Below are 227245 nucleotides of genomic sequence, written 5' to 3'. Positions count from 1 at the left end.
CGGTGACCGGCGTGCAGCTGAAGGTCGCCAGCCAGCCTGGCGAACCGACGAGCCTGAAGATCGGTGATCTGACCTTCGAAGGTGTCGAGGAAACCGAAGGTGGCGGCTACTACGCCGAAACCGTGTCGTTCCCTGACGTCAATGTCAGCCAGGACGAGGGAAGCATTTCGGTCAAGGACATCCTGCTTTCCGGCCTGACGATCCCCGCCAATGCCAACGGTGGAACGATCAACGACATTCTTCTCTACGAAAGCGCCAGCACCGGCCCGATCGCTCTCAACGCCAAGGGCAAGGAAGTCTTCTCGCTCGAAAGCACCGAAGCGAACCTGGCACGCCAGGAAAATGACGCCGGCTTCGACTTCGACGCGACCGCCTCGGGCATCAAGGCCGACCTGTCGACCGTCGAGGACGCCAAGACCAAGGAGGCGATCGAAAAGCTCGGCCTCACCACGATCGACGGCGCCTTGACGATGAAAGGCAGCTGGGAGGTCGAAAGCGGCAATGTCGCACTCGAAGAATATGCCCTCGACTTCAAGAACGTCGGCCGGCTGAACTTTGCCCTGGACATTTCCGGCTACACGCTTGCCTTCGTGAAATCCATGCAGGAAGCGATGAAGGCCGCCGAGGCCAATCCGAACAAGGAAGAGGCGAACCAAGCCATGGGCCTTGCCATGATGGGCCTGATGCAGCAGCTGACCTTCAACAGCGCCGAAGTCCGCTTCGACGATGCCTCGATCACCAAGAAGGCGCTGGACTATGCCGGTTCGCAGCAGGGCGTTTCGGGTGAGCAGATGGCTCAGTCGCTGAAGGGCCTGGTGCCGATCATGATGGCGCAGCTCAATGTGCCAGAACTGCAGAACCAGGTGTCGGCCGCCGTCAACGCCTATCTCGATGGACCGAAGAGCCTGACGATCAGCGCGGCACCGGAAAAGCCGGTTCCGTTCCCGATGATCATGGGCGCTGCCATGGGCGCACCGAACACCATTCCGTCGGTGCTCGGCGTCAAGGTGACCGCGAACGACTGATCGCTCCGCTTGCTCCGCCCGGAGCAACCGACCTTACCACGAGCTTTGCGCGCCCACCGGGCGCGCAAACTTTAGCGGCTCAGCCTGCCTGATTTGCCGTAGCCCACAGGACCTCTGGTCCAGCTTCATTCAGCAGATCTGTATTTTGCACCCGCCGGCCCTCCACAGGACAAGGGCTGTTTCTACTTGCGGCCATGCAAACGGTCGGCACCGTACGTCTTGAAGGCGCGCGCTTCGGTTGCAGTGGCCGTTACTCTCTCCGAACGTCGTTCATGGCGCCAAGAAAATTTCACCGCCGGGCGATAGCGTTTTTCATCAAAATCGTGCATGCCACACTCAGGCGGCCGAGAATTCGACGTTCCGTGAACTTGAGAGCATTTCAGCCTCGACGAGGAATTCTCGGACTCTGTGTAAGAAATACAAATATACGCCTGAATATCATCTTCATATTACGGCAGATCGGACGTAAATGCTCGCCTGGCTCCAGCAATCTGTAAATTTCAGGGAAGAATTGCTGGAGGGGAAATTCGCCCCCGTCCGTGCCGATTACTATTCGGGTCCGCCAGGTAAGCCGCTACGGCTCCTGCTTCAGGCGCGGACGGATTTCCTGTCGATCTGGCGCGCCAGCGACTATACCGAAAACGTCTCGCAGACCCGGATCCTCGGCCGGCAGATCATCGTCGTCAACTCGCCCGATCTGATCCGACAAGTGGTCGTCAAGCGACACGAGAACTTCGAGCGCAAGAGCCCGCAGATGCGCCGGGCGCTCGAGTTTCTGCTCGGCGACGGGTTGTTCATCTCGGATGGAGACACCTGGAAGCAACGCCGGCCGCTGGTGGCCGATATCGTCCACGCCAAGAGAGTGCCGTCCTTCGGTCCTGTCATGGAGAAGACAACCAGCGAACTGGTCGAGCGCTGGAACCAGATGCCCGACGGTGCCGAGGTCAACGCCCTGCACGAAATGGCGGGCCTGACCGCCGAGATCATCGCACGCAGCGTCTTCGGCAACCAACTCGGAGACGACAGTGCGGCCGCCGTGACCGAGGGCTTCACCAGCTACCAGTCGCTGGTCGATTCCATCAACATCGGCTATTTCCTCGGCTTCGACGACGGGCTTCCTGTCTTGCGCACCCCGAGCCTGCGTCGCTCGGTCAAGCGCATCCATGGGACCATCGACAAGGTGGTGGAGGATCACCTTGCCGGCCGCGGCGACCATAATTCGATGGTCGAACTGCTCATCCGGCGGCAGCAGCGAAATCCGGAGCTGAAGCTCGACCTCGTCGCCTTGCGCAACGAAGCCGCGACCATCTTCATGGCCGGTCACGAGACGACGGCAGCCACACTTACCTGGACCTGGTATCTGCTTTCGAAAGCAGGCTGGATCGAGAAGGCCGTGCACGACGAGATCGCCAGGGTCTGCGGCGACCGGACGCCGACGATCGACGACGTGCCGCGGCTCGAATGGTGCCGGGCCGTCATTGAAGAAACGCTTCGCCTTTACCCGCCGGTTCCGATCCTGGCGCGACAGACGCGCGAGGCGGACATGATCGGCGACGTTGCCGCCGAGCCGGGCTCGCTCGTCCTGATCGTGCCATGGCTCTTGCACCGCACGGAAAGTCTGTTCGAAGACCCACACCACTTCCATCCGGAGCGGTTCACCGAAGGCCGTCGCCCGACGCCCTACAGCTTCATTCCCTTCGCCAGCGGCCCCCGCGTCTGCCCGGGCCTGCATTTCGGCCTGACGGAAGCGATCCTCTGCCTGGCGATCATCGCTCAGCGCTACCGGGTTCGCCTGCGCGAACGCCACGCGGTCGAGCCGATCTGCCGGCTGACCCTCAGACCGAAGGGCGGGCTTCCGGTCACTTTACACAGGCGAGAAGGCACGTCGCATGGCGCCGGATAATCCTGGCGTCAGGGGACCGATTGCCAAGCGCAAGGCCTGGACTTTCGCTGAGGAGCAACCGCCGCGTCTTGGGGACGCATTGGCAGGCGGTGACCGGTCCCGGGCCTTCCGGCGCTATTGGATTACCGACAATCTGTGGAACCTTGCCAATCTCACTGCCCATTTCGGCATGAAGCTTCTGCCGATGGATGCATGCTCACGCCTGGGGGCCGCACTCGGCCTTTTCGTGGTGCCGCGCTTTCACAAGATCGCCACGCAGCGCGCCCGGGATACGATCAAACATCTGCGTCCGGACCTGAGCCCCGAGGAACAGGAAGCCTTGTTCCTCGAAAACTGCCAGGCCCAGGGACGGCTGATGACAGAATTTTCCGTCATCAACAGGTTGCAGCGGCATGGCGAGAGGTTGCGGACCGATGGCCTTGCTCCGATCCGCGACGTGGCGAAAGACGGCCCCGTCGTCCTCGTCGGGCTTCATCTCGGAAATTGGGAAGTTGGGACGATCGCGTTCCGCAGTCTCGGTCTCCAGCCTCATGCCTTCTACGTACCACCTAAGAGCCGTGCCAAAGCATGGATCGCCGAGCGCGTCCGCAGCAAGGCCGGATTGCGGTTTCTGCCGCCGGGCATGGAAGGAATCCGACCGGCGATCAAGATCCTGAAGAGCGGCGGCGTCGTCAGTATGTTCTGCGACGAAGGCTTTGGCGGCATGATCCGCGGACCGTTCTTCGATCGCAAACCTCATCAGGAAGGCAATCTCGCGCTTGCCATCCGCCTGGCGCGCATGACGGGTGCCACGATCTGCCCCTGGTACGGCTTGCGCACCGACGGTTTCCGTTTCGAATGCCAGGCGCTGGAGCCCCTCCGGCTTCCGGCTTCCGATGAGCCGAATGCACGCCTCGTGAAAGATATGCTGCTGTTGAACGATGCGATCGAGCCCGTCGTTCGCGCGCATCTCGACCAATGGTATTTCCTGGACAACGCGCTTCGGCCGGAATGACGCCTCATGGTTTTCCGCCCACTTGGCTTCCATGATATGATCAGCGCTTGATGCCTTCAGACCCCGGCCTATTTACATTGGGCGGGGATCCGAGGTCCCCGCATTCCTGACCGATAAAACGGAAGGAGGAGCCCATGGGACTGAAGCATGCGGATATCACCGCTATCCTTGGCCCGGTCGACGAGACACTGATGGCCGAGTTGCTGGCGACGGGGGCCACGGCCGGCGAACTCGCCGAGGCCATTGCTTGGGTCAACAACGACGAGGCGCTGATCGGCGAAGGCCGCCACTTGCCGGCTGGCCGGGTTGCGGCGTTGATCGATATCCTGACGCCGGACAATGACGAGGAACGGGACTTCGCGACCTAGCCGATCAGGCGGCGAGGCTGCGCTAGTGATTTTTGATTGCATGCAAGGTTGCCCCCGCGCGGCGGGCGGCGGGAGCATCAGGCCACGTGTTTTGTGTTGAGGGAGGTCAACGATGGCAGCCAAGGAAGTCAAGTTCAGTAGCGATGCCCGCGACCGTATGCTGCGTGGCGTCGATATCCTCGCCGATGCCGTGAAAGTGACGCTCGGCCCGAAGGGGCGGAACGTGGTGATCGACAAGGCCTTCGGTGCGCCGCGCGTCACCAAGGATGGCGTCTCGGTTGCCAAGGAGATCGAGCTCGAAGACAAGTTCGAGAACATGGGGGCGCAGATGCTGCGCATGGTGGCGTCACGCACCAGCGATGTTGCCGGCGACGGAACGACGACGGCCACGGTGCTTGCTCAAGCGATAGTCCGGGAAGGCGTCAAGGCAATCGCCTCGGGTATGAACCCGATGGACCTCAAGCGCGGCATCGACCTCGCCGTCGAGGCGATCGTGGCACAACTGAAGATCCATGCCCGCAAGATTTCCAACAACGAGGAAATCGCCCAAGTCGGCACGATCTCCGCCAACGGCGACAAGGAAATCGGCAACTATCTGGCACAGGCGATGGAGCGCGTCGGCAACGAGGGTGTGATCACCGTCGAGGAGGCCAAGACCGCCGAGATCGAACTTGAGATCGTCGAGGGCATGCAGTTCGACCGCGGCTATCTCTCCCCCTATTTCATTACCGACCAGGAGAAGATGCGCGTCGAATTTGAGGACCCGTACATTCTCATCCACGAGAAGAAACTCTCCAACCTCCAGGCCATGATCCCGATTCTCGAATCGGTCATCCAGGCGAGCCGTCCCTTGCTGATCATCGCCGAGGATGTGGAGGGCGAAGCGCTTGCCACGCTCGTCGTCAACAAGCTGCGCGGCGGTCTCAAGATCGCAGCCGTCAAGGCCCCCGGGTTTGGAGATCGGCGCAAGGCCATCCTCGAGGACATCGCCATCCTGACGGGCGGCACGGTCATTTCCGAGGATCTCGGCATCAAGCTTGAAAACGTGACGCTCGACACGCTCGGGCACGCCAAGCGGGTGATGGTCGAGAAGGAAAACACCACGATCGTCGATGGCGCCGGAACGAAGGCGGATATCGGCGGACGTGTCAGCCAGATCAAGGCACAGATCGAGGAAACGACCTCCGACTATGATCGGGAAAAGCTGCAGGAACGGCTCGCCAAACTCGCCGGCGGCGTTGCGGTGATCCGGGTTGGCGGCTCGACCGAAGTCGAAGTGAAGGAAAAGAAGGACCGGGTCGACGATGCCCTGCATGCGACGCGAGCCGCGGTAGAGGAAGGCATTCTGCCCGGCGGCGGCGTCGCGCTGCTGAGGGTCGTCCACGCGCTCGACGGGCTCAAGGCCGCCAATGACGATCAGCGCGTCGGCATCGAGATCGTTCGGCGGGCGCTCGAGGCGCCGGCGCGCCAGATCGCCGAGAATGCTGGCGCTGAAGGTTCGGTGATCGTTGGAAAGCTGCGGGAGAACAGTGACTTTGCCCACGGCTGGAACGCCCAGACCGGAGAGTACGGCGATCTGTTCCGCATGGGTGTCATCGACCCCGCAAAGGTCGTGCGCGCGGCGCTGCAGGATGCGGCTTCCGTCGCCGGCCTGCTGGTGACGACCGAGGCCATGATCGCCGAAAAACCGAAAAAGAACGGACCGACGCCGCCGTCTGGTGCTGGAATGGACTTCTGACGGCCGCCAGACGCTCATTCTCGCATGGCGAACGCGACCGTCGAGGGTTCAGCCGCGCCGTTCTACGGCAAGCACTGAACCCAGATCACAGGCAGACCATGAAAAAAGCCCGGCGAGACGATCGCCGGGCTTTCGTTTTTGACAGGTCTCTTCGACCTCAATCCTTCTTCTGCGGGATCGGGCGAAGCGCCAGTTCACGCAGCTGGGCCGGCGTCGCCTCGGACGGCGCACCCATCAGCAAGTCGACGGCCTGCTGGTTCATCGGGAAAATCGAGATCTCGCGCAGGTTCTTGGCGCCGACGAGCAGCATGACGATGCGGTCGATACCGAAGGCCATGCCGCCATGCGGCGGTGCGCCATACTGGAAGGCGCGATAGAGGCCGCCGAACTGCTCTTCGACTTCCTGCTGCGACTTGCCGGTCAGCTCGAAGGCCTTGACCATGACTTCCGGGAGCTGGTTACGGATCGAGCCGGAGGCGATCTCGAAGCCGTTGCAGACCATGTCGTACTGGTAGGCCTTGAGCGACAGCGGATCTTCGGTGTTCAGCGCCTCGAGGCCACCCTGCGGCATCGAGAAGGGGTTGTGGGCGAAATCGATCTTCTTTTCGTCTTCCAGCCATTCGTAGAACGGGAAGTCGACGATCCAGCAGAATTCAAAGCGGTCACGGTCGACGAGGTTCAGCTCCTCGCCGGCGCGTGTGCGGGCTTCGCCAGCAAACTTGTAGAACTTCGAAGGGTCGCCGGCGACGAAGAAGCAGGCGTCGCCGTCATCGAGGCCAAGCTGGGTGCGGATCGCATCGGTGCGTTCCTCGCCGATGTTCTTGGCAAGCGGACCGGCGCCTTCGAGCTTTTCGCCTTCCTTGCGCCAGAAGATGTAGCCGAGGCCCGGCTGGCCCTGGCTCTGGGCCCAGGCGTTCATGCGGTCGCAGAAGGCGCGCGAGCCACCGGTCTTGGCCGGGATCGCCCAGACTTCAACCTTCGGGTTCGAGGCGATCATGTTCGCGAAAACCTTGAAGCCGGAGCCGGCGAAGTGCTCGGTAACCGCCTGCATCTCGATCGGGTTGCGCAGATCCGGCTTGTCGGAGCCGTATTTGCGGATCGCCGTGTCATAGGGGATGCGCGGGAACTTTTCCGTCACCGGCTTGCCATCGGCAAACTCGACGAAGATCTCGCGGATGACCGGCTCCATCGTCGACCACACGTCTTCCTGCTCGACGAAGCTCATTTCCAGGTCGAGTTGGTAGAACTCGCCCGGCAGGCGGTCGGCGCGCGGGTCTTCGTCGCGGAAGCACGGCGCGATCTGGAAGTAACGGTCGAAGCCGGCAACCATCAAGAGCTGCTTGTACTGCTGCGGCGCCTGCGGCAGGGCATAGAAGTTGCCGGGGTGGATACGCGACGGAACCAGGAAGTCGCGTGCGCCTTCCGGTGACGATGCGGTCAGGATCGGGGTCGTGTATTCGGTAAAGCCGACTTCGCCCATGTGGCGGCGCATCGACGAGATGATCTGGGTGCGCTTGACGATGTTCTTGTGCAGCGTGTCGCGGCGCAGGTCGAGGAAGCGGTACTTGAGACGCACGTCTTCCGGATAGTCGGGCTCGCCGAAGACCGGCAGCGGCAGTTCCTTGGCGGCCGAGAGTACCTCGATCTCCTGCGCGTAGAGCTCGATTTCGCCGGTCGGCATGCCTTTGTTGACGGTGTCGTCGGTGCGAGCCTTGACGCGGCCGTCGATGCGGATGACCCACTCGCCGCGAACGGTTTCAGCCGACTTGAAGGCCGGGCTGTCCGGATCGGCGACGACCTGGGTGATGCCGTAGTGGTCGCGCAGGTCGATGAAGAGCACGCCGCCATGGTCACGGACACGGTGGACCCAGCCCGAAAGGCGAACGGTGGAGCCGACGTCCGACTTGCGGAGGGCGGCACAGGTGTGGCTGCGGTAACGATGCATCGTTTTATCCCGGAATTGCGAAAGAGCCGCGCAGGCTCGTGGGACACGGCGCGCGGCACATGGTCAAAATCGGGCGGAAAAGCGCATGATGCGCCGGCTTTGTCAAGCCGCGCGACCCGCCGCCGCCCCAGATGGAGATGCGTTCTAAACCAAGGAAACGGCCAGTCCAAGGCCGCTTGAGACAGAAGCAGGCCGAAATGCCGCGAAAAGAACGGCAATCGTCACAATTCGGGGCTGTCCGGCCACGGAATGCGGGGCTACACATTGGAAGGCCCCACAATGATCCCCCGAGTCGCGGCCGCTTTCCCGGATGTCGCCTGCCCCATGTCTCAGATTCGCCCGCTCATCCCCCTCCTCGTCACCGCAGGCATCCTCATCGGCGGCAATGGCCTGCAGGGCACCTTCATCTCGCTTCGTGCGCTGGAGGAAGGTTTCTCGACATCCCTGATCGGCGTCGTCGGGGCCGGCTACAATATCGGTTTCGCGCTCGGCTGCGTCTATGTCACCCGCATGCTGCGCGCCATCGGCCACATCCGCACCTTCTCGGCAATGGCGGCAATTGCCTCCGCCGCGGCCATTTCGATGGTGCTCGTCATCAATCCGCTGATGTGGTTTCTGATGCGGCTGCTTGCCGGAATCTGCTTCGCCTGCCTGTTTGCGACCGTCGAAAGCTGGCTGAACGCCAGCGTCACCAATGCCAACCGGGCGCGTACGCTTTCCGTCTATCGCCTCGTCGACCTCGGATCGGTGACGGCGGCGCAATATGTCATCCCCGGCATCGGCCTCGAGGGCTTCGAACTCTTCGCCATCATCTCCATGGCACTGACACTGTCGTTAGTGCCGATCTCCTTTGCCGACCGATCGAGCCCGGTAGCGCCCGAAGCGATCCGGTTCGACGTCAAGGCGCTCTGGAACATTTCGCCGCTCGCGACTGTCGGGTGCATCGTCGTCGGCCTCACCAACGCCGCCTTCCGCTCGCTCGGGCCCATCTATGCCCAGGGCATCGGCCTTTCAGTGACGGCGATCGCCACCTTCATGAGCGCCGGCATCATCGGCGGCGTCGTGCTGCAATATCCGCTCGGCCATTATTCCGACCGGATCGACCGCCGGCTGATCATCCTGATCGCCACCTTCGGCTCGCTGCTCGCCGGCCTGTTCCTGGCCTTCGGCGCCGGCAACGACGAATGGCTGAACTTTGCCGGCATCTTCCTCTTCGGCGCCTTTGCCATGCCGCTCTATTCGCTCTGTTCGGCCCATGCCAACGACCACGCCGCCGAGGGGCAGCATGCGCTGGTATCTGCCGGCATGCTGTTCTTCTGGTCGCTTGGCGCGATCATCGGCCCGCTGTTTGCGTCCTTCCTGCTCGAGATCTTCGGGCCGCAGGCCCTCTTCATCTACACGGCGGCGATCCTGTTCCTGTTCATGCTCTACACCTTGCAGCGCATGACGGCGCGCGGGCCGGTGCCCGCCGGCGAGCGCGCAATGCCGTTCCGCAACCTTTTGCGCACCTCGTCCTTCTTCAACAAGCTCGCCGCTGGCAACAACCACAAGCGCAAGGATGGCTGAGCCTGCGGCAAGATGCGCGCAGTTCGGATAATTGCTGAACTCCACAATCAGGTTTAGAACCGGCAGCAACCTGAACAGCAGCCGAGATTGCCGAAATGCCCGTCATCAGCCGCCGCACTTTTCTTCAAGGCTCCGCTGCTCTGGGAGGTGCCTTTGCGCTCGGCGCCGGCATGGCGGCCCGCGCTGGGGCCGCGCCGGATCCGCAGACCCTGACGGCACGCCTCACCGAAGCGCAGATCGCCAGGGATGGCGTGACGCCGAAGGTGATGACCTACGGTTTGGGCGAGGCTGAAAACAGCGGCGTGCCGCCGGTCCTGCGCATGCGCAAGGGTGAGCCCTACGCCGCGCGTCTCATCAACCGGCTCGACGAGCCGACGACAGTGCACTGGCACGGCCTTCGCATCGCCAACGCCATGGATGGCGTTCCCGAGCTGACGCAGCCCTATGTCTATCCCGGCGACCGTTTCGACTATCTCTTCACGCCGCCGGACGCCGGCACCTTCTGGTACCATCCGCACTGCAACACGCTGACCCAGATGGGCAGTGGGCTCACCGGCGTGATCGTCGTCGAGAACCCCGAGGATCCGGTCTTCGATGCCGAGATCGTGCTCAACCTCCGCGACTGGCGGCTTGGCACGGGCGGCGCCTTCATCGATCCGTTCAAGCCGCGCGATGCCGCGCGCGGCGGGACCTATGGCACGGTGCGCACCGCCAACTGGCAGCAGGAACCGACTTACGACGCACGGGCCGGCGGGCTCATTCGCGTGCGCATCGCCGCGACCGACGTTACCCGCATCTACACGATCGGCCTCGATGGCGCTGAGGCGATGGTGATCGCGCTCGACGGCAACCCGGTCGACAAACCCTTTTCCCTCGATCGCTACGACTTCGGCCCAGGCCAGCGTGTCGACCTGGCGTTGCGCATGCCCGATGGCGAGGGCCAGACCGTTTCCCTCGGCAATTTCCGCGGATCGCATCCCTGGACCATCGCACGCTTCCGGGCGATCGGCGCGTCGCTGAAACGCGACCTTAGGGATGTCGCCCCCCTGCCCGCCAACCCGATCGCCGAGGCGGATCTCTCCGTCGCGACCCGTGTGCCGATCGAGCTGACGGCGACGGCCGAGCACAAGGCGGCGCCTTCGATCTGCGGCTCTCTCGGCTATACGTTCTGGGCGATCAACAAGGTGCCGTGGCCAGGCGACACGCCGGACCCGATCGCGCCGATCGAGGAGATGAAACTCGGCAAGAGCTATGTGCTGCAGATTGCCAACCGGACGCCGCATGCGCATCCGGTCCATCTGCATGGCTTGAGCTTCCGTATTCTCAACTCCAACAAACGGACCTTCCTGCCGCCACCGACCGATACGATCCTGCTTTTGCCCGACGAACAGGCGGAAGTGGCGCTAGTAGCGGACAATCCGGGCGACTGGGTCATCCATTGCCACATCATCGAGCATCAGAAGACCGGCATGACGGGTTATTTCAAGATCGTCTGAGAATTTCGATTGTGACAGATGCCGCGAAGAGCTACACGAAAATCTAAGCCGCATTTTTGCCACAGTGATTTAAATCTGATGATTGAAACAACCACAGACCTTGAGGCCGCCTGCGAGCAGCTGGCCCGTTCAAATTATATTACGATTGACACCGAATTTCTGCGTGAGACGACCTTCTGGCCGGAGCTCTGCCTGATCCAGATGGCGAGTCCGGATCTCGCCGTCATTGTCGACCCGATGGCCAAAGGCATCGACCTTTCGCCCTTCTTCGCGCTGATGGCCAATCCTGAAGTCATCAAGGTATTCCATGCCGCGCGTCAGGACATCGAGATCATCTTCCATCTCGGCAACCTCATTCCGCACCCGATCTTCGACACACAGGTCGCGGCCATGGTTTGCGGCTTCGGCGATAGCGTCTCCTATGACCAGCTCGTCAACCGCGTGACCGGCACCCAGATCGACAAGTCCTCGCGCTTTACCGACTGGAGCCGCCGGCCGCTGACCGACAAGCAGCTCGACTATGCGCTCGCCGACGTCACGCATCTGCGCGACATCTACAAGTATCTGGCTGCAGAGCTGGAACGCGAGGGGCGTTCGTTGTGGCTGACCGAGGAGATGGCGATCCTCGAGGCACGCGACACCTATGACCTGCATCCGGACGACGCCTGGCAGCGTCTCAAGATGCGCGTCAAGAAACCGATCGAACTCGCCGTCCTCAAGACCGTCGCTGCCTGGCGCGAACGCGAGGCGCGCGCCCGCAACGTGCCGCGCGGCCGCATCCTGAAAGACGACGCCATCTACGAGATTGCCCAGCAGCAGCCGAAGGACGCGGAGGCCCTGGCGCGGCTTAGGACCGTTCCCAAGGGCTGGGAACGCTCCAGCGCCGGAACTGCGGTCATCGAGGCGGTCAACGAGGCGCTAGCGATCCCGAAGACCGATCTGCCGAAGCTACCGCGCCAAAACCATACGCCGGAAGGCGCCGCTGCCGCAGGCGAAATGCTCAAGGTTCTTTTGAAGCTCATCGCCGAAAAGCAGGGCGTGGCCGCGAAGATCATCGCCAACAGCGACGATCTCGACAGGATCGCCGCCGAAGGCGAGAAGGCCGATGTCGGCGCACTCAAGGGCTGGCGGCGCGAACTCTTCGGTGAAACCGCGCTGAAGCTCATCAACGGCGAAGTGGCTCTTCGTTTCGTCGACAAGAAGATCGAGACGGTGGAGCTCGGCAGCTAGATCGCGTTTGCGACAGGTGGCAAACGGTATCGGGCGGAGTCAAGTTTCCGCCCGAATCCGGCTCTAGCTGAAAGCCGGGCGGAACAGAATCACCATCGTCTCGAACGAAGGTGACTACTGCATGTTTCCTTAATCGTACCCGATTAAAGGGCAAAAACATGCAGAAATTCAAAGTGCTACAGCGACCCTTGCGCGTCTGATAAGACGCGCGCCGCCGTAGGCGTGGCAGAGCGGCAACGTTGCGTGCCGACTGACACGTATGCCGCTTCTTCCGTACCGGGGCTTCCTATGCGTTGGCGCTTCTCCACTTTCGAAGGACTTCTGCTGCTGCTCGTCATCGCGGGCGCAGGGGCAGTTTACGCATGGGTTTTCTATGGAAAGGGCGCCCTGATCGGCGCCACCTACGCGCTCTTTATGTGCCTGCCGATCATTGCCTTCGAGAGGCGCATCATCTTCCGGCGCCTCAATCGGCGGATCCACGCCTTCTCGACGCCTGTCTTCTTTGTCGCCTCGCTTGCGATCTACTTCGTGCTTCTCGATGTCGGCTACGCGGCGGCCGGCCTGATCATGCAGACAAGCGGCGTTATGGACGACAACTGGATGGAGGCGATGACGCCATCCAAGACGGTCCTGCTCTTCGCATTGGGTATCTCGGGTTCGCTCGTCTTCATCCTCCGGGTTCGCGAGCTTTTGGGCCGCGATGTCTTTCTGAGCCTGCTGACGGGGCGTTACCGCAATCCGGTTCAGGAAGAGCGCGTCTTCCTGTTCGTCGACCTCGCCGGCTCGACCAGCTACGCCGAGAAACACGGCGACCTCAGGATGCAGGAATATCTCGGCCGGCTGTTCGCGACGATTGCCGACCCTGTGCTGCGCTATCGGGGGTCGATAGACGACTATGTGGGCGACGCTGCCGTCATCACCTGGCCCTTCGACCGCGCCACCAACAATGCGGCCTGCATTCATTGCGTCTTCGACATTCTGGAAATAATCGATGCGGAGGCGCACCGCTGGCAGAAGGAATTCGGCGAGGTCCCGCGCCTGCGCGCAGCCCTTCATGGCGGCACCATCGTCGCTGCCGAAATCGGCCTCGACAGGCACAAGATCACCTATTTCGGCGATACGGTGAACACCACCGCCCGGCTGGAAGGCTTTTGCAAGACACTCGGCCACCAGGTGCTGATCTCCACCGACCTCGCCCGCAAGATGCGTCTGCCGCACTATGTCCGGGTCGAGGATCTCGGCGAGCACGCGATCAAGGGCCGCGGTCAAAAGCTCGGCGTTCTGGCACTGCGTGTCGGAGGCTCGACGTCCGCCCTTGCGCCCAGTGCGGCGGAATAGTCACCGTCGGGCCGTAGCCGCTTCAGCCGTGCAGTTTTGCGCCCTTGGTAATCTTGTCGACCAGCTTCTTGTCCGCATGGATGGCGATGCCGGCGACCGCGGCATCGTCCGGTCTGGTTTCCGCGAAAACCGCGCGATTGGCATTGTCGTGGCCGGTGGCGAACATGGCGTCGACATAAATCGACGTCCGCACATCCCTTTCGATCGCACGCCGTTGAATGTTGCCAAGCGTCTTCCCATCTGCGGCGAGCACGATGATCGGCTGAACGCTCAAGGCGTTGTAGACGTTGCCGGCGCCGTCGCGATAATCTTCGCCGATGATATCGGGCTTCTGTCCGGCAATACCGGTGGCGAGGAAGGCGGTGACGTTCAGCTTTTGCCAGGTTGCCAGGTCTTCGCGCAATACGATCGCAAATTTGGTATCGAACATGACGGTCATCTCCATTTCAGCCCGACAGGGCGTGCCGGAAGACGCATTATCGGAGGGTGCTGCCGTCGATCTTGAACGATTGTGCGGGACGCGAGGTGACGGTATCCGGGTCGCTCCCGCCGTCGATGGCATCGAGCGCATAGAAGCGCGCCTGCATGGGAAATTTTTCGAACTGCACCGCCACGACACCTATGCGATCGGCGTGACGCTCGGCGGCGTCCAGACGTTCCAGTACCGCGGTGAAAGCCGTTTCAGCAGGCCCGGAAGCATCATCATCCTCCACCCGGACGAGGTCCACGATGGCGGCGCGGGAACGGAGATCGGGCTGCGCTATCGGATGATGTATCTGCAGCCGGAACGCTTGCTCGCCGCGCTCGGCGAAACGGGGCGCGCCCTGCCCTTCGTCGCAGCACCGGTGGTGGGTGACGAGGCCCTGCGGCAGGCGGTCGGAGAAGCCGTGATGGACCTCGACAATGGCATCGACGAACTGGCGCTTGACGACATCCTCGTTCGGATCGCGGAGGGCCTCTACCGGCATGCCGGCGCCAAGGACATCAAGCCGGGAAAGGCCGACAAGCACGCAGTTCTGGAGGCAACCGAATACCTTCGCGCCAATCTCGAGCGGCCCGTGGGTTCCCAGGAACTCGAGGCCGTCAGCGGGCTCGATCGCTTCACGCTGGCGAGGCAGTTCCGCAAAGTTCTCGGCACAAGCCCGCATCGCTACCTCCTGATGCGCCGGCTGGAGCGCGCCCGGCAGATGATTGCCAGGGGAGAAAGTCTTGCAGGTGCTGCGCTCGAAACCGGCTTTGCCGATCAGGCGCATTTCACCCGCCATTTCAAGCGCGCCTATGGCATAACACCAGGACGCTGGGCGAGCCTCGCCGTCGCCGGCTGAGCCTGTCACCAAAGCTTCATCGGTCTGTCAGACAAGCATCACCCCTTCGTCATCTAAGCCGCCTATCGGGTTGCGGTCTACAGCGCCGCGCGTCTTATCAGACGCGTAAAGGTCGCTGTAGCACTTCGAATTGCTGCATGTCTTTGTCCTTAAATCGAGGGCGATTTAAGGAGGCATGCAGGAGGCTCCAACCCATGGTGACTTTTATGACGAAAACGCTTCTCGCCACCGCGGCGCTCTCACTTTTGATGACGATGGCCGCCTCGGCCGAGGAAAAGTCCTTCACCGCAACGCTGAAGGGTCACGCGATCCTGCCGGCGAACACGATCATCGCCGCTCCCTCGGATGCACCCGATTACCTGAAGACCTCCGGCAAGTTCACCTCCGCGGACCGCAAGCGCGCAGAAGCGCTCGGCACCGTGCCGGGCAAGGACGGCGTTCGCCCGACCGGGCTTTCGCTGCCCTTCAACGGCCAGCCGATGCAAGGCTTTTCCGGCATCAAGGCGATGGAGGACGGTACGTTCTGGAGCCTCTCCGACAATGGCTTCGGCAACAAGCTGAACTCCACCGACGCCATGCTGATGCTGCATCACGTCAAGATGGACTGGGATGGGGGCAAGGTCGAAGCGCTGAAGACCCTCTTCCTCACCGACCCGGACAAGAAGGCACCCTTCCCGATCGTCATGGAAGGTTCTGACAAGCGCTATCTCACCGGGGCGGATTTCGACGTCGAATCGATCCAGCCGGTCGCCGACGGCTTCTGGGTTGGCGAAGAATTCGGACCCTACATCCTCAAGTTCGATCTCGACGGCAAGCTGACGGACGTGGTTGCGACGACGGTCGATGGCAAGCCGGTCCTGTCGCCCGACAATCCGACGCTGACGCTGCAGGCCGACCCGTCGAAGAAGACGCCCGCTTTCAACCTGAAGCGCTCCGGCGGCTATGAAGGCATGGCCCTTTCCAAGGATGGCAGCAAGCTCTATGGCCTGCTCGAAGGCCCCCTCTGGACGGACGGCGAAACGGTCGAGCAGGCCGATGGTCGCCCGGCGCTGCGCATCATCGAACTCGATGTCGCGAGCAAGGCCTGGACCGGTCGCAGCTGGCTCTATCCGCTGGCTGAAGGCGGCGAGGCGATCGGCGACTTCAACATGCTCGACGACAAGACCGCGCTGGTGATCGAACGCGACAACGGCGCCGGCACGGTCGACAAGGCGTGTGCCGACCCGAAGGACCCGAAGCCGGACTGCTTCGCCACCGGCTCCAAGGTCAAGCGCATCTACAAGATCGCCTTCGATGACAGCAATGTCGGCAAGGCCGTCCGCAAGATCGGCTACATCGACCTGCTCAAGATCGCCGACCCGGATAACAAGAAGCGCCAGGGCGGCGGCGAAGGCTTCTACGACATGCCCTTCGTCACCATCGAGAACGTCGACCGCGTCGATGAGACCCACATCATCGTCGGCAACGACAACAACCTGCCGTTCTCGGCCGGTCGCGCGCTCGACAAGGCCGATGACAATGAATTCGTGCTGCTCGAAGTCGGCGATTTCCTGAAGGCCGAATAATCAAAAAGGGCGCGCCAGCCCAGGTTGGCGCGCCCTTTCCGCAAGAAACAAGATTTTCCCCAGCCTCAGCTTTCGAAGTGGAAAGCGAGCCTCTTGCCGGTGAGCTTGCCGAGTTGCTGCAGGCGCCCATCCAGCCGCTCGCCGGCAAACTCCGAATAGGCGGCCGGAACGACGATCTCGAGATCCACGTCCGGCTGGGACGATTTGCGGAACGTCAGGTTCTGCGTAATCCCCGGCATCGACGCCGAGAACAGGTAGGCGACACGCAGCAGGCCGCCGAGCAGCTTCGCCAGTTCCAGCAAGCGCGGCGTGGTGATACCGGCAAGCGCGTTCGTGGCGCCGTCATCGTTCAGCCCTTCGAAGCGGTAGTAGTTGGCAAGCGCGATATAGGCGCGGCCCGCATGGGTGATACCGGAGAAGGTCGAGTGGGCGATGATGTTCAGCGCCTGCAGGCCGCGATAGTCGGGATGCGCGCGCCAGCTGATATCGGCGAGCAGGCACGCGGCCTGACGATAACGGCTTTCCTCTTCCGTCTCTTCTATCCCGAAGAACGGCACCATGCGGCCCGTCCAGTCGGCCAGTTCACGCGCATGCTCGGGTGAGCGGGCGCGCAGGATGGCGATTTCATTCGCCGCCGTCAGCAGCGGATCCTGGGCGCGTTCCTCGTCCTTCAGCAACGAGAACAGATAGCCTTCGCGCACACCGAGTGCCGAGAAGGAAATCCGCTCCGGCTTCATGATCGAGAGCGCTTCCTGCATGGCGATCGCCCCGAAGGGCAGAAGGCTGCGGCGGCTCTTCGAGATCGTCGCATAGGCCGACGGCTTGATGCTCTTCGGCTCGATCACTTCAGGCAGCAGCGCCATCGCCTCGTCGTAGGAAATCTCGTAGCCCTGCATCATGTGCAGCGGATAGTCCCGGGTCTCCATGTGCAGCTTGGCGATCGAGCGCCATGTGCCGCCGACGGCGTAGAAGGTGCGGCCCGTACCGGTCCTCAGCACGGCCGAGTTCTTCATGAACTTGCGCACCCAGGTGCGCGCTTTCGTGAGCGAGCCATTGCTGTGTTCGAACAGCCGGATGCCGCCGAGCGGCAGGGTGATACCCTTGCCGATCTTCGTGCCCGAGACGTCGACGAGCTCAAGGGAACCGCCGCCAAGGTCGCCGACGACGCCATCAGGATCGTGATAGCCGCTGACGATACCCATCGCGGAATAATAGGCCTCCTCCTCGCCGGTGAGGATACGGACCTTATGGCCGAGGATCGCCTCCGCCTTCTCGATGAAGGCCGGACCGTTGCTCGCTTCGCGTGCTGCCGCCGTGGCGAGCACATACATCGATATGGCACGCGCCTGCTTCGAGAGCGCGTGGAAGCGATGCAGCGCCCTGAGCGCGCGCTCGACGCTTTCTTCGTCCATGCGTCCGGTCGCATCGATGCCCTTGCCGAGACCGCACATCACCTTTTCGTTGAACAGCATGGCCGGCGAACGGCTCAGGCCTTCATAGACGACAAGGCGGATGGAGTTCGAACCGATATCGATAACGGAAACCGGGCGGATGCCGGGCAGACGCCCCTGCGCTTCTGATTCGACCATGCAATTCCAGTTTATTTGTGCCAGCCGCTCTTCCAGCCAGCTATGAGCTTCGGTGCGCTGGACTTCAGGGCTTCACCCCGGCCGGAGAGGCTGGGATTGGTCATGAAATAATGCTGTGCGTTGAAAGGCTCGGCGTCCTTGCCGACTTCCATCCGGCGAGAGGTGCCATCAGGAAGAATTTCGTAGCTCTGCTGGTTGTCGATGAGATTGCCCAGCATGATCTGCGACAGAACCTGTTCGTGCACAGTCCGGTTGATGAGAGGCACGAGCGTCTCGACCCGCCGGTCCAGATTGCGCGGCATCATATCCGCCGAGCCGATATAGACAAGGGCATTTTCCGATGGAAGCCCATGGCCGTTGCCGAAGCAGAATATGCGGGAATGTTCGAGGAAACGGCCGACGATGGACTTGACACGGATGTTGTCGGAGAGCCCGGGGACTTGCGGCCGAAGGCAGCAGATGCCGCGCACCACGAGGTCGATCTCGACGCCGGCGCGGCTCGCCTTGTAGAGCGCGTCGATGATTTCCGGGTCGACGAGAGAATTCATCTTCATCCAGATCGCCGCCGGGCGCCCGGCCTTGGCATGTTCGATCTCTTCGTCGACGTGCTTGAGGATGCGCGGGCGCAGCGTGTGCGGCGAAACCGCGAGCTTCATGCCGGCTTCCGGCTCGCCATAGCCGGTGATGAAGTTGAAGATGTTCGCCATGTCGTGGGCGATCACCGGGTTGCAGGTGAAGAACGACAGGTCGGTATAGATCTTCGCCGTCACCGGGTGATAGTTGCCGGTGCCGAGGTGGCAGTAGGTCCTGAGCCTGCCTTCCTCACGCCGCACCACCATCGACATCTTGGCGTGAGTCTTGAGTTCGATGAAACCGAAAACGACCTGCACGCCGGCGCGCTCGAGGTCGCGCGCCCAGCGGATATTGGCCTCCTCGTCGAAACGGGCCTTGAGCTCGACCAGCGCCGTCACCGACTTGCCGGCTTCAGCCGCATCGATCAGCGCGCGCACGATCGGACTGTCGTTCGAGGTGCGGTAGAGCGTCTGCTTGATGGCGACCACTTCAGGATCGCGTGCCGCCTGCAACAGGAACTGCACGACGACGTCGAAGGATTCGTAGGGGTGGTGGACCACCATGTCCTTCTCGCGGATCGCCGCCAGGCAATCGCCGGCATGCTCGCGGACGCGCTCGGGAAAGCGCGGATTGTAGGGGTCGAAGCGCAGATCGTCGCGCGGCGCCTTGGTGATTTCAGAGAGCGTGTTGAGCGCCAGCAGGCCGGGGAGAACGGCGATGCGGTTTTCCGGAACGCCGAGTTCCTGCACGACGAACTGGCGCAGCGACGCCGGCATTTCCGAATCGGTCTCGATGCGGATCACCGAACCACGGCGACGGCGCTTCAACGCGGTTTCGAAGAAGCGCACCAGGTCTTCGGCTTCTTCCTCCACTTCGATATCGCTGTCGCGGATGATGCGGAAGGTACCGGAACCCTTGACCTCGTAACCGGGGAACAGCCGATCGATGAACTGGCTGACCATATCTTCGAGCGTAATATAGCGGATGACGTTCTTGACGTCGGGCAGCCGGATAAAGCGGTCGAGCGCGACCGGCAGGCGCAAGAGCGCGGTCATCGGCTCGCGGCCAGTCTTGCTGACGAGCTGCAGGCCCATCGAGAAGCCTAAGTTCGGAATGAACGGGAACGGGTGCGCCGGATCGATCGAGAGCGGCGTCAGCACCGGGAAGATCGACTGGTCGAACTCGTTGGCAAGCCAGCTCCTGTCCTGCGCCGACAGCGACGCCGGGCGCACGATCAGGATGTCTTCCTTGGCGAGATACTGCTGCAGGACCGCAAGCGAGGCCTGCTGCTCCATCTGCAGATTGTCGATTTCCTTGAGGATGTCTTCGAGCTGTTCGACCGGCGTCTTACCATCGGGCGAGCGCATGGAAAGGCCCTGGCGCACCTGCCCTTCCAGGCCCGCAACGCGCACCATGAAGAACTCGTCGAGGTTGGCAGCGGAGATCGACAGGAAGCGAATCCGCTCCAGCAGCGGATGTGCCGTATTCAGCGTTTCTTCGAGCACGCGACGATTGAACTGCAGCCAGGAGAATTCGCGGTTGATGAAGCGCCGCGGGCTGGTCAGCAGATCGATGTCCTCCACTGCCGCCTGGTTTTCGTTCACCGCCGATACCGCGTTATCCATGCTCATTCGATCCCATTGCTCCGGTTGCACCGGCTATCTCAGTTTGACGACGGTTCTGTGACAGTCAATCGGACCGCCGCCGATTCCCCAGTTCTTCGAGAACTTCGGAAGCAAGTGCCCGGCTGAGCTTCGTTCCGCGGGAAAGTGCCAGATGGTCGATGCGCTCGACGATCGTCTGCGCCGCCTCCAGCGACCGCTCCATGCGCTGAACGATATAGCCCACGAGCCGCTCGTCGACGAAGAGCTGGCGGTCGGCGAAAAGCTTGATCAGCACCTGCGTCAGCAACTCGTCATCCGGCTCGCCGATCTCGACGATGGTCGCCGCCTTCAGGCGCGAGCGCAGATCCGGCAGCGTCACCGGCCAGGACATCGGCCATAGCCGCGTCGTCATCAGGAGACCGGTGCCATGCTGGCGCACGTTGTTGATGACGTGGAAAAGCGTCGTGTCGTCAAAGCCACTGCGGTCGGCGTCCTCGAAGAGGACAGGCTTCTCCGCCGCAATCAGCGCGGCATCCGAGCCGGCGAGCGGATGGATCGTTTCGGCCCCTGCCCGCTCTTTCCAGATGCTGGCGAGATGCGATTTGCCGGAGCCGACGGGCCCGGCGATGATGACGACCGGCGACGGCCAGTCCGGCCAGTGGTCGACGACGGCGATCGCAGCGCTCAGCCTGTCGGAGACGAGCAGGTCCTCACGGCCCGTCGCCGGGTCGTGGCCGAAGGCCAGGGGTATTTGTTCGAATGGGCGTTTTGTCATGCTGTACTCGGGACAATCGTCGGAAATCAGGCGGCCTTGTCGCTCTTCGCCTTCTTTTCCACGGCCTTGCCGTGCCCGTGATAGAGGTCGCTATCAAGGTACCGCTGGATGCCGAAGCGGACAAGCACGCCGATGGCGGCTGCTGCCGGCACCGCCACCAGCAGACCGACGAAGCCGAAGAGCGCGCCGAAGGCAAGGAGCGCAAACATCAGCCAGACCGGATGCAGGCCGACGCTTTTACCCACCAGCTTCGGCTGGAGGATGTTGCCCTCCATGAACTGACCGCTGAAGAAAACTGCAAGCACGAGGCCGATCCAAAGATAGTCCGGCCAGAACTGCACCAGGGCAACGCCAACAGCGAGCACCAGGCCGACCATGGATCCGACATAGGGAATGAAGCTGATCATGCCGGCGAAGAGGCCGATCAGCAGGCCGAAATTGAGACCGACCAGCGACAGGCCGATACCGTAATAGAGGCCAAGGATGACGCAGAGCGAGCCCTGCCCGCGCACGAAGCCGGCGATCGTCGTGTTCATGTCGCGGGCGATCTGGCGCACATCCGAGACGTAGTCGCGCGGAACCCAGCTGTCGACCTTCTCCACCATCCGGTCCCAGTCGAGCAGAATATAGAAGGCGACGACAGGGGTAACGACCAGCAGCGAGATGACATCGAGCAGCGCCACGCCGGAGTTCCAGATCTGCTGGAAGAGCGTGCCGACGAAAGCGGCTCCCTGTTCCAGCAGCTTGCCGGAGCTCTGCTTGAGCGACGGCATCTGGCTCGCCAGCCAATCGGGGATCAGTCGCGTCTGCGCTTCGTTGACGAGCAACTGCAGCTTGGCGGCGTAGCCCGGGATGTTCGCGATGAAATCCGAAGCCTGGCTGACGACCACGGGAATGATGACCATGAGCGCCAGCACGAAGACCACGACGAAGCCGATCAGGATGACGACCGTCGCCATCAACCGGCTGAGGCCAAGCCGCTCGAGACGGTCGGCGACCGGATCGAGGAAATAGGCAAGCGCCATGCCGGCAAGGAACGGCAGCAGGATAGAGCTGAAAACCATGAGGAAGGCAATGAAGGCGGCAAGCACCAGCAGCCAGAAAATGACCTGGCGCTGCAATCCGGAACCGCTGACCTTGATATCCATGACACTCCCTTTAGATCGCGATGATTTTAGGTCGGATCGACCTGAAATCATAACAGTGGTCGCTTGTCACAAGCGGGAGCGGGGTGCGGGCGGAAAACCGCGCACACTTTTCCACATCCCGCGCTGGCGCGCCGCATGCGCCGATCGCGTATCACAACCCTGCAAGGAGATAGGGGGCGGCGCGGGCGCCGGTCAAGTCCAACCGGGCAAGGCCGCACGGTTTGGAGCCATGCTGCTTCGCTTCTACCGTGGGATATGGGCAAAATGTTGAAAAAACGCCGCCAATCCGTGCTCTCGGCTTGCACTCCCTTGCCTGCCGTGCCAATCGCATCCGCAAAATATCTGTCGCACGACGAGCCTTGGAGAACGAGCATGAGCCAGTCGGGAAAGAACGGCCTCACCTATAGCGATGCGGGCGTGGATATCGACGCCGGCAACCTGATGGTCGAGAAGATCAAGCCGCATGTGCGCTCGACGAGGCGTCCGGGTGCCGACGGTGAGATCGGCGGCTTCGGCGGTCTGTTCGACCTGAAGGCGGCAGGCTTCACCGACCCGGTTCTGGTTGCCGCCAATGACGGCGTCGGCACCAAGCTGAAGATCGCCATCGACGCCAACAAGCACGACACCGTCGGCATCGACCTTGTCGCCATGTGCGTCAACGACCTCGTGGTCCAGGGCGCCGAGCCGCTGTTCTTCCTCGACTATTTCGCGACCGGCAAGCTCGATCCGGATCAGGGTGCGGCGATCGTCGCCGGCATTGCCAGCGGCTGCCGCGAAGCGGGCTGCGCGCTGATCGGCGGCGAGACCGCCGAGATGCCGGGCATGTATTCGGGTGGCGATTATGATCTCGCAGGCTTTGCCGTCGGCGCTGCCGAACGCGGCCAACTCCTTCCCGCCGGCGACATCGGCGAAGGCGACGTCATCCTCGGCCTCGCATCGTCGGGCGTTCACTCCAACGGCTACTCGCTGGTGCGCAAGATCGTCGCGCTCTCGGGCCTTGCCTGGGACGCACCCGCGCCGTTCGGCGAAGGCACGCTTGCCGATCTCCTGATGACGCCGACGCGCATCTATGTGAAGCCGCTCTTGAAGGCGATCCGCGAGACCGGCGCGATCAAGGCGCTCGCCCATATCACCGGCGGCGGCTTCCCCGAGAACATTCCGCGCGTGCTGCCGAAGCACCTCGCCGCCGAGATCGACCTCGATGCGATCAAGGCGCCGAAGGTGTTCTCCTGGCTTGCACAGACCGGCGGCGTTGCTGCCAACGAGATGCTGCGCACCTTCAACTGCGGCGTCGGCATGATCGTCGTCGTCCCGGCGGACAAGGCTGCGGAGATCGCCTCTGTGCTGACCGACGAAGGTGAAACCGTCTTCACGCTCGGCCGGATGGTCGCGCGCGACGAAGGTGCTGCCGGCACGATCTACAAGGGCACCCTCGCCCTATGACGACTGAGGTCTCGACGGGCAAGAAGCGGGTCGTCGTCTTCATTTCGGGTGGCGGCTCCAACATGCTGGCGCTGGCGAAAGCCGCGGCCGAGCCAGGTTTTCCCGCCGAGATCGTTGCGGTCATCGCCGACAAGGCGGATGCCGGCGGCCTCGTCAAGGCGGCAGCACTCGGTATTGCCACACGCAGTTTCCTGCGCAAGGATTTCGACAGCAAGGACGCCCACGAGGCGGCAATCCTTGCCGAGCTCGATCGCCTATCGCCGGATATCATCTGCCTGGCCGGCTATATGCGGCTGCTTTCGGCAACCTTCATCCAGCGCCATCAAGGGCGGATCCTCAACATCCACCCCTCGCTGCTGCCGCTCTTCCCCGGCTTGCACACCCATCAGCGGGCGATCGACGCCGGCATGAAGGTCGCCGGCTGCACGGTGCACTTCGTGACCGAAGGCATGGACGAAGGCCCGATCCTCGCGCAGGCAGTGGTGCCGGTTCTCCCCGGCGATACATCCGAAAGCCTTGCAGCGCGGGTGCTGACCGTCGAGCACCGCACCTATCCGATGGCGCTCCGGCTGATGGCCGAGGGCAAGGTGCGCATGGAAGATGGTCGCGCGGTGAGCCATAGCGCTGCCGAAGCAACCGCCACGCTGATCTCGCCTGCCGCCTGATTAGAGCACCCCGCTTTCAGTGAAATTACTGGAAGCGGAAGATGCGCTGGATCAATTCATCACTTCGCCGACGCCAGCCTGCGATCGAGCGCATCGAGCACACGCCGCGTCAATGCCGGATAGTCCTCGTCGAAGTGATGGCCACCGTCGATGCCGATGACGTCGACGCCCGTTCCCTTCAATTCAGGGCAGGCATCATCCTCTTCGTCGGTGCCGTAGATGCATTGCACCAGCGCCGGATCGATGCGCTTGATGTCGTCGAGCGGATCGCCGCCCTTGCCATCGCCTTCCGCACCCAGCCAGCCGAGCACCGACACCTTGTAGTCGACCAAGTGCGACAGCGCCATCAGCGTCACCTGGCGGACATGCGCCTTTTCGCCTGATGGCAGCAGGTTGAAGGTTCGCGGCAGAACGTCGGCACCGAAGGAATAGCCGATCAGCAGTACGTTGCGCACGTTCCAGTGCTTGCGGTAGTAGCTCATCACTTTGGCAAGGTCGTCCGCCGTCGCCTGGGGATCGCGTTCCGACCAGAAATAATGCAGGGAATCGAAGCCGACGACCGGCACCCCCTGCTGCTGGAGGACGTCGCCGACTTCCTTGTCGATGTCACGCCAGCCGCCGTCACCCGAATAGATCACCGCCATCGTATCGCGCGTCGGCTTGGCGTCGAGAATGGTCAGCGGCAGGCCGAACGGGTTGCCGGCGTCGCTTTCGCTGTCGATGATATCCGAGAGATGGTCGGACAATGCCGTGAAGGCATCATCGTCACTGTCTTCCTGATCGACATCCGGATGCTTTGCGATAAGCGCGGCCACATGCGAGCGCCCATCCGCGGAGGCTGCCGGCGAGAAGACGACGGAGACCGGGTCCGGCAAGGCACCATCGGTCAAGCCATAGACCATGCGGTCGCCTTTCTTCACCTTATCGGCCGGAGTGCAGAGCTGTTTCCTGAGCGCGATGCCCTCCTCCGGATCGACCGCCAGCGTCTGGCCGATCGTGGCTGGCGGCGTCTGGGCGGCAATCGCGAGCGCCATGGCGCCACCGGCGCCGACACCGGCAACGATCGGCAGTTGGTAGGCATCGCTGCCGATGGCGCGCTGTACCTGCTGGCTGAGCGATTCGATATCGGAGACCATGTAGATGCAGTCGCCGTCATCCTTGGCGAGCGACGCGAGATAAGCCTTGAGATCGACACCGATGACGATGGTCTTGTCACCGGTGAGCGTATCAGCGACCGCCTGCTCCTTGTCCGTCCAGCCTGAAGCATCCGAAAGCAGCACGACCAGTGCGGTCGCCTTTTCCTTGGGCAACATGATGCGCGGCGACGGGATCATCCCGGTATCGTAGCTCTTCGGCGCGTCTTCCGCGGCAGCAGGAAGAATGGAAACCGAAAGCAGCAACGCCGCCGAGGTGAGGCATTTCCAGGCGTTCGCGACACGGATCATTTCTTCACCACTCCCTTGAGACCGCCGCCGATCAGGAATGTCGCATCCATCAAGGCGAGGATCGGATTGATGCCGCCACTGGCGACAAGATAGCGCGGTTGCCACTGCGGATGAAACTTCGACTTGAAGGCGCGCAGGCCCTTGAAGTTGTAGAAGCGCTCGCCGTGTTCGAAGAAGGTACGGCCGGCCCGATCCCATACCGGCGCGATCTGGCGCGTCGACATGCCGGACAGGGGTGCCATGCCGAGATTGAAGGCGCGGAACCCCTCCCCCTTCAGATATTCCATTACCTGGGCGAAGAGGAAATCCATGGCTCCCTTCGGCGCGTCCGGCGAGAAGCGCATCAGATCGACGGTGCCCTCCTCCTTCGTCCCGGTCACGAGGATATTGGCGAAAGCGACAATGCGTCCGTTACATGTGAGGATCGCAACCGGCTGCTCCGTCAGATAGTCCGGATCGAAGGCGCCGAGCGAGAAGCCCTTTTCCTTGGCGTTGTGATGGGCGAGCCAGGCATCGGAAACAGCCGTCAGGTCGGCCATGATTTCAGGAACGTCCGCCGGCGGCACGACCTGGAACTCCAGCCCGTCGCGCTGGGCGCGGCTGACCTGCTGGCGCAAGTTTGCCCACTTGCCGCCCTTCATCTCGAAACGGGCGAGATCGACGCGCGCCAGTTCACCGAGCCGGAAGGCGCGCAGCCCCGCATCGGCATAGTAGGCAAGCCCTTCGGCCGACACCTGGTAGAAAACCGCACGACAGCCGGCGGCTCGCGCCTTCTCGATGAAATGCCAGATCAGTTCCGGCCAGGCGTCGATTGGTCCGACCGGATCGAAGAGCGCAATCCAGGAACGGGCCCGCTGCCCGTACATGATGAAGGCCCGCCGGTCGGCCGAGAACAGGATGCTCTTGTCGCCCATGCGCACCAGATTGGCGTCGGACATGTTTTGCGCCTCGACGATCGCCAAGGCGCGCTCCATCGCATCGTCGGACGCGGGCTCCGCCGCCCCGGTTGCCGGGCGCATCAGGCTCCAGATCGCAAGCATGCTGGCACCGATGGTGACGCCAAGGAGCGCCCGCAGCCCACGCGGCGCCTCGGCCGAAAATTCGAACTGCCACCAGAGCTCGTGGCTGTATTCGACATCGCGGTAGACGAAGAGCAGGACGACCAGTCCGCCGAGGCAGATGACCCCAAGCGCCGTCAGCCACGGTATGGTGAGCGCCTGGCCAAAGAGGGATGCCGGACGGACGAACAGGCGACGGCTGACGAGCAGCCCCAGGAGAAAGAAGGCGAGCATGCCCGCTTCCACCACCGCGATCGCCTTGATCAGCGACAGCAGGAGTGCGGCGATCGCAATCACGATCGACGCCCACCAGGCACCATCCAGGCGCAGCGCCAGGCCGCGGGAGACGACGACGAGCGCAAGGCCGAGCAGGCTTGCGAGGAAATGGGCGCCCTCGACGATCGGCAGGGGCAGCAGGCTTTCAAGAAAGGCCAGATTTTCGTCGGGTGTCGGCGTCACGCTCGAAAGCACCAGCATGATCGCGAGCACGACGCCGAGCGTCGCCAGCAGCAGCGGCGTCATGCGGCCGCCAACGCGCCGCACACTTGAGGCGACCGGATGGCCGGAGAGCTGGCGGAGCTCGATGCCGATAACGACGGCGATCGCAATCACCAGCGGCAGCACGTGATAGATCACGCGATAGAGAACCAGCGCGCCGAGAATGGTGTCGACATCGGTGTTGTGGCCGAGCGTCGCGATGATGATCGTCTCGAAGACGCCGAGGCCGGCTGGAACGTGACTGAGAACACCGACGCCGACGGCGAGCGAGTAGACGGCGAGGAAAGCCGGCCAGCCGATGGTGCCGGCCGGCAGGAGCACATAGAGGACGGTTGCCGAAGCGGCGAGATCGAGCGCGGTCACCAGGAACTGGCGCGAGACCGTGCGCGAATCCGGCAGCCGCAATGTCAGGCGTCCGAGGCTGACCTCGCGGCCGTCGCGCGCAAGGAAGAACACGGTGAACAACCCGCCGAGGATGACGACGGCGATCAGGCGCAGCAAAAGCGGATCGAGCCCGGTCATCGGCGCCACATATTCGCCGACCGCCAGCAGGCTGAGGCAGGTCACCGTCAGAAGGCCGAGCCCAAAGGCAAGCGTCACGAAGGCAATGATCCGGGCAATATTTTCCGGCTCGATGCCGAGGCGGGAATAGGACCGGTAGCGGATCGCGCCACCGCTCAAGGCGCCAAAACCGGCGGTGTTGCCGACCGCATAGGCGCAAGCGGCCGTCAGCGCCACATCGGCATAGGGCAGCTTGCGCCGGACATAATCGAGCGCGCCGACGTCATAGAAGGTCAGCGCCAGGAAGCTCAGCGCCGTGAAGAACACCGCCGCCGCAAGCGACGCCCAGGGCGTATCTGCCAAGGCTTGGACGACTTCATCGTACTGAACTTCGGATGTCAGGTGAAAGATCGCAAAGCCGAAGAGAGCGATCACAAATAGCGTACCAGCGGCCGAAAGAGAGCGACGGTTGCGGCGCAGGAAGGAAATCCAGCCCCCCTCCGCCTGCTGCTCGTCGTCGGTTGCGCTTTCCGAAAGGGAGGATGTCATGGGGCGCCCATGTCAATGATGAGAACATCAGCGCTTTAGCTTACCCGATACCGATCAAAAAGTGAAATATCCGTAATAAATTATCTTCTTATAAAACAATGATTTAGCCGCTGAGTTCGTTGCGGTTGAGCTTTGCCCATTGCAGCAGCATGATCGTCTTGGCGTCGCAAATCTCGCCGGTGGCGATCATAGCGAAGGCCCGATCAAGCGGTATTTCGAGAACTTCGATGTCCTCTCCCTCATGCGCAAGCCCGCCGCCATCCCCACGCTTTTCCGTGACGTCGATGTGGCCGACGAAAAAGCTCGTGCGCTCGGTGAGCGCGCCCGGGCTCATATAGGCATCGAAAAGGTGGGTGGCGCCTTCGACATGGTAGCCGGTCTCTTCCAACGCCTCGCGGGCGATCGCAACTTCCGGGGTGTCGTCGTCCAACAACCCGGCCACCGCTTCGATCATGTAGGCCTCGTCCCCCTGCAAGAGCACGGGAACGCGCAGCTGCCGCACAAGCACCACGCTTTGCCGCTTGGCGTCGACGAGCAGGATGGTCGCGGCACTGCCATGATCATGAACCTCGCGCTTCAAGGTCGCGGTCATGCCGTTCGACATGTCCTGTTCGAGCGTCACTTCCTCAAGATGGATGAACCCGTCCCAAAGCGTGCGGCGACCGATGATCCTGACGCGCGGATCGTGATGTGTGCTCATGCGAAATCCTTCGTTGGCGGCAGCCATCCGGCCGTTCCTGCCTTCAGTGAACATGTTCCGACGCCGCACGGTCTTCCCGCTCCATCTGCAACGTCGTGTGATGGAGGTCGAACGCCTCGCGTAACCGCTCTTCGATCGCCCGGCGCACCGTTTCACCATCGGCGCCCTCGGCAAGCACCGCATGGGCGGTCAACGACGGTTGGTTTTGGGTGATTGCCCAGAGGTGAAGATCATGCACCGAGATGACACCAGGCACGGCGGCGATCGTCGCATGGACATCGGCGAGCCGCATGCCCGAGGGCACGCCCTCGAGCAGGATATTGACGCACTCCTTCAGCAGCACCCAGGTGCGCCGGAAGACCATGAAGCCGATACCGACGGCGAGCAGGGAGTCCACCCATTGCCAGCCGGTGAACCAGATGACCGCGGCACCGACGATGACGGCGAGCGAGCCGAGCATGTCCGACCAGACCTCGAGATAGGCACCCTTGACGTTGAGGCTCTCGTCCTTGTGGCTCGTCAGGAGCCGCATCAAGGCGAGATTGACGAGAAGGCCGATGACGGCGATCACCAGCATGCCGCCCGACTGGATCTCCTGCGGCTCCGACAGCCGCTTCCAGGCTTCGTAGAGAATGTAGAAGGCAACGGCGAGCAAGAGCAGCGCGTTGAAGGCGGCCGCCAGGATTTCGAACCGCGCATAACCGTAGGTGCGCAGCAGGTCGGATGGGCGGCGGCCGACATGGATGGCGACGAGCGCGATCGCAAGGGCCGCCGTATCCGTTAACATATGCATGGCGTCGGAGATCAACGCCAGGCTGCCGGTCAGTACTCCGCCGACGACCTCCGCCAGCATGAAGCCGCCGGTCAGGCCAAGCGACGCCCAGAGCCTCGAAACCGGCGTGCTACCGACATCTGCATGGTGGTGGTCGCCGCTCATGGAGGATTTCCGTCTGCCGTTGAACAACCTGATTTAGCGCGCCATCCTGACCCAGACCCGGTTGTCGTGAAAGGCGGCACCGCCATAGGGCGCCACCGCATCGGCACCGGTCAGCACGTTGATCCCTTCCCCGTCGAGATGGGCGCCGTTCGGCCAGAGCCCTTCCGCGATCACAACGCCGCGGCGCGTTCCCCCACCGATCTTCGCATGCAGGCGGATCTCACCACGCTGGTTTCCGAGCTGAACGATATCGCCATCGGCGATGCCGAGTGCCTCGGCGTCTTCGGCATGGAGCATCACTTCCGGACGCACTTCCTTCTGAATCGAGGACGGCGTCTCGGCAAAGGTCGAATTGAGGAAGGAGCGGGCCGGCGAGGTCGCGAGGCGGAAGGGATGTTCGGCGTCCGCAACCTCGATCAGGTCGACATGGTCCGGGAACTCCGGCAGCGCCGCATGCGGCCCCTGAATGCCCATGGACTTCGGCGGCCGGTTCGCCGCCGGCGTTCCCGTCCAGTCCGGCTTGAAGCGGAACTTGCCGTCCGGATGACCGAAGCCTTTGAGGTAGTGCGCGTCTTCGAATGCCGGCTGGCAGTCCAGCCACTTCTCTTGTCTCATCTCCTCGTAGCCGATGCCGTAGTTGGCAAGCAGCCGGTCGATATGCTGGCGCTCCGTCAGGCCGAAGCCGGCATGGTCGGCAACGCCCAAGCGCTTGGCCAGTTCCTCGATGACGAAGAGGTTGGTGCGCACGGTCGACGGCGGCTCCACCACCTTCGGACCGATCAGGATGTGCTGGTGACCGCCGCCACGATAGAGATCGTCATGTTCGAGGAACATGGTCGCCGGCAGCACGATATCGGCAACGGCGGCCGTATCGGTCATGAACTGCTCGTGCACGGCGACGAAGAGATCATCGCGCAGGAAGCCACGCTTCACCAGCCGCTGTTCCGGCGCGACGTTCACCGGATTGGTGTTCTGGATCAGCATCGCGGTCACCGGACCACGGTGGCGCAGTGCCTCGGCATCACCGGTCAGCACGCGGCCGATCTGCGACTGGTCGAGCATGCGGACATCCGGATCGTGGAAGGCCGAGCCCACCAGCTCGCGCTTGTCGAGCTTGAAGATGTCGTTGTTGGAGTGGAAGGCACCGCCGCCTTCATGCTTCCAGGAGCCAAGAACGGTGGCGACGGAGGCCGCCGCATGGATGGCGACCGAGCCGTTGCGCTGGCGGGTAAAGCCGTAGCCGAGGCGGAAATAGGTTCTGGGCGTCGTTCCGACAAGCTTGGCGAAGGCTTCGATTTCATCGACCGAAAGACCAGTGATGGCGGAAGCCCAGTCCGGCCCGCGCGACTTGAGATGCGCTTCGAGGCCGGCTGGGTCGTCGGCGAATTCCGTCATATAGGCCCGGTCGGCATGGCCGTCGCGAAAGGCGATGTGCATGACGGCGCAGGCCAGCGCCGCATCGGTGCCGGGCTTCAGCACCAGGCCCATATCCGCCTGTTTGACCGTCGGGTTGTCGTAGATGTCGATGACGACGATCTTTGCGCCGCGATCCTTGCGGGCCTTCACCGCGTGCGTCATTACGTTGACCTGGGTCGCGACAGCGTTCGTCCCCCAGATCACCACGCAATCGGCCTTGGCCATCTCGCGCGGATCAGGTCCGCGCAAGGCGCCGGTCGCCATGGCGAAGCCGGTCCAGGCCATGTTGGTGCAGATCGAGCCGAAGAAGCCGGAGTAACGCTTGGCGTGGCGCAGGCGCTCGATGGAATCGCGCTGCACCTGGCCCATCGTGCCTGCGTAGAAATATGGCCAGACGGCCTCTGCGCCATGCTTTTGCTCGGCGCGGATGAACTGGTCGGCGATCTCGTCGAGCGCCGCTTCCCAGCTGACGTCCTGCCAGTTCCCCTCGCCCTTGGCACCCTTGCGGCGCTGCGGCACCATGAGACGGGCCGGATGATAGATGCGCTCGGAATAGCGCGCCACCTTGGCGCAGATCACACCGGCGGTATAGGTGTTGGCGGAAGCGCCACGCACGCGGCCGATCCGCCCTTCGGCAGTCAGATCCACTTCCAGCGCGCAAGCGGAGGGACAGTCGTGCGGACAGACCGAATGGCCGATCGATTTTTCTGCTTTGATGGGGGTCGCAACGTTCATGGCTTTTCTATATGGCATCGACAAACGGGCTCAAAGAGCCAATCGTTCACCCATCGCAACAATTGATCCAGCCATCGGCGGCGCTCATGAACTATCGGCACATCTACCATGCGGGCAATTTTGCCGACGTCCTGAAGCACGCGGTGCTGGCGCGGCTGGTCACCTATCTCCAGCAGAAGGAGAAGGCGTTTCGCGTGCTCGATACCCATGCCGGCATCGGGCTTTACAACCTCTCCGGCGAAGAGGCGCAGAAGACCGGGGAATGGCGCGACGGCATCGGCCGGCTTCTCGAGGACGATCTGCCCGTCGAAATCGCTGCGATCCTCGCCCCGTATCTCGAAACCATCCGTACGCTCAATCCCGGCAGCGAGCTGAAGCTTTATCCCGGCTCGCCGAAGCTTACGCGCATGCTCTTCCGTCCGCAGGACCGGCTGTCTGCCATGGAGTTGCACCCGGACGACTATGAAACCCTGCATCGGCTTTTCGACGGCGACTTCCAGAGCCGGATCACCGAACTGGACGGCTGGCTGGCGCTCGGCGCCCATCTGCCGCCGAAAGAGAAGCGCGGGCTGATCCTCGTCGATCCGCCCTTTGAAAAGGAAGGCGAATACGAACGCCTCGCCGATGGCCTGGCGCGCGCCTACCGGCGCTTTGCCGGCGGCATCTATTGCCTCTGGTATCCTTTGAAGCAGGGCGCGCCGATCAAGGCTTTCCACGAAGCACTGAAGGCGCTCGAGATTCCGAAGATGCTCTGCGCCGAACTGTCGGTCCGCAGCGACCGCGAAACCACGGGCCTTTCGGGCTCCGGTCTCATCATCGTCAATCCGCCCTTCACGCTGAAGGGCGAACTCGACCTGCTGCTGCCGTTCCTGAAAGCACGGTTGGCGCAGGATCGCTTCGCCTCCGCCCGCTGCTTCTGGCTGCGCGGTGAAGAACAGGCAACCCGAGGGGCTTGACGGACGGGCGCGACACACCGCAATCTCCTGTGACGATATAGGGAGACGCCCATGACTCGCACGCTCGCAGCAACGCTTCTCATCTCGCTTTCCCTCGCCGCCGCCGCAGCGCCGGGCGCATCCGCCGCCGACTATATCGGCAGCGGCCAGGTCCAATCCTATAACGCAGGTGTTTGCAGCGAGTCCTCGGTGCTCGGTTTCATCACTTCGCGCTTCGAATACCGGGATGCGAACTACCTGCACGCCAATCTGTCGATCGCCGATATCCGCAACATGGGACAGAACCGGCAAGAGTTCCGCGATGAGACTCATCTGGTCGAGCGTGAATATTGCTACGCTACGGCGGTCATGACCGACGGCCAGCAGCGCTCGCTCTACTACCTCATCGAACGCCCCTGGGGCTTTGCCGGCGTCGGCAGGAGCATCGAGTTCTGCGTCGGCGGGCTTGATCCCTGGTATGTCTATGGCGCGCATTGCGCCTCGCTCCGCTAATCATGAAAGCAATCCGGAATGCGCGCCGGCTTCTGCCGGCGCTTCTCGTTGCGGCTAGCCTGGCCGGCTGCAGCGATCAGAGCACCGAGAAGGCGCCGCCGGCTGCCGAGACGAAACCTGCAAAAGCGATCGCCGCGGTGCCGATCGGCAGCGGATTCGATTTCTATGTGCTTTCGCTCTCCTGGTCGCCGACCTGGTGCGGCGACAACGATCCCAACGGAAAATCCAGACAATGCGAGATCGGCAGCAACCGCGGCCTGATTGTGCACGGCCTATGGCCTCAGAACGAAAAAGGTTTCCCGGATTTCTGCCCGCCGCGGCAATCGGACCGCGTGCCCTCCTCGCTCGGCAAGCAGTATCTCGATCTCATTCCGTCGATGGGCCTGATCGGCCATCAGTGGCGCAAGCACGGCACCTGTTCCGGGCTCAGTCAGGAGGACTACTTCGCCGTTACGCGCGCGGCCTGGAACAGGCTCGCTCTACCAACAGAACTCTTCCCGCCCCGGCAACAAACGAACATGTCCGTCAACGCGATCGAAAGCGCGCTCGCCGCCAAAAACCCTGGCATGACAAAAGACGCGGTCGCGGTCACGTGCGAAGGCAACATGCTCGAAGAAATCCGGATCTGCTTCGACAAGTCGCTGAATTTCCGATCCTGCCCGGCGGTCGATCGCCAGGCATGCAGGAAAGACAGCGTTTCACTGCCTCCGGCTCCATAGATATTTGTTCCTAGGCAATTCCGGACGCAATTCCGCTTCGCACTCTTGTCGGACTTGCTCTGGACCAGAAGAAAGACGCTCGATGAAGATACTGTACTCTCCTGCCTCGCCCTATTCGAACAAGGTTCGGATGGCGGCGCATTACGCCGGGTTCTCGGCCGACAGCGTGCTGACCGACACCGGAGCCAATCCACCCGAACTGATCGGCAACAATCCGCTCGGCAAGATACCGACACTCATCCTTAACGATGGGCGTTCGGTCTATGACAGCCGCGCGATCATGCACTTCATCGATCGGGAAACGAAGGGCAAGCTTTACCCGAAGAACGCGGGCAAGCGGACCGATGTCGAGATCCTCGAAGCTTTGTGCGACGGTGTCTGCGACAGCCTGCTGGCGATCGTCTACGAGAAACGTTCACACCCGCCGGAGAAGGTGCATCAGCCCTGGATCGACCGGCAATGGGAAAAGGTCGAACGCAGCCTCGACCATCTGAACGCCAACCTGCCGAAGACCGGAGCCAAGCTCCATGGCGGCCATTTCGCCCTTGCGGCGATGCTGCGCTACATCGAGTTGCGCTTTGCCGGCGAATGGCAGAAGGGTCGCGCCAAACTCAAGAACTGGCCGGCGAAGTTCGAAAAGCACTTTCCCGACTATTCCAAGTTCAAAGCGTAGGAAACGCGCACAAAAAAGGCCGGGTCGCCCCGGCCTTCTTGTTTGATCCGGCGAGAGCCGATCAGAACTTCACGCCCATACCGACGCGAACGCTGTGTTCGTCGTAACCGGAGGAGACGTTGGTGCCGCCCATCCGGAAGTCCTTCGAGCCGTAGTCCGTGTAACGGTACTCGACGCGTGCGGTGATGTTGTCGGTGACAAAGGTTTCCGCGCCGGCACCTGCGGTCCAGCCGACCATGGTGTTCTTGTCGGAAGCGCCACCAACGGTGCCCTTGGCCTGGCCGACGGCGAGACCGGCGGTGCCGTAAAGCAGAACCGGGTTCAGATCGACGCCGACGCGTGCGCGCAGCGAGCCGTTGACGCCCTGCTTCATGCGCAGGTTGCCCTTGCTCGAATCCTGACCGGAGTAGCCGACATCCGCTTCGCCGCCGTATACGATCTGGCCGCTCTGCATGTTGTAGCCGCCGTAGAGACCGCCGCCGAAGCCGGCTGCCGTGTTGCTGCCGGTCGCGTCAAACTGACCATGGTGCCAATCGGCGGTACCACCGACATAGGCGCCCGACCAGTTCTTCTGCGCCGGCTCGGTGTATTCGGCCTGCGGAGCAGCCGGAACTTCGTCGATCGCATCAGCAGCCTGGGCGGCCTGGAAGGCGATGAGGGTCATAGCCGAAGCCATGAGGGTGGTAGTGAGCGTACGCATAAATATTCTCCTTTTCGTACCGATGCCCCTTGGGCTTGGGGTCCCACAGTGAAACATCGGACAACTTTCAATTAACCCGCCCGGTTGAGCTGAAATTGGTCAGCAAATGCGGATTCACAAGAGCCAAAATGTGAAATTTTGGTGGCACAAACACGCCCGAAATTTGATGTTGCCTTGGCGCAACAGGGGATTTATTAACCATAATTCAAGATTAACGAAAGATATACTATACACATACAAAATAATACAATTTACGCCAATTCCATTAATTTTTCGGCAAGGAACTGTCAGGGAGTGTTTCAGGCTCACGTTTCTTGCCTATATCTTGGTCGGCTGACGCGAAGATTCGAAAAAGCGGGATGAAACGTTGAAGAAAGCACGGAAGGCCGCCCTCGTGACCGGGGGCGCCAAGCGGATCGGCAAGGCTATAGTTGAGGACCTCGCGGCCCATGGCTTTTCGGTCGCCATTCATGCCGACGCCTCATTCGACGAAGCGGAAGCTCTGGTCGAAGCACTCTCGAAAGGTGGAGCGAAGGCCGTCGCGCTTCGCGCCGACCTCACCGATACGGCCGAGACTTCGACGCTCATCGCACGCGCCGCAGAGGCGCTTGGCCCGCTGAACCTGCTCGTCAACAATGCCTCGGTCTTCAAGAAGGACAGCCTCGACGCTTTCGACGAATCAATCTGGGATCAGCACTTCGCCCTGCATGTGAAGGCCCCTTCCCTGTTGGCGCGCGATTTCGCTGAACTGCTTCCGGCGGACGCCAATGGACTCATTGTCAACGTGATCGACCAGCGCGTCTGGGCTCCCAATCCGCGCTTTTATTCCTATATGTTGTCGAAGTCGGCGCTTTGGACCGCTACCCGGACGATGGCGCAGGCGCTCGCCCCGCGCATCCGCGTCAACGGTATCGGCCCCGGGCCGACTTTGCCAAACGAGCGGCAGGACCCGCAGGATTTTGAGGCGCAGGTCGAAGCCCTGATTCTCAGACGCGGGCCGACGCTCGACGAATTCGGACGGACGATCCGCTTCCTGTTCGACACGCCGTCGATTACCGGACAGATGATCGCGCTCGACGGGGGCCAGCACCTCGCCTGGGAAACGCCCGACATCAGGGAGATAGTGGAATGAACGGACGCGTGCCGACAGACGGCGGCATCCTCTATGACGGCAGCGAAGCGGAAGACGACGACGATCTGATCGAGGTCGCAGAAAGCACGAGTGCCACGCCACCCGTCGAGTGGAACGAGAATTGCGCCGAGATGGAAGGCTTGAAGGGCGCGGAGCTGATCCAGGCCTTCGTCAAGCTCCTGCCAAACGGCCCTGGCGTCTACCGCATGTTCAACGAGACCGGCGACGTTCTCTATGTCGGCAAGGCGCGCAGCCTGAAGAAGCGCGTCAGCAACTATGCCCAGGGACGCGGCCATTCCAACCGCATCGCGCGCATGGTGCGCGAGACCGCCAACATGGAGTTCGTGACGACGCGCACCGAGATCGAGGCGCTGCTGCTCGAAGCGAACCTGATCAAGCGCCTCCGGCCGCGCTTCAACGTGCTTTTGCGCGACGACAAGTCGTTTCCCTATATTCTGGTGACGGGCGACAGCCGGGCGCCGGCGCTTTACAAGCACCGCGGCGCACGCAGCCGCAAGGGGGACTTCTTCGGCCCCTTCGCGTCGGCTGGTGCCGTCGGGCGAACGATCAATTCGCTGCAGCGCGCCTTCCTGCTCAGGACCTGTACCGACAGCGTCTTTGAGACCCGGACGCGCCCCTGCCTGCTCTACCAGATCAAGCGCTGTTCGGCCCCCTGCACCGGCGAAATCAGCGACCCCGACTATGCGGAACTGGTGCGTGAGGCCAAGGATTTCCTGTCGGGCAAGAGCCAGGCGGTGAAGGCGACGATCGCCGCCGCCATGGGCGAGGCCTCGGAGAACCTCGACTTCGAACGAGCGGCCCTTTACCGCGACCGCCTGGCGGCGCTCAGCCACGTCCAGAGCCACCAGGGCATCAACCCCGCCGGCGTCGAGGAAGCGGACGTCTTCGCGATCCACCACGAGGGCGGAATTTCCTGTATCCAGGTCTTCTTCTTCCGCACCGGACAGAACTGGGGAAACCGCGCCTATTTCCCGAAGGCGGACCCGTCGCTGCCGACAGCGGAGGTGCTTTCGCAGTTCCTGGCGCAGTTCTACGACGACAAGCCCTGTCCCCGGCAGATCCTTCTCTGCGAGGCGGTGGAGGAGCAGGAATTGCTCGGCCAGGCGCTGAGCGAAAAGTCCGGATACAAGGTCGCGATCCAGGTGCCGCAGCGCGGTGAGAAGAAAGATCTCGTCGATCATGCGCTCGCCAACGCGCGCGAAGCCCATGGCCGCAAGCTGGCGGAAACCGCCTCGCAATCGCGCCTGCTCGAAGGCTTCTCGGAAACCTTCAAACTGGAGCGCGCACCGCGCCGCATCGAGATCTACGACAACTCCCACATCATGGGCACCAATGCCGTCGGCGGCATGGTCGTTGCGGGGCCGGAGGGCTTCGTCAAAGGCCAGTACCGCAAGTTCAACATCAAATCGACCGACATCACCCCCGGCGATGACTTCGGCATGATGCGCGAAGTGATGACGCGGCGGTTCTCGCGACTGCTGAAGGAAGAAGGCAAACCGGACCGGAGCGCCGAGGCAACCGATGATGGTGCCTTCCCCGCCTGGCCGGATGTGGTCCTCATCGACGGCGGCCAGGGGCAGATGACCGCCGTGCGGGCCATCCTGAAGGAGCTCGATGTCGAAGACTGCGTCACCGCGATCGGCGTCGCCAAGGGTGTCGACCGCGACGCCGGACGCGAACGCTTCTTCGCGCTTGGCCGCGACAGCTTCACGCTGCCGCCGCGCGATCCGGTGCTCTACTTCATTCAGCGACTGCGCGATGAAGCGCACCGTTTTGCGATCGGCTCGCATCGCGCCCGCCGCAAGAAGGAGATGGTCAAGAACCCGCTCGACGAAATCGCCGGCATCGGGCCGACGCGTAAGCGCGCGCTGTTGACGCATTTCGGCACCGCGAAGGCCGTCTCGCGCGCGGGCATCAACGACCTGATGGCCGTCGCCGGGATTTCCGAGACGGTGGCCCGGCTGGTCTACGAACATTTCCACGACGATGGTGCCAAATGACAACCGGGTGTCACAATTCACCGGGCGTTCACATGGAATCAGGCAAATATGACAATTGCCGCGTGATGACCTGTTGACCTCCGGTCAGCAAAGTCATTCTGTACCTGACGAACCAGAGAACACGAATCCATGCCCACGCCCGTCGCCTACAGCATCCCGAACCTGCTCACCTATTTCCGAATCCTGATCGTGCCGCTGATCGTCCTTTGCTTCTTCATCGAAGGGCGGCTGCACAGTTCGGATTTCGCGCGCTGGACGGCGGTCACGCTCTTCGCGATTGCGTCGATCACCGACTTCTTCGATGGCTATCTCGCCCGCATCTGGAAGCAGACGTCGAACATCGGCAAGATGCTCGATCCGATCGCCGACAAGCTGCTGGTCGCCTCGATCCTGCTGCTCGTCGCTGCCGATGGTACCATCGCCGGCTGGTCGATCTGGGCGGCGATCATCATTCTCTGCCGCGAAATCCTGGTGTCGGGCCTGCGCGAATATCTGGCGGCACTCAAGGTCAGCGTACCCGTCACCCGCATCGCCAAGTGGAAGACGACGATCCAGATGGTCGCCATCGCCTTCCTGCTCGCCGGTCCTGCTGGCGACAAGATTTTGCCCTATACGACGGAAGCGGGTATCGTGCTCCTGTGGATCGCCGCCGCCATCACGCTCTACACGGGCTACGACTATTTCCGCGCCGGCCTCAAGCACGTGGTCAACGAATGAGCACCGTCAATCTCGTCTATTTCTCCTGGGTGCGCGAGCGCATCGGCAAGGGCGAAGAGACCCTGGACGTTCCCTCAAGCGTCGTTACCATCGCCGACCTGCTTCAGCATCTGAAGACGCTCGGCGAGGAATACGAGACGGCGCTCGAACATGAAAATGTGATCCGCGCGGCCATCAACCAGGAACATGTCGACCACAAGGAGCCGATCGCCGGCGCCCGCGAGATCGCCCTGTTCCCGCCGATGACGGGCGGCTGAGCCCATGAACGCGCCGGTGAACGTGCGCGTCCAGCGCGAGGATTTCGACCTCAATACGGAGGTCGCGAAGCTCTCTGCCGGACGGGCCGATGTCGGCGCGGTCGTCACTTTTTCCGGGCTTTGCAGAGATGAAGCGGGCACGCTCGCTGCCCTCGAGCTCGAACATTATCCAGGCATGGCCGAAGCGGAGATCGAACGCATCTGCCACGAGGCGGTCGAGCGCTTCTCGCTGCAGGCCGCCACCGCCATTCACCGCTACGGCAAGATCATGCCCGGGGACAACATCGTCCTCGTTGTCGCCGCGTCGCGGCACCGGCAGGCCGCCTTCGACGGCGCCAACTTCATCATGGATTTCCTGAAGACCTCAGCGCCTTTCTGGAAGAAGGAGCACCTTGACGACGGCACCACCGGCGGCTGGGTCAGCGCCAAGGATGCCGACGACACGGCGCGGGACCGCTGGTCGACGAAATAGTGCGCATCCCTCGGGATCAGGGAATAACCTTCTCCTTGCGCGTCACCGCAAGCACGATGACCAGAAACCCGAAGATTGCAAAGTCGCGCCAGAGGATCGGACCGTAAGCGCTCCACAGTGTTTCCAGCAGGCCGATCCCGGCGGCGCCAAGGGCTGCAAAAAGCGGCGAGGCCTGGCCGCCGATCGCGGCGATGAACAGCACCTTGACGCCGAAGGTGAGGCCCGTGCCAAAATCCATATTGCCGTAGTAGGACGCAGCGAGAATGCCGCAGACGGCGGCGATCAAAGATGCCGCGCCATAGGCGGCGATGTAAACGGTCGCGGCATCGACACCGCAGAGCGCTGCAGCCTCCCTGTCCTCCGAGACGGCGCGCCAGAACCGCCCGGCCCGTGAATGTGTGAGATACCAGTGCCCGACGGCCACGAGCGCGGCCATGAGCACGGTGTTGCCGAGCTGGATCACCGTCAAGGTCACAGGAAAGCGAGGATCGTCCCAGAAGACGATATTCCCGTTCAGGAACGGCGGCAGCCACAGGCTGCGTGTCTCAGAGGCGAGCCGCGCCGTTTCCATCAGCACCAGCAGGCAGCCGAGCGAAGCGACGACGACGGTGTTGGCGGAGGAAAAGGCGAGCGGCCGCATGACATAACGCCCGGCGACGAGCCCGGCGCCAACGCTGAAGCTCAGGGCCGCAGCCGCGCCGAGGCCAAGGGCGGCCGGCAACACCAGCCACAGCCGGTTCCAGCCGAAATCAGCAAACAGCACGAACATCTGGCCCGAGAAGGCAAAGAGCGCGCCATAGGTAAGATCCGCCCGACGCGTCACGGCGAAGGCGATGGCATAGCCGAAGGCGAGCGCCGCATAGAGCGCAGCGATTGGGACGGCATTGGCGAGCTGCTGCAGAAAATAGAGCATGGCGCATCCGGAGCGTGACAAGATCAATATAACTGGTAAAATCAATTTTACCAGTTAGGATTTTCGCATGACCTTCACCTGGACAGCCCATCGATTTGCCGGCGGCGCGCTGGCGCTAGACGTGGCCAATTCCATCATCCTGCGCGCCGATCCGGAGCGCCGGATCGACCGTTTCGCCGATGTCGCGGCAATCGATTCCTTTGCGGAAGCGGCCAACCGTTTCGGGGCGGAGAGTGCCCGCTTCGGTGCACTGGCGCCCGTCGCAGCGGAGAATCGCGGCCGGCTGCTGCAGCTGCGCGAAGCGACTGACCGGCACTTTCGCGCGGCGATATCGGCCAAGGGACGGCCGGAGTTCTTGGCCGATTTGCTCGAGGCGATTGCGGCGGTTCTGCGCGGTTCCCTGCCCCACGTCGGCGCACTTTCGCTCGACGCGGCGACGGCGCAATCTGCCCTCAGCCTTGCCGCCAGCACCGAGCCCGACCGGCTGAAGATCTGTCCGAATTGCGGATGGCTGTTTCTCGACCGCAGCCGCAACCGCAGCCGGACCTGGTGCGATATGGCGGTCTGCGGCAATCGCACCAAGGCCAAACGCCACTACCATCGCAACAGGGAGGAAACCGGCTTATGACGAGGATGATCGTTACGCTTGCGGCGGCCGCCATCACGCTGCTCGCCGCCGGGTGCCAGCGTGAGACCGGTCCGGATCCGCTGAAGCTGACGGGAAAGATGTTCGTCTTCAACTATCGTCTCGCCTATGCGGTCTACACGATCACACTGCAGAAAACAGAGCCCGTGCCCGAGGGCAGCGTCGTCATTGCCACCTTCGAGAATCCGGTGGGCGGCGCGCCGTTCACGCTGACGCGCAAGCTTTTTCCAAAGCTCGACAGGGTGGTGCTGGAAAGTCCTGATTTGACCTGTGTGAAAAAGGAAAGGCCTTATGCGGTGACGATCGAGGTCAAAGGACCTGCCGGCGAAACGCTGCAGAAACTGGAGACCACAGTCGTCTCCGATATCGACCAGGACATCCTGCCGGCGAAGCCGCTGGTCGAAGGCCCCGCTTACGACAAGAACCCCGAGGTCTTCAGGGACGGCAAGGCGCCCGAACATTTCGAGACGGCGACTTGCCCGATATGAAAAAACCGGAGCGTTTCCGCTCCGGTTCAAATCCGAGTCAATTCAAGCCTTTGCGGCTCGAACCGAAGATTTTGAATCAGCCGACGATCTCGGTGCCCGAGAACCAGTAGGCGATTTCTTCAGCAGCGGTTTCCGGAGCATCCGAACCGTGAACCGAGTTTTCGCCGATCGACAGGGCGTGAACCTTGCGGATGGTGCCTTCGTCAGCGTTTGCCGGGTTGGTGGCGCCCATGACTTCGCGGTTCTTGGCGATTGCATTTTCGCCTTCGAGAACCTGAACGATGGTCGGGCCGGAGGACATGAACTCGACCAGTTCGCCGAAGAACGGACGTTCCTTGTGAACGGCGTAGAAGCCTTCGGCTTCGCGGCGGCTCATCCAGACGCGCTTGGAAGCGACGACGCGCAGGCCGGCATCTTCGAGCATCTTGGTGATGGCGCCGGTCAGGTTGCGCTTGGTCGCGTCCGGCTTGATCATCGAGAAGGTACGTTCAATAGCCATTGGCTCAAATCCCTTGTTTCTTGAGAAGTGGCGGTTCATTAGCCGCCAATCCCGCGCAAAACAAGGGGGTTCACCGATGATTCGGCTCGGGCCAAGCGGGTTTCACGCAGCCGTCACACTACGTCCAAGCCCACCGTGCAGATCGAGGCACCGCTCGAACCAATCGGTGACGGGATCGCCTGGCTGAAGCAGGCGCTGCGGCGAGACGATGCGCGCCCACTGAAACGCGCCGAAGACGATGTAGTCGGCGAAAAGCGGCGACGCGCCGCCCAGGAAATCCTGAAACTTCAGCATATGGCGCAAAGGCTCAAGTTTCTCGGCGAGGGTTTCGAGCGCGGCGCCACCGCTTTCGGCTACCGCTTCAAGCGACTTGCCAAAGCGCTTCTCGCGGCTCTGGCGGAAGTAGGCCTGATCGATCGGATCGAGGCGATCGTGAATATCCCTGATGATGATGCGGGTGATGGCGGGATGCAGCGTCGTCTGCGACCAGCCCTCGACGAAGCGGGAGATCGCCATCGCCCCCTCACCGCCGAAGAGCGGCGGGCGATCCGGATAGGTTTGTTCGAGATAAAGCGCGATCTCGAAGCTGTCCTTCACCAGACGTTCGCCGTCCCGCAGCAGCGGCACCAGGCTCGTCGCCCCATCCTCGACCGCGGGGATCTCGGTGAAGCCGATCGGCACGACGTCGAAATCGAGCCCCTTGTGCGCGAGCGACATCTTCGTCTTCCACACATGCGGCGAGAAAGGACGCGTCCTGTCGGCCCCGCAAAGCGAATAGAGTTTTCTCGACATATAAACTCCCGGTCGGTTGGCGTCCCGTTGAACGACAAATCGGCCACGTCATCAAATCAGTAAATTTCATGAGTGATATCAGCCACAGAAATGCGGTTTCGAGTTAGCTTCGCCGCCCCTTCAAAGGAGATACCCGATGCTCGATCACTTTCGCATGTTCGCCGACTATAACCGCTGGGCGAACCGCCTGATCTATGCCGCTGCGGCAGAACTGACCGATGCCGAATTGCGGGAAAGCCGCGGCGCCTTCTTCGGCTCGCTGCTTTCGACCCTCAACCATATCCTCGTTGCCGACCGGGTCTGGATGAAGCGCTTTACGCACGAGGGCGATGCCCCCACCGCGCTCAATACGATCCTGCACGACGAATTACCGGCGCTTGCCGCTGCCCGCACTGTCGAAGACGAACGCATCATTGCCTGGATCGACGGCCTGAGTGATGCACGCCTTAGCGCCGTCCTCACCTATACGCCGCTCACCAACCCCACGGTCATCATGCAGAAGCTGGCGCCGACGCTCGGGCATTTTTTCAACCATCAGACCCATCATCGCGGCCAGGCGCATGCGACGCTGACCGCACTCGGCCGCCCGTCCATAACGCTGGATCTCGCGTATTTCCTGAGAACCCAAGGGTCAAAGTGGGCGTAGCGCAGACCGGAGCGCGCCCAACCCAAGCGACCGCAAGGGTCGGAGCTCACGCTTCCGCCACTCCGCAAGCTTCTTGAGCACCTGACGCTGGCCGAGCCAGGCGACCAGGCCGAGCGCGACACCGCCAACGATCGACAGGACCGAAAACGCCACGGTTGGCAATGCCGGCTGCAGCGGCAGCATCAGCAACTCCGGCACGAAGCGGTGCAGGATGTAGATGTGGAAACCCGCCGCCGACAAAGGCAGGATGAGCTGTGCCGCCCAGCGCGGCACATTGATGCGCGGGAGATAAAGCAGCGCTGCCAGGACGGCGATTTGCAGGAGGTATTTGATCTTCGTCCCGATCCAGACCCCCTCGTATAGGCCGAAGAACAGGAACGCCCCTGTGCCGGCCGTCATCAGCAGCAGCCGTTGTTTGGCCGTTTCTGCGACAGCGGCACACCAGCCGATGACCGCGAGATAGAATATCCACGGCAGGGTAAAAATCTGGCGATTGCCGATCGGCCACAGGAGCGGCAGCGTCAGCCGGGCGGCGAGCGCCGCCAGGAGCAGGCTCATACCGGCGGCGAAAGGCCTTGCCGATACGAACCGCCGGAACTGTGGGATGGCGAAGAGCCCGACGAAGACGAGCATCATCTGGCAATAGGCTTCGATGAACCAGTAGAGATACGGCACCATGCCGTGCGTCTCCGGCAGGGCCACACCGAAATTGCCGACGAGGAAGACCGAGGCCCAGGGCACCTCGCCCCAGGCGACCGCATAGGCGGCGACGATCAGATAGTATGGCACGAGCACCTGGGCGAGTGGGCGCAGGATGGCCAGGCCGTCTCCCGCCAGAAGCGGGCCCATCTGGAAGCGGGCGAGGCTGAAGCCCGCGAGAACGACCATGGCTGCCGATCCGCCGGGGATGGGCCAAAGCAATTCGTGGTGCAGCACGACCAGCAGAATGGCCAGTGCGCGGATCACGAGATCCGTCCCGATCCGCCGCGTGGCGGTCTCGCGACGCTCCTCCGCCGATAACTCGGCGATAGACAAGGTCTCCCAGGCGTCGGGAACCTGTCCCAGCGCCTTTTCCAGACCGATCGAGAGCTGAACGAAGCGCAGGGAATCACCGCCCAGCGACACAAAACTGTCGGAGCGTTTTACCCTTTTCGGATAGAAGACCTGCGCAAAAAGCTCTTCGATGCCACCGTTGTCGTCGTCAACGTTCGCCGCAGCCTGGCGGGCCGCCATGTTCAGCGCGTTGTAGTCGACCTTGCCGCTGGCAAGCCGCGGCATTTCGGCAAGCGGGGTGGCCTTGAGATGCGAAAGCGTCAGCCCGCTTGCCTGTGCGAGGAACCGTCTGATCTCTTCCGCATCGCGGCTGCCGGCATAAAAGGCGTGAAGGCCGGCATCGTCACCGACGACTGAAGCAGTAATGCCGCGCCTTTCGAGCGCCGCTTCCAGCACATCGTGAGCGATCCTGAGGCCGGCGATCTTGGAAATCCGCTTCATGCGGCCGACGATTTGGAAAAGGCCGTCTGCATGGCGCATCGCGAGGTCACCGGTGCGCAGTTCGGTGAGTTCGGCGCCGCGGCAAAGATCGTCGCGCGATGTGGCATAGCCCATCATGACGTTCGGGCCGTGATAGACGAGTTCGCCGGCCACACCGTCGTTTTCAATCGGCGCTCCGCTCTCGTTCTCGATCAAAAGGCGCCCACCGGGAATCGCGACGCCGATCCTGTCTTCGTTGCCGGCAAGCAGGACGGGCGGCACATAGGCGATACGCGCGGTGGCCTCGGTCTGGCCGTACATGGCGAAGAAGGCCGCGCCTTGGGCCTTTAGGTGGTCGTTGTACAGACGGATGACGTCCGGGCTCAACCGACCGCCCGCCACGGTCATGAAGCGCAAGCGCGGGAACCGCCGATCGCGGAAGCCCACCTTCTCCAACAATTCGTAGGAATAGGGCACGCCCGCAAGGTTGGTACTGTCGCTTGCAGCGAGACCTTCGAGAAAATCGGTATCGAGGATCGATCCACCGGGAATATAGAGGCTGGCGCCGACTGCCAGGTGAGAATTCAGCACCGACAGGCCGTAGGAATAATGGAGCGGCAGAATGAGGCAACCGCGGTCATCCGCCGTCAGGCCGAGATAGTCGGCGATGGACGCGGCGTTTACGGAGATGTTTTCCCGGGACAAGCGGACGGCCTTGCCACAACCGGTGCTGCCCGATGTCGAGAGCATCACCGCCAGCTCGGAATGCGGCGCACTGCCATTTTGCCGCAGCGGCTGTTCCGTGCGCCAGCGGCCGTCAATCCGGCGAAAGGCATGATCGGGATCGAAGGCATCGACCCAGGATCCGGCAGCCGCGTTCTTCGGGGCTTGCATCGCCACGGCATGTCCAGCTGTCAGCGCTGCCAGATAAGCGACGATGGCATGTTCGGAAAGCTCGGCCTCGATCGCCACCAGCCCACGCGGGCCGCGGAAGGACGGCGCCTGGCGCGTGACCCGCTCGCCGAGTTCCCGATAAGTGACAACCCGCTGCCCGGAAAAGACCAGCGCCGGCCGGTCGCCCCATTTCGCCAGATCCGCAATGAACGAGAGGGACATCCTTGACCGTCGCTGTTTGCCTCGGGCCCCCATGCCCGATTTAGCAGCGCCGAATATAATTGGTGACTAAAGGCGTCAAGTATAAAGATTGTCCGGACTGACGGCTGTCAGTTGGCATGCGATTCTCGGTTGCGTCCGACCGCGAGCAGAGGGAATTCAGCAACCATACCGGGCGCGAATGGGCGGCCGGCCGAAATCTTCAGACTCCCTTAAATGCGGGCTTCCATAGTGCCGTTGGATCCGGACACCACTATCCGGCACACATTGGGGACCACGACAGAATGACCAGGCAAGTTCCAGCGGACGCCAGCCGATCGCAGGCGAGGCAGGCGGCGATCATTCTGAAAGTGGCGCATGCAATGTCCGCGCACGGGGTCGCTGCCCTGCCCCGCAACTACGAGCTTTTCTACGAGGCGCTGTCCGGTCGCCTACCCCAGCTTTCCCGGGAGCTTGCCGAGCTCGGGCACAATCCGCAACAGGACTCACTGGACGCTTTGGGCCTCAAGCACCACCTCGTCTCCCACGTAGCCCTCGCCGCGGACCGGGCGAGAGCGACAGCCCAGGAAGCCCTCGCCGACATGGCCAGCACGCTCAAGCTTGCGCTGGCGCAGAAGCAAACATTCAAGACCGAACTCGATCATTTCGCCGGTCGGTTGGCAGCTGACCCTGTCGTCGGCCTGTCGGAGTTCGCGGACGACGCCGCGCGGCTGCGCGAAGCGGCAGGCCGTTTGATGAACGAAGAGAATGCTCTGCAGCACGCCTTGGAAACCAGTGCGCAGCGCATGGCCGAACTCGAGGGAGATCTCGCCGAAAGCCGCCGGTCGCTCACCCGCGACCCCGCTACCGGCTTGCCGAACCGTCTGGCGCTGACCGCGAAGCTCGACTCCATTCTCGAAACGGAGCGAACCGACCAGCCGGTTGCCATGCTTCTCGTCTCTGTCGAAGGGCTTCGCGAGATGGCCGAGCACCACGGCGGCACGGTTGCGAGCAAGGCGCTTACCAAGCTTGTCGGCGCTGTTTCGCAAGTCGATCAAGAAGAACGACTTCGTCGCCCGCGTGGGTCAGCAGGACTTTGCCTTCGTCTGCCGGGACGTCAGCGTCGAAAACGCCGAAGCCATTGTTCGGCGCCTGTGCCAATCCGTGGAGGAACTGAAGGTCACCCTTCCCGGGCGCGCGCACACCGCCGAGACGCTCTCGCTTGCGGCCGGCATCACCATAGCGCAGCCGGCATCGACGAGCGCCGATCTCCTGACCCAGGCCGAGCTGGCACTGGCCGGCGTGCGCGATGGCGCCGGCATCCTCTCTTATTCGGCGGCACTCGGCCGCGACCGCGGCAGGACCTACGGTCAGAACGCCGCCTGAGTGTCGCGCGTCAGGCGGCGACCGGCTGGCGGTTTTCGTCGATCTCCGTCGCCTTCTCCCGGAGACAGCCAAGCAGGCGAAAGAGTTCGGTGCGCTCGCAATCATCGAGCGCCGAGAACAATTCGTCGATCGTGCGATGACGTGGCTGTAGCGCCGCTTCCAGTGCCAACCGGCCGCGATCGGTGATCGAAATGATCTTCGCGCGGCGATCCTCCGGGTCCGCTTCGCGGACGACCATGCCGTCCCGCTCCAACCCGTCGATCGCTTCGGTGACGGTTCTCGCCGCAAAGCCGAGCGCTGAAGCGATATCCGCGCAGCGACAGGGCCCCAGCGTGCTGAGATAGAACAGGAATTTGCTGCGCGCGAGCGAAACGCCTTCCTCCGACATCGATGTGTTCACCAGGCGATGAACGCACTGATAGAGATCGAAGAGCCGCTCGGCGACTTCGATTTTTTCTGTCATGGCAATGTACCTCATTTGGCAACGCCAAAACGAAACAACCCGGCCCCGCGTGGCGGGACCGGGTTGTTCGGTCAACCGTTTGGCGTGACTTACTGCTTGTTTTCGTCGGCCTGGCCGAGAGCCTTGGCGCCGCTGTCGGCGATCGCGCCGGTTGCCGTCGCATCGACGGATCTGTCTTCGACGCCCGCATAATAGTCGCCGCGGCTGGTCGTGCTCGCGGAGGCACCGGTGCCGGCGGACGCTTCGGCGCGGCCGGTGAAGAGCGGCGTGGAGCTCACACCCTCATAGTAGCTGCCGCCGGCCACAGCGGCCGACGCGCCGCCAAGCATGGCGGCCGCAACGAGGATCGCGGCAATGGACTTCTTCATAGATCGGTTCCTTGGTGGAGATAGACGGTGGGGCTATGCCCCTCCTGGGCGCTTGGGAGGTCGCCTCATAGGATCATGGCAATGATCAATCAAATCCCTTGAAAGAGGGTGCGGGGAGAAACCCGCACCCCTTCTTCGTCGCGGTTAGCGCGAAATACCCTGATAGTATTCACCTTCGCCGCCGATCACGCTCTTCGGCGCAACGCCGTAGTTGACGACCGAGCCGGTCCGGGTGCTGTCAACATAGCCAGCTTCCGAATTGCCGATGGTGAATGAGGTCTTGCCCGTCACCGCAGGCGTGCGCTCGGTGTAGAGCGGCGTCGGGCTGACGCCTTCGTAGTAGCTGCCGCCGGCGAAGGCAGCGGAGGCGCCACCGAGGATAGCGGTTGCAACGAGAGCGGCGGAAAGAGCGGTCTGGATTGCAGTTTTCATGGTCTTCACTCCTGGGAGGCTCGTTCACATGAACGAGGTTTCAGCTAAATTGTCCGTGGCCGGATCGGTCGTCTCTCTAAACGCGGGGCCCTTGCCGATGGCGTTCAGTCGATCGAGGCGGTCAGGAAGAGCGTTCCCCGCCCTTCCGTTATTGAGATGGTCCCTCACGATGAGGATGTGTAGTATCGATTGTCGGAACGCCTTGTTCAAAAATCGATAACAATGACCCCTTGAAATCGCGAACGGTCACAAGAGGGTAGCCAAGGCGGATGCGGTCGAGGCCGCGCCTCTTGCCTTCCCGGCCAAGTCCGGGCAAAAGGCCGCAATGATCCAGATTTCCGGCCTTTCCGCCCGCATCGCGGGCCGTCTCCTCATCGAAAACGCATCCGTGACGCTTCCGGCGGGCACGAAGGCCGGGCTCGTGGGCCGCAACGGTGCCGGCAAGTCGACGCTGTTTCGCATCATCACCGGTGAATTTGCCTCCGAGGCCGGCAGCGTCTCCTTGCCGAAGAACGCCCGCATCGGTCAGGTGGCCCAGGAAGCGCCCGGCACCGAGGAACCGCTGATCGAGATCGTGCTGAAGGCCGACAAGGAACGCTCGGCCCTGATCGCAGAAGCCGAGACCGCAACCGATCCGCACCGCATCGCCGAGATCCAGACCCGGCTTGCCGATATCGGCGCCCACTCGGCCGAAGCGCGGGCCGCGAGCATTCTCGCCGGCCTCGGCTTCGATCACGAAGCGCAATTGCGCCCGGCCTCCTCCTTCTCCGGCGGCTGGCGCATGCGCGTCGCGCTCGCCGGCGTGCTCTTCTCCGAGCCGGACCTGTTGCTGCTCGACGAGCCGACCAACTATCTCGACCTCGAAGGCACGCTCTGGCTTGAGGACTACATTCGCCGCTATCCGCACACGGTCATCATCATCAGCCACGACCGCGATCTGCTGAACACTGCGGTCAACGCCATCGTGCATCTCGACCAGAAGAAGCTTACCTTCTATCGCGGACCCTATGACCAGTTCGAGCGGCAGAAGGCCGAGGCCGACGAGCTGCAGATGAAGGCGAAAGCCAAGAACGATGCGGCGCGCAAGCACCTGCAGAGCTTCATCGACCGCTTCAAGGCCAAGGCCACCAAGGCCCGCCAGGCGCAAAGCCGCGTGAAGGCACTTGAGCGCATGGGCACGATTGCGGCGGTGATCGAGGATCACGTCCAGGGCTTCTCCTTCCCGGACCCGGAGAAGGAAGCCGCCTCGCCGATCATTGCCGTCACCGGCGGTACCGTTGGCTACGAGCCCAGCAAGCCGATCCTCAAGCGGCTGAACCTCAGGATCGATACCGACGACCGCATCGCGCTGCTCGGTTCGAACGGCAACGGCAAGTCGACCTTCGCCAAATTCATCTCCGGCCGACTGGCGCCGGAGGCGGGCGAACTGAAGATCGCGCCGAACCTCAAGGTCGGTTTCTTCGCCCAGCACCAGCTCGACGACCTCATCCCCACGCAGAGCGCCGTCGAGCATGTGCGCCGGCGCATGCCGGACGCCCCCGAAGCCAAGGTGCGTTCGCGCGTGGCGCAGATGGGGCTGGCGACGGAAAAAATGGAAACGCCTGCCAAGGATCTCTCGGGTGGCGAGAAAGCACGGCTGCTGATGGGCCTTGCCGCCTTCGACGCACCGAACCTCCTGATCCTCGACGAGCCGACCAACCACCTCGACATCGACAGCCGCAACGCGCTGATCACCGCCCTCAACGACTATTCCGGCGCTGTCATCCTGATCTCGCACGATCGCCATCTGATCGAGGCAACTGCCGACCGGCTGTGGCTGGTGCGCGACGGAACGGTGACGAGCTACGACGGCGACCTTGAGGATTATCGCAGCCTGATCGTCGGCGGACCCAAGCCCAAGGACGACAAGGCCAAGCCGAACGGAGCCGATGACAGCCTCTCGAAGGCGGACCAGCGCAAGGTGAACGCCGACAAGCGCGCCTCGCTGGCGCCGCTTCGCAAGAAGATCAATGAAATCGAATCCTTGACCGGAAAACTGGAGAAACTGATTCAGGCACTTGATGTGGAACTGGCCAATCCGGTGCTCTACGAAAAGTCGCCTGCGAAAGCCGCCCAGAAAGCCAAGGAACGCTCCGACGCGGCAGTGAAACTCGCTCACGCCGAAGAGCAATGGCTTGAGCTTTCCGCCGAGTATGAAGAGGCAATGGCCGGCTGACAGAAGCCTGCCCGACCGGTCAGCCCAGTTCGAACGTGGTGATGCCGTAGATCCGTGCCAACGGCAGCCCGGGGTCGGGCCCGCGATACATGCGCGCCGTCTCGAACACCGGCCGCAGATTGTAGCGATCGCAAAGCGCCTTGGCCGAGGCGTTCGGTTCGGGGATGTCGAGGTAAATTTCGCTGCCATTGACACCGGCGGCGAGCTTGCGAAAGACCAGATCGGCGCCGGTCTCGGTGTCGGAGAAGAGCGGTCCAATCTTGAACCCGTTTCGGCAAGCCCGGATCGTTCCATAGGCCGCGACTGCGCCGTCGCGCAGCAGCAGGACACTGCGCCGTCCATCGCTCGACTTCAGCCATTCACGAAGGAACGCCTCGCGACGCGCCGGGACGAAGCGGCGGTCATACTCGGTGAGGAGCGACATATGGACCGGGGCGACCTCCAGGAGGTCGGCGCCCGGCGGCTCGATTACGTCGATGACACCGCCGTAGCGGATGTTCGCATGGGCATAGGTGAAGCCGGACCGCCGATAATTCTCCTGCTGTGCGACCACGCCGTCGAGGCCGACGATGCGGTTCCCGGCGACGACCATCGCCTGTTGCCACAGTTGCCGACCGATCCCCTTGCCGCGGTGTTCCGGTCGCGTGATGTAGAAGCCGAGAAAGGCGTAGCTTTCGTTGTATCGCACCAGCGAGATGGCGCCGACCGGCCCGTCCTCTCCATCGGCTATCCAGTAGCCGTCCGGATCGGCCGCCCAGAAGGGGCCGACATCACCGAGCCCGGGATTCCACCCCTCCTCGGCCGCCCACTCGATCATGACGTCGAGTTCGGCGCGGCTGGCACGACGGATTTGCTGCTGCATGGTTCACTCCTCTTGGGCGGTCAGATCGCCCTATCGTCAGCCCGGTTGACGGGACGAAACGGCACGTCCGGTGGTAGAGCTAGCGCGGTGGCGTTCAGAGGGAATGATAATCTGTCGATTTCCCCGACATTGATGCATATGGTGGCGACGGACCGGCGGCGCTTGTCCGCCCTGCGCAATCTGCTACAAGAGCCGACAATAAGTCATACAAATCGAGCGGAACACCATGGCCCCCATCAAAATTGCCGTTGTCGGCGTCGGCAAAATCGTTCGCGACCAGCACCTGCCGGCGATCGCCAAGAACAGCGACTATCACCTGATCGCCGCCGCAAGCCGGCATGGCACGGTCGACGGGATAGACAACTTCAAATCGATCGAGGCGATGCTCGAAGCCGTGCCTGCGATCGAGGCCGTATCGCTCTGCATGCCGCCGCAGTATCGCTACGAGGCCGCCCGCGCAGCACTCGACGCCGGCAAGCATGTGTTCCTGGAAAAGCCTCCGGGCGCCACCCTCAGCGAGGTCGCAGACCTCGAGGCGCTGGCGGCATCGAAGAGGCTGTCGCTGTTTGCGAGCTGGCACTCCCGCTACGCGCCGGCCGTGGAAGCGGCAAAATCCTTCCTGGCGGCAACGACGATCAATGATGTCCAGGTCATCTGGAAGGAAGACGTGCGCCACTGGCACCCGAACCAGGAATGGATCTGGGCGGCGGGTGGCCTCGGCGTCTTCGATCCCGGCATCAACGCGCTTTCCATCGTCACCCACATTCTGCCGCGCCCGCTGTTCGTGACCTCGGCCGTGCTCGAATTCCCCGAGAATCGCGACGCGCCGATTGCTGCCACCATCACCTTCACGGATGGGAAGAAACTGCCGGTTTCCGCCGAATTCGACTGGCGCCAGACCGGCAAGCAAAGCTGGGATATCGTCGCCCGGACGGCGGCGGGCGAGATGGTGCTGTCCGAAGGCGGCGCCAAGCTCGCCGTCGACGGCAAGCTCGTGCATCAGGAGCCGGAACAGGAATACCCAATGCTCTATCGGCGTTTCGCCGAGATCGTCAAAGCCGGACGGTCGGACGTCGATCTCGCGCCGCTGCGTCACGTCGCCGACGCCTTCATGCTCGGCAAGCGCAAGTTCGTCGAAGCGTTCCACGACTGATTTTCCAGACAGGCAGAAACGCAAAGCCCGCGGTATCGGCCGCGGGCTTTGTTCGTCGCAATGCGCTGTAAACTCAGGCCTTCTTTTCCCACCGGCCGTCGCGGTTCTGCTGCCAGTAGGTGAGGTTATGCCCCTCCCCCTTCAGCCGCTTCCAATGGGCGCGCGCGCCTTCAAGCTGATTCTGATCGTAGCCGTCGAACATGAACACGATGCGCTCATAGGTCGAAACATCGGGCGGGCTGGCGCCATCGATGACGAAACGCACCGTCGCCGCATTCGCATTGCCTTCGTCGGCCACCAGCAACACCGGCTGGTCGGCAGCGAAATCGCCGACATCCGTGCCATGCGGCAGGAAGCTCTCGTCGCGATAGACCCAGAGATGCGTGTCCAGCGCGTCGCGCCGCTCGGCGTCGATCGTCTGCACGGCCACCCGCCAGCCGCGCTCGACACTCTTGTCGAGCAACGGCGGCAGCGCGTCTTCGAGCTTCGATTCCGTCAGGTGATAGAACAGGATTTCGGTCATGCCGATTGCTTCCCGCCTTTCGTCACGTCCAGCACGGCGGGTCAGGACTCGTAGCTCGCCCGCACCAGCTCGTCGAGCAGCCGTACGCCGAAGCCAGAGCCCCAGGACTGGTTAACCTCATCCGTCGGCGCGCCCATGGCGGTGCCGGCGATATCGAGATGCGCCCAGGGCGTGTCCTTGACGAAACGCTTCAGGAATTGCGCCGCCGTCACCGCACCGCCGTGACGGCCGCCGGTGTTCTTCATGTCGGCGAACTTGCTGTCGATCATCTTGTCGTATTCCTTGCCGAGCGGCATGCGCCACAGGCGTTCCTGCGTCGCCATGCCGGCGGCAAGGAGCTGCCCGGCCAGACGGTCGTCGTTGGAGAACAGGCCGGCGTGATGGGTCGCAAGCGCAACCATGATGGCGCCGGTCAGCGTCGCAAGGTCGATGATTGCCTGCGGCTTGAAGCGGTCGTTGCAATACCAGAGCGCATCGCAGAGCACGAGACGGCCTTCGGCGTCCGTGTTGATCACTTCGATCGTCTGGCCGGACATCGAGGTTACGATGTCGCCGGGGCGCTGGGCGCTGCCGTCGGGCATGTTTTCCACAAGGCCGATGATGCCGATGGCGTTGACCTTCGCTTCACGCGCGGCCAGCACATGCATGAGGCCGGTGACGGCGGCCGCACCGCCCATGTCGCCCTTCATTTCCTCCATGCCGGCGGCCGGCTTGATCGAGATGCCGCCGCTGTCGAAGACGACGCCCTTGCCGACAAACGCGAGCGGCCGTTCCTTGGCCTTGCCGCCCTTCCACTGCATGATCACGAGGCGCGGCGGTCGGGTAGACCCCTGGGCGACGCCGAGCAGCGCGCCCATGCCGAGCTTTTTCATTTCCTTTTCCGTGAGGATCTCGACCTCGACGCCGAGCTTCTCCAGTTCCTTCGCCTTGGCGGCAAACTCGACCGGCCCCAGTACGTTCGCCGGCTCGTTCACCAGGTCGCGCGCCAGGAACACGCCTTCAGCCACCGCCTCTGCTGTGCCGAAAGCCTTCTTCGCGGCAATGACGGTACCGGTGACGATCGTGACCTTGGTCGGCTTGCCGGAGGACTTGGCGTCGTCATCGGCCTTCTTGGTCTTGTAGCCGTCGAAGCTATAGGCGTTCATCTCCATGCCGAGTGCGAAATCTGCAGCCGCCCTGCCGGTCACGTCGACCCCAGGAGCGTCGACGAATACGGTCACCTTGTCGACTGAGCCGAGTTTCGCCGCAACGGCGCCGCCGGCCTTCAGCCAATCGTGATCCGAAAGCGCATCCGCCTCTCCAAGCCCAAACACAATGATTCGGTCAGCCGGCGAGCCATGCGGCGCAACGATATCGAGGCTGGAGAACACCTTTCCGGTGAACTTCTTCACCTTGGCTGCCTTTGTCACGACGTCTTCCGGATCGGCGACATCCGCGCCGGCCGCGGCTCCGCCGCCCGACGTCTTGAGGAGCACGGCAACGCCGCCGCTCGGCCGGTGGGACTTGGCAAAGGTGAACTCGAACTTCATCGGCATTGAAAAACTCCGGGATATTTCCTGTTTCGGTGCGCAGCCGGAGAATCGAAAGTAGCTTCCGAGAGCCGGGCGCCAGGGCAAGGTGATCTGGCCGCGACGCATCTGGATGACACGGCGAGGCTTATGGCGATCCGCCCTGTTACCGGGCGGTTACAGTGGAAAATATTCGCAACATTCGCCACCGTCAAAGCTGTGGCCGGCACCCTTCTCGCTTTTCAACCGCTTGGCAAGATGCCCCTGGATGTTTACATGCGGTTAACCGAGGTTCTTCGCCTTAAATTATCCCTGTTGCTTCACAGTTTGAGCGACACGAAATAGCGGGTAAGAACCGGGCTTCGGTTTGGACCCGGGCAATGCCCGGTCCGACGCCGCCGCCGGACAGAAACATGAGCAGGATTTTGGACCGGACACGGGCATGAAGCTGATCGAACGCTACATCTTCCGGCGTGCCTTGGTCATGTTCCTCGCGACACTCCTGCCATTGCTCGGCATTGTGTGGACAACGCAGGCGCTTGCCAACGTCAACCTGGTCACCGACAGCGGCCAGTCGGTTCTGGCCTTCGCCAAACTGGCAACCCTCATCCTGCCTTCGGTCATCCCGATCATCCTGCCCTTCGCACTGGTCATCGGCGTCACCCAGACCCTGACCACGATGAACACCGATTCGGAACTGACCGTGCTCAACGCCGCTGGCAGTTCGCGCATGGCCATCATCCGGCCGGTCATCTATCTGGCGGCGGCCCTGAGCGTCCTGTCCTTCGCGGTCGACAACTTCGTCGAGCCCTATTCGCGCGTTTCGGTACGCAAGATGCTGGCGACGGCCAACGCCGACCTTCTGTCGTCGGTCGTTCAGGAGAATTCGTTCCGCAAGGTTGCCGACGGGCTCTACGTTCAGGTCGGAGCGCGGCGCAGCGGCGGCGTGTTGCAGGGCATCTTCGTTGCCGATTCGCGCAATCCCGCCTTCGAGCTCGTCTATTACGCCCGCGAAGGCGCGGTGGATGAAAAGAGCTCCGCGCTGGTGATGAAGGACGGCGAGGTGCAACGCAAACTGCCCGACGGCAGCGTCTCGATCATCAAGTTCGATTCCTATGCCTTCGACCTCGCCGACATGACCAAGACCACGCGCGAGGCGACGATCCGGGCGAAGGACCGCGACCTGGCCGGGCTTCTCAATCCCGATCCGGACGATCAGGTCTACAAGAACAATCCGCTTGCCTTCACAGCCGAGATCAACCGCCGCCTGACGGAGTGGACCTTTCCGCTGCTCTTCGGCCTGATCGCACTGGTATTCAGCAGCGATGCGCGCTCTCATCGGGAAGCACGCGTCCATCCAATGGTGAGCGCGCTCGGAACGGCGCTGCTCATCCGCTGGATGACCTTCTATGCCGGCAACAGCGCCGAGGATTCCATCTGGTTCGTGCCGCTGATGTATATCGTGCCGCTCGCAGCCGGCGGGCTCTGCATTCACCAGCTGGTGAGCAACAAACGTCTGGATATCCCGATGACCGGGCAGGAAAAGCTGCAGGATCTCCTGGTTCGCCTGCGCCTGGTGCGGCGTGACGCCGAGGGAGGGCAGCCGTCATGATGGGCACGCTCGGACGCTATTTCTTCATCCGCTATGTGATCACCACTTTCTGGTTCCTCGTCGGTATCTTCTCGCTGATCTTCATCATCGACTTCAGCGAGCAGGCGAGCCGCCTGGCGAACCTGCCGCACTATTCGATCACCGGCGCTCTGCTGATGACCGCCCTCCGCATCCCGCTGATCCTGCAGCAGACGATTCCGTTTGTGGCACTGTTTTCGGCAATGGCCGCGCTGATCTCCCTCAACCGGCGCTACGAACTGGTCGTGACCCGCGCCGCCGGTATTTCCGTCTGGCAGTTCCTGCGCCCCTTCGTCCTTGGCGCCTTCCTCTTCGGCGTGCTCGCTGTCGTTGCGCTCAACCCACTGGCGGCCTGGGGAACGAAGCGTGGGGAGGCATTGCTGGCGGAATGGGGCGCCTCGCGATCCTCGGATTCCGGATCGATTCCGTGGCTGCGACAGATCTACAACGGTACCGATACAATCATCGGCGCGCGCTCGGTCCAGGACAATGGCACGACGCTCCTCAACGTCACCGTTATCCACTTCGATCCACAGGGAACGATCATTCTGAGACAGGATGCGACGTCCGCGAAACTCGAAGATGGTTACTGGCTTCTTAACGAAGTAACTGAAACGCGCAACGGGCAGCTGCCGCGGCGTTTGAAAACAGCACAACTCAGCACCAATCTGAAAGCCGAGTTTGTTCAGGAACGTCTTGCAAAGGCTGATTCCATTCAGTTTTTTGACCTTCCGGCAAAGATCGAGGTGGCTCGCTCCTTCGGTTTTTCAACCAATGGCATGGAAACCCAATTTCACTCGATGCTCTCGCTGCCGCTCCTTCTCGTCGCCATGACGCTGATAGCCGCCTGCGTGTCGCTCAAGTTTAGCCGGTTCAACCAATCTAGCTCCGTAATTCTCGGTGGCATCCTTTCAGGCTTCGTGCTTTATGTCGTCACCGTGCTTGTCAAAGCATTCGGGAGCAGCGGCATTGTGCCTCCTTTCGTTGCAGCCTGGTTGCCAGTTGTTGTAGCGATGGCGCTGGGCTCGACGATTCTTTTAAATCAGGAGGATGGCTAGTGGCGGTAGTGAACCGCAAACGCATGACGCTGATCAACGCTACCCTGCTTGCAGGCGTGGCGCTGCAGACACTTGCCATGGGAATGAGTGCGCCTGCGATGGCGCAGCAGACTTCGGACCGCCTCGATTCGCTGCGGCCGAACATGCCAGAAGACGTCAAGCTGCTTCTGTCCGCCAATGAGCTCGTCTACAACAAGGACGCCGAGAAGGTGATCGTGCGCGGCAACGTGCAGATCGACTACGGCGGCTATAAGATGGTGGCCCGTCAGGTCGAATACGACCAGAAGAATGGCCGCATCTATGCATCCGGGGAAGTCCAGTTCGTCGAGCCGGGCGGCAATGTCGTCTACGCCGACAAGATGGACGTCACCGACGATTTCGGCGACGGTTTCCTTGAGCAGATGCGAATCGAAACCACCGATCTGACCCGTCTTGCCGCAACGAGCGGCGAGCGCCGGAACGGTGAAGAGTTCATCCTGAATGAGGCCGTCTACACGGCCTGCACGCCCTGCTCGACCAAGCCGGAGCATCGCTCGCTGTGGCATATCAAGGCGCAACGCGTCGTTCAGAACGGTCGCACGCGGACGATTCGCCTCGAGAATGCCCGCTTCGAACTCTTCGGCAAGCCGATCGCCTATATTCCGGTCATGGAGCTGCCCGACCATACGGTCAAGCGTAAGAGCGGCTTCCTGTTCCCGACGTTCCGCTCGGCCCAGAAGCTCGGCGTCGGCGTCGGCGTCCCCTACTATTGGGCGATCTCGCCCTATATGGATGCAACGGCAACCGTGACGGGCCTGACCCGGCAAGGCTTCCTGCTGGAGGGCGAGTTCCGTCAGCGGTTCCACAACGGCTTCCATACGCTGAACGTTGCCGGCATCAGCCAGCTCGACAAGAGCAAGTTCACGCCGGGCACGGTCGACGCGATGAAGACCAATCGCGGCATGATCGCGTCGAGGGCTGAATTCGAGATCAACCCGCGCTGGACGTTCGGCTGGAACGTCCTCGTCCAGTCGGATGCCAACTTCGCCAAGACCTACGAACTGTCGAACTTCGATAACACGACCTATGTCAACCAGGCCTATCTGACTGGCCTCGGCAAGCGAAACTTCTTCGATCTGCGCGCCTTCTACTTCGACATTCAGGACGCGGACCCGAATAGCATCAATGAAAACCAGCAACCCGTTACGCAGGTCCTTGACTACTCCTACAAGGCGCCAAAGCCCGTGCTGGGCGGCGAGCTTTCGGCAACCGTCAACTTCACGAACGTCAAACGAAACCGGCTGGACCTCGAAACCGTCCCCGGTGTCGTCAATCGTTTCCGAGGCCTTGAGGGCACGACCCACCGCCTGACCGGCGAGCTTGAATGGAAGCGCATGTTCATCGCTCCCGGCGGTCTCGTCGTCACGCCGCTCCTTGCGGCGCGCGGCGATGCCCTCGGCCTCAACATGGACGCGCCGGGACCGCTCTACACCGGCGACTACGACACCAGCGACGCGGCGACGCGGCACATGTTGACCGCCGGTCTCGAAGCCCGTTACCCGATCCTGTTCGTCGGCGAAAACAGCAGCCATGTGCTTGAGCCGATCGCTCAGCTCTACGCACGCCCTGACGAACAGGACGCCGGTGGCCTGCCGAACGAAGACGCCCAGAGCTTTGTGTTCGATGCGACCAACCTTTTCGACCGCGACAAGTTCTCTGGCTTCGACCGGGTCGAAGGTGGTACGCGCGCCAACGTCGGCTTCCGCTATACCGGTACCTTCGACAGTGGCTACGGCCTGCGCAGCATCGTCGGCCAATCCTTCCATCTCGGAGGCCTGAACTCCTTCGCAACCGACGACCTGGTGAAGGCCGGCGCGAATTCCGGTCTGGAAACCAAGCGCTCGGACTATGTCGCGATGTTCGGCATCGACGCACCGTCCGGCCTGATGGCGAGCCTCTCGGGCCGCCTCGACGAAAAGGATCTGGCACTGCGCCGTGCCGATGCGACCGTCGGGTATCTCGGCACGACGTGGCAGGCGGCGATGACCTATACACGCATCGAAGCGCAGCCGCTTTACGGCTCGCAGGTGAACCAGGACGAAATCCAGACGGCGGCCGCCTACAAGTTCCATGACTACTGGTCGGTCTTTGGTGCCATCACTTACGACATCAACCAGGACGTCATCACGCGCAACGGCTTCGGCATCACCTACGACGATCAGGACACCCTGTTCTCGCTTGTCTACAAGCAGGAACGCGATACCGGCAGCACGCTGGCGAACGATTGGTCGATCGGCGCCAGAATCAGCTTCCGTACGCTCGGTGACGTGAATGTCGGCGACACCAAGTTCGAAGAGCTGGATTACTATTAAGATCATTGAAACGAGGGGGCGGAACGCGAAGTTCGCCCCCTCGCGCAATTTTGGGCTGCTCAAACGGTCTTGTCATCGTTTGGCCGCATGTATTATGCATTTCCTCCGACAAGATAAGGCAACGGCGCAAAGCCGGTAGGCGGACAAGGCCCGACGGCGGTGATCGTCCGGCAAACAGGAAAAGGTAATGGGCGGGAAAATGTCGATCTTGAGGACGCTTTCGGTATTGGCTGTGGCCGGAGCCCTGAGCATCGCGGCATGTGCCGGTGCGCAGGCTGCAAGCCAGGTCAAGGTAACGGTCAACAACACCGTGATCACCTCGGGCGATATTGCCAAGCGGGTTGCATTCCTGCGTCTTCAGCGCCAGAAGGGCGGCCCCGAGGAAGCGAAGAAGCAACTGGTGGACGAGGTCCTGAAGCGCGCCGAAATCGTTCGCATCGGACAATCCGTCAGCACGCAGGACGTCGATGCCGCCTATGCCCGTTTTGCTGCGGGCAACAAGCTTTCGGCGGAACAGCTCGGCAAGATCCTCGACCAGGCCGGTGTCGGCGCCGATCACTTCAAGCAATTCATCGCCGTACAGATGAGCTGGCCCCGCGCGGTCAACTTCCGCTATGGCAATTCGAGCCGCCTCCAGGGCGCCGATCTCGTCAAACGGATGATGGAAGGCGGCGGCAACAAGCCGGTGACCACCGAATACTTCCTGCAGCAGGTGATCTTCGTCATTCCCGAGAAGAAGCGCGGCGCCATCACGGCAAAGCGGCAGGCCGAGGCGAACGCCTCCCGTTCACAGTTCCCGGGCTGCGAGACGTCGAAGACCTTTGCCGCCAACTATCGCGACGTTTCGATCCGCAGTCTCGGCCGGATGCTTGCCCAGCAGCTGCCGGACGAGTGGAAGCCGTTGGTCGAGAAGGCCGGGGAGAACGGCACGACCGGAACCCGCGTGACCGAAAAGGGCGTCGAGTACCTGGCAATCTGCAAGAAGCGTGAAGTCAACGACGACACGGCCGCAGAAATCGTCTTCCGTGCCGAGGACATCGGCAAGAAGAAGGCCGGCGGGGAAGATCCGAACAGCGAAAAATACCTCGAGGAACTGCGCAAGAAAGCGCAGATCGTCAACAAGTAAGCACAACGGCAACATGCGCGAACCAACCGGCGGACCACTCGCCCTGACCATGGGCGACCCGGCCGGTATCGGGCCGGACATCAGCCTTTCGGCCTGGCTTGGCCGCCGCGAACACGCGACGGCACCCTTCCTGTTCATCGGGGATCCTTCGGTGCTTGCCGCGCGTGCGGCGACGCTTGGCTATTTGGTTCCCCTTCGGGAGACGGATTGTGCCGGCGCCATGTCCGCGTTCGATGCGGCGCTGCCGGTGCTGCCGCTTGCCTGCCCTCACCCGGTCACTGCAGGCGATCCCGACACTGCCAATGCCAGCGCCGTCATCGGCGCGATCGACACGGCAGTACGGCTCGTGACCGCCGGCGAAGCCTCCGCGGTCGTGACCAACCCGATCGCCAAGGCAGTCCTTTACGATGCCGGCTTCCGCTTTCCGGGCCATACCGAGTACCTGGCGGATCTCGCCGAGAAAGCAACGGGGCAACCTGTTCTGCCTGTCATGATGCTTGCCGGGCCGAAGCTGCGCGCCGTCCCCGTCACGATCCACATCCCGCTGAAGGATGTGCCGCACCAGCTGACGCCGGATCTCATCTATCGCACCTGCGTGATAACGGCGGCGGATCTGCGCAACCGCTTCGGGCTTGAGCGCCCGCGCCTCGCGATCGCCGGACTGAATCCACACGCCGGCGAAAACGGCGCGCTCGGCCTTGAGGATGACGCGATCATCCGCCCCGTCATCGACCGGCTGCGCGCTGAAGGCATCGATGCCGTGGGGCCGCTGCCCGCGGATACCATGTTCCACGATCGGGCGCGCGCGACCTACGACGTTGCGATCTGCATGTACCACGATCAGGCGCTGATCCCGGCAAAGGCGCTCGGCTTCGACGACAGCGTCAACGTCACGCTCGGCCTTCCCTTCATCCGCACATCGCCCGACCACGGTACTGCCTTCAGTCTGGCCGGCAAGGGCGTTGCCCGCGACGACAGCTTGAGAGCTGCGCTCGACCTTGCCGCAACGCTCGCGGCCAATATGCCAGGAGATACCCGCTGATGGCCGCGCTCGACGGTCTCCCCCCCTTGCGCGACGTGATCCAGCGCCACGGCCTCGACGCCAAGAAGGCGCTCGGCCAGAATTTCCTGCTCGACCTCAACCTGACACAGAAGATCGCGCGGACTGCCGGTTCGCTCGAAGGCGTGACGGTCATCGAGGTCGGCCCTGGTCCCGGTGGCCTGACGCGCGCCATCCTGGCTCTCGGCGCCAAGAAGGTCATCGCGATCGAACGCGACTCCCGCTGCCTGCCGGCGCTTGCCGAAATCGGCGCGCATTATCCCGGCCGGTTGCAGGTGATCGAAGGCGACGCCCTGAAGACGCGGTTCGAGACGCTTGCCGACGGCGGGCCGGTCAAGATCATCGCCAACCTGCCTTACAATGTCGGCACGCAATTGCTGGTCAACTGGCTGCTGCCCGAACGCTGGCCGCCTTTCTGGCAATCGCTGACGCTGATGTTCCAGCGTGAAGTGGGCCTCAGGATCGTCGCCGAGGCGGATGACGATCACTACGGGCGCCTCGGTGTGCTCTGCGGCTGGCGTACAGAGGCACGGATGGCCTTCGACGTGCCGCCGCAAGCTTTCACGCCGCCACCCAAGGTGACGTCATCGGTGGTCCATCTGGAGCCCGTGGAAAATCCGATCCCCTGCTCCGTTTCATCTCTGGAGAAGGTAACGCACGCTGCCTTCGGCCAACGCCGCAAAATGTTGCGGCAAAGCCTGAAGCCGCTTGGCGGCGAGGCCCTGTTGGCAAAGGTCGATATCGACCCGCAGCGACGGGCCGAGACGCTTTCGGTGGAAGAGTTCTGCCGGTTGGCAAACTGCCTCTAAGCGAGAGACCAATCGCGACCGGTCAGCCGCCAGTCGGGCGAGATATGGCGCGATTCGAAAATGGCTCCCGAAGGAGCCATACTTTTGCAGTTGTCAGAACGGGTTCTCCGTCAGGAGCCCGTTGACGAAGTCAAACAGACCCGGGCGCCGGTCGCGGCGCAGACGCTCCGCCTCGACAATCGCCCGCACCGCAGAAAACGCGCGGTCGAGGTCGTCGTTGAGGACGATGTAGTCGTATTCCCGCCAGTGCTCGATCTCGGCGCGCGAATTGGCAAGCCGCGTGGCAATCACCTCTTCGCTGTCCTCCGCCCGGCGATGCAGGCGTGACTGCAGCTCGGCCATCGACGGCGGCAGAATGAAGATCGACACGACGTCGCCGGCCATCTTTTCCTGAAGCTGCTGAGCGCCCTGCCAATCGATGTCGAAGAGCATGTCGCGGCCGGCGGCCATCGCCGCTTCGACGGCGTCGCGCGGCGTTCCGTAGAAGTTGCCGTGCACCTCGGCCCATTCGAGCAGCGAGTCGGTTGCCCTGAGCGCCTCGAATTCACGGATCGTCTTGAAATGATAATGCCGTCCGTCGATTTCGCTCGGGCGGCGCTGGCGCGTCGTCACGCTGACGGAAATGCTCATCTCCGGATCAGCTTCCAGGAGGTTGCGCGCGATCGTCGATTTTCCAGCACCGGACGGCGAGGAAATGACGAGCATCAGCCCACGACGGGCAATCTTGATGGGCGAAGGGGTCGCCGGGGTCATGCTTTACTCCAGATTCTGGACCTGTTCGCGGAACTGGTCGATGACGACCTTGAGTTCGATGCCGGCGGCCGATACGGCGGCCGCATTCGACTTGGAACAGATCGTATTCGATTCTCGGTTAAATTCCTGTGCCAGGAAGTCGAGCTTGCGGCCAACGGGACCGCCCTTCGACAACAGATCGCGCGCCGCAACGATGTGCGAGCCGAGCCGGTCGATTTCTTCCCGAAGATCCGCCTTGGTGGCAAGCAGCGCCACTTCGGCGTAGAGGCGTTCCCGGTCGAGCGAAGAGCCATTGTCCATGACCAGGGCCACCTGCTGCGCGAGCCGATCGGCGATCGCCGCGGCGCTGCGCGATGGATCAGCCTCTACCGTCGCCGTGAGTGTCTCTATGCCTTCAACCTGCGCCAGCAGGATCTGACAGAGCGCGGCTCCCTCGTCTTCGCGCATGACGCGGAGATCGGAAAGCGCCAGCCTCAGTCCTTCGAGGATGTCCATATCAAGCGCAGCGCGTTCCTCTTCACTTTCTTCCGGTTCGCGAAAATCGACAATGCCGCGGATGGAAAGCAACGTGTCGAACTTCAGCGGCGCCGGGTCGACGAGATCACCGAGTTGTTCGCGCAGGTTCAAGACCGCCGTCAGCGCACCCTGATTGACCACTGCCTCGACGGTCGCTTCCGCGCCGCTGACGGAAAGTCCGATCTGGAGATTGCCGCGCGAAAAATAATCGGCCGCGAGCCTGCGCACTTCGGGCTCGAAGCGCTCGAGCCCCTGCGGCAGGCGTAACCTGAGATCAAGACCCTTGCCGTTGACGGAGCGCAGTTCCCAGGCCCAACGGCGGCGGCCACTGCTGCCTTCCCTCCGGGCAAAGCCGGTCATCGATTGGAGCGGCATCGTCACCTCCGTTGTGTTTCAGCAGAAGCAATAAGTCGACGGCGCGGCATCCCGCAAGGGATATCCGCGCCGTGATCTATCCGTCCACAATGCAGGCGTTTATTGCGGCTGCGCTGCTGTCGCTGCCGGTTCGGCCGTTCCAGCGTCGGCGGCCGCCTTTGCGGCTTCCGCAGCCTTCTCGGCTTCCACCTTGCGCCAACGCCTTACATTCGCGTTGTGTTCGTCCAGGGTCTCGGCAAAGACATGGCCGCCCGTACCGTCGGCCACGAAGTAGAGCTCCGGCGTGCGCGAAGGATTGGCGACCGCCTCCAGCGCTGCACGGCCCGGATTGGCGATCGGCGTCGGCGGCAGCCCCTTGATGATATAGGTGTTGTAGGGCGTCTGCTTGTCGATGTCGGACTTCAGGATCGGTCGGTCCGCCGGCTTTCCGTCACCGCCGAAAATGCCATAGATGATCGTCGGGTCGGACTGCAGCCGCATGCCCTTGTCGAGCCGGTTGATGAAGACGGAGGCGACCCGTGGCCGTTCGTCGGCGCGGCCGGTTTCCTTCTCCACGATCGAAGCCAGCGTGACGAGTTCCTCGACCGTCGAGACCGGCAGGTTCGGATCACGCTTCTCCCAGATCTGATCGACCAGAACCTTCTGGGCGGCAACCATCTGCTGAACGATCTCGCCGCGCTTGGTACCGCGTGTGAACTTGTAGGTATCGGGCATCAGCGAACCTTCCGGCGGAAGCTCGGTCGGCAGATTGCCAACCAGGACCGGATCGTCGGAAAGCTTGTGGAACATCTGCTTGACGGTCAGACCTTCGGGCAGAGAAACCGAATAGAGGATCGACTTGCCCGACTTCAGAAGCTGCATCACGTCCTGCATCGATGAGCCGGCCTTGATCTCGTATTCGCCGGCCTTCAGCGTCTCGTTGTCGAGATAGGCCTCCGAGACGAAACGGAAGACGCGCGCATCGGTGATGATGTTGCTGCGCTCGAGACCGCTGGCGATCTCGCTCATGCCGGCGCCGCCCCTGACGATGAAGTTCTGGTTTGCCTGCAGCGGACCCGGCTTCTCGTACTGATGCATGGCATAGTAGACCGTGCCGGCCGCAGCAAGCGCCGCGAAGACGATGATGGTCATCACGAAATTCAGGAAAATCACCACCTGGCTGCGAGCCTTGCGCGACCGCTTCGGGGGCTGTGGCACTTTTTCCGGGCGCAGTGCCTCGTTTGCCGATTTCGGAATGATCGGCCCGTTGCTCGCGTTTTCATTGCGGCCGAATTGCGCCGCGCCGTTATCGTTTGAGTCGCTCACGATTATCCCGAACCCGAAATTCGCAGCCTCATTCTCTTTCCTGCCCTGGTGCGAATTTCGGACTGGACCATGGCAGGCTTAAGTCATTTTCATAAACGGCGCCGACCTTGCGGGCGGCATTCCGCAGTCTTCAACACAATAGAGCTGCGGCGCGGTGCATTGGCACCCAAGAACCACAGAAATGTGTCGGTTCACCGTCCATTCAAGAGAACGCGACGGGGACCTGACACTTTACAGAACCGCACGTCTTATAGGACGCGTTAAGGTCGCTGTAACACTCTAAATGGCTGCCTGCTTCATCCTTAAACCGGACAGGAGACATGCAGTCGTTCGGAACGCGCCGCCTTCGGTTATCCCTGGGCGAACGACATGTTCCCGGCAATAGCTAAATGGCAAACTGACAGATATGCCTTGCGCGAACATAGCGGTCGGCAACGCCGCCGCGATGGCGGCGCATCCTCCCAAAACATGCTTGTAGCGAGCAATGCGGCAAAAGCAGGATCATCGGACCGACTTGTTGGATCGATCCGATGATTGGCAGGGGCCTGATCAGGCGCCCGTGTAGCGGCGCAGGACCAGAGAGGCGTTCGTGCCGCCGAAGCCGAAGGAGTTCGACAGCGCCACGTTGATCTCGCGCTTGCGTGCGACGTGCGGCACGAGGTCGATCTTGGTTTCCACGGACGGATTGTCGAGGTTGAGCGTCGGCGGCGCAATGTTGTCGCGAATCGCGAGCACCGAAAAGATCGCTTCGACAGCACCGGCAGCGCCAAGCAGGTGACCGATCGCCGACTTGGTCGAGGACATGGAGATCTTCGACGCATGCTCGCCGACCAGGCGCTCGACCGCGCCGAGCTCGATCGTGTCCGCCATGGTCGAGGTGCCGTGGGCGTTGATGTAGTCGATATCGGCCGCCGTCAGGCCGGCACGCTTCAGCGCCATCTGCATGCAGCGATAGGCGCCGTCGCCATCTTCCGACGGCGCGGTGATGTGGAAGGCATCGCCGGAAAGGCCGTAACCGACCACTTCCGCATAGATCTTCGCGCCGCGCGCCTTGGCGTGCTCGAGCTCTTCGAGGATGACGACGCCGGCGCCCTCGCCCATGACGAAGCCGTCACGATCGACATCGTAGGGGCGCGATGCCTTCTGCGGGTCGTCATTGTGCTGGGTGGACAGCGCCTTACAGGCGGCAAAGCCCGCGAGCGAGATCCGGCAGATCGGCGATTCAGCACCGCCGGCGACCATGACGTCGGCATCGCCGAGCGCGATCAGACGGCTCGCGTCACCGATCGCGTGCGCGCCGGTCGAGCAGGCGGTCACGACCGAGTGGTTCGGGCCGCGCAGCTTGTGGCGGATCGACACCTGGCCCGAGGCGAGGTTGATCAGACGGCCGGGAATGAAGAACGGCGAAATGCGGCGGGGGCCCTTGTCGCGCAGCGTATAGCCGCCTTCGACGATGCCTTCGAGACCGCCAATGCCCGATCCGATCAGCACGCCGGTCGCGATCTGGTCCTCGTCGGTCTCCGGCTTCCAGCCGGCGTCGGCAAGCGCCATGTCGGCGGCCGCCATCGCGTAGACGATGAACGGATCGACCTTGCGCTGCTCCTTCGGCTCCATCCAGTCGTCGGCGTTGAAGGTTGCGTCGGTGCCGTCACCGAAGGGAATGCGGCAGGCGATCTTGGCAGGAAGGTCCTCGACCTCGAATTCGGTTACCTTGCGTGCAGCATTCTGCCCGGCAAGAAGGCGCGCCCACGTCGCCTCAGTTCCGCAACCCAAGGGAGATACCATGCCGGTACCGGTGATAACGACACGTCTCATAGTCCGCAACCCACCCTGACTTTTCAATTTCAGAGCCGGATCGGACCACGTGTGACGAACTCGATCCGGGCATCCATTTTAAGGTTCTCATTCACGATCAGAGGGAAAAGCGGAGAACGCTTGCTGATCGGCACCCGCGCTTGCGGGACAGCCCACTTCCCTGGGCTGAAACGGGCCGCTTTCGGCGGCCCGTCTGCGGCCGTAGCCGCTCAGATATTAGGCCTGAGCCTTTTCGATGAACTTGACGGCGTCGCCGACAGTCAGGATCGAGTCAGCAGCGTCGTCCGGGATTTCAACGCCGAATTCTTCTTCGAAAGCCATGACCAGTTCGACGGTGTCGAGCGAGTCCGCGCCGAGGTCATCGATGAAGCTTGCGCCTTCGCTGACCTTTTCGGCGTCGACGCCAAGATGATCAATAACAATTTTCTTTACGCGTTCTGCGATATCGCTCATGTCGGAGTTCCTCGACCTTCGTTTCTGTAGGCGCCTATTCCGGCACCGGTACTCTTATGTAAGCCTGATAGACCAAGACGGCCTACCCGGCAATCCATCCAACCGGAACTGCGGCAAACCCAGGGCAGCCAAGGCTGCCGGACACCTGGCGGGACCGGTCGACTGCTAACAGTCATGGCCCGATTAACACGGTTTAAGTCTGCCGCAAAGTCCGAAAATGCCTGACATTCGCTTGCTCAACATTGAATTTCAGGCATTTGGCAGGCGGTGTCCCGGGACGTTGAATATCACCCGTCGCACAATCTCGACGGGCGGCACATCCCGGAAACCGGATCAGATCATGGCCATGCCGCCATTGACGTGAATCGTCTGGCCGGTGACGTAGCCAGCCTCGTTCGACGCGAGATAGACGACGGCCGACGCAATCTCCGCGCCGGTGCCCATGCGCTTCATCGGGATCGCGCCCATGATCGCGTCCTTCTGCTTGTCGTTGAGCTTGCCGGTCATCGCACTTTCGATGAAGCCCGGAGCAACGCAATTGACGGTGACGTTGCGCGTCGCGATCTCCTGAGCCAGCGACTTGGAGAAGCCAATCATGCCGGCCTTGGAGGCACAGTAGTTGGCCTGACCGGGATTGCCGGTGACACCGACGATCGAGGTGATGTTGACGATGCGGCCGAAACGGCGGCGCATCATCGGGTGGGTCAGCTCGCGCGTCAGGCGGAAGACGGCGGTCAGGTTCACCTCGAGAACGGCATCCCAGTCCTCGTCGCTCATGCGCACGAAGAGGCCATCCTTGGTGATGCCGGCGTTGTTGACGAGAATATCGACGCCGCCAAGCTCGGCCTCAGCCTTTTCGCCGAGCGCCTTGACTTCGGCGCGGTCGGAAAGGTTCGCCGGGAAGAGCTGCACGCGATCACCGAGTTCATTGGCGAGCGCTTCCAGCTTTTCGACGCGCGTGCCGTGCAGGCCGACGATCGCGCCCTGCGCGTGCAGCATGCGGGCGATTTCTTCGCCGATACCACCGGATGCACCGGTGACGAGAGCCTTGCGGCCGGAAAGATCGAACATCTGATTGATTCCTTGTAACTGGTGCGCTTGTTCGACGGCTTACGCGAGCAGTGCTGCAAGAGCCGTGTCGATATCGGCAGGCGTATTGACGGCGATACCGTTGACAGTCTTGTCGATCCGGCGGGCAAGCCCGGTCAGGACCTTGCCGGAACCGAGTTCATAAAGCGTCGTGACATTGTTGGCGGCAAACCATTCGACCGTCTCGCGCCAGCGGACCTGGCCGGTGACCTGCTCGACGAGCAATCGGGCGATTTCGTCGGCATCGCTGACCGGTGCGGCGAGCACGTTGGCGACCACGGGTACGACGGGATTGTGCTTCTCGACCTTGGCGAGAGCCTCGCGCATGGCGTCGGCGGCCGGCGCCATCAGGCTCGAATGGAAGGGTGCGGAGACCGGCAGCATCAATGCGCGCTTCGCTCCCTTTTCGGATGCCAATGCGGCAGCCTTCTCGACGGCAGACTTCTCTCCGGAAATGACCAGCTGGCCGCCGCCATTGTCGTTGGCGATCTGGCAGGAGCCGAGTGCCGAAGCCTCGCGGCAGACGGCTTCGACATCGGCATGCTCCAACCCGATGATCGCGGCCATCGCACCCTTGCCGACCGGTACGGCCGCCTGCATCGCGTTGCCGCGAATGCGCAAGAGACGCGCCGTGTCGGCGATCGAGAAGGTGCCGGCAGCACAGAGCGCCGAATATTCGCCCAGCGAATGGCCGGCGACAAAGGAGACCTTCGACTTGATGTCGAGTCCCCTGGCTTCGAGCACCCGGATGACGGCCATCGATACGGCCATCAGCGCCGGCTGCGCGTTCGCGGTCAGCGTCAGCGTCTCCTCGGGGCCGTTCCACATGATCTCGGACAGCTTCTCTCCGAGCGCCTCGTCAACCTCGGCGAAGACGGCAGCGGCTTCCGGAAAAGCGTCCGCCAGATCCTTGCCCATGCCGACAGCCTGGCTGCCCTGGCCTGGAAACGTGAATGCAATGCTCATGGGATAGTCCCTTCCCTAGATCACTATGATTTTGGGTCGAATCGACACAAAATCATAGTGATCGGTTCTTATGAGTTAGAGCGGGACGCGGGCGGATAACCGCACACGCTTTTTCTTGCCCCGCTCTGGTTTCCTCTCCATTCACATTCCTGAACGGCGAGTCAAGCGCGCAAGGCCCGCCGAACCGAGCCGCAGCCGCCTTTTGCCCTTGATCTTCACCAATCAAGGCGTAAGTTTGCCGCCCGAAGTCGACCTGCCTTCAACACTCCCAAGGGCGAAGGCTATCACTCCATTTCCGGCGCGCGCCCCCCTTGTCCCACGGGGCCGATGCACGTCTTTCACAAGGATCTCCATTCAATGCGTTACAACACGCTTGGCCGCACCGACATCAGGGTCTCGGAAATCTGCCTGGGCACCATGACTTGGGGCTCGCAGAATTCCGTCGCCGAAGCGCATGAACAACTGGACCACGCCTTCGACAAGGGCGTGAATTTCATCGATACGGCAGAACTCTACCCGACGACGCCGCTCTCGTCCGAGACCTACGGCGATACCGAGCGCTTCATCGGCGAGTGGCTGGCAAAGCGCGGCCGCCGCGACGACGTCGTGCTCGCGACCAAGGTCGCCGGCCCCGGCCGGCCCTATATTCGCAATGGCGGTCCTACCACGCCGGAAGGCATCGAACAGGCAATCGACGCCAGCCTTCGACGTTTGAAGACCGACTACGTCGATCTCTACCAGATCCATTGGCCGAACCGCGGTCACTACCATTTCCGCAATGCCTGGTCCTACGACCCGGCCAAGCAGGACAAGGCGCATGTCGCCGGCGATCTCAGGGCGATCCTCGACAAGCTCGGCGATCTCGTGAAGGCCGGCAAGGTCCGCGCCATCGGTCTCTCCAACGAAACGGCCTGGGGAACGATGAAGTTCATCGACATGGCCGAACGATACGGCCTGCCGCGGGTCGCCTCGGTGCAGAACGAATACAATCTGCTTTACCGCGCCTATGATCTCGACCTTTCCGAGCTATCGCATCACGAGGACGTGGGCCTGCTTGCCTATTCGCCGCTCGCAGCCGGACTGCTCAGCGGCAAGTATTTGGACGGCGCCAAGCCGACGGGCTCCCGCCTCTCGATCAACGGCGACCTCGGCGGCCGCTTCACCCCGCACCAGGAGCCGGCGGTTGCCGGTTATGTGCAGCTTGCACGCGAGCACGGCCTCGATCCCGCTCAGATGGCAATCGCCTTCTGCCTGACGCGGCCGTTCATGGCGTCCGTCATCATCGGCGCGACATCGATGGAACAGCTGAAGACCAATCTTGGCGCCGTCGACCTCACCCTGTCGCAGGACGTCGTGAATGGCATTCGGCGGCTGCACCGTCTCTACCCCATGCCGATCTAAAGGCGAGAATCGATCGCCGATGGCCGTGCCTCAGACAAAAGCGGAGTTGCTCAAGGCGATCGACGTCCAGTTCGCCAAGCTGATGCGCGAACTGGAACAGGTCTCCGACGACCAATTTCGCGAGCCTTCGCTCGAAGGGCACGCCAAGGGCACCACGATGAGCGTCGGCGATCTCGTCGCCTACCTCATCGGCTGGGGCGAACTCGTCACCAAGTGGATCGACCGCGATCAGCGCGGCGAACCGGTCGACTTCCCCGAGACCGGATATAAATGGAACGAGCTCGGCAGGCTCGCACAGAAGTTCTATGCCGATTTCCGGGCTCTTTCGCCGACGGAGCTCATCGCCCGCCTGAGACGCAGCAAGGAAACGCTGGAAGCGCTGATCAAGGCGCGGGACGACCAGGCGCTCTACGGGAAGCCGTGGTACGGCAAATGGACGCTTGGTCGCATGATTCAGTTCAACACATCCTCTCCCTACGCCAATGCCTCAGGGCGTTTGCGCAAGTGGAAGAAGGTCAAAGCGCTGGCCTAGATATCTAAAAGATGCGCCAAGCCTTGCCTTCCGTGGAAAAATGCGTATAAGCGCGCTGTTCGAAATGCCCGGTCTTCTGGCTGGTGGCTGAACGGAGGGCCGGCTTCCTCGAGGGGAGCCGTTAGGATTGCAAGTCTTTCCGGCCTCCCGTGTCTCCGCTCTCGACCGTCTCGATACAACACTTTCTTGCCGGCTCCCTGTCAGCCACTAAGAACAGTCGTTGAGGCTTAGCCGCCGAGGTCCGGGCTGATTAACGCAAGAAAGGCAAGCCACAATGGCTCTTTATGAACACGTATTCCTGGCCCGCCAGGACATCACGCCGCAGCAGGTCGACGGTCTCGTCGAGCAGTACAAGGGCGTGCTCGAAGCAAACGGCGGCAAGGTCGGTCGCGTCGAGAACTGGGGCCTGAAGTCCCTCACCTACCGCATCAAGAAGAACCGCAAGGCTCACTACGTTCTCATGGACATCGACGCTCCGGCAGCGGCTGTTCACGAAATCGAGCGTCAGATGCGCATCAACGAAGACGTCCTGCGCTACATGACGATCGCCGTTGAGAAGCACGAGGAAGGCCCGTCTGCCATGATGCAGAAGCGCGACCGCGACGATCGTCCGCGCCGCGATGGCGACCGTCCGGAGCGCAGCTTCGGCGACCGTGGTCCGCGTCCGGACCGTGGCGACCGCGAAGACCGCCCGCGTCGTCCGCGCGAAGACCGCGCGTAATCAAGAAGCTTTAGGAGATAAAGACAATGGCTGAAGTTTCTTCCGCTCCGGTTCGTCGCCCGTTCCACCGTCGCCGCAAGACCTGCCCCTTCTCGGGCGCAAACGCTCCGCGGATCGACTACAAGGACATCCGTCTGCTGCAGCGCTACATTTCCGAGCGCGGCAAGATCGTTCCTTCCCGCATCACGGCCGTTTCCCAGAAGAAGCAGCGCGAACTCGCCCAGGCGATCAAGCGTGCACGCTTCCTCGGCCTGCTGCCCTACGTCGTTTCCTAAGAACGGCTGACTCTCCGTTGGTCATCTGACTCGACGGAAATTGCCTCCAGGGAGAGGCGCTCCCCTTAGGTGAGCGCCTCTTTCTCTCCCTTCCGCGGTGGGCGCGGATCGGAACGGGTGCGACAGCACCAAAATCCCATGCTGGGGCCGGGCTTTGCCATCCCCTAACTGCACGAAGCAGGACAGCGAACGTGACGAACGTGAACAGGACATCGCTGCTGACCGGCGTTCTCGCCGGCTTTACCGCCGCCCTCTTGTCGATGGGCGCGAACACGCAGTCGTCTCTTGCGATCGTCCTCTATGCCGCCTCCGCACTCCCGATCCTGATTGCCGGCCTTGGCTGGGGCAATGCAGCGGCGATCACCGCGATCGTCAGCGCAGGCGCCACCGCTGCCGCGCTCATCTCGCCCTATTTCGCGCTGCTGATCCTCGTCGTCACGCTGATCCCGGCCGGTTGGCTCAGCCACCTCGCCAATCTTGCCCGTCCGGCCTCGGAACTCGGCGGTCCGGATGAAGCGCTCGCCTGGTATCCGCTCTCCGATATTCTCAGCCACCTCGCCGGCCTCGTGACCGTCGGCATGATCATCGTCGGCCTCATCGTCGGCTATGGCGCCGACATCTCCGACCGCATGGTCGATATCGTCATCCAGGCGGTGAAGGCGCAGGACCCGGGCTATAATCCGGACGTCACTGCCGTTGCCCAGATCAAGTCGCTCTTCACACTCGCTTTGCCGCTCGTCCAGGGTGCGATCTGGGTGCTGATGCTCTTTACCGCCTATTATGTCGCGACCCGCATCGTGCAGATGTCGGGCCGGTCGCTGCGCCCGCGCGAGGATATCCCCTCGACGCTGCGCATGCACCGCAACGCGATCTTCATCTTCCTCGGCGGCCTGGTCCTCACCTTCCTCGGCGGCGCGCCCGCAACGATCGGTGCGTTGATCTGCGGAACCTTCGGCGCAGGCTTTCTGCTCGCCGGCTTCGCCTCCTTCCATTTCCGCACGCGCGGCAAGTCCTGGCGGCTTCCCGTGCTGTGGATCGCATACCTGTCGGTGCTCGTGTTCACGATCCCGGCATTCTTCTTCCTCCTGTCCGGCCTGATCGATACGCGACGCACCATCGCGGTCACGCCGGTTGGAAAAAACTGACCAACGAATTGGAACACTGAAAGGAAAACCAACATGCAAGTCATTCTTCTCGAACGTATCGCCAAGCTCGGCCAGATGGGCGAAACCGTAAAGGTCCGCGACGGCTTTGCTCGCAACTACCTGCTGCCGCTCGGCAAGGCGCTGCGCGCCAACGCCGCCAACAAGGCCCGTTTCGAAGCTGAGCGTTCGACGCTCGAAGCCCGCAACCTCGAGCGCAAGTCGGAAGCCCAGTCGGTTGCCGAAAAGCTCGACGGCAAGACCTTCGTCATCGTCCGCTCCGCTGGCGAAACCGGCCAGCTCTACGGTTCGGTTGCTGCTCGCGACATCATCGAAGTGCTCGCTGCCGAAGGCTTCAACGTCGGCCGCAACCAGGTCGACCTCAACCACCCGATCAAGTCGATCGGCCTGCACAAGGTCACGCTGCACCTGCACTCGGAAGTCGAGATCTCGGTTGAAGTCAACGTTGCCCGTTCGGCTGAAGAAGCCGAGCGCCAGTCCAAGGGCGAAAGCCTGACCTCGGCCGACGCCATCTACGGCGTTGACGAAGACGCCCTGAAGCCGGAAGACTTCTTCAACCCGGAAGCCGAATTCGAAGGCGAAGAAGAATAAGCCTTAGCGGCCATCCCATATACGAAAGCCCGGATCATCGATCCGGGCTTTTTTATTGGCCCCAGGGGGTAGAACTAAAATCGCAAGACGCGAGGCGGCAGATTACCCATGCGCAGCGACGGGCACGGCGTCGCTGGTCACCTGATCCGCCGCAGTCCGCGCCGGCGCGTCCTTGTCGACGCGCACGACGACCGAGAGACCGGGCGAGAGCATCTCAGCCAGCGGCTGACCGGGATCGACCACGATCCGCACGCCGACGCGCTGAGCCACCTTGGTGAAGTTGCCGGTGGCGTTGTCCGCGCGGATCACGCTGAATTCCGAACCGGCTGCCGGCGAGAAGCGCTCGATGTGTCCCGTAAGTTCGCTCTTCTGCAGGGCGTCGACCGCAATGGCGACGGGCTGGCCAGCCTTCATGCCGTCGAGTTGCGTCTCCTTGAAATTGGCGACGACCCACACTTCGTTCGGCACCAGCGCGAGCAGTTGCGATCCCGCCGTCACATATTGACCGATCCGAGCGCCGATCTCGCCCAGCCTGCCGTCACGCGGCGCAACGATGCGGGTGTTTTCGAGATCGATACGCGCCAGTTCGACGGCCGCCTCGGCACCGGTCACGGCAGCTTCCAATCCGGCGCGCGCGCCAAGCGTGGTCGCCAATGCCTGCTTCGACACTTCCAGCCCGGCCTCGGCCTGGCTCACAGCCGCGTCCGCCTGTTCGAAGCCGGCACGCGCCTGATCGGCATCGCTGCGCGTCGACACGCCCTTTTCGGCAAGCGGGCGAATGCGATCCCAGGTGGCGCGGGCCCGATTGAAGGCCGCCTTGGCGCTATCGAGCTGCGCTTCGCTGGCGGCGATGCCAGCCTTGGCCGACAGTTCCTGCTGATGGGAGTTGGCGAGCGCCGCCTTCTGCCCGGCAAGCGTCGCTTCGGCCTGCGCCAACTTCTGCGCATAGATGCGATCGTCGATCTTCACCAGCAATTGTCCGGCCTTCACCGTCTCGTAGTCGTGCACCGGAACATCGGCGACATAGCCCGAAAGCTGCGGGCTCATGATCGTGACGTAGCCGCGCACATAGGCATTCTCCGTCATCTCCACGGAGCTGTGGAACGGTGGCAGCCGCCAAGCATAGAGCACGAGGGTTACGCCGGCGATGCCGGCGAGAAGCACAATGATGGTGGTCGGGGAACGTAGGAACTTCAGCATGGTCATCAACTCGATTAATCAGGCGGCCGGCGCCGGCGCGGGGTCCGTCAGCCGCTGCGTGAGCCAATTGTAGGACATGTGCAGGAGCAGGCCGGCGAGCGCGAAAAGCGCGATCACGGCGGCAAGCAGGAATGCGTCGTTGTAGGCAAGGATATAGGCTTCGCGGGTGACCTGCTGCGACAGGAGCACGGTGCCCTCGCCGCCCAGCAAGGTCTTGTCGCCCATCACTTTGCTATAGGCGGCGGAGAGCTGGTTGACGCGCTGGGCAACCAGCGGGTTCGACAAGACGATCTGTTCGGCGAGAATGTTGGAATGGAATTTTTCACGGATCGTTACGAAGGTGCCGAAGGCTGCGGAGCCGATCAGGCTGCCGATGCTCTGGGTGAAGAGGAAGATCACGATGAAGCTCAGGATGTAGCTCGGCCCCTTCGCAAGCGCAGCCTTGAAGCCGCGCGCCATGGCCGGCGGCAGGAAGAGCGCAGTTCCCGAGGCAATCATTGCCTGGCTCAGATACATCTGCTCGGGCCGTGTCAGGCTCGTCGCCTGGCTGTCCATGTAGGCGCCGGTCGCCAGCAGGCAGAGCGCCAGGACGTGCACACGCTCTGCATGCTGCGGGTTCATCAGCACGGCACAGAGCAGGCCGCCGGCTATCGCCGCGGCAAGGATGATCCAATAGAGCGTCGCGACCTGTTCGAATTGGAGGCCGAGCTGTTGATAAAAATTCGTCGCGATCGTGGACTGCTCGGAGGCAACCAGGCGGAAGATGAGCAGAACGGCAGCAAAGTGCACGATCTCCTTCGAGGTGATCCAGCGTATGTCGATCAACGGCACCTTGCGATGGAGCTCGATCAGCACCACGGTCGTCAGTGTTGCGATTGAAACGACCAGGAGGACGCCGAGCCAGGATGCCTCGAACCACCAGTAGAGACGCCCCATGGTCAACACGATGGCTAGGCAGCCGAAGGCAAGGGCGACGAACAGATAGCTCAGGATATCCATGCGCTGGATGACCTTGGCATGCGGCACCGGCGTCAGCGGCAGCAGATAGATGATCGGCAGCGCGATCAGTGCCAACGCCATTTCGAGCGTGTAGAGCGCATGCCACTGGCCGTATTCGATCAGGGTCGGCGAGATCAGCCGGGTGATCGGCGCGGAGATCGTCGTGCAGGTGAGCGCCAGTGCCAGACCGACTGTCAGCTTGCGCGCCGGCGGAAAGGCTTCGAGCATGTAGAGGAAGCCGAGCGTCGACATCGGTGCAGCAGCAATGCCGCTGATGAAGCGGACGACGATGGCGGAATGCAGGTCGGAAACGAAGACGTTCATCAGCGATACGATGACGAAGCCGACGATGCTGATTTCGGCAAAGCGGCGCAGCCCGTATTGAGCGCGAATCTTCACCAGCGCGATCGACAGGCTGACATTGGGCGCCATGTAGGCCGCAGACAGCCAGCCGGCCTCGACGGAGGTCGCCGAGAGCGAACCCTGGATCTGCGTCAGATTGGCAAGCGCCAGGTTCATGCCCAGGCCCTGCGTCAGGAACAGGAGAACCGACCCGACGACATAGACCGCCGATAGTGCCAGGCTTTTGTCGACCGGGGCGGGCGCCGGCACCGGGGCCGGGATCGGTGCAGCGGGAGAAACCGCCTCCTCGTCATAGCTAGCCACGCCCGTCTCCAGCGGAGCGGCGTTACGATTGTCGTTTGCAGCAGCAGTGGCGACTGCGCTCATCGCTGTCACTCCCGCGCCAGCGACTGGACGTTATCGGCGATCGCCCGCACCACCCGCTGCGTCACGGCAAGTTCGGCGGCATCGATACCTTGCAGCACTTCCGCCCGGATCTCGTCGGCAAGCCGCAGGATTTCGTCAGCGACGGAACGGCCGAACTCAGTCATATGGATCTGCTTGGCGCGCCGGTCGGAGGCCTCGACCCGCCGCTCGATGAAACCTTGCTTCTCCATGCCATCGAGCAGACGCACCAGTGTCGGCGTTTCAATATCGAGCTCATCGGCCAGCTCGCGCTGGTTCAAACCATCCTTCCGGGTCAAGCAGAAGAGCGCTCGGGCCCGCGACAGCGTGAGGCTCTTCTCCTTCACCCGAGCGTCGAACACGGCCCGCAGCTTGCGATTGACCAGCGACAGGGCATCGAACAATTCGCGGTTCACGGTGGGCTGATACATTGGTATCTTTTCCATATTACTAGCATGCTAATTATTTTGACTCTATCTAATCCAAATGCGGGGGATTTTCAAGATCAGGATTTTGAGGCGGGGGAGGACGGCGCTAGACTTCCCCCATGCCCCGGAAGGCTCGGGCGATTCGTCGCGTCAACGGCCAATTTTGTGGCAAGGCGAGATTCTACGCTTTTGTGAACCTGGCCTGTGGATCAGTCGAACAACGGGAAAAGCGCGAGGCTGCGATGAGACGCTTTGCGAGTGTGTCCCCCCTGCACTTGACCCGGCTCGCGGTAGATCGCAAACCGGTGCCACACCAGACAAAGGCAGAGATAAAACGACATGAATGACGCGGCGCGAAAGCTATCCCCTATCAGCAAGGATCAGGTGGACCAGCACTATCGCGAGGCGCCGAACAACCTTGAAGCCGAGCAGGCTTTGCTCGGCGCGATCCTCGTCAACAACGACGCCTTCTATCGCGTCTCGGACTTCCTGAAGCCCGTGCATCTGCATGAGCCGCTGCACCGCAAGATCTATGAGGTTGCTGGCGACATCATCCGTATGGGCAAGACCGCCAACCCGGTCACCATCAAGACCTTCCTCAAGGCTGACGAAAAGGTCGGCGACCTGACCGTCGCGCAGTATCTCGCGCGCCTCGCGGCCGAAGCGGTTTCGATCATCAACGCCGAAGACTATGGCCGTGCGATCTACGATCTGGCGCTGCGCCGCTCGCTGATCACGATCGGCGAGGACATGGTCAACATCGCCTACGACGCGCCGCTCGATATGCCGCCCCAGGGCCAGATCGAGGATGCCGAACGCCGCCTGTTCGAACTCGCCGAAACCGGCCGCTACGACGGTGGCTTCCAGTCGTTCAACGATGCCGTCGCGCTTGCGATCGACATGGCAGGTGCGGCCTTCGAGCGCGACGGCAGCCTCTCCGGCATTTCCACCGGCATCCTATCCCTCGACGCCCGCATGGGCGGCCTGCAGCGCTCGGACTTGATCGTGCTTGCAGGGCGTCCCGGCATGGGCAAGACCTCGCTTGCCACCAACATCGCCTACAACATCGCTGCCGCCTACGAGCCTGAAGTCCAGGCGGACGGTTCGTTCAAGGCCAGGAACGGCGGCGTCGTCGGCTTCTACTCGCTCGAAATGTCGTCCGAACAGCTCGCCACCCGTATCATCTCCGAACAGACCGAGGTCTCTTCGTCGAAGATCCGCCGCGGTGACATTTCCGAGGCCGACTTCGAAAAGCTCGTCGCCTGCTCGCAGATGATGCAGAAGGTGCCGCTCTACATCGACCAGACCGGTGGTATCTCGATCGCCCAGCTTTCCGCCCGCGCCCGGCGCCTGAAGCGCCAGCGTGGCCTCGATTGCCTGGTGGTGGACTATATCCAGCTCATGACCGGCTCGGGCAAATCGAGCGACAACCGCGTGCAGGAAATCACCCAGATCACGACCGGCCTCAAGGCGCTCGGCAAGGAACTGAACGTTCCGATCATCGCGTTGTCGCAGCTCTCCCGTCAGGTGGAGAGCCGCGAAGACAAGCGCCCGCAGCTCTCCGACCTTCGTGAATCGGGCTCGATCGAGCAGGACGCCGACGTCGTGCTCTTCGTGTTCCGCGAGGAATACTACGTGAAGAACCTGGAGCCGCGCGACGAGTTCGACCCGAAGTACGAAGAGTGGAAGATGAAGATGGAGCAGGTGAAGGGCACGGCTGACGTGATCATCGCCAAGCAGCGTCACGGACCGACCGGCACCGTGAAGCTCGCCTTCCAGTCGGAATTCACGCGCTTCACCGATCTCGCCGATCCCTCCTTCACCCAGTACGAAGAACACTAGAGTTCCGTGGGGGCGGCCGGAGCGGGCTGGGAAAAATGTTTGCGGTTTCCCAGCCCGCTCTACTTCACAACGAGCCGCCCAAGCGTGATGGGCTCAACCGGCACCGCCTTTTACCAGGCGCCGCCTAGAACCTGACGCAACAGCGCCACCGAAACCACGCCGACGGCAACGGATGCCAAGAGCGGCAGCCTGGTTGCAGCAACCGCCGTCAAGGCAGCGGCAATCGTTTCGGCCGGGCCGGCGACCACTGCCGTCGGAGCGATGACCGCCATCAGAACCGCTGGCGGAATGGCCTCGAGGGCGCGCTTCTGGTTTTCTCCGATCGTCACGTAGCGGATCAGTACGAGACCGCCGATGCGGGTCGCGACCGTCGCGACTGCCATGGCCAGGATCGCAAGCAAAGTGTTGAGATCGACGCTCATGCGTGGGCCTCCTTGTGTCCGCCTGAAAGCATAGCCACGACGACGCCGGCTGCAGCACCAGCCGCAATGTACCAGACGCCCGGCAGCAATTGATGCGTGACCACGGCCGCACAAGCGCTCGCGGCCAGAACGGCACCCGTTTCGCGCCCCTTCCAGAACCCCATGACCAGGATGATGAAAACGGCAGGGAATGCGAAGTCGAGGCCGATGACCTTGGGATCGCCCAGCAGGGCGCCAACCATCGCGCCCGTCAGGCTCGTCAGGACCCAGGCGCAGTAGAAGGGCACGGCGAGGCCGGCATACCAGGCGGGCGTGAGTTTGCCATTGCTCGCGCGCATCTCGGCCATGGCCCAGATTTCATCGGCGAGAAGCAGCATCGAGGCATAGCGCGCCGGCCCGGAGAAACCGTCAAGCTTGCTGCCGATCGAGGCGCTCATCAGCACATGGCGGATGTTGACGAGCAGAGCCGAGAAGCCGAGTGCGGCCCAGGACGCCGGATGTGTCCAGATATCCATGGCGACGAATTGCGACCCACCGGCAAAGACCAGTGCGCTCATTAGCGTCACCTCGGCCGGCGTCAGCCCCTTGGCCGCCGCCACGGCACCGAACACCAGGCCGATCGGCATGACGGCTACGATCAGCGGCGTCATCGCGATCGCCGCGGCCCGAAATTCCTGCAACGCATTTCTTACCTGCAACGTCCCTGTCTCCATTCACACGAAACGGAGAACGTCTATAGGCGGAAGCAGATCCCGTATTGAACGAAAGTGATCAGCCGGCGCGGAAGGCGCCGGGTGTCACGCCGGTGCGCGCCTTGAAGTGGCGGCTGAAATGCGCCTGATCGGCGAAGCCGCACTGATAGGCGGCATCCACTGCCGACCAGCCGTGCCTGAGCAAGGTCTTGGCAGCACGCACGCGCTTGTCGGTCAGAAAGGCATGTGGAGTGATATGGAATTCCTTGCGGAAGGCACGGATCAGGTGCGCGCGGCTGAGCCCTGCGACCTTGGCGAGTTCCTCGAGCCCGACGTCTTCAGCATAATTCTCGATCAGATAGTCCCGCGCCCGATGCACGGCGGACTGCTCGCGCGTCTCGATCGGGGTGATGATCGTACTGCCGTGCCTCTCGAACATCGCCGCAAGCACGCCGAACATTCTTTCTTCGGCCTCGAGCGTGCCGCCTGCCAGCTCAAGCGTTCGGTGCGCTTGATGAAAGGACAAGGCGAGGTCCGGATCCTGCAGCACCCGCCTCGAGAAGGACGGCGTTCCCTTGAAAGCGCGACCGGTCACGTCCTCGATGATGTTCACCAGCAGATCGGCGCTCGGATAGACCATGCGATAACGATAGCCGCTGCCGCCGGGGTGGCCGTCGTGGATTTCGTCGGGGTTGATCAGGTAGAAGAACCCAGGGCCCGCCTCCGAACGTTCGCCCTTGATCTTGCTGATCTGCGAGCCGGCCTCGATCGCGCCGATGCTGAACGTCTCATGTGCATGCGGCGCGAATTCATGGGTAATGAAGGTCGCCGTCAGACATTCCATGCCCATAAAGCGAGGATCGCGCCAGAAGCGCGTGCGCTCACCGCCTTCAATCGGCATGACCTCTATGGCTTCTTCCTGCGAAATCGTCTGCATTGGGCAACCATAGTGACCCGAGGCGATCCCGTCTTGCACAAAAGTGCTCATCCTTCCTTCAGGGCCCGCGTGACGGCGATGCGACAGGCGAGCATTTGCGACCATGGGCCGTTGGCTGTATTGCTCTTCGTATCGTCCACGAAGAGTGTCCGGCATGCTCCCCCCAGAATTTCTTTCCGCCTCCAACCGCCTCACGATCGATCTCGGTGCGCTTGCCGACAATTGGCGGACGATGAATGCCCGCTCCGGCAAGGCGCGGGCGGCAGCGGTCCTGAAAGCGGACGCCTATGGCCTCGGCATCGATGATGCAGCCCCTGCCCTCTATGCCGCCGGTGCGCGCGACTTCTTCGTCGCCAATGCCGAGGAAGGTGCGGAACTGCGCCCCCTCGTTCCGGAGGGCCGCATCTACATTCTCGCGGGCATGTGGCCGGGCAACGAAGAGCTCTTCTTCGACAATGACCTGGTGCCGATCATCAATTCCGACGAGCAGCTTGCGGTGTTCATAGCGGCTCTTTCCGAGCGCGGCGACCACCCCTGCGTGCTGCATATCGATACCGGCATGAACCGGCTGGGCCTGTCGGTCGAGGCCGCCGTGGCGCTTGCCAATGACCCGGCGCGACCCGCAAGCTTCTCGCCAGTCCTGATCATGAGCCACCTCGCCTGTGCCGACGAACCGCAGCACCCGTTGAACGCCTACCAGCTCGGGCGCTTCCGCGAAGCGACAGCTGCCTATGAGGGTGTCGATGCAAGCCTTGCCAATTCCGGCGGTGTGTTCCTGGGCGCAGACTATCACTTCGAGCTCACCCGGCCGGGCATTGCCGTCTATGGCGGCGAGGCGGTCAACGATGCCATCAACCCGATGACCCCGGTGGTAACCGCCGAAGCCAGGATCATCCAGATCCGCGAGGTCGCGGCCGGAGGCACGGCGAGCTACGGCGCCTCCGCCCGCTTCGACAGGGACAGCCGCATCGCCACCGTCGCGGTCGGCTACGCCGACGGCTACCATCGTTCGGTCTCCGGCGGCGGCGTGACTCTGCGGCAGGCAACACCATCAGGGGCATTCGGCTTCCTGCACGGCAAGCGCGTGCCGCATGTGGGGCGCGTCACCATGGACCTCAGCCTGTTCGACGTCACCGACCTGCCGGCCGGTGCAGCGCGGCCGGGCGATTACATCGAGCTTTTCGGCCGAAACATCGCCATTGACGACGTGGCGCGCGCCGGCGGAACCATCGGCTATGAGCTGCTGACCAGCCTCGGGCATCGTTACATCAGGAACTATGTCGGCGCCGTCTGACGTGGCTTTCCCGTGAATTCCTTGCGGCCTTCGCTAAAATTCACCTTTTGTTCCGCGTTCCGCGGCATTATGTGACGACAAAGGTGATTCTCCTGTCGTCGGCGGCATCGCCTCGCATGTGTGCCGGCGGCTCCCAGATTTCGAAAGTCCGATCCTGATGGCGAAAGCCCGTACCCAATTCATCTGCCAGAACTGCGGCACCGTCCACACCCGCTGGGCGGGCAAATGCGAAGGCTGCGGTGAATGGAACACGATCATCGAGGACGACCCGACCGCCGGTATCGGCGGCGGTCCGACGCGCGCGCCGAAGAAGGGCCGCCCGGTGGCGCTCACCACGCTTTCCGGCGAGATCGAGGATGCGCCGCGTATCCAGACCGGGATTTCGGAACTCGACCGGGCGACCGGCGGCGGTTTCGTGCGCGGCTCGGCGTTGCTCGTCGGCGGCGACCCGGGGATCGGCAAATCAACCGTGCTGATGCAGGCAGCGGCCGCACTTTCGCGTCGCAACCACCGGGTCATCTATGTCTCGGGTGAGGAGGCCGTGGCGCAGGTGCGTCTGCGCGCCCAGCGCCTGGGTGCTGCCGATAGCGACGTGCTGCTTGCCGCAGAGACCAATGTCGAGGACATCCTGGCAACGCTTTCGGAAGGCAAGCGCCCCGATTTGGTGATCATCGATTCGATCCAGACGCTCTGGAGCGACATCGTCGATTCGGCGCCCGGCACCGTCACCCAGGTCAGGACCGGCGTGCAGGCGATGATCCGCTTTGCCAAACAGACAGGCACCGCCGTCGTGCTCGTCGGCCACGTCACCAAGGAGGGCCAGATCGCCGGCCCACGCGTCGTCGAGCACATGGTCGATGCGGTGCTTTACTTCGAAGGCGACCGCGGCCACCACTACCGCATCCTGCGCACCGTCAAGAACCGCTTCGGCCCGACCGACGAGATCGGCGTCTTCGAAATGTCGGACAAGGGTCTGCGCGAAGTCGCCAACCCTTCGGAGCTGTTCCTCGGCGAGCGCAACGAAAAATCGCCGGGTGCGGCAGTCTTTGCCGGCATGGAAGGCACCCGCCCCATTCTTGTCGAAGTGCAGGCGCTCGTCGCGCCGACCTCGCTCGGTACGCCGCGGCGCGCTATCGTCGGCTGGGATTCCGCCCGCCTGTCGATGATCCTCGCCGTGCTCGAAGCCCATTGCGGCGTACGCCTCGGCCAGCACGACGTCTATCTCAATATCGCCGGCGGCTATCGCATTTCGGAGCCTGCTGCCGATCTAGCTGTGGCTTCCGCACTGGTTTCATCGCTTGCCGGGCTTGCCCTTCCTGCGGATTGCGTCTATTTCGGCGAAGTCAGCTTGTCGGGCGCCATCCGGCCGGTTGCGCATACCGCACAACGCCTTAAGGAAGCCGAGAAACTCGGGTTCTCGCAGGCGGTCCTGCCGTCCGCGTCCACCGAATTGCCGAAAAACGGCAATGGCCGATGGAGCGAAATGGAAAGCCTGCCGGATCTGGTGGCGCGCATCGCGGGATCGCGAAACGCGCTGAGACCGGTGGAGGACGAAGATTGAAGATGCGGGTGTCGCAGACCGGCCACGACTGCATAATTCCTTAGATCGGGATCGATTTAAGGACAAAATTATGCAGCAGGTCTGAGCGCTACAGCGACCTTTGCGCGCCCGAAAGGACGCGCGGCGCTGTAGGGGCCGCGAAGAGGCTGAAAATGCCCTGAACGTCAAGCAGGGCCGATGGCGGATAGGCTTGAGGAGACCCGGACGAACCGGGTCCGGAGTAAGGACAAAATGCCCATTACAATTCTCGACGGTATCGTTCTCGGCGTCGCCCTGTTTTCCGCAATCCTGGCCATGGTTCGAGGCTTCTCGCGTGAGGTGCTCTCGGTCGCGAGCTGGGTCGGTGCGGCCGCGGCCGCCTATTTCCTCTACCCGCAGCTTCTGCCCTACGCCAAGCAGTACACCAACAGCGATACTGTCGCGCTGATCGGATCGGCGGCGGTGATCTTCCTGGTCGCGCTGATCATCATTTCCTTCATCACCATGCGGATTGCCGATTTCATCATCGACAGCCGCATCGGCGCGCTCGACCGCACCCTCGGCTTCCTGTTCGGTGCCGCCCGCGGCATTCTTTTGGTCGTCGTCGCCATGCTGTTCTTCAACTGGCTCGTCGCTCCGCAGCAGCAGCCGACCTGGGTAACCCAGGCGAAGTCGAAGCCGCTGCTCGACAATCTCGGCAACAAGCTGATCGCGCTTTTGCCTGAAGAAGCCGACGCCACCATTCTCGACCGCCTGCGCGGCAAGGACACCACCGGCGAAGGTGAAGGCGAAGCGCCGGCGGCGACCCCCGGCCAGACACCGTCGACGACGCCGGAGCAGGCGCCCGCCGACGACGCACCGGCCACCAACGGCTGAGACAGGAACGATTTGCCGACAAAGCCCGCCCCGCGGGCTTTGTCCTTTTGGGGAATAACGCTTGCAGCCGTTTTCAGCTAAGATCGCTTGAAGATGGCGGGCCTGATCACGATATGCGCACCGGTACGGAGCAAAGGCGACAGTGATGACCGATCTGAGATCCATGGAAATCCACGATGAACTCGAAGGCGATGAACTGCACGAAGAGTGCGGCGTCTTCGGCATATTGGGGCACTCGGACGCGGCGGCGCTGACGGCGCTCGGCCTGCATGCGCTCCAGCATCGCGGCCAGGAAGCCGCCGGCATCGTCACCTTCGACGGCAAGCAGTTCTGCACCGAAAAGCGCATGGGCCTCGTCGGCGACCACTACACCGACCCGGCGACGCTGGCAAAGCTCCCCGGCTTCATGTCGATCGGCCACACCCGCTACTCGACGACGGGCGAAGTGGCGCTGCGCAACGTCCAGCCGCTCTTTGCCGAACTTGAAGTCGGCGGCATCGCGATCGCTCACAACGGCAACTTCACCAACGGCCTCACCCTTCGCCGTCAGTTGATCGCCGATGGCGCCATCTGTCAGTCGACCTCCGACACCGAAGTCGTCCTGCATCTGATCGCCCGTTCCAAGCACGCCTCCTCGTCCGACCGCTTCATCGACGCCATCCGACAGATGGAAGGCGGCTACTCGATGCTGGCGATGACGCGCACCAAGCTGATCGCCGCGCGTGACCCGATCGGCATCCGACCGCTCGTCATGGGCGAACTCGACGGCAAGCCGATCTTCTGCTCCGAGACCTGCGCGCTTGACATCATCGGCGCAACTTACGTCCGCGATGTCGAGAACGGCGAGGTGATCATCTGCGAGATCCAGCCCGACGGATCGATCTCGATCGATTCTCGCAAGCCGGAGGTATCGCAGCCGGAACGCCTCTGCCTGTTCGAATATGTCTATTTCGCCCGCCCGGATTCGGTCGTCGGCGGCCGCAGCATTTACGTGTCGCGCAAGAACATGGGCATCAATCTCGCCAAGGAGGCGCCCGTCGAAGCCGATGTGGTGGTTCCGGTACCGGACGGCGGAACGCCGGCCGCCCTTGGCTATGCCCAGCAGAGCGGCATTCCCTTCGAATACGGCATCATCCGCAACCACTATGTCGGCCGCACCTTCATCGAGCCGACGCAGCAGATCCGCGCCTTCGGCGTCAAACTCAAGCACTCAGCCAACCGCGCGATGATCGAAGGCAAGCGCGTCATTCTGGTCGATGATTCGATCGTGCGTGGCACGACGTCGGTGAAGATCGTGCAGATGATGCGGGAGGCCGGTGCACGCGAAGTGCATGTGCGAGTCGCGAGCCCGATGATCTTCCACCCGGATTTCTACGGCATCGACACGCCGGATCGCGACAAGCTGCTCGCCAACCAGCATGTCGACCTCGCCTCCATGTGCCGCTACATCGGGGCAGACTCGCTCGAATTCCTGTCGATCGACGGCCTCTATGAGGCGGTCGGCGGCGAGAAGCGCGATCCGAAGGCGCCGCAGTTCACCGACCACTATTTCACCGGGGACTATCCGACCCGCCTTCTCGACCAGGAAGGCGCCAGCAATGTCCGCAAACTCTCGGTTCTCGCCAGCAACGGATAATCAGACAATAAAATGACGATCGATCTCAAAGGCCGGGTGGCCGTGGTCACCGGCGCATCGCGCGGTATCGGCTATTTCACCGCTCTCGAACTGGCCAAGGCCGGTGCCCATGTCGTCGCCTGCGCGCGCACCGTCGGCGGGCTTGAAGAACTCGACGACGCGATCAAGGCTGCGGGCGGTTCGGCGACGCTGGTGCCCTTCGATCTCGCCGACATGGCAGCGATCGACAAGCTCGGTGGCGCCATCAACGAGCGCTGGGGCAAGCTCGACATCATGGTCGCCAATGCCGGCGTGCTCGGCACGATCTCGCCGATCGGCCATGTCGAGGCGAAGGTGTTCGAAAAGGTGATGAACATCAACGTCAACGCCACCTGGCGGCTGATCCGCTCGCTGGAGCCGCTGCTGATCAAATCGGACGCCGGCCGTGCGCTGATCCTGTCGTCGAGCGCTGCGCACAAGTGCAAGCCCTTCTGGGGCCCCTACTCCGCATCGAAGGCAGCCGTCGAGGCGCTGGCCCGCACCTGGGCCGGCGAAACGCAGCGCCTGCCGCTGCGCATCCTCTGTGTCGATCCCGGCGCCACCCGCACGGCGATGCGCGCGCAGGCGATGCCCGGCGAGGATCCGGAGACGGTGCCGCATCCCTCCGAAGTTGCCGCCAAGCTTCTGCCGCTCGTCGGCCCTGACCAGACTGAGACCGGCAAGCTCTACATCGTCCGCGAAGACAAGATCGTCGATTACCGGATGCCGGAGTAAGCTTCGACGCGCTTTCCAAACAAAAAGGCCACCGTGTCACCACGGTGGCCTTTTTGTACCTTGCTGAAACTCAGTCAGTCCTTGTCACCCGGCAGGCCGTCCCCACCCGTCGACGGATGGGCCGGCCAATCGCCGCCGTACTTGCGCTGCCAGGAGCGCGCGCCGAAGGGCAGCGTGATCAGGTAGCCGAGGGCCGTCACTGCCATCGTCTCCCAGGTGTAGGTCATCAGCGTCGCGACATAGAAGACGACACCGAGAATGGCCGGCAGGACGAGATCGCGGCGCACGCGGCTGTTTTCCGACTTACCGGACCAGACCGGCAATCGGCTGACCAACAGGAAAGCGATGAGCACGGTGTAGCCCGATGCAATCAGCGCGAAGGTGCGTTCAGGCGCCAAGCCCAGCAGCCCCAGATAGACCGGCAGCAGCACCAGCATCGCGCCCGCCGGCGCCGGCACGCCAACGAAATACTCCGATTGCCACGGCGCCTTGGACTGGCGTTCGGCCATGACGTTGAAGCGCGCAAGCCGCAGGCCACAGGCGATCGCGTAGATCAGCGCCGCGATCCAGCCGATCGAGCGCGCCTGATCCAGGATGAAGACGTAGAGCACGAGCGCCGGCGCAACGCCGAAATTGATGATATCGGCGAGGGAGTCCATCTGGCCGCCAAAATTCGACGTCGCCTTCAAGAGGCGTGCGACGCGGCCGTCGATGCCGTCGAGGAATGCCGCGAGCAAGACCATGGCAACGGCAAGCTCGATGCGGTTTTCGAAGGCGAGCCGAATACCCGAGAGACCGGCACAGATCGCCAGCACCGTGATCAGGTTCGGGATCATCAGCCGCAGCGGTATCTCGCGCAGCCGAGGACCACGACCGGTGTCGTTTGAGCCGCTCGCGTCGCTGGTAGCTTTCGGCGGTTCGGCTGGGTTTTCCTGTTCAGAGCCTTCCATGTACACTCCTTATGCGCGACGGCTGAGGACCGGGCCCTTAGCCGAGCCGAACTCGGCAAGCACGGTTTCGCCGGCAACGGCAGTCTGGCCGACGCTGACGCGCGGCTCGGCTCCTGCGGGCAGGAAGACGTCGAGGCGCGAACCGAAGCGGATCAGACCAAAGCGCTCGCCGGCGTCCAGCGAACCGTTCTCATACTTCCAGCAGAGGATGCGGCGAGCAACGAGGCCGGCGATCTGGACGACTCCGATCGCGCCGTGCTTGGTCTCGATCACCAGGCCGTTGCGCTCGTTCTCGTGGCTGGCCTTGTCAAGCTCGGCATTGACGAACTTGCCGGCGCGGTAGGCGACGCGGGTGATGGTGCCGGCCATCGGCGCACGGTTCACATGGCAGTTGAACACGTTCATGAAAACCGAGATGCGGAGCATCGGTTCCGAGCCGAGGTTCAGTTCTTCCGGCGGCATCACCGTTGCGATCGACGAAACGCGGCCGTCGGCCGGGCTGATCACCAGATCGTCGTCGATCGGCGTCATGCGTTCAGGATCACGGAAGAAATAGGCGCACCAGGCGGTCAGCACGAAGCCGATCCACATCAACGGCTCCCACAGGAAGCCAAGCACCAGCGACACGACAAAGAAGATCGCGACGAAGCGATAGCCTTCCTTGTGCACCGGTACGAGCGTGTTGCGGATCGTATTGACCAGGCTCATAAACTCTACTCCAGATTTTCCGTGGAACGTGAACTAGCGCGAAATGCCCTGGCGGGCAACGTCACCCGCCAGACAGCGACAAAACGCGTCGCGCTCAGCAAAGAAAGAAACACCATCAGATCGCCGGCTCGCCGCGGGTAACGATGCCGAGATCGTCGCTTTCGCGCACGCGCTTCAACTGCTCCTCCGCCTGCGTTGCTTCGCGCTGGCGGCTCCACATCGACGCATAGAGGCCGTCGCGGTCGATCAGCTCGCCATGGGTGCCGCGCTCGGCGATGACACCATCCTTCAGCACGATGATCTCGTCGGCGTTGATTACGGTCGAAAGCCGGTGGGCGATCACGAGCGTCGTGCGGTTGCGCGAGACCACGTCGAGCGCTGACTGGATTTCCTGTTCCGTGCGCGTGTCGAGTGCCGATGTCGCCTCGTCGAGGATCAGGATCGGCGGCGCCTTGAGGATGGTGCGGGCGATGGCGACGCGCTGCTTCTCGCCGCCTGAGAGCTTCAAGCCACGCTCGCCGACCATGGCCTGGAAGCCTTCGGGCAGCGTGTGGATGAAGCCGGCGATCTGTGCCGCCTCAGCGGCCGCTTCGACCTCGGCCTCGCTGGCAGAGACCCGGCCGTAGCGGATGTTATAGGCAATGGTGTCGTTGAAGAGCACGGTATCCTGCGGCACCATGCCGATGACCGAGCGCAGGCTCTTCTGCGTTACGGACCGAACGTCCTGCCCGTCGACGGTGATGGCCCCTTCCTGCACGTCGTAGAAGCGATAGAGCAGCCGGGAGAGCGTCGACTTGCCAGCGCCCGACGGGCCGACGACCGCGACCGTCTTGCCGGCGGGCACTTCGAAGGTAATGCCCTTGAGGATCGGTCGCGCCGGATCATAGGCAAAATGCACGTCCTTGAAGGCGATGGCGCCCTTGCCGATGGCGAGTTCGCTCGCCTCCGGGCGATCCACCACTTCGGCGCGCACGTCGAGCAGATCGAACATGTGCTCGATATCGGTCAGGCCCTGGCGGATTTCGCGGTAGACGAAGCCGATGAAATTGAGCGGAATTGCAAGCTGGATCAGCATTGCGTTGATAAAGACGAAATCACCGAGCGTCTGTTCACCGCGCTGAACGGCGAGCGCCGACATGATCATCATGACAGCCGTGCCGGCGCCGAAGATCAGCGCCTGGCCGAAGTTGAGCCAGCCAAGCGACGTCCAGACCTGGGTCGCCGCTGCCTCATAGCGCTCCATCGACTTGTCGAAGCGACGGGCTTCCATCTCTTCGTTGCCGAAATATTTGACCGTCTCGAAGTTCAGGAGCGAGTCGATCGCCTTGGTGTTGGCGTCGGTGTCGCTGTCGTTCATCGAGCGGCGAATGGCGATGCGCCAGTCGCTCGCCTTGACCGTGAACCAGATGTACAGCCAGACGGTGACGGCCGTCACAAACAGATAGCTGAAACCGTAGCCCCACCAGAAGATCACCGCCGTCAGCAGAAATTCGATCAGGGTCGGCACGCTGTTCAGGATCGTGAATCGGACGATCGTCTCGATGCCCTTGGTGCCGCGCTCGATGACGCGCGAAAGCCCACCGGTGCGCCGCTCCAGATGGAAGCGCAGCGAGAGCTGGTGCATGTGGACAAAGGTCTTGTAGGCAAGTTGGCGAACCGCGTGTTGGCCAACGCTTGCAAACAGCGCATCGCGAAGCTGGTTCAAGCCGGCCTGCAGCAAGCGCGCGAGATTGTAGGCGAGCACCAGCATCACCGCGCCGGTGAGGAACTGAGGCAGGAAACCCAAGGCATCCGGCTTGCCGTTCAGCGCATCGGTTGCCCACTTGAAGGAATAGGGAACGAGGATCAGAACGACCTTGGCGATGATCAGAATGACCGTTGCCCAGATGACCCGGAGCTTGAGATCGGCCCTGTCCGTCGGCCACATATAGGGCCAGAGATTGGCGATCGTCTGCAACGGATTGCTCGTATCGGCCGAAACAGTTTTCTTCTGGGGTGCCACGTTCTGATCCGCTCTTACGTTTCGCGCTGCTTGACGGCTTAGGGAGCCCCACGAGCCTTGCCGCACCGTGCTTTCCCTCTACAGCGCCGTCATCACCGTTCAATGAAAAGCGGCGCCTCGTTGAAGGCGCCGCCCTTGATCGAGACATAGGCATCCATCGCCGCCGCCGCAATGTTGTTGGCGGGCGATCGACTGCCTATCGCTCGTGTTTCATGTGCTTTTTGTGAATCTCGCGCGATTCATCGTCCGGCAGCGCCTTATCCGGCACACCGAAAACCTGTCCCGGACGAATGCGGTCGGGGTCTTCGATCTGGTCCTGGTTGGCCAGGTAGATCGTGGTGTAGCGCAAGCCGGCACCATAGACGCGACGCGAAATCTGCCACAGCGTGTCGCCACGACGGATGATCACGGAGGATTTGCTCTCCTTGAGCGGTTCCTGCTGGACCGTCTGAGGCTCTTCCTGCTGGGGAGCAGCCGCGGCGGTTTCAGTGCTTGGCGCCGGCGTCGTCGTGGCGTCGCTGGCCACCGCGCTGCCTGCACCCATCGCCTTCGCCAGCTCACCCTGCGCCGGGGCATTGCCCTTCGGCTGGGCCTGCGCGTCCGACGCCGGCGTCGCGCTGCCGCGCTCGGCCAGAACCGGACCAACGCTCGCGTCGACCTTGGCAAGCGCCGAAGCAACGCTCGGCGCATCCTGCGGCGCGGCCTTCAAGGCTGCCAGCGCATCGGCTGCCGCCTTCGACGCCCGTGCCGAGGCCGCGGCCAGCGCCTGATCGGAGTTGTCGGCGAGCCGGAAGTCGGCCAGCGACTTCAGAGCGATCTCCGTTGCGGAACGCGCTGCGGCGAGTTGCTCGCCTGTCGGGACCTTGCCATTGGCATAGAGCCCCTTCAACAGAGCCAGCGCCTTGCCTGCCTCGGCGCGTACGCCATCAAGACCGGCTGTCGCCGAGGGCGTGCCCGACGGCGCCACGGCGGCGACCTGCGAGCCTGCGGGGCGGTCGAAGGGAACCGAAGCGCGCATAGCGACCTTGGTGCCATCCTCGTTCAGCATATCGGCGCGGATGATGTGGCTGCCAACGGTCAACTCGATCTCGCCATCGACGACGAAATTGCCCTTGTCGTCGGCCTTCATTTCTCCGAGCAGCTTGTCATCCGCATAGACGCGCACCAGCGCACGCGGCCTGGCGCTGCCCGCGACGAACATCTTGCTTCCCTCGATCTCGACGGCACTCACCTGCAAGCCGGGAACACCGAGCGCCTTTGCCGGAGCCGAGGATGCGTCGCCGGTCGCGAGCGGCGTCTGCGTCGCAGTCGATGCGACCTCCGCCGGCTTGTTGTCGGTCCCTTGCTCGCTTTCGGCCTTGGCAGCTTCCGGCGTCGCGATCAGCCGGCTTGCCTCACCTGGCTTCGACACCATGGCGAGCAGTTGCCCGGACGGGTCCTTGGGAACCGAGACGGTCGCAACTTCCTCGGAACTCTTCACCGTGCCGTCTTCACCGGTGCTGCGCAGCGTCAACTGATAGTCGCCAGCCGGCAGAGGCTTGTCGAAGACGGCCGCAAAGTCACCCGTCGCGCCGACATCGGCAGTACCGACAACGGTGTCGCCGCTCAGAATCTCGAGCTTCGAACCGGGCTCGGCGTGCCCAGCGATCACGGTCGATCCATCGGGCTCCACGCGCAGCACATCGAAACCGGGCACGTCCGGATTTTCGGGGGGTACGTTCGTCTGCGCAGCATTGGCTGTCTGTTCGGCCTCACCGGCCTTGGCGTCCAGCGGCTTCGCGGTTCCTTCGGTCGCCTGCGGGCCACCGGTGGCAGAAGCAGTTTCGTTTGATTGGCTCGCGTTGCCTGCGGCCGGTTCGTCCGCCGGCTTCTTGCCGTCACCACGCAGGTTCGGTTGCACCACGAATACCATCAACGCTGTCGCTGCCACGAGGACAGTAATGGCCACCCAGCCGGCCTTATTTTTGATCATGCCACTCTCCACACGGAGCGGAGCAACGCTCCGCGCATGCCCACTCATCGGCCTGCGGTGCGGGCTTGCGCCATTCATTATAGCGCAACAGCAAGCAACTCGTCCGATTTCTTCAATCAATCCCTGAAATTGCTAGCGATTCGCGATTCGGCATACAAGCAGTCAAGGGCGCCGCAACCGCCGGAAACCCGGCTTTCCCCTCATTTTTCTTGACCCATGCTGCGCTGCAATGTTTTTTGGGGGCATGAGCACTGAGAAAAGCACGATTCGATCCATCTGTGTCTATTGCGGTTCACAGCCGGGACGCGACAACGCCTACATGGAAGCCGGCCGCGCACTTGGCCGCTCGATTGCCGATCACGGTCTTCGCCTGGTCTATGGCGGCGGCACGCGCGGCATCATGGGAGCCGTCGCCAGCGGCGTCCTTTCCAACGGCGGCGAAGTCACCGGGATCATCCCGGAATTCCTGATGGACAAGGAAGCCACCCGCCATTCGCTCGGCCAGCTGAACGAACTGATCGTCACTGCCGACATGCACGAGCGCAAACACACGATGTTCGAACGGGCCGACGCTTTCGTGGCGTTGCCGGGCGGCATCGGCACGCTGGAAGAGATCGTCGAGATCATGACCTGGGCGCAGCTTGGCCGTCACCGCAAGCCGATGGTCTTCGGTAACATCAACAACTTCTGGCGGCCGATGCTGGATCTGCTGCAGCACATGCGCGAGGAGGGTTTCGTACACACGGCGCACCTGGTGCAGCCGCTCGTCGTCAATGATGCGGTCGACATCGTTCCGACCATTCTTGCTGCTGCCAGTGGTGGCAACGGGCGCGAGGGCGAGGCTGAGATCATTTCCAGGCTTTGATCTTTTAATTCCCGGACAACAAAAAGGCGCGCTCACCGGCGCGCCTTTTTCGTTTTTGTCCCATTCGCTTGCGTTACTCGGCCGGACTCGCCTGCAATGCTGCGCGACGCGCACGGCTTTCGGCCAACATCGCGCCCGAATAGATCACCAGCGCCGCCCAGATCAGGCCGAAGGCGATCAGCTTCGCGGTGCCGAAGGGCTCGTGGAAGACGAAAACGGCGATCAGGAAGATCATCGTCGGAGCGATGTACTGCATGATGCCGATGGTCGACAGCCGCAGCAGCTTGGCGCCGTTGGCATAGATCATCAATGGAATGGCGGTGACGACGCCGCAGGACATCAGCCAGAGAACATCGGCCGTGCCGGTATCGCCGAAATGCCCCTGCCCGGTCGCCTCGAGCCAGATGATGTAGCCGATCGCCGGAATGCTGAGCAGCAGGACCTCCAGGAAGAAGCCCTGGTTCGGACCGACCGGCAGCGTCTTGCGGAAGAAAGCATAGAAGCCCCAGGACAGGCAAAGGCCGATCGACACCCACGGCAGGCCGCCGGCATCGAAGGCGAGCACGGCGACGGCCGATGCCGCAAGCGCGATCGCAACCATCTGCGCCGGGTTCGGCTTTTCCTTCAGCAGCACCGCGCCGAGGAAGATCGAAAACAGCGGGTTGATATAGTAGCCGAGCGCCGTCTCGATCGCGCGGCCGGCGCCGATCGCCCAGACATAGATGCCCCAGTTGATGGTGATCAGCACGGCGGTCAGCGCCGCCATGCGCAGCATGCGCGGCGAGCGCAGCGCCACCTTGATGTCATCGGTACGACCGAGCCAAAGCAGAACCAGACCCGCGAGCGGCACCGACCACACGATCCGGTGCGCCACCACTTCCGGCGCCGGAATGTGTGCGACGGCCTTCATGAAGAAGGGCAGAAAGCCCCAAAGCAGATAGGCGGTCAGCGCGAAGGCAAAGCCTCTCGCGGAATCGGTATTTTCGGCGGGTGCTTTTGGCTCAGCCATAACATCTTTTCCTGGTGTGTTTGCCGGAGAGCCATAGTGGCGAAGCGCCGCTCTCCAGTCGTAAGGGAAGGCGCGGCCTACCACCGGCGCAAACTCCCACGGATGCGTCCTACTCCAACGCCCGGGAATGCACCAATTCATTTCCGTGAAGAGATGGTGAGTTTCGCTCATCATCCCACCACAGCGAAGCCTGCCCTACCTTGCCGCCGACGTCATTCGGCGGCAATCAGGCCGACATGGTCGCGGTTCTTCAACAGCTTGAAGATGATGCTGTCCATCAGTGCCTGGAAGGATGCGTCGATGATGTTGTCGGAGACGCCCACCGTCCACCAGCGTGCGCCGGTCCCGTCAGTCGACTCGATCAGCACGCGCGTGATCGCCTCGGTGCCGCCATTGAGGATACGGACCTTATAGTCCGCCAGTTCGAGATCTTCGATTTCCGACTGGTACTTGCCGAGGTCCTTGCGCAGCGCCAGGTCGAGCGCATTGACCGGGCCATGGCCTTCGGCAACCGACATCATCGTCTCGCCGTCGACCACCACCTTCACCACCGCTTCCGATACGGTCTTCAGATGGCCGTTGGCGTCGAAGCGGCGCTCGACCATCACCCGGAAGCTTTCGACGTGGAAGAAATCCGGCACCGTGCCGAGGATGCGGCTTGCCAGCAGCGCGAAGCTCGCATCCGCCCCCTCATAGGCATAGCCGGTCGCTTCCCGTTCCTTGACGATGGCGATCAGCTTGTCGAGTTTCGGGTCGTCCTTGCTGACGACGATGCCGCGGCGCTTCAGCGCGTTGATGAAATTGGCCTTGCCGCCCTGATCGGAGACCATGACCTTGCGCAGGTTGCCGATGCTTTCCGGCGCGACGTGCTCATAGGTGCGCGGGTCCTTGAGCAGCGCCGAAGCATGGATGCCGGCTTTGGTGGCAAAGGCCGATGCGCCAACATAGGGCGCCTGCTGGTCCGGCGAGCGGTTCAACAGCTCGTCGAAAGAATGGGCGAGCTTCGTCAATTCCTGCAGGCGATCGGCATCGATCGCCGTTTCGAAGCGATTGGAATAGGTCTCCTTGAGCGCGAGCGTCGGGATCAGCGTGACGAGATTGGCGTTGCCGCAACGCTCGCCGATGCCGTTCAGCGTTCCCTGGATCTGGCGCACGCCGGCTTCCACCGCCGCCAGCGAGTTGGCGACCGCCTGGCCGGTATCGTTGTGGGCATGAATGCCGAGATTGGCGCCCGGCACGCCGGCAGCGATCACAGCAGTGACGATCTCGCGCACCTCCGGCGGCTGCGTGCCGCCATTGGTGTCGCAGAGCACAACCCAGCGGGCGCCGGCTTCAAAAGCGGTCTTCGCGCAGGCGAGCGCGTAAGCCGGGTTGGCCTTGTAGCCATCGAAGAAATGCTCGCAGTCGACCATCGCCTCACGACCGGAGGCGACCACCGCCTCGACAGAAGCGCGGATGTTGTCGAGGTTTTCCTCGTTCGTGCAGCCGAGGGCGACCTCGACATGATAGTCCCAGCTCTTGGCTACCAGACAGATGGCGTCGCTTTTTGCGGCAAGCAGGGCCGCGAGGCCCGGATCATTCGACGCCGAAACCCCGGCGCGCTTGGTCATGCCGAAGGCGACGAAAGATGCCCTCTGCGTGCGCTTGCGCGTGAAAAACTCGGTATCGGTCGGGTTCGCGCCGGGATAGCCGCCCTCGATGTAGTCCATGCCGAACGCGTCGAGCAGACCCGCAATCGCAATCTTGTCCTCGACCGAAAAGTCGATGCCGGGCGTCTGCTGCCCGTCCCGTAGCGTCGTGTCGAAGAGGTAGATGCGTTCCCTGGTCATGGCTAATCGTCCAAATGCTCGGTTCTTGCTGGTCTTACTCGGTCTTGCCTGCGTATCGGTCCGTCGCCCGGATCAGCCGGTCGAGAATGCCGGGCTCGGAATAGGCGTGCCCTGCCCCTTCGATCAGATGGAGCTCGGACCCCGGCCAGGCCTTGTGCAACTGCCAGGCGTACTTCGCCGGGCACGGCATGTCGTAGCGCCCGTGGATGACGACGCCGGGAATTCCGCGAAGCCGGTGAACTTCCCGCAACAACTGGCCGTCGTCCATCCAGCCGGCATTGACGAAGAAGTGGTTTTCGATGCGCGCGAAGGCATCGGCATATTCGTCGTCGGCGAAAGGTGCGCTCGTCGACAGTTCCGGCAGCAGCGTAATCGTCTCGCCTTCCCAGATGCTCCAGGCCTTGGCGGCGGCAAGACGCGTCGCCTTGTCGTCGCTCATCAGGCGGCGGTGGTAGGCGTGCATCATCTCGTGCCGTTCGTCTTCCGGGATCGGCGCGATGAACCGCTCCCATTTGTCCGGGAACATCTCCGAGACGCCGAACTGATAGTACCAGTCGAGCTCGGCCTTCGTCAGCGTGTAGATGCCGCGCAGCACGAGTTCCGAAACCCGCTCCGGGTGCTTCTCGGCATAGGCGAGCGCCAACGTCGATCCCCAGGAGCCGCCGAAGACCAACCACTTGGCGACCCCAGCCTGTGCGCGCAGCCGCTCGATATCGGCGACGAGATGCCATGTGGTGTTGGCCTCGATCTTCGCGTGCGGAGTCGACTTGCCGCAGCCGCGCTGGTCGAACAAAGTCACATCATAGAGCGCCGGATCGAACAGGCGACGATGGTTGGCAGAAATCGTGCCGCCCGGTCCGCCATGCAGGAAGACGGCAGGCTTGGCGCCTGGCGTGCCGACCTTTTCCCAATAGATCACGTGACCGTCGCCGACATCGAGGTGGCCCGATGCATAGGGTTCGATTTCCGGGTAGAGCGTACGCAGTACAGTCGTCATTTTCAGTCTTTCGTCAGCGGCCAGTGCACGGTGTCGTAGTCCGGGTGCTGGCGGTTCGTTTCGAGTATGATCAGATGGCGGGTGGCGGACACCTCGCTGCCGTCATCCGTCTCTTTTTCGGGCAGTCTGGCGAGCCGCGAAAACCACAGCACACGAGACTCGACGCCGGCCTGATAGACGGGCAACACGTCATCCGGATCGTCGAGCGAACCGAGCGTGATATTGATGAAATCCGCATCCGGCATGTCATAGAACAGCGGCGTGCCGCAGTCGCTGCAGAAGCCGCGTCGAACCAGATGCGACGAGCGGAACCAGGACGGCTGGCCGCGGGTAATATCGAAACTGTCGCGCGCGACATTCGCCAGCGGCATGAAATAGTTGCCGGCCGCCTTCTGGCACATGCGGCAATGACAGATATGCGGATCCGCGAGCGTGCCTTCGGCCCGGTAGCGGACGGCGCCACACTGGCATCCACCGGTATAGATGCGGGCGATGGTCACCGGAATGCCCCCGAAGGGTGCCATTGCTCGGTCTCGTGATCCGGGTGCTGGAAGGAGATGATGCTCTCCTGCCGCGCATAGAAGTCCTGATCCTCCAGCACCGGCTGTTCGAAGATGGTATCGACCCAGGGCAGCCGCGACGCGTGATTGACCTGGATTTTCGGCGCGAGATCGGTGCGATCGTCAAACGTGCCGATCGCGATCTCGAGGCCGCCGGGGTGCCGGTAGGTCATCGGCGTGCCGCATTTCGGGCAGAAGCCGCGATCGATGTTGACCGAGGACTGAAAGTAGCTCGGCTCGTCCCGTACCCATTCGACGCCATCCTTCGGCGCCGTCACCAGCGCCGAGAAGAACGAGCCGAACTGCTTCTGGCACATGCGGCAATGGCAGATCGACGGACGGCCAAGCTGCCCCCGGATACGGAAACGGACTGCGCCGCATTGGCATCCGCCTGTTCGAACGTTTTCGCTCATCGACTTTCCTCCGGGGGCCAAGTTTCGGTGTCGTGGTCGGGATGCTGGTAGGAAACGAGATTGGTCAGAAATTCGATCGCGTCCGGATCTTCCATCGTATGAACGCCCGGCAGATCGGCCACGTGATCGACATAGGGCAGCTTGCCCTCGATGCCCCACTGGATGGTGGGCACGATGCCCTGCGGCTCGTCGAAGGTGGCGATGGCGAGCGCCATGCCATCCGGTGCCTCGTAGGTCAGCGGCGTGCCGCAATCGGCGCAGAAGCCGCGTCGCGCGGCGTTTGACGACTGAAAGCGCTTCGGCTCGCCGCGCGTCCAGGTCACATGGGCGCCGCGAACGGAAACCAAGGGCATATAGAAGTTGCCGCTCGCCTTCTGGCACATGCGGCAATGACAGACGGATGCGTCACCAAGTTTGCCCTCGACGCGGAAGCGGACCGCGCCGCACTGACAGCCTCCGGTATAATAGGGCCTGTTGTCGAGACTCATCGCAACCCCTCCTCAAGCCGGCGCGTGGCAGACGGCTTCGATGTTGTTGCCGTCGGGATCGAGTACGAAGGCGCCGTAGTAATCGGGGTGATAGTGCGGCCGAAGCCCGGGCTTGCCGTTGTCGCGCCCGCCGGCCGCCATCGCCGCCTCGTAGAAGGCATCGACTTCGGCGCGGCTTCTTGCCGAAAACGCATAGTGCCGTCCCGGACCGGTCGTCGCCTCGTGCAACCAGAAGACCGGCCGTTCGCGGCCATAGCCGCCAACCTTGACGCCGCCGGTATGTTCCACCGGCACCATCATCAGCAGCGAGGCGCCGAGCGGAGCGAAGGCCTTGTCGTAGAACGACCGCGCCCGGTCGAAATCCGAGACGGGAATGCCCGTGTGCTCGATCATCGCACGAACTCCTCTTTCATGCATGCTCTCCGCGTTTCCGCCGTTCCTGGAGGCATTGTCCGATCCCGCTCAAAGGGATCGGACAAAATTCGCCGCCGGGCTCGCGATCACCGTTTGATGTCCCAGGTCGTCACACGCTCGCCGGTTGCCGCATCCTTGCCATCCTTGAGCTGGATGCCCTGGGCGAGAAGATCGTCGCGGATCTTGTCGGCCTCGGCGAAGTTCTTCGCCTTCAGCAGTTCCAGGCGGGCGCGGACGCGGCCGTCGATGTCGCGTACCACGCCCTCGTCGAGTTCGACCGCCTCAGGCACAACGCCGATCAGCGCAGCACTGGCAGCGAAGGTGCCGAGCAGCTTCGGATCGGCCGCCGCCTTCTGGGCGAGCGCATGGAGCGCCTGAACCGCAACGACGGTGTTGAGGTCGTCGGCGAGCGCCGCCACGACGGCCGGATCGGCCTCACCCTTCGCCTCGCCCGGCACCGGCCATTTCGAAAGCAGGTGTTCGGCTTCCTCCAGCCGCTTCACCGAAAAATCGATCGGTTCGCGGTAATGCGTCATCAGCATGGCAAGCCTCAGCACGTCGCCCGGCCACTGGCGGCCGGCAAACTTCTCCGTGTGCAGCAATTCGTAGATCGTGACGAAGTTGCCCTCGGACTTCGACATCTTGCGGCCTTCGACCTGCAGGAAGCCGTTGTGCATCCAGACATTCGCCATCACTTGCGTGCCGTGGGCGCAACGGGACTGGGCGATCTCGTTTTCATGATGCGGGAAGATGAGGTCGAGCCCGCCGCCATGAATGTCGAAGACCTCGCCGAGATAACGTTTGCTCATCGCCGAGCACTCAATATGCCAGCCCGGACGGCCCCTGCCCCACGGACTGTCCCAGCCCGGCTCGTTGTCGGCCGAAAGCTTCCACAGCACGAAGTCGCCGGGATTTTTCTTGTGCACTTCCACGGCAATGCGGGCGCCGGCCTGCTGTTCGTCGAGATTGCGCTTTGAAAGCTGACCGTAGTCGGCCATCGACTTGGTATCGAACAGCACCTCGCCGCCCGCCTGATAGGCATGCGCCTTGGCAAGCAGCTTTTCGATGATTTCGATCATCTGCGCGATGTTGTCGGTCGCCCGCGGCTGCACGTCGGGATCGAGGCAGCCGAGCGATTTGGCGTCCGCCAGAAACTGCGTTTCGGTCTTCTCTGTCACCCGCCGGATCGCTTCATTGAGCGGCAGGGTCGGATAGTCGCGCAGCGCCCGCGCGTTGATCTTGTCGTCGACGTCGGTGATGTTGCGCGCATAGGTCACGTGCTCCGCGCCATAGACGTGGCGCAGCAGCCGGAAAAGCACATCGAAGACGATCACCGGCCGAGCATTGCCGATATGGGCATAATCATAGACCGTCGGGCCGCAGACATACATACGGACGTTGTCGGGATCGATCGGCCGGAACTCGACCTTCTCCCGCGTCAGCGTGTTGTACAGCTTTAGTGTCGGCGCTCTGCCCATTCCCAATCTCCATACGCATACGACCGTCGAAACACGGCGCCCGGGCGGCCCGCGCGTTTGTCATCTTGGATTTTAGGAGACGAAAACGGCCAGGCCAGCGGGACGCTAGCGAATAATCTTCCGGCAGATAATGCAGATAACCGTTTTCATAGGCTCACTTATCGCGCGTCGCCTGTGCTCGGTCAAGAGGTCAGCCGCATGCAAGCACAGTAAGCAATCGAAACAGAATCGGCGGCCATGGATTTGTCATGATTAGGCTTATCTGAGAGCGCCACGCGGAAAACAGATTCGCGGTGTAGTTGGTTCTGCACCACGGTTCCTGTCTCCGGAGAACAGGGAGGAGCGTCGTTTTCGCGCTGAATGACGAGAACGGCATGTATCCGGTTCAGGTAAGCATCAAGGAGTGAGTGCAAGTGAAAGCCGCAAAGACCAAAGACGTCGCCAAATCCGCAAATCTCATCGAACAGTACCGCCCGCTCGGCCTGAAGGCCGTACTCGCCGCCGCGCTGCAGGCAAAGGTGAAGCCTGCGACCAAGCTGACCAAGCGGCCCGCCTGACCCTCAGAAGAGGGACATCTGTGCGTTAGCGGGTTTGGCCGGTTTGCTCTCGGGTCGAGCGTCCGACGCGACATTGGGCGTCACCGCCTCCTGAATGTCAGGGCCGGCATTGGCAACCTTGTTGACTTTGTCGGAAACGGGGATCGCCTCGAAGTAATCCTCCGCCACCGGGCCGAAGAGATCGACAACCTCGCGCGGCTCCTGCGTCTTGCAGTCCAGCCAGCGGGTGAAATCCTCGGGCTTAATGACGACGGGCATACGGTCGTGGATCTGCCGGATCGAGGCATTGGCCGCCGTCGTCAGGATGGCGGCGGTGTCGACTTCCGAGCCATCGGCCGACGACCAGGTCTCCATCAGGCCGGCGAAGGCAACGATCCCGCCCTTGCGCGGGCGCACCCAATAGGCTTGCGACGGCTCGCGGCTGCCTTTCGGTGGCCGTCGCCATTCATAAAAGCCGGAGGCCGGCACAAGCACGCGCCGGTGTCGCATGGCCGCCCGGAACGAGGCCTTTTCGATAGCCGATTCGGCGCGGGCATTGATCAGCAGCGGAAAGTCACGCGGGTCCTTGACCCACCCGGGCATGAACCCCCAGCGCACGAGGACCGCCTTGCGCTCTGGAAGATTGCTGCCGGGCTGAGCCCGTTCGCCGGCAACGACGACCATGATCGGCTGGGTGGGCGAGATGTTGAAGCGCGCCGGAAAGTCTTCGCTTTCCAGCAGCGCAAATAATTCCATCAATTCTTCCGGCGTCGCCGTCAACGCAAAACGTCCGCACATGACACGGATGTGGCACTTCACGTAGGATGGGTCAACGTTACTGAGGCAATTTGATTCCCGATGTCGACCCAGCCTGAACTCGCCTCCTCCGTCATTCTCGAACGCGACGGCCGCTACCTGCTCGTGAGGCGGGCCAACCCGCCGTCGGCCGACATGTACGCCTTTCCCGGTGGACGGGCGGAGCCCGGAGAGACGCCGGCTGAAACTGCGCTTCGCGAGTTGTTGGAAGAGACCGGCATAGAGGCCCGCAATCCCGTGCTGTTCGAAACCTACGACCTGCCCGGCAAGGAATCGGAAGGACGGCATTTCCTGCTTTCTGTCTTCAGAGCCGAGGCGGGTGGCGACGCGGTAGCCGTTGCCAGCGACGACGCCGCCGGTCTTGGCTGGTTCACGCCGGCCGAAATCTTTGCCTTGCCAATCCCGGACAGCGTGCGCGAATGCGTGGAAAGGCTTGCGGAGATCGACACGGAATCCGGCCGCGGCCTTGAAACCGCCGTCAATTCCGGCTTGGTGAAGCCATGATCACTGCCCCGATGCTTGCGCGGCTCGCCCTGGCCGGCCTCGCGCTGACAGCCGCCACCGGTGCGGCGGCGCAAAAAACGCCGGCAAAAGAGACGGCAACCACCGAGGCTGCTGCCCCTGCCGTCGTGGAGGAGAAACCCACACCATACGACCAGAGGTTGATCCGGCTTTCCGAAATCATCGGCTCCGTTCACTATCTCAGGAACCTTTGCGTCAAGGAGCCGGAGGATGTCTGGCGTCGTTCGATGCAGGAACTGATCGACAAGGAAACGGCCGACGAGATCAAACGACGCGAAAGGATGACCGCCGCCTTCAACCGTGGGTATCGCACCTTTGCCTCTGTTTATACGACCTGCACGGGACCGGCGATCGTCGCCGAGCAGCGATACCGTGCCGAAGGCGCAACACTTGCGTCAGAAATCGTCGCCCGCTTTGGAAATTAGCAATAAATTAACCTCTTTTCTCACGACCCCGTGTCGTTTCGGGAAAAGGCTGCTAAGTTCGTTAAGAGAGTGGTAAGAAGTGGCGAGTCCGTCACAGCCGTTCAGTTGGAGTTCAGCCGGACGGCCAAAGAATGAACCGCTTGCACAATGGAAGTCGCATGGAACGAATGATGGAACCAAGCCTGACCGACATCGATGACATGATCGTCCACGAGAAAATGCAGGCTGCGCTGGAACACCAGAGCGAGGCCTGGGCGGATGGCATGGCTGATGGTATCGAGCCGGAAATCATCGCCGATGCGGCCATCGCGCTCGCCATGCGGGAAACCGTTCGGCTTCATGGCGAAGACGGTGCAGAAGCGATGCTCAATTCGCTTCGCGAACGCGTCCTCGCCGGCGAATTTTCGCCCCAGCGCACGCTTCAGTAATATCAGGACTGCCCGATGATTCGGAATCTTGCAAACCGGACCCTTCCGGTTCGCCTCGCCACGCTGCTTTTGGCCGGTGTCGCCTTGAGCACCCCGGCAGCGTTCTCCCCGGCCTTTGCTCTCAGCGAATTGCAGGGCGCGCCGCAACCCGTTCCCACCGAACAGCCCGCTACCGGCGACCAGAAGGCGGCGCCGCCTGTGGCCGAACCTGTCGCGGAGGAGCCGGAAGAAGAAGAGAAGCTTCCGCTCGAAATCCCGATGCCCGATCCGCTGATCAACAAGTCAGCGACGGCCACCAAGGACGAGGCCCCCGCGGCCGAAGAGCCTGAGACGGCCGGGCCTGTCGAGGTTCTGACAGACGTTTCCAAGATTCCGGCGCCTGTTGCCCGGATGCGTGAACTGATCGTCGAAGCGGCGGCTTCCGGCGATATCGAGCGCCTGCGCCCGTTGCTCGGCAAGGGCCCGACCCAAACCCAGGTCACCGGCGTCACCGGCGACGAGGACCCGGTCGCGATTCTCAAGGGACTTTCGGGCGATCAAGAGGGTGTCGAAATCCTGGCAATCCTGCTCGACGTTCTATCGACCGGTTTCGTGCTGGTGGACAAGGGCACGCCGCAGGAGGCCTATGTCTGGCCCTATTTCGCCGAGAAGAAGCTCTCGACGCTCACGGCACCGGAAAAGGTCGATCTGTTCCGCCTGGTCACCGCAGGGGACTTTGCAGACATGGAAGAGTTCGGCAGCTACAACTTCTACCGCGTCGGCATCATGCCGGACGGAAAGTGGAAATTCTTCATCGCCGGCGACTGACCGCGGGCGACCGAGCTTGCCGATCCTCTCCGAACATCCTACCTCTTCGCCAAGAGATCACGATGGTACCAGGTCGAGTCGACCCGGATCGCGACGTGATCGGTGTTTGTTGTACGCATTTCCGGACGCAAAACCGCTACGTACTTTTGCTGGAAATGCTCTAGGTTAGAGCGGGTTCCCACCCGCCGAGCAGGATTCGAACGATGCCCAGAGTTCGCCTCGACGACCGCGCGATTGTCGCCGTCTCCGGCAAGGACGCCGAAGATCTCCTCCAGGGATTGATCACCACCGACCTCGATGCGCTGGCGCCCGATGAATCGCGTCCCGGCGCCTTGCTGGCGCCGCAGGGCAAGATTCTGTTCGACTTCATGATCTCCCGTGATGGCGACTGCCTTAGGCTGGAGACCGCGCGCGACCAGGCGGAAGCACTGCTGAAGCGGCTGACGATGTACAAGCTTCGCTCGGCGGTCGACCTTTCGATCGATGCGTCCGCCGCCGTCACCGTGATATTTGACGAGGCCCCGCCTGAGGGGGCTTATCGGGATCACCGCTTCGAGAAAGCCGGCGTCGCACTCTTCCGCGCCTATGGCGAAGCAGCCGGCGACACGGCCGGCGTCGAAGAACTCGAGCGGATTCGCATCGCAGCGGGCGTCGCGAGTGCCGGCACTGATTATGCGGTGCAAGATGCTTTTCCGCATGATGTTCTCCTCGACAAGAACGGCGGCCTTTCCTTCAAGAAGGGATGCTACGTCGGCCAGGAAGTGGTGTCGCGGATGCAGCACCGCGGCATGCCGCGCCGCCGGGTCGTGATCGTCTCTGCGCAGACCGCGCTTCCCCCGACGGGAACGACGATTACTGCGAACGATAAGTCCATCGGCACGCTGGGTACGGTTCAAGGCAAGTCGGCACTCGCGATCGTGCGCATCGACAAGGCGGGAGAAGCCATGGCGAACGATGTTCAGTTGCTTGCCGGTGACGTACCGGTGACCATGGTCCTGCCCGAATGGACCGGGCTCACCTTCCCGACGAGCGCCGACGAGGCAAGCGCGTGACGTCGACCCGCGCCTGGCAACGCATGCTCTCCGGCCGCCGGCTGGACCTGCTCGATCCGTCGCCGCTCGACGTGGAGATCGGCGACATCGCCCATGGGCTCGCGCGCGTTGCCCGCTGGAACGGCCAGACGGCCGGCGACCACGCCTTCTCGGTGGCGCAGCACAGCCTGATGGTCGAGGACATCTTTCGCCGCAGCAACAAATGCAGCACCGACGACTGCCTGCTGGCACTGCTGCATGACGCGCCGGAATATGTGATCGGTGACATGATCTCGCCGTTCAAGGCGGTGGTCGGCGGCGGCTACAAGTCGGTGGAAAAGCGGCTGGAAAGCGCCATTCACCTTCGCTTCGGCCTGCCGGCGCAATGCTCCAAGGAATTGAAGGATCGGATCAAGAAGGCCGACCACGTCGCCGCCTATTTCGAAGCGACCGTGCTTGCCGGCTTCTCGGTCGAAGAGGCGCGCAAGTTCTTCGGCCAGCCACGCGGCATTACCCGCGAAACGCTGCTGATCGATCCCTTGCCGGCCGTCGAAGCGCAGCGGCTGTTCACGGAACGGTTCCAGGTTCTGGAAGCAGAGCGCCTGCCCGCACGCGCGGAAATCTGACATGCCGGAGATCGTCGTATCGCCGCTCGCCCGCATCGCCGAAATGGCCGTTCGCCATGGCTGCACCGAGATGATCAGCCTTGTCGCCAAGGGCCAGGACTTTCATCGCCCCGGGGTCATCGCCAAGGCGCGGCACCTGACGCTCGGCATGAACGACATCACCTTTGCCGGCACCGGTGACCTCATCGCGCCGCAGGAAGAGCATGTCCGGCAGATCGTCGCCTTTGCGCGCGAATGGGATCGCGCGCGGCCGCTGCTCGTCCATTGCTGGATGGGCGTTTCGCGTTCGCCGGCAGCGGCGCTTATCGCAGCTCTTGCCGCCGAGCCGGACCAGGACGACGCAGAATTGGTTCAGCGCCTGCGGCGCGCCTCGCCCTTCGCAACGCCAAACAGCCGGCTTATCGAGATCGGTGATACGGTGCTCCAGCGTAACGGGCGGCTCATGGCCGCCGTGCGCGGGATCGGCCGAGGTGCGGACACCGATGGTAACGCACCCTTTGTCCTGCCGCTCCTTGCCGAGGGGGCAGCCGTTGCCGACTGAAACGCAGCCGACGACGGTCGAAATCGGCCTCAATGCGGCGATCGTCGCCGTCGTCCAGCGCAGTCCTCGGATCCTTGCCGTCAGCGAAACCGACGGCGACGCGCGAGACAGCCTGCCCTTCGGCCCCTTTGATCCGGCGCTGCATCGGACCTTTGAGACGAGCCTGCGCGATCGCGTCGAAAAGCGCACGGCGCTGAAACTCGGCTATATCGAACAACTCTACACCTTCGGTGATCGCGGCCGGCAGCGGCTTCCGGGCGAAGAAGGCAAACACATGGTCTCGGTCGGTTATCTGGCACTGACCAGGACCGATGCCGAAAACACCGAGCGGCTCGCCGAAGCCGGCGCGCACTGGCGCGACTGGTACGGCTATCTGCCTTGGGAAGACTGGCGGCAGGGCCGCCCACCGGTCCTCGATCAGGCGATCCTGCCGGGGCTTGCCCGCTGGGAGACTGGCGCCACCGGCGAAGAACAGGCCGCCCGGATCGCCCGCCGCCGGGCGCGCATTCGCCTGGCATTTGGTCTCGACGATTTTCCCTGGGACGAGGAGCGTGTGCTGGAGCGTTACGAGCTGCTCTACGAGGCCGGGCTCGTGCCCGAAGCTGTGCTCGACGGCCACGGCAACGGCCACGACGTTCTGACCGTCGGGCAGGCGATGCGCCATGACCATCGCCGCATCGTCGCGACAGCGATCGCGAGGTTGCGCGGCAAGCTCAAATATCGCCCTGTCGTCTTCGAACTGATGCCGCCGGAGTTCACGCTGACCGACCTGCAGGCGACCGTCGAAGCAATCTCCGGCCGCCACCTGCACAAGCAGAATTTCCGCCGCCTCGTCGAGGGCGCGGAGCTGGTGGAACCGACAGGCATGACACTGTCTTCGACCGGTGGGCGCCCGGCCGCCCTCTTCCGCTTCCGCCGCCAGATCCTCGATGAGCGCCCTGCCCCGGGCCTCAAGGTCGGCGGGCGATGATCGCAGTCAATAATCCCTGAAAAGCGGACCTGCGTCTAAAAACATCCCGAGACGCCACCTACATTGCTGGATCATGATATGATTGGTGCAGCGGGTGGAGACGGAACTCTCCTATGCCCGCCACCTGACGTTTAAGACCGAGGTAAGCCCATGCTGCTCGCACTGACCCTGCTGACGTCGCTGCTCGGAACCTCGCCCCAGTCGGGTATCGACGAGAAGCCGAAGATGCCCGACTACTTCAAGAACCAGCAGGGCGGCGGCATGCAGCCTCAGACCACGATCTGCAATCTCAACAGCCAGGATTCGAACGGGCAGTTCAAGACCTGCCGCTACGATTGCGGCACGCAGATCACCGTCGGCGAGCGCTTCGCCTGCCCGTTCATCATGCAGCGATAACGCTGGTTGAACTGCTCGTTACCGGTTGATCACCACATCGAGGCCAATGTCGAGCGTTGGAGCGGCCATGGTGATCTTTGAAGTCGAGATGTAGTCGATGCCGCTTTCGGCAATCGCGCGCACAGTATCGATCTTGACGTTGCCGGAGGCCTCGAGCCGGGTGCGGCGGGCGTCGAGCGCGTAGGCGTCGGTGGAGAGCTGCCAGAATGCCTGGTTGACGGCGACGGCTTCGCGCAGCAGCTCCGGCCCCATATTGTCGAGTAGGATGACGTCGGGCTGGGCGGTCAGCGCCTCGCGCATCTGATCGAGACCATCGACCTCGACCTCGATCTTGACGAGATGGCCGCAATAGGCCCGCGCCGCGTGGATGGAGCTGGCGACACCGCCGGAAACGGCAATGTGGTTATCCTTGATCAACACCGCGTCGTCGAGCCCGTAGCGGTGGTTGGAGCCACCGCCGAGACGCACGGCAAATTTCTCGAGTGCGCGCAGCCCCGGGATGGTCTTGCGGGTACAGCAAACCTTCGCACGCGTATGGGCGATCTCGTCGGCGAATTTCGCCGTATAGGTGGCAATACCCGAGAGATGCATAAGGAAATTCAGGCCCACCCGCTCGGCGGACAGCAACCCGCGGGCACGGCCGGAGATGCGGGCGATCGCCGTGCCCGGCGCCACCCGGTCCCCATCCGCCACCAACGCCTCGAAACCGATCGACGGGTCGACCAGACGGAAGGCGGCGCGGGCCAGATCAAGCCCGGCAACGACGCCCGCGTCGCGGACGTTCATGCCGGCCGTTGCCGTCAGCTCCGGTCCGATCGTCGACAGCGTGGTAATGTCGCCGGCGCGGCCGAGATCCTCAAGCAGTGCGGCGCGCACCTGGTCCTCGATCATCAGTGCGGGCAGTTCGGGGAGGAGGGCTGCGATCATTTGCTGGCGGTCCTTGAGGTTCAGTCACATGCGAGTGGCGGAGTGCCGGATCACGCCGGTTCCGTTTCAGCCAATTCCTTTGAAAGGCGATTGGCTTCGGCGAGCGTCAGGTAGGTGCGTCGGCGCCATTCCGGACGCTCCGCCGGGCAATCGGCGCGGAAGTGGCCGCCGCGGCTTTCCGTGCGGCGTAGCGCACCGACGGTTATCAGCTTGGCTGTCGTGATGATGTTGGTGAAGCGCATGCGCGAATTTTCGCGCTCGAGCCGCTCGATCTCTCGGATTGCCTTCAGCAGGCTCTCGCGGGTGCGGATCACACCGACGCAATCGCTCATCACCTGGCGCAGAACCTTGAGCTGCGGGCTATCCTCGACGGTCACCGGATCGTCATTCTCGCCGGCATTGTCGCCCCACTCGGTGAGTTGCGGCGTCGGCAGCGTGCCCTTGATGTTTTCGGCGATACGGGCCGCAAAGACGACCGCTTCGAGCAGCGAGTTGGAGGCAAGGCGGTTGGCGCCATGCACGCCTGTCGAGGTGACTTCGCCGGCGGCCCAGAGGCCATCGATCGAGGTGCGGCCCTCCGCGTCCGTCAGCACGCCGCCCATATGGTAGTGGACCGCGGGCACGACAGGGATCGGCTGGGTCACCGGATCGATGCCGGCCGCGATGCAGGAGGCATAGACCGTCGGGAACATGTCGGGGAAGTGCTTGCCCACCGCCTTGGTGCAATCGAGGAAGGCACCGCGCCCCGCCTGGACTTCGGCAAAGACCCCGCGCGAAACGATGTCGCGCGGCGCAAGCTCGCCGTCCGGGTGAATGTCGAGCATGAAGCGATGGCCCGCCGCATTCAGGAGATAGGCACCGTCGCCGCGCAGCGCCTCGGTCGCCAGCGGCGCCGGATCCTTGCCGATATTGATCGCGGTCGGATGGAACTGCACGAACTCCGGATCGGCGATGATCGCGCCGGCGCGCGCTGCCATGCCGACCCCCTGCCCGCAGGCTTCCCAAGGGTTGGTGGTGACCGCATAGAGATGGCCGACGCCGCCGGAGCAAAGTACGACGGCACGCGCCGGGAACGAGACGCGCTTCTTCGACTGCCCGGCATCCGGCCGCGCGATGACGCCGGAGATGAACCGGCCCTCGCGAACCAGTTCCTCCACGACGTAACCCTCGATCACGCGGATCGACGGCGTCTTGCGCACCGCGGCAATCAACGCTTCCATGATCGCCTTGCCGGCCATGTCACCCTTGACCCGGACAATGCGCCGCTCGGAATGCGCCGCCTCGCGCGACAACAGCAGCTTGCCTTCGAGGTCGCGATCGAAGGGCACGCCATATTCCAGAAGATCGTGAATGCGCGCCGGGCCTTCGGCGACCATCATGCGCGTCATCTTCTCGTCGACGATGCCGGCGCCGGCGGCGAGCGTGTCGGCAACGTGTTTCTCGAAGGTATCGCCCGGGCTCATGGCCGCGGCGATGCCCCCTTGAGCCCAGGCCGACGAGGCGCCGTGGCCGATGGGCGCGGCAGCCAGGATCGTCACCGGCCTCGGGCTCAGCTTCAGCGCGCAGAAAAGGCCGGCCAGGCCGCCGCCGACGATGACGATGTCGTCAATCCCGTTGAAGGATTGCGGGCGGAAGTGGTCGGTCAGCATGTTTCATTCTCCTCCAATGCGCATGCAGAGTTTCTATATTCTACAGCGACCTTTGCGCGCCTTATAAGGCGCGCGGCGCTGTAGGCCGGGCGAACCGCCAGGCGGAATTGCTACTGCTTGAGGTTCACCATGCGTTCGACCGCAAGGCGGGCGCGGGCGGCGATCGCCGGATCGACGAGAACCTCCTCCGTCATGTTGAGCAGGCTGTCGAGGATCTTCGGCAGCGTGATGCGCTTCATGTGCGGACAGAGGTTGCAGGGCTTGACGAACTCGACGCCCTCGATCTCGGCCTGGATGTTCGACGCCATCGAGCATTCGGTGACGAGCAGGACCTTCGACGGGCGGTTGTCCTTGACATAGTTGATCATGCCCGACGTCGAACCGGCGAAATCGCAAACGGCGATCACATCCGGGTGGCATTCCGGATGGCCGATGATCTCGATGCCCGGATTGGCTTCCTTGTAAGCGAGCAGCTCGGCAGCGGTGAAGCGCTCATGCACTTCGCAGTGGCCCTTCCAGGTCAGGATCTTCTTGTTGGTCTGGCGCGCGACATTCATCGCCAGATATTCGTCGGGGATGCAGAGCACCGTGTCGGATTCCAGGCTCTCGACGACGTCAAGCACGTTGGACGAGGTGCAGCAGATATCGGTCTCGGCCTTCACGTCGGCGGAGGTGTTGACGTAGGTGACGACAGGAACGCCGGGGTAACGCTGCTTCAGAAGGCGCACATCGGCGCCGGTGATCGATTCCGACAAGGAGCAGCCGGCTTTACCGTCCGGGATCAGAACCGTCTTTTCCGGGCTCAACAGCTTCGACGTTTCGGCCATGAAGTGCACGCCGCACTGGATGATGATCTCGGCATCGACTTTGCTGGCGTCACGGGCAAGCTGCAGCGAGTCGCCGACGATATCGGCGACGCAGTGGAAGATGTCGGGCGTCTGATAGTTATGCGCGAGGATGACGGCATTGCGCTCCTTCTTCAGCCGGTTGATGGCGTGCACATAGGGCGCATAGACCGGCCACTCGATCGCCGGGATAAAGTCCTTCACCTTCTCGTAGAGATGTTCCGTCTCGCGTGCGACCGCTGGCGTGAAGGCAAGTTCGGGTCTTTCGATGACACCAAAGCGCTGGGCAGCGCTGACAAGAACCGGGTTCGCCACCGCCTCTTTGCGGGAAACAACGCGCGTCATCGAGATCTCCTCTCCGCCCTCTTCCCGGGCAGCTTTTTCAATTATGCTCAATCTGAGCATAATTGAACCAAAACAAAAGCGGCAAAGCCGCATGGGTTGATTTAGAAAGTTTTGTGACAGAATTCAAGAATGGAGCGCTGTTTTTCGCAGCGCCCCATTTTGCACATGCGGTCAGGCCATCGCCGGCCGCACCACGCTCTTCTCCTCGATCGGCCAATGGACGATCGCCGCGAAGATACCGAGCACCACGCCGAGCCACCACACCGGATCGTAGGAACCGAAGTGGTCGTAGAGGTAACCGCCCATCCATACACCCAGGAACGAACCCACCTGGTGCGAGAGGAAAACGATGCCGCCGAGCAGACCCAGATGCCGCGTGCCGAACATGATCGCGACCAGCGCGTTGGTCGGCGGCACGGTCGAAAGCCAGAGCAGGCCCATGACGATCGCGAAGATGACGACGGAGACCGGCGTCTGCGGCAGCAGCAGGAAGGCGGTCACCGCCACCGAGCGGGCGATATAGATCAGCGCCAGAAAGTAGGGCTTCGAGTAGTGCTGGGCGATGAAACCCGCAGACAGCGAGCCGATGATGTTGAAGAAGCCGATCAGCGCCAGCGCGATCACCGCATAGCGCGCGTCGATGCCGATATCGCCGATATAGGCCGGAAAATGCGCAGTGATGAAGGCGACCTGATAGCCACAGACGAAGAAACCGGAGACGAGAAGCAAGTAGCTCTTGTGGCCAAGCGCCTCCTTCAGCGCCTCGCCGATCGACTGCTTGTATTGCGCCTCGCTCTGGCGACCGGAGGAGGCATTGCCACGCAGTGGAATCGCGAAGAACGGCACCAGCAGCATGAGGACGCCGAGATAGACGAGGCTGTCCGACCAGCCATAGGCGGAGATCAGCCCCTGGCTCAACGGCGCGAACAGGAACATACCGGCAGAGCCCGCCGCCGTGCAGATGCCGAAGGCGAGCGACCGCTGATGCGGCGTGACGTTGCGGGCAAAGGCCGACAGGAGAATGCCGAAGGAGCCGGAGCCGACCGCCATGCCGACGAGCACGCCGCCACCGATATGCAGCCAGATCGGCGCATTGGCAAAGGCCATGATGATGAGGCCCGCAGCATAGAGAAGGCCAGACATGGCAAGCACCCGCCAAGTGCCGAACCGGTCGGCGATCGCGCCGAAGAACGGCTGGCTCAAGCCCCAGCAGAGGTTTTGCAAGGCCATGGCGAGGCCGAAAGTCGTCCGATCCCAGCGGGTGTCGGCGAGCATCGGCAACTGGAAGAAGCCCATCGCCGAGCGCGGGCCGAAGGTGAGCATCGCAACGACCGAACCAGCCGCGATGATCAGCCAGGGCATCTCCTGACGAGCATGGGACGGCGCGGATGCTCCGGAAACAGCGGACATGAAATATCTCCGATTGATGGACCGGCATCCTAGGCGGCGGCTAAAACAGATAAAAGCCAATTATATTGACGCCGCGATCACCGGAATTGATGCCTGAGTTACGCAGCGCTTCGGAATCGGTTGCGGAACTCCCTGGGCGTCATGACCTTGGCCGCCTTGAACTGCCGATTGAAGTTGGCGATCGAGCGATAGCCCACGGCTTCGGCGATGTGGGCGATCGATCGTCCAGAGCCGCTGAGGAGCGCGCAGGCTTCGCCGATCCTCAACCGCATCAGATACTCCGAGACCGGCATGTTGAGGTGGCGCAGGAACAGGCGATGCAAACCGGAAAGGCTGAGGGCGGCAAGGTCGGCGAGTTCCTCCATCGATGGGTTCTCGGCGTAGTGCAGATGGATATGGTCGAGCACACGGTCGAGGCGACCACGATCGACCGATCGGCCCGATGGCGTGACGACACGGCTGGACAACGGCGCCACCTGTTGCTCACGCGCCAGGATTGTCAGCAGAGAGAGGACATCCGGCAGCCGTTCCTCCGGCGCCAGCCTGCGCAACCCTTCAAACAGCGGCCTGACACGGGCGGCAACTTCCGGAGTGAACTGCAAGCCCGGGGCGGATCGCTCGAACATCGCCTTGACACCGGTGAGCTCGACAAAGCCGTCGTCCAGACGTTCCACCCATTCCGGATGAAACCAGAGCACCAGCGCCACGTGCGGTTCGGCACCGTCAATCTTACCCGACGAGTGCCAGGTGTGCGGCAGGTTGGAACCGACGAGCACGAGATCGCCGTCGTCATAGGCGCCGATATGGTCGCCGATGAAGCGCTGGCCGCGCGAGTTGAGCGTCAACGTCAGTTCGAACTCCGGATGATGGTGCCATTGGAACGGAATGGAATCGTCGAGGCGGCGGTCGAGCAGGATCGACGAAGCATTGGTCGCCCGCGGTATTTTCTGCAAAACAGGCTTCATGTTGCATGCCTTCGCCTCACGATGCCAGAATAGTATCAATTTTGGCATGCTTCGTGCAACATGGCCTCGACCAGAAGGCTAGGCTTTCTCCATCGACCAATCGAACATTCAAGGCGAGGAGACATTCATGCAGGCGCTCAGAGACAGCCACCCCACGGCTGCCAATCTCGAGGTACAACTGAAGGACATCAAGAAGCGGCTGCCGCTGCGCGTGCTTTCGGAAACGGACTGGCAGCATTGGGTCAGCAAGGGCTACGTCATCGTGAGACAGGCGGTGCCGCCGGCCAATGTCGAGCGCCTCGTCGATCTGCTCTGGCGCTTCGACGAGAAGGATCCGAGCGATCCTTCGACCTGGTATGCGCCGCAGCGGCGCGAGCACAAGATGAAGGAACTCAACAACACCGGCATGCTGGAGATCTACAATCACCAGTATCTCTGGGACAACCGGCAGGAGCCGCGCATCTACGGCGCCTTCGTCGACATCTGGGATCGCGAGGATCTGTGGGTGACGATTGACCGCGCCAACCTCAATCCGCCGAAGAAGGTGAAGGGTAATCCTGACGGATTCATCCATTGGGATGTCGACACCTCGATCCGGCCTCTGCCGATCGGCGTTCAGGGCGTGCTGAGCCTGAAGAAACAGGACGGCGACGTCGGCGGCTTCCAATGCGTGCCGGAACTCTTCCAAAACTTCGAAAGCTGGGAGAAGACGCAAGCTGCCGACCGCGACCCGATGCACCCCGACATGGCCGGTCTCTCGACTGTTAACATCGAGATGGAGGCGGGCGACCTGATGATTTTCAACAGCCTGCTCGCCCATGGTGTGCGCCCCAACCACTCCGACGACCGTGTGCGGATGGCGCAATATATCTCGATGCATCCGGCGGAATGGGACAATGTCGCCGAGCGCGAGGAACGGGTGCGGCTGTGGCGGGAACTCGACCACCCCAAGCGTGACGCCTTTCCCGGCGACCCGCGCCAATGGGAAAAGCTCAATGCCTCCCCCGCCAGCCTCTCGGATCTCGGCGCCAAGCTTCTCGGAATCACGCCCTGGGCGTGATGCGGCCCGGAGCAATTCCGAGAAGAATGTGAAACGGCTTTCCGTCCGGAGTTGCGTCCGATTTAAGCCGAAGCACGCACCTTCATCGGCCAGCGTTCACCGCGCCGGCCGGTGACCTTGACCTCATCGCCAAGCTTGAGGGTGCCTTCGCTGCGCGGCACCGCGTTCCAGCCGAAGAGCACGCCGGGCACGCGCCGATCGGAGGACATGCGCTTTTCGGCCAGTCCCTGGATCGGGTTGCCGCCAATACGCTCGCCGGTGATCTGATCCTGTGTCGTCATGATGCAGCGGGCGCAGGGCTTGACGAGATCGAACCGAATGCCGCCGATCTCGACGCTTTCCCAGAAATCCTCATCCCAGACGTCGTCGCAATCGACGAGGATGTTGGTGCGGAACCGGTCCATGCCGACGGGCTCCTGGCCCTTTTCGGCGAGGGTCCGGTTGAGATCGGCGAGCGAGCCGGTCGTCGTGATCAGGACCGGGAACCCATCGGCAAAGCCGACAGGCGCTGCGGTGCCGGCCCACTCGGCACCGACAAAGCGCTCGGCCGAGGCGTCCATGTGGGCAAGCTTGACCGGGCGGCCGAACCATGCGGACAGCGTCTCATCCGCCGTATCGTCGGAAACGGCGGCATCGACTTCACTGCCCCAGACCTGGACGTTCAGCCGGCGATCCGGATCAAAGCGTACCGAGGTTTCCCGGTCGCCCATCCTAAGATGCACACCGCCATCGATGTGGCTGGCTTCGACCTTCGCCAGCGCCTGCAATTCGCGCTGGGTGATGAAGCGCCCGTCCGGCTCGATCAGCATGAAGCGCCGGTCGCCCTCGACGCCATCGAGGTTGACGGTAACCGTCTCACGGGCGATGGCGCGGCCGCTTTTCAGCGGATGAATGTTGAGACCGGTCACCTTCATGGACAATTCCTTCATGTTCAAAAATAGATTCAAGCGCCTGACGATCCGATTCACGGGATAGCGGCAATATCTTGAAAGAATTAGATTTCATCGAGCATCATGGCAAGCACGTCGCGCAGGCGCTCCTCGCGCTCCGCCGCCAATCGGCGGCCAGCTTCGGTCTTGAAGCCATCGGCCAACCGGAACAGCTTGGTCTCGAAATGATCGATGGCGAACGCCTTGTCATCGAGTTCCCTTGCCTCCGCCAGCGGATCGAGCGGGTCATAGAGACCGCTGCCCATGCGCCCGGCGATATAGAAGCAGCGGGCGGCGCCGACCATACCGATCGCATCCAGCCGGTCGGCATCCTGAAGAATCCTCGCCTCCAGCGTCTCCGGTGCAATGTTGGCGGAGAAGCTGTGGGTCAGGATGGCGTGCGCCACGGCGCCGGTCTCTCCCGTACCCCAGCCGAGTTCCTGCAGAATGCCGGTCGCCTTCTCCGCCGCCAGACGTGATGCCTGGGTGCGCAAGGGCGAGTTCTTCTCGACCGAGACGCAATCATGGAGCAGGACGGCGGCGGCGAGCGAACGCGTATCGCCGCCCTCCTCCGCGTGGATGCGCGCAGCATTCTTCCAGACGCGGATCAGATGCGCGGCATCATGCGAGCCGTCATCGGCGGCAAAGGCATGCGGCAGCAGCACCGCGGCGAGATCCTCATGCGGCGCGAAGGCTGCCGCCAGTTTCGAAATATGTGTCATGACGTCCTATTGCTGTTCGGCAGGATCTGTCGGCGCCGTCGATGCGACGCCGACACCGGACAGGATCTTCTGATAGAAGAGCCCTATCCCGATCAATACCCCGCCAAGCCCGATGAAGGACAGGGCCCGCAGGAAACCTTCGAGGTTGGACATGTCGATCAGGAACACCTTCAGGACAGCGACGAAGACGAGAACGGCCGAAGCGATGCGAATGCTCTTGGCATGGAAACGCGAACCGAGCACAAGCAGCAGCACGCCGAGCAGCAACCAGACGACCGAGTAGGTATATGTCTCTCCCTGCAGGAAGCCCTTCCAATCCGCGATGTTTTCTCCCTGCCATGCGCGGCGGACCGTGAGGCTCGCCCAGGCGAAGGCCAGCACCGCGCCGCTGACCGCAAGCGCCATGACATAGGGCAACGGCCGCTTGTCGCGCGCATACCAAGCGAGGCCGGCATAGCCGAGCCCCGGCAGCAGATAGCCGATCAGCAGGAGATCGAAGAACGGGATATGACCGAGAAGCTCGCCGCTGAAGTAAGGGTTGAGGCCGAGGAGATGCGCTGAAAGCACCGACAACATCGAAAGTACACCGAGACCCATGCCGCCATAGCGGAAGACCGGGCTCGGCGACTTCATGTCGAGGCTCATGAAGATCGCCGATGCGCCGATCGCCAGCAGGGTATAGATCGACTGCTCGCCGAGCGTCGGCACAGCGCTATCGAGCACGCCGCCGTTCATCGCGTGACGCACGAGGATCGCGAGCGTCAACAGCACGAAGAGACTGGCGAGAGCCTGCAGGAGGTTGCGTACCCGTGTGCCGGGCCAGGATCTCAGGAAATAGGCGGAGCCGGCGAGGAGCGCGGCGGGAATACCGCAGCCGGGCAGGAGCGCGTTGAAGACGGGCGTGGTGCCGAGATTGCCGGCACCGACGATCGTCGGCTCCCAGGCGATGCGCCCGAGAACGACCACAGCCGCAGCACCGGTCATCCAGGGCAGGATCGGCCAGGTGCGGATGCGTGTCGCGAGCGCATAGGCCGTCCCGAGCACGGCAATCGCAAGTGTGGTGACGAGCCCATCGGTCCAGGCATGAAGGGCAAGGACAAAGAACGCGAACGAACCGGCGACCAGCAATCCAGCCGCGATATCGCGCGCCTCCGCCTCGCCGCCGCGACGGTAAAGCCAGTCCGCCAGCGCGAGCAGCGCGGCTCCGGCGAAGAGCGAGAACAGGCCGTGCGGCAGATCGAAGGCATAGTTGCCGGTCATCAGGAACGACATCGCCGTCAGGGCGATCGGGACAACCGCGGCGATGCCGGCCCAAAGGGTCGAATAGTGCGGATGCGTGACGAGGCGGCGCGATAGCACGAAGCCGCCGAGCAACACGAACAGCGCCGCAAGCAGCATTGCCGTGATCATGGCGGTGCGGCCAGGCAGGACGATCGTCGGCAGAGCGTCGGCGAGCGAGGGATCGAGATAGGCGAGCACACCACTCAGCGCCGTCAGGCTCCAGACGCCGGCCACTGCCCCGACGGCCGAAAGCACGGCGGGATAGACCGCCGTCGGCCGCCCGGCTCCCAAGGCCGCCAGCGCCGCAATGACCACGGCAAATTCCGTCACGGGATATTTGACCGCGGCCACCGCCGGGCTGATCAGAAGGAGCGCAAGCACCGTGGCGGCGATGGCCGCGGAAATGGAGATTGCCGCATGCGGCGGGATAAACAGCCTTTCCCATGGTCCGGCAACGGCACCGCGTCGCTGCGCACCCTCAGGGACTTCGGGCGCGGGTGCAGCTTCCGTAGCACCTGGCCAGACGAGGCCGATGCCGACGATCATCACCAACAGCGCAAAGGCGACCGGCAGCGGTTCGAATGGCGAGGCCGCGGTGATATAGGCAAGCCCCCAAAGCCCGATGCCGACGTTGGCAAGGGTCGGCACTACCGTCCAAGTCCGCAGCCGCGACGCGAGCAAAGTCGCAAGCCAGACTACCGAGAGGAAACCGAAGAGGACCCAGGGGCGCGGTTCGTCGCTCGAGACGAGTGCCGGGGTTGCGAGCGAGGCAAGCAGGCCGAGGCCGGCGAGCGCCTGCCCATGCAGCAGCGACAGACCAACGGTCGCCAGCGAGATCGCGGCCAGCAGAACGAATGCCGCGCCCGTGCCGATATAGCCGTAGATGCCATAGGCGGCATAGGCGACACCGAACAGGGTGACGGCGCCGGCCGCCGTCAGGATGCCGGGGATCATCGCATTTTGGAACTCATTGGCGATGACAGGCACCGCGCGCCTGCGAATGACCTCCCCTGCCGCCATCAGCAAGAGACCGAACAGGGCGGCAAGCGTCAGGCGAACCGCCGGGCTCAGGAGGCCGGCATCAATCGAATACTTGACCATGAAGACGCCGCCGAGCGCGAGCGCAATGCCGCCGACCCAGACCGCCCAACGCGCGCCGAGGCGGCTTTCCAGGCTTTCGGTCTGACGGGCCGCAGCCGGAACCGGCTGTGGCGTTTCGGTGCTGGCGGCAATGGTCTCGCCACCCTCGATGTCTTCCGCCGCGTTCTCCGCGTCGCCGAAGATCCGGGCACCCTCGCGCGCGCCGGCGGTCAGGCCGATCGCAGCCTCCTCGACCGTGTCCGGTTCCACCGGCAATTCGGGCGCGGCGGCGAGGTCTTCGGTCGTCGCTTCGGCCTGAACGCCTTCGCCCGATGAGGTCTTCAGCCTCGCGACCTCCGCCTTCAGCGCGGCGATTTCGGCCCCCAGCCGCTCGGCCGTCTTGCGACCGCCGGCAAAGGCGGAAAGAGCGAGGATAAAGGCAAGAAAAGCAAAGAGTTCGAACATGTATTCCCCTGACGGTCGCACCGGCGTGCTCGGCGCAACCATACAAACTTTTGGACGCTCGCCAAATCTCTACAGCGCCGCGCGTCTTATCAGACTCACAAAGGTCGCTGTAGCACTCAGCATTGCGGCATGTTTCCTTAAATCGGTGACGATTCAAGGAAACATGCAATAGACGGCCGAGCACTGTAATCTCTTCACGGAATTGTCGCAGAACTGTCACCGAGCAACTGATACAGGCGGATGAACACCGCTGTCTCGGCGCGGTGGTTTCCATCGTTCAACCAGGAGACCCGATCATGGACAAGCATCTCGGCCAGACGGAAGAGACCGAATTCAAGACGCTGACGGAACGCAGGGAAGAGCTGGAAGACATTGGCCACAACTGTTCCACCAACCCGACGATGGGCGACATCATCCATCGCCGTTTCTCGCGCCGCTCGTTCATCGGCGGCTCGCTCGCCGTTGCCGCGATTTCGACGACGGTCAGCCCACTGGCTCTCCTGACTGCCGAAGAAGCACGCGCCGAGGAAGGTTCGCGCTTCGACTTCACCGAGATCGAAGCCGGCGTCGACGAGAAGCACCATGTCGCCGAAGGTTATGATGCCGACATCCTGCTGCGCTGGGGCGACAAGATCTTCGCGGATAGCCCGGAGTTCGACCCGAAGAACCAGACGGCCGCCGCCCAGGAAAAGCTGTTCGGCTACAACAACGACTATGTCGGCTTCATTCCGCTTGAGGGCAGCGCCGACCATGGCCTCCTGGTCGTCAACCACGAATATACCAATGCCGAGCTGATGTTCCCGGCCTTCGCCAGCGTCGTGAAGGAAAAGGTGACGAAGGACGGCAAGGAAGTCGAGGAAGAGAAGGTCGTTCTCGGTGAGTACACCAAGAAACTGGTCGACATCGAAATGGCCGCCCATGGCGGCACGATCATCGAGATCCGCAAGGTCGACGGCAAGTGGCAGCCGGTTCTCGACGGCAAGAACAATCGCCGCATCACGGTCAACACCGAGATGCAGATCACCGGGCCGGCCGCCGGTCATGACCGCCTGAAGACGCCGTCCGACCCGACGGGAAAGAAGGTGTTCGGCACGATCAACAATTGCGCCGGCGGGGTCACCGCCTGGGGCACCTACATGATGGCCGAAGAAAACTTCAACGGCTATTTCGGCGGCGAGCTCGCCGAAGACCACCCGGAGTACAAGCAGCTCAAGCGCCTGGGCGCACCGGGCGGCCAGTACGAATGGGCCTCCTTCTACGACCGTTTCGACGTCTCCAAGGAACCGAACGAAGCCAATCGCTTCGGCTGGATCGTCGAGGTCGACGCGCTGGATCCGACCTCGGTACCGAAGAAGCGCACCGCACTCGGCCGCTACAAGCACGAAGGCTGTGAATCGATTGTCAACAAGGACGGGCGCGTCGTGCTCTATTCCGGCGACGACGAACGTTACGACTACGTCTACAAGTTCGTGACCAAGGGCACCTTCAACCCTGATGATCGCGCCGCCAACATGGACCTCTTCGACGAAGGCACGCTCTATGTCGCCAAGTTCGACGAGGACGGCACCGTCACCTGGATGCCGCTTACCCACGGCGAAGGCCCGCTGACCGAAGCCAACGGCTTCGCCTCGCAGGCGGACGTGCTGATCAACACCCGCTTCGCCGCCGACGCGCTCGGTGCCACCAAGATGGATCGCCCGGAGGACGTTCAGCCGAACCCTAGGACGGGCAAGGTCTACGTGATGCTGACCAACAACACCAAGCGCAAGGCAGAAGAAGTCGACGCCGCCAACCCGCGCGCCAAGAACGCTTTTGGCCACATCGTCGAGATCACCGAAACCGACGGCGACTTCGCGTCGCTCAAGAGCCGCTGGGACGTGCTGCTGAAGTGCGGCGATCCTGCTGTTGCCGAGGTCGGCGCTTCGTTCTCGACGGCGACCACCAAGAACGGCTGGTTTGGCATGCCCGACAACTGCGCCATCGACACCGACGGCCGCCTCTGGGTTTCGACCGACGGCAACAACCAGAAGGAAACCGGCCGGACCGACGGCATCTGGGCGATCGACACGGACGGCAGTGCCCGCGGCACGTCGAAGCTCTTCTTCCGCGTGCCGGTTGGCGCGGAAATGTGCGGCCCGTGCTTCAACCCGACGTCGGACACCTTCTTCCTGGCCGTCCAGCATCCGGGCGACGCCGGTCTTGCCACCTACGAGACGCCGGCGACCCGCTGGCCTGATTTCAAGGACGATATGCCGGTGCGCCCGGCCGTCGTTGCGGTGACCAAGCAGGGCGGCGGCCGTATCGGCTGACAAAAGAGCTGCGATCGCAAAGAAGAACGCCGCGCACTGTCGCGCGGCGTTTGTTTCTGGAGTTGTTTTCACGCCGCAATTCCGGACGGAAAACCGCTTCGCACTTTTCCTGGAATTGTATTTGAAGCGACGCAATTCCGGACGGAAAACCGCTTCGCACTTTTCCTGGAAATTGCTTTTTAACGCCGCAGATTGTCGATCGGGAAGATCGCGCAGGTTTCGGTGCCGTGGGCCAGCAGCTTGCCGTTTCCATCGCGAAGCCAGGCTTCCGAAGTCGCAATCGTTCGGCCGCGATGCACGATACGCCCCTCGCAGAACACTTCCCCCATGCCCGGCAGCAGCGGCCGGACGAGGTTGACCTTGAATTCGACCGTCGTATAGGCCTCGCCGGCTTTCACCGTGGCGAAAACAGCGCAGCCGAGCGCCGAGTCCATGATCGTCGCCGTCCATCCGCCATGCACCGTGCCGAGCGGATTGAGATGCTCCTCGGTCGGAAATCCCTTGAAGACCACCCGGCCCTCTTCGACTTCGCTCAGTCCGAACTTCAGCGTCTTCGACATCGGCGGCGCCGGCAGCTCGCCGCTCAGCAGGTCCTGCATCGCCTTGAGGCCGCCGTCGCGGGCGACGCGGTCGAGCGACAGCACGCCGATGACATGCCGGGATAAAGTTCTTGATACATTGATAACTCCTGGGGATCAGGCGGCTGAGGATTGCGCTTTCAGCGCTTTGAGTGCCGCATGGACGAAGCCGTCGCGCGCGGAAGAAACGTCGAGGCCGCGCGGCTCATAGACATGGCGGTGGAGGAAGAAGGCGGTCAGGCGGAAAGCGGCGGCAAGGCTGTCGTGATCGGCAGCCCGGCGTGCTTCGGCGGAGAGGAATTCCGGCAATGCCAGCATGCGGTCGGCATAACGTTCCCCGGCCGAGCGGCAAACCGCCCTGCCCGATTTCGGCGACACATAGACAAGCTCGGTGCGGGCGCCGGTTGCCACACATTCCGTCAGATCGAGCCCGAAGCCGAGATCGTTGAGAACCGCGAGCTCGAAGCGCACGAACAATTCTCCGGCATCGGCCGGATCGGCGAGATGATCGACGATGACAGTCAGCGCCTCGTAGAGATGCGGATGCGGGTCACGCTCAGGCAGCAGCCGCAGGAGTGCTCCGAGCGCCTGGATGCCATAGACCGAGGTTGCCGTTTCCATCAAACGTGCAGCGCGCAGTTCCACCGGCTCAATGCGGAATTCGCCCATATGCTCGTCAAGCCGCGCGCGCCAGGTGACTTCCACCGAATTTCCCGGCTGCAACACTGGCTGCATGATGCGCGAGCGGCCCGAGCGCACCATGCCGAGATGCCGGCCGTGGGCGGCGCTCATGACCTCCACGATGGCAGAGCTTTCGCCGTGCCGTCGTATGCCGAGAATAATAGCCTGATCGCTCCATTGCATGGATATGGCATACACCCGCGGTCGAAAGCGGATCAAGCGATGTTGCGATAGCCAGCGTGACCCGGCCGATTGTCGCCTTTCGGCCACACTCACTGGTTGCCTCATTTGCGACATGCTGTCGCCGCCCCGACGCCGTCTTTGACATTAGAACGGAAGAGCGGCAAAAGCCGTGCCTCCCGCCCAAAATGACAATCAGCAGGATCAAAATTTCAGTATGTGTGTGTCCCGGAACAGCGCCGGCCGCCTGGCGCAGCTCTTCGCCCTTCTTCTCGCCACCTCGACGCTCGCCAGTTGCGTCACCACGTCGGGGCCGGCCAAGCCGAAGGGGCCGGATCCATACTATGTGGCGATGTACGGGCCGCTGCCCAACGAAAAGTTCCCGCTGGATGCGATTGACATCAGCAAGGTCGACAAGCGTTATCTGCGCCAGCAGGTCGCCTACCAGACGCACGAGCCGCCGGGCACGATCGTGATCGATACCCAGAACCGCTTCCTCTACCTCGTCCAGGATGGCGGCATGGCGATGCGCTACGGCATCGGCGTCGGCAAGGCTGGCCTGGAGTTCGAAGGCGAAGCGCGCATTGCGCGCAAAGCCGAATGGCCGCGCTGGACGCCGACACAAAGCATGGTCGAACGCGAGCCGGAGCGCTACGGCCCGCTTGCCGGCGGCATGGAACCGGGCGTGCGCAACCCGCTCGGGCCGCGCGCGCTCTATCTCTTCCAGGGCAGCCGCGACACGCTGTTCCGCATCCACGGCACGACCGAGGCCTGGTCGGTCGGCAAAGCCGTCTCGAGCGGCTGCATCCGTCTCTTCAACCCAGATATCATCGATCTCTACAGCCGTGTGCCGCTCGATTCGCGCGTCGTCGTGCTGCAGGCGGAACCGCCGATGACCGAGCCGGCTGCGGGCGTGCCAATGGCATCGGTCGCCAATGGCGGCCTTCCCCCGGCCTATTGACGTTACCCGGGCTGCCGGCCGCCTACCAGGCGTCCGGTGTCCGCACCATGTGCACGATATTGGCCGGGTTCATGATCCAGCCGCCGCGAAATCCTTCCCCGAGATCTTCCACCGCATCACAGCGCACAACGCCCCTGGCAGCGAGATGATCAAGCGCGCCCACATGGTCATCGGTAAAGAGTTCGAGCCAGACCTCGGCCTGGCTGTAGTTCGGCGCCTCGTCGATCCAGAGTTGGTTGGGCCCAAGCTTGAAGCCGATGGCCGGCAGCTTTTCTTCGATGGGTTCGAGGCCGACCGTGTCGCGATAGAAGGCGACGACTGCCTCGTATTGATGCGAGGGGACCTTCACGGCGATATTGATGCCGCCTGTGATTTTCGTCATGACGCAATCTCCTATCGCCGCCCGGCGACTGCCGACGCGGCTTATTGTTTGTGTTTCGATTGTCGATAACCGCGCCCGGATCCGGAGCGGAAAGCCCGGTGCCGGCTGGCTCAGGCTTGCGGCTCGAGTGCCGGCTTGCCTGAGAGTTCGCTGAGGTAATAGCCCTGGCGCAGGTTGATGCCGTATTCGAGCCAGGCCTTCATGCAGGCAAGCATCTGCGACCAGCCTTCGCAGTTGACATAAGACCCCTTCTGCCCCTGCCCGTTCTCACGCCATCCCTTTTCGGCGATCGCACCATAGTGGCGCCGTCATCCAGCGACTGGAAACGCATCTCCACACGGGTCTGGTAGGGCTCCTCGCCCTTGGCGACCATGGCGTCCCAGCGAAAGACGATCCGCTCGTTCTGCTCGACCGCCTCGACCTGGACCGGCACCTGCCCCCACCATTTGACCGTAGCCCCGGCGACCAGCGGCCCGCTGATGCCGCCAAGGGTGACGAAATAGCGACTGAGCTGATCCGGATTGACGACGGCATCGAATACCTGGGCGACCGGGCGATCGATCCGTCCATTCACACGGAATTCGAAGGGCATCTGATGTTCCTCCTATTGAGCCCGAACAGAATATGTTATAAAAACATAACATGTCAACCGAATCGAAAGACGATCTCGTTTTCAAAGCTTTGGCCAATGGATTGCGCCGCCAGATGCTCGACGCCATGAAGCACGCGCCGCAGACGACGGGCATGCTCTGCGAACAATTCGGCAATCTCGATCGCTGCACCGTCATGCAGCATCTGAAGGTGCTGGAAGAGGCAGAACTCGTGCTCGTTCGCCGCGAGGGCCGCGAGCGCTGGAACCACCTGAACGCTTTGCCGATCCAAGCCATTCACGACCGCTGGATCAGCCAATATGCGGGGCACGCGATGTCGGTCCTCTCCGCCCTGCAACAGGGGCTGGACCAACCGTCGGAGTGATGGTTTCGACTTTCCATTGCCCGGCTTTCTTCGTAAGAACGCCCTGACAACACAATCTGGGGACATGGTCGTGCGCTACCTCATCACCGGCACCGCGGGCTTCATCGGCTTTCATCTCGCCAAGCGATTGATCGACGAAGGACATTTCGTGGTCGGCTTCGACGGCATGACGCCCTATTACGACGTGACGCTGAAGCAGCGCCGGCATGAGATCCTGGCGCGTTCGAACGGCTTCAAGGCTGTCGTCGGCATGCTCGAGGATCGGGCGGCGCTCAACCATGCGGCAGAGATTGCCGAGCCCGAGGTCATCATCCACCTCGCGGCCCAGGCCGGCGTCCGCTACAGCCTTGAAAATCCCAAGGCCTATGTCGATTCCAACCTCATCGGCTCGTGGAACATCCTGGAACTGGCGCGGGAACTCGGCCCGAAGCACCTGATGCTCGCTTCGACGTCCTCGATCTACGGCGCCAACGAGAAGATCCCGTTTGCGGAGACCGATCGCGCCGACGAGCCGATGACGCTCTATGCCGCCACCAAGAAATCGATGGAACTGATGGCGCATAGCTATGCCCATCTCTACAAGGTTCCAACCACCGCCTTCCGCTTCTTCACGGTCTATGGCCCCTGGGGGCGGCCTGATATGGCGCTGTTCAAGTTCGTCGACGCCATCCACAAGGGACAGCCGATCGACATCTATGGCGAAGGCCGCATGAGCCGCGACTTCACCTATATCGACGACCTCGTCGAAGGCATCCTCAGGCTCTCGCACGTGGCACCGGCAGAAGAGAACCGCGTGCCATCCGAGAAGGCCGAGGACACGCTTTCGCGCCAAGGACCGTTCCGTGTCGTCAACGTCGGCGGCGGCCAGCCGGTCGAACTGATGACGTTCGTCGAAACGGTCGAGAAGGCCGTCGGCAAGCCGGCACTGCGCAACATGCTGCCGATGCAGCAGGGCGACGTGCCGCGCACCTATGCCTCCCCTGATCTTCTGGAGGCATTGACAGATTTCAGACCCTCAATCCCGGTGGAAGAAGGCGTGGCGCGCTTTGCCGCCTGGTATGAGGAATACTACAATGTTGGCGGGAAAGCCGGATCCTCGGCCTCGCAGGCATAGATACGTGCAAACCAGCATGGTTTCCGCGTTCGCGGACAAGAGCTCGCCAGACAACAAAGGAAAGAGCCTATGAAAATCACAATGATCGGCGCCGGTTATGTAGGCCTCGTTTCCGGTGTGTGTTTTGCGGATTTCGGTCACGACGTCGTCTGTCTCGACAAGGATGAGAGCAAGATCGACGCGCTGATGCAGGGCCGTATTCCGATCTTCGAACCCGGCCTCGACCATCTGGTGGCCAGCAACGTCGCCTCGGGTCGACTGTCGTTCACGACCGATCTCGTTTCCGCCGTCGCCGACAGCGACGTCATTTTCATCGCGGTCGGCACCCCTTCCCGCCGCGGCGATGGTCATGCCGACCTCTCCTACGTGTATGCAGCGGCCCGCGAGATCGCCGAGAACCTCAGGGGGTTCACCGTCATCGTTACCAAATCCACCGTTCCGGTCGGCACGGGCGATGAGGTCGAGCGCATCATTCGCGAAACCAATCCTGACGCCGATTTCGCCGTCGTCTCCAATCCGGAATTCCTGCGCGAGGGTGCGGCGATCGAGGACTTCAAGCGGCCGGACCGGATCGTCATCGGTGTTGTCGACGATGATGCGCGGGCGCGTGACGTCATGACCGAGGTTTACCGGCCGCTCTATCTCAACCAGTCGCCGCTCGTGTTCACGTCACGCCGCACCTCCGAACTGATCAAGTATGCCGGCAATGCCTTCCTGGCGATGAAGATCACCTTCATCAACGAGATGGCCGACCTCTGCGAAAAGGTCGGCGCCAATGTCCAGGACGTCGCCCGCGGCATCGGCCTCGATGGCCGCATCGGCTCGAAGTTCCTGCATGCGGGCCCCGGCTATGGCGGCTCGTGCTTCCCGAAGGACACGCTGGCACTGGTCAAGACCGCGCAGGACCATGACGCGCCCGTCCGGCTCGTCGAGACCACGGTTGCGATCAACGACAACCGCAAGCGGGCAATGGGCCGCAAGGTGATTGCGGCTGCCGGCGGCGACGTGCGCGGGCACAAGATCGCGATCCTCGGCCTCACCTTCAAGCCGAACACCGACGACATGCGCGACAGTCCGGCGATCGCCATCGTGCAGACGCTGCGGGATGCCGGCGCCCACATTATCGGCTACGACCCGGAAGGCATGGAGAACGCCAAGAAGATCATCGACGGCATCGACTATGCCAGCGATCCCTATGAGGCGGCCAACGAAGCGGATGCGCTAGTGATCGTAACGGAATGGAACGAGTTCCGCGCGCTTGACTTCCGCCGCCTGAAATCCGCGATGAAGACGCCTATTCTCGTCGACCTCAGGAACATCTACCGCCAGGACGAGGTTGCCAAGCACGGCTTTGCCTATTCCAGCATCGGCCGGCCCCTCTGAGGGCTTCGGCTGGCGGGAGGGCCGACTATGCTTTTGGAACTGGCAGCGGCGGCAGAGCTTCCCAACTCTTGCCGGCAAGGATGACGCAGCTACGGCCGTTGACGTCCGTGACGATCAATGTCCAGCTGCCGTTGTCGGCCGCATAGACTTCCAGGATCGCCTGAGGATTGATGAGCGCCGTCGCGGCTGGCTTTTCCCGATACTGCCGCGCCAGAAACTCGATCACCTCGGATCGGTTCGCGCAATTTATCGGGGCCTGCGAAACTGCGGGGACCGGGCGCGCCGTCACCCCGGCTGCCAGAAGGGCGGCCAGCGCGAAGCCGCGGATCACCTTGCGTACCATCACGCAACTCCTTTCACCGGATGCCCGGCGGAGGAGGAGTTTCCGCTAACCTTTTCCGCCGTAAATCCGGCTGCTCCATCGGCGCACTGCTCACAAAACAGCGCAGTTGCCACGATGGAGAGAGTATGGCGGAAAGCCGCGATTATTACAATTATCTAAATTATAGACCATCCATCGGGGGCGCCGCGCGTCGCAATGACGCGTGGCGCTGTAGAACCGATGCCGAAGCCGCTATTTGCGCTTCATCGCCTCCATCAGGGCCGCACCAAAGGCGCCCTGCGACGGCGCTTGCGGCTTCTGCGGGCGCGTGGGCGCGCCACGGTTGCCGCCATTCGGTGCGCTGCCACGGGCCTCGCGGCCTGACTCAGCGCCACCATCCTTCCGCATCGTCAGGCCGATGCGCTTGCGGGCGACATCCACCTCGGTGACGCGGACAGTCACGACATCCCCGGCCTTCACCACTTCATGGGGGTCCTTGATGAAACGGTCCGCGAGTTGAGACACGTGGACGAGGCCATCCTGGTGGACGCCGATGTCGACGAAGGCACCGAAAGCCGCGACATTGGTGACGGTGCCCTCGAGCTGCATGCCGACCTTCAGGTCCTTGATGTCGTCGATGCCCTCGGCAAAGGTCGCGGTCTTGAAGCTCGGGCGCGGGTCACGGCCCGGCTTTTCGAGTTCGGCGAGAATGTCCTTGACGGTCGGCAAGCCGAAGCGCTCGTCCACGAAGGTCCGTGGGTCGAGTTGCTTCAGGGCGACACTGTCGCCCATCAGAGCGCGCACGTCGCGCCCGCAGGCGGCCACGATCTTCTTGGCGACGCCATAGGCTTCCGGATGGACGGAGGAGGCATCGAGCGGCTCCTTGCCGTTCGGGATGCGCAGGAAGCCTGCGCACTGTTCGAAGGTGCGCGCGCCGAGCCGCGGCACTTTCAACAGTTCCTTGCGGCTTCCAAACGGCCCGGTCGCGTCACGATGCGCGACGATCGCCTCGGCCGAGGATTTGCCGAGGCCGGACACCCGGGCAAGCAGCGGTGCCGACGCCGTGTTGACGTCGACGCCGACGGCGTTCACCGCGTCTTCCACCACCGCATCGAGCGAGCGGCTGAGCTTCGACTGGTCGACGTCGTGCTGGTACTGGCCAACGCCGATCGACTTCGGCTCGATCTTCACAAGCTCGGCCAGCGGATCCTGCAAGCGGCGGGCGATCGAGACTGCACCGCGCAGCGAAACGTCGAGGCCGGGGAACTCCAAGGCGGCCGTTTCAGATGCCGAGTAAACCGAGGCGCCGGCTTCGGAAACGATGACCTTGGTCGGCTTCGGCGCCGGCAGCTGCAGGAGCATGTCGGCAACGAGCTTTTCGGTCTCACGGCTGCCGGTTCCGTTGCCGATCGCGATCAGCTCCACCTTGTGCTTGCGGATCAGCGAGGCGAGCTCGGCCTGCGTGCCACGAACGTCGTTCTTCGGTGGGAACGGGTAGACGGTCGTCGTTTCGAGCAGCTTGCCGGTGCCGTCGACCACCGCGACCTTGACGCCGGTGCGGATGCCCGGATCGAGGCCCATCGTGGCCCGCGATCCCGCAGGCGCGGCAAGCAGCAGGTCCTTGAGGTTGCGGGCGAAGACGTGGATCGCCTCCTCTTCGGCACGCTCGCGCAGTTCACGCATCAGGTCGAGCGACAGCGACATGGAGAGCTTCACGCGCCAGGTCCAGCCGATCATCTCGGCCAGCCATTTGTCACCCGGCAGATGGGCGCCGACATTGTAGGCGGCGGCAATCATGCGCTCGACCGGCTTTACCGGCGACGTGTCGTCCTGATCGACGACGATATCAACGGACAGAACCTCTTCGTTCCAACCGCGCAGCATCGCCAGCGCCCGGTGACCGGGTGTCGTCGCCCAGCGCTCGGAATGGTCGAAATAGTCGGAGAACTTGGCGCCCGCCTCCTGCTTGCCGTCGACGACCCTGGCCCGCAGGAAGGCGGCGCCCTTCATGTGGTTGCGCAGGCGGCCGAGCAGATCGGCGTTTTCCGTCATGCCTTCGGCGATGATGTCGCGCGCGCCATCAAGCGCCGCCTTCACATCCATCACCTCGGCGGTCAGGAAGGCCGTTGCGCGATCGGCGGGCGCGACGGAGCGATCGGCAAGGATCGCTTCGGCCAACGGCCCGAGGCCACGTTCGCGGGCGATCTCAGCCTTGGTGCGGCGCTTCGGCTTGTAGGGCAGATAGATGTCTTCGAGTTCCGCCTTGGTTTCGACGGCGGCGATCTTGGCTTCCAGTTCGTCCGTCAGCTTGTCCTGCCCGCGGATCGACTCCAGGATCGATGCCCGACGCGCCTCGAGTTCGCGCAAGTAAGTCAGCCGCTCCGACAGCATACGCAATTGCGTATCGTCGAGCCCGCCGGTCACTTCCTTGCGGTAGCGCGCGATGAACGGCACCGTTGCCCCCTCGTCCAGCAGCTCGACAGCGGCTTTAACCTGCGAAGGTGCTGCCTTGATTTCGCTGGCAATAATGGCGGCGATGGATTTAGCGGGGTTGGCCATGGGAATTCCGTCTTTCCTGCAGCGCTTGGAAGCCCTGCACGTTTTGTCCTTGGATCGGAGATGATCCGCGGAAACAGGCAGTCGTTTGGTCGGCGACCATAAAGGCGCAGGGCTTCGAGGCCAAGTGAAGGCCTTCGGAGGAAATTCCGAACTCCACAGAAGATGGGAGATGGCCATCCCGTGTCGACCTATAGCGACAGGGATGGCCCTTGCATCAGACCGCGATCGCAGCCGGTTCGATGTGTTCTTCCGCCGGCGCCTCGTCCCAATTGTTGACCGGTTCGAGCGGCGGCCGACGCTTCTCGAACTCGATCAATTGCCGCTCCCGCTCCTCGATGTAGCCGCGCGTGACCGGCACGGCATCGAGAGAAGGCGAGAGCTGAAGCTGGAAGATGAAGTGTTTGTCGTAGAGGAAGGCCGTTTCGGAAGCCGCCAGGTAGAACTCCCACATGCGGAAGAAGCGTTCGTCGTAGAGCCTTACCGCCTCTTCGCGGCGCGCGACGAAACGCTCCCGCCAGGCCCGCAAGGTCCAGGCATAGTGCATCGGCAGGATCTCGACATCCTTCACCAGCAGCCGCATACGCTCGACCGACGGCAGAACCTCGGAGAGAGCGGGAATATAACCGCCGGGGAAGATGTACTTTTCGATCCACGGGTTGGTCGCCCAGGGCTTGTAGACCTGGCCGATCGAATGCAGCAGCATGACGCCTTCCGGCGTCAGCAACTCCTTCATCTTGTTGAAGAAATTTCCGTAATTGCCGATGCCGACATGCTCGAACATGCCGACGGAGACGATGCGGTCGAACTGCCGGCCCTCAAGGGTGCGGTAGTCCTGCAGTTCGAAGCGGACACGATCGGAAAGCCCGCGCCTGGCGGCACGATCACGGGAAACCTTCAGCTGCTCCTCGCTGAGCGTGATGCCCGTGACTTCGACTCCGGAGGATTCGGCCAGATACATAGCCATCCCGCCCCAGCCCGAGCCGACCTCCAGCACCTTCTGCCCCGGCTCCAGCAGAAGCTTCGCGGCGATGTGCCGCTTCTTGGCGAGCTGTGCTGCGTCGAGCGATATTCCCCGCGGCTGGAAATAGGCGCAGGAGTATTGCCAGTCCTCGTCGAGGAACAGGTTGAAGAGATTGCGATCGAGATCGTAGTGATGGGCGACGTTGTTCCGGTTGCGATTGACCGGCATGCGGCTCACCAACTGCTGGCGCAGCACATGCCACAGGCCTGTGATCGTGTTGGTGGCATTTGCCGCATTCTCGATGCCGTTCGCCTTCACGATCGAAAGCACGTCGAAAATGTCACCTCTTTCGATGACGACGCGCCCATCCATGTACATTTCACCAAAGCGAAGGCCCGGGTCCCGGACGATCGCATTCTCCGCCTCCGCGTCGACGATGCGGATTGATGCCGGTTTTCCGGTGCCGTCACCCAGAACGACCTGTTCGCCGGAAGAAAAAGTCACCGTCAGATTGCCGTTGTGCACCAGACGGCGAAGCAAAGTCAACAATGCTGCATTCATATCTCACCCCTACCAGACCTACCCACGGTGTCCTGGTGTATGAGAGATGCGAAGGGTCGGCTCGTGCGGGGCTTCCGGAGGGTTTGCGCGAGCGCGCCTCGGGAGCAAACGCGAGCGCGTCCGGAAGCGGCGAGAACCGGCTCGGGCGTGGCGTCACGGGCATCCAGCGGGCGCGTCAGGCTCCTTGTGCTTGCCCCGCCGGAAATTCGTCAGGCCAGCCGCCATCGGGCTCCTATCCATCAGAACTTCCATTAATTTAGGAAGCTTCCATCGATTGGCAATGGGTTCTCTATGGCCCCTCATAGATTTGTTTCCTTAGCAAATGAGGAAACGCGACTATGCGCCAACGACTCCGCGCCCTCGCAAGCGAGCACGATCATGTTGGCGATCGAAATCCAGCATCGGGCCGGCAGGAACGATGCGGGTCGGATTGATATGGGCAATGCCGTAGTAGCCGCGTTTGATATGATCGATGCGCACGCTCTCGCGGATACCCGGCCATTGATAGATTTCGCGCAGATAGTTCGACAACGCCGGGTAGTCCTCGATCCGGCGAATGTTGCATTTGAAGGCGCCGTGATAGGCCGCATCGAAACGAATCAGGGTGACGAACAGGCGGATGTCCGCCTCGGTCATGTACTCGCCTGCGACGTAGCGGTTGACCGTGAGGTGTGCCTCGACTTCGTCGAGCATGCCGAACAGGCTCGACACCGCCTCATCATAGGCCTCCTGCGTGTTTGCAAAGCCGGATCGATAGACGCCGTTGTTGATCCGCTCGTAGATCGGGCCATTCCAGCGATCGATGTCTCCCCGCAATGTCTCCGGATAGAAATCAAGCCGGTTGCCAGTCAGATGATCAAAGCCTGAGTTCAGGATGCGGATGATGTCGGCGGACTCGTTGTTGACGATCCGACCCTCCTGCATATCCCAGAGAACCGGAACCGAGACCTTGCCGGTATAGGTCGGGTCGCTCGCCACATAGAGCTCATGATGGAAACGGATCTTGCCGACGCGCCCGCCGGCATCGACCTGCTCTTCATAGGTCCAGCCATCGTCACCGAGCACCGGGTTGGCCACCGTAAGCCCGATGATCTCCTGCAATCCCTTGACGTTGCGGAAGGCGATCGTGCGCGAAGCCCAAGGGCAGAGATAGGAAACGAACAGGCGGTAACGCCCGGCCTCGGCCGCCAGAGCCGGCTGGCCGTCCGGGCCTGGGCTCCCGTCCGGCGTGATCCAGCGGTGAAAGCGCGTCGGCTCCCGGTGGAATGCACCGCCTTTCATCTCGCTGGCCGCAACGTCGCCCTTGACCCATTTTCCCTCGACAAGCTGCGGCATCTCTTTTCTCCGGATCGCAAAATCAGCGACTGCTACGTCTCACAGGGCTCCGCTGCGGGTCAATCGCGCGCGCGGGTGACACATCGTTCGCAATCCGCGACACGCACGTGGAGCGTGTGTCAACATCGTAGCGCCACAATGTCGAGCAATCCGGATTCGAAGAGGGAGAATCGGGATGAAGAAGTTCGTTGCTGCCATTGTTCTGTTTGCCGCTGCCGTCTGGCTGATGAACACGTCGCTGTTCGTCACGCCACCGGCAGGCTCGGCGAAACTGCTCGCGCACCGAGGCGTCCACCAAACCTATCCGAAGGCCAATGTCGGCAACGACACTTGCACTGCAACGATCATCGATCCGCCACAGCATTCCTATCTCGAAAATACGATCGCCTCGATGGGGGCTGCCTTTGATGCGGGCGCCGATGTCGTCGAACTCGACGTGCATCTCACGCCAGACAAACAGTTCGCCGTCTTTCACGACTGGACGCTCAACTGCCGGACCGAAGGCAAGGGCGTTACCGAAGAAACGTCGATGGCGACGCTGAAGTCTCTCGACATCGGCTATGGCTACACCGCCGATGGCGGCAAGACCTTCCCCTTCCGCGGAAAGGGCGTCGGCCAGATGCCGACGCTGGATGAGGTGCTGGCTGCCCTGCCCGACCGCAAGTTTCTCGTCAACTTCAAGAGCCGGCGCGCGGAGGAGGGCGCGGCACTCGCAACGCTGATCGAAGCGCGGCCGCAATGGCGGCAGGCTATGTTCGGGGTGTATGGCGGCGAGGAACCGACTCGCGAGACTCTGAAGCGCGTGGAAGGGATGCGCGGCTATGACCGGACGTCGACGATGGCTTGCCTAACGCGCTATCTCGGCTATGGCTGGACCGGTCTGATGCCGGAGGCTTGCCGGAACACCCTCGTCATCGTGCCCGGCAATTACGCGCATTTTCTCTGGGGTTGGCCCGACCGTTTCTCCGCCCGCATGAAAGCGGCCGGAAGCGATATCATCCTGCTCGGCCCTTATCACGGCGGCGACTTCACCACCGGGATCGATACGATGCAGGATCTGGAATTGGTCCCGCCGGGGTTTTCCGGCTACATCTGGACCAACCGTATCGAGATGATCGGCCCGGCCCTGGGAAAGCGGCAGGTCGCTGAGGCCAGGGCGAACTGAGGCGGCATCCAAGGCACGGCTTGCCCCTTGCCGTCATCATGCGACTTTGCGCGTCTCGATAGACAGGTATCGCTGCAACGCGACGCCCGTCCTGCACGGGTACCGAGACCGTCTTGAACCGGATCGCCCCAGCTTATCGCGGGAATTCGAGGCCCATTTCGCGGAAGCGCTCGGGGTCGTCGCCCCAGTTTTCGCGCACCTTGACGAACAGGAAAAGGTGCACCGGCTGCTCGAGGATCTCGGAGATCTCCTTGCGCGATGCCGTCGAAATCGCCTTGATCGCGTCGCCGTTCTTGCCGAGCGCGATCTTCTTCTGGCTCTCGCGCTCGACGTAGATCACCTGTTCGATGCGAACCGATCCGTCCTTGCGCTCTTCCCACTTCTCGGTTTCGACATGCGAGGCATAGGGAAGCTCCTGATGCAGACGCAGAAACAACTTTTCGCGGGTGATTTCGGCCGCGAGCTGGCGCATCGGCAAATCGGAAATCTGATCCTCCGGATAGTACCAGGGACCTTCCGGCAACGTCTCGGCGAGATAGTCCATGAGGTCCTTGCAGCCCGAACCGTTCAGCGCCGAAATCATGAAGGTGCGTTCGAACTTGATCGTCTCGTTGGCCGCAGCCGCGAGCTTCAAAAGATCCTCCGGCCGCACCTGGTCGATCTTGTTCAACACAAGAATCTTCGGCTGGTGCACTTCTTTCAGCCCCTCGAGGATCGCTTCCGCATCGCCCTTCAGGCCACGCTCGCTGTCGATCAGGAGCATGATCACGTCGGCGTCCTTGGCGCCGCCCCAGGCGGTCGTGACCATGGCGCGGTCGAGCCGCCGCCGCGGCTTGAAGATGCCGGGCGTGTCCATGAAGACGATCTGAGCGTTGTCGTGGATCGCGATGCCACGCACGATCGCGCGCGTGGTCTGCACCTTGTGGCTGACGATCGAAACCTTGGCGCCGACGAGGCGGTTGACCAAAGTCGACTTGCCTGCGTTGGTCGCGCCGATCAGCGCCACGAAACCCGAGTGGGTCGGCGCGCCTTCAGCGGCCGTATCTTTTTCCATGTCCGTCATTTTTTCCGTCAATTTCCGGCGGAGTTTTTCCGCCACACGCCTTCGCGTTCCAGCAATTTCATCGCGGCGACCTGCTCGGCGCCACGCTTGGACCTGTCGATCCCGGTCTCCGGCGCGACCCCCTCGATCTCCACGGTTACCGTGAAGCGGGGATCATGATCCGGGCCGGAACGATCGTCCGTCCTGTAAGTCGGCGCGATGCCAAACTTGGCATGCGCCCATTCCTGCAATTCGGTCTTCGCATCGCGGCGGGCACCGTCGGCGCGGACCGCCCGATCCTTCCAATGGCGCAGCACGAAGCCGCGGGCGGCCTCAAGGCCCCCATCGAGATAAATGGCGGCGATGAGCGACTCTACCACATCGGCGCGCACATTCATCATCGCCTTGCCGGTAATCTTCTTGACGTCGGAACCGGTGCGGATGAACTGGTGCAGTTCGAGATCGTCGGCGACCATGGCGCAGCTTTCGGCGCTGACGAGCTGGTTCAGCCGTACCGACAGCTCGCCTTCATTTGCGTCGCGAAACGTCTGGAACAGAAGTTCGGCAACGCAGAGCCCCAGCACCCGGTCGCCCAGAAACTCCAGGCGCTGATAGTTGGAGCCTTTGGCGCTGCGGGCGCTGGAATGGGTGAGCGCCCGATCCAGGCGCTCCTTCTCAGCAAACTGATAGCCAATCACGGTCTCGAATTTTGCCCGATCCTCCGCGCTCAGCGACCGCGACTTCATTATTCGACCGCCTTGAACAGACGATCGTAACGCAGGTTCGCCGGCCACTTCCAGACTTCGCGGAACGAGGTGTCGTTGCCGAGCGAGAAGAAGATCATGCTGGCGCGGCCAACCAGGTTCTCGGCCGGAACGAAGCCGACGTCGAAGCGGCTGTCGGCCGAGTTGTCGCGGTTGTCGCCCATCATGAAGTAGTGACCTTCGGGCACGATGAATTCGCGGGTGTTGTCGCCGCGCGAATCCGGGAACTGGTCGAGCGTGTCGTAGGACACGCCGTTGTCCATCGTCTCACGATAGACCGGGACGTCTCCGCCGGTGTCGTACTGATCGTCGGCGCGGAACGCACCGTCCGGCACGCGGTCGACCGGCTTGTCGTTGATGTAGAGGATGCTGTTGCGCACCTGGACGCGATCCCCCGGCAGGCCGACGAGGCGCTTGATATAGTCGATGTCGGGGTTCGGCGGGAAGCGGAAGACGACGATATCGCCACGCTTCGGCTCGCTGGCGAAAATGCGGCCGGAGAACAGATCGGGAGAAAGCGGCAGCGAATACTTGGAAAAACCGTAGGCGAACTTGTTGACGAAGATGTAGTCGCCGACGAGCAGCGTCGGCATCATCGAGCCCGAGGGAATGGTGAAGGGCTGAAAGAGAACGGTACGGATGACCACGGCCAGGAGGAGCGCCTGGATAACGACCTTTACGTTTTCCCAGAGACCGCTCTGCTTCGCTTCTGTCTTTTCTGCCACGCTAGTGTCTTCCTTTATCATGGCAACGCCCTCACCGGGGCTTGCTCTTAACTTTCTTCCGCAGTTCTGATCCCACCTTCAAACTGCGTACAATCCGGTCTCATATGCTGCAGACTGCCTGCCCTTCAATCGCCTCGGACCGGGTTTTCCAGCGGAATGCTCTAAACCGTTCCCTCAACCGGGGCAACGGGCAGCGCTTCGATAATCACGAAGGCCTGCGCCAGAGGAAAATCGTCGGTGATCGTTAGGTGAATAGCCGCCCGGTGATGGGGCGGCAGCATCTGCGCCAGACGCTCCGCTGCACCGCCGGTGAGGTTCATTGTCGGTTTGCCGCCGGGCAAATTGATGACGCCCATGTCCTTCCAGAAGACGCCCTGCGCAAGACCCGTCCCCAGCGCCTTCGAACAGGCTTCCTTGGCGGCGAAGCGCTTGGCGTAGGACGCAGCCCTATTCTTCCGGCCTTCGGACTTGGCGATCTCGATTTCCGTGAAACAGCGCTGCACGAAGCGCTCGCCGAAGCGAGAAAGCGAGTTTTCGATCCGCCTGATATCGATCAGGTCGCTGCCTATGCCAATGATCATGAGGAAGATCCGAAGTCTTTGGTGCGCGCCCGGCGTCGCTTTTGAAAGATGCGAGCAGCGTGGTAGGCCGCAAGATAGGAAATCAGCGCGCCGGCGGCGGCCAGCGGCAGGGAACCGATGAGCATCGGCTTGAAGACCGGTCCCCAAAGGGCAGAGAGGTCAAGGTGCTCGACCATGCGCATCACGTCGGCGCTGCTGGCGGCGTGCGCGCTTTCCACACCCAAGATGGCGATGCCCAACTCATAGGACGCGGTCAGGATCATCGGGATCGTCACCGGATTGGCAAGCGCGGTGGTGATCGCGGCGGCAACCAGATTGCCGGAGAACACGAAGGCCAGGGCGACGGCTATGACGATGTGCAGCCCGAAGAACGGCGTAAACGACGACGCTACGCCCGCAGCCACCCCGACAGCAATCGAGTGCGGCGTCGAGGAGAGGCGCAGGATGCGCAAGGCAATGTAGCGCGGACCACGCCGAAAGCCCTTGCGCGGCCAAAGGAGTGCGCGGAGCCTTTCGGAAATCGTGACCGGTTTTCTGCGTCTAAATAACATTCTGCCGTCATGACCGCATCTTGGAGCCGTCGACCGGCACAAGACGGCGCGTCCGCCTGTTTGCTGGCCGCAAGATAGGCGTCATGCCTGCGGCTTGCAACCCGCCGGCGCGCCGCGCATATGTCGCAGGCAAGCCATTCACGGAACGCATGGCTTCAGGATCCCGCCACCAGACGGGACGCGATCGACTTAGTAGTTGCGGAACAGGCCGCGATCGATCTGGCGCTGACGGTACTCGAGATCGATGCGATCGACCGAACTATTGAGATAGGCGAGCTCGCGCTCTTCCTGAGTGGGGACGCGCAGTGCGCGGGTGATCTTCTTCAACTGATTGAACATGGCAAACCTCTTTGTTTACCTCCCGATACAAAAGATAGTTTAGAAGTCCCTTTTCCACCAGTTCCAGGAAAAGGCGGCAGCCATGCAGTCACAGCATGCCTTGCCGCTTTGCCATGCACCTCGTGCCTGTTTTTGAGGCAGCGCCATGTAGAACCGACGGCCACGGCCGCCCTGCAGGCGCCGCGCCGGTTGCCTCATTCAAAGAGGCGCTTCACCGTGGACACGCTCGGAAGCTCCTTGAGCTGCGTGATCAGATGGTTGAGCTGGCGCAGATCCCAGACTTCAAGATCGAACTGCAGCTCGCTGAAGTCCGCCGCCACGCGGCCCATCGAGAGTGAGCGGATATTGACGTCGCTGGTCGCGATCGCCTGAGCCACTTCGGCCAGCGTTCCCGGCTCATTCAGGGCGCTGATTGCAATCCGAGCCATGAAGCGGCTGCTGTTGGCTTCGTCCAGATCCCAGCGCACATCGATCCAGCGCTCCGGTTCGTCGTCGAATTTCTGCAGGATGGGCGACTGGATCGGATAGATGGTGATGCCCTTGTCCTTCTCCATGATACCGACGATGCGGTCGCCGGGAATGGCGCCGGCGGGGCTGAAATGCACCTCGGCATTGCCGGAGAGACCGCGGATTGGAAGCGCTTCCGGCCCTTCGACCTGTACTGAGCCGTTCGCATCCTTACCAAGCCCCGGCAGTTTGAACACCATGCCGGCGGCGCTGCGCATGTTGAACCAGCCATCGTCGGCGCTCGGCTTCACCGTCACGCGCTCATCCTGGTGATCCGGGAAGACCGCGCGCAGGACATCGAGCGAAGAGAGCTCGCCGCGACCGACCGCAGCGATCGCGTCTTCGACTTCCTTCTGACCGAGACGATGCAGCGCCGGCTTCAGCGCCTCGCGCGAAAACGTCTTGCTGGCGCGCTCGAAGGTGCGCTCCAGAATGCGATAGCCGAGGCCGGCATATTGCTTGCGAACCGCGGCGCGCGTCGCGCGGCGGATCGCCGAGCGCGCCTTGCCGGTGACGACGATCTCTTCCCAGGCCGGCGGCGGCACCTGAATGCCCGAGCGAATGATCTCCACCTCGTCACCATTGTTGAGGCGTGTGACCAGCGGCATGATGCGGCCGTTGATCTTGGCGCCGACGCAGGTGTCGCCGATGTTGGTGTGTACGGCGTAGGCGAAGTCGATCGGCGTCGCGCCACGCGGCAGCGCGATGAGCTGCCCCTTGGGCGTGAAGCAGAACACCTGATCCTGGAACAGCTCGAGCTTGGTGTGCTCGAGGAATTCTTCGGGGTTGTCGCCCTCGGCGAGGGATTCGATCGTGCGCCTGAGCCAGGAATAGGCGTTCGACGTCGGCGACAGGGCCTGATCCGCCGAGTTCCCCTCCCCGTCCTTGTAGAGCGAGTGGGCCGCGATACCGTATTCGGCGATATCGTTCATGCGCCGCGTGCGGATCTGCAGCTCGATGCGCTGGCGCGAAGGGCCGACGATCGTGGTGTGGATCGACTGATAGTCGTTCTGCTTCGGCGTCGAGATGTAGTCCTTGAAGCGACCTGGAACAACGCGCCAGCGGGTGTGCACGATGCCGAGCGCCCGGTAGCAGGACGGGATGTCATCGACGATGATGCGGAAACCCCAGACGTCGGAAAGCTGTTCGAAGGACAGAGACTTCGACTGCATCTTGCGGAAGACCGAATAGGGCTTCTTCTGGCGGCCCTTGACCTGCGCAGCCTTCAGGCCTTCGGCCTGAAGCAGTTCGCGCAACTCGTCCTCGATCTTCTTGATCAGACCTTCGTTGCGCTGGGAAAGCTCTTCCAGTCGCCTAGTGACCGTCTCGAAAGCTTCCGGGTTGATGTGGCGGAACGAGAGATTTTCGAGCTCTTCGCGCATATCCTGCATACCCATGCGGCCGGCGAGCGGCGCATAGATATCCATCGTTTCTTCGGAGATGCGGGCCCGCTTTTCCGCCGACATGTGGTCGAGCGTGCGCATGTTGTGCAGCCGGTCGGCAAGCTTGACCAAAAGCACACGCACGTCGTCCGAGATCGCCAGCAGCAGTTTGCGCAGGTTCTCAGCCTGCTTGGCCTTCTTGGTGACGAGATCGAGCTTCTTGATCTTCGTCAGCCCCTCGACGAGCGCACCGATGTCTTCGCCGAAGAGATCATCAATCTCCTGGCGGGTCGCGGTCGTGTCTTCGATCGTGTCGTGCAGCAGCGCGACCGCAATGGTCGACTCGTCGAGCCGCATTTCCGTCAGGATCGCAGCCACTTCCAGGGGATGAGAGATATAGGGATCGCCGCTTGCCCGCTTCTGCTGGCCATGCTTCTGCATCGCATAGACGTAGGCCTTGTTCAGCAAGGCTTCATTGACGTCGGGCTTGTATTTTTGCACGCGCTCAACGAGCTCGTATTGGCGCATCATTCGCTAGCGGTCCTCTGGATCAGGGTGATTTAGGTCGAAACGACCTAAATCATAAACGTAATCGTTTCTCATAAGGTAGAGCGGGATGCCGGCGGACAACCGCATCCACTTTTCCTCATCCCGCTCCAGAAGAAATCAATAAAAAAGTGCGCCAATCATACGAGTGGCGCACTGCTTTGAAAACACGCAGGAACGGTCGTTCCGCGAAGGATCTCAGTAGTCGTCGCTCTTTTCCGGCGGCACAAGACCTTCGATGCCGGCCAGCAGTTCTTCTTCCGACATGCGGTCGAACGTGATCGCTTCCGGCTGATCTTCGTCTTCGGCAACTTCGGTGAACGTGGTTTCCGCTTCCGACTGAAGCAGCGAAGCCGGATCGGGCTCGGGCTCGTCCACTTCAACATGCTTCTGCAGCGAATGGATCAGATCTTCCTTGAGGTCGCCGGGAGAAAGCGTCTCATCGGCGATCTCGCGCAACGCAACGACCGGGTTCTTGTCGTTGTCGCGGTCGATGGTGATGGCGGCACCCTGGGAAATCAGGCGCGCGCGGTGGCTGGCAAGCAGAACGAGTTCGAAACGGTTATCGACCTTGTCGATGCAATCTTCGACGGTGACGCGGGCCATTGCCTGTCCTTTTGGGCTCGAAGCGCGGCGGCATCGCCGCTGCACGGATTGACGACACGAAACCGGAACGGCCGTCTAGCGACGGCCTCGTCGGCTCCGATTTCTGGAATTAGCCGCCCGGATACAATCAAAACAAGACAAGTTCAAGTTTTTCCTGCAAGTGCCGCTCACGTAACGTCACACTTCGTGATAAAATGCGATCATAATGGGCTGGAAAACCTTAGCCGCAAACATCTGGTTGCATCATTGGCCTCGACGCCAAAACGCCTGGTAGAAAAGGCACTCCAGGGATGTGGACTATCTATAGCAACTGCTAAAACTAGCTATATTCGCGAGCGCCCTGCTGGAATAATGCAATGCCTAGCCTACATTATTTGCAATATCAGCAATTATTAATGTAACCGACTTATTTTTGCGTATCGGCCGGCAGCGGGCATTTGATGCGCCGGCATTGAAAAGGAAAGACGATGTTTGATCCCCGCGAAAAGATCGCACTTTTTATCGACGGCGCCAATCTCTACGCGGCATCGAAGAGCCTCGGCTTTGACATTGACTATCGCAAACTCCTGAAAGCCTTTCAAAAACGCGGTTACCTGCTGCGCGCCTACTACTACACCGCCCTCATTGAAGATCAGGAATATTCTTCGATCCGCCCGCTGATCGACTGGCTAGACTACAATGGTTACAAGGTCGTGACGAAGCCGGCCAAAGAATTCACCGACTCACTTGGCCGCCGCAAGATCAAGGGCAACATGGACATCGAACTGGCGATCGATGCGATGGAACAGTCCGAGACCGTCGATCACCTCGTCATCTTCTCCGGTGACGGCGACTTCACCACACTCGTCGAAGCGCTGCAGCGCAAGGGCCGCAAGGTCTCGGTCGTGTCGACAATGTCCACCCAGCCACCGATGATTGCCGACGACCTTCGTCGCCAGGCCGATCACTTCATCGACCTCGCAACGCTGCGGGCCGAAATCGGCCGCGAGCCTTCCGAACGCACGCCGCGGCATACGGCCGAACCGGTGGCGGACCCCGTCGAAATCTAAAGCGGCGATCTAGCGGACCAAGGATCGCTTAGATCATTTCATTGTCTCATCGAAACACTGAAGTGATCTAAGTCTTTGAAATTACGCCATTCCGGACGGAAAACCGTTTAGCACTTTTCCTGGAATTGCTCTAGCCACGATCCTTCAGCAGGCGGTTTTTCTGCCGGTTCCAATCGCGCTCTTTCGAGGTCTCGCGCTTGTCGTGGAGCTTCTTGCCCTTGCCGAGCGCCAGTTCGAGCTTGGCCCGACCGCGCTCGTTGAAGTAGATGCGCAGCGGGATCAGCGACATTCCTTCGCGATTGACCGCGCCCTGCAGACGATTGACCTCGCGCTTCGACAGAAGCAGCTTCCGCCGCCGCCGGGTTTCATGGTTGAAGCGGTTCGCCTGCAGATATTCCGGCAGATAGGAGTTGATCAGCCAGATCTCTCCACCTTCGTCCGTCGCATAGGATTCAGCAATGTTGGCCTTGCCTTCGCGCAACGACTTGACCTCGGTGCCGGTCAGAACCAGACCGGCCTCGTAGGTGTCGACGATCTCGTAGTTGAAGCGGGCCTTTCGGTTTTCCGCCACAACCTTGTTGACCGTGCGCTGGCTTCCTTTGGGTGCCATCAGTTCATCAATCCTGCATGCCTCAGCGCCGCGTCGATCGCCACCTCGGTTGCCGGCTCCAGCGTAGACAGCAGCGGCGAGCGCACGGTGCGGCTCATCCGGCCGAGGCGGTTCAGCGCATATTTCGCGCCGCAAAGGCCGGGCTCCATAAAGATCGCCTTGTGCAGCGGCATCAGCTTGTCCTGATAGGCAAGCGCCTTGGCGAATTCACCGGCAAGCGTCGCCTCCTGGAACTCGGCGCAGAGGCGCGGAGCCACGTTGGCCGTGACGGAAATGCAGCCGACGCCCCCATGGGCATTGAAGCCGAGCGCGGTCGCGTCCTCGCCGGACAGCTGAACGAAATCCGGACCGCAGGCCATGCGCTGTTCGGAAACGCGCTCGATCTTGCCGGTCGCATCCTTGACGCCGATGATATTCGCATAGGCCTTGCTAAGCGCCGCCATGGTCTCGACACTCATATCCACGACCGACCGGCCGGGGATGTTGTAGATGACGATCGGCAGCTTCACGCTTTCGGCGATCGCGGCATAATGCGCGAAGAGGCCCTTCTGCGTCGGCTTGTTGTAATAGGGCGTGACAACGAGGATCGCATCGGCACCAGCCTTTTCGGCATGCTGCGCGAGCTCGACTGCTTCCGTCGTGTTGTTGGAGCCGGCGCCGGCGATCACCGGCACCCGCTTGGCCGCCGCCTCGATGCAGAGCTCGACGACTTTCTTGTGCTCGTCATGGGAAAGGGTCGGAGACTCGCCGGTGGTGCCGACCGGCACGAGACCATGGCTGCCTTCTTTTATCTGCCATTCCACATGCGCGACGAAACCATCCGCATCCACCGCGCCGGTGGCGGTGAACGGTGTTACGAGAGCGGGAATGGAACCCTTGAACATGCACAACTCCTGACGGCGCAAAGACGCAAAATGCACTCATGCTTTGGCCGTAATCGACGGTTAAAAAACTGCCGCACCATAATCATGTGAGGGGGCTGCGGCAAGCGTCGTGACACGGCATTTCACGCCGGTTTTCATGCAAAAGCTTGACGTTCGGCCCGCATAATGGTCCCGCTCCGCCATAGGCCTGGGGCGGCATGGTGCGATTGCCATGATCAATATTGGCCGCTAGTCTTGCCTCAGACAATCCGGCGGCAGCTGAATGTGAGACACGGGGAACACGGCCTCTTGATGCGCGGATCAAATTTTCTGCCTGTCGCCGCCATCGTCGGCGCTGCGTTGCTCACATCGCCGGCCTTCAGTTCCGAAACGCCGGAACGGATACCGGTTCCGGCGCATAAACCCGACATATCGAACAAGGCCGCGCAGGTTGCCGTCGACGAAACCACCAATGCCATTCCGGCGATCGTCACCCCGGTCAACAGCGATCTGAAGACGGGCCTCGACGCCCTCTCCAACCGGCAGCCGGCGACCGCGATTTCCGTGCGCAATGCCATGAGCCGCGATGCACTCGACCGTCACATCCTGACCTGGGCGATTGCCGTTTCCGGCCAGCGCGGCATTCCTTCCTTTGAGATCGCCGATGCCCAGCGCGAACTTCAGGGATGGCCCGGCCTGAAATCCCTGCGCGCCAATTCGGAGCGGGCGCTCTATCGCGAAAACCCGCCGGCGCCGGACGTCCTTGCCGCCTTTGGCAACACGCAGCCCGAGACAACCGAGGGAACCCTCATCCTGGCTCGTGCCCTTGTCGCCCAGGGACAAACGGAAGCAGCGGCGAAACGGTTGCTCGGAATTTGGCAACGGGACGCGCTCGACAAGGATATCGAGACCCGGATTCTCGCGGAGTTCTCCAGTCTACTAACACCCGCCGATCATCAGCGGCGCATGGCCATGCTCCTCTACCGCAATCGCGTCGAACAGGCCGAACGCTTTGGCGATCTCGGCAAGGCGCAGTCGCTCTATCGTGCCTGGGCAGCAGTCAGCCGCGGCAACGACAAGGCAGATGCGCTGATCGCGGCGGTCGATCCTTCCTGGCGCAAGGATCCCGCCTATCTCTTCATTCAGATCGAGTCCTTGCGCAAACAGAAGAAGTACGAGGAAGCGGCCAAGCTGCTTGCCCGTATGCCAAGGGACAGAGGGGTGCTCGTCAATCCTGGCGAATGGTGGATCGAGCAACGCGTTGTCAGCCGAGGCCTGCTCGACGCCGGCGACTTCAAGGGCGCCTACCGGATCGCGGCCGGTCATATGGCCACGGAGGCGACCGATATCGTCGATGCCGAATTCCACGCCGGCTGGTATGCACTACGCGGCATGGAAGATCCGGCGATCGCAGCTCGCCATTTCCGCCGCATCCTCGATGCGTCAAACCGCCCGCTTTCCGCCTCCCGCGCCTGGTACTGGCTGGGCCGGTCGGCCGAGGCCGGCGGACCGGGCAATGCCAGCGAGTATTTCGCCAATGCGGCGCGCTACCCCGGCACCTTCTATGGTCAACTCGCAGCCGCCCGGCTTGGCCGCAAGGCGCTGAACGTCGCCTACCCTGCCCCGTCGGCGGGCGATCGGACACAATTCGAAAATCGCGAGGCGGTGCGGGCGATCTCCCGCCTTGAAAGCGCCGGCCATGCCTGGCGCGCCGACAGTATCTACCGTGCGCTTGCCGAAGAACTGAACAGTCCCGGCGAACTCGCCCTGCTTTCGGCGCGCGCCGAGAAGGCCGGAAACCACCAGCTTTCGCTCCAGATCGGCAAGATTGCATTCGGACGCGGCATCGATGTCGCGGCGCTCGCCTTTCCCGTCGGCGTGATCCCTTCAAGCGCCAATATCGACGGTTCCGGCAAGGCGCTCGCCTATGCGATCGCGCGGCAGGAGAGTGCCTTCAATCCCGCAGCCATCTCCACCGCCAATGCCCGCGGCCTGCTGCAACTGATGCCGGGTACCGCCAAGGGCGTCGCCAGCCGCTATGGCCTTGCCTATTCGCAGGACCGGCTGACCAGCGATGCCGGCTACAACGCCACGCTTGGCGCGCACTATCTCGGCGAACAGATCAGTAGTTTTGGCGGGTCCTATATCCTGACCTTCATCGCCTACAACGCCGGACCGCGCCGTGTTCCGGAATGGCTTGGCCGCTATGGCGATCCGCGCGGCAAACCGATCGACGAAGTCGTCGACTGGATCGAGCGCATTCCATTCCAGGAGACCCGCAATTATGTGCAGCGGGTCATGGAAAACTATCAGGTTTACAAGTCGAGGCTCGGGCAGAACGCCGACATCGTCGAAGATCTGAGGGTGGGGCGGCAATAGCCGAACGCGCCACCCGCCGTTCAAGCAATCGTGATGATCGCCGGCGGCACAAAAGGCGGCTTAAGCCATTTCCCTTCTGAAGGTTCGATCTTTCCTGAAGGAAATGGTGAACACAATGAAGACCTTATCCATTATCGCCCTGTCTCTGGCGACGGCAATGAGCAGTGTTCCGCCTGCCAATGCATTCCCGATCGCTCCGCAGGTATCTCGAACGACTGACATTCAAAAGGCTCAGTTCCCATACGAGCGCGGCGAAGCCCGAAAGAACCGCCCCAGTTGTGTCGTTCCTTATTGCGAGCGCGGCGGCCGGCGCGGCTATTACCGGGATGGCGATAGACGCGGATACTATCGGGACGGCTATTACCGGGATGGCTACTATCGCGACCGTTATCGCCGCCACTACCACAACGACAATGATGTCGGCGCTTTCATTGGTGGGCTTGCGGCAGGCGCAATCGTCGGCGGTTTGCTGAGTCAGCCGCGATACTACAATGGGTCGCGTGCAGTCAGCGGCAATGCCCATACGCGCTGGTGCTACGCCCGCTATCGGTCCTATCGCGCCTGGGACAACTCGTATCAGCCCTATGGCGGTCCACGGCGACAATGCTCGCCCTACTGACAAGGCAGATGACCACGTTCGCAAGTAGCGCGCTGTTAGCGATCCATTCGCAGCGAATGCGCGCTATGCACGCGCCTTGCCCTTTCACCTCGAGCCGCTACGATCCTGCCGTTAGCGGTTGGAGGCAGGCAGACGATGAATCAAGGCGGGTTTCGGGAGCATCGGTTCCTCGCGGCTGATGATTTGCAACTCTACGTGCGGAGCTACGGCCTTGTGCGTCCCACACCTGCAGTTCCGATCATCTGCCTGCCGGGCCTCACCCGCAACAGCCGCGATTTTCACGAACTCGCAATCTTTTTGTCGTCACCGTGCGGTGGCGGACACACCGTCTTCTCACTCGATTATCGCGGCCGAGGCAATTCGCAGCGTGACGACGACAAGAGCCACTACTCAATCGCAATCGAAACAACCGACGTCATTGCGGCCTGCACGCATCTGGGGATTGATCGTGCAGTTTTTATCGGCACTTCCCGCGGGGGGCTGATCCTGCACCACCTCATCGGGGTTGCACCCGGCCTCATTGCAGGCGCGGTGCTCAATGACATTGGGCCCGTCATCGAAATCGAGGGCCTGCTGGCCATCCGGGACTATCTCAACAAGGAGCCAGGCGAGCCGACAAGCTGGTCCATGGCGCCTGGCTGTCTGAAAGAACTCCACGGAGCCGATTTCCCGATCCTTGGCGAACGCGATTGGCTACAAATGGCAAAGGCGGTCTACCGCGACGAGGACGGCACGCCGGTGCCAGATTTTGATGTAGCCATCGCGCAGCAACTGCTTGGCCTGACCGCTGAGACATTGTTGCCAGATCTCTGGCCGCAGTATGGGGCCCTTTCCCGGATGCCGCTTTTGGTTATCAGAGGCGAGCACTCCCGGCTACTCTCGGAAGGGACGGTAAGCGAGATGTGCAAGCGACATTCGGGAACGGTAGCATTCACCGCACGAGGTCAAGGCCATGCACCGCTACTGCACCTCGACGGCCCTCGCCAGGCAGTGAGCGCCTTTGTCACCGCCATCACAACTGCGGCGCCAAGCTAGCACCGATCGGCTGCACTCAGAGGGCCATCTCGACCATTGACCTCGACGGGCGCATGCACCCGGCTTAACCGGGTCGCGTCGCCGGCGCGTGGCTGAGCGTTGCACAATTCAGAAACGAAAAAACCCGGCTCGAAAGCCGGGTTTCTCTCTCCTGACCGAAGTCAGACGATATTAGAAGTCGCGCTGCAGACGGACGAAGCCGAATACCTGGTCGTCGCTGTTGTCAGCATCTTCATACTGAACCGAAACGCGGGTCGCGAGGCCTTCGGTGATCTTGTAGTCAACCGTTACGCCAGCGCGCCACATGTCGTCGCTACCGAAGTCGGTGAACGAGTCCTGCAGGCTGCCGAAGTACTGAACGCCGGGGGTGATGGCGAGCTTGTCGGTAGCGTTCCAGCGGTAAGAAGCTGCAACGGTCCACTCGGATTCAGCCCAGTAGGTGTTCGGGTTCGAAGCCCAGATACCAGCGAGCTGGAAGACGCCCGGGCCGAGGTCAGCCGAGAGCAGAGCGCGGATCGCGCCTTCTTCCCATTCGGTGTCGTAGCCGCCGAGCAAGTCGAACGAAACGCCGCCGACCGAAGCCGAAACGATACCGGAGACGCCGATGCCGTTTGCCTTGGTGGACCAGCCTTCGAGCTCGTCAATCGAGATACCGGCCTGGAACGAACCGCCGTCGTAGAGGTAGGCGATCGAGTTGAACTCGGTGACGTTGCCGAGCGTGTCGGTTTCGCCGTTCAGGCCCTTATCCCACCAGTTGTAGAAGAAACCAGCCTTGAGGCCACCGAGCTGGATGTAGGCCTCATCAACGTCGATGAAGTCGCTGTCGCCAGAGTCGGTGTCGTTGTCGGCGTTGAACTCAGCAGCGAAGAAGCCGGTGAGCGTGCCGTACTCGGTGTCGCTCTTGGCGTCGAACGAGATGTAAGCGCGCGAGAAGGCATCCCAGTCAGACGTGGAATAGTTCGGGCCGCCGTTGTCGAGGAAGTCATGGTTCGCCTGGTTGTAACGGCTCTGCGAGGCGTTATCACCAAACGAGGTCTGGAAACGGATGAAGCCGCCGATTTTGAGGCAGGTTTCGGTGCCCGGGATGTAGAAGTAGCCAGTGCCGAAAGCGTCGCAAACGCGAACGTATTCCATGGGCTCCGGCTCGGCTGCGACGATTGCGTCGGCTGCCTGTGCGCCGGATACTGCTGCGAGAGCAGCAGCGGAGCCGAGAAGAAGGCTCTTGATGTTCATTTCTGACCTCCAGTCAAAAGTTTCAAACGGGTCTGGGTATTTTGCTGAAGGACAGCTTTCCCTGCCCCATCCCCAACGTTCAAGAAGTCGGACGATCAACCGCCCTTGCTTCCGGAGTTGAAAATACAAGACCGGATCATCGGCGCAACGTCCAACTAGCGAGATCACGTGCTTTGCATCGCCCTTCGCCGAACCCTGTTGCTGAAACGACACAAAATCGCCGCAGACCCCGGAAGAAAATTAACAAAGCATTAAGAAAAGCCTTTGGTGGCAGGGGTTTAGCGTAAGGGAAACACACGCAGCCTGTTTCAGAAAGAGGCAGAAAGCTGCCCAAAATAGGGGAAAGGATGGCCACAAACACCGACTCCACCTCCGCAGGGAGCGGCTAAAACAGCATTCGCTCCAGGAAATGAGAACAGGACGGACCGTTCGCAATCCAAAGATTCATCAGAATCAATGCCGAGATTCGCAAACGAAACGCATCCTTGATTCTGGTTCTGCGAGAATCGTGGCCCTGCACCCGCAGGAAGAGAACATCAATCGACGGACACCGCCCGCAGAGATCTCGGACGACGGATGATGCCGGCCAAGCAGAGAGAGAGATGCTGAAGCTGAAGCTGAAAACAGAGGGTGAGACAGCAGCCGAGATAGTGAACGCGGTAGGAATAGGCCGTGCGAGCGTCCTTAGGATACTGAAAGAGGCTGCGTAGGGTGAAGATGCAGAACGAAACTGGAGGGCTCGCGGCGAGCCTCCATCGGTGAGATGTTGGGATAAGCCGCCGCTAGAGCAGTCAGTTCATCTCTGACTTCCTTCGAGGTCTTTAGGCCGAAGATCAGTCCATCGGGTTCCTCTGCACCAATCGGGCAATCGTCGTAGGGCCTACCGGAGGACCTTCCTGCCCCCGTAACTAATCGCCATTCACTCTCATACACCCACTCGGCCCGGTATTGATCTAAACCGGAGCAAGACTTCGAAAGGGCAAACGTGCCTGGGAGCGGATTGGTAAGGCTGGAGGAGTACAGCGAGAACTCACGTCAAAGGTCGCCTCCCTAACCGGAAGGGCAGACATCTGGCCGACAGCCTTTATCGTCTTCTGGAATCTTAGCCCAAGGTGTCCCAAAACATTTCTGGGTCACAGCAGCAACAAGCCCCATCATTAGGGCTGTCCGCAAATCACTGAAAACTTAGAAGAAATTGGGACCGCCTGTGACCCAAAAGAACAGTGGCGGAGAAGAAGGGATTCGAACCCTCGATACCGTTTCCGGTATACTCCCTTAGCAGGGGAGCGCCTTCGACCACTCGGCCACCTCTCCGTTAGCGCCTGACTAGTGACACTCAGCGGCCAATGCAAGATTTTTTTGTCGGTTTCCGGCAATTCCCCCCATTTTCCGTGTGGGCCTGGCCGGCAGGAAGCAAACGTGTGGGCGTAGCGACAGGCCACTCGTGCAGCCAAGTAGGAGTAGCTGGAAAGTTTCGGCGCTTGCCGTCCCCCGATTCTCACAAGCAATAGAAATGGAAACCCGAGATCCGCGAGTCTTGCCTCTCATGCCCTACGATTTGCGTGCGAGACGCTCGATCGCCTGCTGAGTGGCGGCACCGAAGTCGCCGTCAATCGGTCCACCATAGTAGCCGCGGTCCTTAAGCAGCGCCTGCATTTCCTTGCGGAACGCCGGCGTGAAGTTGTTGGGCTGCGTTCGCAATTCTTCCAGCTTGGCCGGGTCGCCGCCCTCGATGCTGGCTGCGGCCCAGCGAACCGCCTCCTTTGCGTCTGCCTTGGTACCGAGGCCGTAATCATAGAGACGGCTCAGATTGCCCATGGCGTAGGCGCTGCCGGCATTCGCGGCCATCTCGTACCAGGTGCGCGCCTGCACATAGTCCTGCGAGACACCGTTGCCGATATCGTAGAACCAGCCGAGCAATGCCATGGAATAAGAATCGCCCATATTGGCCGCCTTCTCGTACCAGACCTTGGCTTCGCCGTAGTTCTGCTCCGTCCCCAATCCGTTCTGATAGGCCCATCCGAGTGACGACATGGCATTGGTGTCGCCGCTTTCAGCTGCTTTCTTGTACCAGGACAGCGATTGCGCCAGGTCCTTGGGCAGGCCGAGCCCTTCCCGGTAGAACCAACCCATCGTTGCCATGGCGTTGGCATAGCCCTGGCTGGCCGCCTGCTCATACCACCTCGCCGCCTCCGCATAGTCCTGCGCGATGCCGCCGTAGCCCTCGCGATAGAGCCAGCCGAGTGACGCCTGGCCGTAGGCGTTGCCACCTCTCGCCGCCTCCTCGAACATGCGCTTGCCCTGGTCTACGTCCACCGGACCATCGGTCCCATAGACTGAGAACCAGGCCAGATTCGTCAGCGCATACATGTTGCCGCCGTCGGCCGCCTTCCGGTAGTTGCGCCGCGCGTCGACATAATTGCGGCCGGCATCTTGCGCCCGACCCAGCATGTTGACGAGCATCATATCGTCCGGGTTCTCGTTGACGGCCTGGGCGCAGGCGGTCAAAGCCCGCTCGGAATCGAGCTTCAGGAAATTGACCCCGAGGAAGCCCGGCATCGATTGCGGCTCGCCCGCCAGCAGATAGCAATCGCGCGAGGCCTGGGTGTCCTTACCGGTCGGCGAGACGTTGAGACCCTTTTGCGGCTCGAGCGCCGCGATCTGCTGCTCGGCTTCGGCTTTATACTTGCTGTCAGGATAACGCTCAATGAAGCGCGTCAGCGCCGCCGCATCGGTCGACTGTTTCAAGGCTTCCCAGGCAATCTCGTCAGGCGTCACGCTCGACGTCTGCTCGGCCTCAGTCAGAAGCTTCAGCTTCTTCTCGGCAAGCATCTTATAGACCGGGTCCGATCCATGCTTGGCCAGGAAAGCAGTTAGCAGATCCTTGTCGGCGAGATCGCGGATGTTCTGCCAGTCGGCAGCCGCCTCCGATTGGCTGTTCGGCGACAGTTGTCCGCCATTGTTGGTGATACTGATGTTCACCTCTTTGATATTGAGGAAGATCTGCGCCCCACCGAGCGACCCATAAACGAACGGCTCCTGGCCGCGATTGGTCACCGACACCACCTCATCGCGCACCTTGCCGAGCGCAATGCGGACATCCACACCGGGCTCGGTCAGGTATTTGGCGAGTGCGGTGGCGAAGGGGCTGTTCTTGCCCTCCCCGTCGAGCGCGACCGTGCCGGCCTTGGAGGCAAATGCGACGAGCAGGTCGGCTGATTCCGGTTCGACACGCACCAGCCCGCGCGAAACCGCCCTGGTCGAGATCGAGCGTGTCATGCTCTGTTCAAAGGGATTGTTGCGGCAGGCGTCGAGAATGACAAGCTTGAGCTTGGTGGCGCCTTCGAGCGAACGCTGAACCCGGTCGAGCCCGATCGCCTCGTCCTCCACGTCCTTGTCGGTTTTCAATTGTACGTCGACGGGAAGCAGGAAATTCTCGCCATTCATCTCCATGCCGTGGCCGGAATAATAGACGATCGCGACTTCTGCGCCGGTTGCGAGATCTTCGAACTCGCGCAACGCGTTGACCATGCCCTGGCGACTAACGTCGTGCACCGTCGTGACGGAATCGAAACCGGCCTCCTCGAAGGAGGCCTTCATCAGTTCCACGTCATTGGCAGGGTTGTTGAGCGGCGACGTCGCTTCATATTTCTCATTGCCGATCAACAGTGCGACGCGCTTGGCAGCCCATGCATCGGACACCGACACAAACAACGCCACACAAAGAATAGAGAGCGGCAGCCAATGCCGCAAATGCCCCACGAACATGCCCTTCCCTCCGGCACCGACCATCGTTCTTCGCCTTGCCCGGCTTGAACGACGGACGATGCCCTCACCCATCTGTCCCGCGGAATCACCACGTCGGGCGTCCCGGTCATGCCTGACGAAAGTATTACGTATGAGGTGTGGGCTTTCAATGTGCGCACGCGTCATAATTTATTCCGTGACACGCGCGTGGCTGGCACAAGGTCGAAGCAAGTCGATGCGCTTAGCTGAAACATGATAGCGGCACGGCCGTCGATTCTATCGACGACGACGTTGCCGGAGGTTGCGAAAGGCTATCGGTCTCGGAGCTTGCCATGTCCATGAAGATGCATGTCGCGGAAGGAAAGCCCGGCCAGCTTGCGACGACCCATCAGCACTACTTCATCGAACGGCCCTGCCGCATCCTCGTCATCGGCCAGCATCTGAAAGCGAAGACCAAATATCAATGCCTGCTGCGCCATATCTCGATCGTCGGCGCAATGCTCGATTTCAACGCGGCGATCCTGATACCCAAACATTTTTTCCTGGAAATCGAGGGATTCAAAGAGGAAATCGGCTGTTCGCAGGTCCATCGCGAAGGCGCAGAGCTTGGCGTGCGCTTCAATATGCTGCTTTCGCCGGACTTCCTGCGCCGGCTGATCCGCATGCAATTTTCAAGTGGCGGAATCTGACCTTTCAAAGCAGGCCGTGCGACATTAGATTTTTAGTGATCGATTTCAGGGGATTGCAAGTTTCTCATGCAAAAGTGATTCTAGCATCGGTGGAAATCGCCCACCGATACAATGTGGGACAAATGAATTGTCCGGGGTCAAGGAATGCGGTCAGAAACTGATCGCACCGTCCGACCCGGCACTGGCGGAGAATGACGCATGCAGAACCAGACGATGTACTCCTGCGTCCCGTCGCCTTTCTACGAGCGGCGCTATGAGCGATTCTCCATCGGGCACGCCGGTACGCTGACCGCTGTGCAGCCGGGGCTCGGCAGCGTCTCCGTGCGATCCTGCCGGATGATCGACATTTCGCGTGGCGGCGCGAGCTTTGCCGTCGACACCAACATCGGCCTGCCCCAACACTATTATCTGCATATCGTCGGCACGCCGCTCAGGATCGGTTGCGCCGAAGTCTATCGCAACGGCGAGCGCATCGGTGTCCAGTTCATCAAGCCGATCGAGCAGACCTTGCTGCGCGAGATCATCCGGCAAGAGTTCTTCACCGGGCAGGTCAAGAACGCAAAGCCGCGGCTGTAGAGCACCGGAATTCCTGCAGCTTTTCTCGCGGGGATGATTCCGAATTGCCAAAGCATGCGATAAGTTCCCCGTGACGCTATTCGAACGGGGCCTATTATTCAACATGTCCGCATTTTCTCGCTTCACGCCGCTCATCCAATCCCTGCCGTCAACAATTCCGTTTGTCGGGCCGGAGGCCATCGAACGCCAGAGGGGTCGCCCGATCGCCGCGCGAATCGGAGCCAACGAAAGCGGCTTCGGCCCCGCCGAAAGCGTGATCTCAGCGATCCGGGAAGCAGCCGGCGGAACCTGGAAATACGCCGACCCGGAAAACCACGACCTGAAGCAGGCACTTGCGGCCCGCCTCGGCACCAGCCCGGCCAATATCGCGATCGGTGAAGGCATCGACGGGTTGCTCGGCCAGATCGTCCGCATGGTGATCGAGCCGGGCATGCCGGTCGTCACGTCGCTTGGCGCCTACCCCACGTTCAACTATCACGTCGTCGGCCATGGCGGCCGGTTGGTCACGGTGCCCTATGCCGGCGACCGGGAGGACCTCGACGGCTTGCTTGCGGCCGTGAAGGGGGAAAATGCGCCGCTCGTCTATTTCGCCAATCCCGATAATCCGATGGGAAGCTGGTGGCCGGCAGACCGCATCGTCGAGTTTGCCAGGGCCCTTCCGGAAACAACGCTCTTCATTCTGGACGAAGCCTACTGCGAAACAGCGCCGGCAGATGCGGTGCCGGCGATCAGCGCCCTGATCGATCGCCCGAACGTCGTGCGCACGCGCACTTTCTCGAAAGCCTACGGGCTCGCCGGTTCGCGTATCGGCTATGTGATCGCCACGCCGGGCACCGCCCAGGCATTCGACAAGATCCGCAACCACTTCGGCATGAACCGGATTGGTGTCGCTGCGGCAATCGCCGCGCTTGCGGACCAGGAGTATCTGAAAGAAGTGACGGCTAAGATTGCGGATTCTCGCCAGCGTATCGCTGCGATCGGCACAGAGAACGGCTTGTCGCCGCTCGCCTCGGCCACGAACTTCGTGGCGATCGACTGCGGCCGGGATGCGGTCTTTGCCCGCGCGATCGTCGATACCCTGATGAACGACCATGGCATCTTTATCCGGATGCCGGGAGTGGCGCCCCTTAATCGCTGCATCCGTGTCAGTACCGGACCGGAAGCTGAGATGGCCCTGTTTGAGGCCGCGCTGCCCGAGGTTCTGAAAAAGCTGGCCTGATCCAGCTTTCAGAGTCCGGCTGTTGGGCGGCGCCCCTCTGGGGGGCCGCTCATTTGGTTCAATGAACCGTCATCCATTCGCGAGCGGCGCGCAGAGCTGCGGCGAGATCTGCCTTGCTCATCGTCATCGCCAGATCGGCGCGCAGATCGACTGCACGGTCGCAGCCCTTGATCGCGGCAATGTTCAGCCACTTGTGGGCGGCGACGAGATCGACCGGGCGACCGTGGCCGGTCGCATAGGCCAGACCCATTTCACAGAAGATTTCCGCCTGGTTGTCACCACCCATCGCGGCATCCGAAGCAATCTGCATATCAAAGCGTGCCATTGTCTTGTCCCTGTCTTGCCTGGTTGGTTCTTCCGAAGCGGCCCGCCCGTTTGGGGCGGACCATGCTCCAGATCAGCACTTGTTTTGGTCCCTGTTCGACCTTGCCTCTTTGCGGGCCTTCCGGAGCGCGCCATCTTTTTGCGGCGTCGTCTTCGGTGGTTTTTCGGAGCGTTTTTGTCCGCTCGTCTTATGGCTTCAATATGCAGCAGGGCTTTCAATGCGCGCTTAAAATGCATGCTTAATTTGCGACAAACAAAGTTCAAACGCTTGGTAAACTTGAGCTTTTGTTAAACATCGGAAGTCCGGGAATCCGGCGCATTCGCTTCAAAATTTACGAAAAATTCAACTGCCGATTTCAACCAAACGCTAACCACGAAAAGATCGACGGTGGCAGAGCCGCCAGGATTTCCTAGATTTCGACCTGCTTGAAACGGCCAAGAAAAAGCAGCAAAAGCCGCCGTTTGGCTTGTTTACCTTTACGTGCGCGTAAGCTATCTTGCGCGCGGCAGTGAGGAGACTGCCTTTTTTGCATACGAGGACATCTAAAGCTGCCGGCGGAGCGGACCACGCCGGCAGCCTCGATCTGGAGGACTGGAATGTTACGTACCTTGCTCATGACCGCGACGCTCGCCCTTGGCATTGCCGGGACGGCGGCAGCGGCAGAACCGATCGTCGGCAACTGGAAGACCGCAAGCGGCGCGACCGCGGAGATTGTGCCTTGTGGCGGAGCCTTTTGCGTGACGCTGAAGACCGGCAAGCATGCCGGCAAGCGCATCGGCAACCTCGCCGGTACCGACGGCAGCTATTCGGGCGAAATCACCGATCCGGATACCGACAAGACCTATAGCGGTTCTGGCGCCGTCAACGGCAATTCGCTGAAGATGAAGGGCTGCGTCCTGAAAGTGCTCTGCAAGTCACAGACCTGGACGCGCCTCTAAGCGCGCGATACGGCGGCACGGACACATTGACGAATTGAAAGGGCGGCCATCGGCCGCCCTTTTTGCATGTGCGGTCCATGGACTTAGCGCTGTTACGCGACCATTCGTAGCGCCGCCCCCTTGGCTCCTCCTTGCGCACCCACTGTGATCGCGACCGGTCTCGATCTCCCGATCCGTGCAGCGCGCCTCCCCATGCAACCGAAGATGAACGCCAGATGAACGGACATCTCAGCATCAATTCAGTTTGGGTGTGCGAAAACACACTCAATCGATTTGAACCTGCCTCCAAACAACGGACAGAACCATGGATATCCTTGCTCGGCGCCTCACCATCATCAGCCTTCTGATGGTCGTTTTCGCTGTAACTCTCGCCGCTGCCGTCAGCGCGGACACCGAACGTCGCCGCACCAATACCTATCTCGGTTCGCTGACGGATTGCACCGCGCATACGGCGCAATACTGCCAGGCCAAACTCTAACCCGGGACGAGACGGGCTACGCCCTGCTCCGCCGCCAAGTGAAACTGATCACCGCGTGATCTGATGGAGAAACGAACATGCTGGCCGCTCTTTCGACATCCGCGTTTCTCTCGCTGCGCGTGCTTGCACTGGCCGGCCTGCTGATGGCACCGGTTGGAGCGCTTGCCTACTCCAAGGCCAACGGTGCCGGCATCGGCAAACAGGGCGCCGGCCTCGTCCTCTTCGTCACCCTGCAGCGTCAATCGATGACCTGAGGCGGGGGCCACCCGATCGGATTGCATGAAAAGGGGCGCGCGCGCCCCTTTGTTCTTTCCGGCTTGCACTTAACGCCGCTTTCCTGTCCTCTCGCACCTGCAGCGTCGTGCTTCTTTTAAGATACGCCAAGGTTGCTGCAGCACTTTGAGTTTCTGCTTGTTTCCCCTAATCGGATACGATTGTGGGATTCGCCACAACAACCCCTTGTCAGCCCCGATGCCCGCCTATCTCGTCTATACGCTTGCCGCCCTTGCCGAAATCGCCGGCTGCTTTGCCTTCTGGGCGTGGTTGAAGCTCGATAAATCCATCCTCTGGCTTATTCCCGGCATGGCCTCCCTGGCACTTTTCGCCTGGCTCCTCACCTGGATCGACAGCGAAGCTGCGGGCCGCGCCTAAACGGCCTATGGCGGCGTCTACATCGCCGCGTCGCTGCTCTGGCTCTGGCTTGCCGAAGGGGTCAGGCCCGACCGCTGGGATCTGGCCGGCATGACCATCGCCCTTCTCGGCAGCGCGGTCATCGTCGCGGGCCCGCGTTGAACCGATGACCTGAGGCCGCCGCGCGGTCGTGCAAGCCAATATCTTGTCGTTTGCTTGTCAGAAGCCGCAGCCTATAATGCGACATGAACAAGCGAATCTCTTCACACTCCGTCCTTTCCGTCGCAACGCCTGAGCCTCTCGAGCCGCAATACTTCGACGATCCTGCGGCTGCTGTCGATTGCCTCGAGGCGCTCTACGAGCGCAATACCCGGTTCCTCTGCGAAGCGTTCGAGGGCCTGGGCAAGTCCGACGAGCCGCTCACCCGCTATCGCGCCTGCTATCCGCAGGTCAGCATCGAGACGAGCAGCTTCGGACATGTCGATTCCCGCCTGTCCTTTGGCTATGTCAGCGCGCCCGGCGTCTATACGACCACGATCACCCGGCCGAAGCTTTTCCGGCACTATCTGAAGGAGCAGCTCGGGCATCTGATACGGAACCACGGCCTCGGCGTCACCGTCTCGGAATCGGCAACCCCGATCCCCCTGCATTTTGCCTTTGGCGAGGGCGCCTATGTGGAGGCATCGGCGGCAAACACCATCGACATTCCGCTACGCGATCTGTTCGATGCGCCTGACCTGACGACGACCGACGACGAGATCGCCAACGGCTCCTACGAGCCGGGCCCCGGAGAACCCTCGCCGCTTGCGCCCTTCACGGCTCAGCGCATCGACTATTCGCTGGCGCGGCTCAGCCACTATACCGCGACCAACGCCACGCACTTCCAGAACTTCGTGCTCTTCACGAACTACCAGTTCTATATCGACGAGTTCTGTGCCTGGGCCCGCCAGCAGATGGCCGAAGGCGGCAATGGCTACACGGCCTTCGTCGAGCCCGGCAACATCATCACGCCCGCCGGCGCCGACAAGCCGGAGACCGACTATACGCTCGCACGGCTGCCGCAGATGCCCGCCTATCACCTGAAGAAGAAGGGGCACGGCGGCATCACCATGGTCAATATCGGCGTCGGCCCATCCAACGCCAAGACGATCACCGACCATATCGCTGTGCTGCGCCCGCATGTCTGGCTGATGCTCGGCCACTGCGCCGGTCTTCGCAACAGCCAACGCCTTGGTGACTACGTGCTCGCGCATGCCTATATGCGCGAGGATCACGTTCTCGACGACGACCTTCCGGTCTGGATCCCCTTGCCGGCGCTCGCGGAAGTGCAGGTGGCACTGCAGGACGCCGTTGCCGAGGTCACCGGCTACCGGGACTACGACCTCAAACAGATCATGCGCACCGGAACCGTCGCAACCATCGACAACCGCAACTGGGAACTTCGCGACCAGCGCGGCCCGGTCAAGCGCCTGTCGCAGGCCCGCGCCATTGCGCTCGACATGGAATCGGCGACGATCGCCGCCAACGGCTTCCGCTTCCGCGTGCCCTATGGAACGCTGCTCTGCGTATCGGACAAGCCGCTGCATGGCGAATTGAAGCTGCCGGGCATGGCGACCGCCTTCTACAAGACACAGGTCAGCCAGCACCTGAAGATCGGCATCCTTGCGCTGCAGAAGCTTGCGGCCATGCCGCCGGAGAAGCTGCATTCCCGCAAGCTCAGAAGCTTCTACGAAACCTCGTTCCAGTAACCATTGGAATTGCGCAATTCCGGACGGAAAACTGCTTCACACTTTTCCTGGAATTGCTCAGCGCCGTCTCCCGAGCGCCATCGACAGCATCGTGCCCGCCACCGCGGACACGATGATCAAGAGATGTGCGTTGACGCCGGCGGCCGCGAGTTGTTCCACTCCGGCGCGATCGGCGCCTGCGCCGAAGGACACTGCCCCGGCCGCGATCGCGGCCGGATAGGTGCCGACGCCAGCGGGCGCATGCATCGGCAGCACCGAGGAGAGTTCGCCGCCGAGAGCACCGCCGAAACAGGCGGCCAGTGGCGCAACGCCCATGAAGGCCAGCACCCAGGCAAGGACAAGCACCTTGACCGCCCAGTTGAGGATGGTCATGCCCCAGGCGCGCAGGAACGCGACGATATTGGCCGGGACGCCCGCCTCCAATTCGTCGACGATAGCATCAAGCTTTGTCGGCAACAGCCGACGCGCCAGCGCAATCACGTGATCCTTCAGCAGGAAGAAGAGAAGCGGCGAGACGAACGCGGCAAGCCATGCCATCCACAAGGCGGCTGATCCGCGGCCGATGACGAGACCGACGGCCGCAACGACGAGAAGGGCGTGCAGGTCGAGCAGGCGCATCACCAGAAGAGCGGACGTGCCGCGCGCGAGCGGCACGGAAAACTCCGAGCGCATCAGCAGCGGAAAGCTCGTTTCCCCGGCACGAAACGGCAGCATGATGTTGAGGAGATTATGGACCTGGGTGACGCGAAACAGCGGCAGGAAGCGCCCCGCCGTTTCGTTCGGGAAGTAATCGTAGATGCGATAGCAGCGAATGAAATAGGTTGCGACAAGCAGCACCAGAGCCGAGACGGCGGAACTGAAGCCGATCTCGGACCATTGCCTCAGCAGCGCCGGCCATCCCCAGAACCATTCGACGAAGGCCGCATAGGCCGCAATGGCACCTGCCGAAAGTAATGTCATCCGGTTGCGGGCGAACCAGGATCGCCGATCGGACTCGCAATCCGAAGTCATCAGGTCTCGATTTCCCGTGTTGAAACGCAAGATTGAACGTTGGTTATCACTGATAACTGTGCAAGAAAACGGTTATGTAGCCCAATCCAAATCTTGCGGCATTGTAAGCGCCGCATGTACGAGCTGTTCCTATGTACCCCATCGAACTATCCGTCGTCATTCCCGTGTTCAACGAAGAGGACAGCGTCCAGCCGCTGATCACACGTGTCCGCGATGCCCTGGCGAACTTTCCGTCTCCGTGGGAACTGATCCTCGTTGACGACGGCAGCACCGACCGAACGCTGGCAAATGCAAGAATGGCTCTTTCCGATCCGGGCCTCGATCTCAAGATTGTCGAATTGCAGAAGAACTTCGGGCAAACGGCAGCGATGCAGGCCGGCATCGACGCTGCCGCCGGGCGCCTGATCGCCACGCTTGACGGCGACCTGCAGAACGATCCGGCCGATATTCCCGAAATGGTCAAGGCGATCGAGGAGCGCGAGCTCGACCTGTTGGTCGGCTGGCGAAAGAACCGGCAGGATGGTCTCCTGCTCAGGAAGATCCCGTCCTGGTGCGCCAATCGCCTGATCGGCAAGATCACCGGCGTCAGGCTGCATGACTATGGCTGCAGCCTGAAGGTCTATCGCACCTCGGTCATCAAGCAGGTGAAGCTGATGGGGGAAATGCACCGCTTCATCCCCGCCTGGGTCGCCGGCGTGGTGCCGAGCAGCCGCATCGGCGAGATGCCCGTTACCCATCACGCACGGCAGCACGGCCAATCCAAGTATGGGATCTCCAGAACCTTCCGCGTGATTCTCGATCTGCTGTCGGTGCTCTTCTTCATGCGTTACAAAGCGCGCCCAGGGCACTTCTTCGGATCGATCGGGCTTGCGACCGGCGCGCTCAGCGCGCTGATCCTGATCTATCTCGGCTTCGACAAGTTCATCCTCGGCAACGATATCGGAACGCGACCGATGCTGATCGTCGGTGTCATGCTGTTCCTTTCGTCCGTTCAGCTCATCACGACAGGCATTCTCGCTGAGATGATGGCGCGAACCTATTTCCGCGACGACGGTACCACCAACTACATCGTGCGGCAGGTCTTCGTCCGGGACCCGGCCGATGCTTGACGTCGTCAATCGTCGGCCAAACACCGTCGTTGCGCTGATCGCCGGTTACTTTCTGCTCTGCATCGGCTTACGCCTCGCCATTTCCACATCGCTCGAAATCGACGAGTCGGAACAGGCCTTCGTCTCGCAGTTCCTGATGCTCGGCTATGGTTCGCAGCCCCCGTTCTACAATTGGCTGCAATACGGGCTGACCTCGGCCTTTGGGCCGTCGCTTGCGACGATGACGGTGCTGAAGAATGGGCTCCTGTTTCTGTGTTGCCTCTTCTACGGCCTCGCAGCACGCGAGGTCCTCAGCGATCGACGCCTGACCGCGATCGCAACGGTCGGCGTGCTGACCTTTCCGCCGATTTTCCTGCTCGCACAGCGCGACCTTTCGCATACGGTCGCGGCACTGTTTGCCGTATCGCTGTTCCTTTACGCTTTCGTCCGGACGATGACGCGGCCAAGTCTGTTCGCCTACGTCCTGACTGGAGCGGCGGTCGGCATCGGCGTCATCTCGAAGTACAACTTCGCACTCGTCCCAACCGCCGCGATTCTTGCGATCCTGCCCGAGCCGAAGCTTCGCGCCCGGCTCTTCGACTGGCGCATTCTGGTTGCGATCGCCGTCTGCACGCTGATTGCGCTGCCGCACGGCTACTGGATTCTCGAAAATCTCGGCGCCGCCTCGCGCAATACCCTCAATGAAATGGGAACGGCCCAACAGACGAGCTACCTGACGAAGGCGCTCAAAGGGATCGTTGCGCTGGTAGTCGCCACGCTTCGCGGCGCCGCACTTCCCCTGATCGTCTTCGCTCTCGTCTTCCGCAATGACCTGCCGACGATCTGGCGCGCCGAAAACCACTGGACACGCGTCGTCGGGCGCATGTTGCTGCTGTGCCTCGGCGCCGTGCTGCTGATCATGCTCGCCGTCGGCGCCACCCACATGCGCGAGAAATGGCTGGTTCTCTTTCTCGTCCTGCTGCCGCTCTACCTGGCCCTCAAGGTGGAGGCTTCCGGCGTCGACACCACACGCAGCGTTCGCCCCTTCCTGCTGCTCGTCGCCTTCATCATCGTCACCACTTTGGTGGTCGTCTCGGCACGCGCGGTTGTTCGCCCCTGGTTCGGCAAATTGTCGAGGCTCAGCATTCCCTATAGCACCCTTGTGGATACCGTGGTCCGACAGGAGGGAGCCGAGCCGGCGATGGTCATCGCCGCGGACAAGCTGCTTGGTGGCAATGTGCGCACGCGCCTGCACGGTGCCAAGGTCTTCGTCCCCGGCAACAGCAGCAGCTCTCCGATCGAGCATCCGGCCGGACCGCTCCTCGTGGTCTGGAGCGACAACGGCAAGCTCGATGCTCAACCACCTGTCGGGCTTCTCGACACCCTGAAGTCACTCGGCGTGCCGGAGGCAGCGATGAAGCCGCAGCAACTCGCCCTGCCCTATCTCCACGGCAATCTGCCGGATCGCTATGGCTTCGGCTACTTCTGGATCAACGACCCGTCGCGGTCGGCGCCGACGAGCAACTTGAGTTCACCCGGGTGAATGCGAAGCGCGACGTCACGGCCCATCGGCAGGAGTTCGCCGTCGATGACGCAGTTGATCTTGCGCTCCACCTTGGGAAAATGCAGATCGAGCGCATGGCCGCTCATGGCGGTAATCAGCGGGCTGTCGCGGAATTTGCCGCGCATCACATCGAAGGCGAGCTTGGCCACGCCCGGCGGGCTTAGGGGCGGCGCCGTGTAGAAGCCGAGATGGCCGGCTGTGACATCGTCGGCATACATCAGCGTATCGCGGCCGAACGGATTGTTCGAGACTGAAACCGCCGAAACATGACGGCTCTCCTTATGGCCGTCGACATCGAACTCGACCTCGAAATCGGGCGGATTGAGAATCACGCCTACCGCGGCGCGGGTGCTTGCGGCGATTTTGCCTGCCCTCGAACGAAAGCTGAAGGACTCGCGATAGCGCACCATGCGGGCATGCAGGCCCATCGAAAACTGATGCACGAAGGCCCGGCCATCGGCGCTGCCGATGTCACCGTCGATGATCACGCCATTCGCCAGCACCTCCGGAACCTTCCAGATATCGAGCGGCAGCTTCAGCGTGCGGGCAAAAAGGTTCATCGTCCCGGCGGGAACAACGCCGAGCGGCATGCGGTTTTTCCAGGCGACCCCGGCAGCAGCCGAGATCGTGCCGTCACCGCCGCCGGCGATTATCGCATCGAGGTCATCGCGGCGGCATGTGCGCTCCAAGGTCTCGCGCATCTCGCTTCCGGAAACCGTCGCAATTTCGATCTGGTGGCCGGCGGTATGGAAGACCTCCTCGACCTTCCGGCCATAGACCGCCATATCCGTCGTGCGGAAGGTTCCGCCTTCACGATTGAAGATCGCCTTGATTTTCATGAATGGGTCACTGACTCCGTTGCCGCGGCAAAGCTGCTCACCGCGATCAGATAATCGCGATTGCGGCCAATTCCAGAACCTTGCCGAAACTTAACGGGAATGGAGCGCGTGCCGGTCGGCGCTCGGAGACTGGTAATGACAACCGTTCAGCGCGGCTCGGGCAACTTCAGTGGCCCGCCGGTCTTGATCGATCGGATCGCGAAGTTCGAACGGATGTCGGTCACACCCGGCAAGGCAAGCAGCGTCTCGGTCAAGAGCGTCTCGTAAGCCGGGAGATCCTCGACGACGACCTCGGCGAGGAAGTCGGCATTGCCCGAGATCAGGAAACAGGACACCACCTCGGGAATGGCGAGCAGCGCCTCCTGCTGCCGCTGCGCATTCTCGCGGCTGTGCCGTCCCACCTTGATCTCCACGAAGACGGTGAGCCCGAGACCGGCTTCCTTGCGGTCGATATCGGCCCGATAGCCACGCAGGATGCCGGATTTCTCCAGATTGCGGATGCGCCGCAGGCAGGGCGACGGCGAAAGATTGACCTTTTCTGCGATCTCGACGTTCGTCGCGCGCGCATCCTCCTGAAGGATCCTGAGGATAGCGAGATCGAATTTATCGAGATTTGGCATGTTCACAAACTTCAGAGGTTACTATTGGCACATTGTTGCTGATGATAGTCTATTTCGGGCATAAATCGCAAGGACATGCCCGGCCTTCCGGGCGTAATCTTCCTTCCAGACCCAAAAGCCCCTCAGATATCCAAATCGGGAAGGAAATTCAAATGGTTGCGCTTACGCTTGCTCGCGGCAATACGTCGCCTGCCACCGCCGGCTATGCCGGTGCCTTCGTGACCGTCCTCATCTGGGCCGGCTGGATTCTCGCAACCCGCCATTCGGCCGGCACCGCACTCAGCACAATCGACCTTGGCCTGATCCGCTACGGCGTACCGGCGCTCCTGCTCGCGCCGCTCTGGCTCAAGACCGGGCTCTTGCCGCGCAAGCTGCCGATCCTGCTCCTCGCCTTGATGGTCGCGGGCTCCGGCGCGGTCTTTTTCCAGGTCTCCGCCTTTGCGATCCACTCGGTTCCCGCCTCCTCCGTCGGCATTCTTCTCGGCGGCTCGATGCCGCTTGCCACCGCCCTGATCGGCATCACGATCTTTGGCGAGCGTCCGGACCGAATGCGGATGGTGGGTTTTGCCGCGATCGTCGCCGGTGTCGCTATCCTGCTGACGCGCAACCTTGCCGTTTCAGTGTCCACAGGGTGGATCGGATACGCGCTGTTGCCCGCAGCGGCCACGCTCTGGGCGATCTACACCCACACCTTCCGCCGTTCGGGCCTGAGCCCGCTGCAGGGAAGCGCTTTGATTGCGGCCTGGTCGTTCCTGATCCATCTGGCGCTTGCCGCCTGTTTCGGAAGCACGCTTGCCAGCGTTCCGGTCAAGGAGATCGCCCTGCAGATCACCAGCCAGGGCATCCTCTCCGGCCTCATTGCCATGGTCGCCTATGGCTTTGCGGTGAAGAGCCTCGGCGGCACGCAGGCCGCTGCCTTTACGGCGCTGACCCCGGTGCTGGCGATGATCGGCGGCGCGATCCTGCTCGGCGAGCAAATCGGCCCGTTCGAAATGCTGGCCGCAATCGTCACGGCTATCGGCGTGGCGCTTTCGACCGGCATTCTCTCTACCCGCACCTAAACCGAGAAGTTCCCCAATAAGACAAAGGCCCCGGCGCGTTTCCGCTCCGGGGCCTTTTCTTTTCTTGAGATCGCTCGGCTCAGCCGTGGATGATCTCCCGATGTTTCTGCAGGCGATGGCCATAGGCCTGGCTGACACGATCGAAGATGATCGCGATGCCGACGATGGCGAGCCCGTTGAAGATGCCGAGCGTGAAATACTGGTTCGAGATCGCCTTCAGCACCGGCTGTCCAAGGCCCTGAACGCCGATCATCGAGGCGATGACGACCATAGCGAGCGCCATCATGATCGTCTGGTTGGTGCCGGCCATGATGGTGGGGAGCGCAAGCGGCATCTGCACGTTCTTCAGCTTCTGCCAGTTCGAGGAACCAAAGGCATCGGCGGCTTCGAGTACATCCTTGTCAACGAGGCGGATGCCGAGATTGGTGAGCCGGATCATCGGCGGGATGGCATAGATGACCACCGCGATGAGGCCCGGAACCTTGCCGATGCCGAGCAGCATGACAACCGGAATGAGGTAGACGAAGCTCGGCATGGTCTGCATGACGTCCAGAACCGGATTGACGATATTCTGCACCCTGTCCGACCGGGACATTGCAATACCGATGGGGATACCGACGACGATCGACAGAACCGTGCAGACGAAGATCATCGAGACCGTCTTCATCGTATCGTCCCACATGTCGAAGTAGCCGATGAGCAGAAGCGTCACGACCGTTCCCGCGACGATCTTCCAGTTGCGGCTGGCGAACCAGGCGACGGCGGCGATGAGCAAGAGGATGATCGGCCAGGGCGTCTGGGTCATGAAGCGCTCGGACCAGATCAGAAAGTGCTGTAGCGGCTCGAATATTGCTTCAAGACCGTCCCCATAAGCCCGCGTGAAACCGCGGAACCCTTCGTCGATCGCCTTCTTGAGATCGCGTAAAGACGCATCATCCATGTGCGGAAAGCTGGGCAACCAGTCCAATCCAAAATCTATCCTCCTCGATCACGGCGATCGCATCCTCGGCCGCGATTGTTGTTTTGCTGTTGCCGGGGGGTCAAACAAAGAGGCGGCGCAAGGATCGCGCCGCCCGTGGGTTCAATCGGTGAGATCAAAGCGCCGCCTTGATCTTCTCAGCTGCCTCAGGCGAATACCCATTCCTTCCACATGGCCTCGTTCTCCTCGAGGAAGTGCTTTGCGCCATCATCGCCGCTTGCCTGGTTGTCGGTCATCCAGGCCATCAGCTTGTTGACCGTGTCGTTCGACCAGGCGCGCTTGTTGAGGTAGCCCATGACATCCTCGCCGGCGCGCTCGGAGAACGCTTTGGTCACGAGCGTCTGGACGGTGTCCTTCGGCCATTCATTCTTTTTCGGGTCCGGGCAATCCGCGACGGTATTGCAGCGCTTCCACTCGGCCGCGTCGTACGGCACGCCATAGTCGAGCTTGACCATGTCGTACTTGCCGAGAAGCGCAGTCGGAGCCCAGTAGTAGCCGACCCAGCCTTCCTTGCGCTCGTAGGCCTTGGCGATCGAGCCGTCGAGGCCAGCGGCGGAACCCGTATCGACCAGCGTGAAGTTCGCCGCTTCGCCGCCATAGGCCTTGTAAAGCTGCGAGGTCACGACCGTACCACCCCAGCCCTGCGGGCCATTGTGGATCGCACCTTTCGATTTGTCTTCGGGATCCGGGAACAGCTCCGGATGCTTGAGGACATCATCGATCGTCTTGACGTCCGGATGAGCGTCAGCAAGGTATTTCGGCATCCACCAGCCCTGCACCGCACCATCGGTCAGGACGGTCGATGCAACGACGAGCTTTCCGTTTGCAACGCCGGCGTTGACGACATCGGGCAGAAGATCGACCCATCCTTCGGGCGCGATGTCGGGTTGGCCCTTCTCGGTCATCGATGTGATCGTCGGGACAGTATCGCCCTGTATGATTTCGGCGTTGCAACCGTAACCTTCGTTCAGGATAAACTTGTCCAGGCTGGCGAGCACTTCGGCGCTCTGCCAGTTCATATTGGCAATCGTCACATCGCCGCATTCGGCGGCCGAGGCCGCACCAGCAAGGCCAAGAAGGCCGGCGGCCAGGCACGTCGTTGCAAGAAGCTTCTTCATTTCCGTTCCCTTTGTTCTGGCGGTGCATCCCGTCGCACTGCCGATCTCACCGCGGGGATCGGCAGCGTCACAAGGCTCGGTCCAACTCGAAACAACAGGGACCGAAAGGCCTGCGGATTCGTCGGCTTCGAGCCGATGACACCATGAAAGCTAACGGGGTTTGCCGGCAAGGACTTTCCCAATAGCGGCACGGATTGCCTTTTCGATGATCGGACTACCGCTCGACACGTGCGCGCGAATACAAAAGAGGCGCCGGAGTTCCCTCCGGCGCCTCGAACAATTTCGTTTCCGCGAACCTCGGAGGTCCTGCGGCCGCCATCCAAAGATCACATATTCGGATAGACCGGGCCTTCGCCGCCCTGTGGCGGCACCCAGTTGATGTTCTGGTTCGGGTCCTTGATGTCGCAGGTCTTGCAGTGCACGCAGTTCTGCGCGTTGATGACGAAGACAGGCTTGCCGTCCTTCTCCACCCATTCGTAGACCCCGGCCGGACAGTAGCGCGTCGACGGGCCGGCAAAGACGTCGAGTTCCGACGTGCGCTGCAGCTCCGGATCCTTGACCTGCAGGTGGATCGGCTGGTCTTCCTCGTGGTTGGTGTTCGACAGGAACACCGAGGAGAGCCGGTCGAAGGTCAGCACGCCATCGGGCTTCGGGTAATCGATCTTCTGGTGCTGCGCTGCCGGCTCCAGCGACTGGGCATCGGTCTTGCCGTGCTTCAGCGTGCCGAAGAACGAGAAGCCGAACAGCTGGTTGGTCCACATGTCCAAGCCGCCGAGCGCAACGCCGATCGCCGTGCCGAACTTCGACCACAGCGGCTTGACGTTTCTCACCCGCTTCAGGTCCTGGCCGATGGCGCTGTCGCGCCAGCCGCGCTCGATCTCGATCGGCTCGTCATTGGCGCGGCCCGCTTCGATCGCCGCCGCCAGCTTCTCGGCCGCGAGAATGCCCGACAGAACCGCATTGTGGCTGCCCTTGATGCGCGGCACGTTGACGAGACCGGCCGAACAGCCGATCAGCGCGCCGCCGGGGAACGACAGCTTCGGCACCGACTGGTAGCCGCCTTCGGTGATCGCACGCGCACCATAGGAAAGCCGCTTGCCACCCTCGAAGGTGCCGCGGATCGCCGGATGGGTCTTGAAGCGCTGGAACTCCTCGAACGGGAAGAGATAGGGGTTCTTGTAATTGAGGTGCACGACGAAGCCGACCGCGACCAGGTTGTCTTCGAGATGATAGAGGAACGAACCGCCGCCGGTCTTCATGCCGAGCGGCCAGCCGAAGGAGTGCTGCACCAGCCCGGGCCGGTGGTTCTCGGGCTTCACCTGCCAGAGCTCCTTCAGGCCGATGCCGAATTTCTGGACGTCGCGATCCCTGGAGAGATCGAATTTCGCAATCAGCTGCTTGGCGAGCGAACCGCGCACGCCCTCGCCGATCAGCGTATATTTGCCCAGGAGCGCCATGCCACGGGCGAAGTTCGGTCCCGGTTCGCCGTTGCGCTCGACGCCCATGTCGCCGGTGGCAACGCCGATGACGGCACCTTCGTCGTTATAGAGCACTTCGGTCGCGGCAAAGCCCGGATAGATCTCGACACCGAGGGCTTCGGCATGGCTTGCCAGCCAGCGACAGACGAGCCCAAGCGAGACGATATAGTTGCCGTGATTGTTCATCAGCGGCGGCATCATGAAATTCGGCAAGCGGATTGAGCCGGCCGGGCCCAAGAACAGGAAGTGGTCGTCCGTGACCTCGGTCTTGAACGGATGATCCGCCTCGTCGCGCCAGCCCGGCAGCAACCGGTCGATGCCGATCGGATCGACGACGGCGCCCGAGAGGATATGCGCGCCGACTTCGGCGCCCTTTTCCAAGACGACGACCGAAAGCTCCGGATTGACCTGCTTCAGCCGGATCGCCGCCGCAAGACCGGCAGGCCCCGCCCCGACGATGACAACGTCGAACTCCATGCTCTCGCGTTCGGGCAGATCTTGCTCGGTCATACCGTCTCTCCAGTCTCACCGGTCTTCTGCCGGTTCAGTTCCCAGGACATATCATTCCGTCATGGCAAATGCAGTTTGGCTTGTCGAGCCGGGATGCGACAGACGATGCCCGCTTTTGCGCATGAGGTCATGAGTTTAGGGCAAATGTTTATATGACGTGTACGTAAACGTAAATACATCATTTTGTCGCGTGCCGACGCTATGAGCCATTCGGCCTTGCTTTTGCCGAAGAGCCATGCCACGAGGCCGCCGCACCCTTCCGGCGGTCCGCGCCGGCATATCCCATTCGCAAACGGCACTCGACTCGGCGCCCCTCTGGCGCCCGGACGACGTGTCTTTTGCCGACTTCGGGGCCGGCCGCCTGAACATGCGGAGACGGCCCGACAAAATTACATGTTGCGTTGCGCGCCGCCGGCTTGCTCCGGGCGGCGGAGCGACGCCAGACGCAAGGAGACCACCATATGGCCAAGGCACTGGGCTTCGACTTCGGCACCACCAATTCCGTGCTTGCCGTTGCCGCCGGCGATACCACCCACTCGATGCAGTTCGACAGTCTCGCCGGCACGACCGACGCCATGCGCACCGCGCTTTCCTTCATGAAGGACGCCAACCTTGGCGCCCAGGCACTGAAGGTCGAAGCCGGCCAGGCGGCGATCCGCGCCTTCATCGACAATCCGGGCGACTGTCGTTTCCTGCAATCGATCAAAACCTTTGCCGCAAGCCCCCTCTTCCAGGGCACGCAGGTCTTTGCCAAGCGCCACAGCTTCGAGGATCTGATGCGGGTGTTCCTGAACAAGCTGCGCGACTATGCCGGCGACAGCTGGACGGATCAGTATAGCCGCATCGTCGTCGGCCGACCGGTGCATTTCGCCGGCTCCAGCCCTGATCCGGCGCTCGCGCTTGAACGCTATGGCGCAGCCCTCTCGGAATTCGGCTTCCCGGAGGTGCACTACGTCTACGAGCCGGTGGCGGCGGCCTTCTACTTCGCGCAGAACCTGAAGCAGGATGCAACGGTCCTGGTCGCCGATTTCGGCGGCGGCACCACCGACTATTCGCTGATCCGCTTCGAGACCAAGGCAGGGCGGCTGACCGCAACCCCGATCGGTCATTCGGGTGTGGGCATTGCCGGCGACCATTTCGACTTCCGCATCATCGACAACGTCGTCTCGCCGCTGATTGGAAAGGGGAGTCTCTTCAAGAGCTTCGACAAGCTGCTTGAAGTGCCGTCGAATTACTATGCGAATTTCGGCCGCTGGAATCAGCTGTCCATCTTCAAGACGTTGAAAGATTTCACGGATCTGAAAAAGCTCGTGCGCCAGAGCCTCGAGCCGGAAAAGCTCGAAGCCTTCGTCGACCTGATCGAACATGACGAGGGCTATCCGCTCTACAACGCGATTTCGGCGACGAAGATGCGGCTGTCGCAGGAAGACGAGACCGAATTCTATTTCGCCCCGCTCGGCGAAATGTCGCGCCGCACCGTTCGCCGCAGCGACTTCGAAGGCTGGATCGCGCCGGAGCTGGCCCGCATCGAGGGCGCACTCGACGACGTGCTGCAGTCGACCGCGACGGCGCCCGGGTCGATCGACAAGGTGTTCTTGACCGGCGGCACGTCTTTCGTTCCGGCGGTGCGCGGCATCTTCGAGCGGCGCTTCGAGGCCGACCGCATCGAAAGCGGCGGCGAACTGCTGTCGATCGCTCACGGTCTGGCGCTGATCGGCGAGCACGAGGACATCGCCCACTGGACGGCCAATGCGGCGTAAGCCGAGGCCTGCGCGCCTGATGTGCATGACCTTGGATAGGAATGCCGGGGGCCGGAAAAGCGGTTCCGGTCCGACGGCTTATGGGTTAGGTTGGCGGCCATGATTTCCGCCCACGATCTCTCTCCGGCGCAGCTTGCCGCCCTCCTCGCCTTCCATGCGGATGCGGGCGTCGAATGGCTGCTGGAAGAGGAGCCGGTCGACCGCTTCGCCGAGTTCGAGGCAATGAAGGCGGCGCGCGGCAACGCGCGCGCGCCGGCGGCCAACGACCGTGGGGAGACACCCGCTTCGCAACCGGCTGCACGCCAGACAGCGGCAGCGGCTGCCCCCGCTTCCGCTCCATCCCGCGAAAGCCGCGCACCCGCTCCGGCCGCGAGCGCCCCTGCCGTCGCCATTCCCGATGCGCAGGCGATCGAAGAGGCGCGCTTTGCCGCCGAATCAGCCCGATCGCTCGCCGAGCTCAGGGTTGCGATGGAGGGTTTTGCCGGCTGCAATCTCAGGAACAGCGCCCGCAACCTCGTCTTTGCCGAGGGCGACCCGGCAAGCGGCATCATGATCGTCGGCCCGATGCCCTATGCCGACTGCGATCGCGACGGCCAGCCCTTCGCAGGCCGGCTCGGCGAGATGCTGACCCGCATGCTCGCCGGCATCGGCTTGGCGCGCGAAAGCGTACTGCTCAGCAACGTCGTGCCCTGGCGCCCGCCGGGCAACCGCGTGCCAACGGCGCGCGAAGCCGACATCTGCCGTCCCTTCATCGAACGACAAATCGCCCTTGCCGAGCCCAAACATCTGCTTTTGCTCGGCAATTTCACCGCCCGCTTCTTCTTCGGCGGCAACGACACGATCCATCAGCTTCGCGGCGAATGGCGGGAGCTTTCGATCGGCGGCATCACGGTGCCGACGCTCGCAACGTTGCACCCGCAGGATCTGATGACGGCGCCCGTCAACAAGCGCTTCGCCTGGCAGGACCTGCTTGCCTTCAAGGCCCGGATCCAAGGCTGACCCTCGCCGAATTACGGTGCGCCCATGCGGCGCCAACCTGGCTGCCCGCTTTATGAACAAAGAATGAAGAAAGCCATGCGGTTTGCGCATATCAGCGGCGCATTATGACGCATTGCAAAATGAGATGTTGCAGCGCAATATACTGGCACGGGAGGAATGGAATAAGGAATTGAACCATGACTGCCCGCTTTCGTCCGATCCACAGCAGCTTTGAGACGCTCCGCCACACCGGCGCTGCTTACCGGACGCCGTTCAACCGCTTCGGCACGGCAGCCAACGAGCAGATGACCGCGATCGGCCTTGCCCGGACCACCCGTCCGGCGCAGATTTTCGCCGATTTCATTCAGCGCTGATCCCCACGCGATACGCTTGACCGCGTATCGCGTGCACAAGTCGCCATTATCGGCCGACGACGAAGAAAGGAACGCAACCATGACCAAGCCCATCGTTAGCCTCAAGGTCCTGTTCGATTCGATCTCCGACATCGGTACTGCCGTGCGTGCCTCGCGCGAATACACCATTCTCAGCACCAAGAAGGATGCACGCCGCGCCCATCGCGTGGCCGTGAGCCCGCTGCTGCCGAACTGATCGCTGCCGGCAAAGAGGCCTACCGCCTTTTTGCCATCGCCTGTCGCAATCGACAGCGCCCGAAAAACTGGATAGAGCCACACTCGCTTTGACCTTGGAGTGTCGGGCTCGTCCGGTATCCGTCAGACCGTCCTCGCTCCACCTGCGCTTGCCTGCCGTCGCCATCGATGGAGGGGCGCCTTGTTTTCAGGAGCGCCGATGCTGGCCAACCTCGCTTCCGTCTTCAGCCTGATGGTGTCGACCCTGCTCATGATGGTCGCCTTCGGCCTTCAGAGCTATGTCATCCCGGTGCGCTCCGTCGCAGAGAACTGGTCGACGCTGACGGTTTCGATCATCGCCACCGGCTACACGGTCGGCTTCACGCTATCCTGCATCGTCACGCCGAAATTCGTGTTGCGCGTCGGCCATGTGCGCGTCTTCACGGCGCTGATCACGCTGCTTTCCATCGCAATCCTGCTTTGCGGCCTCATCGTCGACTGGCGCGCCTGGATCGCGTTTCGCGCCATATCGGGCTTTGCGATTTCCGGAAGCTACCTCGTCATCGAAAGCTGGCTCAACGAACGCGTCACCAACGAAAACCGCGGCCTGCTGTTTTCGCTCTACCTGATCACGACGATGGTCGGCACGATCGGCGGACAATATATGGTGCCGCTCGGCGACCCGACGAACACATCCCTGTTCATGCTCTGCGCCGTGCTGTTTTCGCTCGCCCTCCTGCCGACGGCCCTCTCCTCCTCGCCGATGCCCGCACCGCCCGCGCAGGCCAAGTTCGACATCCCGACGCTCTTCCGCCGCTCGCCGGTCGCCGTCGTCGGCGGCTTTCTCGCCGGTGCGCTCTCCGGCGCCTGGCTCAATCTCGGCGGCGTCTTCACCCAGAAGATCGGTCTTTCCACCGCCGAAGGTGCGACCCTGCTCGCCTCGCTTTTGACCGGCAGCGCGATCTCGCAGATCCCCATCGGCCGCCTCTCCGACAAGATCGACCGGCGCATCGTCATGATCGGCTGCGGCGTCGTCGGCGTCGTCTCCTGCCTGGTGATGTCGGCCGCAATCGGCAGTTCGCCGACCGTTCTCTACGCCATCGCCGCCCTCGTCGGTTCGGTACTGTTTCCGATCTATGCGCTCAACGTCGCGCATGCGAACGACCTCGCCAAACCCAACGAGTATGTCGAGACATCGTCCGGCCTGATGATCACCTATGGGCTCGGCACGATCTCCGGCCCTCTGATGGTCGGGCCGGTCATGGATCGCTTCGGCCCGGCGGCGCTGTTCCTCGTTCTCGCTGTCTATTTCGCCCTCTATGGCGGCTACGCCGCCTGGCGCATCCTGCAGCGCGAGCAGCACAAGGGCCTGGTCGCCAAGACCGATTTCCAGGCAACGAGCGTGATGCCGACACCCGGACCTGACGTGACGAGCCCCATCGCCCAGCAGATGGCGCAGGAACCGCTGATCGATGACGACACGGTTCCTGCCTGGGATAAGCCGCGCTCATAAAGGCCACCGACAGAAGCGAACTCGCGCTTCGTCCTCAGCCCTGCGGCGTCACGTGCTTGCGGGCGCCCCTGCGCTCCAGCCCGAGCCGATGTTCGCGGAAGATGATGAAGATGCCGGCCCCGACGACGATGGCGGTGCCGATCAGCATGGTGGCCGTCGGAACATCGTCGAACAGAAAATAACCGATGATCAAGCCGAGCACGATCGACGTGTATTCGAACGGCGCGATCGTCGACATGTCGGCATGACGATAGCTCTCAGTCAAAAGGATCTGCGCGACGCCGCCGCAGAAGCCGGCGACCATAAGCAGCAGGAAGGCTTGGCGCGAGATCGACGGCCAGCCGAAGGGCAGCGTCGCCAGCGAGAAGACCGAGGCCGACAGCGAGAAGTAGAGCACGATCGTATGGGTCCGCTCGTTCTTGACGAGCTTTCGCACCAGCACCATTGCCACCGCGCCGAGAGCCGCCGAAACCAGCACCGCTGCGGCGCCCAGCGCCTCCAGCGAACCGAAGCCGCCTTCGCGGAAAAGGGTCAGCCGCGGCCACGTGATGATCATCACGCCGACCAGCCCGACGACCACCGCCGACCAGCGATAAAGCCGCACCGTCTCGCCAAGGAAAAGTGCCGCGAAGGCGACGGCGATCAGCGGCATGGCGTAGCCGATGGCGATCGCTTCGGGCAGCGGCAGATGCACGAGGCCGTAGAAGCCGAAGCTCATTGCGAGAATGCCGACGAAGCCGCGGGCGATATGGCCGGTGAAATCCTCTGTCTTGAAAGCATCGCGCAACTGTCCGCGGAAGGCGAGATAGCCGAGAATGGGCACCATGGCGAAGGCCGAGCGGTAGAAGGTGATCTGGCCGGTGGCCATCTCGTTTCCGGCGGCCTTGATCAACGTCGACATGCAAACGAAAATGACGACGGAAAGGACCTTGAGCAGGATCCCCTTCATCGGGCTTTCGACTTCCGCATCCATTGAGGGCACTTTTCGAACAGCCTCCGCCGGCGATCAGCAGACACGAGGGCTGGTTTGGAGATTTTTAGGCGGAGAAACCGCCACAGGACTTCGTCACCTTAGCGACGCTCGGCAAGAAAGTCGGATCAAACTTCGTGATGAATGACGTTTTTTCTTGATCGATTGCCGTTCGGCAAAACGACGTCGAGCTTTTCTTTAGCTGCCGCGAAAAAAACCTTTCCAATTCATGTCTTGTTAGTCCCACTTCGGTACACGTCAATCCGATAAGGGAGCGGGAAGACCTTCGGGAAGACATGCCTTTTCTGTCGAAAGTGCGGTCGCCGGCATCACAATCGTGTGGCATTATCCGACTTTTCGCCCCTTGGCCTTTTCACCATCACAGGCGCCCACTACAAATTCTCCAGTAGAACGGCGCAAGCGGGACTGACCATGCGGACAAATACTGGCCAGATTATTCATCTGGAAGACTATCGGCCGACCGACTTCGTTCTGGAGAGAGTGGATCTGACCTTCGAGCTAGACCCGAAGGAAACCAAGGTCGAAGCCCGATTGATCTTCCATCGTCGCGAAGGCGTCGACGCATCGGCGCCTCTGTTGCTCGACGGTGACGAGTTGAAGATGACCGGCCTGCTGCTGGACCAGGAAGAGCTCGCAACCGCCCTGTACGACGTTGCCGACGATACGCTGACCATCCGCGGCCTACCGGAAACCGCACCCTTCGAAATCACCATCACCACGCTGCTTTCGCCTGATACGAACACGCAACTGATGGGGCTTTACCGCACCAACGGCATCTACAGCACCCAGTGCGAGGCCGAAGGCTTCCGCCGCATCACCTATTTCCCCGATCGTCCGGATGTGCTTGCCGTCTACACGGTCAACATCATCGCCGACAAGGCGTCCGCTCCCCTCCTGCTGTCCAACGGCAACTATCTCGGCGGCGCCGACATGGGCGACGGCCGCCATTTCGCCGCCTGGTTCGACCCGCATCCGAAGCCGAGCTACCTCTTCGCGCTCGTCGCCGGCGATCTCGGCGTCGTCGAGGATACGTTCACGACGATGTCCGGCCGCGAAGTCGCGCTGAAGATCTATGTCGAGCACGGCAAGGAGCCACGCGCCTCCTACGCCATGGACGCGCTCAAGCGCTCGATGAAGTGGGACGAAGATGCCTTCGGCCGTGAATACGACCTCGACATCTTCATGATCGTCGCCGTCTCCGACTTCAACATGGGGGCGATGGAGAACAAGGGTCTCAACGTCTTCAACGACAAATACGTGCTCGCCGATCCGGAAACGGCGACCGATGCGGACTACGCCAATATCGAGGCGATCATCGCGCACGAATACTTCCACAACTGGACCGGCAACCGCATCACCTGCCGCGACTGGTTCCAGCTGTGCCTCAAGGAAGGCCTGACGGTTTACCGCGACCACGAATTTTCCGCCGACATGCGCTCGCGTGCGGTCAAGCGCATTGCCGAGGTGCGGCACCTGAAGTCGGAGCAGTTTCCCGAGGACGCCGGCCCGCTGGCCCATCCGGTGCGGCCGACGAAGTATCGCGAAATCAACAACTTCTATACGACGACCGTCTACGAAAAGGGCTCGGAAGTCACCCGCATGATCGCGACGATCCTCGGCCGCGATCTGTTCAAGAAGGGCATGGACCTCTATTTCGACCGGCACGACGGCCAGGCCGTCACGATCGAAGATTTCGTCGCCTGCTTCGAAGAGGCAAGCGGCCGAGATCTCCGCCAATTCGCGCTCTGGTACCACCAGGCCGGAACGCCGCTGGTCACCGCTTCTGGCGCCTATGACGCGGCCAAGCAGACCTTCACCTTGTCGCTCGAGCAGACCGTGCCAGCGACGCCCGGACAGGGCGCCAAGGAGGCGATGCATATTCCGCTGCGCATGGGTCTGCTGCTTGAAGGCGGCAGCGAAGTCGACCTCTCCTCGGTCTCCGGCGCCGACTTGACCGGCGACGTCCTGCACCTCACGGAGCGCAAGCAGACGGTGGTTTTCTCCGGCATCCCGTCGCGCCCGGTGCCGTCGTTCAACCGCGGCTTCTCCGCGCCGATCAATCTGCATATCGAGCAGAGCGCCGAGGACCTCGCACTAATCGCGCATCACGAAAGCGACCTCTTCGCCCGCTGGCAGGCGCTCAACGCCATTGCGCTCAGCAACCTGGTCGAGGCCACGGCGAATGTCCGCGCCGGAAAGCCGGTCGTTTGCGACAAGGCGCTCATCGACGGCCTGATCCGCGCCGCCGCGGATGACACGCTGGAGCCCGCCTTCCGCTCGCAGGCGCTGGCGCTGCCGAGCGAATCCGATATCGCCCGCGAGATCGGCACGAACAACGATCCCGACGCGATCCACGCCGCACGTCAGCAGATCCTGGTGGCCGTTGCCGCTGCCGGACGCAACACCTTCCTCAAGTTGGCCGAAGACCTCGTTTCGTCAGGCGCGTTCAGCCCGGATGCTGCGAGTGCAGGCCGGCGGGCGCTGCGCAACAGCGCCCTCACATACCTCGTCCAGGGCGATGAAGGGCCGGAGCGCGCCGCCAAGGCCTTTGCCGCCGCCAACAACATGACCGATCTCAGCCATGCGCTGGCGCTGCTCGCGCACCGCTTTCCGGATGCCGCCGAGACCTCGGAAGCGCTTGCGACGTTCCGCAAGCGTTTTGCCGACAACGCACTCGTCATCGACAAGTGGTTCGCCGTCCAGGCGACCATCCCCGGCGCCGCAACGCTCGATCGCGTCAAGGCGCTGATGGCCGAGCCCCTGTTCAATGGCAACAATCCCAACCGCGTGCGCTCGCTGGTGGGCACCTATGCCTTCGCCAACCCGACCGGCTTCAATCGCGCCGATGGTGAGGGCTACCGCTTCCTCGCGCGCCAGATCCTCGACATCGACCCGCGCAACCCGCAGCTTGCGGCCCGTATCCTCACCTCGATGCGTTCCTGGCGCTCGCTGGAGGACAAGCGCGCCGGTCATGCCCGCAAGGCCTTGAAGGAGATTGCCGGAGCGTCGAAACTTTCGGCCGACGTCGGCGACATCGTCGAGCGGATGCTCAAGGCCTGAGTCCTAGAGCATCCGGCTTCAAGTGGAATCACTGCTCTAGAATCAAAGTGCTAGAGCGTCCTTTGTGCGTTCATCTGAACGCACTGCGCTCTGGAACTCATTGATTTTGTTTAAGGCCGGGCCGCTCACGCGACCCGGCCTACTATTTCCCAACGATAAGAAATGGTTAACAAATCTTTACCAACGCCTCTGGACAAGGCGAATCGCCCTGTGATTCATTGAGTCAGATTCGGGCGAGCGGCGCGCCGAATCATCAGAGGGTTTTCAGATTGGGAAAGATGGCGGACGCGCGACAGGCGAGCGCAGCCGACGGGCGGTTGCGACTCAAGTTTCCGGGGCTTGCCGGCCGCCTGGAGCAGGAGTTTATCTCGCAGGCGAAGATCTTTGCCGGACCGACCTCGCGGCGTCTGGCGAGCGCGGAGCCCGTTCTCAAGCGTTCCATCCCGATCCTCATCATCGCATTCCTGATCATCGTAGCGGTCTCGCGCATGTCCAGCATCATGGACGAGCACGCCCGCATGGAAGAGAGTTCGCGCCAGACGGTCGGGCTTGCGGCCGCCATCGCGGTTGCGGCCTTCCAGACGGACGGTGCAGCCCTTTTTGACGAGGGCCGCCGCGCGGACGCGGAGCAACGTTTCAGCCAGTATCTGCCAACCGGCATGCTCGATCCCGGCACGTTCATCCTTGCGGTCCGCAAGGATGGCCGGATCTTCGCCAGCACCCAGGAAGGCGGGCCGCTCATCGGCCGGACGCTGGCGGCGGTCGCGCCGGATATCGCGACGTTGCAGTATTTCGGCGAACATTCCAGCGTCATGAAGACACCGATCGTCGGTGTCGACCATATCGTAGCACTGGCGCAATTGCCCGATGCCGCCGGGGTGGTGCTGGCCGCAACGCCGATCACCCAGCTCGAAACGACCTGGCGCGACGAGGTGTCACTCAACGTTACGCTCTTTGCGGGCATTTCGGCGATCCTGCTGATGGTGCTTTACGCCTACTACATTCAGGCCAAGCGGGCCCGCGACGCGGATTCGGTCTTTGTCGAATCCAACCTGCGTGTCGAGACGGCGCTGTCACGTGGCCGTTGCGGCCTCTGGGATTTCGACCTTGCCAACCGTCGGCTGTTCTGGTCGCGGTCGATGTACGAGATGCTCGGCATGCCCGGCGAGAGCAGCGTGCTCTCCTTCGGCGACGCCGCGCGGCTGATGCATCCCGATGATCGCGGCATCTACGGCGTGGCACGCACCATCGCGCGCGGCGACGCGCGCCAGATCGACCAGGTTTTCCGCATGCGACATGCGGATGGCCACTATGTGTGGCTACGCGCCCGCGCGGAAATCATCCGTACCGTTTCCGGGCGGGCGCATCTGATCGGCATCGCCATGGACGTCACCGAGCAGCACCGGCTTGCCCAGCGCTATGCCGAAGCGGACCAGAGGCTCGCCGACGCGATCGAATGTACGTCTGAGGCCTTCGTCCTTTGGGACAAGCATGACCGCCTGGTCATGTGCAACACCCACTTCCAGGAAGCCTACAAGCTGCCGGATCACGTGCTTGTTCCGGGCACCGAACGCATTGCCGTGCAAACCGCGGCAGCACGCCCCGTGGTCGAACGGCGCATCGCCGATCCTGACCGTAGCAACCAGTCGCAGACGAGCGAGGTTCAACTTGCCGACGAACGCTGGCTGCAGATCAACGAGCGGCGCACGCGCGACGGCGGCCTCGTTTCCGTCGGCACCGACATCACGCTTCTGAAACGCCACCAGGTGCGCCTGCGCGAATCCGAGCGGCGTCTGATGGCGACGATCGGCGACCTTTCGGCGTCACGCATGACGCTGGAGCGGCAGAAGACCGAGCTTTCGGTCGCCAACTCCAATTACCAGGCGGAAAAGGAACGCGCCGAAGCGGCGAACCGCGCCAAGTCGGAATTCCTGGCGAACATGTCGCATGAACTGCGCACGCCGCTCAACGCCATCCTCGGCTTCTCGGAGATCCTGCAGAACCAGATGTTCGGGCCGCTCGGCTCGGAGAAATACAACGAATACTCGCGTGACATCCACGAGAGCGGCAAGCACCTCTTGAACGTCATCAACGACATCCTGGACATGTCGAAGATCGAGGCCGGGCACATGCGCATCAGCCGCGAGAGGATCGATCTGGCGCCGTTGATTGAAGAGACGCTGCGCTTCACGACAATCCCGGCGGAGCAGAAGAACATCCGTGTGGTGCAACAGATCTCGTCGGGCCTCACCATGGTCGCCGATCGACGCGCCATGAAGCAGGTGCTGCTCAACCTGCTTTCGAACGCCGTCAAGTTCACCAACAATGGCGGGCGCATTTCGCTTCGAGCGCGCAAGGTGACCGGCGCCGTGACACTGACGATCGCCGATTCCGGCATCGGCATTCCGCGCGACGCCCTTCAGAAGATCGGCCAGCCTTTCGAACAGGTGCAGAGCCAATACGCCAAGAGCAAGGGCGGATCGGGCCTCGGGCTCGCGATCTCGCGCTCACTCACCCGCCTGCACGGCGGCAGCATGAAAATACACTCGACGGAAAACGTCGGCACCATCATCTCGGTTAGAATCCCCGACCGCGCCTGAAGCGGGATCAGGAGAAGTGCGAACGGTTTCCGCTCGCATCCCGCTCAGCATATTGATCGCGATGATTTAACGCGTCAGTGAACGACGCTCAGCCTGAAACCACCGATTGGAAAACGCGCCGCACCGCCTTCGACAGGCGGCGGATGTCTGCCTCCAAGGTTTTCAGGTCCGGATAGTCCCCTGCCCGGCAGACGAGATCGATCAGCCCGGCCGGCGCCTCCTTCGGCTCGAACTCTCCCTCAATGCACAGCCGCACGATCTGCGACAACTCGGTAAAGAGATGCAGCGCCTCCAGGGCGACATCGAGATCGTTTGGGTTCATCAAGGCGTCGCCGAGCAGCTTCAGCGCATCGCCGGTATTGGTGCCGGCAGTCAGCGGCTGAACGCCATTCGCCGGCGCGACGAGCGCCAGGTACTGGCTGATAAATTCGATATCGACGAGACCGCCCGGGATCAGCTTGAAATCCCAAATGTCGCTCGGCGGCTTCTCACTATCGATCATCTCGCGCATGGAGATCACGTCGGCACTCACCTTGGCAACATCGCGCTTGCGGCCGAGGATTTCGGCGAAGATCGCATTGGCCTCAGCAATCAGTTTGTCGTCGCCACAGATGCAGCGCGCCCGGGTCAGAGCCAGATGCTCCCAGGTCCAGGCCTCTTCGCGCTGGTATTTGGCAAAGGCGTTGATCCTGGTAGCGACCGGCCCCTTGTTGCCGGAAGGGCGAAGCCGCATGTCGACCTCGTAAAGAATGCCTTCGGCGGTCGGCGCGGAAAGTGCCGCGATCAGGCGCTGCGTCACCCTCGTGAAATAGCGCGTCGGGTCCAGCGGCTTGGTGCCATCGGACTCGGTTGCCGCCTCATCGTAGTCATAGAGCAGGATCAGGTCGACGTCCGAGCCCGCGGTCAGCTCGTGGCTGCCGAGCTTTCCCATACCGACAACGGCGATGCGGCCGCCGGGGAAATCGCCGTGCACGGAGCGGACTTCGTCCTGCACCGCCTTCACCGCCGCGGCGATGATCAGGTCGGCGAGATCGGTAAAGGCGCGGCCCGCCTGGGCACCCGATATGGCGCCGGTCAAAAGCCGGATGCCGATCAGGAAGCGCTGCTCGGCAGCGATGATGCGCAGGCGGTCGAGCACCTCCTCATAGTGCCGCGCGCCGCCGACGAAATTGGCGATGCGCGGCGCGAGGTAGTCCCGGGTCGGCAGTTCGGCGAGCAGGCCCGGATCGAGCATGCCGTCGAAAACATGGGGACGCGCGGCGATGATTTCGGCAAGCCGCGGCGCCGACGACATGACGTTGACGATCAGTGACAGTAGGCCCGGATTGTTGCCGAGCAGCGAAAAGAGCTGGATGCCCGCCGGCAGGCCGGAAATGAAATTATCGAACCGCAGCAACGCTTCGTCGGCCCGGCGGCTTTCGCCGAAGACGCGCAGAAGCTCCGGCGTCAGCTCGGTCAGCCGTTCGCGCGCTTCCACCGATTGCGTCGCACGGTAGCGGCCGTAATGCCAGGTGCGGATCGTATGGGAGATGTCCGACGGCCGCTGGAAGCCGAGCTTTCGCAATGTCTCCAGCGTATCGGGGTCGTCGCGCTGGCCAGTGAAGACGAGGTTGCCGGTCTCGGTCGAGAGCTTGGCCTCCTGCTCGAAAAGCTGGGCATAGCGGCGCTCGACGGTTTTCAGCACGCGCGACAGCGCCTTGGAGAAAGCGGCCGTGTCCTCGAAGCCGAGCATATAGGCGATACGCTTCAGCTCTGCCTCGGTCTCGGGCAGGACATGGGTCTGCTCGTCGCGCACCATCTGGATCCGGTGCTCCACATCACGCAGGAACCAATAGGCCTCGACAAGTTCGTCGGCTGTCTCCTCGTCGATCCAGCCGGCCTTGACGAGGACCCGCAGCATCGGCTCGGTCGCCCGCTGGCGCAGCTCCGGCATGCGGCCGCCGGCGATCAACTGCTGCGTCTGCACGAAGAACTCGATCTCGCGGATGCCGCCACGGCCAAGCTTGATGTTGTGCCCCTTGACCGCGATCTCGCCATGCCCCTTGTGCGCATGGATCTGCCGCTTGATCGAATGAATGTCGGCGATCGCCGCATAGTCGAGATACTTGCGGAAGACGAAGGGGACCAACTCGCGCAGGAAGCGCTCGCCGCCCTCGATATCACCGGCCACCGGCCGCGCCTTGATGAAGGCGGCCCGTTCCCAGTTCTGCCCCCTGCTCTCGTAATAGAGCATCGCCGCTTCGACCGGGATCGCGAGCGGCGTCGAGCCCGGGTCCGGCCGCAGGCGCAGGTCGGTTCGGAAAACATAGCCGTCGCCGCTGCGCTCCTGCAGGATGCGGATCAGGCGGCGCAGCAGGCGGCCGAAGGTTTCCGAGGCATCATCGCGATCGACGATGATGCCGGATTGCGGATCGTAGAAGACGACGAGGTCGATGTCGGAGGAGTAGTTGAGCTCGAAGGCGCCGAGCTTGCCCATGCCGAGCACGACGACGCCGGAACCGACACTCGGGTAGGCGACGTCCTTGACGATCAGCTTGCCGCTCTCGTGCGCGCTCAGCAGCAGGTGATCTATCGTCGCCGACACGGCAGCACCGGCAAATTCGCTGAGCCAGCGCGTGGTTTCGCGGCCGTCGAAATGCCGGGAGAGGTCAGCAAGCGCCACGGCGAAGGCAAGCTCGCGCTTGGCTCTCCGCAGCCGCGCCATGATCTCCGTGTCGGGCAAAGCAGCGCCACCCTCGTTCGGCTTCCAGGCGTCGCGGGCGCGCCGCACCCGTTCTGTCAGGAAGGTCGTAAGATCAGTGGACAGAAGTTCTTCGAGAATGGCCGGGCGGCTGGCACCGGTGTCGCGCAGGAAGGGCGACAGCGCAAAGGCCGAGACGACGAATGTCTTGAACGGGCTCTCCGAAGCGAGCAGGCTTGCGATCTGGTCATGACCCTTGGCCATGTCCTTCAGCACCGAGAGCGCCGCCTTGGCGTCGGCCTGGGTTGCAGGACGGATCGGCGCCGTCTCGATCTCCCAGCACTGCTGCACCTGTTCCTGCATGCCCTCTCCCTTCCGCTGCAGCGGGTGTGGCGGAACAACCGCGCACACATTCCTCATACCGCCTCTTCTCCGGGAACCGGTCTATCAGGTTGCAGCCATCGGGAAAACCATTTGCACGGTCAGACCCTTGCCACCGTCGCCGGCCGCGGGCTCGGTATCGGCAAGACGCAGCGAGCCGTGATGCGTCTCCATGACCGCCTCCACCAGCGACAGGCCGAGGCCCGTGCCCGGTTTGGACCGGCTCTCATCCAGGCGAACGAAGCGCTTCACCACCTCGTCATGCATTGCTGCAGGTATGCCAGGGCCATGATCGGCGACAGACAGCAGCACATACCCATCGCGCTTTTCCAGAGAGACCTTGATCAGCGGATTGTCCGCACCGTCAGCATATTTGATGGCGTTGTCGATGAGGTTGCCGAGGGCCTGTCCGATCAGTTCGCGGTTGCCCGATATCCCGACGTTCTTGATAACCTCGGCTTCGAGTTTCAAGCCGACATCCTCTGCAACGGGCTCGTACAATTCGACGCAATCGGAAACGATCTCAGAAAGGTCGACCTCGCTCATCTCGGCCGCGGACGAGCCGGCCTCGACCCGCGAAATCATCAAGAGAGCATTAAAGGTCCGGATCAGTTGATCGGACTCGCCAATGATCTCCTCGAGCGCGCCGCGCTGGCTGGTTCCCTTGCGGGCAAGTGCGGCTTCCGCCTTGTTGCGCAGGCGCGTCAGCGGGGTCTTCAAGTCATGGGCGATGTTATCGGAGACTTGGCGCAGACCTTCGTTCAACTTCTCGATGCGGCCGAGCATGGCATTCAGCGATTCCGACAGCCGATCGAACTCGTCGCCGGAGCCGCTCATCGGCAGGCGCTGCGAGAGATCGCCGGCCATGATCTTGGTGCTCGCCTCCGACATGCGGTCGATACGCTTCAAGGCGTTGCGGCCGATGCCGAACCAGATGACGAGCGCGCCAAGCCCCATGACGCCGAGCGCCACCATCAGCGCCTGACGCACCAGCGCGCGAAACTTCTGCGGCTCCTGCAGATCGCGACCGACGAGAATGCGCAGACCATTGTCGAGCACCAGCACGTGGGCGAGCGCCACATGGCTGTCCTTCTTCGTCTCGTCCGTATAGCGCTGATAGGCGAAGGGACGTTCGGTCCAGCCTTCGCTATCAAGCAGTCCCGGTTCGAGGCTTGCGACGTTGCCGGCAAGAATCTCGCCGCTCGGCCCGGCAATGACATAGAGATTTGCGCCCGGCTGACGCGCGCGGCGTTCAAGCGAGCGCAGAAGACCGTTCATGCCGGCGCGATTGTAGACCTGCTCGATCTGCGCCACTTCCGCGGTCACGGCATCGCGGGTCTGCTGCTGCAGCAACCGCTCCGACATGCCGGTGACATAGAAGACGAGGAAGGCCGCACAGAGCGAAAAGAGGATGAGGTAGAGGGCGGAAAGCCGAACCGCGGTCGTTCTGAAGAGAACGCGAAGCTTGCTCATGCGGGGGCCCGGTCATCCTTGATCATGTAGCCGGCGCCGCGCACGGTGCGCAGCAGAGGTACATCGAAGTCCTTCTCGATCTTCGAGCGCAGCCGCGACACATGCACGTCGATGACGTTGGTCTGCGGGTCGAAATGATAGTCCCAGACGTTTTCCAGCAGCATGGTGCGGGTGACGACCTGGCCGGCGTTCTTCATGAGATATTCGAGCAAGCGAAACTCGCGCGGCTGCAGCGGGATCTCCTTGCCCTGGCGGCGCACGGAATGCGACAGGCGGTCGAGTTCGAGATCGCCGACGCGGTAGACCATGTCCTGCTCGGGCGTACCCTTGCGGCGGCCGAGCACCTCGACACGCGCCAGCAGCTCGTTGAAGGCATAGGGCTTTGGGAGATAATCGTCGCCGCCGGCGCGCAGGCCCGTGACACGGTCGTCGACCTGCCCGAGCGCCGAGAGGATCAGCACCGGCGTGTGGATATCCTTGCGCCTGAGTTCGGTGATCACAGACAGGCCATCGCGGCGCGGCAGCATGCGATCGACCACGAGAACATCGTAGCTGTTCTCGCTAGCCATGAAGAGGCCGCTCTCGCCGTCGCTGGCGTGATCGGAAACGATGCCTGCTTCACGGAAGGCTTTCGCCAGATAGGCTGCCGCCTCGAGATCGTCTTCAATGATGAGAATCTTCATACGCGCGACCATAGTCCCGGACCCCTATCTGTCTCAACCGGTTTCGGCTTTCCGACAACCGGCCAGACAACCGGATTGGCGAATGCCCTCGATCGCGGAAGCATCGGTCGGATGGACCCAAAATCATCGTGATCGATTTTCGTAAGTGAGAGCGAGATGCGGGTGGAAAACCGCACACACCTTCTTCATCCCGCTCCAAACGACGAGCGCCGCGAAATCACTTGGAAATCGCGGCGCTCCGGTCAATCATTTGACTGCCGCGATCAGCCCTGATCGATCGGAAGGGCCACGAAGCGGCTACCGTTCTCGGCCTCTATCTGGAAGAGCGCCTTGCTGCGGCCGTCCTTCTTGGCAGCGTTGATGACCTTGAGGATATCGTCGGCAGACTTCACCTCCTGATTGTTCACGGAGACGATCTTCTCGCCCGTCTTCAGGCCACGGTCGCTGGCATCAGAGTCCTCATCGACCGAGGCGATGGTGACGCCCTTGCCGTCGTCGGACGGCACGACGGTGACACCGAGGTCAGCCAGCGCCTGTTCGCTCGAAGGCTGTGTTTCTTCGGACTGGTCGTCCTGGCTCTTGGCTGCTTCCTTGTCATCCTTCGGCAAGGTACCGATTTCCAGCTTCACGCTTTCGGACTTGCCGTTGCGCCACAGCGCGAGGTCGACGGTCGTGCCCGGGCGGATTGCGGCCACCTTGCGGGCAAGATCACGCGGATCCTTGACCGTGTCGCCATTCAGAGCGGTGACAACATCGCCCTTCTTGATGCCAGCCTTTTCACCGGGAGAGCCGGCCTGCGGCTCGACGACGAGCGCGCCGCTTGCCTCAGCCAGGCCGAGCGATTCGGCGATGTCCTTGGTCACCGGCTGGATCTGCACGCCCAGCCAGCCGCGGGAAACCGAACCATCCTTGATCAGGTCGGCGACGACGTCCTTGGCGGTAGCTGCGGGGATAGCAAAGGCGATACCGACGTTGCCGCCCGACGGCGAGAAGATCGCGGTGTTGATGCCGACCACTTCACCGGAGAGATTGAAGGTCGGACCACCCGAGTTGCCGCGGTTCACGGCCGCGTCGACCTGCAGGTAGTCGTCATAGGGGCCGGAGCCGATGTCGCGGCCACGGGCCGAGATGATGCCCGAGGTCACGGTGCCGCCGAGGCCGAACGGATTGCCGACAGCAACCACCCAGTCGCCGACACGAACCTTGCTGTCGTCAGCCCAGCTGACATAGGTGAACTTGCGCTTGTCATCGACCTTGAGCACGGCGAGGTCGGTGCGGCTGTCCTTGCCGATCAGCTTGGCATCAAGTTCGGTACCGTCATTGAGGATGACGGTGAAGGCCGAGCCGTCGGAAACGACGTGATTGTTGGTAACGAGGTAGCCGTCTTCGGAGATGAAGAAGCCCGAACCCTGCGACGTCGGACGCAGGCGACCTTCGCCATGCGGGCCACGGCGACCCGGGCCACCGCGCTCGGCACGGTCATCGCCGCGCGGGCCGAATTCCTTGAAGAAGCGCTTCAGCGGGTGATCATCCGGCAGGTCGTCGAAGCCGCGACCGTTAAAATCGAAGGTGAAGTTGTTGCCCTCTTCGGAAACCGGATTGACGCGCGACTGGACGCGGACCGAAACGACGGCCGGCGAAACCGCCTCGACGACGTTGGCAAAGCTCGGCACCGACGGTGCTTCCACCTTCACCGCTTCAGCGAAGGACTGGGAGACGCGCGCCGGCAGGCCGGAGGTCAGCATGACGGCAGCAAGGCCGGCAACCGTCGAGGCCTTCAGAACGGTCTTGAGGGAGGGACGCAGGGATTTGGTCGTAATCATCCGTTTTGCCTTTTCTCTTCCTTGATGCGGCCTCAGCGGCTGCATCGAAACCTGGTTGCGATGTCCGCCTTCAGGGAGAGGCGGGCTCGTTTGGCTGACTGGAGGTCCAGCCGATGACGAAAGATGTAACGGATGGGACCTTACTGAGTTCTGTCCGGAAAATGAATTTTTGGTAATGTTCGGCGACAGCGAAGAGGGACACTGCTCAAGCCCGTTCCAAAGCGTGGGCCATCACAAATGGCTCCGCTCTCCAACCGGAGAGATCCCCAACGGTTTCAACATGTTGGCCTGGAGACGAGGAGCGCGAAGCGGCAAATTGCGCCACGTCGCTTTTTGACAGACGTCAGGGCTGAAGCAGCTTCTTCAGCTTTTCCTTTTCATCCTCGGAAAGCGGCGTTCCCTTTGCCTGGGCGCCGCGCCGGCGGGCCGCAATGACAAGGGTGATCGCCCCGACGAGCAGCAGGGTCGCGGGCATGCCCCACAGGATCAGCGTCTTTGTCTCGAAGCGCGGCTTCAGCAGCACGAATTCGCCGTAACGGGACACGACATAATCGATCACCGCTTCATCGCTGTCGCCATTGGCCAGGCGCTCGCGCACAAGCACCCGCAGGTCCTTGGCGAGCTCCGCATTGGAATCGTCGATCGACTGGTTCTGGCAGACCATGCAGCGGAGCTCGGCCGAGATCGCCCGCGCCCGCGCTTCCAGCGCGGGATCGGCGAGCACTTCGTCCGGATTGACCGCGAAGGCCGAGCCGATCGGCGAGAGAAACAGCAGAAGCGCCAGCAGCAGACGGGTCATTCGGCAGCTCCCACCGGTACTGTCTTCGCCCGCTTGGCCCGGGCCGGCGCGCCGACGCGCAGGCGACGGTCGCTCAAGGACACGAATCCGCCAGCTATCATGAACAGGGTTCCGCCCCAGATGCAGAGGATCATCGGCTTCCACCAGATGCGCACGACGATACCGCCTTCGCTGATCTGGTCACCGAGCGAAACATAGAGCTGGCTGAGGCCGAAGGTGCGGATGCCCGCTTCCGTCGTCGGCATGCGGCGCGCCTGGTAGAGGCGCTTCGACGACCAGACCTCAGACACGGCAACGCCGCCGCGGCTGATGGTGAAGTGACCGGATTCTTCGGTGTAGTTCGGGCCGCTACCGTTACGCATGCCATCGAAGCGCAGGGTGTAGCCGCCGGCATCGACCGTCATGCCGGGCTTCATCTCGACCACGGTCTCGGTTTCGAACGCCGTGACGGCGACGATGCCGATCAGGGTGACGCCGAGACCGATATGAGCAAGCGCCGTGCCGAAGGCGGAGCGCGGCAGGCCGGTGAAGCGCCGCCAGGCAACGTTGCCCGCGACCTTGCCAAGACCGGAGCGCAAGGCGAGATCCGTCAGGGAACCGGCGATCAGATAGACGCCAAGAGCGATGCCGAAGAGCGCCAGGACCGGGCCGCCATTCATTGCGTAATAGTAGCCGGTACCGAACACGAGACCGACCGCAACCGCAGCGAAGAGCCGCTGGGCGACGCCGACCAGGTCACCGCGTTTCCAGGCGAGCAATGGACCGAACGGTACCGCGAAGAGCAGCGGCAGCATCAAGAGACCGAAGGTCATGTTGAAGAACGGCGGACCGACGGAGATCTTGTCGCCGGTGAGCGCCTCCAGCACCAGCGGGTAGAGCGTGCCGGTCAGCACGGTCGCGGCCGCCGTCGTCAGGATCAGGTTGTTGAAGACAAGGGCGCCTTCCTTCGAAATCGGCGCGAAGATCCCGCCGGCTTTCAGATGCGAGGCACGCAAGGCGAAGAGTGTGAAGGCGCCGCCGATGAAGAAGACGAGGATGGCGAGAATGAAGATACCGCGCGTCGGATCCGTGGCGAAGGCATGAACCGAGGTCAGCACGCCTGAACGTACGAGGAAGGTGCCGAGCAGCGACAGCGAGAAGGTCATGATCGCGAGCAGCACGGTCCAGATCTTCAGCGCTTCGCGCTTCTCCATGACCAGGGCCGAATGCAGCAGCGCCGTGCCCGCGAGCCAGGGCATGAAGGACGCGTTTTCCACCGGGTCCCAGAACCACCAGCCGCCCCAGCCAAGCTCGTAGTAGGCCCAGTAGGAGCCCATGGAAATGCCCGCAGTAAGGAACGTCCAGGCGGCAAGCGTCCACGGGCGCACCCAGCGCGCCCACGCGGCATCGATCCTGCCCTCGATCAAAGCGGCAATCGCAAAGGAGAAGCAGACAGAGAAGCCGACATAACCGAGGTAGAGCAGCGGCGGATGAATGGCGAGGCCGACATCCTGGAGGATCGGGTTCAGGTCCTTGCCTTCACCAGGCGCCGGGATCAACCGCGCAAACGGATTGGACGTCAGCAAAATGAAGAGCGCAAAGGCCATCGCGATCCAGGCCTGGACCGCAAGCACATTCGCCTTCAGCGTTTCCGGCAGGTTGCGCCCGAAGGCTGCGACCAGTGCCGAGAAGAACGTCAGGATCAGCAGCCACAGCAGCATCGATCCCTCGTGGTTCCCCCACACACCCGAGATCTTGTAGATCAGCGGCTTCAGGGAATGGGAGTTTTCCCAGACGTTGCGAACCGAGAAGTCCGAGGTCACATAGGCGAAGGTGAGCACAACGAAAGCGAAAGCGACCAGCAGAAAACAGGCGACCGCTGCGCTTGACGCCAGTTCCATCAAGCCGCGATCGTTCAGCCGTGCTCCGAGGATCGGCAAAGCGGCCTGGATGACCGCGGTCGCCAATGCCAGGACCAGCGCGTAGTGTCCGAGCTCGATGATCATTTAATGGTTTCCTTCCCGCTGAGCTCAACGCCCTGGGCCTTCAAGCGGTCGGCGACGTCCTTCGGCATATAGGTCTCGTCATGCTTGGCGAGAACCGTATCCGCCACGAAGACGGAACTCCCTTGAACGAAGGCTCCCTCCGTCACCACGCCCTGCCCTTCGCGGAACAGGTCGGGCAGGATGCCCGTGTAGGTTACCGGCACGCCGGCAAGCGTATCGGTGACGGTAAAGGTGACCGTCTTGCTGTCGCCGCGTTTCACCGACCCCCCTTCAACCACACCGCCGAGGCGGATGCGCGTACCCGGAGAGACGTTCGCCTTGGCGAGATCGCTCGGCACGTAGAAATAGGCGATCGCCTGGCTGAAGGCGAACATGACAAGAAAGGCTGCGAGAACCAGGAAGCCGACGCCGCCGCCGATGATCGCCAGTCTTTTTTGTTTGCGCGTCATTGCGTCACTCCATCGGTCGCAATCCCGAGTTCACGAGCAAGCGTCAGGAGCTGTTTGCCCCCGTCGCCATCGGCCGGGAAGGTCTTCAGGCCCTCCTTTAGCGCTGCCGCGGCCTTGTCTCGTTGATCAAGGACAACATGGGAGCGGATCAGTCGCGCCCAGCCTTCGAGGTTATCTGGATTTTCCTTGAGGCGGCTTTCGAGGCTTTCGACCATGCCGCGGATCATTTCCTGACGATCGCCGGAGCTCATGCTCTCGGCGGCAGCGACATCCTCGGCGTTCGGATTGCCAGGTGCGGCAGCGCTGCTGGTGCCGGCGCCCGTCAGCTCTGCCACATGCTGCTTGACCAGCGGCAGCCATGGCGCGTCCGCAGGCGACGTCGCGACCAGCCTGTTGAAGGCAGTCAGCGCCTCCTCCTTCTTGCCTTCCTGCTTGAGACCGAGGGCAAGGTAGAATTCCGAGCGCGGATCATTGGGGTCGAGCGTCAGTGCCTGCCGGAGCGCCTCCTGCGCCTTCGTCGTCACGAGGCCGTCGGATTGCACAACGAGCGCCTCCGCGTATCCGCCGAGACGCGCCGGCGTCGGCCCCAGCAAGCGGATCGCCCGGTCATAGGCGTCAACCGCTTCCTCAATGCGGCCGTTGCGCATGTAGATCGGCGCGAGCAGATCCCAGCCGGCGCCATCGTTGGGGTTCACCGCAAGGTGATTTTCAGCCTTGGCGATCAGGACATTGATGTCGCCGTTGGGATCGGCAAGACGAGCGGCAAGCGGCTGAGCCGGCACGCCCGGGTTCCCCGTCAGCAAGTAAAGACAGAGCCCAACCACGGGAAGACAGAGCAGCACGAATACCTGGGCCAGACGATTGGCCCCGCGCCGCGGCGAAACGGCCGTCGCCACAGCGCGATCGCTGTCGCCGGCTGCCAGCAATCGGCGCGCCACTTCGGCGCGCGCAAGCTCGGCATCGTCGCTGCCGATCAGACCGCTGTCCTGATCGCGCTTCAGTTCGTCGAGTTGGTCGCGATAGACCTCGATGTCATGGCTGTGGGGAGACGATGGGGCTTCCCCTGCCCGCATCAGCGGGAGGATCAGCACGGCGGCGACGGCCGCCGTCAAAGTGGCGACGAGGATCCAGAACAACATGGACGCTCAATACTATGAGGCCCATGCCATTCCAACTCGAAAACCCGTCATGACGGAGATTTGAGGCGTTTCGCCGCAACGGCCGGCCAAGCCCGTCCCTGACAACGCTCGGACGCCTCAGAGAAGCTGCGCTCAGGTCAGCGGCGTCCAGCTGCCGTCGGGATTGCGGCACGCGGCACCCCGGGCCGTCTTCGCCTGGGTCTTGACCGTGACGGTATGGCTGTACTGGCGGCAATTCTGCGATCCGACCTGATAGGGAGCGGCCGCAACGACGGAGCCGCTGACGCCGCGTCCGTTCCAGGTCACAGGCTGGCCACCCGGTGCCGCCTCGAGTGCGCGATACTCCGCCTCAAGCGCCCGCTGGCGGTCGGACGTACCGATATCGAGATCGGCAAGGCGACCGATCACGCCGCCCTGAAGCGCAGCGATGTAGGTTGTCGAGGAGACAGCGCGGGTCGCGGTCGAACCGAGGCCAGCGACAGCACCCTTGCCGCCCGAGGTGGAGCCGCAACCGGCAAGAGCCACGGCCGACGCGATCACCACGATCCTACCGCCAACGACAAAAGTCCGTGTCATTTCTGCCTGGTTCCTCATGATCCGCGACACTCAATCATCCCTATCCGAAGCCGCATTCAAGAACCCCATGCATTCGGGTCAAATGACGACTTGTCCTTGATTTTCTTTTGGCATTCCCCGCCTGCCGAGGCAACGGCGCGCCCTGCCGATGTGACATTTTCGAGCACGGGTGTGACACCTAGATCACGAAACCGCGCACGCCCTTCCTCATCTTGCACTAGGCCGCGGCCGGCAACAGGAGCTGCGCGCGCAAGCCCCCTTCGTCCCGTCGCGACAGCGTAATGGTGCCTTGATACTCCCGCACGATCTCGCTGACGATCGAAAGCCCGAGCCCGGTTCCAGGCTTGCTTTCGTCAAGCCGCTTGCCGCGCTTCATCGCCAGCGCAATCTGGTCGGGATTGAGCCCCGGGCCGTCATCATCGATGTCGAGCACGATCCACTGCCTCCCGGGTTCCTTCGCATGCAGCTCGACCGGCGCCGGCCGCACGTTCAGCCACACCTCGCCACGGGCGTGGCGGGCGGCATTTTCAAGCAGGTTGCCAACGGTTTCCTCGACGTCCTGCAATTCCATCGCGAGCACCAGTGCCGGCGGATTGATCGACAGATGGACCTGCTTTTCCGGGTTGAGCTTGCGCATCACCCGAACCAGGCGTTCGAGCGCCGGCTGCGCCTCGGTCCTCGCCAGGACGGATTCACGCTGCGCCGCGATCCGCGCGCGGCTGAGATAGGACTGAACCTGCATCTGCATCGCATCGACCTGGTTGCGCACCAGTTCGCCATGCGACGCATCCAGCACGCGGGCCTCGTTGAGGAGCACGGCGATCGGGGTCTTCAAGGAATGCGCGAGGTTGCCGACCTGCATGCGCGCACGCTCGACGATGCGGCGGTTGCTGTCGATCAGCGCGTTGACTTCGTTGGCCAGCGGCTGGATTTCGCGTGGGAAGGCTCCATCGAGCCTCTCGCTTTCGCCGGTGCGGATCTTCTCCAGCGAGCGACGGACCTGATCGAGCGGACGCAGGCCGAAGAGGATGGTCAGCGCGTTCATCCCGAGACCGCCAAGACCGAAGATGGAGAGCGCGATGGTCAGGTTTCGGGTGAAGCGATTGATGTCGGCTTCGAGGACATCACGGTTGCCGGCCACGCGAAAACGCGCGGTGTGGCCCTGAATGTCGAGCACGACCTCGGTCTCGGACACCTCGACCTCGTTACCGAACGGATCCTTGGTGGTGTAGAACCGGACGTAGCCGGTGTCGAACGGAACCTCATCGACGCTGGCGATCGGCAGCTTGCCGTTGCCGAGTGACGTCGAGATCAAGGGCGGTGTGTCGAATTCGCCGATCGGATCGACGATCCAGTACCAGCCGGTCTGCGGCTGCGAAAAGCGGAGATCGCCGAGCTGCGGGCTTCCAGAGAGGACCGTCTTCTCGTTGACCGAAATCGAATTGACGACATTGAAAAGCTGCGCGCGCAAGAGGTCCTTGAAGCCGCGCTCGGAGCCCTGCCGATAGAGTTCGGAAATGACCACGCCGATCACGACCAGGGCGACGACCGCCCAGACGGTGGAAACCGCCAATACGCGGGCTGTGAGCGATCTAATTGCCATTGCCCGGCGCTTGCATTCGGTATCCGAGACCGCGCACCGTTTCGATCAGGTCGTTACCGATCTTCTTGCGCAGCCGGCCGATGAACACTTCGATCGTATTGGAATCGCGGTCAAAATCCTGGTCGTACATATGCTCGACCAGTTCCGTGCGCGAAACGACCTGGCCCATGTGGTGCATGAGATAGGAAAGCAGCCGGAACTCGTGCGACGTCAGCTTGAGGGCCACGCCATCGACGGTTGCCTTGGAACCCTTGGTATCGAGGCGCACCGGGCCGCAGACGATCTCCGAGCTTGCATGGCCGGCAGCACGACGGATCAGGGCGCGGATGCGAGCGAGAACCTCTTCGACATGAAAGGGCTTGGCAACATAGTCGTCGGCGCCGGCATCGATGCCCGCGACCTTGTCGCTCCAGCGATCGCGCGCCGTCAGGATCAGCACCGGCATGGTCTTGCCATCGCCGCGCCACTTCTCCAGAACCGTGATGCCATCCATCTCCGGCAGGCCGATATCGAGGATCACGGCATCGTAGGGCTCGGCGTCGCCGAGATAGTGCCCCTCCTCGCCGTCATAGGCCTGATCGACGACATAGCCGGCCTCCTTCAGCACTTCGGCGAGCTGCCGGTTCAGGTTGGCGTCGTCCTCGACAATCAGAATGCGCATTCGCCTCTACTTCCTCTCGCGGCCATCCCCGCTGCTTGTTTCGCTAAATCCTAGCCGATTTAAGGACAGAAACATGCAGGCATTCAAAGCACTGCAGCGACCTTTTCGCATCGGACAAGACGCACGGTACTGCAGGGATCGCTTACATCGGCACCTTGACGGTCACCTTTTTCGGTCGCCCACCGTTACCGGGAACGAGCACCGTGATCACGCACTGGCCATCGGACGTCGGTTGTGCCGACAACAACTCGCCGCCGGTGTCGGCGACCACCTGTGCAGCGGCCGCGCTGCAATCGCCGGCCACACGGACGACATTATCCGACGGCACGTTGATCGCAGGCGGGCTGAAGCCCGCGAGGCCTGCAGCAAGCGCGGCTATGATCACTGGTGAAGACATGAACGCACTTTCGACTTGGGAAGCATCATGGCAGAAGCAATAACCGAATGAGGCTGAATGGCAAATGAATGTCGGCCTTCCGAGCCACCAGGAACCCATTGGAAAACCCACAGACTCAACTGGAATTCCGACCCTAGATTGCAGCGATTCCATCCCTGACGGAACCCGGGCCAAGGCCCTCGTTCGGCAAGCGATAGCCACTTCATGCGACAGTTTCATCTGCGCGGCTGCTGGGAGAACAGAGCTTGAAGCTCACCGGCCTTGGTCGTGGCAGCCTTTTGTTAAGTATGTTTCGCTAGACTTCAGACGTCGTCATAGGCTCGCGCGTCGCGATGGCCAGGGCATCCGCCATAGCCCGAACACTGAGACAGCACATCAAGCAGGAAGCGATTCCCGATTCCTTTGAATCCCTTGGCGGCGATCGTTCGAAAACTGAGTCAACACCCTGCGAGGTTGAGTCAAGTCGATCGCAGCCCGATTCCGGCAGCCAGGCTAAGCCACTGACACCCTTCGATTTCATAGCGATGGTTTTCGCCCCCTAGCGCGCAAGCGTGCCGACGTTCGGCACATCCTATTCGTGCCTGAATACGTGAAGCTTGGCGTTCGCGTACAAAGAATAGACGTTCGCAAAATTACTTCAAAAGAACAGCCAATTTAGTCGCATCTGAACTACCACATCTGTGAATTGACGGACGGCTGTGGATCAACGAAAAATTAATCGATTTAAATATTTTTCAATCGTTTAAATGATTTAAGCCACTGATTTACAAAGTCTTTACGATATGAAATTGTCCGCCGCATCAAACGTCATGAAACCGTCATAGGCCCGGGAGGATCGGATGCAGACGCTCGCCAACAACCAGCCCGCATCTCAGCAGTCCAAAGTACCGCAATCGCTGCTCGACCGTTTCGAAAACGAATGGCGCGCCATGCGCGCTGCCGGCGAAAGCACCCCGAAGCCGATCCAACCGGCTGAGTAACGCCTGTCAACGGCGCATCGATTGTCGCGCGCCATGACCCTCCCAACATAGAGAAGACGCAACACGGAGTTGAACCTTCGGGTCGGGATGAAACACGTCCTGCAATGCCGCGTGTTCCGTCGCCGCTCGAACGGATAGGCGCCGTGGCAAATGCTGCGGCCCTTCGATTTTTGTGGCGATTTTCAGCCTTTTGGCCATTCGGAAAAACCATGTTACTCTTCCCGAATGCTAACCGAAGAGATCGAAAAACTCGCGCTAAGCTTGCCGGGAACGGAAGAAAACGCGCATTTCGGCACACGGGACTTCCGGGTGGGAAAGCGCATTTTTATGAGCTTGCCGGAAGCGGGTCGCGCGGTCTTCAAATTCACGCCTGACCAGCAGCGCATGCTTCTGGAAATGGAGCCCGGGGTCTGCGCCGCCGTGCCCGGCGGCTGGGGCGACCGCGGCTGGACCTCATTCTACTTCGTCGAAGCGGACGAGGGTCTCGTCCGCCAGTCGATGGAAACCGCCTGGCGTAACGTCGCGCCGAAAAACCTCGTCAAGAAGAACGGTGGCAGTCACTAAAGCCTGTCGCGCAGAAGTGCGCAGCGGTTTTGCGATAACGACATGCGAGATATAAAAAACTTAAAGCGCAAGGAGCGAATCTGAATGATCGCGACGCGCATTACGCTGGATCGAAAAGCGGATAGCCGCCTCGCCGGAATGCAAAGCGCTCCGCTCTCAGGGCGATTGCGAAGCGCCGGCCGGTCCCCTCTCAATCCACGCTTTCCTGTCCCACTTCCAGCGGCCAGGTGACGAGATAATCTTCATAGTCTTCGATATCGATGCCATCCTCGGCGACGGTGCGGCCACGCACCGAAATGCCTGCAGCATGAACCGTGTCCGGGTCGCCTGAAACCAGCGGGTGCCACCAATAGAGATCGCGCCCCTCGGCAACGAGGCGGTAACCGCACGTCGGCGGCAGCCAGGTGATCTCGCGCACGGCCTTGGGTGTCAGTTGGATGCAATCGGGCACCGTCGCCTGCCGGTTTTCATAGTCCTTGCAACGACAGCTCTCGCCATCGAGCAAGGTGCAACGGATCGAGGTCCAGGCGATCTCGCCGGTATCCCAATCCTCCAGCTTGTTCAGACAACAGAGCCCGCAGCCGTCGCAAAGGCTTTCCCACTCCGTATTGGTCATGTCCTCAAGGCTTTTCGCCTTCCAGAAAGGCATTTCGCCCATCGTCATCACACTTTCGTCAAATAGCCCGCGATACAGAAATTTCGCAGAAAATTGCCGGTTTTTTAAGGCCGGCGGCGCGATATGCAAGTAGATTGGAATTTGACGTCGTGCAAATATTGCCCGGCGCCGGCATGATGCCACAAAGCCTTCAGGACGTTGAGACGTGCGGGAACCGAGGAAAGACGATAACCGGCCGAAAAAACGGCACATCTTTCTCAGGGTCGACTCCTGGATCGATTCCACGGTCTGGAATGCCGGCTTCAAGCTGTCGCAATGGTGGGAAGATACCACCATCTTCTTCCGCCGTTTCCGCGTCACAGGCTGGAAAAAGGTCGTCTTCGAGGTGCTCGGCGAAGGCATGAACTGGGGCACCGTCGGCTCCGTGCTGATGCTGGCGCTCGCGCTTCCCGCCTTCGAGGAAACCAAGGGAAACTGGCGCGCCCAGAGCGATTTCGCCGTCACCTTCCTCGACCGCTACGGCAATGAAATCGGCCACCGCGGCATCATTCACGAAGATTCCGTGCCGATCGACGAACTGCCTGACCATCTGATCAAGGCGGTGCTGGCGACCGAAGATCGCCGCTTCTTCGACCATTGGGGCATCGACTTCCTCGGCCTTGCCCGGGCGATGACCGAGAATGCCCGCGCCGGCGGTGTCGTCCAGGGCGGCTCGACACTGACCCAGCAGCTCGCCAAGAACCTGTTCCTCACCAACGAACGCACGATCGAGCGCAAGATCAAGGAAGCCTTCCTCGCCGTCTGGCTCGAATGCAACCTTTCGAAGAAGGAAATCCTAAGGCTCTATCTCGACCGCGCCTATATGGGCGGCGGCACCTTCGGCGCGGCAGCGGCAGCGCAGTTCTATTTCGGCAAGTCGATCACCGATGTCAGCCTGGCGGAATCGGCGATGCTGGCCGGCCTCTTCAAGGCACCGGCCCGTTACGCGCCGCACGTCAACCTGCCGGCCGCGCGCGGACGCGCCAACGAGGTTCTGAGCAACCTCGTCCAGGGCGGGCTGATGACGGAAGGCCAGGTGATTGCGGCGCGGCTCACTCCCGCAACCGTGATCGATCGCGCCCAGGTGAAGGCACCCGACTTCTTCCTCGATTGGGCCTTTGACGAAGTCCAGCGCATCGCCCGTCCCTTCGCGCAGCACTCGCTGATCGTGCGCACCACGATCGACATGGGCCTGCAGAACGCTGCCGAGGACTCGGTCGAATCGAGCCTGCGCCAATATGGAGAGAGCTTCCATGTGAAGCAGGGCGCGCTCGTGATGATCGAAAATGGCGGCGCGTTGCGGGCCATGGTCGGCGGCCGCGACTATGGCGAGAGCCAGTTCAACCGGGCGACCCGCGCGTTGCGCCAGCCAGGCTCTTCCTTCAAGGTCTACACCTACGCAGCGGCGATGGAAAAAGGCATGACGCCGGAAACGGTCGTCGTCGACGCACCGATCACTTGGCGCGGCTGGTCACCACAGAACTACGGCCGCAGCTATGCCGGGCGTATCACCATCCTCACGGCGATCGCCAAGTCGATCAACACCATCCCCGTGCGCCTCGCCAAGGACAAGCTCGGCACCGATCTGATCGCTCAGACCGCCAAGGCAATGGGCATCGAAACACCGCTGCGCACCGACAAGACGATGCCGCTCGGTACCTCCGAAGTGACAGTGCTCGATCAGGCGACCGCCTATGCCGTGTTTCCGGCCGGCGGCATGCAGTCGCGCCGCCACGGGATCAGCCAGATTCTCAACTATGACGGCGACATTCTTTACGACTTCGGGCGTGACGAACCGCCGGCGCGGCGCGTGCTTTCGGAAACCGCAAATACATCGATGAATTCGATGCTGACGCAGATTCCGATCATCGGCACGGCGCGCAAGGCTGCGCTCGACAACGGCATTGTCGTCGGCGGCAAGACAGGCACGACGCAGGCCTATCGCGACGCCTGGTTCGCCGGCTTCACCGGCGACTATACGACCGCCGTCTGGTTCGGCAACGACGACTACACGTCCACCAACAACATGACCGGCGGCTCCCTGCCGGCGATGACCTTCAAGCGGCTAATGGACTATGCCGAGCAAGGCATCGAGCACCGCGCTATCCCCGGCGTCACCGCCCCGACGGCGCCGGCGAAGCAGCCAGAGGTCGCGACGGCCAAGCCGGACGAGAACGCCCTGCCGCCACTCGTCCGCCCGCGCTCGTTGTCGGCCGAGGTCACCCGCCTGCTGCGCACGATCGGCGAGACCTTCGAAAAGGCCCCAGCACTGAAAGCGCCAGAAAAGGCCGGCGGCAGGCTCGCCGCCCTCGGCGCTGCCGAAGAAAAACGCTCCGGACAGACGGACCCCAATGCCGCCAGCAACTAAAGTCTCCCGGCCAGGCCCGCGGCATCCATCTCATCGTGAGGCCGCGCGCGCCCCGTCAGTCGCCGTTGCGCCGGGCGCCAATTTCGGCGAGATATGGAGGCAACCCCATGTTGCCCCGCCGCCGAACGATTTCCGATAGAGCCGCCCTTGTTTCGAATCCCCTTCCTCGTCGCCCTCGCTCTTGCCATCGCCTTCGGCGGCGGCATTGCCTCGGCCGTATGGGCGCTGAAGGCGACCGTCGGTTTCGGCTCGATCGCGATCGGCCCGTGGGTTGCTTTTCCGGAAGCGCAGACGATCAATGCCGATCCCTATGCCAAGGCGCACCGGGCGCGCGCGGGCGAACTTCTGTACGGTGGCGCCGAAGGATTGATGTTCAGCGCCCAGACCGACGACAAGGGCCAGAAGCTCCAGGCGACCTGCTCCTATGACGTCACGGGGCTGACGCCGCAGGCTCGCTTCTGGACGCTTTATGCCGCGAATGCCGACGGCCTGCCGTTGCGTCCCGGCTCCGACCTGCCCTCGGCCCTCAATTCCTGGACGGTGCTGCGTAGCGAAAACAGCAATTTCACTATCCATGTGTCGCCGAACGCCCAGCCGGACAATTGGCTGGCCGTGCGCCATGCGGGGACCTTCCGGCTGGTCCTGACGCTGCTCGACACGCCGACTGCAGGTTCCTCGGGCCTGATCGACCTCGCCATGCCTGTTATCACCAAGACCGGGTGCGGCGATGCGTAAGGTTCTCTTCGCCACGGTCCTCGGCCTCGTAGGCGCCGCCCTGCTGCACATCATCATCATCCTGTCGCTGCCGCAATTTACCGGCCGCGACGCCTATACCCGCGTGCTGGGGCTGCTCGAGATGGACAGTTTCTTCGCGCTGACGAGCACGCCGGGGTCGACCGGCCTTGCCAATGACGATCCCTATCTCAGGGCGGCCGTTTGCAGCTTCTCGATCTCGGACGGGCCGGCGCGCTTCCTCGCCAGCGGCAGCGTGCCGTTCTGGTCGCTCGCGGTCTTCGACAGCAATTCGAACGAAGTCTTCAGCATGAACGACCACACGGCGGTCAACGGCAAGCTCGATCTTGTCGTCGCGACGCCGATTCAGCTGGTAGAACTGCGCAAGTCTCCGCCGGAGGCACTGGCACAATCGATCATGGTGGAGATGAAGGAACAGGACGGCTACGCCGTTTTGAGAGCGATGGCGCCAGTCGACAGTTTCGAGGAGCAGGTCCGCAATTTCCTTGCGGAATCAAGCTGCGAGCCATTTCGGCGCTAGAGTATCCCGCTTTCAAGTGGAATCACTTGAAGCGGAAAGATGCTCTAGAAACAAAGTGCTAGAGCGACCTTAGTGCGTTCATTTGAACGCACGGCGCTTTAGATGCTTCGGACGTGAAGGCATCTGACCGCGCTGTCGCGGTTGCGCGCGGCAGACAGCCAACGCAAAGACTACGTTCAGTGCAGGAATTATGGTGAAGGACCCTGAGGTTTCGGGCCAAGGACGCGCGCCCGGTCGTAACCGGCCGCCGATGCGGGAAATCGAACGTTACTGCTTCTTGATCCGGCGTCCATCGGGTGCCGTCGGCTGCGGGTCGCGGTCGAGGCGTTCGTAGCGGATACCGGTAAACAGAAGCACTTTGGCCCCGCCCGATATGGCCGGCGGTCTACGCGGCGGTACGCGAACCTTTCGGTCCTGAATTCTGATCACGTCTGCCATGCTCGTCTCCACAAAGTCTTGAGACGGATGAACTACCGTACAGATTTCACCCTGCCCTCTCGGGCCAGCGCATTTTTCCAGGCCTTGCCTGGACAGGCGCGCTTTTCTCGTTTGCTCCTTCTTCCGGTCGCCCGGATGTTGCTCTTCTGGTTCACACGACGCAGCCCGATGATAACGGGTCCGCCCCGATTGAGCCATAGGCTGGTTAACAGATTGCTAATACACCGCTGCAACACCAACCTAAATTCATTATCTCGCCAGACGAGCCCCCGAGATGTATCCGAGGTAACAACCCGGAGCGGCGGTTCGCAAACCGCGGCTTTTCGCTAGCGTCGCGAGATCAGGCCAAACAGAAACGACACCCCGGCAACCGCCACCAGCGTCGACAGCGGCTCCTCGCGCACGCGCTCGCGAACGCGTTCCACCATCAACTCCGCCTCGCCCTGCACGACTGCCCTCGTGCCGCTGCCAATCGCAGAGACTGCTTCGGTCAGCCGGGCGATTTCCGCCCGCAGTTCGGCAATCTGCACATCAACCTCAGCACGCGCTTGCGCCTGCGAAACGTTTTCGCTGACTGTCTGCACGGCCTCCAGTTTCTTTTCCACCATTACAATGCTCCCTTGTCTGCGCCGTCTCAACGCTCCGGATGGCGTTTGGTTCCGCCAGAAGCTGCAGAAAACCGGAGCGCCGAAAAGCAAACGGGCGGCCAGAGCCGCCCGTTTTCCAGTCCAACGCAAGAACGCCGTTTCAGGCGCTCCACGTCAGTTTTCGCAGTTCGGATCGTCGAACTGGCACCGAACAAACGGTGCCGGGCGGGCGCCTTCGTAGATGCCGTCATCGTTCTGGCGAACGCGCACGCCGTCGCTGCGACGTTCCCATTCGCGGCGCTCTTCACGCACGGTCTGCTCGCGGTTCCATTCGCTCTCGCGGCGCCGCCACTCGTCTTCACGTTCACCGGTTTCCCAGTCCCGGCGCTCGCGGCGGCGGTCACTTTCCCAGTCGCGGCGGTCGCGCTCGCGCTGGCGCTCCCAGTCGCGACGATTCCGGCGGTCGTCGACCCAATCCGGTCCGTGGCGCCAACGATCGCGCTCGCGATAGAAGTCACGACCGCGGTAGTTGCGGTCCCAATAGTTGTCGAACTGGAAGACGACCGTTGGAATTCCGAGCGGGCGATAATAGCGGGGCTCGACGTAAACGCGATTGCGGCGATAGTCGGCCTGGACATAACGCCCGGCGACCCAGCCGCGCCCACCGTAGAACGAGACATCGCACCACGGCAGATCTGCAAGGCATCCGTGGATTTCCACCGATTCGCCGACCGGGATCATCGATACCGCCGGATAGCGGGTGCTCGGACCGGAGCGCATGTTCACATTGGCAGTGGCAAAGCCTTCGGCAGCCTCGGCGACAACCGGGGCCGCGAGGAGCGCACAGACCGCCGCTGCGCGCAGGATAAATTTCTTCACAGTTCCATATCTCCCATGGAGAGGCCCCTCTTCATTTGGCCTCCAAACGTCGGCGGGCGTCCGGAGCCCTTGACCGTCGCCGCGATAACTCCTGACCGCATGTGGATTTTTTATGGCTGATGCCGCGGATGTCCCCGAGAAATGCGGGGCCAGCGGGGCGAATGGGCGGCCCTGTCGCGCGCCACGCATGTGCCGTAAGCCTGAATAAAGCTCCAACATCCATAGTTAACAGTGCGCTAACGCTTTTCTTCTAATTTTTGCGACGTGTGCCTTTCCGGATCACCGGAAACGGCGATCATGTTTTGCGTGCAGGGAATTACCGTGACGGATCGCTTTCGTGAGTTGGAAAGGCCACAGACCGGCCGCTTGAAGGACGTTGTCCTGATGGCGACGGTTACCGGTTTCGAAAGCCTGCGCATCCCCCGCAAATCCGATATGAAGCAGTTTGCCGAACTGTTCGAACCGCTCTTCCTCGGCTCCAGCAACGAAGCGCGCCGTCAGGCGGCGGCAGCCCTTTCCCAGTGCTCGCAGATCCCCGAAACAGTCGCCGCATTGATCGGCGGCATGCCGATTTCGATTGCCGCGATTTTCCTGACGCGTTCGAAGGCGATAGCCGACCGCACTCTCATTGCGGTCATCCGCGAGCGCGGGCCGGAACATGCCGCAGCAATCGCGCGGCGTCCCAACCTCTCCCCTCTTGTCGTCGATGCCCTGGTCGAGCACCACAATCCACTCGGGCTTGCCGCGCGCAGCAGCGCGGCAAAGCAGGCGGTGGCGGAACAGACACACCCGGAGGCTGCAGCCGCTTCCTTGCGCACCGCCCGCGAAGAAGCGCTCAGGCACGAGATCAAGACCCTGGCGCGAGCGGGGTCACGCAACCCCACGCCGGCCGCCTCATCCGAGGCAATCAATGACGTGCATGCTGCATTGCTTGTTCGCTTTGCCCGCAGCGGCGAGATCATCCTGTTCTCGCGCGTCCTCGGCCAGGCGCTCGGCACCAAGGACGCCCACGTCGAGCGCATCCTGCTCGATATTTCCGGACAGCGGCTTGCGACGAGCCTCGTCGCGCTCGATGTCCAGGCGACCGATGCCGGTTTCGTGCTTCAGGCCCTGTATCCGCATCTTCGTGAGCCCTTCGGCGAGACGAGCCATGCGGAAGCGTTGATCGGCGCCATGAACCGTACCGCCTGCCGCGAACAGCTCGATGGCTGGTTCGAGGCAGAGGCCGAAGAAAGCGCTCCAGCGGCAAGGCACGAAGCCTACTTTGCCGAAAATCCCGCCAACGATGCGCGGCAGATCGGCGCCCGCAAGATTGCAGCGGCCGCCGGCAATGTGCAGCCCCAGCGGCTTTTCGGCCGGCGACGCGGCTAGGCGCAGAAAATACTCATCCTGCTCCTCGCCTTGACGCGGTCTGCTTCCCGTTTCGGGAACATGCCTGGGCGTACCGGTGAGTCCTCGCCCGCCCTAGAAAAGCTGCTTCATCGCTTCGATGGTCCAACTCCACTCGCGACCCGTCGGAGCCTGCGGTCCTGCGATGCGGCCATTGCGATCGGCAAGACGGTGTCAGGGCCGGCTTGCCCCTTCCTCCGGAACCACCTCGAACAGATCGCCATGGTCGTCCAGCTCGATCTCCACGATCCAGCAATCCGGATCGAAGCGGATTTCGCCTGCGAGCGCCGCATCGACCCGCTCAGTATCGCTGTCGCGCAGCCTCACTTCGAACTTGCGGCCGAGCGCGACTTCGTCGTCGAAGAAATTCTGCGGCGCCGGGGCAAAGAGCGTCTCCGTGCCGAGCCGCGTCCGCTGGCGGATGAAGATCGCACCGGCCTCCTCCGCTCCCTTGCGCAGCACGGCCGCATAGCCGCCGAGCGAAAACGCGCGGCGCAAGAGGGACGAGACGAAGATGTGAGACTTCAGGCGCATGAAAGGCTGATACACGCGCTGGACGGCGCAGGCAAATCGGCGGCGCGGTCAAACCCCACTGGCAATCAGAGTGCGCCGATTTCCTTGAGCTTTTTCAAGACCTGGGCACTCGGTTCACCGGTCTGCGGCAGGCGGTAATGTTTCTCGAAATGGCGGATCGCCGCCCGCGTCTGCGCTCCGGCGACGCCATCGACCGTCACATCCGCATAGGCGAGGTTGCTCAGCCCCTTCTGGATGTTCAGCACCAAGGCGCTCGAAACCGGGATTTCGGCACGCGGAACGAAATTGCTCTCCTTCTCGGAGGAACGAATGGCGGCAGCGACCGGATCGATCTCAACGCCACTGCCCTTGGCCTCGGCGAGAGGTCTTCCCGCCGGCATGACCTGAGCAGCCTGATCGCCAGGTGCCGCCCGAAGTGCCTGCAGCAACTCTGTACTGGCCGAACCCGTCTCGGCGCGGCCGGCCTGCGCTTCGAAGCGCAGGATCGCGGCCGCCGTCCGTGGGCCGCTGCGCCCGTCCGGCGCGCCGTCATAAAGGCCGACGCGGTTCAGTTCCTTCTGGATGTCGGCAACGAGCTTCGAGGTCGCGCCACCGGGCACGCTTGCCACGCGCTCAGGCGACGGTTTTTCTGTCGGCAGATCCGCGGAAGCCGCAGCTATCACGTCCTCGACATTGTCCGCCTTGGCCTCGCCCTCGCGCTCGATGACGAAGGTGGTCACGTTGCGCGGCTCGATCTCTTCGCCCTTGGCGATGGCGATCCGCTGCGCGGTTTCGGCGCTGACGAGCGGCACGCGGGTGCGCATCAGCGGTGACGGGTGCACACCGTGCTGGTACCACATGGCATTGGCGGCAACGAAGGAAAACACGACCAGGAAGGCGGCCGAGCCGCCAGAGACCAGGGGATGGCGCGCCATCAGCCGGCCGGCAAGCCCAACACCCTGTCCGGCAAGAGCCAGCCCGCGCACGGCCAGGCCAGGCGCACGCCGCGCGGCCTTCTTCCGTTCAGGCTGTTTTCGCTTGCGCGGCGCCATATCCCCGTTCCTCGTTCAAACCAACGTCTTCGGACCGCCCTCCTTCGGCGGCCGGCCTCGCCTCTCCGTCGCGTAGGCGCGGCGGAAATTCCACCGTCACCGACGAACGCTGCTCTTCTTGCTCGGCAACGGCGATGCCGGAGCCGTCGCGCGGTATCGTCACGACGATGACGGTCCCCTCACCCTCGCGGCTGCGAATCGTGAGGTCGCCACCATGAAGGGCAACGAGGCCCTTGACCAGCGAAAGGCCAAGACCCGTGCCTTCGTAGCGGCGTGTATAGTCGTTCTGGATCTGGACAAAAGGTTGACCGAGCAGCTCCAGCTTGTCGGCGGCAATACCGATTCCGGTGTCGCTGACCGAGAGCTTCAGCATCGCACCGTCCACTTCAGCGTCGATCGTCACGACGCCGCCATGGTCGGTGAACTTCACGGCGTTGCCGACCAGGTTGATGAGAACCTGCTGGAAGGCGCGCTGGTCGGCATTGACTTCGCCAATGCCGCGGGTGACGCGGCTGACGAGCTTGACGCCCTTTTCCGCGGCCTGGTGCGACAGCATCGCCTCGCAGGCGGCAACCGCCTCGGCGACGCGGAACGGCTCGGGCATGAGCTCGTAGCGTCCCGCCTCGATCTTGCTCATATCGAGCATGGTATTGACGACGGAGAGCAGATGTTCGCCCGACTTGTGGATGAGGCTCACATACTCGCGCTGGCGATCGTTCTCGAGCTTGCCGAAATACTCGCCGCCCAGCACGTCGGAAAAGCCGAGGATCGCATTGAGCGGCGTGCGCAGCTCGTGGCTGACGGCGGCGAGGAAACGGGTCTTGGCATCGTTCGCAGACTCCGCTTCGGCGGTCCGGGCCGCCGCCTCGGCGCGCAGGCCTGCCTCCTGAGAGACATCGCGCGACTGCGCAAGGATCGCCGTCAAGTTGCCATCGCGATCGCGCAAGGGCGCCAAGTCGCAGGACATGTAGACGAACTGTTCGCCTTCGATCGGCAAGGTCCGCCGTTCGATACGGATATCGACCGTCGCCCGATCGCCGCCCTGGCGAAGGATGTCGATCGCGCTCAGGAACGTAATGCGGTCGGAGACGTGAATCTGCTCGATGAAGCCGCGGCCCGCCGGGTCGCGCATCAGCGTCAGGTGCTCGGCGGCATCGCGCCCATGCACGGAAAGGACATTGCCGCGCAGGTCATGCACGGTCACGAGGCCCGCAAACAGGTCATAGGCTGCCGAGAGGTCCCGGAGAACGGGATCGGACGGAGCCGGCGCAGCAGTTTCCGGCGCTCGGCCGCGAGCGATCGCCACGGCTGCCGCCAGTAGCGAAGCGGAAGCCCAAAGAGCGGTTCCGAGCGGCAGGGCCGAGGACACGGGTATGGCGAGCGACAGGGCGAGCGGCGCCACCGGCAGTGTCGTCAAAGACACGGCCGCAACAGTGCGCAAACGTTTCGTGTCGCGGCGCCCGGCGGGCGAAGAAGCCTCACGACGGGGCAGCCACAGGGCCGCGATCTCGTCCACGCGGGACGCCCATCTGCCAGCCATGTTACGCAATACGCTCACGCTTTACCCTGCTACATTTGTTGTTCTTGCGAGGCTGGCGCGACCGATTTCCCCTATTTGGAAACCGCGGTTCAGACCGCCTCGTGACATGTCGGAATCTCGCATCCCCGGCTTAATGAAAGAATAAACGCGCCCGTGCCGGAACGGTGCGAAACGGCCGAAAAATCCCGTTTTGGAGCAAATTGAGCGACCTTCATTTCTTGTGGTTAACGGGGCGTAAGCAACGGATTTCTGTGCATTTTCTGCACAGCGTTAACGATTGTGGCGAGCCCGCCGGCACGCCATTGCCGACGCTTCCGGGCTTCGCACACAGGGTCCCGCCACGAACCTTAACGGCGAAAGCTAAAATGCGACACAAATGCGCGGCAAAGCACTCGGCGGCGGCATTTCATTAAAATTTGAAGCAAATGCCGCGCGATTTTGAAAAGCCGTCTTGTGATTCCCGTCCTAATGTCGGTGTCAACAAAGGGACGGACGCTGCCTCGAAGGCAGCAGCTCCCCGAGGAAACGACGGCAGCGTGAACGGGTATCAGGGGATACGACGGCGCTGCGGGATGCCGAAGGCACAAAAGCCGGCTAGAAGACTGGCGAGCTCAGGCAGCTGAACGAAGGATGGGCAGAACATGTGGTTTCTCATCAAGGCGACATTTTGGTTTTCGCTGGTGCTGGTGCTGCTGCCATTCCTCGATCCGTCGAGCTCGCAGAAGCTGGAGCACGCTCCCAAGGTCGAGCTTGGCGACACCTTCGCCGCCGCCAATGAGGCCTTCCAATACATCAGCGCCATCTGCATCCAGAAGCCTGAGATTTGCGAGAAAGGGGCAGAGACCTTCGTCGCCCTCGGCCACAGGGCCCGCGAAGGCGCTCGTATCGCCTATGAGTTCCTGGATACCCAGTTTGCCGAAACCGATGCGGCCCAACCCGATGCCAAGGTGATGACCGGAACGGTCACACCGGTCATGACCGGCACGGTCAAGCCCGCTGCCCATGTGGCAGCACCCGCCACCGAGGTCAGCACCATCGATGCAGAGCCTGTCTTCAAGCGCACGCCGGTTCCGGAAAAGCGCCTCGATCCCAAGGCCGCGATCATCCAGTAGTCATGCCAAGCCCTCGGTCGAGACCGGCGGGCCACCCATTCGCAACTTAACTGCCTGACTTGCCGCCCTGTCGTGGCCGCCGCGAGGATCCCATCCCCTCGCGGCGTTTTCTTTTCAGGCGCAACCTTTGATCGCCAAGAGCCAGCCACGCACAAGCCGTGGCTGCTTAGGTCCGCCGCACGGCAAGCGGAGGCACCCAATGCAGATCTACGGGCTTTTTTCGAATGCGGGCGTGACGCGGCCAGCGACAGCCGGCACATCGACCGCCGTCGAAGGCAAGAGCCCGGCATCGGCCGCATTGCTCCTCGGCACCGATGACGACACTGGTGACCGCGCCGCCGCAGCAAAGAAGAAGCTCGACGACATCAAGGAACAGCTTCGGATGCTCCGGTTCTTCGCATCGGATCCGGAAACGCTCGCGAGGCTCGCCAAGCAACTCGCTCAGCAACTCGGCACGGCAGCCCAGCAGTTGGCCGGCGCAGACGGTGCCGGAGCGATAAACGGCGTTGCCTCCGCTGCGGCCGTGGCCGCCTTGGCAGATACCGGCAGTGCGCAAGTGGAAGGTGCTATCGCCGGAAACGATGCAGCCACGTCCGCAGAGCCGACAAGCTTTGCGGAGCGCGCCTATCGTGAATTCAGCGACGATGACGGTGAGTCCGGCGCCACCACGAAACTGGCCGCCGAACTCAAATCGCTTGCCGAGCAGATAAAGCAGCTGTTGCAAAAGGCCGAGCAGGAATTGCACACCGAGGGATCTGCCCGTGACGCTGACGATGCGCGCGCGGCCGGCCATGCCTTGTCGGCGGCCGTCGGCAAACTCGGCGGGATCGATGCAGGCGCCGGAAATGCCTTCATCTTCCCGTCAAGCGTTTCGATCTGACCGCGCCGGCGAAATGCCGCCGACACCCAAGGTAACTGTTATTGGCGGTTCTCAATGGGCTTGCCATCCCCTATATGAGGACTGAAAGCCCGCATGCCTGATGGCAAAGGGGCATGAACAGGGACAAAGCTCGTTCGCGGCAAGGACCGGCGGGCGTATAATCCCCTGATAACTGGACCCGGACCATGACGACGCTTGACCAGATCATCGACGATTTCGCCTTCCTCGACGAGTGGGAGGATCGCTATCGCTATGTGATCGAACTCGGCAAAGCTCTGCCGGACATGCCGGAAGCCAAGCGGACCCAGGAAAACAAGGTTCAGGGTTGCGCCAGCCAGGTCTGGCTCGTCACCCAGACGGCCGGCAATCCGGAGGACCCTGTCCTGACTTTCGAAGGTGAATCGGATGCGCATATCGTGCGCGGCCTGGTCGCAATCGTGCTCGCCATCTATTCCGGCAAACATGCCTCGGAGATCGCCAAGACCGATGCGATCGATACCTTCGGCAAGATCGGCCTGATCGAGCACCTGTCGACGCAGCGCGCCAATGGCCTGCGCTCGATGATCCGCCGCATCAAGAACGAAGCCGAGCTTCGGCTGGCCGCCTAAAGCGCGTCGCGATCTCTCAGGTTCGCGCCTTGCGCTTTAAGTTTTATGATATTTCGCATGTCGTTATCGCAAAACCGCTGCGCACGTTTGCGCGAAAGGCTTCAAGGCGCCGTCAGGACCTGCCGCAGCGACCGCGCTGTGACAGTACAAAACACAAGAGCCGGATGCTCAGGCCCGGCCCTTGTGTTCAAACCAAATGCCGTCAGGCAAATTGCAGCAACCAGCCGCAAGGCTTCACCAGACGGTTGAAGTCTTATTTGCCACGGCGTTTGCGGCGCTGGCCGAGGCCCATTTCCTTGGCGAGACGCGAGCGTGCTTCCGCATAGGCGGGCGCGACCATCGGGTAGTCGGTCGGCAGGTCCCATTTCTCGCGATATTCTTCCGGCGACAGATTGTGGTGAGTCATCAAGTGGCGCTTCAGCGACTTGAAGGTGCCGCCACATTCGAGGCAGGTGATCTGGTCGTCCTGGACGGACTTGCGAACCGACACGGCCGGCTTCGGCTTTTCAACGGGGATGACGACCGGTGCCGGCGCCGCGGTGTTGTTGAGCGCCGAGTGCACATCTGCGATCAGCGTGGAAAGCTCGGCGACGGGAACCACGTGATTGCTGACGTAGGCGGCAACGATTTCCGCCGTCAGCTCAACCAGAAGTTCATGGCTCGCGCCAAGCGCTGTTTCAGTCATTTCTTTCTCCTATCGGACTTCAGCACAACCCGAAACGGCGTCTCGGGGGGAGGAACGCTTGCAAGAGCCGCCAGGAAGCCTTCGCTGCCTTGGGATGGACCATCAAACGCGGCAAGGACAAACGCCGGCCACGATATCAAGAGTAGGAATTTTGATTACGAAACCTGCTGCCGAGTCACCGGGACGACCGAACTCTCAAAGCAACAACCAACATTCACAACTCAAGCTGGAATTTCAGATCAAAGTATTTCCACGACGACACTTTACATTTACTCGATTAACATCGATGCGTGAAATGTCCAAACATAAATTTGCCGACAGTTAGCAACTTTATCTCCGAATTGCTAAAATGGCCACACTGCATCGCAAAGTTCTGAAATACAGATTCAGAAATGTCATCGATCAGCGATGACGTGGCTCTACTTTTGTGGAAGCTGATCTACAACTGACAGCTTCGTAAGTTTGTAACCGGCCTGATGTGCGGCTTTTGCCAAGAGATGAGCCGAGATTGGTGCAGTCAGAACGAAGAAGAAGAAGCCTGCAAGCGCCCGAATCAGTATCGCCGCATCCAGAGAATGAACGCCCGCAGCCAGCAGCAACAGGCCTGAACCTACGGTGCCGGCCTTAGACGCTGCATGCATACGGGTGTAGAGATCGGGAAAACGCAAGATGCCAATTGCCGCAAGCAGCGAAAAGATCGCGCCGACGATCAACAGAGCGGCAACCAATACAGCAACGGCCATGTCCAGGACGGGGTTCATCGGCGCCCTCCCTTATACTTGCGACGGACCGCATTGGATCTCGGTGCGGACGCGCGCTTTGATTCCGGCGAGCTACGCTCAACGTTGGCCGTCTCTGGCGAAAGCCCGCGAGCCAGGATGAAGCGGGCAAAGGCGACGGTCGCGAGGAAGCCGACCAAGCCAAGGGCAATGGCAATATCGATGTAGAGGTTGAAACCGGTGCGGATCGCGACGACGGCAATCAGGCCAATGGCGATCGCCACCAACATGTCGAGGCCGAGCACGCGGTCCGGTAAGGTCGGGCCGCGGATGATGCGCCAGACAGTAATCAGAAGGGCAACAGACAGCGCGATAAGTGCGAAGCCCGTAGCGAGGGCTTCGATCTGGTCTGGCAGGCTCATTCGAAAGCCTCCTTTATCCGCCGTTCGAAGCCGTTGGCGATATCGCGCCTGAGGCCGCCGGGATCGGCGCAATCGAGCGCATGGACGTAGAGCGTCCGGCGGTCGTCGGAAACGTCGACCGACAAGGTCCCAGGCGTCAGCGTGATGAGATTGGCGAGCAACGCGATTTCGAAATCGCTCCTGACCGTCAAGGGATAGGCAAAGATGCCGGGCTTCAGCTTCATCTTCGGCTGGATGACCATGAGCGCGACCTTTGTGGCCGAGATTGCGAGTTCCTTGAAAAAGAGAGCGGTCAACAACAACAGTCTGAGCGGACGCACCGGATAGGTGATGGGCTGGAGCTCGCGGCGGATCAGCCATAGAGACAGCGCTCCAACGGCGAAGCCGAGGATCAGGTTGGCCAGCGAGAAACTGGCGCTGATCGCGCCCCAGATCGCCGTGAACAGCAGGTTGATGGTGAGGAACTTGGTCACGGGGCACCTCCCGGGAAAACCGAGTTCAGATAGGCCGAGGGCTCAGCGAGCGAGGCAGCCGCACTTTGAATGGTCGAAAGCAGTGGCTCCGGGTAGAGACCAATCGCCAAAGCCAGGATGACCAAGACGGTGAGCGGCAGCAGCGCCGCCGGCGAGATCGTCGCGGAAACCGTCGTGCCCTCCCCGGCTGCCGCATCGCGCCAATAGGCCAGCAGGAAAAAACGCCCGGTGACAACAGTCGTCAGGAAGCCGGTGAAAAGCAGGGCCGCGGCCAGCCACCAGGCGCCGATATCGAGCGCCGCCTTGACCAGCATGACCTTCGGCCAGAAGCCGGAGAATGGCGGCAGACCGGAAACGGCGAAGGCCAGCATGAGCGTCAGCGCCGCGAAACCGGCATGGCGACGGTAAAGGCCTGCCAGCGACGAAAGCGAGAAGCTGCCGCCGAGCTTGGCCGCAACGCCGGATGCGAAATAAAGCGCAGTCATGACGAGCATCGAGTGCAACGCATAGAAGATCGCACCGCCAATGCCGCCCGGCCCGCCGACCGCAATCCCGGCGAGGATCGAGCCGATGCCGGAGACCACGAGATAGCCGAGCATGCGGCGGAAATCCGATTGCGCCAGCGCCCCGAAGGCACCGACGAGCATGGTGAGCGCGCCGGCAAGGGCAATGACGAAGCTCAGTTCCTCGCGCTGGAGCGGCAGCAGCATGACGGTGACGCGGATCAGGGCGTAAATGCCGACCTTGGTGAGCAGGCCGGCGAAGAGCGCCGACACCACGACGCGCGGCGTATGGTAGGAGGCCGGCAGCCAGAAATTGACCGGGAACGCCGCCGCCTTCATGCCGAAGGCCAGCACGAAGAGCGCCGTCAGCGTCATCAGCGGCGCCGTGCCGGCAAGGCCTTCTGCCTTGCGGGCGATATCGGCCATATTGAGCGTGCCAAAGCTCGCATAGAGATAGCCTGTCGTGATCAGAAACAGGGTGGTCGCGACCAGATTGAGGAAACCATACTTCACCGCTCCGTCGATCTGCTCGCGCTCGGAGCCGAGCACGATGAGGCCGAACGACGAGATCAGCAGCACCTCGAACCAGACGTAAAGGTTGAAGATGTCCCCCGTCAGAAATGCACCCGAAACGCCGGCCATCAGCAGCATCAGGAACGGGTAGAAGCCGTAGCGCCGACCGCTGTCGTTGATATCCGCGAGCGAATAGATCCCGCCGGCGAGTGCCACCACCGAGGCGGTCAACGCAAACAGAGCGCCCGTCAGATCAACGGTGAAGGCAATGCCGAAGGGCGGCAGCCAGCGTCCCATGACCATTGTCACCGGACCGCTCGCAAGCACATGCCGAAGCAGGAGAATGTCTATCAACACGAGACCGGCCAGTCCGAGGACAGCGATGTAAGGGTGCCAATCGATCTTTCGGCGCAGCATGACAAGCAGTGCGCCGATCGCCAGGCACCAGGCGACCGGCAGGATCACCAGCCAATCGGCAGAAGCGGCCGGCTCGAGAACGAGTGCGGCGGAAAGATCTGCGTGGGGAGAAGTTGAAGCGGCCATGGGTCGGTCAGTATCCAAGCGGCGGAGCCGGCTCGTCCTTCGGCTCGGCGACGCGCATCTCGTCGGTATTGTCGGTCTGCAGCACCTCGTAGGCGCGCCACGCGAGAACCAGCAAGAAAGCGAAGAAGGAGAAGGAGATCACGATCGCTGTCAAGATCAGTGCCTGCGGCAGAGCGTTTGCCGCCGGTCCCGTGAGCGCGTCCTGGTGGCCGGGGACGACCGGCGGCACGCCGCGCGTCAGCCGCCCTCCGGTGAAGATCAGCAGATTGACGGCATTGCCGAGAATGGCAACACCAAGCAACACCCGGATGATGGATTTCGACAGCAGCAGGTAGACGGCGACCGTGAAGAAGATACTGACGAGCAGCGCGAACCAGGCTTCCATCATTCGCCTCCCCGCTCTTCGAGCGAAAGCGCAATCGAGCTGATCGCCCCGACGACGACGAGATAGACGCCGCAATCAAACAGCATCACCGTCGAGAGCGGGACTTCCAGGCCGAGAACCGAAGGATAGATCCAGAGACCGGTCATGAAGGGGACGCGTGCCGCAATCGAGATCAGGCCGGCGACCGTCGCTGCGAACAGCCCCGCGCCGGCAATCGCCATCGGGTGAAAATAGATCGCACGGCGCACCGTCTCGACGCCGCAGGCGATGCCGTAGATCGCCAGCGCCGAAACCGCGATCAACCCGCCAATGAAGCCGCCGCCGGGCTCGTTGTGGCCGCGCAGCAGCACGAAGATCGAAAACAGCACCATCAGGCTGGTGAGAAAAGGGGCGACGGCCCGGAAGATCACCGACTTCATGCGCGTTCCTCCGCATCCGGATCATTGTCGGCGATGCGGCGGAGAGAACCAGCCCTCAAGCGGACCAGCGACAGGATGGCAAGACCGGTGACCATCACCACGGCGATCTCACCCAGCGTGTCCGTACCGCGGAAATCGACGATGATGACGTTCACCACATTGGCGCCGTGCGCGATCGATTTCGAATAGAGATTGAAGAATTCCGTCAGCGTGGAGTCAAAGGGAACGCCCGTCGTCTTCAGTAGCATCAGGCCGAAACCCAAGCCGCAGGCGAGTGCAATGGCAAAATCCGGGACCTTCTGGGCAAGCGGCCGATGGTCGGACGGCGAGAGCCTGAGGCGCGTCATCACCAGTGCCAGGACGACGACCGACAGCGTCTCGATCATGAACTGGGTGAAGGCAAGATCCGGCGCACCATAGAGCAGGAAGATGACGGCAACGGCAAAGCCCTGGATGCCGAGCGAGACGATCGCTGTCAGCCGATCCGGAGCGAGCACGACGGCAACGAGACCGATGACCGCGATGGCCATGATCGCAAGCTCGTGCAGTGGCACGTCGGGTGCAAAGAACGGCGCGCGCGGCAGTTCGCCGTAGGTGAGCGGAACGACCAGCAGCACGCAGGCAACCAGGATGAAGGTCGCCGTCATGTAGACGTCGAGGCGGCCGGATTGCAGCCGGCGCGTCAGCCCGACGGAAAAACGAACGAGCCCGCGGATGAGCTGGTCGAAACCACGGTCCGGCCCCCAGCCGATATCGGCAAGGATTGCGGCGATGAAACCACGCAAACGATCGAGCTTCAGGTAGAAAACGATCCCGATCAACGCGGTCGCGGTCGACATGGCCAGCGGCACCCCGACATGCGGAACGACGGACATCGTGACCGCACGCGGTTCGCCTGATATCGCCGATGCCATCGGCGTCGACACGAGTTCGTGGGTCAACCCCGAGAGCAAGGCGGCGGAAAGCCCCTTGGCGGCAAGCAGCGCCGGCCCGAGCCAGAGCAGCACCGGCGCCTCGTGCGCCGCCTTCGGCGTCTCCACCTTCGCACCGATGAAAGGCTTGAGGGCGACGGCAAAGGCCACCGCGAACATCAGAGCATTGCCAAGGATCGCGATTGCCGCAAAGACCACGGAGCGCCGGTCGAAGCCGGAGAGCGCGTAGTAGATTTCCTCCTTGGCGATGAAGCCGAAGAAGGGGAACAGGCCGCCCATCGAAAATGCGGCTGCAAGCGCAATGACGAACGTAAGCGGCATGGCGGAGCCCAAGCCCCCGAGCCTGGTCACGTCACGCGCGCCGGTCTCATGATCGATGATGCCAGCAACCATGAACAGGGCACCCTTGAACAGGGAGTGTGCGACAAGATAGAGCGCCGCCGCCTCGATCGCGTGCGGGAAGCCGAGACCGGTCAGCATGACCAGCAGCCCGAGCGAGGCCATGGTCGTATAGGCGAGCATCAGCTTCAGATCGGTCTGGCGGCAAGCAAGAGCTGCGCCGATGACGAGCGTGGCGCCGCCGAAGAGCGGCAGCAGGATCTGCCATTCGGGCGTGCCGCCGAGCACGGGATTGAGCCGCATCAACAGATAGACGCCGGCCTTCACCATTGTCGCGGAATGCAGGTAGGCCGAAACGGGAGTCGGTGCTTCCATCGCGTTCGGCAGCCAGAAATGGAACGGAAACTGCGCCGACTTGGTGAAGGCGCCACCGAGGACGAGAATGAGCGCGGCCAGATAGAACGGGCTTTCGCGCATCTCCGTGCCAAAGGCCATGAGCAGCGAAAGCTGGGTGACGCCGCTGACGTTCCAGATGATCAGGAGCCCCGCGAGCAGAAACAGGCCCCCTCCTCCGGTCACGACCAGCGCCTGAAGGGCTGCGCGCCTTGCGGCTTCGCGCGAATGGTCGAAGCCGATCAGCAGGAATGACGTGATCGAGGTCAGTTCCCAGAAAACGAAGAGCATCAGGAAGCTGTCGGACACGACGAGCCCGAGCATTGATCCCATGAACATCAGGATGAACGAGAAGAACCGTCCCTGCTGCGGATGGCCCTTCAGGTAACCGCCGGAATAGAGCACGATCAGCATGCCGATGCCGGCGATCAGCAGGACGAAAGTTAGCGACAGACCATCGATCAACCAGGAAAAGCTGACATTGAACGACGGGATCCAGGCATAGCCACCGGTGACCACCTCGCTTTTGGCCACGTCCGGCCAGAAGCGGGCGAAATGCAGGACAATGGCCGCTGGGAAGAGTGCCAGAACCCAGGCCGCATTGTGCCCGAGGAGGCGCGTGAGCAGCGGGGCGACCAAAGCCCCCACGAAGGGGAGTGCGAGAGCCAGAAATGTCAGGGCCGCAACATCCATCGTCCTGGCCTGCTCCTTTATGTTTTCACGATACAATCAATCGAAGACCCGACATAAAAGAAGGGTTGTGGCGGCTCAAGCCTTATCCAGATAAAATCGACGTTATGTGCCGTTAAGTCGCTTCGGAGATCGGACGCAGCAGTCCAAGCACTATCAGATTCGTTCGTTTCATGCGGCGGCGGCCGACAACAATTAAAATGCTGTTAGCATAATATTCAGTTGTCGTCGCAGCAGGATCGAACGTCCTAGAATCGGGACAATAAGACGTGGTAGTTGTACGTAAAGGCTTCTTCAATTCAAAATAATACGAAGCCTGGATCCGCCTGCCGGCGGAAACCAACGGCTGCTCGGAACGTCTGCCTTCGACGATATCTGTGAACCGCAAGGCGCCGGCTCATCGACCGTCTTTCTGCCGCAAGCAGCATGAAACGGAACAACACAACGATCACGGGCGAGGCCTGCTTGGAACGATCTCGCATAGTCGTCATCGCCAGTATCCTGGCTGCACTCGGCGCGATCCTGCCGATGATGGCGGCCTATTATCTTTCCTGGTCGATCGCGGTGCGCAGCGAGCAGACACGGCTTTCCCATCTTGCCGACTACGCCATCATGCGCGCCGATGCGGCGCTCGAGGAAGCCTCCCGGGCGCTGAAAGCCGCCGACCGGTTTGACATGCCGCCCTGTATGGCAACACATATCGCAGCGCTGCGCTCCCTCGTCGTCAATACGACCTCCATCGAAGACATCGGCTATTTCGAAAACGGGCTGCTCAGGTGCACGTCGTGGGGCTATCCGCCGCGCCGTCTCACCCGCTCTCCGCCCGCCGATTTCTTCGCGAGCAACGGCGTCGAAGTCATCCCGCGGATGTACCCGACGATCAGTACCGGCGCCCCCATGACGGCGTTTCGCTATCGTTCCTACACCGTACTGACCAACCCGGCTCGATTTGTCGACGTGATTGCGGAGCCCGGCACCCGGCTTGCAGTCGCCACGAAAAACGGCGTCCTGATCGGCACTCTGAACAATCCTGACGCGTCGCTTACGGCCCGGCTCGCCGAACTTCCCGAAACCGGCAGCAACGCCGACGATCTGTTCGCAACCTCCCATGGAGCAAACTGGATCGCCGTCGCGAGCGCCCCCAACATCGCCATTTTTAAGGACATGGACCGGGAGCGCCTGCTGCTTCTGCCGGTCGGCGCCCTGGTCGCAGCGCTTATGGTCGGCCTCGTCGTCTGGCTGTCGCGGCGCCGCCTTTCGCCGCTCGGAGAGCTCTCCATCGCCGTTCAGCGGCGCGAATTCATCGTCCACTATCAACCGCTCATCGAACTGAAGACCGGCATCTGCGTCGGTGCCGAAGCGCTCGTACGCTGGCGGCGGCCCGACGGGCAAATGGTCCGCCCCGATCTCTTCATACCGCTGGCGGAAGAGAACGGCCTGATCGAAGAAATCACCGACCAGGTCATCTATGCCACGATTGCCGAGCTGAAAACGGTCCTCCTTGCGGATCGCTCGCTGCACATTGCCGTCAATCTTGCCGCCGACGACATCAAATCGGGGCGCATCCTGCCGGTGATCCAGGCGGTGCTGGAAAACACCGGCATACTGACCCAGCAGATCTGGCTGGAAGCGACCGAACGGGGCTTCATGGATGTGAAATCGGCCCGCGCAACGATCGAGGAGGCCCGCCGGCGCGGCCACTCGGTGGCGATCGACGACTTCGGCACCGGCTACTCAAGCCTGCAATACCTGCAGGAGCTTCCGCTCGACGCACTGAAGATCGACAAATCCTTCATCGACACGATCGGAACGGACTCTGCCACCAGTTCGATTACGCCGCATATCATCGACATTGCCAAGTCGCTCGATCTCTACATCGTCGCCGAGGGCATCGAGCGGCAGGAGCAGGCCGACTATCTCATCGAACGCGGTGTCCAGTATGGCCAGGGCTGGCTGTTCTCCAAGGCGTTGCCCGCAGCGGAATTCATCGCCTTCTACAACAACAGCAAGCGCCGGCGCGGCGCCGGCCCGACCGTAATCCGCCGCGAGATCGCCTGACGCCACGCCGTCGACCGCAATGCCGGGCCGCGACGTGAATTGCGCGCTTCCGGCGGCATTCCTATATAGTCGCCGCAACGACAGGAGATCTTTCATGACGACCGTTAAGACGCCCAAGGTGGTGAAGACCGATGCGGAATGGCGGGCCATACTCTCGTCGGAACAATACCGCATCACCCGTCAGCAGGGTACCGAGCGTCCGTTCACCGGCCCTTTCGTCAACAACAAGCAGACCGGCACCTATGAATGCGTCTGTTGCGGCCGAGCCCTCTTCCGCTCGGACACCAAGTTCGATTCCGGTTGCGGCTGGCCGAGCTATTTCGCTGCGATCGACGACCAGGCGATCCGCGAGATCGAGGACCGCTCGCACTTCATGGTGCGCACGGAAATCCGCTGTGCCGACTGTGACGCCCATCTCGGTCACGTGTTCCCGGACGGCCCGCCGCCGACGGGGCTTCGCTATTGCCTCAACGGCCATGCGATGACGTTTACCGAGGATTGACACCGGCGCGCGGAAGGAGTGGCATGGGGGCTGCTGTTCCATTAGGAACAGGCCCTGCACCGAAGCCGCGCTATCTAGACTTTGGGTCGAGCAAGCGAGAGGAGGTCCGCATGCTGCGCATCCTGACAGCACTCACGCTCCTGCTTTCGTCTGCCCTGGCAGCGGCGGCCGCCGACGATTGGCTACCCTATGCCAATGCGCGTTTCGGCTACGTGCTCGACATTCCGCCTGGCTTCGAACTGCAGAGCCAGGGCGACAATGGCGACGGCGCCAGCTTTCATGCCAACGACAATGGTGCGACCCTTTCGGTCTTTGGCAGCACATTGCTGGATGGCGACTTCGAGACTGACGTCAACGACCGCATCGGGATCGAGCGCGAGGGCGACTGGCGGATCGCCTATGCGCGGGTGACGGCAGCCTGGGCAAGCTTTTCGGGCGTCCGTGGGGAAGAAGTGTTTTATACCCGTGCCATCGCGCTCTGCGACGGCAGCGCCGCCTATTTCCGCCTTCAGTACCGCAAGAGCCGGCTCACCAGTTTCGACGGCGTGATCTCGCGGATGGCGGAGGCCCTCAGGCCATCGGAAGGCTGTCAGCACCCGCCTGTCGCTGCGGTTGCGGGCGAAGCGCCGAACTGACCGCCGCTCAGGCTGCGGCGCTGAAGCAGCTCACCACGGCCGAATAGTGAACGGCCGCACCGGTCACAACGAAACCGTGCCAGATCGCGTTCTGGAAGCGCAGCCTTTCCCAGACATGGAAAATCACGCCGGCGGAATAGATGATGCCGCCGATCAGGATCAGCACCAGCGTCGTTGCCGTCAGCGCCGACAAGAGCGGCCCGACAGCGAGCACGCCGCTCCAGCCCATGGCGAGATAGAGCAGGATCGCCAGCCGGTCGAACCGGCCGGGGAAAAGACATTTGATCGCAACGCCAAGGGCCGCAATCGCCCAGATGCCGATCAGCATCACGAACAGGAACGGGTCTTCCAACCCGCGCTGCAGGAACGGTGTATAGGTCGCGGCGATCAGGATGAAGATCGAGGAATGGTCGAAGCGGCGCAGGAACCATTTGGTCCGCGAGATCGGATAGAGATTGTAGAGAAACGAGATCGACAGCGTCGCGAGCAGCCCTGCCCCGTAGACGGCGGCGGCAGCGAGTTGGCCGCTGGTGCTCCAAAGCGTCGCATAGAAGATCAGTGCGGTGACACCGACGAGCGCGGCGGCAAGACCGATGCCGTGCACGATGCCGTCGGCAATCAATTCCGAGCGGTCATAGTTCCATTTGACGCCAGCGAATTCCACGCGATCCCTCTCCCGGGTCTCTGTCTTTTTCTCGGGCACGCTCGTAGCTGTCGCGCCATCATCGCCATCCTGCCACAGCCCTGGGCCGCCGCAAAGATATGGTGGCGTGGCGAAAGCATCAACTTTTGCAACGCATTACAACAATCGCATGACATATCTGCTGAGTGCGCGGGACCTTGTTCGCAGGCGCGGCGATGACCACATGCGCTGACAAGATTACGCCGATCGGGAGGAGAACCATGTCGAAGTTGCGCACCCCTCAGCCGGAACTGGCGGCCGCGCTCAGCGAGCTTTGCCTGCGATCGAAAGCGGTATGGGGATACGACGCCGCCTTCCTGGAGGCTTGCCGTCCGGCGCTGACGCTGACGGCCGAGGACTGGAAGGATTCGGACCTGCAGATCGCCGTCGATGGCGAGCGGATCCTCGGTCTGGCGCAGGTTCGCTCCGATGGCCAGATCGCCGAACTCGACAAGCTCTTCATCGATCCGGACGCGCGCGCCACTGGCATTGGCCGCAGCCTTTTCGCCTGGTGTGTCAAAGCAGCGCTCAACCGCGGCGCCACGGTCATGACGATCGATGCCGATCCGGGCGCTGCCGATTTCTATCGCCGCATGGGCGCGGTCGATGACGGCGTCATGGCATCGACCGTAATCCCGGGGCGCTTTCTGCCGAGACTGAAGCTGGAACTAAGATAACCATCCGAAGATCGCCGCTGCGGGCACGGCGGCGATCGCTCGATGGTTCATCTTCCGCCCCGGGCAACCTCCGCCGCACATTCCTGACAGAGCGGCGCATGGGGAACAGCTTGCAGGCGCGCTGACGAAATCGGCAGGCCGCAGCGGACGCAGGTGCCGAAGGTGCCGGCGGCGATCCGGTCGAGTGCCGCGTCGATCGCGCGGATCTCTTCCTGCCCGGCAAGCCCGAGGCCTTCCAGAACCTCGTCGCCTTCCCGCTCGGTCACGCGATCCGGCACATCGGCGTTCATGGGCTCATCGAGATCGTGCTCGATCTTGACCAGCCGCCCCTGCAGCTCCTCCTTGCGGTGGGTGAGGCGGCTGCGAAAATCGTCAAGCGCAAACTTGTCCATCTGAAGACTCCTCGGCGGTGGCGGCGCAGGATCGCGCCGCAGCCGCTCTTATTGTTGGTGGGTTACCGGTCGACGAGTACGGCGCAGGGGCAATGGCTGACCACGCGGCTCGCGGTCGATCCGATGAAGTAATCGATCAGGCCCGGCCGGTGGGAGGCGATGATCACCAGATCGGCATTCTCTTCGCTCGCGCAGGCGTTGATGGTGCCGGCAGCACCGCCGGTGCGAATTTCAACACGGCCGTTGATCCCGTGCTTGGTCTTCATGTCCTCGAGCGTCTTTTTTGCCTGCTTGCGGGATTCCTCGACCATCTCCAACGGGAAATCGACGATCATGTAGCCCTGCGCATAGGCATTCAGATCTTCGACAACGTTGAGCAGGACAATCTCGCCCCCTTCGTCGATCAGCTTCTCGGCGATGCCCAGCACAGATTCGCCGTGCTCGAGCTGATCCATGGCAATCGGGACGATGATCTTCTTGTACATGCTGTACTCCTTCTGTTGCCCTCATGGATCGCCGCGCCAGATGTGGCGGGCCAATCCCTCGTCTGGAGATTGCGCCTCGACCGCTTTCCCGGCTTTGATTGAAATCAAATCGAAAGCGCCGCGCTCGCGTGACCCTACTCAAATGGAGGTAGGGCGACGGCAACCACTGTCAACGCTCATCGAACACAACATCAAGCGACTGACGGGCTTCCGTGAACGGACGAGCCGGCCCATATTCCTGACAACAGTTTCAACGAAACTGGGCCGGCAGAGCGGCTACGGTTTCGACGCCCAAGGAGGCAGACATGACGGATACCCCGACCGAACACGCCCTTGCCATGCCTGCGCATGTCGACCACGCACATCTGGTCGTCCGGGATCTGCCCGTTGTTTCGGCCTGGTACCAGAAAATCATGGGCTTGAAGCCGATCGAAACGAGCAAAAGCGGCGAAACGCTCGGCGTTGCCGGCCACCCGCTCCTCAGCCTGACAACCGAGGGCAACGCTGCCAGGGCACCCCGCAATGCGCCGGGTCTCTTCCACAACGCCTTTCTCGTGCCGAACCGTGGGGAGCTCGGCCGTTGGCTGGCCCACGCCGCCCACAACAACACCAGGCTACAGGGCGCTTCCGACCATCTGGTCAGCGAAGCGATCTACCTCGCCGACCCCGAAGGCAACGGTATTGAGGTCTATCGTGACCGGCCGCGCTCCGAATGGAGCTTCAACCCCGACGGCACCGTCGGCATGGACACGCTGCCGCTCAATCTCCAGGCGCTCTATGACGAAGCACCCAAGGACAATTGGGACGGCATGGCTGATGGAACCGCCATCGGCCATATCCATCTGCAGGTCTCCAACATCCCCGAAGCCGACGCGTTCTTCCGCGACGTGCTGGGGCTCGGGCTGATGGCACGCTATCCGGGCGCGAGCTTCTTCGGTTCGGGCAAGTACCACCACCATGTCGCCGCCAACATCTGGAATTCGCGTGGCGCACCGAAGCGCGAAGGCCATATGACCGGGCTTTCGGACTATACGATCCAGTACAAGGACCCGGCCGAACGCGCCGCGGCGCTTGCCAAGCTCGATGCGCTGGAAATTCCGGTCAACCGCGCCGGCGATGGCTACAGCCTCATCGACCCCTGGGGCATCGGCCTCAAGCTGGTCGCCTGACCCCTCTCTCCCGGGCTGCAGACGAATGATGTCTGCGGCAACTCGTCGGCCGCAGCCGCCTCAGGCGCTGCGGTCGTATTTTTGCTGCGCCTCCAGCACCGCCTCGATGTTGTCTTCGGCCCAGCGCGTCAGGGCGGCGACCGTCGACGTCAGCGTGCGGCCAAGCGGCGTGATCGCATATTCAACGGTCACTGG

213 protein-coding genes, 1 tRNA gene and 4 pseudogenes (2 of these 218 only partly in view) are annotated in these 227245 nt (G+C 62.2%); 101 read left to right on the top strand and 117 right to left on the bottom strand.

Features of this window, described 5'->3' with window-relative positions; all coding sequences use genetic code 11:
- Window positions 1-1025 carry the 3' portion of a hypothetical protein gene (locus tag ACN9MO_RS04560; protein ID WP_058320196.1) on the top strand. It extends 175 nt beyond the left edge of the window, so only the last 1025 of its 1200 coding nucleotides appear in the window; its start codon lies off the left edge, out of view; its stop codon occupies window positions 1023-1025.
- A gap of 182 nt (window positions 1026-1207) precedes the next feature.
- On the opposite strand, the gene ACN9MO_RS04555 is transcribed toward ACN9MO_RS04560, so the two are convergent.
- A complete protein-coding gene (locus ACN9MO_RS04555; protein ID WP_162728061.1) occupies window positions 1208-1354 on the bottom strand; it encodes a hypothetical protein in 147 nt (48 codons plus the stop codon).
- A 140-nt stretch (window positions 1355-1494) separates the two neighbouring features.
- Between ACN9MO_RS04555 and ACN9MO_RS04550 the strand changes: the two genes are divergently transcribed.
- The 4 genes from ACN9MO_RS04550 (at window position 1495) to groL (ending at window position 6028) form a co-directional block, all read left to right on the top strand.
- A complete protein-coding gene (locus ACN9MO_RS04550) occupies window positions 1495-2928 on the top strand; it encodes a cytochrome P450 (protein ID WP_058320197.1) in 1434 nt (477 codons plus the stop codon).
- A complete protein-coding gene (locus ACN9MO_RS04545; protein ID WP_057252605.1) occupies window positions 2915-3922 on the top strand; it encodes a lysophospholipid acyltransferase family protein in 1008 nt (335 codons plus the stop codon). The genes ACN9MO_RS04550 and ACN9MO_RS04545 overlap by 14 nt, the downstream gene beginning before the upstream one ends.
- Window positions 3923-4056: 134 nt before the next feature.
- Window positions 4057-4290: a hypothetical protein gene (locus ACN9MO_RS04540; protein ID WP_057252607.1), complete on the top strand. Its 234-nt coding sequence runs from the start codon at window positions 4057-4059 to the stop codon at window positions 4288-4290.
- A gap of 112 nt (window positions 4291-4402) precedes the next feature.
- Window positions 4403-6028: a chaperonin GroEL gene (gene groL, locus ACN9MO_RS04535; RefSeq protein ID WP_057252609.1), complete on the top strand. Its 1626-nt coding sequence runs from the start codon at window positions 4403-4405 to the stop codon at window positions 6026-6028.
- Between the two features lie 157 nt (window positions 6029-6185).
- Here groL and aspS read toward each other — a convergent pair whose 3' ends face one another.
- Window positions 6186-7973, bottom strand: a complete 1788-nt coding sequence (gene aspS / locus ACN9MO_RS04530; protein WP_112995464.1) for an aspartate--tRNA ligase — start codon at window positions 7971-7973, stop codon at window positions 6186-6188.
- Between the two features lie 324 nt (window positions 7974-8297).
- Here aspS and ACN9MO_RS04525 point away from each other — a divergent pair, with 324 nt between their 5' ends.
- The 4 genes from ACN9MO_RS04525 to ACN9MO_RS04510 all read left to right on the top strand — a co-directional run bounded on the left by ACN9MO_RS04525 (window position 8298) and on the right by ACN9MO_RS04510 (window position 13603).
- Entirely contained in the window at window positions 8298-9539 is a 1242-nt protein-coding gene (locus ACN9MO_RS04525) for an MFS transporter (RefSeq protein ID WP_058320506.1), read from the top strand.
- Window positions 9540-9634: 95 nt separating this feature from the next.
- Window positions 9635-11035, top strand: a complete 1401-nt coding sequence (locus ACN9MO_RS04520; protein ID WP_112995463.1) for a multicopper oxidase family protein — start codon at window positions 9635-9637, stop codon at window positions 11033-11035.
- A gap of 78 nt (window positions 11036-11113) precedes the next feature.
- Window positions 11114-12265: a ribonuclease D gene (gene rnd / locus ACN9MO_RS04515; protein WP_058320199.1), complete on the top strand. Its 1152-nt coding sequence runs from the start codon at window positions 11114-11116 to the stop codon at window positions 12263-12265.
- A 288-nt stretch (window positions 12266-12553) separates the two neighbouring features.
- Window positions 12554-13603: an adenylate/guanylate cyclase domain-containing protein gene (locus ACN9MO_RS04510; RefSeq protein WP_058320200.1), complete on the top strand. Its 1050-nt coding sequence runs from the start codon at window positions 12554-12556 to the stop codon at window positions 13601-13603.
- A 22-nt stretch (window positions 13604-13625) separates the two neighbouring features.
- On the opposite strand, the gene ACN9MO_RS04505 is transcribed toward ACN9MO_RS04510, so the two are convergent.
- Window positions 13626-14033, bottom strand: a complete 408-nt coding sequence (locus tag ACN9MO_RS04505; protein ID WP_112995479.1) for a DUF2000 family protein — start codon at window positions 14031-14033, stop codon at window positions 13626-13628.
- Here ACN9MO_RS04505 and ACN9MO_RS04500 point away from each other — a divergent pair.
- Both ACN9MO_RS04500 and ACN9MO_RS04495 read left to right on the top strand, forming a co-directional pair.
- Window positions 14032-14928: an AraC family transcriptional regulator gene (locus tag ACN9MO_RS04500; RefSeq protein ID WP_113132292.1), complete on the top strand. Its 897-nt coding sequence runs from the start codon at window positions 14032-14034 to the stop codon at window positions 14926-14928. The two genes, ACN9MO_RS04505 and ACN9MO_RS04500, sit on opposite strands and share 2 nt — an antisense overlap.
- A 206-nt stretch (window positions 14929-15134) precedes the next feature.
- Entirely contained in the window at window positions 15135-16493 is a 1359-nt protein-coding gene (locus ACN9MO_RS04495) for an esterase-like activity of phytase family protein (RefSeq protein ID WP_112995478.1), read from the top strand.
- 65 nt (window positions 16494-16558) lie between these two features.
- Here the strand turns inward: ACN9MO_RS04495 and ppx are convergent, their stop codons facing one another.
- The 4 genes from ppx to ACN9MO_RS04475 form a co-directional block, all read right to left on the bottom strand.
- A complete protein-coding gene (gene ppx, locus ACN9MO_RS04490; protein WP_058329393.1) occupies window positions 16559-18082 on the bottom strand; it encodes an exopolyphosphatase in 1524 nt (507 codons plus the stop codon).
- An 11-nt stretch (window positions 18083-18093) separates the two neighbouring features.
- Window positions 18094-20280 (bottom strand): RNA degradosome polyphosphate kinase, encoded by a 2187-nt coding sequence (locus ACN9MO_RS04485; RefSeq protein ID WP_057252898.1) that lies wholly within the window; start codon window positions 20278-20280, stop codon window positions 18094-18096.
- A gap of 64 nt (window positions 20281-20344) precedes the next feature.
- On the bottom strand, window positions 20345-21034 hold the full coding sequence (gene hdaA / locus ACN9MO_RS04480) for a DnaA regulatory inactivator HdaA (RefSeq protein WP_425986718.1): 690 nt from the start codon (window positions 21032-21034) through the stop codon (window positions 20345-20347).
- Between the two features lie 26 nt (window positions 21035-21060).
- Window positions 21061-22182, bottom strand: a complete 1122-nt coding sequence (locus ACN9MO_RS04475) for an AI-2E family transporter (protein ID WP_058329395.1) — start codon at window positions 22180-22182, stop codon at window positions 21061-21063.
- Window positions 22183-22554: 372 nt separating this feature from the next.
- Between ACN9MO_RS04475 and purM the strand changes: the two genes are divergently transcribed.
- Window positions 22555-23625 (top strand): phosphoribosylformylglycinamidine cyclo-ligase, encoded by a 1071-nt coding sequence (purM, locus tag ACN9MO_RS04470; RefSeq protein ID WP_058329396.1) that lies wholly within the window; start codon window positions 22555-22557, stop codon window positions 23623-23625.
- The gene (gene purN / locus ACN9MO_RS04465; RefSeq protein WP_057252632.1) at window positions 23622-24290 is read left to right on the top strand and encodes a phosphoribosylglycinamide formyltransferase; all 669 of its coding nucleotides are present in this window, start codon (window positions 23622-23624) and stop codon (window positions 24288-24290) included. The genes purM and purN overlap by 4 nt, the downstream gene beginning before the upstream one ends.
- Before the next feature lie 59 nt (window positions 24291-24349).
- Here the strand turns inward: purN and ACN9MO_RS04460 are convergent, their stop codons facing one another.
- From ACN9MO_RS04460 to ACN9MO_RS04440, 5 genes are all read right to left on the bottom strand, one after another.
- Window positions 24350-25735: a virulence factor family protein gene (locus tag ACN9MO_RS04460; RefSeq protein WP_058329397.1), complete on the bottom strand. Its 1386-nt coding sequence runs from the start codon at window positions 25733-25735 to the stop codon at window positions 24350-24352.
- Window positions 25732-28341 (bottom strand): bifunctional lysylphosphatidylglycerol flippase/synthetase MprF, encoded by a 2610-nt coding sequence (gene mprF / locus ACN9MO_RS04455; RefSeq protein WP_093232191.1) that lies wholly within the window; start codon window positions 28339-28341, stop codon window positions 25732-25734. The genes ACN9MO_RS04460 and mprF overlap by 4 nt, the downstream gene beginning before the upstream one ends.
- A 103-nt stretch (window positions 28342-28444) precedes the next feature.
- A complete protein-coding gene (locus ACN9MO_RS04450; protein ID WP_058329471.1) occupies window positions 28445-29041 on the bottom strand; it encodes an NUDIX domain-containing protein in 597 nt (198 codons plus the stop codon).
- Between the two features lie 43 nt (window positions 29042-29084).
- Window positions 29085-29978: a cation diffusion facilitator family transporter gene (locus ACN9MO_RS04445; protein ID WP_113132291.1), complete on the bottom strand. Its 894-nt coding sequence runs from the start codon at window positions 29976-29978 to the stop codon at window positions 29085-29087.
- Between the two features lie 33 nt (window positions 29979-30011).
- Window positions 30012-32147 (bottom strand): molybdopterin oxidoreductase family protein, encoded by a 2136-nt coding sequence (locus tag ACN9MO_RS04440; RefSeq protein ID WP_113132290.1) that lies wholly within the window; start codon window positions 32145-32147, stop codon window positions 30012-30014.
- A 68-nt stretch (window positions 32148-32215) separates the two neighbouring features.
- On the opposite strand from ACN9MO_RS04440, the gene ACN9MO_RS04435 reads away from it, so the two are divergent.
- The 4 genes from ACN9MO_RS04435 (at window position 32216) to ACN9MO_RS04420 (ending at window position 34969) form a co-directional block, all read left to right on the top strand.
- Complete coding sequence (locus ACN9MO_RS04435) at window positions 32216-33085, top strand: 23S rRNA (adenine(2030)-N(6))-methyltransferase RlmJ (RefSeq protein ID WP_112995456.1); 870 nt, start codon at window positions 32216-32218, stop codon at window positions 33083-33085.
- 51 nt (window positions 33086-33136) lie between these two features.
- The gene (locus tag ACN9MO_RS04430) at window positions 33137-33577 is read left to right on the top strand and encodes a hypothetical protein (protein ID WP_058329402.1); all 441 of its coding nucleotides are present in this window, start codon (window positions 33137-33139) and stop codon (window positions 33575-33577) included.
- Between the two features lie 137 nt (window positions 33578-33714).
- Entirely contained in the window at window positions 33715-34296 is a 582-nt protein-coding gene (locus tag ACN9MO_RS04425; protein WP_425986709.1) for a ribonuclease T2 family protein, read from the top strand.
- A gap of 82 nt (window positions 34297-34378) precedes the next feature.
- Window positions 34379-34969, top strand: a complete 591-nt coding sequence (locus ACN9MO_RS04420; protein WP_057252648.1) for a glutathione S-transferase — start codon at window positions 34379-34381, stop codon at window positions 34967-34969.
- A 61-nt stretch (window positions 34970-35030) separates the two neighbouring features.
- Here the strand turns inward: ACN9MO_RS04420 and ACN9MO_RS04415 are convergent, their stop codons facing one another.
- Window positions 35031-35669 (bottom strand): outer membrane protein, encoded by a 639-nt coding sequence (locus ACN9MO_RS04415; protein WP_057252653.1) that lies wholly within the window; start codon window positions 35667-35669, stop codon window positions 35031-35033.
- Window positions 35670-36036: 367 nt separating this feature from the next.
- Between ACN9MO_RS04415 and ACN9MO_RS04410 the strand changes: the two genes are divergently transcribed.
- The 5 genes from ACN9MO_RS04410 (at window position 36037) to ACN9MO_RS04390 (ending at window position 40268) form a co-directional block, all read left to right on the top strand.
- Window positions 36037-36801 (top strand): SDR family oxidoreductase, encoded by a 765-nt coding sequence (locus tag ACN9MO_RS04410; RefSeq protein WP_112995454.1) that lies wholly within the window; start codon window positions 36037-36039, stop codon window positions 36799-36801.
- A complete protein-coding gene (gene uvrC, locus ACN9MO_RS04405; protein WP_113132288.1) occupies window positions 36798-38822 on the top strand; it encodes an excinuclease ABC subunit UvrC in 2025 nt (674 codons plus the stop codon). The genes ACN9MO_RS04410 and uvrC overlap by 4 nt, the downstream gene beginning before the upstream one ends.
- Before the next feature lie 129 nt (window positions 38823-38951).
- Window positions 38952-39539 (top strand): CDP-diacylglycerol--glycerol-3-phosphate 3-phosphatidyltransferase, encoded by a 588-nt coding sequence (gene pgsA / locus ACN9MO_RS04400; protein WP_057252657.1) that lies wholly within the window; start codon window positions 38952-38954, stop codon window positions 39537-39539.
- Window positions 39536-39796 (top strand): molybdopterin converting factor subunit 1, encoded by a 261-nt coding sequence (gene moaD, locus ACN9MO_RS04395; protein WP_093232186.1) that lies wholly within the window; start codon window positions 39536-39538, stop codon window positions 39794-39796. The genes pgsA and moaD overlap by 4 nt, the downstream gene beginning before the upstream one ends.
- Before the next feature lie 4 nt (window positions 39797-39800).
- Window positions 39801-40268 (top strand): molybdenum cofactor biosynthesis protein MoaE, encoded by a 468-nt coding sequence (locus ACN9MO_RS04390; protein ID WP_093232185.1) that lies wholly within the window; start codon window positions 39801-39803, stop codon window positions 40266-40268.
- 16 nt (window positions 40269-40284) lie between these two features.
- Here the strand turns inward: ACN9MO_RS04390 and ACN9MO_RS04385 are convergent, their stop codons facing one another.
- Window positions 40285-41181, bottom strand: a complete 897-nt coding sequence (locus tag ACN9MO_RS04385) for a branched-chain amino acid ABC transporter permease (RefSeq protein ID WP_113132287.1) — start codon at window positions 41179-41181, stop codon at window positions 40285-40287.
- Between the two features lie 67 nt (window positions 41182-41248).
- On the opposite strand from ACN9MO_RS04385, the gene ACN9MO_RS04380 reads away from it, so the two are divergent.
- Together ACN9MO_RS04380 and ACN9MO_RS04375 are read left to right on the top strand one after the other, a co-directional pair.
- Window positions 41249-41809, top strand: a complete 561-nt coding sequence (locus ACN9MO_RS04380) for a CGNR zinc finger domain-containing protein (protein ID WP_058320215.1) — start codon at window positions 41249-41251, stop codon at window positions 41807-41809.
- The gene (locus tag ACN9MO_RS04375) at window positions 41806-42315 is read left to right on the top strand and encodes a hypothetical protein (protein WP_057252666.1); all 510 of its coding nucleotides are present in this window, start codon (window positions 41806-41808) and stop codon (window positions 42313-42315) included. Before ACN9MO_RS04380 ends, ACN9MO_RS04375 begins: the two co-directional genes overlap by 4 nt.
- Window positions 42316-42391: 76 nt before the next feature.
- Here the strand turns inward: ACN9MO_RS04375 and ndk are convergent, their stop codons facing one another.
- Both ndk and ACN9MO_RS04365 read right to left on the bottom strand, forming a co-directional pair.
- A complete protein-coding gene (gene ndk / locus ACN9MO_RS04370) occupies window positions 42392-42814 on the bottom strand; it encodes a nucleoside-diphosphate kinase (RefSeq protein WP_034803877.1) in 423 nt (140 codons plus the stop codon).
- Window positions 42815-42916: 102 nt separating this feature from the next.
- Window positions 42917-43606: a glutathione S-transferase family protein gene (locus ACN9MO_RS04365; protein ID WP_113132286.1), complete on the bottom strand. Its 690-nt coding sequence runs from the start codon at window positions 43604-43606 to the stop codon at window positions 42917-42919.
- A 136-nt stretch (window positions 43607-43742) separates the two neighbouring features.
- Between ACN9MO_RS04365 and ACN9MO_RS04360 the strand changes: the two genes are divergently transcribed.
- Window positions 43743-44252 (top strand): DinB family protein, encoded by a 510-nt coding sequence (locus ACN9MO_RS04360; RefSeq protein ID WP_113132285.1) that lies wholly within the window; start codon window positions 43743-43745, stop codon window positions 44250-44252.
- Here the strand turns inward: ACN9MO_RS04360 and ACN9MO_RS04355 are convergent.
- The gene (locus ACN9MO_RS04355) at window positions 44238-46874 is read right to left on the bottom strand and encodes a non-ribosomal peptide synthetase (RefSeq protein ID WP_425986696.1); all 2637 of its coding nucleotides are present in this window, start codon (window positions 46872-46874) and stop codon (window positions 44238-44240) included. The two genes, ACN9MO_RS04360 and ACN9MO_RS04355, sit on opposite strands and share 15 nt — an antisense overlap.
- A gap of 83 nt (window positions 46875-46957) precedes the next feature.
- Between ACN9MO_RS04355 and ACN9MO_RS04350 the strand changes: the two are divergent.
- A pseudogene (locus ACN9MO_RS04350) lies at window positions 46958-47815 on the top strand (hypothetical protein); the annotation flags it as partial.
- A gap of 31 nt (window positions 47816-47846) precedes the next feature.
- Window positions 47847-48203: a diguanylate cyclase domain-containing protein gene (locus tag ACN9MO_RS04345; RefSeq protein WP_162728058.1), complete on the top strand. Its 357-nt coding sequence runs from the start codon at window positions 47847-47849 to the stop codon at window positions 48201-48203.
- A 10-nt stretch (window positions 48204-48213) separates the two neighbouring features.
- Here the strand turns inward: ACN9MO_RS04345 and ACN9MO_RS04340 are convergent, their stop codons facing one another.
- From ACN9MO_RS04340 to ACN9MO_RS04330, 3 genes are all read right to left on the bottom strand, one after another.
- Entirely contained in the window at window positions 48214-48666 is a 453-nt protein-coding gene (locus ACN9MO_RS04340) for a MarR family transcriptional regulator (protein ID WP_112995446.1), read from the bottom strand.
- A gap of 89 nt (window positions 48667-48755) precedes the next feature.
- On the bottom strand, window positions 48756-49034 hold the full coding sequence (locus tag ACN9MO_RS04335) for a hypothetical protein (protein ID WP_112995445.1): 279 nt from the start codon (window positions 49032-49034) through the stop codon (window positions 48756-48758).
- A 144-nt stretch (window positions 49035-49178) separates the two neighbouring features.
- On the bottom strand, window positions 49179-49466 hold the full coding sequence (locus tag ACN9MO_RS04330) for a hypothetical protein (protein ID WP_057252679.1): 288 nt from the start codon (window positions 49464-49466) through the stop codon (window positions 49179-49181).
- Between the two features lie 325 nt (window positions 49467-49791).
- Here ACN9MO_RS04330 and ACN9MO_RS04325 point away from each other — a divergent pair, with 325 nt between their 5' ends.
- Window positions 49792-51681, top strand: a complete 1890-nt coding sequence (locus tag ACN9MO_RS04325) for an ABC-F family ATP-binding cassette domain-containing protein (RefSeq protein WP_057252683.1) — start codon at window positions 49792-49794, stop codon at window positions 51679-51681.
- A 19-nt stretch (window positions 51682-51700) separates the two neighbouring features.
- Here ACN9MO_RS04325 and ACN9MO_RS04320 read toward each other — a convergent pair whose 3' ends face one another.
- A complete protein-coding gene (locus tag ACN9MO_RS04320) occupies window positions 51701-52543 on the bottom strand; it encodes a GNAT family N-acetyltransferase (RefSeq protein ID WP_112995444.1) in 843 nt (280 codons plus the stop codon).
- Window positions 52544-52769: 226 nt separating this feature from the next.
- Here ACN9MO_RS04320 and ACN9MO_RS04315 point away from each other — a divergent pair, with 226 nt between their 5' ends.
- The gene (locus ACN9MO_RS04315; protein WP_113132283.1) at window positions 52770-53696 is read left to right on the top strand and encodes a Gfo/Idh/MocA family protein; all 927 of its coding nucleotides are present in this window, start codon (window positions 52770-52772) and stop codon (window positions 53694-53696) included.
- 73 nt (window positions 53697-53769) lie between these two features.
- On the opposite strand, the gene ACN9MO_RS04310 is transcribed toward ACN9MO_RS04315, so the two are convergent.
- Both ACN9MO_RS04310 and ACN9MO_RS04305 read right to left on the bottom strand, forming a co-directional pair.
- Window positions 53770-54219, bottom strand: coding sequence for a DNA polymerase III subunit chi (locus ACN9MO_RS04310; protein WP_110878166.1), 450 nt, complete (start codon window positions 54217-54219; stop codon window positions 53770-53772).
- A 41-nt stretch (window positions 54220-54260) separates the two neighbouring features.
- On the bottom strand, window positions 54261-55754 hold the full coding sequence (locus ACN9MO_RS04305; protein WP_110878165.1) for a leucyl aminopeptidase: 1494 nt from the start codon (window positions 55752-55754) through the stop codon (window positions 54261-54263).
- A 415-nt stretch (window positions 55755-56169) separates the two neighbouring features.
- Here ACN9MO_RS04305 and lptF point away from each other — a divergent pair, with 415 nt between their 5' ends.
- The 6 genes from lptF (at window position 56170) to rsmA (ending at window position 63761) form a co-directional block, all read left to right on the top strand.
- Entirely contained in the window at window positions 56170-57339 is a 1170-nt protein-coding gene (gene lptF / locus ACN9MO_RS04300; protein ID WP_057252901.1) for an LPS export ABC transporter permease LptF, read from the top strand.
- The gene (gene lptG, locus ACN9MO_RS04295; protein ID WP_110878164.1) at window positions 57336-58415 is read left to right on the top strand and encodes an LPS export ABC transporter permease LptG; all 1080 of its coding nucleotides are present in this window, start codon (window positions 57336-57338) and stop codon (window positions 58413-58415) included. The genes lptF and lptG overlap by 4 nt, the downstream gene beginning before the upstream one ends.
- A complete protein-coding gene (locus ACN9MO_RS04290; protein WP_112995442.1) occupies window positions 58415-60766 on the top strand; it encodes an LPS-assembly protein LptD in 2352 nt (783 codons plus the stop codon). The genes lptG and ACN9MO_RS04290 overlap by 1 nt, the downstream gene beginning before the upstream one ends.
- A 187-nt stretch (window positions 60767-60953) precedes the next feature.
- On the top strand, window positions 60954-61892 hold the full coding sequence (locus tag ACN9MO_RS04285; RefSeq protein ID WP_057252696.1) for a peptidylprolyl isomerase: 939 nt from the start codon (window positions 60954-60956) through the stop codon (window positions 61890-61892).
- 13 nt (window positions 61893-61905) lie between these two features.
- Window positions 61906-62934: a 4-hydroxythreonine-4-phosphate dehydrogenase PdxA gene (gene pdxA, locus ACN9MO_RS04280; protein ID WP_057252698.1), complete on the top strand. Its 1029-nt coding sequence runs from the start codon at window positions 61906-61908 to the stop codon at window positions 62932-62934.
- Window positions 62934-63761, top strand: a complete 828-nt coding sequence (gene rsmA / locus ACN9MO_RS04275) for a 16S rRNA (adenine(1518)-N(6)/adenine(1519)-N(6))-dimethyltransferase RsmA (RefSeq protein WP_057252700.1) — start codon at window positions 62934-62936, stop codon at window positions 63759-63761. The genes pdxA and rsmA overlap by 1 nt, the downstream gene beginning before the upstream one ends.
- Before the next feature lie 93 nt (window positions 63762-63854).
- Here the strand turns inward: rsmA and gmk are convergent, their stop codons facing one another.
- From gmk to fabD, 7 genes are all read right to left on the bottom strand, one after another.
- A complete protein-coding gene (gene gmk, locus ACN9MO_RS04270) occupies window positions 63855-64514 on the bottom strand; it encodes a guanylate kinase (RefSeq protein WP_057252701.1) in 660 nt (219 codons plus the stop codon).
- A 3-nt stretch (window positions 64515-64517) separates the two neighbouring features.
- Window positions 64518-65405: a YicC/YloC family endoribonuclease gene (locus ACN9MO_RS04265; protein WP_058329419.1), complete on the bottom strand. Its 888-nt coding sequence runs from the start codon at window positions 65403-65405 to the stop codon at window positions 64518-64520.
- Window positions 65406-65504: 99 nt separating this feature from the next.
- On the bottom strand, window positions 65505-66710 hold the full coding sequence (gene mltG, locus ACN9MO_RS04260) for an endolytic transglycosylase MltG (RefSeq protein WP_058320228.1): 1206 nt from the start codon (window positions 66708-66710) through the stop codon (window positions 65505-65507).
- Between the two features lie 549 nt (window positions 66711-67259).
- Window positions 67260-68525, bottom strand: a complete 1266-nt coding sequence (gene fabF / locus ACN9MO_RS04255) for a beta-ketoacyl-ACP synthase II (protein WP_112995440.1) — start codon at window positions 68523-68525, stop codon at window positions 67260-67262.
- Window positions 68526-68741: 216 nt separating this feature from the next.
- Complete coding sequence (locus tag ACN9MO_RS04250) at window positions 68742-68978, bottom strand: acyl carrier protein (RefSeq protein WP_003531676.1); 237 nt, start codon at window positions 68976-68978, stop codon at window positions 68742-68744.
- Between the two features lie 333 nt (window positions 68979-69311).
- Entirely contained in the window at window positions 69312-70049 is a 738-nt protein-coding gene (gene fabG, locus ACN9MO_RS04245; protein WP_057252708.1) for a 3-oxoacyl-[acyl-carrier-protein] reductase, read from the bottom strand.
- A gap of 39 nt (window positions 70050-70088) precedes the next feature.
- Complete coding sequence (gene fabD, locus ACN9MO_RS04240) at window positions 70089-71033, bottom strand: ACP S-malonyltransferase (protein WP_112995439.1); 945 nt, start codon at window positions 71031-71033, stop codon at window positions 70089-70091.
- Window positions 71034-71390: 357 nt separating this feature from the next.
- Here fabD and ACN9MO_RS04235 point away from each other — a divergent pair, with 357 nt between their 5' ends.
- From ACN9MO_RS04235 to rplI, 6 genes are all read left to right on the top strand, one after another.
- Window positions 71391-72434, top strand: coding sequence for an aldo/keto reductase (locus ACN9MO_RS04235; RefSeq protein ID WP_112995476.1), 1044 nt, complete (start codon window positions 71391-71393; stop codon window positions 72432-72434).
- Between the two features lie 19 nt (window positions 72435-72453).
- The gene (locus ACN9MO_RS04230) at window positions 72454-72966 is read left to right on the top strand and encodes a ClbS/DfsB family four-helix bundle protein (protein WP_057252711.1); all 513 of its coding nucleotides are present in this window, start codon (window positions 72454-72456) and stop codon (window positions 72964-72966) included.
- Between the two features lie 274 nt (window positions 72967-73240).
- Window positions 73241-73687 carry a 30S ribosomal protein S6 gene (gene rpsF, locus ACN9MO_RS04225; RefSeq protein WP_057252714.1) on the top strand — a complete coding sequence of 149 codons (447 nt, stop codon included), beginning with the start codon at window positions 73241-73243 and terminating at the stop codon, window positions 73685-73687.
- A gap of 26 nt (window positions 73688-73713) precedes the next feature.
- Window positions 73714-73962 carry a 30S ribosomal protein S18 gene (gene rpsR / locus ACN9MO_RS04220; RefSeq protein WP_025426448.1) on the top strand — a complete coding sequence of 83 codons (249 nt, stop codon included), beginning with the start codon at window positions 73714-73716 and terminating at the stop codon, window positions 73960-73962.
- A gap of 191 nt (window positions 73963-74153) precedes the next feature.
- Complete coding sequence (locus ACN9MO_RS04215; protein ID WP_058329423.1) at window positions 74154-75107, top strand: hypothetical protein; 954 nt, start codon at window positions 74154-74156, stop codon at window positions 75105-75107.
- A gap of 33 nt (window positions 75108-75140) precedes the next feature.
- Complete coding sequence (gene rplI / locus ACN9MO_RS04210) at window positions 75141-75716, top strand: 50S ribosomal protein L9 (RefSeq protein ID WP_057252717.1); 576 nt, start codon at window positions 75141-75143, stop codon at window positions 75714-75716.
- Window positions 75717-75818: 102 nt separating this feature from the next.
- Here rplI and ACN9MO_RS04205 read toward each other — a convergent pair whose 3' ends face one another.
- The 3 genes from ACN9MO_RS04205 to ACN9MO_RS04195 are packed head-to-tail and all read right to left on the bottom strand — an operon-like array spanning window position 75819 to window position 79093.
- The gene (locus ACN9MO_RS04205; protein ID WP_112995475.1) at window positions 75819-76916 is read right to left on the bottom strand and encodes an HlyD family secretion protein; all 1098 of its coding nucleotides are present in this window, start codon (window positions 76914-76916) and stop codon (window positions 75819-75821) included.
- Between the two features lie 18 nt (window positions 76917-76934).
- Window positions 76935-78644 (bottom strand): MFS transporter, encoded by a 1710-nt coding sequence (locus ACN9MO_RS04200; protein WP_112995438.1) that lies wholly within the window; start codon window positions 78642-78644, stop codon window positions 76935-76937.
- Window positions 78645-78649: 5 nt separating this feature from the next.
- Window positions 78650-79093: a MarR family transcriptional regulator gene (locus ACN9MO_RS04195; RefSeq protein WP_113132281.1), complete on the bottom strand. Its 444-nt coding sequence runs from the start codon at window positions 79091-79093 to the stop codon at window positions 78650-78652.
- A 336-nt stretch (window positions 79094-79429) separates the two neighbouring features.
- On the opposite strand from ACN9MO_RS04195, the gene ACN9MO_RS04190 reads away from it, so the two are divergent.
- Entirely contained in the window at window positions 79430-80932 is a 1503-nt protein-coding gene (locus ACN9MO_RS04190) for a replicative DNA helicase (protein WP_112995436.1), read from the top strand.
- A 110-nt stretch (window positions 80933-81042) separates the two neighbouring features.
- On the opposite strand, the gene ACN9MO_RS04185 is transcribed toward ACN9MO_RS04190, so the two are convergent.
- The 3 genes from ACN9MO_RS04185 to ACN9MO_RS04175 all read right to left on the bottom strand — a co-directional run bounded on the left by ACN9MO_RS04185 (window position 81043) and on the right by ACN9MO_RS04175 (window position 82983).
- On the bottom strand, window positions 81043-81354 hold the full coding sequence (locus ACN9MO_RS04185) for an AzlD domain-containing protein (protein WP_112995435.1): 312 nt from the start codon (window positions 81352-81354) through the stop codon (window positions 81043-81045).
- Window positions 81351-82004: an AzlC family ABC transporter permease gene (locus ACN9MO_RS04180; protein ID WP_057252904.1), complete on the bottom strand. Its 654-nt coding sequence runs from the start codon at window positions 82002-82004 to the stop codon at window positions 81351-81353. The genes ACN9MO_RS04185 and ACN9MO_RS04180 overlap by 4 nt, the downstream gene beginning before the upstream one ends.
- Window positions 82005-82125: 121 nt before the next feature.
- Complete coding sequence (locus ACN9MO_RS04175) at window positions 82126-82983, bottom strand: AraC family transcriptional regulator (protein WP_112995434.1); 858 nt, start codon at window positions 82981-82983, stop codon at window positions 82126-82128.
- A gap of 154 nt (window positions 82984-83137) precedes the next feature.
- Between ACN9MO_RS04175 and alr the strand changes: the two genes are divergently transcribed.
- The 5 genes from alr to ACN9MO_RS04150 all read left to right on the top strand — a co-directional run bounded on the left by alr (window position 83138) and on the right by ACN9MO_RS04150 (window position 89082).
- Window positions 83138-84277: an alanine racemase gene (gene alr / locus ACN9MO_RS04170; protein ID WP_112995433.1), complete on the top strand. Its 1140-nt coding sequence runs from the start codon at window positions 83138-83140 to the stop codon at window positions 84275-84277.
- Window positions 84278-84434: 157 nt separating this feature from the next.
- Window positions 84435-85838, top strand: a complete 1404-nt coding sequence (gene radA / locus ACN9MO_RS04165) for a DNA repair protein RadA (RefSeq protein ID WP_112995432.1) — start codon at window positions 84435-84437, stop codon at window positions 85836-85838.
- A gap of 231 nt (window positions 85839-86069) precedes the next feature.
- Window positions 86070-86693, top strand: a complete 624-nt coding sequence (locus ACN9MO_RS04160; protein ID WP_057252728.1) for a CvpA family protein — start codon at window positions 86070-86072, stop codon at window positions 86691-86693.
- Window positions 86694-86838: 145 nt separating this feature from the next.
- Window positions 86839-88329, top strand: a complete 1491-nt coding sequence (gene purF, locus ACN9MO_RS04155; protein ID WP_112995431.1) for an amidophosphoribosyltransferase — start codon at window positions 86839-86841, stop codon at window positions 88327-88329.
- Between the two features lie 12 nt (window positions 88330-88341).
- On the top strand, window positions 88342-89082 hold the full coding sequence (locus ACN9MO_RS04150; protein ID WP_112995430.1) for an SDR family NAD(P)-dependent oxidoreductase: 741 nt from the start codon (window positions 88342-88344) through the stop codon (window positions 89080-89082).
- A gap of 74 nt (window positions 89083-89156) precedes the next feature.
- Here the strand turns inward: ACN9MO_RS04150 and pssA are convergent, their stop codons facing one another.
- From pssA to ACN9MO_RS04130, 4 genes are all read right to left on the bottom strand, one after another.
- Window positions 89157-90032 carry a CDP-diacylglycerol--serine O-phosphatidyltransferase gene (pssA, locus tag ACN9MO_RS04145; RefSeq protein ID WP_112995429.1) on the bottom strand — a complete coding sequence of 292 codons (876 nt, stop codon included), beginning with the start codon at window positions 90030-90032 and terminating at the stop codon, window positions 89157-89159.
- Window positions 90033-90041: 9 nt separating this feature from the next.
- On the bottom strand, window positions 90042-90740 hold the full coding sequence (locus ACN9MO_RS04140; protein WP_113132279.1) for a phosphatidylserine decarboxylase: 699 nt from the start codon (window positions 90738-90740) through the stop codon (window positions 90042-90044).
- A 115-nt stretch (window positions 90741-90855) separates the two neighbouring features.
- Window positions 90856-92742 carry an ABCB family ABC transporter ATP-binding protein/permease gene (locus ACN9MO_RS04135; RefSeq protein WP_112995427.1) on the bottom strand — a complete coding sequence of 629 codons (1887 nt, stop codon included), beginning with the start codon at window positions 92740-92742 and terminating at the stop codon, window positions 90856-90858.
- A 196-nt stretch (window positions 92743-92938) separates the two neighbouring features.
- Entirely contained in the window at window positions 92939-94714 is a 1776-nt protein-coding gene (locus ACN9MO_RS04130) for an Ig-like domain-containing protein (RefSeq protein WP_112995426.1), read from the bottom strand.
- A gap of 244 nt (window positions 94715-94958) precedes the next feature.
- Here ACN9MO_RS04130 and ACN9MO_RS04125 point away from each other — a divergent pair, with 244 nt between their 5' ends.
- Complete coding sequence (locus tag ACN9MO_RS04125) at window positions 94959-95579, top strand: TIGR00730 family Rossman fold protein (protein WP_057252740.1); 621 nt, start codon at window positions 94959-94961, stop codon at window positions 95577-95579.
- 73 nt (window positions 95580-95652) lie between these two features.
- On the opposite strand, the gene rarD is transcribed toward ACN9MO_RS04125, so the two are convergent.
- The 8 genes from rarD to cysS form a co-directional block, all read right to left on the bottom strand.
- Window positions 95653-96588, bottom strand: a complete 936-nt coding sequence (gene rarD / locus ACN9MO_RS04120; protein ID WP_112995425.1) for an EamA family transporter RarD — start codon at window positions 96586-96588, stop codon at window positions 95653-95655.
- 212 nt (window positions 96589-96800) lie between these two features.
- Window positions 96801-98417 (bottom strand): citramalate synthase, encoded by a 1617-nt coding sequence (gene cimA, locus ACN9MO_RS04115; protein WP_057252743.1) that lies wholly within the window; start codon window positions 98415-98417, stop codon window positions 96801-96803.
- Window positions 98418-98451: 34 nt separating this feature from the next.
- Window positions 98452-99414 carry a prolyl aminopeptidase gene (gene pip / locus ACN9MO_RS04110; RefSeq protein ID WP_093232159.1) on the bottom strand — a complete coding sequence of 321 codons (963 nt, stop codon included), beginning with the start codon at window positions 99412-99414 and terminating at the stop codon, window positions 98452-98454.
- A gap of 2 nt (window positions 99415-99416) precedes the next feature.
- Window positions 99417-99938 (bottom strand): GFA family protein, encoded by a 522-nt coding sequence (locus ACN9MO_RS04105; RefSeq protein WP_057252746.1) that lies wholly within the window; start codon window positions 99936-99938, stop codon window positions 99417-99419.
- Entirely contained in the window at window positions 99911-100387 is a 477-nt protein-coding gene (locus ACN9MO_RS04100) for a GFA family protein (protein ID WP_058320245.1), read from the bottom strand. Before ACN9MO_RS04100 ends, ACN9MO_RS04105 begins: the two co-directional genes overlap by 28 nt.
- Window positions 100384-100875 (bottom strand): GFA family protein, encoded by a 492-nt coding sequence (locus ACN9MO_RS04095; RefSeq protein ID WP_058320246.1) that lies wholly within the window; start codon window positions 100873-100875, stop codon window positions 100384-100386. The genes ACN9MO_RS04100 and ACN9MO_RS04095 overlap by 4 nt, the downstream gene beginning before the upstream one ends.
- A 12-nt stretch (window positions 100876-100887) precedes the next feature.
- Window positions 100888-101268 carry a VOC family protein gene (locus tag ACN9MO_RS04090; protein ID WP_425986659.1) on the bottom strand — a complete coding sequence of 127 codons (381 nt, stop codon included), beginning with the start codon at window positions 101266-101268 and terminating at the stop codon, window positions 100888-100890.
- Window positions 101269-101375: 107 nt separating this feature from the next.
- Complete coding sequence (gene cysS, locus ACN9MO_RS04085) at window positions 101376-102767, bottom strand: cysteine--tRNA ligase (protein WP_425986656.1); 1392 nt, start codon at window positions 102765-102767, stop codon at window positions 101376-101378.
- A 413-nt stretch (window positions 102768-103180) separates the two neighbouring features.
- Here cysS and ACN9MO_RS04080 point away from each other — a divergent pair, with 413 nt between their 5' ends.
- A complete protein-coding gene (locus ACN9MO_RS04080) occupies window positions 103181-103324 on the top strand; it encodes a hypothetical protein (RefSeq protein WP_176907119.1) in 144 nt (47 codons plus the stop codon).
- A 3-nt stretch (window positions 103325-103327) separates the two neighbouring features.
- On the opposite strand, the gene ACN9MO_RS04075 is transcribed toward ACN9MO_RS04080, so the two are convergent.
- A complete protein-coding gene (locus tag ACN9MO_RS04075) occupies window positions 103328-104101 on the bottom strand; it encodes an SOS response-associated peptidase (protein ID WP_112995424.1) in 774 nt (257 codons plus the stop codon).
- A gap of 60 nt (window positions 104102-104161) precedes the next feature.
- On the opposite strand from ACN9MO_RS04075, the gene ACN9MO_RS04070 reads away from it, so the two are divergent.
- The 9 genes from ACN9MO_RS04070 to ACN9MO_RS04030 all read left to right on the top strand — a co-directional run bounded on the left by ACN9MO_RS04070 (window position 104162) and on the right by ACN9MO_RS04030 (window position 109865).
- Window positions 104162-104623 carry an NUDIX domain-containing protein gene (locus tag ACN9MO_RS04070; RefSeq protein WP_112995423.1) on the top strand — a complete coding sequence of 154 codons (462 nt, stop codon included), beginning with the start codon at window positions 104162-104164 and terminating at the stop codon, window positions 104621-104623.
- On the top strand, window positions 104620-105066 hold the full coding sequence (locus ACN9MO_RS04065) for a TIGR02301 family protein (protein WP_112995422.1): 447 nt from the start codon (window positions 104620-104622) through the stop codon (window positions 105064-105066). Before ACN9MO_RS04070 ends, ACN9MO_RS04065 begins: the two co-directional genes overlap by 4 nt.
- A 158-nt stretch (window positions 105067-105224) precedes the next feature.
- Window positions 105225-105494 carry a hypothetical protein gene (locus tag ACN9MO_RS04060; protein WP_093232155.1) on the top strand — a complete coding sequence of 90 codons (270 nt, stop codon included), beginning with the start codon at window positions 105225-105227 and terminating at the stop codon, window positions 105492-105494.
- Window positions 105495-105509: 15 nt separating this feature from the next.
- Window positions 105510-106301, top strand: a complete 792-nt coding sequence (locus tag ACN9MO_RS04055; RefSeq protein ID WP_057252759.1) for a hypothetical protein — start codon at window positions 105510-105512, stop codon at window positions 106299-106301.
- A 203-nt stretch (window positions 106302-106504) separates the two neighbouring features.
- Window positions 106505-107353 (top strand): YgfZ/GcvT domain-containing protein, encoded by an 849-nt coding sequence (locus ACN9MO_RS04050; protein WP_112995421.1) that lies wholly within the window; start codon window positions 106505-106507, stop codon window positions 107351-107353.
- Complete coding sequence (locus ACN9MO_RS04045) at window positions 107350-107958, top strand: YfbR-like 5'-deoxynucleotidase (protein ID WP_057252762.1); 609 nt, start codon at window positions 107350-107352, stop codon at window positions 107956-107958. Before ACN9MO_RS04050 ends, ACN9MO_RS04045 begins: the two co-directional genes overlap by 4 nt.
- Window position 107959: 1 nt before the next feature.
- Window positions 107960-108499, top strand: coding sequence for a tyrosine phosphatase family protein (locus ACN9MO_RS04040; protein WP_057252763.1), 540 nt, complete (start codon window positions 107960-107962; stop codon window positions 108497-108499).
- Window positions 108441-109469: an NUDIX hydrolase gene (locus tag ACN9MO_RS04035; RefSeq protein ID WP_057252765.1), complete on the top strand. Its 1029-nt coding sequence runs from the start codon at window positions 108441-108443 to the stop codon at window positions 109467-109469. Before ACN9MO_RS04040 ends, ACN9MO_RS04035 begins: the two co-directional genes overlap by 59 nt.
- A 150-nt stretch (window positions 109470-109619) precedes the next feature.
- Window positions 109620-109865, top strand: a complete 246-nt coding sequence (locus tag ACN9MO_RS04030; RefSeq protein WP_058320251.1) for a hypothetical protein — start codon at window positions 109620-109622, stop codon at window positions 109863-109865.
- 18 nt (window positions 109866-109883) lie between these two features.
- Here the strand turns inward: ACN9MO_RS04030 and nadC are convergent, their stop codons facing one another.
- The 5 genes from nadC to ACN9MO_RS04005 all read right to left on the bottom strand — a co-directional run bounded on the left by nadC (window position 109884) and on the right by ACN9MO_RS04005 (window position 116006).
- Window positions 109884-110789, bottom strand: a complete 906-nt coding sequence (gene nadC, locus ACN9MO_RS04025) for a carboxylating nicotinate-nucleotide diphosphorylase (protein WP_113132299.1) — start codon at window positions 110787-110789, stop codon at window positions 109884-109886.
- Window positions 110790-110842: 53 nt separating this feature from the next.
- The gene (locus ACN9MO_RS04020) at window positions 110843-112441 is read right to left on the bottom strand and encodes an L-aspartate oxidase (RefSeq protein WP_110878153.1); all 1599 of its coding nucleotides are present in this window, start codon (window positions 112439-112441) and stop codon (window positions 110843-110845) included.
- Window positions 112442-112551: 110 nt separating this feature from the next.
- Window positions 112552-113631, bottom strand: a complete 1080-nt coding sequence (gene nadA / locus ACN9MO_RS04015; RefSeq protein ID WP_057252773.1) for a quinolinate synthase NadA — start codon at window positions 113629-113631, stop codon at window positions 112552-112554.
- Window positions 113632-113802: 171 nt separating this feature from the next.
- On the bottom strand, window positions 113803-115041 hold the full coding sequence (locus ACN9MO_RS04010; RefSeq protein ID WP_058320254.1) for an MFS transporter: 1239 nt from the start codon (window positions 115039-115041) through the stop codon (window positions 113803-113805).
- Window positions 115042-115139: 98 nt separating this feature from the next.
- The gene (locus tag ACN9MO_RS04005; RefSeq protein WP_112995420.1) at window positions 115140-116006 is read right to left on the bottom strand and encodes an AraC family transcriptional regulator; all 867 of its coding nucleotides are present in this window, start codon (window positions 116004-116006) and stop codon (window positions 115140-115142) included.
- Between the two features lie 127 nt (window positions 116007-116133).
- On the opposite strand from ACN9MO_RS04005, the gene ACN9MO_RS04000 reads away from it, so the two are divergent.
- Window positions 116134-117066, top strand: a complete 933-nt coding sequence (locus ACN9MO_RS04000; RefSeq protein ID WP_113132278.1) for a phytanoyl-CoA dioxygenase family protein — start codon at window positions 116134-116136, stop codon at window positions 117064-117066.
- A gap of 62 nt (window positions 117067-117128) precedes the next feature.
- Here the strand turns inward: ACN9MO_RS04000 and ACN9MO_RS03995 are convergent, their stop codons facing one another.
- The 3 genes from ACN9MO_RS03995 to ACN9MO_RS03985 form a co-directional block, all read right to left on the bottom strand.
- Window positions 117129-117980: an MOSC domain-containing protein gene (locus tag ACN9MO_RS03995; RefSeq protein WP_113132298.1), complete on the bottom strand. Its 852-nt coding sequence runs from the start codon at window positions 117978-117980 to the stop codon at window positions 117129-117131.
- Between the two features lie 80 nt (window positions 117981-118060).
- Entirely contained in the window at window positions 118061-118717 is a 657-nt protein-coding gene (locus ACN9MO_RS03990; RefSeq protein WP_057252781.1) for an HD domain-containing protein, read from the bottom strand.
- Window positions 118718-118723: 6 nt separating this feature from the next.
- On the bottom strand, window positions 118724-121543 hold the full coding sequence (locus tag ACN9MO_RS03985; RefSeq protein ID WP_112995419.1) for a DUF2339 domain-containing protein: 2820 nt from the start codon (window positions 121541-121543) through the stop codon (window positions 118724-118726).
- Between the two features lie 296 nt (window positions 121544-121839).
- Here ACN9MO_RS03985 and ACN9MO_RS03980 point away from each other — a divergent pair, with 296 nt between their 5' ends.
- Window positions 121840-123852 carry a PhoX family protein gene (locus ACN9MO_RS03980; protein ID WP_058329447.1) on the top strand — a complete coding sequence of 671 codons (2013 nt, stop codon included), beginning with the start codon at window positions 121840-121842 and terminating at the stop codon, window positions 123850-123852.
- 179 nt (window positions 123853-124031) lie between these two features.
- Here the strand turns inward: ACN9MO_RS03980 and ACN9MO_RS03975 are convergent, their stop codons facing one another.
- Together ACN9MO_RS03975 and recO are read right to left on the bottom strand one after the other, a co-directional pair.
- The gene (locus tag ACN9MO_RS03975; protein ID WP_113132297.1) at window positions 124032-124451 is read right to left on the bottom strand and encodes a PaaI family thioesterase; all 420 of its coding nucleotides are present in this window, start codon (window positions 124449-124451) and stop codon (window positions 124032-124034) included.
- 96 nt (window positions 124452-124547) lie between these two features.
- Window positions 124548-125294: a DNA repair protein RecO gene (gene recO / locus ACN9MO_RS03970; RefSeq protein ID WP_057252789.1), complete on the bottom strand. Its 747-nt coding sequence runs from the start codon at window positions 125292-125294 to the stop codon at window positions 124548-124550.
- A gap of 214 nt (window positions 125295-125508) precedes the next feature.
- Here recO and ACN9MO_RS03965 point away from each other — a divergent pair, with 214 nt between their 5' ends.
- Window positions 125509-126252 (top strand): L,D-transpeptidase, encoded by a 744-nt coding sequence (locus ACN9MO_RS03965; RefSeq protein ID WP_058329449.1) that lies wholly within the window; start codon window positions 125509-125511, stop codon window positions 126250-126252.
- 22 nt (window positions 126253-126274) lie between these two features.
- On the opposite strand, the gene ACN9MO_RS03960 is transcribed toward ACN9MO_RS03965, so the two are convergent.
- The gene (locus tag ACN9MO_RS03960; protein WP_057252792.1) at window positions 126275-126634 is read right to left on the bottom strand and encodes a hypothetical protein; all 360 of its coding nucleotides are present in this window, start codon (window positions 126632-126634) and stop codon (window positions 126275-126277) included.
- 110 nt (window positions 126635-126744) lie between these two features.
- A pseudogene (locus ACN9MO_RS03955) lies at window positions 126745-127226 on the bottom strand (SRPBCC domain-containing protein).
- A 50-nt stretch (window positions 127227-127276) separates the two neighbouring features.
- Here ACN9MO_RS03955 and ACN9MO_RS03950 point away from each other — a divergent pair.
- The 3 genes from ACN9MO_RS03950 to rkpK all read left to right on the top strand — a co-directional run bounded on the left by ACN9MO_RS03950 (window position 127277) and on the right by rkpK (window position 130106).
- Entirely contained in the window at window positions 127277-127609 is a 333-nt protein-coding gene (locus ACN9MO_RS03950; protein WP_057252795.1) for an ArsR/SmtB family transcription factor, read from the top strand.
- Between the two features lie 70 nt (window positions 127610-127679).
- Window positions 127680-128723, top strand: coding sequence for an NAD-dependent epimerase (locus ACN9MO_RS03945; protein WP_112995473.1), 1044 nt, complete (start codon window positions 127680-127682; stop codon window positions 128721-128723).
- Between the two features lie 69 nt (window positions 128724-128792).
- A complete protein-coding gene (gene rkpK / locus ACN9MO_RS03940; protein WP_058329452.1) occupies window positions 128793-130106 on the top strand; it encodes a UDP-glucose 6-dehydrogenase in 1314 nt (437 codons plus the stop codon).
- Window positions 130107-130131: 25 nt separating this feature from the next.
- Here the strand turns inward: rkpK and ACN9MO_RS03935 are convergent, their stop codons facing one another.
- The 4 genes from ACN9MO_RS03935 to ACN9MO_RS03920 form a co-directional block, all read right to left on the bottom strand.
- Window positions 130132-130449, bottom strand: coding sequence for a hypothetical protein (locus ACN9MO_RS03935; protein WP_057252797.1), 318 nt, complete (start codon window positions 130447-130449; stop codon window positions 130132-130134).
- Window positions 130450-130680: 231 nt separating this feature from the next.
- Window positions 130681-132987 (bottom strand): Tex family protein, encoded by a 2307-nt coding sequence (locus tag ACN9MO_RS03930; RefSeq protein WP_112995417.1) that lies wholly within the window; start codon window positions 132985-132987, stop codon window positions 130681-130683.
- 214 nt (window positions 132988-133201) lie between these two features.
- A complete protein-coding gene (locus tag ACN9MO_RS03925; protein ID WP_112995416.1) occupies window positions 133202-134509 on the bottom strand; it encodes an SAM-dependent methyltransferase in 1308 nt (435 codons plus the stop codon).
- 336 nt (window positions 134510-134845) lie between these two features.
- On the bottom strand, window positions 134846-135844 hold the full coding sequence (locus ACN9MO_RS03920) for a glutathione S-transferase C-terminal domain-containing protein (protein ID WP_112995415.1): 999 nt from the start codon (window positions 135842-135844) through the stop codon (window positions 134846-134848).
- Between the two features lie 175 nt (window positions 135845-136019).
- Here ACN9MO_RS03920 and ACN9MO_RS03915 point away from each other — a divergent pair, with 175 nt between their 5' ends.
- Window positions 136020-137009 (top strand): glycerophosphodiester phosphodiesterase family protein, encoded by a 990-nt coding sequence (locus tag ACN9MO_RS03915; RefSeq protein ID WP_113132277.1) that lies wholly within the window; start codon window positions 136020-136022, stop codon window positions 137007-137009.
- Window positions 137010-137142: 133 nt separating this feature from the next.
- Here ACN9MO_RS03915 and era read toward each other — a convergent pair whose 3' ends face one another.
- The 8 genes from era to rpoZ all read right to left on the bottom strand — a co-directional run bounded on the left by era (window position 137143) and on the right by rpoZ (window position 144052).
- Window positions 137143-138072, bottom strand: a complete 930-nt coding sequence (gene era / locus ACN9MO_RS03910; RefSeq protein WP_057252807.1) for a GTPase Era — start codon at window positions 138070-138072, stop codon at window positions 137143-137145.
- An 8-nt stretch (window positions 138073-138080) separates the two neighbouring features.
- A complete protein-coding gene (gene rnc, locus ACN9MO_RS03905; RefSeq protein WP_113132276.1) occupies window positions 138081-138797 on the bottom strand; it encodes a ribonuclease III in 717 nt (238 codons plus the stop codon).
- On the bottom strand, window positions 138797-139540 hold the full coding sequence (lepB, locus tag ACN9MO_RS03900) for a signal peptidase I (protein WP_058320269.1): 744 nt from the start codon (window positions 139538-139540) through the stop codon (window positions 138797-138799). The genes rnc and lepB overlap by 1 nt, the downstream gene beginning before the upstream one ends.
- A 161-nt stretch (window positions 139541-139701) precedes the next feature.
- On the bottom strand, window positions 139702-140121 hold the full coding sequence (gene acpS / locus ACN9MO_RS03895; RefSeq protein ID WP_058320270.1) for a holo-ACP synthase: 420 nt from the start codon (window positions 140119-140121) through the stop codon (window positions 139702-139704).
- Window positions 140118-140573 (bottom strand): DUF2062 domain-containing protein, encoded by a 456-nt coding sequence (locus ACN9MO_RS03890; protein WP_245296263.1) that lies wholly within the window; start codon window positions 140571-140573, stop codon window positions 140118-140120. Before ACN9MO_RS03890 ends, acpS begins: the two co-directional genes overlap by 4 nt.
- Window positions 140574-140861: 288 nt before the next feature.
- The gene (locus ACN9MO_RS03885) at window positions 140862-141011 is read right to left on the bottom strand and encodes a DUF3563 family protein (protein WP_065377015.1); all 150 of its coding nucleotides are present in this window, start codon (window positions 141009-141011) and stop codon (window positions 140862-140864) included.
- A 194-nt stretch (window positions 141012-141205) separates the two neighbouring features.
- Entirely contained in the window at window positions 141206-143431 is a 2226-nt protein-coding gene (locus tag ACN9MO_RS03880; protein ID WP_113132275.1) for a RelA/SpoT family protein, read from the bottom strand.
- Window positions 143432-143644: 213 nt separating this feature from the next.
- A complete protein-coding gene (rpoZ, locus tag ACN9MO_RS03875; protein WP_057252814.1) occupies window positions 143645-144052 on the bottom strand; it encodes a DNA-directed RNA polymerase subunit omega in 408 nt (135 codons plus the stop codon).
- A 467-nt stretch (window positions 144053-144519) separates the two neighbouring features.
- On the opposite strand from rpoZ, the gene ACN9MO_RS03870 reads away from it, so the two are divergent.
- On the top strand, window positions 144520-145101 hold the full coding sequence (locus tag ACN9MO_RS03870) for an NYN domain-containing protein (protein ID WP_057252816.1): 582 nt from the start codon (window positions 144520-144522) through the stop codon (window positions 145099-145101).
- A gap of 130 nt (window positions 145102-145231) precedes the next feature.
- On the opposite strand, the gene smpB is transcribed toward ACN9MO_RS03870, so the two are convergent.
- Window positions 145232-145711 carry an SsrA-binding protein SmpB gene (smpB, locus tag ACN9MO_RS03865; protein WP_057252818.1) on the bottom strand — a complete coding sequence of 160 codons (480 nt, stop codon included), beginning with the start codon at window positions 145709-145711 and terminating at the stop codon, window positions 145232-145234.
- The gene (gene dapA / locus ACN9MO_RS03860) at window positions 145711-146595 is read right to left on the bottom strand and encodes a 4-hydroxy-tetrahydrodipicolinate synthase (RefSeq protein WP_058320272.1); all 885 of its coding nucleotides are present in this window, start codon (window positions 146593-146595) and stop codon (window positions 145711-145713) included. The genes smpB and dapA overlap by 1 nt, the downstream gene beginning before the upstream one ends.
- A 291-nt stretch (window positions 146596-146886) precedes the next feature.
- On the opposite strand from dapA, the gene ACN9MO_RS03855 reads away from it, so the two are divergent.
- The 3 genes from ACN9MO_RS03855 (at window position 146887) to ACN9MO_RS03845 (ending at window position 150607) form a co-directional block, all read left to right on the top strand.
- On the top strand, window positions 146887-148953 hold the full coding sequence (locus ACN9MO_RS03855; RefSeq protein WP_162728057.1) for a transglycosylase SLT domain-containing protein: 2067 nt from the start codon (window positions 146887-146889) through the stop codon (window positions 148951-148953).
- Window positions 148954-149068: 115 nt separating this feature from the next.
- A complete protein-coding gene (locus ACN9MO_RS03850) occupies window positions 149069-149572 on the top strand; it encodes a BA14K family protein (protein ID WP_082615971.1) in 504 nt (167 codons plus the stop codon).
- A gap of 135 nt (window positions 149573-149707) precedes the next feature.
- The gene (locus tag ACN9MO_RS03845; RefSeq protein WP_113479797.1) at window positions 149708-150607 is read left to right on the top strand and encodes an alpha/beta fold hydrolase; all 900 of its coding nucleotides are present in this window, start codon (window positions 149708-149710) and stop codon (window positions 150605-150607) included.
- Between the two features lie 171 nt (window positions 150608-150778).
- Here the strand turns inward: ACN9MO_RS03845 and ACN9MO_RS03840 are convergent, their stop codons facing one another.
- From ACN9MO_RS03840 to ACN9MO_RS03830, 3 genes are all read right to left on the bottom strand, one after another.
- A complete protein-coding gene (locus tag ACN9MO_RS03840) occupies window positions 150779-151840 on the bottom strand; it encodes a porin (protein WP_058320276.1) in 1062 nt (353 codons plus the stop codon).
- 1224 nt (window positions 151841-153064) lie between these two features.
- Window positions 153065-153154: transfer RNA gene (locus ACN9MO_RS03835), tRNA-Ser, on the bottom strand.
- A 237-nt stretch (window positions 153155-153391) separates the two neighbouring features.
- Window positions 153392-155608, bottom strand: a complete 2217-nt coding sequence (locus tag ACN9MO_RS03830) for a caspase family protein (RefSeq protein WP_162733580.1) — start codon at window positions 155606-155608, stop codon at window positions 153392-153394.
- 311 nt (window positions 155609-155919) lie between these two features.
- On the opposite strand from ACN9MO_RS03830, the gene ACN9MO_RS03825 reads away from it, so the two are divergent.
- The 3 genes from ACN9MO_RS03825 to ACN9MO_RS03815 all read left to right on the top strand — a co-directional run bounded on the left by ACN9MO_RS03825 (window position 155920) and on the right by ACN9MO_RS03815 (window position 158071).
- Window positions 155920-156276, top strand: a complete 357-nt coding sequence (locus ACN9MO_RS03825) for a hypothetical protein (RefSeq protein WP_113132272.1) — start codon at window positions 155920-155922, stop codon at window positions 156274-156276.
- A gap of 198 nt (window positions 156277-156474) precedes the next feature.
- Window positions 156475-156852, top strand: coding sequence for a PilZ domain-containing protein (locus ACN9MO_RS03820; protein WP_058320279.1), 378 nt, complete (start codon window positions 156475-156477; stop codon window positions 156850-156852).
- Between the two features lie 103 nt (window positions 156853-156955).
- Window positions 156956-158071: a pyridoxal phosphate-dependent aminotransferase gene (locus ACN9MO_RS03815; RefSeq protein WP_113132271.1), complete on the top strand. Its 1116-nt coding sequence runs from the start codon at window positions 156956-156958 to the stop codon at window positions 158069-158071.
- A 58-nt stretch (window positions 158072-158129) separates the two neighbouring features.
- Here the strand turns inward: ACN9MO_RS03815 and ACN9MO_RS03810 are convergent, their stop codons facing one another.
- Window positions 158130-158396 (bottom strand): sel1 repeat family protein, encoded by a 267-nt coding sequence (locus ACN9MO_RS03810; RefSeq protein WP_057252835.1) that lies wholly within the window; start codon window positions 158394-158396, stop codon window positions 158130-158132.
- Window positions 158397-158992: 596 nt separating this feature from the next.
- Between ACN9MO_RS03810 and ACN9MO_RS03805 the strand changes: the two genes are divergently transcribed.
- The 5 genes and pseudogenes from ACN9MO_RS03805 to ACN9MO_RS03785 all read left to right on the top strand — a co-directional run bounded on the left by ACN9MO_RS03805 (window position 158993) and on the right by ACN9MO_RS03785 (window position 162190).
- Window positions 158993-159334: a DUF2147 domain-containing protein gene (locus ACN9MO_RS03805; RefSeq protein WP_057252837.1), complete on the top strand. Its 342-nt coding sequence runs from the start codon at window positions 158993-158995 to the stop codon at window positions 159332-159334.
- A 304-nt stretch (window positions 159335-159638) separates the two neighbouring features.
- Window positions 159639-159812, top strand: coding sequence for a hypothetical protein (locus ACN9MO_RS03800; protein WP_093232134.1), 174 nt, complete (start codon window positions 159639-159641; stop codon window positions 159810-159812).
- Window positions 159813-159889: 77 nt separating this feature from the next.
- A complete protein-coding gene (locus ACN9MO_RS03795; protein WP_162261310.1) occupies window positions 159890-160066 on the top strand; it encodes a hypothetical protein in 177 nt (58 codons plus the stop codon).
- Window positions 160067-160283: 217 nt separating this feature from the next.
- A pseudogene (locus ACN9MO_RS03790) lies at window positions 160284-160604 on the top strand (YnfA family protein).
- Window positions 160605-160687: 83 nt separating this feature from the next.
- Window positions 160688-162190, top strand: a complete 1503-nt coding sequence (locus ACN9MO_RS03785) for an AMP nucleosidase (RefSeq protein ID WP_058320282.1) — start codon at window positions 160688-160690, stop codon at window positions 162188-162190.
- 57 nt (window positions 162191-162247) lie between these two features.
- Here the strand turns inward: ACN9MO_RS03785 and ACN9MO_RS03780 are convergent, their stop codons facing one another.
- Window positions 162248-163201: a lysylphosphatidylglycerol synthase domain-containing protein gene (locus tag ACN9MO_RS03780; RefSeq protein ID WP_113132270.1), complete on the bottom strand. Its 954-nt coding sequence runs from the start codon at window positions 163199-163201 to the stop codon at window positions 162248-162250.
- Between the two features lie 131 nt (window positions 163202-163332).
- On the opposite strand from ACN9MO_RS03780, the gene ACN9MO_RS03775 reads away from it, so the two are divergent.
- Together ACN9MO_RS03775 and ACN9MO_RS03770 are read left to right on the top strand one after the other, a co-directional pair.
- Window positions 163333-164310: a glycosyltransferase family 2 protein gene (locus ACN9MO_RS03775; RefSeq protein WP_057252846.1), complete on the top strand. Its 978-nt coding sequence runs from the start codon at window positions 163333-163335 to the stop codon at window positions 164308-164310.
- Window positions 164303-165832, top strand: coding sequence for a glycosyltransferase family 39 protein (locus tag ACN9MO_RS03770; protein ID WP_113132269.1), 1530 nt, complete (start codon window positions 164303-164305; stop codon window positions 165830-165832). Before ACN9MO_RS03775 ends, ACN9MO_RS03770 begins: the two co-directional genes overlap by 8 nt.
- On the opposite strand, the gene ACN9MO_RS03765 is transcribed toward ACN9MO_RS03770, so the two are convergent.
- A complete protein-coding gene (locus ACN9MO_RS03765) occupies window positions 165769-166692 on the bottom strand; it encodes a diacylglycerol/lipid kinase family protein (protein ID WP_113132268.1) in 924 nt (307 codons plus the stop codon). The genes ACN9MO_RS03770 and ACN9MO_RS03765 overlap by 64 nt on opposite strands.
- A gap of 146 nt (window positions 166693-166838) precedes the next feature.
- Window positions 166839-167312, bottom strand: a complete 474-nt coding sequence (locus tag ACN9MO_RS03760) for an Lrp/AsnC family transcriptional regulator (RefSeq protein ID WP_058320285.1) — start codon at window positions 167310-167312, stop codon at window positions 166839-166841.
- Window positions 167313-167464: 152 nt separating this feature from the next.
- Between ACN9MO_RS03760 and ACN9MO_RS03755 the strand changes: the two genes are divergently transcribed.
- Entirely contained in the window at window positions 167465-168373 is a 909-nt protein-coding gene (locus ACN9MO_RS03755; protein ID WP_113132267.1) for a DMT family transporter, read from the top strand.
- A 79-nt stretch (window positions 168374-168452) separates the two neighbouring features.
- Here ACN9MO_RS03755 and ACN9MO_RS03750 read toward each other — a convergent pair whose 3' ends face one another.
- From ACN9MO_RS03750 to ACN9MO_RS03740, 3 genes and pseudogenes are all read right to left on the bottom strand, one after another.
- Window positions 168453-169340 (bottom strand): ABC transporter permease, encoded by an 888-nt coding sequence (locus tag ACN9MO_RS03750; RefSeq protein WP_425986617.1) that lies wholly within the window; start codon window positions 169338-169340, stop codon window positions 168453-168455.
- Window positions 169341-169467: 127 nt separating this feature from the next.
- A pseudogene (locus ACN9MO_RS03745) lies at window positions 169468-170470 on the bottom strand (ABC transporter substrate-binding protein).
- A gap of 326 nt (window positions 170471-170796) precedes the next feature.
- Window positions 170797-172458, bottom strand: a complete 1662-nt coding sequence (locus ACN9MO_RS03740) for an electron transfer flavoprotein-ubiquinone oxidoreductase (RefSeq protein ID WP_425986614.1) — start codon at window positions 172456-172458, stop codon at window positions 170797-170799.
- A gap of 461 nt (window positions 172459-172919) precedes the next feature.
- Between ACN9MO_RS03740 and ACN9MO_RS03735 the strand changes: the two genes are divergently transcribed.
- The 5 genes from ACN9MO_RS03735 to ACN9MO_RS03715 all read left to right on the top strand — a co-directional run bounded on the left by ACN9MO_RS03735 (window position 172920) and on the right by ACN9MO_RS03715 (window position 177296).
- Complete coding sequence (locus ACN9MO_RS03735) at window positions 172920-174218, top strand: Hsp70 family protein (protein WP_057250363.1); 1299 nt, start codon at window positions 172920-172922, stop codon at window positions 174216-174218.
- 99 nt (window positions 174219-174317) lie between these two features.
- A complete protein-coding gene (locus tag ACN9MO_RS03730; RefSeq protein WP_113132874.1) occupies window positions 174318-175217 on the top strand; it encodes a uracil-DNA glycosylase in 900 nt (299 codons plus the stop codon).
- A gap of 176 nt (window positions 175218-175393) precedes the next feature.
- Window positions 175394-175570 (top strand): hypothetical protein, encoded by a 177-nt coding sequence (locus ACN9MO_RS03725; protein WP_089043882.1) that lies wholly within the window; start codon window positions 175394-175396, stop codon window positions 175568-175570.
- A 79-nt stretch (window positions 175571-175649) separates the two neighbouring features.
- Window positions 175650-175805, top strand: coding sequence for a hypothetical protein (locus ACN9MO_RS03720; protein ID WP_093232127.1), 156 nt, complete (start codon window positions 175650-175652; stop codon window positions 175803-175805).
- 198 nt (window positions 175806-176003) lie between these two features.
- A complete protein-coding gene (locus tag ACN9MO_RS03715) occupies window positions 176004-177296 on the top strand; it encodes an MFS transporter (protein ID WP_058320289.1) in 1293 nt (430 codons plus the stop codon).
- Window positions 177297-177330: 34 nt separating this feature from the next.
- On the opposite strand, the gene ACN9MO_RS03710 is transcribed toward ACN9MO_RS03715, so the two are convergent.
- Window positions 177331-178269: a DMT family transporter gene (locus ACN9MO_RS03710; protein ID WP_113132790.1), complete on the bottom strand. Its 939-nt coding sequence runs from the start codon at window positions 178267-178269 to the stop codon at window positions 177331-177333.
- A gap of 429 nt (window positions 178270-178698) precedes the next feature.
- On the opposite strand from ACN9MO_RS03710, the gene pepN reads away from it, so the two are divergent.
- On the top strand, window positions 178699-181347 hold the full coding sequence (gene pepN / locus ACN9MO_RS03705) for an aminopeptidase N (RefSeq protein WP_113132791.1): 2649 nt from the start codon (window positions 178699-178701) through the stop codon (window positions 181345-181347).
- Window positions 181348-181616: 269 nt separating this feature from the next.
- The gene (locus ACN9MO_RS03700) at window positions 181617-183947 is read left to right on the top strand and encodes a PAS domain-containing sensor histidine kinase (RefSeq protein WP_057250371.1); all 2331 of its coding nucleotides are present in this window, start codon (window positions 181617-181619) and stop codon (window positions 183945-183947) included.
- A gap of 88 nt (window positions 183948-184035) precedes the next feature.
- On the opposite strand, the gene ACN9MO_RS03695 is transcribed toward ACN9MO_RS03700, so the two are convergent.
- From ACN9MO_RS03695 to feuN, 12 genes are all read right to left on the bottom strand, one after another.
- On the bottom strand, window positions 184036-186990 hold the full coding sequence (locus tag ACN9MO_RS03695; RefSeq protein ID WP_058325579.1) for a bifunctional [glutamine synthetase] adenylyltransferase/[glutamine synthetase]-adenylyl-L-tyrosine phosphorylase: 2955 nt from the start codon (window positions 186988-186990) through the stop codon (window positions 184036-184038).
- A gap of 84 nt (window positions 186991-187074) precedes the next feature.
- On the bottom strand, window positions 187075-188481 hold the full coding sequence (locus ACN9MO_RS03690) for a sensor histidine kinase (protein ID WP_057250375.1): 1407 nt from the start codon (window positions 188479-188481) through the stop codon (window positions 187075-187077).
- On the bottom strand, window positions 188478-189176 hold the full coding sequence (locus ACN9MO_RS03685) for a response regulator transcription factor (RefSeq protein WP_057250377.1): 699 nt from the start codon (window positions 189174-189176) through the stop codon (window positions 188478-188480). Before ACN9MO_RS03685 ends, ACN9MO_RS03690 begins: the two co-directional genes overlap by 4 nt.
- A 251-nt stretch (window positions 189177-189427) precedes the next feature.
- Window positions 189428-190987 (bottom strand): Do family serine endopeptidase, encoded by a 1560-nt coding sequence (locus ACN9MO_RS03680; RefSeq protein WP_113132792.1) that lies wholly within the window; start codon window positions 190985-190987, stop codon window positions 189428-189430.
- A 343-nt stretch (window positions 190988-191330) separates the two neighbouring features.
- Window positions 191331-191786 (bottom strand): cytochrome c-type biogenesis protein, encoded by a 456-nt coding sequence (locus ACN9MO_RS03675; RefSeq protein ID WP_112995398.1) that lies wholly within the window; start codon window positions 191784-191786, stop codon window positions 191331-191333.
- The gene (locus ACN9MO_RS03670; RefSeq protein ID WP_113132793.1) at window positions 191783-193771 is read right to left on the bottom strand and encodes a heme lyase CcmF/NrfE family subunit; all 1989 of its coding nucleotides are present in this window, start codon (window positions 193769-193771) and stop codon (window positions 191783-191785) included. Before ACN9MO_RS03670 ends, ACN9MO_RS03675 begins: the two co-directional genes overlap by 4 nt.
- Entirely contained in the window at window positions 193768-194220 is a 453-nt protein-coding gene (gene ccmE, locus ACN9MO_RS03665) for a cytochrome c maturation protein CcmE (protein WP_057250386.1), read from the bottom strand. The genes ACN9MO_RS03670 and ccmE overlap by 4 nt, the downstream gene beginning before the upstream one ends.
- On the bottom strand, window positions 194217-195359 hold the full coding sequence (gene ccmI, locus ACN9MO_RS03660; protein ID WP_113132794.1) for a c-type cytochrome biogenesis protein CcmI: 1143 nt from the start codon (window positions 195357-195359) through the stop codon (window positions 194217-194219). The genes ccmE and ccmI overlap by 4 nt, the downstream gene beginning before the upstream one ends.
- Before the next feature lie 132 nt (window positions 195360-195491).
- Entirely contained in the window at window positions 195492-195935 is a 444-nt protein-coding gene (locus tag ACN9MO_RS03655; RefSeq protein WP_057250390.1) for a hypothetical protein, read from the bottom strand.
- A gap of 217 nt (window positions 195936-196152) precedes the next feature.
- Window positions 196153-197538, bottom strand: coding sequence for a sensor histidine kinase (locus ACN9MO_RS03650; protein ID WP_110879845.1), 1386 nt, complete (start codon window positions 197536-197538; stop codon window positions 196153-196155).
- The gene (feuP, locus tag ACN9MO_RS03645; protein WP_034789361.1) at window positions 197528-198199 is read right to left on the bottom strand and encodes a two-component system response regulator FeuP; all 672 of its coding nucleotides are present in this window, start codon (window positions 198197-198199) and stop codon (window positions 197528-197530) included. The genes ACN9MO_RS03650 and feuP overlap by 11 nt, the downstream gene beginning before the upstream one ends.
- A 142-nt stretch (window positions 198200-198341) precedes the next feature.
- Window positions 198342-198596, bottom strand: coding sequence for a two-component system FeuPQ modulator FeuN (gene feuN, locus ACN9MO_RS03640; protein WP_057250394.1), 255 nt, complete (start codon window positions 198594-198596; stop codon window positions 198342-198344).
- Window positions 198597-199435: 839 nt separating this feature from the next.
- On the opposite strand from feuN, the gene ACN9MO_RS03635 reads away from it, so the two are divergent.
- Window positions 199436-199576 (top strand): hypothetical protein, encoded by a 141-nt coding sequence (locus ACN9MO_RS03635; protein ID WP_173515957.1) that lies wholly within the window; start codon window positions 199436-199438, stop codon window positions 199574-199576.
- A 225-nt stretch (window positions 199577-199801) separates the two neighbouring features.
- Window positions 199802-200140, top strand: coding sequence for an MmcQ/YjbR family DNA-binding protein (locus ACN9MO_RS03630; protein WP_057250396.1), 339 nt, complete (start codon window positions 199802-199804; stop codon window positions 200138-200140).
- Window positions 200141-200330: 190 nt separating this feature from the next.
- Here the strand turns inward: ACN9MO_RS03630 and ACN9MO_RS03625 are convergent, their stop codons facing one another.
- Window positions 200331-200798 carry a YcgN family cysteine cluster protein gene (locus ACN9MO_RS03625; protein WP_057251076.1) on the bottom strand — a complete coding sequence of 156 codons (468 nt, stop codon included), beginning with the start codon at window positions 200796-200798 and terminating at the stop codon, window positions 200331-200333.
- 163 nt (window positions 200799-200961) lie between these two features.
- Here ACN9MO_RS03625 and ACN9MO_RS03620 point away from each other — a divergent pair, with 163 nt between their 5' ends.
- From ACN9MO_RS03620 to ACN9MO_RS03610, 3 genes are all read left to right on the top strand, one after another.
- Entirely contained in the window at window positions 200962-203163 is a 2202-nt protein-coding gene (locus ACN9MO_RS03620) for a transglycosylase domain-containing protein (protein WP_057250398.1), read from the top strand.
- 147 nt (window positions 203164-203310) lie between these two features.
- Entirely contained in the window at window positions 203311-203898 is a 588-nt protein-coding gene (locus ACN9MO_RS03615) for a DUF1214 domain-containing protein (RefSeq protein ID WP_058325572.1), read from the top strand.
- The gene (locus ACN9MO_RS03610; protein WP_057250402.1) at window positions 203891-204436 is read left to right on the top strand and encodes a DUF1254 domain-containing protein; all 546 of its coding nucleotides are present in this window, start codon (window positions 203891-203893) and stop codon (window positions 204434-204436) included. Before ACN9MO_RS03615 ends, ACN9MO_RS03610 begins: the two co-directional genes overlap by 8 nt.
- A gap of 267 nt (window positions 204437-204703) precedes the next feature.
- Here the strand turns inward: ACN9MO_RS03610 and ACN9MO_RS03605 are convergent, their stop codons facing one another.
- From ACN9MO_RS03605 to ACN9MO_RS03595, 3 genes are all read right to left on the bottom strand, one after another.
- The gene (locus ACN9MO_RS03605) at window positions 204704-204874 is read right to left on the bottom strand and encodes a hypothetical protein (protein WP_176707512.1); all 171 of its coding nucleotides are present in this window, start codon (window positions 204872-204874) and stop codon (window positions 204704-204706) included.
- A gap of 326 nt (window positions 204875-205200) precedes the next feature.
- Entirely contained in the window at window positions 205201-205482 is a 282-nt protein-coding gene (locus ACN9MO_RS03600; RefSeq protein WP_057250404.1) for a hypothetical protein, read from the bottom strand.
- A 153-nt stretch (window positions 205483-205635) separates the two neighbouring features.
- Window positions 205636-206340, bottom strand: a complete 705-nt coding sequence (locus tag ACN9MO_RS03595) for an SH3 domain-containing protein (protein WP_082615819.1) — start codon at window positions 206338-206340, stop codon at window positions 205636-205638.
- A 297-nt stretch (window positions 206341-206637) separates the two neighbouring features.
- On the opposite strand from ACN9MO_RS03595, the gene ACN9MO_RS03590 reads away from it, so the two are divergent.
- Complete coding sequence (locus ACN9MO_RS03590; RefSeq protein WP_057250406.1) at window positions 206638-207711, top strand: DUF2336 domain-containing protein; 1074 nt, start codon at window positions 206638-206640, stop codon at window positions 207709-207711.
- Window positions 207712-207903: 192 nt separating this feature from the next.
- Here the strand turns inward: ACN9MO_RS03590 and ACN9MO_RS03585 are convergent, their stop codons facing one another.
- The 3 genes from ACN9MO_RS03585 to ACN9MO_RS03575 form a co-directional block, all read right to left on the bottom strand.
- Complete coding sequence (locus ACN9MO_RS03585) at window positions 207904-208263, bottom strand: DUF1491 family protein (protein WP_057250408.1); 360 nt, start codon at window positions 208261-208263, stop codon at window positions 207904-207906.
- Between the two features lie 65 nt (window positions 208264-208328).
- Window positions 208329-209294, bottom strand: a complete 966-nt coding sequence (locus ACN9MO_RS03580) for a peptidoglycan-binding domain-containing protein (protein WP_057250410.1) — start codon at window positions 209292-209294, stop codon at window positions 208329-208331.
- A complete protein-coding gene (locus ACN9MO_RS03575) occupies window positions 209266-210834 on the bottom strand; it encodes a sensor histidine kinase (protein ID WP_057250412.1) in 1569 nt (522 codons plus the stop codon). The genes ACN9MO_RS03580 and ACN9MO_RS03575 overlap by 29 nt, the downstream gene beginning before the upstream one ends.
- Before the next feature lie 641 nt (window positions 210835-211475).
- Here ACN9MO_RS03575 and ACN9MO_RS03570 point away from each other — a divergent pair.
- The 3 genes from ACN9MO_RS03570 to ACN9MO_RS03560 all read left to right on the top strand — a co-directional run bounded on the left by ACN9MO_RS03570 (window position 211476) and on the right by ACN9MO_RS03560 (window position 213434).
- On the top strand, window positions 211476-211946 hold the full coding sequence (locus ACN9MO_RS03570) for a DUF5330 domain-containing protein (RefSeq protein WP_113132796.1): 471 nt from the start codon (window positions 211476-211478) through the stop codon (window positions 211944-211946).
- Between the two features lie 199 nt (window positions 211947-212145).
- Window positions 212146-212826 carry a hypothetical protein gene (locus ACN9MO_RS03565; RefSeq protein ID WP_057250415.1) on the top strand — a complete coding sequence of 227 codons (681 nt, stop codon included), beginning with the start codon at window positions 212146-212148 and terminating at the stop codon, window positions 212824-212826.
- A gap of 185 nt (window positions 212827-213011) precedes the next feature.
- On the top strand, window positions 213012-213434 hold the full coding sequence (locus ACN9MO_RS03560; protein WP_057250417.1) for a SufE family protein: 423 nt from the start codon (window positions 213012-213014) through the stop codon (window positions 213432-213434).
- A 253-nt stretch (window positions 213435-213687) separates the two neighbouring features.
- On the opposite strand, the gene mucR is transcribed toward ACN9MO_RS03560, so the two are convergent.
- The 8 genes from mucR to ACN9MO_RS03520 form a co-directional block, all read right to left on the bottom strand.
- Window positions 213688-214119, bottom strand: coding sequence for an exopolysaccharide biosynthesis transcriptional regulator MucR (gene mucR, locus ACN9MO_RS03555; RefSeq protein ID WP_034789336.1), 432 nt, complete (start codon window positions 214117-214119; stop codon window positions 213688-213690).
- Between the two features lie 419 nt (window positions 214120-214538).
- Window positions 214539-214862, bottom strand: coding sequence for a monovalent cation/H(+) antiporter subunit G (gene mnhG, locus ACN9MO_RS03550; protein WP_057251077.1), 324 nt, complete (start codon window positions 214860-214862; stop codon window positions 214539-214541).
- A 14-nt stretch (window positions 214863-214876) separates the two neighbouring features.
- Complete coding sequence (locus ACN9MO_RS03545; protein WP_057250419.1) at window positions 214877-215260, bottom strand: cation:proton antiporter; 384 nt, start codon at window positions 215258-215260, stop codon at window positions 214877-214879.
- Window positions 215257-215733 carry a Na+/H+ antiporter subunit E gene (locus ACN9MO_RS03540; RefSeq protein WP_057250421.1) on the bottom strand — a complete coding sequence of 159 codons (477 nt, stop codon included), beginning with the start codon at window positions 215731-215733 and terminating at the stop codon, window positions 215257-215259. The genes ACN9MO_RS03545 and ACN9MO_RS03540 overlap by 4 nt, the downstream gene beginning before the upstream one ends.
- Complete coding sequence (locus ACN9MO_RS03535; RefSeq protein WP_057250423.1) at window positions 215730-217292, bottom strand: Na+/H+ antiporter subunit D; 1563 nt, start codon at window positions 217290-217292, stop codon at window positions 215730-215732. The genes ACN9MO_RS03540 and ACN9MO_RS03535 overlap by 4 nt, the downstream gene beginning before the upstream one ends.
- 7 nt (window positions 217293-217299) lie before the next feature.
- Window positions 217300-217677, bottom strand: a complete 378-nt coding sequence (locus ACN9MO_RS03530) for a Na+/H+ antiporter subunit C (RefSeq protein ID WP_057250425.1) — start codon at window positions 217675-217677, stop codon at window positions 217300-217302.
- On the bottom strand, window positions 217677-218096 hold the full coding sequence (locus tag ACN9MO_RS03525) for a Na(+)/H(+) antiporter subunit B (RefSeq protein WP_057250427.1): 420 nt from the start codon (window positions 218094-218096) through the stop codon (window positions 217677-217679). The genes ACN9MO_RS03530 and ACN9MO_RS03525 overlap by 1 nt, the downstream gene beginning before the upstream one ends.
- The gene (locus ACN9MO_RS03520; protein ID WP_113132798.1) at window positions 218093-220453 is read right to left on the bottom strand and encodes a putative monovalent cation/H+ antiporter subunit A; all 2361 of its coding nucleotides are present in this window, start codon (window positions 220451-220453) and stop codon (window positions 218093-218095) included. Before ACN9MO_RS03520 ends, ACN9MO_RS03525 begins: the two co-directional genes overlap by 4 nt.
- A gap of 462 nt (window positions 220454-220915) precedes the next feature.
- Between ACN9MO_RS03520 and ACN9MO_RS03515 the strand changes: the two genes are divergently transcribed.
- From ACN9MO_RS03515 to ACN9MO_RS03505, 3 genes are all read left to right on the top strand, one after another.
- Window positions 220916-222508 carry an EAL domain-containing protein gene (locus tag ACN9MO_RS03515; protein WP_082640666.1) on the top strand — a complete coding sequence of 531 codons (1593 nt, stop codon included), beginning with the start codon at window positions 220916-220918 and terminating at the stop codon, window positions 222506-222508.
- Between the two features lie 94 nt (window positions 222509-222602).
- Window positions 222603-223010 (top strand): peptide-methionine (R)-S-oxide reductase MsrB, encoded by a 408-nt coding sequence (gene msrB / locus ACN9MO_RS03510; protein WP_057250433.1) that lies wholly within the window; start codon window positions 222603-222605, stop codon window positions 223008-223010.
- 110 nt (window positions 223011-223120) lie between these two features.
- The gene (locus ACN9MO_RS03505) at window positions 223121-223645 is read left to right on the top strand and encodes a hypothetical protein (protein WP_057250435.1); all 525 of its coding nucleotides are present in this window, start codon (window positions 223121-223123) and stop codon (window positions 223643-223645) included.
- Window positions 223646-223652: 7 nt separating this feature from the next.
- On the opposite strand, the gene trhA is transcribed toward ACN9MO_RS03505, so the two are convergent.
- Window positions 223653-224309, bottom strand: coding sequence for a PAQR family membrane homeostasis protein TrhA (trhA, locus tag ACN9MO_RS03500; RefSeq protein WP_057250437.1), 657 nt, complete (start codon window positions 224307-224309; stop codon window positions 223653-223655).
- A gap of 239 nt (window positions 224310-224548) precedes the next feature.
- On the opposite strand from trhA, the gene ACN9MO_RS03495 reads away from it, so the two are divergent.
- A complete protein-coding gene (locus ACN9MO_RS03495) occupies window positions 224549-225004 on the top strand; it encodes a GNAT family N-acetyltransferase (RefSeq protein ID WP_162733631.1) in 456 nt (151 codons plus the stop codon).
- A 47-nt stretch (window positions 225005-225051) separates the two neighbouring features.
- On the opposite strand, the gene ACN9MO_RS03490 is transcribed toward ACN9MO_RS03495, so the two are convergent.
- Together ACN9MO_RS03490 and ACN9MO_RS03485 are read right to left on the bottom strand one after the other, a co-directional pair.
- Complete coding sequence (locus tag ACN9MO_RS03490) at window positions 225052-225396, bottom strand: TraR/DksA family transcriptional regulator (RefSeq protein ID WP_057250441.1); 345 nt, start codon at window positions 225394-225396, stop codon at window positions 225052-225054.
- Between the two features lie 62 nt (window positions 225397-225458).
- Window positions 225459-225881, bottom strand: coding sequence for a universal stress protein (locus ACN9MO_RS03485; RefSeq protein WP_057250443.1), 423 nt, complete (start codon window positions 225879-225881; stop codon window positions 225459-225461).
- Between the two features lie 305 nt (window positions 225882-226186).
- Between ACN9MO_RS03485 and ACN9MO_RS03480 the strand changes: the two genes are divergently transcribed.
- Window positions 226187-227050 carry a VOC family protein gene (locus ACN9MO_RS03480; RefSeq protein WP_057250445.1) on the top strand — a complete coding sequence of 288 codons (864 nt, stop codon included), beginning with the start codon at window positions 226187-226189 and terminating at the stop codon, window positions 227048-227050.
- A gap of 60 nt (window positions 227051-227110) precedes the next feature.
- Here ACN9MO_RS03480 and ACN9MO_RS03475 read toward each other — a convergent pair whose 3' ends face one another.
- Window positions 227111-227245, bottom strand: the 3' end of a protein-coding gene (locus tag ACN9MO_RS03475) for a winged helix-turn-helix transcriptional regulator (protein ID WP_057250447.1). It continues 222 nt past the right edge of the window; the window shows 135 of its 357 coding nt (coding positions 223-357); its start codon lies beyond the right edge, outside the window — the gene reads right to left on this strand; its stop codon occupies window positions 227111-227113.

Origin of the sequence: Ensifer sp. R-19 (genome assembly GCF_049905105.1) — a bacterium.
Classification (GTDB): Bacteria; Pseudomonadota; Alphaproteobacteria; order Rhizobiales; family Rhizobiaceae; genus Ensifer.
Note: the sequence above shows the minus strand (reverse complement) of the source record. Positions and strands in the feature narration are given on the sequence as shown.

Coding starts and splice junctions, on each gene's coding strand:
- ACN9MO_RS04555 (WP_162728061.1), bottom strand. CDS start 1,354: ATGCACGATTTTGATGAAAAACGCTATCGCCCGGCGGTGAAATTTTCT.
- ACN9MO_RS04550 (WP_058320197.1), top strand. CDS start 1,495: ATGCTCGCCTGGCTCCAGCAATCTGTAAATTTCAGGGAAGAATTGCTG.
- ACN9MO_RS04545 (WP_057252605.1), top strand. CDS start 2,915: ATGGCGCCGGATAATCCTGGCGTCAGGGGACCGATTGCCAAGCGCAAG.
- ACN9MO_RS04540 (WP_057252607.1), top strand. CDS start 4,057: ATGGGACTGAAGCATGCGGATATCACCGCTATCCTTGGCCCGGTCGAC.
- groL (WP_057252609.1), top strand. CDS start 4,403: ATGGCAGCCAAGGAAGTCAAGTTCAGTAGCGATGCCCGCGACCGTATG.
- aspS (WP_112995464.1), bottom strand. CDS start 7,973: ATGCATCGTTACCGCAGCCACACCTGTGCCGCCCTCCGCAAGTCGGAC.
- ACN9MO_RS04525 (WP_058320506.1), top strand. CDS start 8,298: ATGTCTCAGATTCGCCCGCTCATCCCCCTCCTCGTCACCGCAGGCATC.
- ACN9MO_RS04520 (WP_112995463.1), top strand. CDS start 9,635: ATGCCCGTCATCAGCCGCCGCACTTTTCTTCAAGGCTCCGCTGCTCTG.
- rnd (WP_058320199.1), top strand. CDS start 11,114: ATGATTGAAACAACCACAGACCTTGAGGCCGCCTGCGAGCAGCTGGCC.
- ACN9MO_RS04510 (WP_058320200.1), top strand. CDS start 12,554: ATGCGTTGGCGCTTCTCCACTTTCGAAGGACTTCTGCTGCTGCTCGTC.
- ACN9MO_RS04500 (WP_113132292.1), top strand. CDS start 14,032: ATGACGGTCATCTCCATTTCAGCCCGACAGGGCGTGCCGGAAGACGCA.
- ACN9MO_RS04505 (WP_112995479.1), bottom strand. CDS start 14,033: ATGTTCGATACCAAATTTGCGATCGTATTGCGCGAAGACCTGGCAACC.
- ACN9MO_RS04495 (WP_112995478.1), top strand. CDS start 15,135: ATGACGAAAACGCTTCTCGCCACCGCGGCGCTCTCACTTTTGATGACG.
- ppx (WP_058329393.1), bottom strand. CDS start 18,082: ATGGTCGAATCAGAAGCGCAGGGGCGTCTGCCCGGCATCCGCCCGGTT.
- ACN9MO_RS04485 (WP_057252898.1), bottom strand. CDS start 20,280: ATGGATAACGCGGTATCGGCGGTGAACGAAAACCAGGCGGCAGTGGAG.
- hdaA (WP_425986718.1), bottom strand. CDS start 21,034: ATGACAAAACGCCCATTCGAACAAATACCCCTGGCCTTCGGCCACGAC.
- ACN9MO_RS04475 (WP_058329395.1), bottom strand. CDS start 22,182: ATGGATATCAAGGTCAGCGGTTCCGGATTGCAGCGCCAGGTCATTTTC.
- purM (WP_058329396.1), top strand. CDS start 22,555: ATGAGCCAGTCGGGAAAGAACGGCCTCACCTATAGCGATGCGGGCGTG.
- purN (WP_057252632.1), top strand. CDS start 23,622: ATGACGACTGAGGTCTCGACGGGCAAGAAGCGGGTCGTCGTCTTCATT.
- ACN9MO_RS04460 (WP_058329397.1), bottom strand. CDS start 25,735: ATGATCCGTGTCGCGAACGCCTGGAAATGCCTCACCTCGGCGGCGTTG.
- mprF (WP_093232191.1), bottom strand. CDS start 28,341: ATGACATCCTCCCTTTCGGAAAGCGCAACCGACGACGAGCAGCAGGCG.
- ACN9MO_RS04450 (WP_058329471.1), bottom strand. CDS start 29,041: ATGAGCACACATCACGATCCGCGCGTCAGGATCATCGGTCGCCGCACG.
- ACN9MO_RS04445 (WP_113132291.1), bottom strand. CDS start 29,978: ATGAGCGGCGACCACCACCATGCAGATGTCGGTAGCACGCCGGTTTCG.
- ACN9MO_RS04440 (WP_113132290.1), bottom strand. CDS start 32,147: ATGCCATATAGAAAAGCCATGAACGTTGCGACCCCCATCAAAGCAGAA.
- ACN9MO_RS04435 (WP_112995456.1), top strand. CDS start 32,216: ATGAACTATCGGCACATCTACCATGCGGGCAATTTTGCCGACGTCCTG.
- ACN9MO_RS04430 (WP_058329402.1), top strand. CDS start 33,137: ATGACTCGCACGCTCGCAGCAACGCTTCTCATCTCGCTTTCCCTCGCC.
- ACN9MO_RS04420 (WP_057252648.1), top strand. CDS start 34,379: ATGAAGATACTGTACTCTCCTGCCTCGCCCTATTCGAACAAGGTTCGG.
- ACN9MO_RS04415 (WP_057252653.1), bottom strand. CDS start 35,669: ATGCGTACGCTCACTACCACCCTCATGGCTTCGGCTATGACCCTCATC.
- uvrC (WP_113132288.1), top strand. CDS start 36,798: ATGAACGGACGCGTGCCGACAGACGGCGGCATCCTCTATGACGGCAGC.
- pgsA (WP_057252657.1), top strand. CDS start 38,952: ATGCCCACGCCCGTCGCCTACAGCATCCCGAACCTGCTCACCTATTTC.
- moaD (WP_093232186.1), top strand. CDS start 39,536: ATGAGCACCGTCAATCTCGTCTATTTCTCCTGGGTGCGCGAGCGCATC.
- ACN9MO_RS04390 (WP_093232185.1), top strand. CDS start 39,801: ATGAACGCGCCGGTGAACGTGCGCGTCCAGCGCGAGGATTTCGACCTC.
- ACN9MO_RS04385 (WP_113132287.1), bottom strand. CDS start 41,181: ATGCTCTATTTTCTGCAGCAGCTCGCCAATGCCGTCCCAATCGCTGCG.
- ACN9MO_RS04380 (WP_058320215.1), top strand. CDS start 41,249: ATGACCTTCACCTGGACAGCCCATCGATTTGCCGGCGGCGCGCTGGCG.
- ACN9MO_RS04375 (WP_057252666.1), top strand. CDS start 41,806: ATGACGAGGATGATCGTTACGCTTGCGGCGGCCGCCATCACGCTGCTC.
- ndk (WP_034803877.1), bottom strand. CDS start 42,814: ATGGCTATTGAACGTACCTTCTCGATGATCAAGCCGGACGCGACCAAG.
- ACN9MO_RS04365 (WP_113132286.1), bottom strand. CDS start 43,606: ATGTCGAGAAAACTCTATTCGCTTTGCGGGGCCGACAGGACGCGTCCT.
- ACN9MO_RS04360 (WP_113132285.1), top strand. CDS start 43,743: ATGCTCGATCACTTTCGCATGTTCGCCGACTATAACCGCTGGGCGAAC.
- ACN9MO_RS04355 (WP_425986696.1), bottom strand. CDS start 46,874: ATGGGGGCCCGAGGCAAACAGCGACGGTCAAGGATGTCCCTCTCGTTC.
- ACN9MO_RS04340 (WP_112995446.1), bottom strand. CDS start 48,666: ATGACAGAAAAAATCGAAGTCGCCGAGCGGCTCTTCGATCTCTATCAG.
- ACN9MO_RS04335 (WP_112995445.1), bottom strand. CDS start 49,034: ATGAAGAAGTCCATTGCCGCGATCCTCGTTGCGGCCGCCATGCTTGGC.
- ACN9MO_RS04330 (WP_057252679.1), bottom strand. CDS start 49,466: ATGAAAACTGCAATCCAGACCGCTCTTTCCGCCGCTCTCGTTGCAACC.
- ACN9MO_RS04325 (WP_057252683.1), top strand. CDS start 49,792: ATGATCCAGATTTCCGGCCTTTCCGCCCGCATCGCGGGCCGTCTCCTC.
- ACN9MO_RS04320 (WP_112995444.1), bottom strand. CDS start 52,543: ATGCAGCAGCAAATCCGTCGTGCCAGCCGCGCCGAACTCGACGTCATG.
- ACN9MO_RS04315 (WP_113132283.1), top strand. CDS start 52,770: ATGGCCCCCATCAAAATTGCCGTTGTCGGCGTCGGCAAAATCGTTCGC.
- ACN9MO_RS04310 (WP_110878166.1), bottom strand. CDS start 54,219: ATGACCGAAATCCTGTTCTATCACCTGACGGAATCGAAGCTCGAAGAC.
- ACN9MO_RS04305 (WP_110878165.1), bottom strand. CDS start 55,754: ATGCCGATGAAGTTCGAGTTCACCTTTGCCAAGTCCCACCGGCCGAGC.
- lptF (WP_057252901.1), top strand. CDS start 56,170: ATGAAGCTGATCGAACGCTACATCTTCCGGCGTGCCTTGGTCATGTTC.
- lptG (WP_110878164.1), top strand. CDS start 57,336: ATGATGGGCACGCTCGGACGCTATTTCTTCATCCGCTATGTGATCACC.
- ACN9MO_RS04285 (WP_057252696.1), top strand. CDS start 60,954: ATGGGCGGGAAAATGTCGATCTTGAGGACGCTTTCGGTATTGGCTGTG.
- pdxA (WP_057252698.1), top strand. CDS start 61,906: ATGCGCGAACCAACCGGCGGACCACTCGCCCTGACCATGGGCGACCCG.
- rsmA (WP_057252700.1), top strand. CDS start 62,934: ATGGCCGCGCTCGACGGTCTCCCCCCCTTGCGCGACGTGATCCAGCGC.
- gmk (WP_057252701.1), bottom strand. CDS start 64,514: ATGACCCCGGCGACCCCTTCGCCCATCAAGATTGCCCGTCGTGGGCTG.
- ACN9MO_RS04265 (WP_058329419.1), bottom strand. CDS start 65,405: ATGCCGCTCCAATCGATGACCGGCTTTGCCCGGAGGGAAGGCAGCAGT.
- fabF (WP_112995440.1), bottom strand. CDS start 68,525: ATGAGACGTGTCGTTATCACCGGTACCGGCATGGTATCTCCCTTGGGT.
- ACN9MO_RS04250 (WP_003531676.1), bottom strand. CDS start 68,978: ATGAGCGATATCGCAGAACGCGTAAAGAAAATTGTTATTGATCATCTT.
- fabG (WP_057252708.1), bottom strand. CDS start 70,049: ATGTTCGATCTTTCCGGCCGCAAGGCTCTCGTCACCGGTGCATCCGGT.
- fabD (WP_112995439.1), bottom strand. CDS start 71,033: ATGAGCATTGCATTCACGTTTCCAGGCCAGGGCAGCCAGGCTGTCGGC.
- ACN9MO_RS04235 (WP_112995476.1), top strand. CDS start 71,391: ATGCGTTACAACACGCTTGGCCGCACCGACATCAGGGTCTCGGAAATC.
- ACN9MO_RS04230 (WP_057252711.1), top strand. CDS start 72,454: ATGGCCGTGCCTCAGACAAAAGCGGAGTTGCTCAAGGCGATCGACGTC.
- rpsF (WP_057252714.1), top strand. CDS start 73,241: ATGGCTCTTTATGAACACGTATTCCTGGCCCGCCAGGACATCACGCCG.
- rpsR (WP_025426448.1), top strand. CDS start 73,714: ATGGCTGAAGTTTCTTCCGCTCCGGTTCGTCGCCCGTTCCACCGTCGC.
- rplI (WP_057252717.1), top strand. CDS start 75,141: ATGCAAGTCATTCTTCTCGAACGTATCGCCAAGCTCGGCCAGATGGGC.
- ACN9MO_RS04205 (WP_112995475.1), bottom strand. CDS start 76,916: ATGCTGAAGTTCCTACGTTCCCCGACCACCATCATTGTGCTTCTCGCC.
- ACN9MO_RS04200 (WP_112995438.1), bottom strand. CDS start 78,644: ATGAGCGCAGTCGCCACTGCTGCTGCAAACGACAATCGTAACGCCGCT.
- ACN9MO_RS04195 (WP_113132281.1), bottom strand. CDS start 79,093: ATGTATCAGCCCACCGTGAACCGCGAATTGTTCGATGCCCTGTCGCTG.
- ACN9MO_RS04190 (WP_112995436.1), top strand. CDS start 79,430: ATGAATGACGCGGCGCGAAAGCTATCCCCTATCAGCAAGGATCAGGTG.
- ACN9MO_RS04185 (WP_112995435.1), bottom strand. CDS start 81,354: ATGAGCGTCGATCTCAACACTTTGCTTGCGATCCTGGCCATGGCAGTC.
- ACN9MO_RS04180 (WP_057252904.1), bottom strand. CDS start 82,004: ATGACGCCGCTGATCGTAGCCGTCATGCCGATCGGCCTGGTGTTCGGT.
- ACN9MO_RS04175 (WP_112995434.1), bottom strand. CDS start 82,983: ATGCAGACGATTTCGCAGGAAGAAGCCATAGAGGTCATGCCGATTGAA.
- alr (WP_112995433.1), top strand. CDS start 83,138: ATGCTCCCCCCAGAATTTCTTTCCGCCTCCAACCGCCTCACGATCGAT.
- radA (WP_112995432.1), top strand. CDS start 84,435: ATGGCGAAAGCCCGTACCCAATTCATCTGCCAGAACTGCGGCACCGTC.
- ACN9MO_RS04160 (WP_057252728.1), top strand. CDS start 86,070: ATGCCCATTACAATTCTCGACGGTATCGTTCTCGGCGTCGCCCTGTTT.
- purF (WP_112995431.1), top strand. CDS start 86,839: ATGACCGATCTGAGATCCATGGAAATCCACGATGAACTCGAAGGCGAT.
- ACN9MO_RS04150 (WP_112995430.1), top strand. CDS start 88,342: ATGACGATCGATCTCAAAGGCCGGGTGGCCGTGGTCACCGGCGCATCG.
- pssA (WP_112995429.1), bottom strand. CDS start 90,032: ATGGAAGGCTCTGAACAGGAAAACCCAGCCGAACCGCCGAAAGCTACC.
- ACN9MO_RS04140 (WP_113132279.1), bottom strand. CDS start 90,740: ATGAGCCTGGTCAATACGATCCGCAACACGCTCGTACCGGTGCACAAG.
- ACN9MO_RS04130 (WP_112995426.1), bottom strand. CDS start 94,714: ATGATCAAAAATAAGGCCGGCTGGGTGGCCATTACTGTCCTCGTGGCA.
- ACN9MO_RS04125 (WP_057252740.1), top strand. CDS start 94,959: ATGAGCACTGAGAAAAGCACGATTCGATCCATCTGTGTCTATTGCGGT.
- rarD (WP_112995425.1), bottom strand. CDS start 96,588: ATGGCTGAGCCAAAAGCACCCGCCGAAAATACCGATTCCGCGAGAGGC.
- cimA (WP_057252743.1), bottom strand. CDS start 98,417: ATGACCAGGGAACGCATCTACCTCTTCGACACGACGCTACGGGACGGG.
- pip (WP_093232159.1), bottom strand. CDS start 99,414: ATGACGACTGTACTGCGTACGCTCTACCCGGAAATCGAACCCTATGCA.
- ACN9MO_RS04105 (WP_057252746.1), bottom strand. CDS start 99,938: ATGGCACCCTTCGGGGGCATTCCGGTGACCATCGCCCGCATCTATACC.
- ACN9MO_RS04100 (WP_058320245.1), bottom strand. CDS start 100,387: ATGAGCGAAAACGTTCGAACAGGCGGATGCCAATGCGGCGCAGTCCGT.
- ACN9MO_RS04095 (WP_058320246.1), bottom strand. CDS start 100,875: ATGAGTCTCGACAACAGGCCCTATTATACCGGAGGCTGTCAGTGCGGC.
- ACN9MO_RS04090 (WP_425986659.1), bottom strand. CDS start 101,268: ATGATCGAGCACACGGGCATTCCCGTCTCGGATTTCGACCGGGCGCGG.
- cysS (WP_425986656.1), bottom strand. CDS start 102,767: ATGGGCAGAGCGCCGACACTAAAGCTGTACAACACGCTGACGCGGGAG.
- ACN9MO_RS04075 (WP_112995424.1), bottom strand. CDS start 104,101: ATGTGCGGACGTTTTGCGTTGACGGCGACGCCGGAAGAATTGATGGAA.
- ACN9MO_RS04070 (WP_112995423.1), top strand. CDS start 104,162: ATGTCGACCCAGCCTGAACTCGCCTCCTCCGTCATTCTCGAACGCGAC.
- ACN9MO_RS04065 (WP_112995422.1), top strand. CDS start 104,620: ATGATCACTGCCCCGATGCTTGCGCGGCTCGCCCTGGCCGGCCTCGCG.
- ACN9MO_RS04060 (WP_093232155.1), top strand. CDS start 105,225: ATGGAACGAATGATGGAACCAAGCCTGACCGACATCGATGACATGATC.
- ACN9MO_RS04055 (WP_057252759.1), top strand. CDS start 105,510: ATGATTCGGAATCTTGCAAACCGGACCCTTCCGGTTCGCCTCGCCACG.
- ACN9MO_RS04050 (WP_112995421.1), top strand. CDS start 106,505: ATGCCCAGAGTTCGCCTCGACGACCGCGCGATTGTCGCCGTCTCCGGC.
- ACN9MO_RS04040 (WP_057252763.1), top strand. CDS start 107,960: ATGCCGGAGATCGTCGTATCGCCGCTCGCCCGCATCGCCGAAATGGCC.
- ACN9MO_RS04035 (WP_057252765.1), top strand. CDS start 108,441: ATGGTAACGCACCCTTTGTCCTGCCGCTCCTTGCCGAGGGGGCAGCCG.
- ACN9MO_RS04030 (WP_058320251.1), top strand. CDS start 109,620: ATGCTGCTCGCACTGACCCTGCTGACGTCGCTGCTCGGAACCTCGCCC.
- ACN9MO_RS04020 (WP_110878153.1), bottom strand. CDS start 112,441: ATGCTGACCGACCACTTCCGCCCGCAATCCTTCAACGGGATTGACGAC.
- nadA (WP_057252773.1), bottom strand. CDS start 113,631: ATGACGCGCGTTGTTTCCCGCAAAGAGGCGGTGGCGAACCCGGTTCTT.
- ACN9MO_RS04010 (WP_058320254.1), bottom strand. CDS start 115,041: ATGTCCGCTGTTTCCGGAGCATCCGCGCCGTCCCATGCTCGTCAGGAG.
- ACN9MO_RS04005 (WP_112995420.1), bottom strand. CDS start 116,006: ATGAAGCCTGTTTTGCAGAAAATACCGCGGGCGACCAATGCTTCGTCG.
- ACN9MO_RS04000 (WP_113132278.1), top strand. CDS start 116,134: ATGCAGGCGCTCAGAGACAGCCACCCCACGGCTGCCAATCTCGAGGTA.
- ACN9MO_RS03995 (WP_113132298.1), bottom strand. CDS start 117,980: ATGAAGGTGACCGGTCTCAACATTCATCCGCTGAAAAGCGGCCGCGCC.
- ACN9MO_RS03990 (WP_057252781.1), bottom strand. CDS start 118,717: ATGACACATATTTCGAAACTGGCGGCAGCCTTCGCGCCGCATGAGGAT.
- ACN9MO_RS03985 (WP_112995419.1), bottom strand. CDS start 121,543: ATGTTCGAACTCTTTGCTTTTCTTGCCTTTATCCTCGCTCTTTCCGCC.
- ACN9MO_RS03980 (WP_058329447.1), top strand. CDS start 121,840: ATGGACAAGCATCTCGGCCAGACGGAAGAGACCGAATTCAAGACGCTG.
- ACN9MO_RS03975 (WP_113132297.1), bottom strand. CDS start 124,451: ATGCAGGACCTGCTGAGCGGCGAGCTGCCGGCGCCGCCGATGTCGAAG.
- recO (WP_057252789.1), bottom strand. CDS start 125,294: ATGCAATGGAGCGATCAGGCTATTATTCTCGGCATACGACGGCACGGC.
- ACN9MO_RS03965 (WP_058329449.1), top strand. CDS start 125,509: ATGTGTGTGTCCCGGAACAGCGCCGGCCGCCTGGCGCAGCTCTTCGCC.
- ACN9MO_RS03960 (WP_057252792.1), bottom strand. CDS start 126,634: ATGACGAAAATCACAGGCGGCATCAATATCGCCGTGAAGGTCCCCTCG.
- ACN9MO_RS03950 (WP_057252795.1), top strand. CDS start 127,277: ATGTCAACCGAATCGAAAGACGATCTCGTTTTCAAAGCTTTGGCCAAT.
- rkpK (WP_058329452.1), top strand. CDS start 128,793: ATGAAAATCACAATGATCGGCGCCGGTTATGTAGGCCTCGTTTCCGGT.
- ACN9MO_RS03935 (WP_057252797.1), bottom strand. CDS start 130,449: ATGGTACGCAAGGTGATCCGCGGCTTCGCGCTGGCCGCCCTTCTGGCA.
- ACN9MO_RS03930 (WP_112995417.1), bottom strand. CDS start 132,987: ATGGCCAACCCCGCTAAATCCATCGCCGCCATTATTGCCAGCGAAATC.
- ACN9MO_RS03925 (WP_112995416.1), bottom strand. CDS start 134,509: ATGAATGCAGCATTGTTGACTTTGCTTCGCCGTCTGGTGCACAACGGC.
- ACN9MO_RS03920 (WP_112995415.1), bottom strand. CDS start 135,844: ATGCCGCAGCTTGTCGAGGGAAAATGGGTCAAGGGCGACGTTGCGGCC.
- ACN9MO_RS03915 (WP_113132277.1), top strand. CDS start 136,020: ATGAAGAAGTTCGTTGCTGCCATTGTTCTGTTTGCCGCTGCCGTCTGG.
- era (WP_057252807.1), bottom strand. CDS start 138,072: ATGACGGACATGGAAAAAGATACGGCCGCTGAAGGCGCGCCGACCCAC.
- rnc (WP_113132276.1), bottom strand. CDS start 138,797: ATGAAGTCGCGGTCGCTGAGCGCGGAGGATCGGGCAAAATTCGAGACC.
- acpS (WP_058320270.1), bottom strand. CDS start 140,121: ATGATCATTGGCATAGGCAGCGACCTGATCGATATCAGGCGGATCGAA.
- ACN9MO_RS03885 (WP_065377015.1), bottom strand. CDS start 141,011: ATGTTCAATCAGTTGAAGAAGATCACCCGCGCACTGCGCGTCCCCACT.
- ACN9MO_RS03880 (WP_113132275.1), bottom strand. CDS start 143,431: ATGATGCGCCAATACGAGCTCGTTGAGCGCGTGCAAAAATACAAGCCC.
- rpoZ (WP_057252814.1), bottom strand. CDS start 144,052: ATGGCCCGCGTCACCGTCGAAGATTGCATCGACAAGGTCGATAACCGT.
- ACN9MO_RS03870 (WP_057252816.1), top strand. CDS start 144,520: ATGTTTGATCCCCGCGAAAAGATCGCACTTTTTATCGACGGCGCCAAT.
- smpB (WP_057252818.1), bottom strand. CDS start 145,711: ATGGCACCCAAAGGAAGCCAGCGCACGGTCAACAAGGTTGTGGCGGAA.
- dapA (WP_058320272.1), bottom strand. CDS start 146,595: ATGTTCAAGGGTTCCATTCCCGCTCTCGTAACACCGTTCACCGCCACC.
- ACN9MO_RS03855 (WP_162728057.1), top strand. CDS start 146,887: ATGCGCGGATCAAATTTTCTGCCTGTCGCCGCCATCGTCGGCGCTGCG.
- ACN9MO_RS03850 (WP_082615971.1), top strand. CDS start 149,069: ATGAAGACCTTATCCATTATCGCCCTGTCTCTGGCGACGGCAATGAGC.
- ACN9MO_RS03845 (WP_113479797.1), top strand. CDS start 149,708: ATGAATCAAGGCGGGTTTCGGGAGCATCGGTTCCTCGCGGCTGATGAT.
- ACN9MO_RS03840 (WP_058320276.1), bottom strand. CDS start 151,840: ATGAACATCAAGAGCCTTCTTCTCGGCTCCGCTGCTGCTCTCGCAGCA.
- ACN9MO_RS03830 (WP_162733580.1), bottom strand. CDS start 155,608: ATGTTCGTGGGGCATTTGCGGCATTGGCTGCCGCTCTCTATTCTTTGT.
- ACN9MO_RS03825 (WP_113132272.1), top strand. CDS start 155,920: ATGTCCATGAAGATGCATGTCGCGGAAGGAAAGCCCGGCCAGCTTGCG.
- ACN9MO_RS03820 (WP_058320279.1), top strand. CDS start 156,475: ATGCAGAACCAGACGATGTACTCCTGCGTCCCGTCGCCTTTCTACGAG.
- ACN9MO_RS03815 (WP_113132271.1), top strand. CDS start 156,956: ATGTCCGCATTTTCTCGCTTCACGCCGCTCATCCAATCCCTGCCGTCA.
- ACN9MO_RS03810 (WP_057252835.1), bottom strand. CDS start 158,396: ATGGCACGCTTTGATATGCAGATTGCTTCGGATGCCGCGATGGGTGGT.
- ACN9MO_RS03805 (WP_057252837.1), top strand. CDS start 158,993: ATGTTACGTACCTTGCTCATGACCGCGACGCTCGCCCTTGGCATTGCC.
- ACN9MO_RS03800 (WP_093232134.1), top strand. CDS start 159,639: ATGGATATCCTTGCTCGGCGCCTCACCATCATCAGCCTTCTGATGGTC.
- ACN9MO_RS03795 (WP_162261310.1), top strand. CDS start 159,890: ATGCTGGCCGCTCTTTCGACATCCGCGTTTCTCTCGCTGCGCGTGCTT.
- ACN9MO_RS03785 (WP_058320282.1), top strand. CDS start 160,688: ATGAACAAGCGAATCTCTTCACACTCCGTCCTTTCCGTCGCAACGCCT.
- ACN9MO_RS03780 (WP_113132270.1), bottom strand. CDS start 163,201: ATGACTTCGGATTGCGAGTCCGATCGGCGATCCTGGTTCGCCCGCAAC.
- ACN9MO_RS03775 (WP_057252846.1), top strand. CDS start 163,333: ATGTACCCCATCGAACTATCCGTCGTCATTCCCGTGTTCAACGAAGAG.
- ACN9MO_RS03770 (WP_113132269.1), top strand. CDS start 164,303: ATGCTTGACGTCGTCAATCGTCGGCCAAACACCGTCGTTGCGCTGATC.
- ACN9MO_RS03765 (WP_113132268.1), bottom strand. CDS start 166,692: ATGAAAATCAAGGCGATCTTCAATCGTGAAGGCGGAACCTTCCGCACG.
- ACN9MO_RS03760 (WP_058320285.1), bottom strand. CDS start 167,312: ATGCCAAATCTCGATAAATTCGATCTCGCTATCCTCAGGATCCTTCAG.
- ACN9MO_RS03755 (WP_113132267.1), top strand. CDS start 167,465: ATGGTTGCGCTTACGCTTGCTCGCGGCAATACGTCGCCTGCCACCGCC.
- ACN9MO_RS03740 (WP_425986614.1), bottom strand. CDS start 172,458: ATGACCGAGCAAGATCTGCCCGAACGCGAGAGCATGGAGTTCGACGTT.
- ACN9MO_RS03735 (WP_057250363.1), top strand. CDS start 172,920: ATGGCCAAGGCACTGGGCTTCGACTTCGGCACCACCAATTCCGTGCTT.
- ACN9MO_RS03730 (WP_113132874.1), top strand. CDS start 174,318: ATGATTTCCGCCCACGATCTCTCTCCGGCGCAGCTTGCCGCCCTCCTC.
- ACN9MO_RS03725 (WP_089043882.1), top strand. CDS start 175,394: ATGACTGCCCGCTTTCGTCCGATCCACAGCAGCTTTGAGACGCTCCGC.
- ACN9MO_RS03720 (WP_093232127.1), top strand. CDS start 175,650: ATGACCAAGCCCATCGTTAGCCTCAAGGTCCTGTTCGATTCGATCTCC.
- ACN9MO_RS03715 (WP_058320289.1), top strand. CDS start 176,004: ATGCTGGCCAACCTCGCTTCCGTCTTCAGCCTGATGGTGTCGACCCTG.
- ACN9MO_RS03710 (WP_113132790.1), bottom strand. CDS start 178,269: ATGGATGCGGAAGTCGAAAGCCCGATGAAGGGGATCCTGCTCAAGGTC.
- pepN (WP_113132791.1), top strand. CDS start 178,699: ATGCGGACAAATACTGGCCAGATTATTCATCTGGAAGACTATCGGCCG.
- ACN9MO_RS03695 (WP_058325579.1), bottom strand. CDS start 186,990: ATGCAGGAACAGGTGCAGCAGTGCTGGGAGATCGAGACGGCGCCGATC.
- ACN9MO_RS03690 (WP_057250375.1), bottom strand. CDS start 188,481: ATGAGCAAGCTTCGCGTTCTCTTCAGAACGACCGCGGTTCGGCTTTCC.
- ACN9MO_RS03685 (WP_057250377.1), bottom strand. CDS start 189,176: ATGGTCGCGCGTATGAAGATTCTCATCATTGAAGACGATCTCGAGGCG.
- ACN9MO_RS03680 (WP_113132792.1), bottom strand. CDS start 190,987: ATGATTACGACCAAATCCCTGCGTCCCTCCCTCAAGACCGTTCTGAAG.
- ACN9MO_RS03675 (WP_112995398.1), bottom strand. CDS start 191,786: ATGACCCGTCTGCTGCTGGCGCTTCTGCTGTTTCTCTCGCCGATCGGC.
- ACN9MO_RS03670 (WP_113132793.1), bottom strand. CDS start 193,771: ATGATCATCGAGCTCGGACACTACGCGCTGGTCCTGGCATTGGCGACC.
- ccmE (WP_057250386.1), bottom strand. CDS start 194,220: ATGACGCGCAAACAAAAAAGACTGGCGATCATCGGCGGCGGCGTCGGC.
- ccmI (WP_113132794.1), bottom strand. CDS start 195,359: ATGTTGTTCTGGATCCTCGTCGCCACTTTGACGGCGGCCGTCGCCGCC.
- ACN9MO_RS03655 (WP_057250390.1), bottom strand. CDS start 195,935: ATGACACGGACTTTTGTCGTTGGCGGTAGGATCGTGGTGATCGCGTCG.
- ACN9MO_RS03650 (WP_110879845.1), bottom strand. CDS start 197,538: ATGGCAATTAGATCGCTCACAGCCCGCGTATTGGCGGTTTCCACCGTC.
- feuP (WP_034789361.1), bottom strand. CDS start 198,199: ATGCGCATTCTGATTGTCGAGGACGACGCCAACCTGAACCGGCAGCTC.
- feuN (WP_057250394.1), bottom strand. CDS start 198,596: ATGTCTTCACCAGTGATCATAGCCGCGCTTGCTGCAGGCCTCGCGGGC.
- ACN9MO_RS03635 (WP_173515957.1), top strand. CDS start 199,436: ATGCAGACGCTCGCCAACAACCAGCCCGCATCTCAGCAGTCCAAAGTA.
- ACN9MO_RS03630 (WP_057250396.1), top strand. CDS start 199,802: ATGCTAACCGAAGAGATCGAAAAACTCGCGCTAAGCTTGCCGGGAACG.
- ACN9MO_RS03625 (WP_057251076.1), bottom strand. CDS start 200,798: ATGGGCGAAATGCCTTTCTGGAAGGCGAAAAGCCTTGAGGACATGACC.
- ACN9MO_RS03610 (WP_057250402.1), top strand. CDS start 203,891: ATGCGTAAGGTTCTCTTCGCCACGGTCCTCGGCCTCGTAGGCGCCGCC.
- ACN9MO_RS03605 (WP_176707512.1), bottom strand. CDS start 204,874: ATGGCAGACGTGATCAGAATTCAGGACCGAAAGGTTCGCGTACCGCCG.
- ACN9MO_RS03600 (WP_057250404.1), bottom strand. CDS start 205,482: ATGGTGGAAAAGAAACTGGAGGCCGTGCAGACAGTCAGCGAAAACGTT.
- ACN9MO_RS03590 (WP_057250406.1), top strand. CDS start 206,638: ATGTTTTGCGTGCAGGGAATTACCGTGACGGATCGCTTTCGTGAGTTG.
- ACN9MO_RS03585 (WP_057250408.1), bottom strand. CDS start 208,263: ATGCGCCTGAAGTCTCACATCTTCGTCTCGTCCCTCTTGCGCCGCGCG.
- ACN9MO_RS03580 (WP_057250410.1), bottom strand. CDS start 209,294: ATGGCGCCGCGCAAGCGAAAACAGCCTGAACGGAAGAAGGCCGCGCGG.
- ACN9MO_RS03575 (WP_057250412.1), bottom strand. CDS start 210,834: ATGGCTGGCAGATGGGCGTCCCGCGTGGACGAGATCGCGGCCCTGTGG.
- ACN9MO_RS03570 (WP_113132796.1), top strand. CDS start 211,476: ATGTGGTTTCTCATCAAGGCGACATTTTGGTTTTCGCTGGTGCTGGTG.
- ACN9MO_RS03565 (WP_057250415.1), top strand. CDS start 212,146: ATGCAGATCTACGGGCTTTTTTCGAATGCGGGCGTGACGCGGCCAGCG.
- ACN9MO_RS03560 (WP_057250417.1), top strand. CDS start 213,012: ATGACGACGCTTGACCAGATCATCGACGATTTCGCCTTCCTCGACGAG.
- mucR (WP_034789336.1), bottom strand. CDS start 214,119: ATGACTGAAACAGCGCTTGGCGCGAGCCATGAACTTCTGGTTGAGCTG.
- mnhG (WP_057251077.1), bottom strand. CDS start 214,862: ATGGCCGTTGCTGTATTGGTTGCCGCTCTGTTGATCGTCGGCGCGATC.
- ACN9MO_RS03545 (WP_057250419.1), bottom strand. CDS start 215,260: ATGAGCCTGCCAGACCAGATCGAAGCCCTCGCTACGGGCTTCGCACTT.
- ACN9MO_RS03535 (WP_057250423.1), bottom strand. CDS start 217,292: ATGGCCGCTTCAACTTCTCCCCACGCAGATCTTTCCGCCGCACTCGTT.
- ACN9MO_RS03530 (WP_057250425.1), bottom strand. CDS start 217,677: ATGGAAGCCTGGTTCGCGCTGCTCGTCAGTATCTTCTTCACGGTCGCC.
- ACN9MO_RS03525 (WP_057250427.1), bottom strand. CDS start 218,096: ATGAAGTCGGTGATCTTCCGGGCCGTCGCCCCTTTTCTCACCAGCCTG.
- ACN9MO_RS03520 (WP_113132798.1), bottom strand. CDS start 220,453: ATGGATGTTGCGGCCCTGACATTTCTGGCTCTCGCACTCCCCTTCGTG.
- msrB (WP_057250433.1), top strand. CDS start 222,603: ATGACGACCGTTAAGACGCCCAAGGTGGTGAAGACCGATGCGGAATGG.
- ACN9MO_RS03505 (WP_057250435.1), top strand. CDS start 223,121: ATGCTGCGCATCCTGACAGCACTCACGCTCCTGCTTTCGTCTGCCCTG.
- ACN9MO_RS03495 (WP_162733631.1), top strand. CDS start 224,549: ATGTCGAAGTTGCGCACCCCTCAGCCGGAACTGGCGGCCGCGCTCAGC.
- ACN9MO_RS03490 (WP_057250441.1), bottom strand. CDS start 225,396: ATGGACAAGTTTGCGCTTGACGATTTTCGCAGCCGCCTCACCCACCGC.
- ACN9MO_RS03485 (WP_057250443.1), bottom strand. CDS start 225,881: ATGTACAAGAAGATCATCGTCCCGATTGCCATGGATCAGCTCGAGCAC.
- ACN9MO_RS03480 (WP_057250445.1), top strand. CDS start 226,187: ATGACGGATACCCCGACCGAACACGCCCTTGCCATGCCTGCGCATGTC.